We start from the raw sequence: 230686 nt of genomic DNA on the forward strand, positions 1-230686 counted from the left end.
AGTCCCTGGGTCTGATGGGAAATCCGCTCCTCAATCCGTGCCAGCCGGGAGACTGCATCACTGAGCTTATCCAGCTTGGTATCAATCTGGTCAAGGCGGTGAGAGAGGTTCTCCATCGGCTATCCCTCCATGTCATCCACCAGCAATGGGTATAAAAAAAACAGGCACAAAAAAAGCTCACGCCGGTTTGGGGTGAGCTTGGGTCATCATGTAAAAAGATGCCTGAATTTGTAATCGTAGGCAAGGGGATAGTTTAAAGGAAGAGATTTATTTACTCCTGCAAATGCAAAGATAGGGATTTGATTCTAAAAAGCTGTTTTGGGATAGAATTTACCCACCCATTCTTTAACCATATTCTCAAGTACTGAACTGCCTTTGGGAGTAATTAGCAACCAAGGTTTAAGATGTGGGTTGTCCATATTAGGAATGACTAACGAGAATTCATGTTTAGGTAAGTCGCAAACGTTTTTAGCTTTACTTGCTTTTGGCTCTTCTGGTGATTTAGCAAATTGATTGCCTGTTAAGAAATAACAGTTGGTGATGAAGTCCTTGTTTTCTGGAAAGAAATGTATTGATTTTATAATATGGAAATATTGTTTTGAAATCTCAGGGTATGTTTTTTTTGTATTATCTAACTCAACTAACTCACTAGGGTCTGTATTGCCAGCAGTGTAGGCTAAACCAAACACATTAAAACCATTGATTTTTCTATTTTGCGGACTAGTAATTGAAAGTGTATAAGGAGAAAGTAAGTTAATTGTTTCAGGGGGCCATAAATATGTGTTTAAACTAAATACGCTACTTGGTAGAGAATGAGGATTACGTTCAAGATCATCTGTAACATCTAAAACACAACAACATTGGACTCTTTCATTATGTTCTTGTACTGCCGCTAATATACGGGTATTACGTGAGCAATGAGTTGCTTTTTCAACTAGCTTATATAAAGTTTGATACATCTCGCGAGACTGATCGCGAAGTATGCATAAGGGCTTTTCGAGGTGCTCAAAAACACTACAGCCTTGCTCTATAAGTGACTGAATGACGTCTGAATTCAGAGTGTTGAGATCATAAAATACCATATTGTAATTGAGTACTCTTCGATAATTTGTTTCAAATACCGTGAGCCTCATTTCTGCTATCTCAATACCAGAAAGGGTGACCGAGTATACCGCGTAGTGTCTTTTCGCAGACTTTGGCATTCCGATAATATTATCGCAAGTTGGTGACTCTGCCTGATAGCTTGCCCATCCGGTAGGGTCTTCTTGAAACTCAAGGTCACTGCTGTAAGGGGGGGTATACGGTTTTTGTTCCTCTCTCGGTAATGATGCTGGTTTGTGTGGGCTTAATGGCCTTGTTTGACCTGAACTCGATGGTGTAATGTCTTCGATATCCATCTCAATATCGCTATCTTCGTCCAAAGTGATTGGAGAGCTTCTGGTTTGGGCTTGTGGATCTGTATGTTGAACACCAAACATATTATCCGGCTCCATTCCTAAAGCGCTATCGAGTGAATCAAGCCGCTCCTCATTTGGGTTCGACATTTGATGGTGGAACGTATGTCTACTCAACACACTGCTCTGTGTAGAGGTTGTAATATTAGTTTCCACTCTATCGCTAGATGAAGTATCTTCGGTATCTAATTGTGAAGGATAAAACCAGTCATTCCACCGCCAGCCCTCAGGCTCCTCTGGTGACGGACTACGACAGCTTTTTGACCAAATTGGACTATAGTTTAAAAAACTATCACCTTCCATTTCAACCATTGAATAAGCTGTGCTGATAAAAAATATGGTTAAACAAGAGAAGGTTAGATTAGGTATCGATGCCATGATTTTTTAATAATTGATTTTAATATCATTCTTTATAGTCCATCCTGTCGCAGTGTGCCGAACGAATTGCCAACTCCCCCGCGTATTCCCACCACTCCACCCCGTGCCTTCAGCCAATGTTTCCATGAACCGTAGGGAAGGGTGTGGGCGAGATCTCGATTAGCCTCGTTTCAAATCGCCGGGATTAGCCGCAGCATTTCTTGAATTTTTTGCCACTGCCGCAGGGGCAGGGATCATTACGGCCTACTTTAGCGGATTCCCTGATCAGCGGCTCATTACCTGAGTGAATAAGCCTGCCTTCCTGTTCAGGCTCTACGCCCACATCGGGTATTGGCCGGTCAGCAAAGAGTGAACCCAGATCAAACATATCCAGATCATAGTCATCTTCTGATGGATTAAAGCTGGCCCAGTTTTCCAGCTCTGCTATTGTGTCATCGATCAGCGATAGCTTTTCATAGCTATCGAACCGTACTTCACCGGGGTGCTCAAGTATCTCTTTTTCAATGCTGGCCAATTTGCACACCATGGGGTCGACAAGGTCATCCTTGTAGGCCTTGCGAATATCGTCTAGAAGCTCCACAAACCCGAACTCTTCACAGGCAATACAGAGCGTACTCCATACATGGCTTTCCTTGCGGGGCAGCTTCTCCTGAAACAGGCTGCGATAGTAATCAAGCAAATCATCCCGGCTCAGTTGCTGTTGTTGGTTCAGGACATACAGACTACAGAGGGCAGCGGCACCAATAAACTCATCGGTACTCTCTCTTTCAATCAGATCTTTTATCGGGTTCAGGTCACCGTCAAAAACAGACGCCAGAATCCGGTTTAGCCCGGCTGTAATAGCATCACCAATCAGGTACTCAACAGTCTCTGTAGACTGACTACATAGTTTAATTATTACTGGATACGCCCGTTGTTCCCTGAACTGTGCCAGCAGGTAGAGTGCAAACAAAACCATATCCACCGGCGTATCTTCATCAATGTTTTCACCCAGATCAGCCAGCTCCTGTAGATAAGCCAGCAAGTGCGGCGTGATCGCCCCCTGCTGCTCAACGGCTGCCGCCAGCGCCTCTCTCGGGAAGGTGCCCTGATGGTAATGGGAAAGCTCTTTCAGTATGTCTTCAATAATCACGGTATTGCTTCCGCCCTGTGGTGGTGTTGCAGGAATGCCTGATAAAAGTGCCGATTGTAAACGGGCTTTGTGACCGGTGCGACTGTAGCAATAAGCTGTTGGGACTATTCGGGTTCCCCCTACTGGTTTTATTGCCAGATCATCTTCGTATTCCCACCACTTTCACTTGTGCCTTCAGCCAATATAACCCCCTTATTTTCCGTGATACGATGAGCTGTTTTCATGAGACTTAAGTACCGCCAAAATACATACCCTGATGCCTGAATATGCTCGAAATGGTTAAGCAGGGCGGTAGCGTGGCGAAAAGCAGGTTATTAAAAATACAAAACGGAAGCAGATCAATGCCATTCACAGAAGACTCTCGCGTAAAAATCCCCGCTATCCTTCATCTGGTTCGACTCGGCTATGACTATTTATCCCTAAAGGGTGCCACCTGGGATATTGACAGCAACATCTTTCCGGACATTTTCAAAGAGTCCATCGCCCGCATTAATCCGGATATGGAACAAGACGACATAACTCGTTTCTTGGAAGAGGTGAAGCTGTCCCTGGATAACGAAGACCTGGGTGAAGCCTTCTATGAAAAATTACTCGAACGTTCAGGCACAAAGCTGATTGATTTTGAAAACTTCAACAACAATAGCTTCCATGTAGTCACAGAACTCACCTACAAAAACGGTGATGATGAATTCCGTCCGGATATTATTCTGCTGATTAACGGTATGCCGCTGGTCTTTATTGAGGTGAAAAAGCCTAATAATAGAGAAGGAGTACTGGCAGAGCGTAGCCGGATCAATACGCGCTTTCAGAACAAAAAATTCCGCCGTTTTGTCAACCTGACCCAGTTGATGATCTTCTCCAATAACATGGAGTACGATGACAACTCACCTCAGCCTATTGAAGGTGCTTTTTACGCCAGTCCTTCTTACCACAAGCCGATATTCAACTACTTTCGGGAAGAGAAAGAGTTTGATCTGACGGCGATGCTCAGAAAGGTCAGTGATGATACTGAACTGGCGGTTCTCAAAGACAATAATCTGGAAGTCATCAAGAGCAATCCTGACTTTATTTGCAACAAGGCACCGGGCACACCGACTAACCGTATCTGTACCTCATTGCTCAGCCGGGATCGACTTAAGTTCATCCTGCAATATGCCCTGGCCTATGTGCACGAGCAGGACGGGGTTCAAAAGCATATCATGCGTTACCCTCAGCTGTTCGCCACTAAGGCCATAGAGCAAAAGCTGAATGAGAATATAAAGAAAGGCATTATCTGGCATACACAGGGTAGCGGCAAAACAGCACTGACTTATTATAACGTCAAGTTTTTAACAGACTACTACCAGCGTAAGAATGTCATCCCCAAGTTCTATTTTATTGTGGACAGGATCGACCTGCTGACACAGGCCAAGCGGGAATTTACCAGTCGGGGTCTGAAGGTTCACACTATCAGCTCCCGCGATGAATTTACCCGTGATATCAAAGCCACCAAGGTTATCCACAACGACAGCGGCAAGCCTGAAATCACTGTGGTCAACATCCAGAAGTTCAAGGATGACCCTGATGTTGTCCAAACCAAAGACTATAACGTAGACATTCAACGCGTTTACTTTTTGGATGAGGTGCACCGTAGCTACAACCCCAAGGGGAGCTTCCTTGCGAATCTGGATCAGTCCGACCGCAATGCCATTAAAATCGGCCTGACTGGCACCCCATTGCTGGGCTCTGAATATAACTCCAGATTATTATTCGGCGACTATATCCATAAGTACTACTACAACGCATCCATTGCTGATGGTTACACCCTGCGTCTGATCCGTGAGGAAATTGCCACTAATTACAAAATGGCCATGCAGAAGGCACTGGATGATATAGAGGTTCAACAGGGCAATATCGACAAAAAAGATGTCTATGCTCATCCCCGCTTTGTTGAGCCTATGCTCAAGTACATCACTACCGACTTTGAAAAAAGCCGTGGTGCCATGAATGACCCGAGCATTGGCGGTATGGTGATCTGTGACAGCTCCGAACAGGCGAAAGAACTGTTTAAACAGTTCAACGCAGTCTATGCCGAAACGCCGGAGGAGGTCGCTGAAAACACCAAAAAGCTTAAAAAAGCTGGCTACAGCAAACAGCAAAAATACGCCAACAAGGTGAAAACCGCCGCCCTGATCCTCCATGATGTCGGCACCAGGGATGAACGCAAAGACTGGGTGGAAGACTTCAAGGCAGGCAAAATCGACTTTCTTTTTGTCTACAACATGCTGCTCACCGGCTTCGATGCCAAACGCCTGAAAAAACTCTATCTGGGGCGGGTGATTAAAAAGCATAACCTGTTGCAGGCGCTCACCCGGGTTAACCGTACCTACAAAGAGTTCCGCTACGGCTATGTGGTTGACTTTGCCGATATCCGTCAGGAGTTTGATGCCACCAATAAAGCCTACTTTGAGGAGCTGCAATCCGAGCTGGGCGATGAGATGGAGCATTATTCGGATCTCTTTAAATCACAGGAAGAGATCAGGAAAGAGATTGAGCACGTCAAGGATGTTCTGTTCAAATTTAACACTGACAACCCGGAAGCATTTTCCCGGCAAATCAGTGAAATGGATGACCGCAAGTCAGTGCTGGCCCTGAAAAAAGCCCTGGCCGATGCCAAAAGCCTCTACAACGTCATCCGTATGCAGGCCAATTACGAAATGCTGGAGCATCTGGATTTTCCCATGCTCAATAAACTCTACCGAATGGCCAGCGACCGTCTCGACCTGATTAACCTGAAAGAAAATATCGAAAAGGGTGATGAGGCCACTAACCTGCTCAACGTTGCACTGGAAGATGTAATTTTTGAGTTTATTAAAGTGGGTGAAGAAGAACTGAAACTGGCAGATGAACTGAAAAACACCCTGCGCAGAACCCGTGAAGCCCTGGCCAGCAACTTTGATCAGCAGGACCCGCAATTTATCACCCTGAAGGAAGAGCTTGAGCGGCTGTTTAAAAAGAAAAACCTCAATGAAGTGACTCAGGCCGAGATGAACAGAAATATCACGGCCCTGAATAGAATTCATGAGAGAGTGAAAGAGCTGAACCGGGAAAACAACCTGCTGCGCCAGAAGTACCATGGCGACCGCAAATACACCCGAATCCATAAGCGCCTTAATGAGAAAGCGTCAGGCAATAACAATGATCTGTCTGCCACTGAGCGCAAGATATTTGAAGCCCTGATGGGCATCAAACAACAGGCGGACGATATTGTGCTGAGCAATACCGATATGCTCGAAAATGAAGATTACTTTGAGCGCACCATCATGCCCCACGTGATCCGCGAATTTAAAGTGGAACGAAAGATTAACATAAACCCCGATTCAGCCCGGTTTATCAATAAACAGGTGGTCGGTGAATACCTTAACGAATTCAATGGAGATAGCGCGTGGTAGAACTCGCTTTTCAGGAACAAACCAAAGTACTGATTGATGGTTTAAAAGGCGTCTGTGCCAACTATGGCCTGGGTAATGACGGTAATGAGTTCAAGATCATCACCCAGAGCTTTCTGTACAAATTCCTGAATGACAAATTTGCCTTTGAAGTCAAGCAGCTCGATCCTAACCTTGCCAAGGCTGAAAAGTGGGAAGATGAACTGGCAGCCATGGCAGCAGACGACCTGGAAATGCTGCAACTGCAAATGGGGGCAGATACTGCACGGCTAAAGCCTGCCCACTTTATTGCCAATCTGTTCAATCAGCAACACCAGCCGGAATTTGCCAAACTATTTGACGATACCCTGATGGATATTGCCATCACCAACAATGATGTATTTGCAGTAAAGACCGATGGTGGTGCTAAGGTCAGGCTGTTTGACCGTGTCAGCGAATATATTGCCGATACCACTAAGCGGGATGATTTCTGCCGGGCCATTATCAATAAGCTGGTGGAATTCAGCTTTGAGCGTATCTTTACCCAGAAATACGACTTCTATGCCACCATCTTTGAGTACCTGATCAAGGACTACAACAGCAACAGCGGTGGCAAATACGCCGAGTATTACACGCCCCATGCGGTGGCCAGGATTATGGCTTCCATTCTGGTGCCGAAAGAGCAGCAGGGCAAAGTGAAAAATGTCAGCGTCTACGACCCATCGGCTGGTTCCGGCACCCTGCTGATGAATGTCGCCCATGCCATCGGTGAAAAGCGCTGCTCTATTTTTACTCAGGATATCTCCCAGAAATCTTCAAACCTGTTGCGGTTAAACCTGATCCTTAATAACCTGGTGCACTCCATCCCCAATGTGATTCAGGGTAATACCATGTTGCACCCGTCCCATAAAGACGGGAAAGACCTGCGACAGTTTGATTACATTGTCTCTAATCCACCCTTCAAGATGGACTTTAGTGACTTTCGTGATGACCTGGATAGCAAAGTGAATGAGGATCGTTTTTTTGCCGGTATTCCCAAAGAACCGGCCAAGGCCAAAGATAAAATGGCCATTTACCAGTTGTTCCTCCAGCATATCATCCACTCCCTGAAGCCCGGCGGTAAGGCCGCTGTGGTCGTGCCAACCGGGTTTATTACCGCGCAGTCCGGTATCGATAAAAAAATTCGCAAGCATCTGGTGGATCATAAAATGCTGGCCGGGGTGGTCTCTATGCCCAGCAATATTTTCGCCACCACTGGCACAAATGTCTCGATTCTGTTTATTGATGCGTCTAACAAAGGCAAGGTGGTACTGATTGATGCCTCCAATCTGGGGGAAAAGGTCAAGGAAGGTAAAAACCAGAAAACGGTACTAAAGGACGAGGAAGAAGAGCGCATTATTGATGTGTTTAACTTCTGTGATGAGGAGGAGGATTTTTCCGTTGCTGTGTCCTATGAGGATATTGCCGCCAAAAACTACTCCCTCAGTGCCGGGCAGTATTTTGAGGTGAAGGTTGAGTATGTGGATATTACACCGGAGCAGTTTGAAGTGAAGATGAAAGGGTTTCAGGATAACCTGAAATCTTTATTTGAGGAGTCCCGAAAGTTGGAGGGGGAGATTGAGAAGCAGCTGGCGGGAGTAAAACATGTCTAAATGGCCAGTAACTACTCTTCATAACAAAATTTTCATTAAACATGGTTTTCCATTTAAAAGTGAATATTTTTCAGAAAGTGGAGATTACATTGTATTAACCCCAGGTAACTTTTTTGAGGCTGGAGGGTTTAAACGCCAAGCAGGGAAGGAAAAATTTTATACGGGTAAAATTCCAAAAGAATACTTGCATAAAAAAGGAGACTTAATTGTTGCAATGACTGAACAGGCTGAAGGCTTGCTAGGTAGTTGCGCACGAGTGCCAGAAAGTGAAGTATATTTGCATAATCAGCGATTAGGGTTGATTAGTACTGATACTAGATTAGTAACTAAAGAGTATATTTACCACCTATTTAAGACCAAAACTGTTAGAGAGCAACTGCGTCTAACGTCTTCTGGTTCAAAAGTAAAACATACGTCGCCAGAGCGCATTTATAATGTTCAAGTTCCCTTACCTGAAGTTGAAACTCAGAAAAGAATCACAAAGCTACTTGATACAATTGAAGAAAAAATAGAACTCAACAACCGCATCAATGCCGAGCTGGAAGCTATGGCTAAAACCCTGTACGACTACTGGTTTGTACAGTTCGACTTCCCCGATGCCAACGGCAAGCCCTATAAGTCTTCTGGCGGCAAGATGGTTTATAACGAGGCATTGAAGAGGAATATCCCTGTAGAATGGAGTGTAAACAATCTCAAGGAGATTACGCCAGTTAGTAATGAATCAATAACCCCTAAAGACCATCCTGAAGCTTTATTTCGACATTTTAGTATTCCAGTATTTGATTCTACCCAAACTTACGGAGTCGAATGTGGAAGCTCAATCGGAAGTAATAAATTCAAGGTGAATGGCTCGGATTTGTTGGTTTCAAAACTAAATCCATGGTTTAGCCGTGTCATTTACGCATTAGAGGAGGATGACCAGATATGTTCGACAGAATTTGTTGTTTGGCGAACAAACAGTGATTCAATTAAGAACTTCTTGTACCAAATTGCCACATCAGGTCAGTTTATAAGCTACTGCACACAGTCAGCAACAGGAACATCTAATAGTCATAAGCGGGTGAATCCTACTGTCATGATGCAGTTTAAATTCCCATTTTGTGCTGACATTGCTACTGCATATGGTGAAAAAATAGACTCCGCCTTGAAGGAGATCATGTCGAATAAAAAACAAAATAAGCAACTCGTAGAACTCCGCGACTGGCTCCTCCCCATGCTAATGAATGGCCAGGTTAAGGTACAATAAGCTACTACTTATCTCTGGCCTTAACGGAAAACCAGCGTGACAGCACCTTATAAGATTATCGAGATCAACGAAGAGATGGACTCGCCGGAAGATCTCGGCACCAGGGGAAAGTCCTGGTACACCTATAAAGACCAGAAATGCCTATGAAGCGGGTTTCAACATTTCTGAGAATGTCGCAAAAGCTTTTCTGTTCACCACAGAGGCGCAGAGGACACAGAGAAAAGCCTTTACCTAAAAGCAAAAAACTCTGTGCCCTCTGTGCCTCTGTGGTAAAAAAGGCTTATTGCGATAGCCTCTCCTCCGAAGGAACCCCGTTGCGGCCACCCCTTGCATGGATACTCACTGGCAGGTGAACACCGCAGGAACACGCGACTATCCGATTAGCATGCTACTATGGAAAGGGTAACGGGAACTGGCGGGGGATGTGTTTGTGAGTCCAACGGTATTCAGGGAAAAAGGCTACCGGTTTTTCTTTTTTTCAAGAGAGGAAGAAAGGCCTCATATTCATGTGGTTTCCGCTAATGGCGAATCCAAGTTCTGGATGGAACCGGCTATTGAGGTTGCCAAGAATTATTTCCATTCTGCCAAACAGGTTAAAGAGATTGAACAACTGATCAGGGAGCATCAACATGACATCATCAGCGCATGGAACCGACATTTCCGCAGTGGAAGTTACTAACATATCGGCTCACGGCTTCTGGCTACTGACCCGTACCGGCCGGGAGTTGTTTCTGCCCTATGCTGATTTTCCCTGGTTTAAAGATCAGCCTGTTAGCGTTATTGTTAATGTCGAAGAACAGGGTGAGGGGCATTTTTACTGGCCTGACCTCGACGTAGACTTGAGCGAGGCGATCATTGATAACCCACAGGAATATCCGCTGGTGGCAAAGCAGAAAAAACAGGCATAAGCGTGCCTTAACTCTGATATGAACCATGAACCGTGTTTATTTAGCCTGGCAAGACCCAAAAGAGAGAAGCTGGCATACCGTTGGGCGGCTGGCTCAAGAGCAGGATCTGTTTGTTTTTGACTATACCCAGGGGGCTAAAAACGACTCTTTTATCCCGTTTTCTGGAATGGAAAAGCTGGATATCACCTATAAGTCAGACAAGCTGTTTCCTCTCTTTGCCAATCGCCTGCTATCGGAACGGCGACCCGAGTACAAAATGTTGCTTTCCTGGCTGGGATTATCAGAAGACAATAAAAGCCCTCTACAGGTGCTGGCTAAAACCGGTGGGGTAAAAAGCACCGATAACCTGCAAATCTTTCCTGAAGTGGCTCCCAGTCAAAATAACCGCTTTGAAATTGATTTCTTTGTCCACGGCGTTCGTTATATTTCCGATTCAGCCAGACAGCGTATCAAAGAGCTAAAAGCTGGTGATCAACTATTTTTTATGAAAGATATTCAGAATCCGGTTGACCGGCTTGCGCTGGCGATCAGGACTGGAGACACACCGGAGATTGTTGGTTACTGCCCCCGCTTTTTAGCCCACGGCCTGTCTGATCTAACGATGGATAACAATGCCGAGCTGTCTCTCAGTGTTGCCAAGGTTAATCAGGATGCCCCCCTGTATTATCAGCTGATGTGTAAACTAAAAGTCTGCTCAAACAAGGCCGTAACGATGTTTAATGGCAAAGAGTTCCAGACCATTGCTGGTGAATCCAGCGCATATCATTAATGCAGCTTAGGCTGATTTTGAATAATCTGGTCAGAGTTTCCTGACAACCTGCCTTCCAGTATTGCCCTTTGGTTTTGAATACCAGACGCGGCAGTCTCATTGCTTACGTTCCAATCATTGATTAATAAAAACAGATTATGAGTCAATTAGAGCTGGATGAAGATGATCAAGTCGCCGTCTTTCTTGCAAAGAAAATGGCTCGCCGGTTCCTGAACGAATACGACTTAACGCCTGAACACGTTATTGGTCTTGGTAAAGCGCTTTATGCCCTTGACCGGTTACCGGAGTTAACGCCTGGGGCCAATATTGAGTTTGGCCTGTGCTATAGCGCATCGTCACACACTATAAGTGAAACCCGATACAGAACCTTCCGGATAACAGAAGACTCTTTTGAGATTTCAATCGGCGGTTCTATTGAGCTAGATAGGTGTCTGGACAGTATTTCTGAACCTGGCTGGACGATAGAGGCGTCTGGTTTCAAAGAGCATGGTTTTTATATTTATGCTCTGGAAGATGAGCTGTGTGAATACCTCAATCTTGGTGCTGAAATTACGGTTGATGATGAATCCTACCTCGAATTTCCATAAGGTGTAGTTAACCATGAAATTTGTTGCGATCGATGTGGAAACGGCAAATGCAGATATGGCCTCCATTTGCCAGATTGGTATTGCTGAGTTTGATAATGGCAAGTTGGTTAATGAGTGGCAGTCGCTGGTTGATCCAGAGGATTATTTTGATCCCATTAATGTGGATATTCATGGCATTGATAAAGACGATGTTGATGGAGCTCCTACTTTTCCTGAGCTAATAGACACGTTATCAGGGTTCTTATCCAATGCTGTCTGTGTCAGTCATACTCATTTTGATCGGGTTTCGGTTGGCCGTGCAGTTGCCAAACATGCTCTGCCCCCGATTGATACGATATGGCTGGATTCCGCTATGGTCGCAAGAAGAACATGGGATCAGTGCGCACGTAGTGGCTATGGCCTGGCGAACGTTTGCCAGCTGATTGGTTATGAGTTTAAACATCACGATGCTCTGGAAGATGCAAAGGCTTGCGGACATGTTATGGTGGAGGCGATTGAAAAGTCCGGGATCGACGTCAGCGAATGGCTGAGAAGAGTAAAACAGCCTATTGGTCTGGTTTCCCCAGATGGAAAAGTCACTGTTGCCAGGGATGGAAACCCGGAAGGTGAACTGTATGGTGAAGTTTTAGTATTTACCGGGACTCTGATGATTCCCAGGCGAGAAGCTGCTGATCTTGCTGCCAGCATTGGCTGCTCTGTTGCTGCTGGGGTAACCAAAAAAACAACCATGCTGGTGGTGGGAGATCAGGATATCACCAAGCTGGCTGGTAAAAATAAAAGCTCCAAGCATCTCAAAGCCGAAGGACTTATACAAAAAGGGCAAAAAATCAGAATCATTAAGGAAAGTGATTTTAGAGAACTGGTTAATGAAGCGAGCTAGAACAAGTGAAATAATACTTATAGATTGAATCTATTCAAGTTTATTATGAGTGATTTTTTAATATATGAAAAGTGGGTTTATTTATATTCTATCGAATGATTTGTTTATGCCAAATCTATACAAAATTGGGAAAACAACAAGAGACCCAAACTTTAGAGTCAAAGAGCTGAGTTCTGTATCAGGTATACCTGTAGATTTTCATATGGAATTTTCAGAATGGGTCTCGGATGTTGACTTGGCAGAACTGCAAGTACATTTAGAATTGGAAGAACATAGAGCAAGTAATAAAGAATTTTTTAAAGTTAGCTTAAAAGCTGCCAGGAGTGTTGTAAGAGGGGTTTGTGATAGAATTAATTCAAAAAAATCAATAGATAAAAAGTTAACTTCAAGTGATGCTGAACTTTTTAGGATGATTGAGATTGTTAAAAATAGTCGGCAGACCTATGGGGCTTACACAGTAGACAAAATTAAAGGTTTAATTGAGAAGTCTATTGTCGAAAGTGTTGTGGTTAATGCCTGCTATTTTTTAGCTATGCACTATTTTTATGAAGGAGATTTTAAAGAGGCACTCATATATTTTAACAGAGTTAAATATAAAGAACATTTTTTAGAACGTGGCTCCACTGGGGGTGGGGATTTTTTTTATGATAAGGGGCGCTGCTATTTTTATCTGGGAAGGCTTAATCAGGCAAGCTACTGTTTTAAAAAGAGTCAGTTAGAACTTGAAAAAGAAATAAGTATTGCTGAAATAAATGTTGCTCAAGGGAGATTAGCTGAAGCAATAGCCATTTATGAAAGATTAAAAAAAAGTAAGCGATATAGCTACTTGGAATGTCTTTTTGATGCAAGGGTTGGGTTGCTTAAAAATCTGGGTAAAATTTTAAGCAGTTTTCATATTAATCAGCATGTTGAAGTCAGTGGTGTTAAATAATGGTGTTTGAAGGTTTAATAGGTTTTGTTTAAACGATTTATCACCCTGTTATTGATAGCTATGCTGACTGGCTGTGCAGGCACTAATTATAATTCAGCACAGGCACTGCAAACGGGTGGCATTATCCAAATTAATGAGCTGCCTAAGTCTGTTGCAGAGAAAGAAGGCTATGACTTAAAAGTGGTCATTCGTTCTGTGTATGATGTTGGACTGAATACCAATAAGTTAGAAGCTCGTCTGAAGTTGATCAGTATTTTAACCCCTGACTGCCATAGCCCGGCACTGATTTCTGAAAAGGTCATTGAAGGGAAAACGGCTATAGGGGTTACCATGAACCGGTATTATATGGATGTTCAGTGTTCACCTGGTATGAGCTGATAGCTCAGCCCTCATTTCCTTCCCCCAGCAAATTTTAGAGTTATAGAACGCTAATGGGTCATAAATTTTCTTATAAAGATATTGAAGAACTCACTCAGTGGTCATCTGAATTTATCAGTATGGCCGTAAAAAATAATAACTGGAGAGATGCTCAAACGGTTATTGATGGCATTGCATCGGTTCTCAACGTTAGCCAGGCGTTTTTAGAAGAGACTGAGAGTGATAACTGGCTGATTAATAAATTACAGGCCGTATTTTATGGCGCAGAGGCTATTGTGCATGGTTTCTCTAATCTGAGCAGGGAGGATGCAGAGCAGGATGTTATTTATAATCTGAAATTAATAACGCAAGCCTTAAACAAAAGGAGGGATAGTGAAAGGCTGGCAGAGACCGAGGATACCTATAATGGTTTGCCTTTATTCTATCTCACCACAAAAGGCCTTCACGCAAAAGGCGTTCCTTTTGGAAAGCAGTTTATTCTCTTGAAAGGCTCACAGGTCTCAGTCAGTACGGCGGATTCCTGTCAGCCTTCAGCCATGGCCAAGAGGGAAGAGCTAATAGCCAGTGGTATTATCAGTCGTAAAGGTGACGCTTATGTGTTAAAAAAAGACTGTCTGGTGGATAGTCATAGCACTGCCGCAGGTATTATTGTTGGTTATAGCATCAGCGGCCCTGAATGTTGGAAGACAAAGGATGGTCGGTCGTTAAAGCAATGTGGTAGTGATTTTGTTCGAGCGTAAGATTAATCCATTTCTAGCAAAGAGTTTATTGACCGTCAGCATTTTATTGACTGCCGGATGCTCTACTGTGATGCAAATGGAATTGCTATACAATACACCAGCTAAAGGGCTGCAACGTACATTCGCCACTAAAAAGATTCAGATAAACAAAGATACGGGCGCTTTTGTCGTTTGCGAAAAGGCTATATTAGAGATGCTGCCAGAAGTGGTGGCTGATGTGGATAAAAAATACAATTGACTGGTGTTGATTAAGTGGCGGCTGGATTCAAGCCGCCCCTTTTCGATAGATGATTGAAAATATTTACATCTTGCTTTAGGGGATAATATAATCAGTATCGTAATAAAAGTAATGCCCCATGAAAGGGGGGAGTTCTTTGCTTTCCATTCCCTCAATCTTATTGTTTTTTATATTCACAGCCAGAAGGCCAACAATCCTTTCCAGTTGTGGTGTGCATAGAACTAAAAAAGATAGCCTGAATAGATTGCTGTACTCTGCACGATTTAGTAACTCATAAGCTTTAAGGGCGTTATCTTCGGAATCATCCATGATATTGGGGAAGATTTTTTTCCTGTTTTCTTCACTTGGTTTGGCAACTGAGGTGAAGGAGACCTTTTTTATTATTTTATCGCGCTTTGCCCCTACGATTTTTTGTTTGCTTAATTCTGTGACGGATGCACTTTGCTTATTTAAATCAAGTTCTAAGACGACAGTAGGCCTGTAATCAGCTGCTTCAGCCTGCCAAAATGACTCTATTAAAAAGGTTTCAGCTGTTGGAAGATATAAGTTAATCGCGTACTCCTCTACAGTACCACTGCCAAAATCTGGTGACATGGAACTTTCTAGTAATACTCTTAATGGATGTTTTGTCTGAGTGTTGTGATGCTGATGGTGTGGGGGTTGATGAGTTTTATGGATTTCCTTCATTCTCATTGATACTACCGGGAGTGACAGTTCTTCTCCATCCTTAGTATCCGTGTAATAGGGTAAAGAAAACCATGATTCATTTGCCGGATGATAAGCGAGTTGCTGAGCAGCCTCTTTACCGACCTGATCTTGAGCATCTCTCACCGCATCTCCTCCCATAAAAGAAGCCGCCATGCCTTTTATGAAAGCTTTATCTTGCGTGTAAATATCAAATTCTTTTTTAAGGAAGATACGTTCATACTTTTTTTCATTAGCATTATTCTTATCTTTGTGAATAAGCAACATGCCTGCTAAAGCGTTATTAGCTAAAGATATTGATATGATACATTTTAAAAACACTGAACAACGAAAATCAGAACCCATTTTTTTCACCAGCATTATTTTTTGAGCATACTTCTTGATATTTTAAAGTAGCTCATATTTTTTGATATTTATTTATTAATCTGGCCACCACCGGCAAACACCCCCTATCCAGATAGCTATCACACAAACTCCAGTAATACTGATGCCAGTGGTGATAATCCCGCCTCCAGTTCTGTCGCAGGATATTACAGCGTTTGATAATCTCCTTGGGTGGGTAGAGGTGCTCTTCGCTGAGGATAAAACGCCGGTAGTCCATCACGGTATAGGCCACCACGCTGCGGATTTTCAGGCGGGTAGCGGGGCGGTAGTTTCTGTCGATGGCAGCAAAGTTATTTTCTACATCGCTGTCCAGCCAGCTGAAAAAACGGCCCTGCTCACGGAGGTAGTCGCGGCTTTGAGGGCCATAGGCCCAGACGGCCCATGACTTGATTGGTTCTGGCAGGCTCTCGACCACAGCGATAATCATTCCGGCCTCTACAGTGTCGCAGATTCGGCGGTTGTTGGTTTGTCTGCCGGTCTGGTCGTCCCGGTAAAAACCCACCGGGTTAAATTCAGCCAGCAGTTGTTTCCGCTTGTTGTGTTTCTTTCTGTGGGTGTTTCTCAGGAAGCTGGCAAAGTCAGGCTTGCGAACGGCCACAGTGTGCTTGACCTCAAAGCCTTTACTGGTCAGGTTCATTGCATAGGCGTCGTGTATTGCCTGGCGAGCTGAAATCCATTGCATAGCGTTCCCTCAATGGTGACCGTAGAGGGCAATCAGTACGGCATCCGCTCGGCCATTGTCTTTTTTTCGTCGTACATCCGCATCGGGGTAAAGATCCAGCACCCGTCCACGGGAGGCATCCTTGTGCTGGCCAATTAACCGGGCGGAGCGTTTCCATTGCTGCGGTGTGACGTAGCTTAATGGCAGGCTCAGTGCTGCAATGGCTGATTCTGCTGCACCGAAGGCACGGCCAAAATTAAACATGCTGGTCACCCCTTGCCCAGGCATGGCGGAGACCCGTTCCAGAAAGACCCGCTGTACGCTGTCTTTTGGATAGGGGTTCAGCAGCCGGGCAATACCGCTGCCACTGACTTTCTGCTTGCGACCATTACGATCGGGTGCAGTGGGCATATCCACCAGTTCCACGATGGAACGGTTCTCGGCATTGAGTACAGCAATGGCTCCGGTCACACCCGGGTCGATTCCAATCACCACCTTCATCCTGCTTCCCTCCGTTTTCCAATTCCCTGCCATTACTCATCCCTGACCGTCTCAAGTCCTCGTGTAATCACCCCTCTCCCCCTATAAGGGGGAGAGAGGGGAATGATTACACTTCAGAAGGGCTTTTGATGACGTTTTGATTACGGGTCGATGACGCACTTTGATTACTTTTGATTACACTTTTTGGTGTTTTTTTGAGCTGTTGATTACATTGGCCCTCTGAGTTGATTACCGATTGATTACATCTGCCGGTTATTTTCTGACTGTTTTTTGAGCAGAGCTGGTAGCCTGCCTCGGTTAAACAGACCTGTGATGCCACTTGCTGAATCAGCTTTTTTTCCACCAGTGTTGCCTGAGTCCGGCTCCAGTTCTGGCGATTTTTAACCGGTTTATCCTCGCCAATACTGACTCGCTTCCACTGTTGGATGGCGATGGATGTTTGTATGACTTCATCCGGGCTAGTGGTGATGGCTGTCACCAGTTGATACAGGCTGTCCAGAGTGCCTTGCTGTGCCTTGCCCAGTGCTTGTGGTTTGGATAAAGCATGTGTCTCTTTGTTTGCCCGGTTAAGCACACAGCTGGTTTGTGGCTCGCCGTAGCTATCGGTGAATGAGAGGGTGACGGGCTGCAATGTCAGGGGTAGTGGTGCAGGTTCGTCAGCATCTTTCATTTTTTTCGGGATGATCATCAGCTGGTCACCGGTTTTCATCACGGCGTATTCGGCATCGGCAGCCCCTTTCAAGGCACTGTTACCTCGCGCCCGGTCTTTATGGGCGACACCGGTATGGTGAACCACCAGTACACAGCAGTTGAAGCGTGCCCGGAATAGCTGGTCGATATGGCTGATGAACAGGTTCATCTCTTTGGTGGCATTCTCATCGCCGGGACCAAAGTTGCGGGCAAGGGTATCAATAATAATCAGGGCGGGTGTCTGGTTTACTCTATTGGCGGTTGTGGCTATCTGGTCGCTGACGATTCGGGCATGGGTGGGATCAATCAGTGAGGCGGCAGACTGGCTGGGATAGATAGGGGCACCCTTCAGGCTTTGGCTATGGTGTTGTTGCCAGGCCAGTAACCGGCGGGATAAACCGTTGTGGCCTTCACCGGCTATATAAAACACCGGGCCTTGCTGGTGGACGGGATGACCCTGCCATTGACTGCCGGTAGCCAGGGCACAGGCGATATCCAGTGCAATAAACGATTTACCACAGCCGGGTTCGCCGAAAAGGATGGCCAGGCTATCGGTTTCCAGAAACCCTTTGATCAGCCAGTTCACAGGTTTGGGACGATTTAACAGTTCATCCAGCGGGACAAAGCCAAATGCGGGTGTTTCAACAGGAATGGTCTCACCGGGGTGACGGTGGAGGTGTGTTCGGGCAATGCTGGCAATGGTGGTATTCAGTTCTGTGGGTGTTAGTGGTGGCTGGTTGCCCTGATTCCAGCTATCCAGTTGCTCCTTGATGTCACGAAGGGTATTTCCTTGCTGGATAAGCTGACCTGTTATTTTGGCCGCTGCGTTATTTCGGCCTTCGCCTTCTTTCAGGTGGCTGTAATGACTATTTGTGTTTGATCCGCTGGCAGCGTTTTGGTGGCTTCTGTTTTTTTTAGAGGCGTTGAATGCATTGATTGCCTTGAGGTCTGCCGCTTTCAATACCGGCAGGTCGAGTAATTCAGATAATGGGTAATGCTCGTCTATCTCCCATTGGTAACGGGTGCCGGTGGCATGGGTGGAGCCGGGGGCGACGACATAGCCACCTGCACCCCGGATGTCTATTTTGTTTTTTCTGGCGGAATTACGGATATCAAGGGAAGGGTTAGCCGCAAAGTAGAAGTGTTTGCCCTGCCGGGTCGTGACCCGTACCGGTGTTGGCGTGATGCCGCCGGATTCCAGCCAGTCAACCGCTGCCGGGGAGTCGGCATCCACGACAATCACTGGCTGGCCGGTAACAATCGCCCAGTTGGTATTGGGCCAGTTGCGGGTCCATTGTTCCAGTTGCTGATCGGTTGGTGCCTGTTGCTGGAATGCTTTCCACTGGATACGGGGAGTTTTGGGCCACTCCTTCTGTGCCTTTTGCCGGTCGCCATCACACCTATGCTGGGTAAACCAGTGGGGAGGTTCTTCAAAAGGGCTGCCGAGAGGGATAACAGACAGTCCCTGCTCGTTAAGATGCCAGGCAATAGAGGTGGTATCCGGTAGCTGTGCGTTTTGACCTGTCATAGTGTTTTAGTAGTTGTTATTTTTTTGAACTGTTATTGAATTTAGCATTGACTGAAGCGGTTATGAAGTCAAAAAAATGAACGAGGTGTTCGACAGGCTTTTGCCTGTGCAGACAGGCTGATGAATAATAGAGGTTCAATCACAGAACAAGGTCGGGACAATGGACTGGAAAGAACGGGTCAGGCAGTTGATGAAAAAGAAGGGGGTGAACCAGTCTGAACTGGCAGAAACCCTCGGTATGGCCAAGTCCAGTGTTTCCCAGTGGCTGGGGCCGGGTGAGCTTTCAGAAAAGAATACCATCAAGGCGCAGGTGCTGACGGCAGCGGCATTGGGGGTGCCGACAGAGTATCTGGTCAATGGTGTCCATCGAAAACAGGCACCGGGTATGGCGGTGCCGGTACTGGATTACGCCGCCATTGCCGACTGGGTCTCTGCCCAGGCTGACCCCGAAAGTGCCGACTGGATCTTCTGTCCTGCCGACTGTAGTGAGTACACCTATGCCACCGTCGTGCAGGGCAATGCCATGGATAGCCATATCCATAAAGGGCCGACCTTTTCCCACGGGGCCGTTGTGTATGTTGACCCGGATAGCCCGTTAACCAATGGTGCTGTCTGTGTGTTTGATTGCGATGGCATCCATATCGGTGAATATACCGCTGTGAATGGTAAGCAGCTGCTGGTGCATGCCAATGCCCAGTATCCGGCTATTGATTTGGAAGGGGCAACGTATCTGGGTAAGGTGCTGGGTTCATACCGTCCGGCGGGGGCTTGAGGGCGGTAGTTTATTAATTGTTCATCAATAGTTCAAAAATATTATTGACATTCGAACAGAACGGCAGCAGACTGAAATTCAATAAATAAAACAAACAGTATGAATTTATGAACTTCTTCAATGCCAAGCTCACGGAAGTAGCGATCAGGCAAATGGTTAGCGAACTGACCGGCCTGAATGACCGGATTGGTCAGCTTGAAGCCTCAGTCTGCCAGTTACTCAAACGATCCCGGTCAACCCGCAAGGCGCTGGCCAGCTGCATCAACGATTACAATCAACGTCTTTATCAACGCTTTGCCAGCCAGAACCGGCTGGCGGATTTCAGTGATTATCGCATTCCTGCCTCTTTTCTGGTGGATGGCTATCTGGTTCAGAATCAGGGGCAGCAAGCGATGGTGACAGCCGCTTACTCTATTCATGAACGCACAGGGCGTCCCGGCCTTGAATGCCTCAGGCTAACCCCACCTGAATCTGCAACCCAATCATTATGAGTGCAGAGGACTGGCTGTCAGCCTTGGTACTGGCCGCTTTTATCACTGTAATTAGCTGGTATTGGTTACAGGCATTGGCAAATGGATGATATTGAAATGGATCATGCGGGAATGACTTATTCAGAACAGCGGGAGAGTCCTCTGGCCTGGCAGCGGCTGGCACTGGCGGTGCTGGCTCAGGCGATCAGGGATACGATGGCTAATTACCATAATGGTGTGCGGGTGAAGGTGGTGCCGGATGAGGTTGCCGGGGAAAAGAAAAAAAGAGCGGTTTACCGGAAAGTAAAAAGTATGGCGTTACTCAGGCTATCAGAGCCTTATCGATTTCTAACCACGGCTAACGCGGGCAAGGCCTTCTGGTGTGAGTGGCTGGGGCTGGATGAAACACTGGTGACGGAATACATGGCCAGCCTGCTGGCCACTGAAAAGACCATTGACGTATTAATTGAGCGCATAGGGTTTGGCAGTACCTCGAAATTAATCTGACAGGAGATGGTGTGATGGATAACACATTGGATGACCTGATGGCATTTGTGATGGCCGAGCTGGACACCCTTAAGCAGAAGTGCAGGGAATATCAGGGGCAGCCGTCTTTATGTCCGCAGCCCACTATTTATGAGCAGAAGGTCAATGACATCGTTGAAAAGGTAGGATCGCTGTTGCTGGAAAAAAAGTGGGCGGGACGCAACAGTGCAGAGGCTGTGGTGGCCTCGTTTAAAATTGCCGAGGCATTCCGACAGGCATTGAATGACAGTGGAGATTTTGATGAACTCAATTTTCTGGTGCTCAGTGTCGGCCAGTCTCTCACCCTCAAGACCATGCCCAGTGCTTCCTCGATTCAGGACTGGATTAAAGGCTTTGGCTGTTTCTCTCTGGATGAGGTGGTATTGATCGGAAAGAGCGCTGCCTGCACCCTGGCTAAACAACAGGCTTCCAACGAGTTAATTCATTACGTCAAAGCTGCCGCCTATCACGGGGATGTGTTCTCTGATGCCAAAATTCGGGAGCTGTTGAAGAAAGATAAGTCAGCCTGAACAGGGTTGGCAGTGCGGGGTAAATAAAACGGCCGTCCCCTTGTATTGACCAGTTAGTGTACTAAGGTCTCATGGCTTGGTGAGTGTATCAAATAGCTATTGCTGAGGTGATTATGAATGAACTTGAGTTAATGGGACTGAAGGATGTTAAAAAATATACAACGCTTTCATGTGCCACCATCTACCGTTTGATTGACTCCGGTGATTTTCCCAAGGGGCAGAAAATTACCAGGAATCGTCGGGTATGGCTCAAGCCGGATGTGGTAGAGGCTGTCGAAAAAATGCTAAAAAAATATCAGGAATAAAGAGGCTGAGCACAGCCTTCTGCTTACCCTTCAAATATCTCCAGTGCATCCATCAGATAATTATTGAAATTAAACTGGCGATAAATCTTTTTCAGTTCTTCTCCCGGTACTTGTTCATCGAACTTCATGGCATGAATATCAGGTACTGAGCAGAGGTATTCTATAAAGTCTCCCCACATCTGGAAGGCGGCTCTCATCACGTGTATTTGTTTGGCCTGATTATAAACCCGGCTCATACCTTCGCGGCTATGCCCTGTCATTGCCGTCGTAATATATTCAGCGACACCGATATTAGTCAGATGGGTTTCCAGCGTTCGTCTCAGGTCATGGTTGATTTTATTCATGATGCCATAATGGTTGCGGTAGGCTGTGATATAGTTGTCGTAGTTTCTGACGCTGGACGCACCCTGAGGATTTTTGATCCATTTACCATTGAGGTAAACAGTAGTTTTACTGCCAAACACATGGGTCTTGTTGCTATGTTTTTCGATAGCCTCCTTGAATACTTGCTGGAGCTGGGATGACATGGGAATTTTAAAGTCTTCCAGAAATTGTGCTTTTTTGCGGTTGTCCTGATTTTTCAAACGGCTGGCAGGAATTGTCCAAATGCCGGTATTAAAGTTAAATTCTTTTTTTTCTGCTTTTATTACCTCGGAGCGACGGCAGCCGGAAAAAATCAAAGCCTTTTGAATAAGCAATACATCGCCAGCCACCTGATAACTATCCTTATTAAGAAGCAGTGTTTTTAGCTCATGCATTGAGTAGTATGTTTTTCGAACATTCTTGATCCGCTTAAGCCCAAGGTCCGCAAAGGGGTTAGTTTTTACCAGGAAGTTTTTCTTTCCCCATCGGTACATGGTTGCAGTGAACCTTACGGTATCATTGACGGTTTGCTCGCTTTTTACCTTTCGCATGGCAACTACCATAGTTTCAATGATCTCGTGGGGAATATCATCCGCTGCGTAATCTTTTAAAATAGGAAGTACATAGTTTTTAATCCGATTGTATGGTCGGGGGCTGACACCTTCCTTATCAACGTATTCAGTAAAATAGGTGCTGACCAGATTTGAAAATAAATAAATACCTTCCTGTGCCGCCGGATCGGGATTAACAGACTCACCTGTAATTTTATAAATGATTTTTGTAAAGACTTCTGGTGAGCGAATATCGAGATTGTTTTTTCGGGCCGTTCTGGCCTCCAGGTGTATTCGTTTAGCATCAGCAAGGCTGCGATGGGGGTAGTCACCGTATTCAATGCGAGACTGCTTTCCATCATTGAACTTATCTATATATCGCCAGCAGAAACACTTTCTGCCTGATGGAAATATTCTGCATATCAGGCCATCGGTATCGGTAAGAACATATTCTTTCTCTTTTGGTTTGGCATTTCTGATTGTGGTATCAAATAATTTTATTTTTGGCATTGTTTACAACCTGGAACGTATTATTTTTTTAAAGTTCCAGTGAGGTTAAAGTGGCGTGAAGATTTGGGCAAGGTTTTTTTGGGCAATTTGGGCAATGTTTTGGGCAGTTTTATCTGCGCAGCTATGAGAACGGTTAAACAAAATGGAACAAAAGTTTCACTTTTATAAAGCGCTATTAACTGGATTGGCTTTTGGTTAACTGTTTGATATTTAGGGTTATTTGGGTGTAAAAGGAGAATATAAGAAGGGATGAAAAAGTCCCCCCACCCTGCCGCTGTCAAGGGTTGCCCGTGGCCGTAAGGTCACGGTGGGAGCTACTGAGCTGCATCGGGCTTTCCACTACAGGGTGGACATGCACTCCAGAAACTGCGAGGAACTCCCTGAGGTAGTATTATCGGCTCGGGTCGTATTTTGACTGGCATACAGGCCAGGGGAACTTACGATCAATTATATCGGTTGTTTCGTTCAAGTCTGTAGTTATTTTCCCCTTCCTGAACTTATGCCCTGAATTCAACAATCTACAGATTCCAATGCCCGGTTAAGCTTACCTAGCAGTTGCTCAATATGTTCATGGGTCTCGCTCTGGTCATCGTTGGTCTGTCGACGGGACTGCAACAGCTCATAGCTAATATTCAGGGCAGCCATCACGGCAATTCTTTCAAGACCGATCACTTTTCCACCTGCACGAATATCCCGCATTTTTTCGTTGAGATAACGAGCAGCTTCTATCAATGCCTCACGCTCGTCTGGTGGGCAGTTGACCCTGTATTCCTTATCCAGAATTTTTACAGCTGCAGCAGATGCACTCTCAATCATGATTCATGTTCCAATGCTTTGAGATGGGTAATCATGGCTTCAACCTTCGTTCGAGCAGCTTCATTCCTTTCAACCAATTGTTCCCGCTCTGTTCGCCACTGTTTCTCTCTATAGCGAAGCTGTTTGTTTTCTTCTTTTAGTTTTTGGCAGAGAGCAACCAGGTATTCAATCTTCTGGTCGAGTGCATTGAAGTCCGGATTATTCATGGGTTCCTGAAAACTGAGTTAATGGCTCTACTATAGCCTGTCAAAAAAACCATAACAATCATTAGCCTGGACAGGCAGAAGGCAATTCCGAAAGAGCGGCTTACTATCCCTTCTTTTCCGCAATCATTGCCCCTCATGCTTTAGCCTGACAAACTCCCGGCAGCCTGGCACTTTTTTAATTATTCAGCCTCCTGTCTCTGTTAGACTGTGCAGTCTCCATTGAATTAAGGCAAGAAGTTAATGACCACCCCTGATTTTACCCGGCATCCGGTGACTTTTGATGAAATGGCTGACAGTCTGGTGGAACTGGGGTGTACCAATCATCCCTCTGAAATCCACGGGTTGCTATGTGGACTACTGGCCGCCGGCCAACGCCTGACACGGGATCAGTGGTTACAACAGGTTTCCGCTCTGGCCGGGGATAAGGCCCTGGAGGGTACTTGCTCTAAATTGGTTCACGCGCTGTATGCCATCACCCTGGAAGCACTGGAAACCTCTGACTTTGCCATCACCCTGTTGTTGCCTGATGAGGATGAAGCCCTGGAGCAACGGGCTGAAGCATTAGGTATTTGGTGCCAGTCTTTTCTATCCGGGTTTGGTGAGGGTATGCAGCAGAAAAAACCGGGAGAAGAAGTAGAAAGCACCCTGAATGATTTTTCTGCCATAGCACAAATCCAGAGTACCATTGATGACAGTGATGATGCCGAACGGGACTGGCTGGAAGTCAGTGAATATGTCCGCATGGCGCTGCTAATGATCTTTGTAGAAATGAATGCCCAGAACGTAAATAAAACCAAGGAACCCGCCACCTTACATTAAGGAGAGGATGTTGTGACCGGTCCATATGATGTATTGATCATTGGAGGAGGCCTGGTTGGAGCCAGCCTGGCCTGTGCCCTGGAGTCCCTTATTCACCAGAATGGCCTCAAGGTTGTCATGATTGAAACGCACAGCCTTGATGAGCCCCGGGCTCGACCTCCCAGCTTTGATGCCCGTTCCTCGGCCCTTTCCTATGGAACCCGGTTGATTTATGACCGGCTTGGGCTTTGGCAAGGATTAAAAAATAAGGCCACGGCCATCCAGCATGTGCACATATCGGATCGGGGTCATTTCGGTGTCACCCGGTTGGATCACCATTCCGAGGGTGTCCCTGCGCTGGGCTATGTTATCGACAACTTTCTGTTAGGCGATGCCCTGCTGGAGCGGCTGAATAGCTATCGGGAACAAGGCACCATTGATACTTTTAGTCCCGCTGAGGTGATCACTGTTAAATCGGGGCAAAACTGCCAGAAGGCGTTGGTTCGCTCCCCAGAGGGACAGGAGCAATGGATAAATACATCGCTGGTTGCCCTGGCTGATGGTGGCCGCTCAGGCCTTATGGAACAACTCAACTTAGAAAAAACAATCCATGATTATGGGCAATATGCCCTGATCGCCAACGTAGCTGTGGACAGGCCTCACAAAGGGATTGCCTATGAGCGGTTTGCGGGTAAGGGACCCATGGCTCTGCTGCCCAAAATGATTACAGAAGAGGCGGAACAAAATAATAACCATCACCATTTTGGTCTGGTCTGGACGCTCTCTGATAATGAAGTGGATGAAATGACCGGATTGGATGACAGGGCATTTCTGGCTCAACTCCAGGACCGCTTTGGCTTTCGGGCCGGACGGTTTCTCCGTGTTGGGCAACGGGACTGTTACCCTCTCCAGATGAGTCTGGCCCGGGAGCAGGTGAGACCGGGACTGGTGGTTCTGGGTAATGCTGCCCATGCCATTCATCCCGTGGCAGGGCAGGGATACAACCTGGCAATCCGTGATGTAATGGCCTTAACGGAGAATATCAAGGGCTCCCTTATTCAGGGACAACCTGTGGGCGAGTTAAGCCGCCTGATGCAGTATCTGCAAACCCAGGAAGGGGATCAAAAGAGAACCGTCGCCTTTTGCGATGGATTGGTAAAACTCTTTTCCCGTAGCGAATCTTCCGTGGTTCTGGCTCGCAATCTTGGCCTGTTAGGTCTAGAACTGGGCGGCTCCCTGAAGAGTCAATTTGCCAGGGCAGCAATGGGTATCTGAGGGCTGTTGAGGATAGTATTCAAGTGACCAAAAGTACTGATAACACATTTGACCTGATTATTGTGGGTGGTGGCATGGTTGGAGCATCCCTTGCTTTAGCCCTGGCTGATAGCTCCATGAATATAGCCCTGATTGACCAGGGGAGTCTTGAACCAGAACCAGTACAACTACCGTCGCCTTTTTCACCCCGGGTCAGCGCACTGACTGAGGCCTCTGTCAACCTCTTTAAAAACCTTGGCGTGTGGCAGGCCATGACCTTACAGCGGGTATGCCCCTACCAGGCCATAACAGTCTGGGATGGGGAAGGCACCGGCGAGATTCATTTTGATGCCAGTTCCGTAGCCAGGGACTCTATTGGCTATATTGTTGAAAACTGTGTGATTCGAAATGCCCTTCTGGCAGGTCTATCCAAAACGCCCATAACCCTGTACGAAAAAGAAGCCGGTATTCGCTTTCAGCTGGATCATGACAAGGGAACCCTTATCCTTGCTAATGGACAACAGTTGCAAGGTAAGCTTCTGGTGGCTGCCGACGGTGCAGAATCCAGTTTGAGAAATGCGGCCAATATTCCCCTTTCACGAAAAGACTATATGCACCATGCCATAGTCACCACCGTTGAAACAGAACAATATCATCAGGACACCGCCTGGCAGGTGTTCCTTGATACCGGACCGCTGGCCTTTTTGCCGCTGCCTTCCATTAATAACAAACACTACTGCTCTATCGTATGGTCATTAGTACCAGAGAGCGCTGAAACCATTATGGGACTGGATGATAATGCGTTTTGCCAGGCATTGGAGACAGCCTTCGAGGCCCGGCTTGGAACCGTTATTCATGCCGACCCCCGGTTTCGTTATCCTCTATGCCAGCGTCATGCCCAACAATACTACCAGAACCCTGTTGTCCTGGCAGGTGATGCGGCTCACACCATTCATCCCCTGGCAGGTCAGGGAGTAAACCTTGGCCTAATGGATGTAGCTGTACTGACCGAAGAGCTGCTAAGAGCAAAACGACGACAGGATGATATCGCTGGCTCCCATATCCTGGGTCGCTACCAGAGACGAAGAAAAGGTCATAATATGACCATGATGGGTGCTATGAGCGGATTTCAAAACCTGTTTGCTACCGATGACATTGCTGTTCGCTGGTTAAGAAATACGGGGTTAAAGGCCTTTAACAAACTACCCCTCATTAAGGATTTATTAATACGACAGGCGATTGGTACTTATGGCGAGTTGCCTGAGCTGGTTAAAAATTGATGATTAGTGTGGAATAGAGTTCCATACTATTCCACACCAACTCCCAATGGGGAACCTATATTATACATAGACGACAACTTTGACCCACTGTCACTTTTTTTGTGTATTGTTAAAGAGTTTGAGCAAGCACTACAGCGATTGAGTATTTCACTGCACATAATCTTAAACTCTTCCTCATCTCCACTTCCATCGTCATCGTCACTACGTTGCCCAAAAAGTTCCGGCATCGCATTTGTAACAGCTTTTTCGTCCAAAAAAACCTCATAGTTAGATTCTAATGCATTAATTACTATTTCAATAATCCCCATATCCATATAAGCACCAATTACGATTAGCTTTACAACTTTTTTTTCTTGTAGCTTGTTTTTAAATTTATCATCCTCAAAGGCACTTGCAGCAAATATTTCGAATCTAAAAATATTTCTATTGGCACAACCGAATTTTGGTTTGCACCAACTTGGCAATAAATTTTCTGGCTTAAATTCACCTATTTGTGCAACATGCACTGCGAATATAGGAATATTATATTTCATGGCTTTTTTTATTATGTGAGCTTGTCTCTTTTGTGATTTTTTTGTGCCAGGTATTAGCTGCTCAGCAAAAAGATTAACTACTATTAAAGCTGCATCCTTACTATTATTCCTCATATAGTCAGAAAGCACGCCAGCATGGATATGTGTTACCAGGATGGCAGCTGTGGTCCAGACGTATTTTTTTATGCAGCTAAACATTTCAGTACAACTTCTTATCAGTTTCTTAAATATATACCACTCTCACACTGAGCCTTTTGCGATAGTTTCGGGACACTGAGAGCAGTTTTTTTAGTTGGGCGCGGTTTAACTATAGATGTATGATTTCTTAGCACTAGTTTTTCATTAGCCGAATAAGACTCTCCATACTGGCCACCAGCACATCATTTATCTTTTCATCATAATTAATTTCCAGCCATCGCTGGTTATTAAGCGGGTGCTTGACCCAGCAGCGCTGCTCCTGCCATGAGCATTCTGATTCCAGCTTTTCAGGAACGCTTCCAATAGCCACGTTATGGCTGGCTATTTCCAGGCCTTCCATACCTTCTTCCGATCGGGTAACCACCAGCATATCACCATAACCTGCCTGGATTGAGTAAATCAGCGTAGGTTGTTCAACCCCATGGCGCTCATAAATCGCATTATCCTGCAAAAGGCCATTGATTTTATTTTGTAATGCTTCGTAGGATTCACTGGCTTTTACATGAGGCTTAATCTGACCAAACCGCTTCACCCGATCTATCAACCCCTCTCCCTGAGATTCAGAATGAACAGAATCCTCCGGCTTAATACTTGCCGGGGAGGTTACAGCTTCACCCTTGGAAATCGGTTGTTGCTGACTGTAATGTATGGCCGGACTATCCTCAGCATGGCTATTCCCAACTGCCGACCCGGTCATTATTTTTTTCTCGGCGGCTGTAATCATGGTGAGGGTATCCTGATAGAACCCGCCCATTCGACCCGTATGGTTCAGGTATTCAGTAAAGCTGGCCTGGGCTGCCTGATATTCTCCCTTGGCAAACAGTGATTTTCCCTTAAGGTAATGAAATTCAGGGGGCAGGGCTACTCCCAATTGCTTAGCCTTATTCAGCCAAGCAAGCGCTTCAGTGAAAGCCTCCTCTTTAATCAACCGACGTGACTCCACCAGATAGCGGTCAAGCTCAATCACCCGGGGCAGGTTAACTGATGACGAGCCGAAGACAGGTATCAGCATTAGCAGCAGAAGATAGGCTTTCATAGCGACCTGTTGCAAGAGAATTCTATTAAGCCTATATCGGGCGTTTAGCGATAAATTTCAGCATGCTGTTACAGCCCGGGCAGGTGAATCCGGATATTTCAGGGGTAGGATGAATGGTGTGTTTCTATTCAGTGGGAAGAATAACCAGAAGTGACACGAAGCACCTCCTCAATGGTTGTGAGTCCCTGTGCAACCATTGCGGCTCCGGACTCCCTCAAGGTGGTCATGTCTTCTTTAAGAGCCTGGTCACGCAGCCCGTTAACCTCCGGGGTTACAACCAGGCTTTCCCTTATGGCATCACTCACCGGCATAATCTCGTAAAGCCCGGATCGTCCCAGATAACCGGTATGGCGACAGTGATTGCATCCCCGGGCTTGATAGACCTGCACCGGAGCCTTACTTATGGTGCTATCAGTAAAAAACGCCTGATCAGCCTTATTGCTGTCCCTTGGGGTTTTACAGTGGGGACACAGTATTCGCACCAAACGCTGAGCCATAACCCCCAATACGGTGGCTTTAATGAGATAAGAGGGAATACCCAGCTCCATCATCCGGATCACCGCAGTGGGCGCATCATGGGTATGCAGGGTTGAGAGCACCAGATGTCCTGTCAGTGCCGCCTGAATAGCCATTTCAGCCGTTTCATTATCCCTGATCTCCCCCACCATAATAATATCCGGGTCTTGCCGGAGCAGTGCTCGCATTCCGGTAGCAAAGTTCAGGTCAATAGAATGCTGCACCTGCATCTGGTTAAAAGCAGGTTCAATCAGTTCAATGGGGTCTTCTATGGTGCAGATATTAACTGTGGATTTAGCCAAATCCTTAAGTGTGGAATAAAGAGAGGTTGTTTTACCGGAACCCGTTGGACCCGTCACCAGAACGATACCGTGGGATCTGCTAACCATGGATCGCCAGCGAGCCTCGTCCCCGGTGGAAAACCCCAATTCTTTATAACCCTTAACGAGTACATCCGGGTCAAAAATCCGCAGTACCAGCTTTTCACCAAAGGCTGTGGCAATGGTGGATAACCTGAGTTCCGTTTCATTGCCTTCAGGGGTTCGAGTCTTTAACCGGCCATCCTGAGGCTTTCGCTTTTCGGCCACATTCATCCTTCCCAAAATCTTTATCCGGCTAACCACCGCCGTGGCCACCTTGGGTGGTAACTGGTAGATCAAATGAAGGATGCCATCGATCCGAAAACGTAAGTGACAGGTATCACGCCGGGGTTCAATATGGATATCACTGGCTCGCTGCTCAAAGGCATAGTGAAGCAACCAGTCCACAATATTGATGACATGCTGGTCATTGGCTTCCAGGGTCTTGATGCCACCAATCTCCAGCATTTGCTCAAGGTTGCTAATACCCGAAACGCTATCCTGCTGAACATTAGCGCCCTCCACAGAACGGGCCAGCTTATAAAACTCAAGGGTGTATCGGCGAATATCTGCGGGGCTGGCAATCACCGGTTTAATGTCTTTCCGGTTAACATGCCTGAGATTTTCTTCCCAGCCCCGTTGCCAGGGTTGGGAGGTTGCTACAACAATCTGCTCCCCATTAACCTCAACTGCCAGGATGCCGTGTCTTTGGGCATAGGCTTCAGACATCACTGAAGTCACCCTGTTAACATCGATTTTCAGGGGATCAATCACATAAAACGGCAATCCTGTTTTCTCTGCAACCCACCGGGATAATTTTTCCAGCCCCAGGGACGTGGAGCCATCCCCTGAGGAATCTCTCAGATTCAGGCTTTCCAGGTATTCAAGAGGATGTTGCGAGGACTTATCGGAGATATGGTTTCTGGCAAGCACCTTAGCCGCATCTTCCCTTGCCAGCAGTTTACTTTCCACCAAACCCGCAACCAGTGATGACAGGTCTTGTATTGGATAATGGGCAGGTGTATCCAAAGGTCCTCCAGCTATCTTATTCTTATTGTATTACTTCCCAGTATAGTTAAGCAGCTCAAAGCCCCGCTCTGCCTTGCTTTTATCGGAGGGTGTCAAGTGCACATCCCTGGAAATCTGTTCCGCCATCCGTATCAGGGCCTGTTCACTGCCTTCCAGTAGTTCCAGTTCCAGCTCACAGATCACCGACTGGCGACCTTTCGCCTGAACATGACCGCGATCAAAGGCAGCCTCAATTCTGGCATAGGGCTCATCCCATACCAGGTTCCAGCGGGTACGCCGAAAGTCTGTGGCAAACAGGGGTGTTAAGCTGTCATAGGCGATTCCTTCAAGGGCTTCCAGCTGTAATGCCTCCAGCAGAGAAAAATCCAGTTCCCTGCTGGTCAGGGGCCATTCCCACTCCCCCCGGGTTGACAGGCCATTAATACTATGGCCCCGGGTTTTCAATGTCTGAAAATAGAGACCTTCTTTTTCTCTGACCCTCAAGGCAACCCGGGCTTTATTTAAAGCCCGGTCAGGCGTATCAAAATAGGTATTACCCAAATGAAAGCTGTCTGGCCTTTCGATAGCATGTTGATTCCAAAAAGAAAGTGTCAGCAGTTTTGCAATGTCATGTTCCGATACAGACAGCTTTAATTCTGTTTCCTGGCTCATCAGGTTACTCTTAATCAATTAGGTAGAAACAATAAATTATAATATTTGCTGTCTGTTAAATTCCTCTATAATTTCCGCTCAGCCAAACGGATTGTAACTATGCCAACCCGTAATCTATTGTCCAGTGTTTTTGGCCGCTCACCCATTGGCCCTATACAGAAACATATTACCACTGTGCATGAATGCGCCATGTATCTGGAGCCCTTTATTGAAGCCACATTTACTGATGATTGGGAGAAAGCGCTAACAATTCAACAAAAAATCATTGAGTTAGAACACAAGGCTGATGATATTAAAAGGAGTGTCCGCTTATCCTTACCCAAGAGCCTGTTTCTTCCTGTGCCCCGCACTGATTTGCTGGAGATTGTCACTATTCAGGACAAGGTGGCCAATCGGGCCAAAGATATTGCCGGAATAATTATCGGCCGTAAAATGAGGATTCCCGAAGAAATGCGTTCCGCCTTCCTGGAGTACGTGCGACGTTCAATTGCCACCTCAGCTCAGGCGTCCCGGGCAATGAACGAGCTTGACGAACTGCTCGAGACCGGATTTAGTGGGCGGGAGGTTGACCTGGTAGAACGACTGATTGAAGAGCTTGATGCCATTGAGAGTGAAACCGATGAACTTCAGATCCAGATCAGGCGAACGCTTTTCCGTCTCGAACAAAGCCTTCCCCCAATCGATGTGATGTTCCTGTATCAAATCATTGACTGGGTAGGCGATCTTGCAGACCGGGCCTCCCGTGTTGGAAGCCACCTGCAACTATTACTTGCCCGTTAGTTTCCGAGTACTAATCCATGAGCATTATCGCTGAATACGGAACGGTATTGCTGGTCCTGGCCTGCATCTTTGGTTTTTTTATGGCCTGGGGTGTGGGAGCCAATGACGTAGCAAATGCCATGGGAACCTCCGTAGGTTCCAAAGCACTGACCATCAAACAGGCCATTATCATTGCCATTACCCTGGAGTTTGCCGGAGCCTATCTGGCAGGAGGATCTGTCACAGACACTATTAGAAAGGGCATCATTGACCCGGGAATGCCCGAGTTAGTAGCGAACCCTGAACTGTTAGTCTACGGCATGCTGGCGGCCTTACTGGCGGCGGGAGCCTGGCTACTGGTGGCCACACACTATGGCTGGCCTGTTTCCACCACACACTCTATTGTGGGAGCTATTGTGGGCTTTGCCTCTGTGGGCATTTCTCCCAGTGCGGTTAGCTGGGGTAAAGTATCATCCATTGTGGCCAGTTGGGTGGTTTCACCGGTTATCTCGGGTTTTTTGGCGTTTCTGATCTTTATCAGCGTCCAGAAATTGATTCTGGATACAGAAGAACCCTTCAAAAATGCCAAAAAATATGTGCCGGGTTACATGTTCCTGGTGGGCTTTATGATCGCCATGGTCACCCTGACCAAAGGATTAAGTCATATAGGACTATCCCTGAGCACTAACGAAAGCCTCTTGCTCGCCCTATTGGTTGGCGTAGCCGTCATGCTTGCAGGTAAATTTTCCCTATCTAAAATCCAGGAAGATATCCAGGCTGATAAAAAATTTCATTTTTCCAGTGTTGAAAAAGTCTTTGGGGTTATGATGATCTTTACTGCCTGCTCCATGGCTTTTGCCCATGGTTCCAATGATGTAGCCAATGCCGTTGGCCCCTTGGCCGCCATTGCCAGTATTATCAGCAGTGGCGGTGAAATTGCCGGCAAGACAGCCATGCCCGCCTGGGTTCTGTTACTGGGAGCAGCCGGTATAGTGGTTGGTCTTGCTACCTACGGCTATCGAGTCATGGCTACCATTGGCACTCATATTACCGAGTTGACCCCCAGCCGGGGCTTTGCCGCTGAGTTATCTGCGGCTTCGACGGTTGTGCTTGCTTCTGGTACAGGACTGCCCATTTCAACAACCCACACCCTGGTGGGTGCAGTGCTGGGAGTAGGCATGGCTCGAGGGATTGGCGCCCTCAATCTAAGAGTGATTGGCGCTATATTTATGTCCTGGTTAATCACCCTTCCAGCGGGGGCTATTTTCGCAATTGTTTTCTTTCATATCTTGAAGGCCGTGTTTGGCTAAATTTATAAAGGATTCCGGAGTTCTTCAGGAAACCAAAGAACTCCGGAGAGGCAAGGAACTCGATAATAAGTACCCAGCCTGATGAAATCCTATATTTCTGACTACTTGCTCAGATGTGCTGCTTCGTTGCAACTCTGGTTACATAGGCCAACTATGCGCCCGCCATTGCGCCTTGCATCACACCTAATCAATCAGCCAGAAATATAGGATTTCATCAGGCTGGGTACTTAAAGATTATTAATTATTTTGACTATTGATTGCTTCCCTTGCCTGGTAATTCTTCTGAAACTCCTTAAATGCTTTCGCCACATGATCATCACTTAAGGTTCTACTTTTCTTTATCTCTCTTCCGTCAGCTTCATTATCGGCGTCTAAATGCTTAAGTCTTTTTTCCTCCGCACGACCTACTGAAGAACTAACCTGTGAAGAGCTATCACATGTATTATCAGTTTTTGATCTTTTCCTTATACCAGAAGATACCTTTTGATAGTCAGCAGTGGAGGAAACCTGATTTTGATCTTCTTTACAATCCTGATCACTTAGCTCAGGTTCTTGAAGGGGAGGAAGGTTTGGAATCCATTTCGGTTTTTTTAATCTGCAATGTGATTGCAATACTTTGTTGACCAGAACATACTCATCACTACCTTTATCATGCTCATCTCTGTATGCTTTAATGAGCCTAACTTCTTGACGAAAATTATTTCCTGTCTTCTCTGTGATATTATTATAAAAATCACACTGCCGGTCTAAAGGTATCCATAGCTCTTTTTCCCTGCTCTCCTTACTAAACTTCACTTTGGCAAAACCACTTTCACCACCCGTAATAGTACTAACCCTTCCACTCCTTATTAATACTGGAGTCACCTTTCCTTCATCGAAGGAAAACTCTATTTCACCATACCTGCACCTCTTACTATTACTTACTTTGAACTCGGCAAACACTCTATTATAAGCAACATATAAAAACTTAATAGTCACCCCGCCAAAGCTTTTATCATCAAAACTTACCAACTTTCGAACAACCTGGTATTGCGAATAATCGTCACCTTCTCCTATTAGAAACAGACCATGAAAGTGGCCCTCCTCTCCTTCATCTGCAAATGTACCCAATGAAAAATAATTTTCCACAGCATACCCACTTAAAACAACCATCATGCTTATTAAAAATAATAAAATTCGAGAAAAAGTATGATAGTTTAATAATTTTATAAGTCTCATCAAACAAACCAATAGATAAAAAAACACCACCAAGACTGCTAACGATCAACACCTACTAGATTAAGACAACTGGATTAACAGAGTGATTATAGGCTAAAAAAAAGCAGATTAGTTCAGAAAGTATTTAAATAACTTCTCTAGTTATTAATGACATTAATTATATCTACAACCTTCATCACATTGCTTAAACTGAAGTAGAGACATAAAAAATTTAAACTAAGAATAGCCATTAACCTGAATCCGTGAGTTCACTGTAGCCCAACTCCTCTGGATCAACCACAAAACGTAAGTTCCAAGTTAAAATGCACCCACTCTAATTTTCACCACCTGGGTGCATTTTTGTGAAACTGAAAATTGAACAATCACAGACGGAATTTTATACACCGGTCGCAGGGCTTTATTTCGTTGGTCATGCACTCAACAAAAAGACAGCGTTAAGCAAATCCCTGCGCAAAATAAAAAAAAGGCACCGTATCACTCATATCGACCTGATCAGAGCTTACTGCGGCCAACTGGCTCAGGGTAAAAGTGATTTTGATAATGTTGATAATAACCGGGATAACGACTGGTTCCGGTTGGCAATGGGCATTAAACAAATGCCTTCAGCCAGCCGCTTAAGACAGCGTTTCAATGAAGATGCCGCCCAACTGATTCCTTTCATCGAGGACAGCCTTACCGATGTCCTGGTTAATCTTCAGGTGCCCGTCACACCCCTTCCGAAAAAACTCGATAAGAAGCAGCACATACCACTGGATATCGACGTATTCCCTATGGATAACAGCAATACCAAAAAGGAGGGGGTCGAGTACACGTATAAAAAATTCTTTGGTTATGCCCCTATTGCCGCTTACTTTGGCTGCGAAGGCTGGTGCCTGGGATGTGAATTACGCCCAGGCTCTCAGCACTCCCAGAATGATTTTATTGGCTTTTTACAAGCAGTGCTGCACCGCAGCCGACGTTTGACCCGAGCGCCTATTCTGGTTCGCCTTGATAGTGGCCACGATGCTGAGGAATCGCGCCGGGAAATCGCCGGGTTCAAAGGTGTGAATCACATTATCAAGCTCAACCCAAGAAAGTATCACACCAAGGAACACTGGCTCCCCATTTTTGAAGAAAAGCAAGTCAAATGGGAGGAGTCGCGTCCAGGAAAGAGTTATGCGACACTCTCAACCGTCTATGAAACCAACTATGGTAACCAGCGTCTGATTATTCGCATTATCAAGCGTACCACTGATACTGTAGGGCAGAGATTTCTGACACCCGATTATGAGCTGGAAGGATGGTGGACAACACTCAGCGAAGCTGACTACAGCGATGATCAGATCATTAATCTTTATGAGGATCATGCGACCAGCGAGCAGTTTCACAGTGAGTTGAAGACTGATATGGATTTAGAGCGCCTGCCTTCAGGCAAGTTTGACACCAACGACCTGGTGATGTGTTTGGGTGCACTGGTCTATAACATTCTGCGCTACATGGGGCAGAGTTGCTTGCTCGGGCCAGATGCGCCGGTACGTCATAAAGCCAAACGACGCCGGTTAAAAACCGTGATACAGGAACTCATCTACCTGGCTGCCCGTCTTCTGAAAAAAGGACATCAATACCGGCTACGCTTTGGTCGTTACTGTCCTGGTTTCAGGTCTTTCCATCAATTAATAAGCCAGCATGCACTTTGTTGATTGAATAGCGAGATAGAAAAAAATGCCATAAATGAGAAAGTACTGTATTGATAACGGTAGGGCTTCTTTCAACCTGTCTTCAAGTTTGATGATATTTTGATCAGCATTTATGCTTAAAAACGACATAAAAACACTTCAATCAATAACCCGAGTTATTTTCAAAGGAAAAAATTAATCAGCACATTTTCAAAACTGCCGGGCAAATCAAGAAATCACGGATTCAGGATTAAAACAATATTGTCGTTTATATTAAATATCCGTGAATACCGAAAAAAACTGCTAATCACGTAAAGATCTTGATCTCCGTCAATTTTTCCAGCACAGAAACCACGATAATGTCGATTGTCCAACAATCGACATTATTGATAGGTAGGCTGTGATCAAGGCAATCCGTCTGACAGAAACAGACAATGTGGCCACACTGCTGGAAGATGCAGGAAAAGGCGACGATATCCATATTATTTCCCACGAAAATGAGGTTATTACAACGGTAAACCTTCTTCAGGCTATTCCTTTTGGCAACAAAGTTGCCCTGAAGCCATTCGTAAAAGATGACGAATTGATAAAGGGCGGATGTCCCGTGGGCAAAGCCATTTGCCCTATTCCCATTGGCCAGCTGGTGCATGTGCAGAATATTCGAAGCCTGCACCTTGATATTCCTGAGCCAGTGATTCAGGAAATCATTAAACAAATGGGCATCGAGGAAAACGCATGAAAACCTTCAAAGGCTACCTTCGACAGGATGGCTCAGTGGGCATCAGAAACCTAGTTCTGATTATGGCTGTTGATGAGTGTGCGGAGGGCATTGCCCGAGCTATCAGCGACAAAATCAGCAACAGTGTGGTTGTAACCAACTACAACACCTGCATGTATGGCGGCAATGAGGAAATGATTGCCACCATGACCAACACCGCCTGTAACCCTAATGTTGCCGGTGCTCTGGTCATCGCCATGGGCTGCGGCAGTATTGACCCGGAACTGGTTGCCGCACCGGTGCGTGAAACAGGAAAACCAGTGGATACCCTGACCTGTATTAAAGAAAAAGGAACCCGGGCTACCATCAAGGGTGGTATTGAAAAGGCTTCCCACATCGCCCGTGAGGCAGAAGCTTGCCAACGGGTTGAAGTGCCTGTTAGCAAGTTGTTTGTTGGCATCAAATGCGGAGGTTCTGACACCAGCTCTGGCATTGCCTCTAACCCTAGCGTAGGCCGTGCAGCTGACAAGCTGGTTGATATGGGAGCATCTGCCGTTGCAGGGGAGTTGCTGGAACTGCTGGGTTGTGAGGATATCCTTCGCAAAAGGGCGGTATCGCCGGAAGTGGCTGACAAACTGGAGCGCCTTATCAGTGAGGAAGAAAAGCGCTGGCATGTGGAAGGCACTGAAGTGGAAACCATGAGCATTGGTAACAGTATCGGTGGCCTGACAACTCTGGAAGAAAAATCCCTGGGCGCCCTGGGTAAAACAGGAACCCGTCCTGTTCAGGATGTGCTGCGTATTAACTCCCGCCTCACAGATAAGCGACATAAGCCCGGCATGTACCTGTCTGAAGTCACCATGCTTTGCGGCGGTGCAGGTATGCATTTTGCCGCCCTGGGCTGTCAGGCTGTGCTCTGGACAACGGGGGGAGCCGGATTTAATAACCCCATCGTACCTGTAATCCGGGTCAGTGGTAACCATAACCTGATCAACGAAGATATTGATATTGACGCCACAGGCATTATGCGTGGTGAAGACAGTATCGAAGCCGTATCAGGACGCATTATTGAAAAATTGGCAGATGTTGTTAATGGCAGTGAAACAGCTATCGAGGAAATAGGTTACGCCTACTGCACCCTTTATCAAAAAGACCAGCGCCTGGAAAAAATGCTCTGTATTGAGCCGGCCTGATCATATTACAAACATTTATTATCGTCCGCGTTCATACCGATAAAGGCATCACCGGTATTGGCGAGTCTGACAGCTCCCCCATGGTTATCAAGGCGCTCATTGAAACACCCAATTCCAACCTGTACTGCTATGGCCTGAAAGAGCTGTTAATCGGTGAGAACCCTCTGGAAATTGCCCGGCTCTGGCAAAAAATGTACTGGTCATCTAACTACGTTGGACGACGAGGAGCAGGTATTCACGCCATTAGTGCCATTGACATTGCCCTGTGGGATATTGCAGCCAAATATTACAACGTACCTCTGCATACATTACTTGGCGGCAAGTTCCGTAATCGTATCAAGGCCTATGGCACCTTTATCCCTGCCCACCGCCCGGAAGATAACCGTGAAATTGCCCGAAAACTGGTAGAAAAAGGATTCAATAGCCTAAAATTCGGTGGTGGCGTACTGGGGGATGACCCCGAAACAGACTATCAGATCGTTAAAAATGTGCGGGAAGCCATTGGCGACAACATCGAGCTACAGATCGACCTGGCCACCAAATGGGGTACTGCCGGTCACGCCTTGAGAATGTGTAAACGTCTGGAGCCTTTCGATCTGAACTGGATAGAAGAGCCGGTTTTAGCCGATGATATCAATGGTTACAACCGCCTGGCCAATCAGGCTACCCAGAAAATTGCCGGTGGCGAGGCTCTGACTACCCGCTACGAGTTTAAGGATTTTCTGGAACGTTTCAGTCCCGATATTGTTCAGCCTGATATCACCCGCTGCGGTGGTATTACCGAAATGCGCAAGATTTACGATATGTCGCAACTGAATGGCACCCAGCTGATTCCTCACGGTTTTAGCACCGGTATTTTATTAGCCGCTTCGGTGCATTTCCTGGCATCCTGCGAACACGGAACATTAATGGAATATTCAGAAAGCACCAGCCCGCTGGTCAATGACAATGGACTGGTGATTAACCCAGTGCAGTTCAGGGATGGTTATCTGGAGGTTTCTGATAAACCTGGTCTTGGCATTGAGCTTAATGATGAATTTGTTAAGGAATTTCAGGTAATTTCATGAACAGAAAAGAATTAACTGGAGTTCTCATCGCAACCCTGTGTGCGATCATCTGGGGATCATCGTTTGTTTTTTCGGCAGTGCTATCCGATAAAATGAACCCTGTTGTTTTTGCTATTATCCGTTATGGTTTAGCATCCATAGGGTTAGCTGTGATCTTTGCATTTTCCAAAAAGAAAATCTGGCTGAACCTGAAAGATGCACCTGTAATGGCGATTTCAGGCATTATTGCCCAGGCCGTATTTTTCTATACATCATTACTAGCCCTGCAATATATCTCTGCCTCCGAAGTGGGTGTAATTAATGGCATGATTCCCATTTTTACCCTGTTGGTCAGTATTATTTTTTATCGCAGGCTTCCCACACCGATTCAGGCCATTGCCGTAGCACTGTCTTTTAGCGGTGCCTACTTCATTGCCAGCGATCCCGGCAATAAATTTCAGGGGCTGAATATCGGTCATTTATATATGGTGATTGGCGTTTTGGGTTTTGTGGTATCAACCTTTATCAATAAACGCCTTGGTGATCGCTATGATGGCCTGTCTACCATGATGTACCAGTTTATATTTGCAACACTGGCACTGCTGACCATGATGTTTGTCCAGGGTACTGATTTTTCTGAGGCGGCGGTCATTCTGGATAACGGTTATTACCTCTTCTGCACACTGGCATTGGGACTGGTATGCTCTGCGGCAGCCTATGTCATGTACTTCTATTCTCTGCAAATGGCGGGTGTTGAACGAGCTAATATGGTACAAAACCTTATCCCCCTTTCCGCCTATGTGCTATCCATTTTTATGCTGGGTGAATCAGTCACCTTGCAAAAGACTCTGGGCATTTTGCTGGTTATCTTATCCCTGTTTATCTTTAATATAACCATGGAACAGATTCAGTCTTTCCTTGGACGAAAACCTAAAGAACTCAGCGCATCCTAGCTCAACAAAGCCTTATACCCCTCGCCGGGAATACATGCGAGGGGATCTGTTTATTCAATCACTGTATCGGGATTATAACCCTTTCCATTATATCTCTTTATTGAAGTGCCAGTTTTTGGCACTTCAATTTATATCCTAATTCAGTAAACGTACTGATATTTTCTCTTGCCAATTGACTTGCCAACTCCCTATTACCTTCACAAATGGCTTCAACCAGTGGCTGATGACTAATGGCACTGTCCTCAATACTGTAATCGTAATGGGTCATATGCATATAAATGATCAACTGGTTAGCCACGGTATTATACATTCGAGTGAGTCGCCTGCTTTCACTGAGATCAACGATCAACTTATGTAACTCAAGATCACGATAGCTCACTTCATTAATATCAGCATCATCCCTCTGGCATAAGGCCAGATAGCCATCAAAAAAACGTGTCAGCCTACTGCGTTTTTCATCATTTATTTTTTCGGCAGCCATTTCTGCCGCCTGCCCTTCCAAAGCTACCCGCAGATGATAGATTTCCCAGAGATCCTCTTCCTCCATAGTGATAACCTGCCAGCCAGCATAGGGTTTCTGGGAGATAAGCCCCTCACTGGCCAGGGTATTCAAGGCCATCCTTACCGTTGTACGTGACAACTCCAGTGTTTTTGCCAGACTGCTCTCCACCAGTTTGTCACCTGACCTGTAAACACCAGCCAGGATTTGCTCTCTAAGATAGTTCGCCGCCTGCTCTTCGAGGCTTTGCTTGGATATTTTCATGAAGTAATAACAGCTTAACAGGACTTTAATAAGGGCAAAGAAGAATAATAGCGTGATAACTTAATATAAATAGCATTGCCAGGTTATCGAGACTAAAGTATGAAAAATTAACAGCCCCTAATGATTAGAATAAAACCATGAACATCCAACCAAGCCTGATAGAAACCCTGTCCAGCCTGATAGAAACTCCTTCCATCAGCTCCACACTGACCGAGATAGATATGAGCAATCTGCCGGTTATCCATAAACTGGCAGGCTGGTTTGAAAATCTCGGGTTCCACTGTGACATCATGCCCCTTGAGGAACCGGGCAAAGCCAACCTGATTGCCACCTTAGGGCAGGGGTCGGGAGGCCTGGTGCTGGCAGGCCATACCGATACCGTCCCCTGTGATGAAAGCCTCTGGAAAAGCTCACCCTTTCAATTGTATGAAGCCAATAACCGCCTTTATGGCCTCGGCACCTGTGATATGAAAGGGTTCTTTGCCCTCATTATTGAGGCGGTTAAAGAGTATTTAGCCACTCCCTTAACTTCTCCCCTGATTATCCTGGCCACAGCCGATGAAGAATCATCCATGAATGGCGCAAGGGCGCTGGTAAAAGCAGGAAAACCTAAAGCACGCTTTGCCGTGATCGGTGAACCAACCGGTATGAATCCGGTTTATATGCATAAAGGCATCATGATGGAACGCATCAGAATCATCGGGCAGTCAGGTCATTCCAGCAACCCTTCACTGGGTCGCAATGCCATGGAAACCGCCCATAAGGTAATTAGTGAGATACTTAATTATCGCCAGGAACTGACTTCACGGTACAACAACCCCGGCTTTACCCTGCCAACCCCCACCCTCAACCTCGGCTGCATTCATGGGGGCGATAATCCTAACCGTATCTGTGGCCATTGTGATCTGGATTTTGATGTACGACTGATGCCCGGAATGGACAGCCAGGCTATTCGTACAGAGATCAGTAACCGGCTACTCCCCATCGCTGAAAAAGATCAGGTGGACTTATCGGTTATTGAACTGACTCCCAGTATTGAGCCCTTTTCCGGACAAAAAGAATCTGACCTGGTTAAAACCTGTGAAAAGCTTACAGGTTACTCCGCAAAAACCGTTGCCTTTACCACAGAAGCCCCTTTTTTCAGCAAAATGGGAATGGACACCGTGGTACTTGGTCCGGGGCATATTGAGCAGGCACATCAGCCTGATGAGTTTTTACCCCTTGATGCCATTAATCCCACAATAAAATTACTCAAGGGACTAATAAAGCAGTACTGTCTTTAAAATTTAATCATTAGCTGCTTCAACTTCAGGGGAGAACAAGGTATTTTCACAGTCAATAATGATAATGATAAAAACAGTTATGACTGTGAATACTTCCCATCATAAAGACTACGTTAGTTTTTTTCGGCAATCATCCCCCTATATTCACGCTCACCGTGGCAAGACCTTTGTCATCATGCTGGGTGGAGATGCACTGACCCATGAGAACTTTACCAATATCATCAATGATATTGCCCTGCTCAGTAGTCTTGGGGTTCGCCTGGTTCTGGTTCATGGTGCCAGACTCCAAATTGATGCGCGCCTCAGGGAAAAAAACATATCCAGCCATTTTCATAAGGGCAGGCGCATAACAGACAAGCAAACCATTGAGTATGTTAAAGATGCTGTGGGCAATTTACGGGCACTTATTGAATCCAAACTATCCATTGGCCTGGTTAACTCACCCATGCATGGGGCACGAATACGGGTTATCAGTGGCAATTTTGTCACTGCCAGGCCTTATGGGATTCATAATGGCATCGACTACCAACATACCGGAGAGGTCAGAAAAATTGACCATCAGGCCGTCCACCACTTATTAGACAGTGGTTATGTTGTATTGTTATCTTGCCTTGGCCTTTCACCCACCGGGGAAATTTTTAACCTTGATGTTGAAGATGTGGCAACATTCACAGCAACAAGGCTGGGTGCAGAGAAACTCATCCTGTTTGGAAGGCAACAGGGTATTTTCAACGGCCACTCCGAGTTAATCAGCCGTATCTCCCCCTCCGAAGCCGAAGGCTGCCTGAAAACGATGACAAGTGATAATCGGCGACTATTAAATGCAGCCATCGCCGCCTGCAAGGGTGGCGTTGCACGTAGCCAAATCATCAGCTTTAAGGAGGATGGTGCGCTACTTAGGGAGTTGTTCACCCGAAATGGCGCGGGAACCCTTATTTCAAGGGATCATTATGAGGAAATAAGAAGGGCTGCCATAGAGGATATTGGCGGGATTCTTGCCCTGATCAAACCGCTGGAAAAAAAAGGAGTGTTACGGCGCCGATCCCGCAAAGAACTGGAGCGGGAAATTAGACTGTTCAGTGTCATTGTTCTGGATGGCATGATTATCGGCTGCACCGCCCTGCATCCCTTTCCTGACGGCAAGACTGCGGAACTGGCCTGTCTGGTGGTTCACAAAGACTATCGTTCAGGTCAACGGGGAGACCGGTTACTGGAACACACCGAATCACTGGCCCTGAGCCAGGGTATTGAAAAAATATTTGTATTAACAACCCAGACTGCCCACTGGTTTGCCGAGCGTGGATTTATTGAGGTATCTGAGCAGGAACTACCTGAAGAAAAGAAAGTCACTTACAGCTATAAACGACAGTCTAAGGTTTTAATAAAAGAACCTGCCAGGGAGGTTGTTTGAATCTAACCCGGAAGATCCGGGTTAGGTGAACGAACTACTGCTGATTAGCCCACTTCAGGAAACGGGCACGGGTTTCCTTATCCGCTTGCATAAACCAGTATTTAAGATTATTTTCCGCCAGAACTGCCATTTCCTTATTCTCTCCCTGAACGGCAGGCAACTGGCGGGAACTCCCAGAAGAAGAAACCATAGTACCGCCTGTCAGGGAATAAAGGGCCGCCGGATCAGAAGACAGGTTGAACTTTCTGGTTTCCTCCACCAGGTCACGACCCAACTGTATACCTCGTTTCTTGAGCACCGCAACTTGATAGGGGATTTGCTTATTATGGCTATCCAGCAATACCAGATTTTCTGCGGGAGCCTTGGCAAAGGCCTCAGCATCACGGATACTGCGGAATTTTCTTGGAACCGTTAGTTGATACTGCTGGCTGCCGTTCAAGCCAAAGCTCACCACATAAGGGTCTGAGGTGTACATAGCGCTATCACTGGTTCCCTTGAGCAACGCCTTAAACTGAAAAACCACCTGATGCTTGCCATCCGCCAGCCTTACACCTTCTCTTTTGTTAACGTTCTGATCTCTGGCATCTTTGCCATCGATAATCAGTAATTCAGCCTGATCTGGCAACTTCAGATAATTTACGGATGAATCAGGAGCACTGCCCGCAAAAGCAGAAATAGAGATAACGGCCAGGGCAGCTACACCCAGTAAACGTCGTATCAGCATTACAACTTCCCACTGCTTTAAACAATAAGGCACCTATTCTAACGCTAAGTACCCAGCCTGATGAAATCCTATATTTCTGGCTGATTGATTAGGTGTGATGCAAGGCGCAACGACGGGCGCATAGTTGGCCTACGTAACCAGAGTTGCAACGAAGCAGCACATCCGAGCAAGTGGTCAGAAATATAGGGTTTCATCAGGCTGGGTACTTATTGTCTACACTTTCCCTACCCTTCCGTCCGGATAACCCTGATAGAGAACAAAAAAATGCTTTGGAAATCTCAACTGCTTTGGACTCTACTGTTCATTAACACACTGGCCTTTGGTCTGGAGAGCCGTGAATATTCACAGCAAGACCTGAACAGCGAGGCCATTATTGCCGCCAACTGGATTCAGCACGCCCCTGAATATCGGGCACTGCTCTATCAAGGCTTCAATATTGCATCTGATCAGCTCGCCCAAAAACTGGCACGGCTTTCTAAAAAAAAGAAACCCGCCATTATTATCGATATTGACGAAACCCTGCTTAAAGGTACCCCTTGCTTTTCCAGCATGATCGACACTAACAACAAGCTGACAGTGGAACGATCGCTGTTATGGTGGAATGACTATAAAAGCCAGGAGGTATTGCCAGGGGCAGTGGATTTCGTCAATTTTGCAGCCTATCAGGGCGTTGAAATCTTTTATATCAGCGGCCGTTATATTGATGTGATGCCCTCAACCATCAAAGCCCTTGAACGTCATGGTTTTCCCTATGCGGATAAAGCCCATATTCTTTTGCAGCCCCCAAAGGACAGGACGCTCAGCAAGGAAGGCAAGCGTAATCTGATAAAAAACAAGGGGTTTGAGGTGATTATGCTGTTAGGCGACCAGCTCGATGACCTGACAGAGCCCCCCTCAAAGCTTTACCGGCAGCGTCAGTCCTGGGTGGACAAGCACTTTTCAAGATTTGGACTCCACTGGATCATTTTTCCTAACCCCTTTTATGGTGGTTGGGAAAGCTCCATTTCAGAAGGCTACAGCCATCTGCCCCCTGCTGAAAAACATCAGTTACGCATGGAGGTGCTGGGACTATCCCGGGATAAGGCCCCTGACCCTCTCTTCAGGCAGCATATGATTCAGGCGGCAATCTGGCAAAACTTCTCCGGGAGTTATCGGGCCCTGAACTATCAGGCTTTTAATCAGGCAGGCAGACAACTGGAAACACTGGTAAAAAATACGGAGGGCAACCCTGCCATAGTTGTGGATATCGATGGTACCGTGCTTAATGTCACTGACGAGCTGGCACTACTGAATATCCAAAATAACAAAAGTAACAGGGATAAAAAGCTGTTAAACACTGATAATGCGCTTATCAATGGTGCCAAAACTTTTCTTGCCAAGGCCCGTCAGCTTGATGTGGAAATTTTTTATCTAACCAATCGTCCTGCCACTTCCAGCAAAAGCCATAGCAAGAATGATATCTATCAGGCCACTTTGGCAAACCTCAAAAAACATAAACTACCCTATGCAGATCGTGAACACCTGATTTTTACGGAACAAAACAGTTCAAATACTCAAAAAAGCTGCAACAAAGAACAAAAACGGGCAGATATTGAGCAAGGCAGAATTAATGGCAGGAAATATCAGATAGCCATGCTGATAGGAGACCATCTGGATGACTTCGACCTGACAGAAAAAGGACTCAACCCGGAAGTTCCGGAAACAGCGGATAAGGTGCGATCCCTTTTTGGCCGACGCTATATTGTTTTACCGAGTGTCCTGAGTATGCCAGAAATCAGGGCTTACCACCGCAAGGCTGCCAACAACAGGAACCTGGACTCCTTGACACCGGAAGAATTGGCCCGGATACGTACCAAACTGCTCCATGACTGGCCGGGAAAACCAGGTACGGGAAATTAGCTATGAACCACAAAGACACGGAAGTTTATTGGTTGAAAATATTAAAACTCCGTGTCTTTGTGGTTAAGAAAAGCGAATTAATTCCGGCTTGTATACGCTCCATCAACATCCTCTAACTGATGGGAACAAACTCTAATCTCATGAAGAAACCGTCTTGCGATCTAGAACCAGATAACTATAGGTCAGGTGTTGTTCATCATCCGTTTGATGATCTTCCCTGGCCACCTCTTGCCACTGCCCCTGGTCTATTTCCGGAAAAAAGGCATCCCCCTCAAAGCTTTGATAAACTTTTGTCAGGTAAAGGCGCCCGGCTTTTGGCAAAGCCTGGCGATAAATCTCGCCCCCCCCGATTACCATCAGCTCCTGAACCCCGTCAATCATGGCAATATCTTCTGCCAGAGACAGCGCATCCTCAAGGCTGTGCACTACACGGGCTCCTTCAATGCTATAGCTCTTATCCCGGGTAATAACGATATTGGTGCGTCCGGGCAGAGGCTTCCTTAATGACTCGAAAGTTTTCCGCCCCATAATAATCGGTTTACCCATGGTGACGGCCTTGAAGTACCTTAAATCACCTGGAAGATACCAGGGCATCTTATTATTAATGCCAATGGCGTTATTCTCTGCCACGGCAGCGATCATTGCTATTTTCATCAGGCATCCACTTAAAAGAGTCCATTTTATACTAAATACTGGTATTAATAGAGGCCTTTGATTTGTCATTGATATAAAAGCAAGGATGTTTATATTCATTTATGTATACGGGTAAATCTAAAAAAATAAAAGTCATCGTATGACGCACTCATATTTTGCAAAAAAAACCTCATATCAACATTTTTCAGGCAAAAGTATTTTATAAGTGCTTCTTTATCACCTGCCAATTTCACATCACCCTCAGGAAATCCCGTTTTAAATAAGCAATAGAGTACTCTGGTTTGATACGAAGATCGTCCACAAACTTCCGTCCCACAACCAAACACCACCACCACCTCTTTTAACCCATTACAAAGAAAAAAACCTGTGGGTTCATTGATTCCCCTATACAACATTTCTGAGCCAAATTTATCAAAAAAATCAAATCTTTCTTGATCCCTAGGTGTTAGCTTGCATTTAGAGTTCGTTTTCTTTTCAATCTCAATGACATCAACTGCATCCAACTCAATGGCTATTTTTATTTTTTTAGCCATATTAATAATATTTTCTTTATCTTTTTCATCATATCTATATGACGGTAAATGCATACCTTCAAATAGTGTCTCTAAAGACGCCATTGCAATAGATTCACAGTTAACGTCATAAGTCAACAAAAAATCTATAGCAGTTCTTTCATATCCTCCATCAAAAAAATTAGTAACCCAGGGGTTTTCTGGGTTGGCTCTAATTAAAACACCGGGTTGAATAGTATAATAAAGAGGAGCAGGGTTGAGCTTGGTTCCCCCATCAACTTCCAAACCTGGAGGAGGTTGATGCAAACATTTCGGACAAAAAAGGTAACCGCCCTTCCCCTCTCTTACTTCTTTCCCAAAAGGCACCTTGTCAGGAAACTCTTCAGTAGATCCGGAATCACTATCAGACCACCCACTCACCTGTTCTTCTTGATTGATAGAAATCGCTTTAAGCGCCGTCATGGAATGCTCAAAACATACCCACTCATTCCCATAACCAAACAGGCAGGTGATCATTGATATAAAACCAGAGCCTAATAATTTAAACCACATATTACAACCCTTCGAATCATGTTAGCTAACCTGACACGCCTGTTATTCATTTTTTCCTGAAAAAATAACATGCTGACTCCTTGCTAAAGTTTTAGAAACAATGAAACATAGGAGAATATCATGAAATTACATACACTCAGCTCTATAGCTACCCCTACAGAAGCCCCTGAAAAAGAAAGAAAAACAGAGGCCTCCGGCAACCACAAAGCACTGGGGGAAATAAAAAATCTTAAAAAAGACGAGATATCACCATTTTTCAAGCTGTACGGCGACCAATTGGTTGCAGTGAATGACAATAGCATCTACGGCCAACTAAACAGGGTTCTGGAACAATATAAGATAGCCAAAGAAGAAGGCAGAACACTGTTTAAAATGCCCCAAACAGAGCAAGCCTAAATAAAAAGACCTCCGGCAAAGCCGGAGGTCTTTTTTACACGCTGTCGCTTATTTTCCTTCAGGCTGGTAAACCCCCACATTCTCATGGCCTTCATCCCGCAGATGCATGGCATGGAGCTGGCTCATCACCCCTTTTTCACAATAGAGCAAGTAATGCTTCTGCTTGTCTAACTCAGGGAACCGGGTTCGCAGCTGGTAGAAAGGAATATGCATAACTTCCCGACCAGGAACCTGGAAAGGCTTGATTTCCTCTTCATCAGGATGGCGAATATCCACAATGACATGATCATGCTGAAGTGTGTCAACCACCTCAACTTCTTCACGGGTAAGGTCATCCGCAATAATATCATTGACGGAAACCACACGACGGGTTTTTACTGCCTCATCCAGAACCGTGAAGTCAAAGTTGGCCTCTTCCCTGACAATGCGTTCCTTGCGGGCACAGGTGGTAGGATTCTTGGAGATAACAGCACAGTACTCCGGAATATTCCTGGCAAACTCTTCAGTGCCAATTCTCGCGGCAGTATCAATGATATCCTGCTTATCCATGGTAATCAGGGGTCTGAGCACCAGAGCATCGGTGGCAGAATCAATCACGGCAAGATTGGTTAGGGTCTGGCTTGAGACCTGGGCCACCGCCTCACCCGTCACCAATGCAGACAGATCCATTTCTTCCGCTACTTTAGTGGCGGCGCGAAGCATCATTCGCTTCAGGATAACGCCCATCTGGGAGTTATCCACCTTCTCCAGAATTTCCCGCACCACCTCTTCAAAAGGCACTGTGATAAACCGGACATGGTGGGAGGAGCCAAAACGGTTCCAGAGATAATAGGCCACCTCTTTAACCGCCAGCTCATGGGCATGCCCACCCAGATTAAAGAAACAGAAATGGGTTCTGATTCCCCTTTTCATGGTGAGGAAGCTGGAAACTGTGGAGTCAAAACCACCAGAAATCAGTGACAGAACGGGTTCTTGCGTTCCCAGAGGATAGCCTCCCAGCCCTTCCCCCCGTTTCTGCACCAGGAAGTATCGATCCCGTTTGATTTCAAGGCGAACGGTTACCTGTGGATCAGAAAGACTGACACCCGCCGCTTCTGTTTGCTGGTTCAGGCCTCCACCCACATAACGCTCAACATCAACAGAGCGAAACTCATGCTTGCCAGAACGCTGACAACGAACACAGAAGGTTTTTCCTGCCAGTTCCTCCTTATGGGCCTCAACCGCCTTGGCCAGCATGTCATCCATATCCGTTAACGGGTAATCCGCCACCTGGAGCCAGTAGCAGATACCCGGAATATAGCTGAGCAAGTCCCCTACCCTGGCCACCAGCACTGAATCATCACTGCTGGTAGTGACCTCGATGTAATCCCAAACACCGGTTACTTCAATATTTTCATCCGCAGACTTAAGCACCTTACGGATATTTTTCCGTAACTGCTTGATAAAACGTTTGCGTACCGGAGCACTTTTAATGGTGATTTCCGGAAAGAGCTTGACAATAAACTTCATGGATCTGGCTTGCCCTGCAATCCGTTAGCGACAACAATAATGCCACTAACTGTGCACTCAGGAATGTTTCAGAAAGAAAAGATAACAGCAAATTATACAGAAAGGCGTTAAACTGGACACCGCCGGATTTTATCACTTTTCCAGGACTTTATATTGGCTAAGCACATGATAAAACCTCAACAGCCCCTAGCACCATGATAGTGCTCTACCAGACCGGATCGCACTAGCAACATGCACAGCCTTGCCCAAACAGGGTTTTGCTCTAGAAAAAAACAGCCATAATTTGGCACGGTGTTTGCTCAATACAGATCAGAAAACTTTATGATACCTGCACCAGGGGGCGAGCGCTCCGTTTCAATGGGCCGAACTCGTTCCCATTGAAACAGAGTACCAATCCTGCTGCGATTTTATCCCCGGAGGAATAATAAATGTCTAAGACCATCAACCTGATCAAGGAACATGAAGTCAAATGGGTTGACATGCGATTCACGGACACCAAGGGCAAGGAGCAGCATGTATCCATCCCTACAAGTGAAGTCGATAACGAATTCTTCGAAATAGGCAAAATGTTTGACGGTTCCTCCATTGCTGGCTGGAAGGGTATCAATGATTCTGACATGATTCTGATGCCCGATGACAGCACCGCCGTTATCGATCCCTTTACCGATGAATCCACCCTGAACCTGCGCTGCGATATTATCGAACCTGCTACGATGCAGGGTTATGAGCGCGACCCCCGCTCGGTTGCCAAGCGTGCCGAAGAGTATCTGAAATCCACGGGCATTGCTGATACCGCCTTTTTTGGACCGGAGCCTGAATTCTTTGTTTTTGATGATGTCAAATGGAAAATCGATATCTCCGGCGCTTCCTATGAAGTGAACTCCGAAGAGGCCGCCTGGTCTTCATCTTCCAAGTTTGAAGGGGGCAATATTGGCCACCGTCCACGGGTGAAGGGCGGTTACTTCCCTGTACCTCCGGTGGACTCCCTCCATGACCTGCGCGGCGCCATGTGTCAGGCCATGGAAGCCCAGGGTCTTGAAGTAGAAGTGCATCACCACGAAGTGGGAACTGCCGGCCAGTGTGAGATCGGCGTTAAGTTTAACACCCTGGTGAAAAAGGCCGACGAAGTACAGATTCTGAAATACGCCGTACACAATGTGGCTCATGCCTATGGCAAGACCGCTACCTTTATGCCCAAGCCCCTGGTCGGTGACAACGGCAGCGGTATGCATGTACATATGTCTCTCAGCAAGAATGGTGAAAACCTGTTTGCCGGTGATGGCTATGCCGGACTCAGCGAAACCGCACTTTATTACATTGGCGGTGTTATCAAGCATGCCAAGGCCATTAATGCCTTTGCCAATGCCTCTACCAACTCCTATAAGCGATTGATTCCCGGCTTTGAGGCCCCTGTGATGCTGGCTTACTCCGCCCGCAACCGTTCGGCCTCTATCCGTATCCCTTACGTGAACAGCCCCAAGGCCCGCCGGGTTGAAGTCCGTTTCCCTGATCCAACAGCCAACCCTTATCTGGCATTTGCAGCAATGCTAATGGCAGGTCTGGACGGCATTAAAAACAAAATTCACCCCGGCGATGCGGCCGACAAAGACCTCTATGACCTGCCGCCAGAAGAAGCTGCCGAAATCCCCACTGTTGCAGAAAGCTTTGAAGAGGCACTGGCCGCACTGGATCAGGATCGTGAATTCCTCACCGCGGGCGGTGTATTCACTGACGACATGATTGATGGTTATCTGGAACTGAAGAAAGATGAATGCCTGGCTATCAGCCAAACCACCCATCCTGTTGAGTTTGACCTGTATTACAGCGTATAGTCCTGCCTGTCCTTTTCCCTCGGTTCCCAGCGTCCCGAGGGTGTCACGAAAATCTGAATTTTCTCCGCCATCATCCTGTACAATCCCTGTACAGGATGACAACATTGATTCAATATCAGGATTTCCCGACCCCCTCAGGCACCCAGGAACCAGCCTGTTTTCAAACCAATAATAAAAACATACAGGACGTGATGACTAAACAAGCGCTCCATATACCCTTCATTCTTTTATTATCAGGGTTATTACTCTCATCAAATGCCCGGCCCATCATTTATAAAAGCACCGATAAAGAGGGCAACGTCACCTTTTCAGATACCCAAACAGGCCGCAACAAAGGTGAAGTGGTGGAGTTAAAGCCATTCACCCCCACTAAAATTGTTGTGCCAGAGCCTCTCCCGGCAACAAAACCGGACGAAAAAAAACCGGGTTATCAACAACTGACCATTGCAGCCCCTGAAAACCATTCAACCCACCGGGCAAATGGAAATATCACTGTAGAAGTGGAACATGATCCCGAGAGCCTCCACCCTGGACACCGCCTGGCCTTATTTATTAATGGCGTGAAGGTACAAGAGTCAAAAAGCAGCAATCGATTCAAGCTAACCAACTTATCCAGAGGTGAGCATTATATTGAAGCAAAAATTCTAAATGCCTCCGACAAACTCCTTAAGAGTGCTGCCTGCACTATTTATGTGTTCAGGCCCACAATCCGCAATAACCCACCGGCCAAAGAGCGTCCTAAACCCATTCCGGTGCCCCAAACCTGAGCGGCCTGGAGCCACCAGGCATCAGCCTCGCTCCTGGACTCCTTAACCCAATGCTCAAGTACACGTTCATTTGAACCGTCCCTGCCTAAAACGCACCAGCCTGGTGCATTTCCATGCTTTTCACGTTAATATCGCTGGTATAGTTTTTGCTCGCTGTTAAAAATCAAACCCTTTATTGCCCCTACAGGATAATCACCTGTGATTGAGTCCTATTTACTGGAGAGCATGAGTACCGCCATCATTGCTCTGGATAAAACGCTATGTTTCCAGTACCTGAATTCTTCTGCGGAAACACTACTGGAGCAAAGCAGTAGTCGCACCCGGGGTATGCCCGTTACCAGTCTCATCCACCAACAGGAACTCCACAATGATTTAGCCAGGGCCCTTACCCAGAAACAACGCTTTATCAGAAGGGAAACTCCCTTAGAGATTAACGGCAAAATAATGACGGTGGATTACTCTGTTATTCCGCTTGAAAACCCTGAAACCCGTATCCTGCTTGAAATTAACACCCTGGACAGGCTTCGCAGAATTACCCGGGAAGAGTCCCAGCATAATAAGCAAGAGGTGTCCCGTATCCTGGCAAGGGGACTCGCCCATGAAATAAAAAATCCCCTGGGAGGCATCCGGGGTGCTGCACAATTGCTGGCACGTATGCTGAAGGAACCGTCCTTACTGGACTACACCGAGGTCATTATTCAGGAGGCAGACCGGCTCAGGGATCTGGTTGACCGTATGCTGGGACCGCTGACGCCACCCAAGATCGCTGCGGTTAATATCCACGAGATTCTGGAGCGTGTCACTCAACTGATCACCGCGGAAACGGAAGGTGCCCTGCATATAGTCCGGGATTATGATCCCAGTATTCCGGATATTCCTGCGGATAAAGAACTACTGATCCAGGCATTCCTGAATCTCGCCCGTAATGCCATGCAGGCCATTGCCCAAAGCATGGCCATAAGCGACGGCCAGATCATAATCAGAAGCCGAGTCACACGACAGTTTACTATGAACAGTGAGCGCAGAAGGTTGGTATGCCATATTGCCATTATCGATAACGGGCCCGGCATACCGGATTACCTTAAAGAAAGTATCTTCTATCCAATGATCAGCGGCCGTCCCGAAGGCACCGGGCTGGGTTTACCCATGGCACAGTCAATAATCAGCCAGCACCAGGGCCTGATTGAATGTGAAAGCCAACCCGGAAGAACCAGCTTTGACATTTATCTCCCCCTCACTCAACCCTATAACCAGGCCATTACCAAAAAAAGGAGCTTTTCATGAGTACTGTATGGATTATTGATGACGATCGGGCCATTCGCTGGGTTCTGGAAAAGGCACTGGCAACAGAACACCTCGAAACCCGGTCATTTGATTCCGGTGATGCGGCCTTAATGGCACTGGAACAGGCAATTCCTGAAAACAACTTACCGGAAGCCATTATCAGTGATGTCCGTATGCCGGGTATCAATGGCCTGGATCTATTGAAAAAAATACACCACAAGCTTCCAGATCTGCCTGTTATTATCATGACGGCCCATTCCGATCTGGATAGTGCAGTCTCCTCCTATCAAAGCGGTGCCTTTGAATATTTACCAAAACCCTTTGATATCGACGATGCTACCATGCTGGTGAAACGGGGCATTGAACATAGCCGCCAGCAACGCAAATCAGCACCGGCAGCACAGTTGGCGCCTGCCACAGAAATCATTGGAGAGGCCCCGGCAATGCAGGAAGTGTTCAGGGCCATTGGCCGCTTGTCCCATTCCAACATTACAGTGCTGATTAATGGTGAGTCTGGCACTGGCAAAGAACTGGTGGCCCGGGCGCTGCACCGTCACAGTCCCCGCTCGGGGGAAACCTTTATCGCCCTGAATATGGCAGCGATCCCGAAAGACCTGATTGAATCAGAGCTATTCGGTCATGAGAAAGGCGCCTTTACCGGAGCCGGTGGTATGAGGCGAGGACGATTTGAGCAGACCAATGGCGGCACCCTCTTTCTCGATGAAATTGGCGATATGCCCGCTGAAACCCAAACCCGCCTGTTACGGGTTCTGGCGGATGGCGAGTTTTATCGGGTTGGGGGACACACCCCGGTGAAGGCAGATGTCCGGATTATCGCGGCCACGCACCAAAATCTGGAACAACTGGTGGCAAAGGGTCAATTTCGGGAAGACCTCTTTCACCGTTTAAATGTTATCAGGATTCACCTGCCCCGGTTAAAGGAGCGACAGGAAGATATTGTCCGGCTGGCCCACTTCTTTCTTGAGCAGGCCGGAAAGGAACTGGAGGTAGAGCCAAAAATTCTAACACTGGAAGCGGAGAGGTTTATCTCCACCCTGGAATGGCCTGGCAATGTCCGGCAACTGGAGAACACCTGTCGATGGCTCACCGTAATGGCCTCAGGGCGGGAAATACTGGTATCCGACCTTCCCCCTGAATTACTGGCCACTACCCATAATCCACTGACCAAGACCTTCCCTAAACAGGACAGTTGGCAAAATAGCTTGCGCCTTTGGGTGGATCAGCAACTGGCCTCAGGGCAGACAGGCATCCTTGGTCAGGCCATACCGGACTTTGAGCGCATCATGATTGAAGCGGCTCTGGCCCATACCGGAGGCAGAAAGCGGGATGCTGCCAGCCTCCTTGGCTGGGGCCGAAACACCCTGACCCGAAAGCTTAAGGAACTCTCCCTGGCCGAAGAAGTGGTTGATGGTTGATAGCGGTTGCTCGTTGCATCTCGCTCCCGGCGGGTATCCCCAATTAGCACCGCACTGGCGACCGGGGGAGACATGCATTCCCAGGCGGGAGCCTGAGAACGAGTCTAAAAGTTATTTTTATTAACCACGGAGACACAAAGACACGAAGATTTATAGTTTAAAGGTATAAAAACTCTGTGCCCCCGTGTCTCCGTGGTTAAAAGAAGAAAACAATCTCGTTTTGTGCAGGCTGCATTCAGTTTCACGACAGCCTTGGGAACCGGGGAGCGAGTCTAACAAATTACACGTTTCTCATTAGGCGCGGTTCAGTTACAAAAACTTTAATTTAATTTTACTTTTTGAAAGCAGGCTGCCATATCCCTGGTCTATCATAAATATAAGTAACCATGCTCTCGGATATAAGGAAATATTGAGGCCAGTCCTGATGAAACTCTCACCTGAAAACACCAACCGCTGCGACCAAAAACTCTGCCAGTGCAGCACCGCCTGTAATATTTTTGCCCTTGTACTTGCCCTGCTGTTTATCAGCGGCTTAGCCCAGGCAACGGATTTTAAAATGGATATTGTCTGCGAGAAAAGTGCAGAAATGGTGGTCTCTGAATCCCCGGTGACTGATTAGCCATCAGGCAAGCATGTGCTTGACCATACATTATCACAGCCCCAAATTTTAACCATCAATCCGCCAATAACAACTAACAATCCATTGCCTATACTTTATGTAGAAACGCTGTAATACATGGAGTAGTAGACATGGATGTTTCCCAAAAACCGACAGGAAAAAGTCGCCCTTTCCTATCCGCCCTGGCACTTAGCGCCATCATTTTGACACCCACCAACCTGCATTCAGCCACCCAGGGTAGCCTTGGCAAAACCTCAAGCGCCACTATGACCATTACCCTTATTATCCCGCCCAAACTGGAAACCCGGGTCGCCGAACAGATACCGGTGACCCAAAGCCCAACCCCCACCCAGGTTTCCGTTAACTCGGCCATTCCCCTTTGTATCAGCAGCAACGGCATGGCCAGCTACACTGTAACAGCCAGGGGGCATGATAACAGCGGCAGTTTCAGGGTAAAAAATGGCAACAGTTGGGAGTCCTACAAAGTCTTGCTCTGGAAAAATCCCTATCAGGCACCGCAACAATTAAACAGCGGCCAGCCCAGTGAAGCATTACAACCCCTGGGCAGAAATGAAAGCTGCGAGAGAGCCTCCCGACTGGCGCTTCATATGAAAAACAAGCTGAAAAACTTCAGGGGTGCCATGAACCTGACAATCAGTGCCGATTAACCCTCCTTTCTTCCTCGTTCCCGGCGCCCCGAGGGTGCCGCGAAAGTCCCTCGTTCCCAGCGTCAAAGACCATGGATGGTCTGAATGCAGACGGGGGTTTCCAATCAGCTCCGCACCTGCCGAAAGGGGAGGTATGCATTCCCAGGCTGGAGCCTGGGAACGAGGAACCGGATTTCCTTCTAGTTAGTAACCTCAATAGGTATTAAAATAAGTCCTAACAAAAACAAGGCGATTGAACGCACCCTCCAAGAAGCCGCCTTAAGAGCTTGACAAAAACAGGGACTATTTATGCTTTCTCGTTTTTCCATACTGACATTCTCAGCTTCACTGTTATTGAGCATCAATGCATCGGCAGCGCTGTCACTGGACAGAATGATCGTCTACTTCGATCCCGATAAGGCACCCCGGCAGGATATTATTGTTTCAAACCCCGACAACGAAACCCTGTACCTGCAAACAGAAGTCTACGAAGTCAAAAACCCCGGCAGTGATGATGAGGATCGGGTTAGAATCACCGATCCCGAAAAGATGAAACTGCTAACCACCCCCAACAAGGCCATTATTCCAGCCAACAGCCGCAAAACCGTACGACTGGTGAGTCTTGAAAAGCCTACAAAAAACGAACTGGTTTATCGGGTGACCTTCAAGCCGGTGGTGGGCGACCTGGAAGCCAGCCAGACCGCCATCAAACTGCTAATTGCCTACCAGACCCTGATATTTATCCGCCCGGATAACCCAAAATATAATGTTTCTGCCAAACAGCAGGGTAACCAGCTGGTCTTTACCAACTCCGGCAATATCAATGCGGTTATGAGAAATGGTCAGTACTGCACCACCCAAAAAGACGACAGTTGTAAATCTATATCCGACACCACCCGTATCTATGCTGGACAAAGCTGGAGCCTGGCTATTCCATCAGGGGCCGTACGGGTAAAATATGGATTATTTGACGGGGCTTTTGAAAAGACTCAGGAGTTTGCGGTGAAGCAAGTATCCAATTCTTGAGCTTACTCTCGTTCCCGGGAGTACGGGAACGAGTCCGGATCATTCCAGCCTAAGGGCTTGCCTGAGCATAGCCTTAATCTCTGCTACATCGGACTCAAGGTGATCTATACCACTCTCCAGACGATCCATTCGCCTCTTCATATCTGCTATATCACTTTGCATATTGACCATATCTTTTTGCATCACCTCAAGCTTACACTCCAGCCGCAGGGTTCGCTCATCCACCCGCTTGATATATTCGTGATCCTCACGAACCAGGTGCAGCAACCCCCTCTGCAAGTCATTCCAGACTTTTTCCCGAACCTCATCCCGATGCAGCATATTCTTTTTAATCACATCAACCTCAGCTTCCAACTTATACAGCCGTTGTTCTGTATTAAGGTCAGTCATTACCTGCTCCGCTGAATACTGGTGATTTGACCAAGTACAGCAGGAGTATAGTTCAGGCTGATGGACTGCAAGGTCAATTTTTATGCTGTCTCCTCCCCCCTCGTTCCCATCAAGTTGCACCTACCATAACAGTCACCGTATCGGTATAAATACCCGGCGTTGGCACATCCTCTTTTTTAATCCGAACCCGGATGGCGGCATTGTTCTCGGTATAACTTTTACAATCCACACTTTCATGACCATTGAAGTCTATCTGCTGAAAAGGCCCGGTTTGCGGGGTGGCACTGTCCAGCTCGCCAATACTCTGGGCAAATAGCACCTCATAGCCCACTGAATTGCCGCCATTTTTCAAAATAAACTGCCCGTAATCATTTTGTCCCCACACCCGGGCAACATAATAACGGGGGTCACGGCTGACATGGATACAAAAATCCATCTGGTCTGAATAGTAGGCCTGCCCCGGAAAGTCCCTGGAATCCATTGCCAGGTCCCTCAGGCCACTGACCCGGTATTTGGGCGGGTAATTCAGCTTTATTTTTACCGCTTCCGCACTGTATTTTTCAAAGGGATAAATATTCTCATTCTTTCTGGCCAGAACCTCGCCATTCACATAAAACCGCAGGTAGGGGTCATCGCTCATGGCAATCCGTTTCAGCTCTTCAATATTATTCAGCTTGATGGTATAGGTGGCCTCGATCAGGGCTGAAGACCCATTGCCATGGTCAAAGCCATTACCCTTGTCACTGCCGTGGGTCCAGCCCCCTGCCGGGGTAATGGGTTTATTATGCTTGCCATTGGGTTTAACCCTGGGAGCGGTTCCATTAAAGGCCATCACTCCCTGAAGGCGGGATACATTGAGCTGGTTCGGGTTGTAGACCCCGTCATCAGAGATGGCCAGCCGGTAGTTGGCCTGGGAGCTGCTGGCACAGCTGGCGCCGGTGCAGGCACGGTAGTGGACGGTAAAGGTGTGGGTGATGGTGGTGACGGAGTCATCATAAGTTTCCAGGTCAATAGCACCACCAACAGTGTCAATAAACTCAAATATGGCCCAGGCCCGGGGACCCACTGCCAGCAGCATCAGGGTCAGCAGGCACCGTATCAGCGGTTGCCAGCGCCCCTGACGGGAGTACCTTTCCCTCGTTCCCAGCGTTCCCGCTGGGAACGAGTCTGAAAACTCTGTGCCTCTGTGCCTCCGTGGTAAAAAAAATGTTGCTACAGCCCCGAGAGCCTGGCAACGAGAGAAGAAACCCGTCATAGAAGCCTTCATCACTTACTCCCCCACCGTTACCGCAAGCTGGACAGCTTCCGGCTGATCCGCTATTTCCAGTTCAGGTACTGCACAATCAGACCTGGCCAGATCAATGGTTCCCATTCTCAATACATTACCCTGCCGCTTCTCCGGTATTGGCAACTCACAAACTTTGCCATCCTCCAGCACCACATCAATCATCTTTTTATCAGTACGCAGCTCTAGCTGGAACAAACCATAGTCATCACTGTCTGCGGGGCGCAACCCGCCTTTTATCTGTGCGCCATAGACCGGCTCACCGCCCTGCACCAGACGACCAAACAACAATTGCAGGGCCACGGCATCATAATCCAACGAGACCACATTGCCCGGATATAAAGTCACCTTGCGCTCCCGCTCATCAAAGTCATAAAGCGCCGTGCCCACCGGGCTGATGGTCACCGTATATTGCTCATAGGGATTCAAGGGCACCAGCGATGGACGGCCCACCACGGCATAACCACGACGCTGCCCGTTTACCTTCACATCAAAGACATCCCCATCCTCACCATTGACGTTAACCATCAGGGCGCTATCGGCACTGTGCTCCCCCCCCAGGGCAACATGACTGCCATCAGTCATAAAGCTGCTGCGGAAGCTGGCGGAATAACTGGTGGTGGTATTGCTATTGCCCACCACATGATTCAGGGCCAGGTCGCCCCGGCCCCAGCTGTTGCCCACTTCCAGCCGGGCATCGTAGCGTTCGTCACCGGTGCCTGCCTCGGCACCGAAATCCGCCCGCACCGTGCTATCAAAAATCTCCTTATCTTCCCAGGTGGCGGCCACCCGCATTCGTTCACTGCTGGTATTGCCGGTATCACGCCAGTTACGCTGGGCCTTGGGTGTAGCCCGCCAGCTCCAGTGGTCATCCCGCAGGCGGAAGTTAAAGCTGAGCAGCGCCACCTTATCATCATTGGACTGGCTGTAGCTGGCATCCATATCAATATCCAGATTTTCCAAACGATAGAGGCTGGTACGATAGGCGACAGTATGGGTACGGGTGGCCTCTTCCTCGCCGGTTTTAGTGTCGCTGTAACGGTAGCTGGCGTTGCCGTTATAAAAAGGTGCTGACATTGAGTAACTGCTTTGCCGGAATGATTCACCGAGCAGGGCGGGGTAATCAGTATTTTCAGTGGCTACGGTATAGTCATCATTCCAGAGCTGGCGATAACTGGCATTAAGGGAAACCACATTCCAGGTGGCCCGGCCAATGACGCTGACACCATAGGCACCGCCACTGCCCACCATGACAGAGGGTGAAATTTCATAGCCATAGCCAATATTGAACAGCCCGGCTTCAATCAAGCTGTTTTCTGAATTCACGGCAGCACTGACGGTGGTGGCGATAGTATCAGTCAGACGACGACTGACTCCTGCACGAGCCAGCAGCTGTTTAGTCATTTCCGGCAGGGTTTCTTCATTGGTGCGATCCATCACCTGACCCGCTTCCATAAAGTAGCGCCACTCACCCTCTGGTGGTAAATCAAACTGTTTGGCAAAGAAGCGGTTTTCGGTTCTGATGGGGTTACCCTGTTCATCCAGGATTTTTATCTCCACATCGTAGGCACCGGAGGGAAAGCCGGTGGTATCAAGCTGCTGGCTTCCCGCCTCGAGGAAGTAAGAGGCAATTAAGCGGTTATCCTTGCGAACCTCAACCCTGCCACGGGTGGGCAGGAATAAATCCAACGGTGTTCCGCCAGAAAAACTGGTATCTGCCCGGGTGTTATCAGAACTTCCCAGCCGAACCCCTGTTAAAATCCGGTCTGAGGTAAAGCTCAGGCCAAAGCCTTCGCTTCGCATCAGGCCCGCACGGTAACGTACCCCTTCAAATTCCCGCTGGCCGTAGAGTGAGTCCACGGAGAAGTGTTGTTTTTTTGAATAGTCCCAGCTGGTATAAAGGCTATTTTCCCCCTTGGCAAAAACACTGGTTCCATAAACGGTGTAATCATCGCTGTCCGCTGTGTTGGTGCTGTTATCTCCCTTGGTGCCGGAAAATGCGGCGGCAAAGTTTTGCATAAAGGAGTAATCCGCATCCGAGGGCGGCAGGTATTTGCTTACCTCGGCAGAACGGGTTACCAAAAACCGTGGGTTAACAAATACATCCACCCGAAATCGGCTTTCATCAAAGATGACGCTGGTGATGACCGGTTCCATCAGGCCACAGTCAGCTTGCCCCTGTCGGAAACAGACTTTGTCCCCATTGGTATCCAGTTCCCCGTTAAGCTCCCGGGTAATCAGTAATGGGTCATCAATATCGCTAATAAGCCGGACAATGGCAGCGGGGTTGGAGAGTCGAATGGTTTTGGGGGTGTAGGTGGCGAGCTGGGAGCCAAGATAGCGGTTGCCGTAGTAGATATCCACCAGGGATCGCTGGGGTTTCGACAATTCCTCAAAACCGGGCGGAACCTGTGCCTGCGCTAAAAACAATGGTTGCCCCGCTACTCCCTCCATGCCACCAGGTATCGAAGAACCTGCCCCCTGTGCCTGGGAAACAGTAAGCGGCAAAAGGCTGGCTAATACTAAATGCCTCCCTGTTTTTTTTCTCACTGCATGCTTCCCCCAATTGACCACTTATAGTTTTTATACCCGGCAAACATTCTAGCCCTAGCTCGCTCCCGGTATCCTGGGGGTGTTGCGAAACTTAATGCCTCGTTCCCAGCGTCAAAGACCGTAGATGGTCTGAATGCAGACGGGTGTTACCAGCTAGCACCGCACTTGCGGTCAGGGGAGGTATGCATTCCCAGGCGGGAGCCTGGGAACGAGTTCAAAAATAAATAAGGCAGGAGACAAGGCCCTGTCCCCCGCCTTTACGGTATTTTTATTTTTATCTCGTTCCCGGGCGGGTACTCGGGAAGGCGTTAGTTGACGGCTACTGTCACAGTCACAGTATCGTTATATACACCAGGGTCAGCATTGCCGATATCCGTTCCGTCAGCCCTTACCCATATGGTTGAGTTTGTGGTGCCAGGCACACATTCTGCGTCAGTTAGAACTGTGGTGAAATTATCCGGGTATTGCACCCCGTTAAGCAGCTCTTCTCCATCACCGATACTGGCGACACCTTTTAGATCATCCTCGAAATACACTTGATAACCAATTTTGGTGGTCACTGCACCACCGGCAGACATTTCAAAATTGCCGCTGGAATTAGAGGCGGTGATTCTGTAATCACCTGTTCCTGCCCGACCCACGCAAACATTCTGTGCCCCAAGGTAATCGCCGGAGCCATCCTCAATAAAGCCAGCCAATACCATATCATCAAGGTTATTGATAACAATGTTATCCTGCTTATTTAAACTGACTTCAAAGTCCCCCTGACTAGAGCCTGGTCCCACTGTACCTTGATTCGCAGCCATAGCCCCGGCACTCACCGTACCAACAGCCACAGCCAACGCTAATGAATGTAAACATAATAGTTTCACAGCCGTATCCTCCCTGAAATGGAATTACAATATGTACCCCTACACGCCTTATCGCCACATCCCGCAATCCTTGCAGAAATCACGCAAAGCTTTACTATAACTAATACAGATTTACACCAGTTTGTGCGTAGTATTTCCAACCCCTTAACATAACTTATAACACAGCAATATCGTCGCTTAAACATGTTTTTATTTGCGTATTAAAAACTCTCAATCCTGCAAGTGCGGCGTTTCTTCGTTCCCAGCGGGGAACGGCAGCAGGATTTTTATTTCTGCCTATACTTCCTGAACAGTTAACAAAAACAGGTCATCACTATGTCACTTGAAGCAAGAGTTACCACATTAGAGTACAAGGTGGATCAGCTTGAGCAGGCGTTTCAAAAGAACAATTCAATCCTTGAGGCCACCCACGGTGTGGTGGCACTCATACTGAAAGAGCAGCGGGAGCGATTTGATAAGCAGGAGGTGTTTAATCAGAGACAGGAGGCATTCAACCAAACCGTCAATGAGAACTTCAAACAGATAGAGCTGCTGATTCGTCAGCTACATCCCAACCATTAACCCCTCGCCCCCGGTGTCAAAGACCATGGATGGTGTGAATGAAAAATACAAGGATAGTTTTCTGCCCGCGGGAATGCATACGGATATCTCAGACACCGTTGCCTGCTATCACTCCGCTGCCACCGTCAAAGTCAGTTCATCACTGTAAGCGCCGACATTTTTCTGGTTAAAGTTAATATTACCGGCAAGGCGCAGACGTAACTCCATATTGGCACTGGCTTCCGAGCAGTCAGGGATATCTGTCTCACGGGCATTAGCGGCAGCAAAATCCGGGGTAGGCACACCCGCCGTCAGTCCGCCAAGGCTCTCCTGACCTCCCTGCCCCACCACTTCCACAAGGTACTCAATACCTTCTGCATCACCAGGCAAGACATTTTCAACCGTGGATGAGTGGGCGAGGACAAAGCGGCCATTACTAGCACTTCTATTGCTGTCAGCCACCAGCGTCACAGTGGCTGTATTATGGAAAATACAAAACCACTGTCGTTGATCCTGAAACCCGAAGGTTTCATCAAAGCCGCCAAAGTCTATATTGGTCAATGCCAAAGGAAATCCGATTTGAGCCAGGGGCGGGATAAGCAGCTCAATATCAAAGTCACCGGATGATAAATCATCGGTGGCTTCCACCGGGTTGTTGGCGGCAAAGAGAGAGCTACTCCAGATGAGGGATAAACTGGCGATCCAGCCACGGGGCTTTATTATCATTATTTTAAGCCTTTTTTAGACAAAGGGTATCAGTGACCACCGCGCCATGACAATAGTGTTAAAATGCCCTTAGATGTCACTGAAAACACTGAAAAATGCTTGATATTGTTTTATACCAGCCTGAGATTCCCCCCAATACCGGTAATATTATCCGCCTTTGTGCCAATACCGGTTTCACCCTTCACCTGATCAAGCCCCTGGGCTTTGACCTGGATAACCAGCGCCTGAAACGGGCCGGGCTGGATTACCATGAATATGCCAATCTTCAACTTCACGAAAGCTACGAGGATTACCTGGCCACTGCAAAACCCGAGCGGGTCTTTGCCTTAAGCACCAAGGGGCATCAGTGTTACTCGAAAACCCGCTTTAAAAAAGGGGATGCATTAATGTTTGGCCCGGAAACCCGGGGGCTGCCCGATGATATCCGTAACAGCCTGCCCGCTAGCCAGGTGCTGAAACTACCCATGCTTCCCGATAGCCGCAGCCTGAACCTGTCCAATACGGTGGCTATTATGGTTTATGAGTCCTGGCGACAGCTATCATTTGAAGGATCAGCGGTAATTGACTGAATTACCAGTTAATTTTTTCATCGAGCTGCCACTGGCCATCTATACTTCTCCTGCGTTAACCCAACAATAAGGTCATAAAAGCGATGGTTTCAGATCTGCAATTTGCCCAGCTTGATGAGCGTGTCACCCGGCTGGAGTACTGGCGCACGCTCAAGGACGAGCATCTTGAGTACCTGATAAAGGAGCATAATGACCTGCTTCAGTTATTGCTGGAAAAAGTGGGTCAGTTTGAGGAAGTACAGCGACGGTTTGCATCCCGCCTGGACAGACAGCAGGAGCAACTGGATAGACAGCAGGAGCAAATAGAGAAGATGGTCACTAAAGATGATTTTAACAGCTTTAAGGCTGATGTTATGACAACACTGCAACAACTGTTAAATCGTCAACACTGAAAAACAGGTCTGCATTCCCAGGGAGGAGAGGGGGTCGCAAAACCCACAGCGCAATGCCCTGTTTTTTTTGGAACTATGAAGGACACTAAGTACACCAAGGCTTTTCTTAAAATGCTTCGTGCTCTTCGTGTCCTTCGTGGTTTAAAAAAGCCTTTTACGACAACCTCCAAACCCTGGGAACTAGTGCAGGTAAGCGTGAATATCCATACAGTTATTGAATAAGTTTAAACCCGTATGCATTCCCAGCGGGGACGCTGGGAACGAGGCGCTTACTTGTATAGATATTAACGCTTAGAGGCACTAGGAACAAATCAGTTAACCGCTTCCTGCCTGGCCTGTTCCTGCGCCTGCATGTACAGGGCATCGAAGTTTACAGGAGCCAGCATAATGGGAGGGAAGCTGCCTCTCAGTACCAGGTTGTCCACGGCTTCACGGGCATAAGGGAACAGGATATTAGGGCAGAATGCACCCAGGGTACGGTGCAGTTCTTCTTCGTTCAGTCCTTTTGCCATGAAGACACCCGCCTGCTGAACTTCAACAACAAACGCAGTTTCTTTTTGCTCTTCCGGGCCGTTGTCCACAGTGATGGTCAGGGACAGCACCACTTCATACAGACCTTCTTCCAGGGCACTGTTGCTGGTGTTCAGGTCCAGCTTTACTTCTGGCTGCCACTGTTGCTGGAACATGGCAGGCGCCTTGGGGGATTCGAAGGAGAGGTCCTTCACATAAATACGTTGCAGGGCGAATTGAGCCTGCTCTTGCTGATTATCAGCCATTGTTACTTCCTTCTCTAATTAATACTTTTAAACGGCCCTATCTCCGGGAAACACGTTAATGCCTGTTTCCCGGAGATATTCAGGGCGTTAGGAGCTTATCCAGTTCACCGCTGGCTTCCAGGGCAAAAAGATCATCGCATCCCCCAATATGGGAGTCGCCAATCCAGATTTGCGGCACCGTATGCCTGCCCGCTTTTTTCGTCATTTCCTGACGAACGTCCGGACGGCCATCCACGCTGATATTCCGGTAGCCAGCTCCCTTTTTGTCCAATAGCCAGAGCGCCTTGGAGCAAAAAGGGCAAAGAGCTGAAGTATATATCAGAACCTGATTCATCCACGCATCCGTTTTGTTATTTTTTCACTAAGGGCAGGCTGTCAGATTGCCAGGAGCCAATCCCGCCTTTCAGCTTCATGACTTGCTCAATGCCTGCTTCCTTAAGAATTTTTCCAGCCATGCCCCCATGCTGGCCCATGGCATCCACGATAATGACAGGCTTGTCCTTATGTTTTAGCAGCTCAGATGCACGTTCTTTTAGGCGGGCAAAAGGAATATTCAGGGCGTCCACAATATGGCCTTTATTGAATTCTGCCTTTTCACGCACATCAACAATCACGGCTCCCTGCTGGTTCACCAGGAGAGTCAGGTCCTGAGTGGTCACGCCCTGTCCACCCTTTCGCATCTCGGTGAATACCAGGGCGCAAACCAGCACAACCAAAGCCCCTACCAGCATAGGGTGGTTCACAATAAACTCAAAAATCTGTTCCATGTCGATCCGGTGATCTCAAGTACACAAAGCTGCGAAGTATACTAAACCTGAGAATGAATAGATAATCCTGAAGGGATAAGGGCAGGTATAACCCACCCTGGTGAGCGTTTTATGAACGGTCGCCTGATCCGCCTGTGCCCATTGTGAAAAATGGCTTGAATTTCTCGTTATTCTCAAGGAATGGCTTGCCCTGGTTAACCAGGCCCACCTCTACACTATACATATCAATAACAAGGTGTTCCTGACCGGCACTCCTGGCTTTTTCATTGAACTGATTAACCGAATCCTGAATCTGTTTTTTCTCTATTTGTATCAATAATCCCTGCTGACGCCGCTCCGTTGACTGAAAAGGCATTTTTTGCAGGTTCTTTTTGATGTCATTCAAGCTCATCAGGTCCTGTAAAATATTGCGGCCCTCTTGCAGTAACAAACCACTGTTGCGGGTTTCACCGGCTTTATTTGTTAAGTGCCGGGTTTTTTCCGGACCTTGCTGAAAAGGTTGGGCGGATTTTTCCCGCGGGGCTGAAGATTGACGTTGCGCCTTCGATTGAGACAGCGAGGGGATTTTTTGACCGGTATACGCCTGAACCCTCCGTTGGGGTAGGGCTTTTTTTGCCGGCCCTGTCCCGAAAGCACTGAACTTGAAACCAAGGATGGATGGTCTGGGCTTTGATTGACGTATCCTTCTGTTATTAAGGCCTTTGACCTCCAGCCGCTGAGACTGCTCCCTCCCGGGTGAATGGGCATTATAATGTCCACCAACGCTATTAACCGGCATACACTCCTTCCCCCTGATTAATTCCCTGAAAACTCTTTGATACCTTATGAAAAAAAAGCGCCGGAAAAGCGTCACATTCTGTTGAATGATGGGCACTTTTATAGACTTTCTGTTTTCATTAATTCATTTACGAATAAAGGCTTTTATAGTCTTAATTGTAGATCCTATAATGCCCTTAAGTTTCCAATCCCCTCCGCAATGGTTGATCGCTGATGACTCAACAACGCAAGACCACCGCCCTTATTATTCTTGACGGCTATGGCCACCGACAAGAAACGGACTTCAATGCTATCTACGCCGCCAGTACTCCGGTTATGGACAGGCTGCTAAACAATAATCCCAATAGCATGATTTCCGGCTCCGGCCTGGATGTTGGCCTGCCTAATGGCCAGATGGGTAACAGTGAAGTGGGCCATATGAACCTGGGCGCTGGCCGGGTTGTCTACCAGGACTTTACCCGTATCACCAAGTCCATCAAGGACGGTGATTTCTTTGAAAACCCGGCCCTCACCAGTGTCGTTGATAAAGCCGTGAGTGCTGGCAAGGCTGTTCATCTGATGGGGCTGATGTCTCCTGGTGGCGTTCATAGCCATGAAGACCATATTCATGCCATGGCTGAGCTGGCTGTCCGCCGTGGTGCCAAAGAAGTCTATGTGCACGCCTTCCTGGATGGCCGCGACACCCCTCCCCGCAGTGCCGAAAGCTCCCTGGAAAAACTGGATGCCGCCCTTAAAGCCAAAGGGGTGGGTCGTATTGCCAGTTTGATTGGCCGTTACTATGCCATGGATCGTGATAACCGCTGGGAACGTGTCCAGGCCGCTTATGAACTGATCACTGAAGGCAAGGCTGAATTCACTGCCAAGACCGCTGTTGAAGGTTTGAAAGCTGCCTATGAGCGGGATGAAAATGATGAGTTTGTTCAGGCGACAGTTCTCGCTGAAAACGGTCAGTCTGCCGCCACCGTCAATGACGGCGATGCCCTGGTGTTCATGAATTTCCGCGCAGACCGTGCCCGTGAAATCACCCGCAGTTTTGTGGAAACAGGATTTAACGGCTTCCAGCGCAGCAAGACCCCGGCTCTCGCTGGTTTTGTTATGCTGACCCAGTACGCTGCCGATATCCAGACAGCCTGTGCCTTCCCTCCTGCCGGACTACCCAACACCCTGGGTGAGTACATGGAGAAACTGGGCAAGACCCAGCTGCGTATTGCAGAAACTGAAAAGTATGCCCATGTCACCTTCTTCTTCAGTGGTGGCCGGGAAGAGCCTTATCAGGGTGAAAGCCGGGTACTGGTGAATTCACCAAAGGTTGCCACCTACGATCTGCAACCGGAAATGAGTGCCTTTGAAGTTACTGAAAAACTGGTGGCTGAAATCAAAGGTGGCCAGCATGACCTGATCATCTGTAACTTTGCCAACTGCGATATGGTAGGCCATACCGGTGTCTTTGAAGCGGCGGTAAAAGCCGTTGAAACCGTTGACACTTGTGTGGGCAAGGTGATTGAAGCACTGGAAGAAACCGGTGGACAATGTCTGATTACCGCCGATCACGGCAATGCCGAACAGATGATGAATGCCGAAACCGGACAGGTTCACACCGCCCATACCTGTGAACAGGTGCCGCTGGTCTATGCTGGCCCTAAAGCCATTAAGCTGAAGGACGGTATCCTGTCTGATATTTCCCCGACACTTCTGGCTCTGATGGATATCGAACAACCGGAAGAGATGACCGGGAATTCCCTGATAGACTAAAACTCGTTCCCAGCGTCCCGAGACTGTCGCGAAACCCAATTCTGTAGATAAAAAGTAGGGTTTTTACTCTTTTTTAACCACGGAGACACAGAGGCACAGAGTTTTTATATCTTTAAACTATAAATCTCCGTGCCTCCGTGTCTCCGTGTCTCCGTGGTTAATAAAAATAGCTTTTGCGACAGTCTCAGGACCCTGGGAACGAGGTGCGTCTTCTCTTCGCCGGAATGGGAGATGCATAAAAAAACCGGAGTATTTACTCCGGTTTTTTTATAGCGATGCTTTTGCTATCAAGCCACAATATCCAGCAGCTCAACATCAAACACCAGCGTTGCATAAGGTCCGATAGCACCACCAGCACCACGGGCACCGTAGGCCAGGTTATGAGGCAGGTGCAGACGCCACTTGGAACCGGTACCCATCATTTGCAGGGCTTCAGTCCAGCCAGCAATCACGCCGTTAACAGGGAACTCAGCTGGCTGACCACGTTCAACAGAGCTGTCAAACACAGTGCCATCCACCAGAGTACCGTGATAATGGGTTCTTACTGTAGAGGTTGCCTCAGGCTTGGGGCCCTTACCTTCCACCAGAACTTCATACTGCAAACCAGACTCGGTCACTTTAATTTCAGTACGCTTGGCATTTTCTGCCAGATACTTTTCACCCTCGGCAGCAAATTCCTTAGCCTGTTCCGCCTGCTTTGCCTGCAGTCGGTTCTGCATCTTTTCAAAGGCTTCCTGCAGAGCACCATGCTCTACTGCACTGGGAGCACCGTTGAGGGAATCAGCCAGACCTGCCAGCACGGCATCAATAGACAGCCCTTCAATAGGGTTACCTGACAGCTGGTCTCCCATCTGGCGACCAATCCCGTAACTTACCCGTTCTTCAACGGTTACATACTTATCAGACATTCGATATGTATCTTTTCAGAGTAAAGGAATCTATCTTAACACGCTTTAGACGCCTGATACTTGAACTCATCAAGAAGTTTAAGAATTTCCTCTGTTTTGGCGCGCATAAGGGCAGTGTCGGATTTAGCTTCAACATTGAGTCGAACCAAAGGCTCTGTATTTGACATCCGCAAATTAAATCGCCAGTCATTAAACGACAGGCTTATTCCATCCATAAAATCCATATAAAGGCCTGGCTCACCTTTATAGTGTTCAAGAATACTTTTGATAGCTTTATCAGGGTCAGCAAGGGCAATATTGATTTCGCCAGATACCGGGTAAGCAGCAATGCGCTCGGCAATAAGCTGGCTAAGGGGCACTTCCTTACGGGACATCAAGTCAATCACCAGCAGCCAGGGAATCATGCCACTATCACAGTAACCAAAATCCCGGAAATAATGATGGGCGCTCATTTCTCCGCCATAAATGGCATCTTCTTCCCGCATTTTTTCCTTGATATAGGCATGACCTGTCTTTGACTGAACCGGGATGCCTCCAGCGGACTCCACCTGCTCTATGGTATTCCAGGTCAGCCTTGGGTCATGAATAATCTTGCTGCCGGGATGCTCTGCCAGTAATGCCTCTGCCAGCAGACCCACAATATAGTAGCCCTCTATAAAGTGTCCCTGTTCATCAAATAAAAAGCAGCGGTCAAAATCCCCATCCCAGGCAATGCCAATATCCGCGTTATGTCGTTTAACAGCCTCAATGGTTGAGGCACGGTTTTCCGGCAGCAGGGGATTGGGAATGCCATTGGGAAAAGTGCCGTTGGGCTCATGATTGACTTTAATAAACCGGACAGGAATATTCGCGGACTGGAAGCGCTGCTCAATGGCATCAACAATGGGACCTGCCGCACCATTACCCCCATTGACAACAATATTCATGGGCCTGATATGGGAAAGATTGATGTATCCCAGCAAATGTTCCACATATTCATTAACAAGGGATTGTTGTTTATAACCTCCCCGCTTTCCGGAACTGGTTTCCGGAAAATCCGTGGTTTCGGCAATATGCTGGATATCCCTGAGACCTGAGTCAGCACCAACAGGTCGGCTTTCCCTCCCCACCAGCTTCATGCCGTTATAGTCTATGGGATTATGGCTGGCAGTGACTTCAATACCACCATCAGCCTTCAGCTGCCTTACGGCAAAATAGATTTCTTCCGTGCCCGTCATACCTAAATCCAGCACATGGGCTCCTCCATCCCTGAGACCTTCCACCAGGGCAAATTTGAGTTTCCCGGAAGAGAGCCTGATATCTCCCCCCACAACAACAGTGGCTGGCTGCAAATGCTGGCAGTAAGCCCTGCCAATCCGATAGGCTATCGCCTCATTCAGCTCACTGCCCAGGCGACCACGGATATCGTAGGCTTTGAAACAATTCAATTTCATAACTATTTCCTTTTAGGATGACGCCTCACTATCCTCAAAACGAACAATGTCATCCTCTCCCAGGTAACTGCCACTCTGTATCTCTATCAACTCCAGATTCACCTTGCCCGGATTTTCCAAACGATGCGGGTAGCCAAGGGGAATAAATGTGGACTCATTTTCTGACAGGATTATCTGTTCATCTCCCCGGGTAATCAGTGCTGTACCCTGAACCACAACCCAGTGCTCAGCCCGATGGTGATGCATTTGTAATGACAGGCTGGCTCCCGGCTTCACGGTAATTCTTTTAACCTGATAGCGATGACCGATATCTATAGCATCATAGCTTCCCCAGGGCCTATATATTTCCCGGTGACAAAGGGCTTCTTTTCTCTGATCCCGCTTCAGTTCATCCACAACCCGTTTAACAGACTGCACATCCTCCTTATTGGCGATCAGGACACCATCACTGGTCTCTACCACCACTAAATCCTTCACCCCAACCATGGAAACCAGCCGGTGTTCCGATCGGACATAGCAATCCTGGCTATCAACGGTTAGCACATCGCCATGACAGGCATTGCCATTATTGTCTTTTTGCGTCAGATCCATAATAGAAGACCATGACCCCACATCACTCCAACCACAATTAATGGGGAGTACAACGGCAGATCCGGTTTTTTCCATGACCGCATAATCAACGGATTCATTCGGGCACTCTGAAAATGACCGAGGCTCTATGCTAATAAACGGGCCTTTTATTTCTGAACGCCCCCAGGCTTTTTCACAGGCCTGAACAATATCGGGTTGAAACGCATTCAACTCCTCCAGGTAGACCGAGGGTTTAAAGGCAAACATACCGCTATTCCAGAAATACTCACCACTCTTTAAATAATGAATGGCAGTTTCCAGGTCCGGTTTTTCCACAAAGGAGTGTACTCTAAGGCCCCGGTTTTGCCTGGAAAAAGATTCTCCTCCCCGGATATAGCCATACCCGGTTTCAGGGCTGTGTGGCTGAATTCCAAAAGTAACCAGTTGTTCCTGCTCAGCAATGGCAGCTGCCTCAACCACCGCTTGCCGGAAAGCATCTTGATCGGCAATAAAATGATCAGCGGCCAGCGCCAGCATCACGGGATTGCGTTTGATTTCCATCAGGCTGGCCAGTGCCAGGGCGGGAGCAGTGTTGCGCCCCTCAGGCTCCATAATAATCGAGGCATCTGTGATACCTATGGCTTCAAGCTGTTCTGCAACCAGAAAACGATGGTCCTTATTACAGAGAATGATGGGGGCAGCACAATCCAGGCCTTGCAAGCGTAATAATGTTTCCTGCAACATAGTTTTTTCTCCCAGGCAAGGCAGGAATTGCTTGGGATATTGCTGCCTGGAATAAGGCCATAAGCGAGAACCAGAACCTCCGGCCATAATGACTGGAACAAGCATAAAAAGTCCTTTTTCTTATGAGTTGTTGTTTTATATTAAAAGAACATGGTTCATTACTTTTTGCAAAATATAGTTTACATTGATAAGGGTTCCCCAAAATTAAAGCAAGGAGGCTTTATGTTTTTAAAGAAATTGGCTAATACAGCAATCATTGTGACCACATTGGCAGGAAGTAATCTGATCCAGGCCAATACAATAGGTAACACAGGATCAGGGTTGCTTGCTCCACAGAAAGCAAATGACCTGTCTTCATCGATAATGCTGGCAAAAGGGGGTGGCCGGGGAGGTGGCGGACACGGTGGCGGGGGCCGGGGTGGTCATGGAGGCCACGGAGGCGGACATGGCCATAGTGGTGGAGCTGATAGTGGTGGGCATGGTAAACAAGGTGGGCATAACGGCCATGAAGGGAAAGGTCGTAAAGATGGCGATCACAAAGGCAGAAAAGGAAAAGGTAGACGCCCTGGAGGCCTGCCCTCAGCCAGTGAAGGCTATTAAGCCAGGCCGGGAATGCAACAAGATTGTTTCTCTGCCTCGTTCCCAGCGTCCCGAGGGTGTCGCGAAAGCCTGTTTTCATATATCAGTATGAAAAAATCGTCTCTACATCCCTTGTATATCAAGGGGGTTAATTCTCATTTAGAGCATGAGAAGGAGGAACTATGACTTTCGCGACAACCTCTCCCCGCTGGGAATGCATACGAGTTTTTCAGTTCATTCAATACCTGTATGGATATTCGCGCTTCCCTGCACTAGCACTTTCATTTCTTTTACACCAGACCAACTGGTTACACGCTCACTCATCCACCGTGTTGGTACTCGGCGCTTAATGGTCTGAATGCCTGTGGGTAAATTTTTTGCATAATTATGCCATTTAGAACCCGTGTTTTTGCGTGCAAGACGAATCTGGAATGTCCAGTATGCACTGATATCTTGTGAAAAGCGGGCATCATATTTTGGCATGGTAACAGCCAATACTTGAGCAAACCCATTCTCAGCCTCTGCCCCCGGATGCTGGCGGGTATAGATAACCCCTCCCTCTACCTTCGATTCCTGTTGAATTTGATTACTGTGCGCAAGTAGGCCCTATTAACGATACGGGTCAATCATTTAAACCAACCAACTGCCCCTCCCGGGAAAGCTGCCAGACCCCAAGGTCTTCAGCCAGTTCAACCTGGCCCTGATAATACTCCTGTGCTTCCCTTCGCAACATTTCAACACTGTTTTCACCCGCCCTGGGTGATAGGCGATAACGACCACTGAAGTGGGTGAGAATAATATTAGGCACACCGGCACGGGCAGCGGCTTCAGCAACTTTTTTGGCGGTGCTGTGCATCCATCTCGGCCCTACCTTCTGAAAAACCTCATCGGTAAATGTTGATTCATGAACCAGCAGGTCCGCATCCAGCAATACCTCGTGCAACAGTTCCGGCTGGTCATTATCGCCGCCAATCACCGCAACCCGGCTCCTGGGTGCCGGGTCCATGACCTGTTCCGGACTAACCCGGGTTCCATTCTCCAAAACAATACGCTCGCCTTTTTGCAGCTGCCCCCACAAAGGCCCCCTGGGGACACCCAAAGCCTTTAGCTTTTCCCCATCAAGGGCAGTGGCCACGGTTTTTTCAAAAAAGCGATAGGCAAAGCTCGGTACCCGGTGGGAAAGGGGATGGGCGGTTACGGCAAAATTTTCATCACTAAAGGTAAAGTCTTCAGCATCACTTCTGACAAAATGCAGCTCAAAAGGCAGATCATGCACATCGGCACAGGCCAATGACTGCCTGACAAACGGCTCAACACCATCCGGGCCACAGATGGTCAGGGGTTCAATACGCCCTTGCATACTCGCAGATGTCAATAACCCGGGCAGACCAAAAATGTGGTCACCGTGGATATGGGTAATAAATATCGCCTTCAATTGGGCAAGAGTGTAGCGACAAGTAAGCAGGCGATGCTGGGTTCCCTCCCCACAGTCCACCAGATACCAGCAACGGCTATCATCAATTGCCAGGGCAAGTGCGGTGACATTCCGTTCAGTGGTTGGCATACCCGCCGAGGTACCAAGAAAAGTCAGTCTCATAATGGCCCACACCTCATCTGCTTCATGGTATTTCTTTCAAGATATTTTCACTTTACCACAGGATTTCCCGAGAAAAGCAGGGCATACTCTGCCGAAGCTAAGCGCTATATGATAGTTACGCTTTCTGACACCAGGAACTGTTCACGGTAAAATGTCTACAGTCCTTATATAAGTCAACAACGATAGCCTGTGACCGCTTGCCTATGAACTTTTCGGCTTCAGTTTTTTTAGCTCTGTTACTGTTATCATTTACCGGCCTCTCGCACTCGGCTGATACCCTTAAGTCCACTGAGGCAGAGCTTAAAGCCGTTAGCCAGGATATCCACCAGCTCAAAGGGCGTCTCAAGACACTTAATAAAGAGCGCTCATCCACCGAAAACCAGCTGCTTCGCATAGAAAAGGAAATTCAGCAGTTACAGGGCGACATCCGGCAGGTGGAATCACTTGCTAATGAGAAAGAACAGGAAATAAACCAACTCAAGGCTCGGCAAAAGGCACTGATAGTAAAGCGGGATAAAGAAAAAGAGCGCATTGCCATCAGTCTGAACTCTCTTTACAAAACAGGCAGTGATAGCCGTATCAAGTTACTGCTGAATCAGGAAGACCCCAACGAAGTGGCCAGACAGCTGGTCTATCTGGATTATTTTCAGAAAGCCCAGATAGATGCCATCAACACATTTGAGTCTGTTATCCGGGATCTGGAAAAAAACAAAACACTGCAGTTTCAGGCCAATCAGCAACTTCTGGACAAACGGGATAGTCTGAAAGAAAAGAATGCATTGCTGAAGGAGGAAAACCGTAACCGTCAGAAGCTGATCAGCCAACTTTCCTCACAATTTCAAAAGAGCGACAAACAGCTAAACCAGCTGGAAAAGCAGCGTAAAGAACTGGAAGTCATTCTGGCAAGCCTGAAAAGTCGGGCAGTCCATACCCAGGTACCCTTTAATAAAATGCGGGGAAAACTGCCCTGGCCCGTCAATGGCAAACTGCTGTTTAGCTATAATGAGCGCCGCCCCGACACCCATATGAGATGGCAGGGTCTCTTTATATCCGCAAACAACAATCAGGCCACTGCGGTTCATGATGGTAAGGTGATTTTTGCTGACTGGCTAAGGGGGTATGGACTGCTGGTTATTGTGGATCATGGGCAGGACTATCTAACCCTCTATGCCCATAACCAGTCACTACTGAAAAAAGAAGGGGACAATGTCCTGGCCGGAGAACCCCTTTCCGTGATCGGCCAAACCGGAGGCCAGGTAAGTCCCGGACTTTACTTTGAGCTGCGACACAAGGGAAAACCCCAGAATCCATCTGCCTGGCTGGTAAGGCGTTAATGGCAATACAAATTGCAGTTTCAGGGATAAACACCGATAAATTATAACCAAAGAAAGGTGTTGAGAAAGAAGTGCTGTCGATTAACGCTATACTTGATCCACTCAAAATAAGCATGCAGGAGCTTTTATAACCATGACCTTTAGACTAAACCGGCTTATCCAGGCTGTCATAATGACATTGGCCTGTAGCTATACACTTTCAGGATGGGCCGAAGGTCAGCAAGGTGATAAAAAGCCTGCACAGGACTCTGCTCACCAGCAACAACAGGCCAGTGCCGATAAAAAAGGCCTGCTGCCCCTGGAGGATTTGCGAACATTTACCGAGGTCATGCAACGAATAAAAACCGCCTACGTGGAAGAGGTGGATGACAAGACCCTGCTCGAAGATGCCATCAAGGGGATGCTCAGTGGTCTGGACCCTCACTCAGCTTACCTGAAACCCAAAGACTTCAAAGAGCTGGAAATCAACACCTCGGGGCAGTTTGGCGGACTGGGCATGGAAGTGGGAATGGAAAATGGTCATATCAAGGTGGTGTCCCCCATTGATGACACCCCGGCCCATAAGGCCGGCATTCAGGCAGGAGACCTGATCATCCGGCTTGATGATGCACCGGTAAAAGGCATGACACTGATGCAGTCCGTGGAAAAAATGCGGGGCGCTCCCGGCAGCCCCATCAAGCTCACTATTGTTCGTGAAGGCACTCCCAAGCCTTTGGATATCACAGTCAAGCGCGCCATTATTAAAGTGCAGAGTGTCAAGACCAAAACCCTTGAAGAAGGCTACGGCTATATCCGCATCAGCCAGTTCCAGTCAGATACCGACAAAGAACTGCTGGAAGATATCAAAAAGCTGAAAAAAGAGCAGAAGGACGGCAAGCTGAAGGGACTGGTGCTGGATCTGAGAAACAATCCGGGCGGCGTTTTGCAGGCAGCAGTGGGTGTGGCTGATGCCTTTCTTGACCAGGGACTCATTGTTTACACCAAGGGCCGTTTCCCGAACTCTGAACTGCGTTTCAATGCCACAGCCACTGATCCATCAGAGGGTGTACCCCTGACAATCCTGATCAACGGCGGCTCGGCCTCAGCCTCGGAGATTGTTGCCGGTGCCCTGCAAGACCATCACCGGGCCATTCTGCTGGGCAGCACCTCCTTTGGTAAAGGCTCTGTGCAAACGGTATTGCCGTTGAGTGTTGATTCTGAACGGGGCTTAAAGCTCACCACCGCCCTGTATTACACACCTAATGGCCGTTCCATTCAGGCTGAAGGCATCAAGCCTGATATTGTCCTGCCTCAGGTCAAGGTGACACCGGTTGAAGGCAGCTCTCAATACAAGGAAGCGGATTTAAAGGGACACCTTTCCAATGGCAAAGGCCATAAAGCCCCTAAAGACAGCAGTAAGGACAAGGGCAAAGACAAAGGCAAAAAAGACGAACCCATAAAACCGGAAGAACTTCTCGAAAAAGACTATCCTCTCAGCCAGGCCTTGAATGTACTCAAAGGTATGTACCTGAAGTCATCCGTCAATACAGCCAAGGCAACTAAAACGGCCGCTGAAGAATAACTGTCCTGAATTCCACTTCCACCAATACCTGAAACCCCGGCAGCAATGTTGAGGTTTCAGGACACTCTCCGGTCAAATCTGCTAAACCTGAAGCCACTGTCATACCAATGCTGTTAAAGGTATTTTGTCATCATGCTCAAAAAACTGGTCTTTATTACCTGCCTGGGCGCAGTGCTTGAGTTTCTTGATTTCACCATCGTCATACTATTCGCCAACGAACTGACCCTGGCATTCTTACCCAATGCCGGTGAGTCAGGACTACTATGGCTATTTGCAATTTATTCACTGGGTAGTCTCAGCAGGCCCATTGGCGGCATATTATTCAGTCATTATGGCGATAAAATAGGCAGAAAGCGGCTGTTCCGTTTGTCCATCATCATGATGTCAGGAGCCACCCTCGCAATAGGATTGCTACCCACATACAGTACTCTTGGACTCACCTCTATGATCCTGCTGGCTATTCTGCGCACTTTGCAGGGGCTATCTGTTGGCGGAGAGCTGCCCGGAGCCATTGTTTTTGCTGCGGAGCATGTGCCTCCCCGCCATCGTGGCACCCTGACCGCGGCGATTATTGCTTCAGCATTGCTGGGACTGGTGCTGGCGTCCTTTATGGGCGTGCTGCTACAACATAACCTGAGTACGGAGCACATTAACAGCTGGGGGTGGCGACTTCCCTTTATTGCTGGAAGCCTGCTGGGAATAATGGGCTATTACCTCCGCCGAGGCATTGTTGAGACTCCCTTATTTAGCGAGATCATCAACGCCAGTGCCATCGCCGAAATCCCCCTGGCAACCCTGTTCAAACGACAACCCAAAGCGGTTTTTATTGGCATCGGCCTTACCGCAACGGCCGCATCCATGGTTTCTATCTATATATTGCTCCCACCTTACGCCAGTCGTTATCTGGGATTTCCCGCTGAAAAGGCCTTTGAGTTCACCACCATTACCCTGTTAACACTGTCCATCCTGTCCCTGGCCTGTGGCTGGCTTTCTGACCGGGTTGGTCGAAAGCCCATGCTGGTTACCGGTGGCATCATTTTACTGGTGATAGCCCAACCCACCTATGAAGCCATGATGGCAGGCTCTTTATGGTTCATGATGGCGCTAACCATCGTCCCGGCAGCCATTGCCAATGGTTGTTATGTGGCATCGGTATCAGAGCTATTTCCCACACAAGTTCGATACACGGGACTGGCCGTATGCATTAATGTTGGCGTCTGCGTCTTTGGTGGCTGTGTTCCCTATATGATGGAACTGCTCAACCAAAGCGGTTATAGCCATGGCCCACTGATGCTAATGCTAGTAACCGGAACTATTACTGTCGTCAGCAGTTGGGCTATGGTTGCCCGTCATGGGTGTTCACTGGGGCATATTGAAACTCTTGGTTGATGGTCATAATTGACGAGGCTAAATACGAAATCAACGACTCTGCAAGACTGGTAAATTCCGCAATATTGCCTGCGCATATCACTCTGCCCAGAGAACATGGCAATTGATAGAATGCGCTGTTTTTTTTCCTCTTCGCACACCTTGGACATCACCATGCAGCTTGAAAACTTTCCCCAATTCGGTGCCGTTCCTCCGGCAGAAATGGCTAAAATGGCAGAGCAAACTGCCGTGGGAAAAACAAAGAAACATCCCCGGATTACCCTGATGCTGGCGTTCCTTGCAGGGTTGTTCATTTCCATAGCCGGTATGTTCTATACCACAGTCTCCGCGGGCTCCGGCTCCATGCCCTATGGTATGGCCAAGCTGGTTGGCGGTATCAGCTTTAGCATGGGCCTGATGCTGGTTATCCTTTGTGGCGCAGAACTGTTTACCAGTAACACCCTGCTATTAATGGGCCGAGCCACAGGCCGGATCAGCCTGGGTGCCATTGCCAAAAACTGGACAATGGTTTATTTCGGTAATATGTTCGGCTCCCTGGTCTTTGTTGCCCTGATGATCGGATCCGGACAGTACCTGAGCGGTCATGGTGCCATTGGCCAGTCCGCCCTGTATATTGCCAATGCCAAGCTGGGACATACCTTTGGCCAGGCCATTATCCTGGGTATTCTCTGTAACCTGCTGGTGTGCCTGACCTACTGGCTCAGCCTGAGCGCCCGCACCGCCGCCGGAAAAATGCTGGCCTGTATTCTGCCGGTTGCCGCATTTATTGCTGCCGGTTTTGAGCACTCCATTGCCAATATGTACCTGCTGCCCATGGGACTGATTATCAAGCATATCGCCACCCCGGAATTCTGGGCCATGATTGGCTACAGCCCCAGTGACTTTGCCAATATCAACCTGCACAACGTGCTGATGATGAACCTTATTCCGGTGACTATCGGTAATATCATCGGTGGCGGTGTGATGGTTGGCCTGAGCAACTGGTTTGTATTCCTGCGCAAGCAAGGTTAATGATTCCCGGTATCGCGAAAGCCTGAATTTTCTCCACCGTCATGCCGGATAAATCCTGTACAATCCCTGTACAGGGTGACGGCATTGAGTCCATGTCAGGCTTTTGTGACAACCTCTCCCCCACCGGGAATACAACAAGGGAGCTTTCCCGAGAAAAGCGTCTATATATCAAGAGTCCGAAAAAAATTCCGGCGACCATAAGCGAAGCAAACAACAGAGCCCAAGGCATGAATAAAAAACCACTATTAATCTACCTCCACGGACTGAATAGCGCACCCCAGTCCACCAAGGCACAATTAGTAAAAGACTACATTGATAGCAACCGGCTGGATATTGAGTACTGGATTCCCAGGCTACCCCACTGGCCCGAAGAAATAAGGTCACTCATACTGGATACCCTGTTACCTCAAATTCACCTGCGTCCTGTTTATATTATTGGCAGCTCCCTGGGGGGATTTTTAGGCACCTGGTTACAGGATCATATCTACCGCGTAACTGAAACCATCTGTCCCAAGCTGGTGCTGATAAACCCGGCAGCCCGGCCCTTTGAACTCTTTGAAAACTATCTGGGCACTCAGGAAAATTTATACACCGGGGAACGCTGGGAGCTGACCATAAACCATGTTAAGCAACTCCGGGCCATGGAAGTAAAAAACGTACTTAATCCAAAAGCCATCTTTTTGCTGGCACAAAAAGGCGATGAAACCATCGACTATCGTCAGGCAGTAGAAAAATACCAGGGGTGCCAGCGTATGATTCAGGAAGGCGGTAGTCATACCTTTGATAATTTTTCCGGCGTGCTACCGGATATCTTCTCATTCCTTGCGGATAGAGTGATTTAACGTGGTGTTAGCAAAAGGAATGGTTAGTGGAGAGCATGCCACCAAACCGTTCACGATTCCTCCAGCAACACACAAGCCCCATTCTGCAATAACTCTGCATATTTCCCTGTGGTAAACCAGCCATGATTAAACACAGACCGGGTTAAAGAGGCATTATCTGAATATTCCGAGAACAACTGGGGGCTACGCACTTCCAGAATACCCGGGCCTGACTGGGTCACCTTACCCTGTTCATCCACTAAACGAATACTGACGCCTGGCAAAAGCTGTGCCTCCACACCCCGGGAGCACAGGTCACTACTTCCTGGAGAGAACAATGCACCGGTTTCTGCCAGACCATACCCTGCCATCAGACAGAGTCTGTCCGCTTCAGATCCCTTGGTGATTATCTCCGGCAATACCTTCCATGAGGAGTCAACCATCGCCAGTTTAAGGCAGTGGCCAGTGGCTTGATGACGGGTCACGGTCTGCCAGTAGCCCATCATGCTTAATGCTTCAGGATAGTCAGTTATTACCAGCTGCGGCATATTATGATCAAAACCCGACCTGTAACCATCACCCCTAGCAATCAATTGACAGGTTGCCCCCGCTGCCATAACCGCCAATACACCAAACAACCCAAAGGCATGGCTAAATGGCATCATAGAAAACACACGGTCTCCCGGCTGCACGGCCCAAACCCGACCAAGGATATTAGCCCGTGCCGCCAGGGCCCTGAAGGAATAAGAAACGGCTTTTAATGCTTCGGCTTCCTGACCCAGACACTGAATCATGGCACATTGATCCAAAGGCATCGTTTTTAAGGGCAAGGGAGAATAGTTATCCCCAAGGCTAATACAGCCCAACCCCTTTAACTCTGCCCGGGTACAGTAATCTTCAAATTCGGGTGAACCAGAGACCAGGCGTTCCCCCCCCAGCTTGCCGAGATGCTCCTTTAACACCGTCCGCATTAACAGCGGGTTATAGGACACAGCAATGGCTCCGGCAAGCCAGATACCCAACATCGTGATAATGACACTGCCTCTTTCAAAGGCTATGCAGGCAACCGCTTCACCGGGTACAACCCCCTCTGCCTTGAGCAGTGCCGCCAGGCAACGTGCCTGCTGAACTATATCGCCATAACTGTAGGCCTTCTCACCATCAACAATGGCTAACCTTTGCGCCGGGTGGCCAACAATACTTGAAAGAAATGACACAGGCCATCACTCCAGAAGATGGACATCAAGCCAGTATAGACAGCCTCCTGGTCTGGATGTTTCATAAGGGGAGTATCAGGTTCTATTCTCTATTGCCAGTAACGGAGTGTTTGAGTCAAGGCCGTTTGATTCGATACACTTGGAACTATCAGTCATCAAAAACCATGAACTGAGAAGCCGCGTATTGCTCCCAAGGGGCTATTTCCCCGAAAAAAGCAGTGACTCCAGGGCCTCTTTTCATGGTACAAGGAATCCATGCGTAACGACTACACAGCAGAGGCCATTGAGGTCCTCAGTGGCCTGGACCCGGTTCGCAAGCGGCCAGGCATGTACACAGACACCACCCGTCCCAATCACCTGGCCCAGGAGATTATCGATAACAGCGTCGATGAGGCTCTGGCTGGTCATGCCAGTCATATCAAAATCACCCTGTTCAAGGATCACTCCCTTGAGGTCACGGATAATGGCCGGGGGATGCCTACGGATATTCACCCGCAACACGGCATATCCGGTGTTGAGCTGATCCTGACCCGGCTTCATGCCGGTGGTAAGTTCTCCAACAAGAACTACCAGTTTTCCGGCGGCTTGCACGGCGTTGGTGTTTCGGTTGTCAATGCCCTTTCCTCCCGGCTGGAAGTGGCGGTCAAACGCCAGGGCAAAGTCTTCAGTATTGCCTTTAAAGATGGCTACAAAGATGCTGAGTTGGAACAAATCGGCACCTGTCGTAAACGGGAGACAGGTACAACGGTACGCTTCTGGCCCAACGCCAACTACTTCGATTCGGCAAAATTTTCTGTCACCCGGCTCATGCATGTGCTGAGAGCCAAGGCAGTATTGTGTCCCGGACTCAGGGTTGAGTTTGAAGACCAGCACTCCGGTGAAACCACCGACTGGTATTATGAAGACGGCCTCTGTGACTACCTGAAAAGCGCCACCCATGAATATACCACTATCCCTGCCGAACCCTTTACCGGTTCACTCACCGGTGAAAAAGAAGCGGTGGACTGGGCGGTACAATGGCTTCCTGAGGGTGGAGAACTGTTGGCTGAAAGCTACGTCAACCTGATTCCCACCCCGCTGGGGGGAACCCATGTGAACGGTTTGCGTTCCGGCCTGCTGGATGCCATCAGGGAGTTCTGTGAATTCCGCCACCTGTTACCCCGTGGGGTCAAACTGGGGCCTGATGACCTCTGGGAAAACTGTGCCTATGTGCTTTCCACTAAACTGGCCGACCCGCAATTCTCCGGACAAACCAAAGAACGGCTGTCCTCCAGAGAGTGTGCCGGCTTTGTGTCCGGAGTGGCCAAGGATACCTTTGGCCTCTGGCTGAACCAGCACACAGCTGAAGCGGAACTGTTGGCAGAGCTCTGCATCAACAACGCCCAAAAGCGGATGCGCAAAGCCAAAAAGGTATCCCGTAAAAAGATCACCCAGGGGCCAGCCCTTCCCGGAAAACTGGCGGACTGCTCCAGTCAGGATATGAGCCGTACCGAGTTATTCCTGGTGGAGGGTGATTCCGCCGGAGGCTCTGCCAAACAGGCAAGGGACAGGGAACATCAGGCCATCATGCCCCTGCGGGGAAAAATCCTGAACACCTGGGAAGTGGATTCCAGCGAAGTGCTTTCCTCCCAGGAAATACACGATATTTCAGTGGCACTGGGCGTCGATCCCGGATCTGATAATCTGAATGGACTTCGCTACGGTAAGGTTTGCATACTGGCGGATGCGGACTCCGATGGCCTGCATATTGCCACCCTGCTCTGCGCCCTGTTTGTCCAGCACTTCCGCCCTCTGGTGGAAAGCGGTCATATCTATGTGGCCATGCCGCCTCTCTACCGGATTGATGTGGCCAAGGAAGTCTTCTACGCTCTGGATGACGCAGAAAAAGAAGGGGTACTGGAACGCATCAAGGCAGAAAAGAAAAAAGGAAAAATCAACGTCCAGCGTTTTAAAGGACTAGGCGAGATGAACCCCCTGCAGTTAAGGGAAACCACTATGTCTGCCGACACTCGTCGTCTGGTTCAACTCACTCTGGATGATTTCGAGTCAACCATACAGAACATGGATATGTTACTGGCGAAAAAACGCTCCTCTGACCGGAAAGCCTGGCTGGAGTCCAAGGGGGATCTGGTGGAAATTTCCTGAGTGTTTGTTGGAAACACCATAAGCTGGTGTTTCCAACAAGTGTGGTGAATATATGAGTAAAATTTTCTGGACTTTGTTAGCAGTAGTCGCTTTTACCCTTTTAACGGCAAAAGAACTGAATGTCAGAATTCAACCCGGCAATAGCTACCTTACCTACAGCTTCCCACGCTGGGCAGAACACCCATGGTTTGAGTATGACAGCAGAAATAACTAGCGCAGGGAAGCGTGAATATCCATACAGCTATTGAATAAGTTGAAAGACTCGTATGCATTCCCAGCGGAGAGAGGGTGTCGTGGAACTTAGTTCAGCGTGAAAAACCGGGAACTGTCTCTCTTTCTTTTCACCACAGCACCCTCGGGACGCTGGGAACGAGGCCAGATTTATTAATAAGCCAAAGCCGTTAAACTCCTTCCCTGTTCAGTGTCAGGTTATAGAAGACCTGGCGCTGCTCCTTACTGGCTACCTTTATTCTTCTTTTTAATCTTTATTCATGCTTATATAGCAATCAATTTATTTTTTCCCACCTGAATTCAAGTCATAAATGCATAACCCATGACTTTTCTTGCATTCACTCCAGTTAACTCTTTGAATGCCTCATATGGTGTTTTGTAACCGAGGCATTTCCTGGGCCTGCTGTTCAGCTTGTCTACCGCAATGATAACGTCTCTTTCTTTGACGTTATGAAGCTCCATTGATTTGGGAAAGTACTGCCTGAGCAGCCCATTGGCATTCTCATTCTGGCCTCTCTCCCAAGAGTGGTAGGGCACAGCAAAGTAGCTGTCGCAGCTCAAGGCTTTGTTGATTGCTTCATGCTGAGCAAATTCCTTACCGTTGTCGTAAGTGATCGTTTTAACAAACCTTTTCAGGGGCTTGAGTGTATCAATCACTGCCTGTTTAACCGCTTTTGCTTTCTTTCCTGGCAGCGGAACAGCAAGGCGCAGTTTAGTCTTTCGCTCATCCAGTGTGGCAATGGCACCCTTATGGTTTTTGCCGATTACGGTATCCGCCTCCCAGTCACCAACACGCCCCCTGTTGTTGACGATCTCCGGGCGCTCTTCAATACCTACCCGGTTAGGTATGCCTGTTCGGTTATGAGCTGAACCATATCGCTTTCGGTACGTTTTTTTCTGATGGCGCAAGTGTTTATACAGGGTACCGTCAGTGCGCTTATCATCCTCTATGAACTGGTAAATCGTCTCATGATGCAACTTGATTATCCCTTCTTTTTCAAGCCTTCCAGCCACTTGCTCAGGACTCCAGTCAGCCCGGATATCTTGAGCAATCCGTCGCTTAATATCTTCCGTCAACTTCACCGCCTTGGGTTTTTCCTTATGACGCTGTTGAGCCTTACGATGAGCCTGCTGGTGCCTGTAACCACGCTGCCCTGTGTTGCGTCCTAACTCCCGTGACAGCGAACTCTGTGAACGCCCGAGTTTTTCTGCAATTTTATTTTGAGAAGTCCCATTTTTCAGTTCGATTTCGATATAATGTCTCTCTTCAGAGCTAAGGTGCTTAAAGGCCATCCTTGGCGTCCTCTGTTTGGTTTGGTTGCTTAACAGAGTACCCCTGAGTTCTGATTCACTTCAAAGGCTCTGTAACAACCCTCTGGTTACAGAGGTTATGCATTTATGATACAAATTCAGGTTATAATACGAGTCTGCAATTACAGGGGTATCATGAATACCCCTTATTGATCTTCAAGCAGCAGACCAAACTAGCAATCGCAGCATATACCATTATCCGAAGCCATAATCTGACCTAAATCATTTCCTATTAACTACCAGGCTGTACAAAATTTAGGACTTGACACTATTTTGATAACTTTAGAAGACGTCTAATCAGTTTTTTCAACTTTTTCCATTGACATGAGCCAACACTTTGCAACATGTGCGCCTCTATTATATTGCTCAGTGAGTGGAAGACTTGCCCCAGGCTGCTTCATCCTTAAACACCTTATGGCGAAGGACCCGACTTTTTTCACAGACAGCGATGCCTGTTGAGTCAATATAGGAAACGCCAGATATCTTGCCGTAACGGGTCTGCAAGAAAGCTGAGAGCACCATGATGGCTTGCGGCATAAGCTCAACAAACCGGTTGTAACTGACCAGGCCGTGAAAGTGCTTACGCCAGTATTTACAGACATGATCAATATAGAAATGTTTCAGACAACGATAGCCTTTAGCATGAAACATGATGGCGATTGTTGCCACTTCGCTGATTGATAGAGACTGTTTACGAATGCGCTTGCGGCCACAATGCTCGATCAAATACTGGTTTAGCTTTGGTTCAAATTGCTTGCAAAAATCGTCTACCCTGCAAAATACCTTGGTCAGCACAGCACTACTCCATCCCTAATCAGCGTGGTAGCTATGCTATATAAAATCAGTTCCTTATGTCGAACTCAGGTCTTCTTTTAACTACGCTATACTCTCAAACTGACTTTTAGTTAAAAACATACTGGCAACTTATAATGTGTACACAGCCATTTTTTCGCTGTATTTTTCTTTATATATTATTTCTAAACATTGCCCTATTCCCAAGTTATTCGTCTGCTTTTTTCTGCCAGGGATGTCAGGTGCCAGTAGTACTCAATCCCCCTATTCCATCTCATCAACCACAACAGAAATTTCTGATTTTATGCTGCGCCTGTAGAGCCAAGGCATATGGAACAACTCAATCAGGATTTCAGACTCCATTGTGTATACCAATACCTCCATGGGTAACTTTTCAATCATCCACTTATACAACTCACCCCATTCGTCCCCCCTTACCTACCCAAACCTTAAGTACTCGAACTTTAAGAACTGAAAGCCCTGATGTGCTAAATAGTGATATGGAACCATTCGAGCAATTCAGACAAAAATTTTATAATAGCTGTGAAGAAGGAAAAGTACACCTATGGAGAGGAAGGTTTAGAACAGTAAAAAGGGGAAAGTTTAGGAATATAAAAGAAGTTCGAAAGCTGCTTGAACTATCAGAATACCAGAAACATCATATCCCCTATTTTTATGTATTTTCCGGCAGCGCCAAAATGATTCTTGGCGAAAATATGCCAGGAGCTGAGCTTGATTTTCATATTGCGGAACAATACCATGCTCAAAATAACAGTCAACTCAGAATAGAATTGAATCAGGAATTAGCCTATTATAACTATCTGACAGGAAACTATGATAAGGCACTCAGAAGGTATCAGGAAGAATACTTAAAACATATTCCGGAAGGATCATATAATATTGTAAAAAAAGCATACGGAAAATGCCAAAATTATTGGCATTTCCAACAATGGTTCGAAGCACTAATTATAATACCCAAAGCATCGAAGCCATTAGCGTTTTAATCAACGGTCAAATTTCTTCTATAGTAATTTAGTGCTATGTACTTCTGCTCCCCATGAGGTTACACGTAAGAAATTTTAAAATACAGGTTTAGTGATAACTGGCCAATATAGGGTTGAGTTGACTTAAATCAACTCGATGTGTTCCTGAAAAAAAGAATATAACCACTAGCCGAGACTCCGCTTAATCATGTGCCGATAAATTGGTTTAACGCGCTGCCATTATCTCTTTCACCATCATGATAATCCGAATGAAGTGGCTCGACAATTCATTAACCAGAAAAGAACTGAAAGCGGAAATATCACCTTATAAAACCCGGGTGAGAAATTAATTATGGGGCTTGAATCAGTCTATATCGTAGTGGGCCTTACCCTGGTTATCTATGCAATCATGACAGTGCGAGATAAACACCATAAGCGCCGTTGGGGAACCAGCCTGTTTTGGCTGCTATACGGCTGCTCCTTTATATTTGGTTCCATATTGCCGGATTTTGTTATTGGTCTAATGGTCATTATTTTAACTATCATTGCTGCAACAGGCATGCTGGGATCAGGTTTCTACCAGCCAAGCAGCGACGAAGAGAAAAAGCAACGGGCCAGGCAGTTTGGAAATAAACTGTTTATTCCCGCAGCAGTGATACCCATAGTCACCTTTCTTTGGGCCAAGTTAATGGGTAATGCTCTGGAGGGTCTGGGTATCGCCTCTATGGTAGCGCTGGCAGTTACCCTGGCAATGACCCGTGGCTCAATTGAAAGCAGCTTCCAACAGGGACGACGACAGCTTGATGCCATTGGCTGGGCTGCTATCTTATCGCAGTTTCTGGCCGCTTTGGGCTATCTCTTTGGAGCCGCTGATGTTGGTAGCACCGTTTCTACCATCGTTGCAGCCATGGTGAACCAAAGCAGTCAATTAGCCACCGTAGCCGCTTACTGCCTGGGAATGGCTGCCTTTACCGTCATTCTTGGAAATACCTTTGCGGCATTTGCCGTTATAACAGCCGGTATTGGCATCCCAATGGTTATTGTTACACACGGTGGTGATCCAGCGATTGTTGGCGTTCTGGGGATGCTATCAGGCTACTGCGGCACACTCCTGACACCTATGGCCGCTAATTTCAATGTGGTGCCCGCCGCCTTGCTGGAATTAGATAACAAATACCATGTGGTCAAAGTACAAGCGATACCGGCACTCGCCTTACTGCTTGCCAATATTATCTTGATGTACACCCTGGCCTTTTAGCCCGGATATTTCATAAAGCAGCAGGCTGTCCATTCAATTTTGACTTTTCTGTGGGGGCTGCTGTTTTATCACTCTGTGACTAAAGGTCTTCAGGCTCCGACTACACCAATCTGAACATTTAACGATCAATTCTGCTTTTTTAGGCCGAATGAATACTCCAAACGTCTCTCATCTGGTTATTATTTAGGCGGGCTAAGCGTTGTGGAGGCTGCTACCCAGGCCGAGGCAACGGCATTTGATAAAATATCTCTGTTACATGCTGCAAAAGCTTCTTGAATGGGCAGCTGCTGGGTAGGTGCAGTTTGATCCGATCCTTGTACTCAACCACCTTAACCGCTACTTTGCAGAGTTTTGTGATTACCGTTGATGGCTGGGCTTTCTCCAGTTCCGTTCCTTTCAAAGCCTTGGTTCTCAGCTCGTAATGCAGAACGTAAGCCGCACAGGCATAAAACAGTCTCAAGTGATTGGCCAGAAAGGTCTGGTCTGACAGTCTGTCACCGGACAGATCACTTTTCAGGTGCTTAATGAAATTCTCATCCTGCCCTCTTGGGCAGTACAGATCCTCATAAATCACCTCTGGGGAAGCCTCTTTGATTGAGGTGACAATAAAGCGGGGATTGTCGCCTTTCTCGTTAACCTCTGCCTTATAGATTATCCGGGTATCGAGCCCTTTCCAGCTTTTAGCCTGATACTCGGCCTCACCGTACAGCCTGAGTCGTTCTGGCTCAGGCATATCGTTCAACTTGGCTAAGGCTGTTTTAACCTTGAAAGCTCGACGAGCCTCATCTAGCAACTCTTTGGCTTTAGGGCGTAAGGCCGTCTTGTGACCGGCACCTTTACCCAGCACATAATCAGCATGAGTATTAGCCTGAACAACATGCATTAACTCAGGTTGAGCAAAGTGGCTATCCCCGCGCACCAGCAAATGGGTTTTTGGCCACCGTTTACGGATAAGCTTGATGACACGCTTGATAATAGCGGCATTTTCCCTGCCTGTTGGCGTTTTGCCTGGACGGAGGATGGCAGTAATCAGCTTGCCACTGAGACCTTCAAAAATCAGCAAAGGCAGATAACAGTAGTCCTGATATTTGGCATTAAACAAATTCATTTGCTGCGATCCGTGGGTAATGGCCGGTGTGTGATCAAGATCGATCACGATAGCCATAGGTGGCAAGTCATAACTGGCGATAAAATGATGCACAAATGCTTCAGCCATTTGATAGATATCTTTGCGCCGCATGGACTTCCCGAGCCGTGTGTAGGTGGGAGATGAAGCCAGGTGGTTATCATCATCCAAAGGGTTTCGTCCGGTAGCCAGCTTTAACATGGGGTCTTTACGGAGGCGGTTGCTGTCGTTGGCATCCTCATAACCGCAAGCCATTTGCAAAATTCGCTGAACCAGGAGGTTTTGCAGAGAGTGGTCAATGTAGGATGGGTGACGCTTGTCATCAATGGCCTGGGTCAGTCTGGAAATAAGTCCGCTATGCAATATGGTTTCCCGTAACAGCAGAGCCCCAAAATCTGAAGATAACTCTCCACCATTGAAGTCCGCACGGATAGTTTTACCATTTGAAGGATGAAAGCGAAGCTGCTCTTGTGTAGATTGGGTCATGGCAAGTTCCGGTTTGCTTTTTCCGAAGCATTTTTTTGTCAATCCAATCGTACCAACAGATTGGACGGAACTTGCCTTTATTTATGAAATATCCGGGTTAGTTTATTGAGTGAATAAATGAAAACTATATTAATCACCGGATTTGAAGCTTTTGGTGGTGAATCCATCAACCCTGCACTGGAAGCCGTAGAGCTATTAGAGGGAGAAGTTTTAGACAATGGCTACCAGATTTGTACAGCTGTAGTTCCCGTTGTAAAAGGGAAATCAATACAAGTTGTAACTGAAGCTATCGATGAATTTCAGCCTGAGGCTGTAATACTGGTTGGTCAAGCTGCCGGCCGGGCTGCAATGACTCCCGAACGGGTAGCAATTAATCTGGATGACTTTAGAATTCCAGATAATGAGGGTTACCAAATGATTGATGAACCTGTTGTCACAGGTGCCCCGGCGGCTTATTTCTCCGATTTACCGATCAAAGCCATGGTTGTGGCCATGCGAGAGGCAGGCGTTCCGGCTGCCGTTTCCAATACAGCAGGCACCTTTGTTTGTAACCATCTCTTTTACGGGATTTTGCATCACCTACGCAACAGCAAGACCCGGGCCGGATTTATGCATATTCCCTTACTGCCATCACAGGTAACCATGGGAAATCAGCCATCGATGGATTTAGCCACTGTAGTAAAAGGCTTAAGAGTCGCTGCTAACACCGTCGTTGATATTCAAGAAGATTTGAAACTTACCGAAGGGCTGGTGTGCTAAACCAGCACCTGCTTGAAAACTGGATATTTCAATAAAATCTGGAATTATTTCTAGAAAACTCAGGGAAGAGTTTACTAATTAGTCTATATTAAAGCAGTCCTTAAGCTTATGAAAAGTAAATCAGTATACTAAGATCATTAAAAATGAAACTCAGAAAATTATACTTTCTCCTTTTTCTTAGTCTTCCTGTGGTAATCACACCACCACTTTTAGCTACTGTATATGTCTTAGATGCATTTCAGGATATTGCATTTGCAGGTGTAGGAGAACTTGAAAATCAAACCCTGACAGTTACTTATGCCCCTTCAAGTATTTCTGAATGTTCCATAGAGACTGTAGAGGGGCATTTATGGACTGTGCAAAATAAGTCGAATAGAGTTATTGAAGCAGCTAATAAAGCATCAATAAATTCCCAAGAGATGGTTTGTAATGTTTCATGGCCTGAACTGGTTTCAGCTACCGCTGTATATGCAGGACAGAATCAACAAGAGAGAGATAAATGGAGATATTTAAAACTGGGTCTGGATTCAAGCAAAGAAAACTTCTTATTTACCGATACCGATGGAATATGGTTTAAGATTTTTAATTCACAGGAAGAATCAGTTAATGAAAAAGTCTATTTAAAAGTGGCAATACATAGCAGCCATGATTCCCTCCATGAGCAGGCACACAAACTATATGTGATTTTTGATAAAAATAAAAATAAACTAAAACTTCAAGCATTGCACCTATTTATCATCCCAGAAAATGATATAAAACTGGTTCAAGGATTTCAGTTAGAAGATACACCCGATAAATTTCTTAAAAAGAAACCCAGGGTCACTTACTGATACTTTCTCTTTTTGGCAATCGTCATAATAATAAAAAGGCACCTTCAAACAAAAGCTTTTCACCTAGCAAACATTGCACAACTATACTACCTATATTGATCACAGTTTATACAACTAAGCTATGGTGTCACGTAATATATGTTTTTCCCCTCCCCTCACTACTGCAAGAAAAAAAACACCCATAATCTCTTTTTAAAAAACCCTAAGTCAATCATATTAACTATTTATCTCTTGAACATTTCATTTACAGCTTTTGCCATATTAGATAGTGCCTGCCAAAATGCCAGGCTGCCTGATTCTGATAAAATCAGTAATAATCAACCTCTGAACACAGCACCTGAAACAGAAAATATTTATAAAAAAATTGTTCCCTCCTCTCCTTCTATCCGGCAATGGAAGAATAAGGAAACCTTACTTCCACCTATTGACTGGCTTGCTCGAACCATGACTCTTGCTGATAAAACTAAACACTGTTATCTCTGCAAAGAATCTTTACCCAATTGTTTATGTTATTGCCCTATTTGTGAGCAACATATTCATCCCCGATATCAAAACCAGCTATCTGTAACTTGCTCTTGCCATACACAAGGCCCTTCATCTTTTCAATGTTCTGACAGGTTACCAGTTCCACTCCCGAAAAATATTTGTACAACATGCCTGGCCTATAAAAGCCCTCACAGTAAAAACCATAGCTGTGTGCTTATAGTAACAGTCCCCCAAGAACCTTCCCCATGCTTAGCCATGCCGGCCGAAGATACCAGCCAATATCCAACAATCACCTCACCTGAGGCTGATAGTGATGCACAAAATGATAACCTGGATAATATTCCAGTAGATATACTCAGAGATGATCTATATCTTAGCGATGATAGCAACTCTTCCCACGAAAATTATATGGATACATTTTTAGAGCACCTATTAAATAACTCAGGGACACAAAAAAAATTAACAAGATTCCATCAAAAAGTATTGAGATATATTGATTTCCTAGATAGAAAAAAATACGATCACTTAACTGCTTCAGAATGGATAACTCGTGTACAACAATCAAAAATAGCTTTTACTCAGCCGACGGTATATTTTCTATATCCTTCAAGCGATATTCTTCCACATAAACTAGATCCTGATTGTTTTTTCATTAGATTTTGTGGAAAAGTAGATGATGGAGGTATATATGTCGAGCAAGGAATATTAATCATCACAGGCAACCAGAAGGTTTATTTTATTATTTTGAACAGCCATAACATACCCACTCCTTATGAGCTGGATAGAAATGGGTTAATTCAAGTACTTAATCGAATAGCTAAACATATACACCCCAAAAAGAATCACTTTATTTGTGCAATCAGAGTTAATCCTCCTGAAAAAGATCAATTAGCCACGGCAATTTCAGAACTTGATAATAATAGAGGCAACCTTCCTAAAACGGTAGAAAATGCCATCGAAAGAGAAGCCAGGGAGGAAGACCCTCCCCAGAATTATAACACCAAAGATAATTATTATTTCAGTATTAGAAAGGAAGTTGTACAATGGATCAATAAAACTTTACATCCCTATAGATCTGATTCTAAAACTATAAATGGATTCAGTTATGAATCAAGCATTCAAACCATGGCAAGAATTCTAAACTTAAAAAAACTGCTTACCCCAGCATTTCTACAAGCTTTAGCCACTGTTAATTTGCTAAAAGCAGATACTAATAATAATACAGCTCCTTTTCGACTATTTGTTTTAATGTCCATAAACCCCTGGTTCCCTCCAATTTTAACCGGTTATTCTTTTTATAATAAATCAACTTTTTACAGAACAGAACACCTGGAAGAAACCTGCGTAATCCTAAACTTACATAACAATCTGTCTTCTGAAGAATATAATTATTTTACCCTTTCATTTGATGAACTTAGTCAACATATCAAAGGATTCACTCATTACATCAGATTGGAACGCGGCATTGAGATGGAACTGTTCTGGTATTATCTAGCTCCTTTTAATGAAGATAGTATCAGTATTCAGTAACTCTTTCTAATACCTTCAGATATTTTTCAACTGATCATAATTTAGCCGCCACATTAAATCTCATTAAATGAATAGTGAATTATTTATTGGCCAGTTTTTTCTGGATAAACGGTATAAACAATGTCTACGTAACTCGTGACCTTCTGGCAAGGCAGGATGCTCAAATGTTGCCTTGTCTTCAACCATCTTCAGGCGCTCCATTACAGCACGGGATTTAAAGTTGTTAACCGTTGCAAATGATACAATTTCAGAAAGATCCAACTGCTCAAAACCTACACGCAAGGCGGATCTGGCAGCTTCCGTAGCATAACCTTTCCCCCAATGCAGTGGTGCAATGCGCCAGCCAATTTCAACGCAGGGAGAAAATGGTAGTTTATCCTTGGGAATATGTAACCCGACAAAGCCAATAAAGCGGTTGGATTCTTTTTCTTCAATAGCCCAAAAACCCCACCCCCTCTCTGCAATCAAATCCTGACACTTTTTTGCCATATCATAGCTTTCTTCCCGGGTTAAAAGGGAAGGATAAAATTCCATCACCTTGGGGTCGGCACACATCTCTGAAAAAGGTACAAAATCATCCTGATGCCATTGTCTTAGATACAATCGCTCAGTTTCTGGTTGAATAATACCAGGCACATCTCCCCCTTTAATACAACTATTGGGTTTCACTTTTTACGAGAAGCACAGGTTAACTTATCAGTATAAAAATTTAAAGTTCTGCTTTATCTAGCATTCGGATACAAGAAATACACCCTCTTTACCCATTCCATTTAATTTTATATTCCCTGGAAATTAAAAAAGTGGATCAATCCACTGAATGAAAAAATAATCATGTTTTTGCTCACCCTCTTCACTTTGGGTAAAGGGTTTTAGCGAAATGAGTTTTTCTTCTGTTTCCTGATAGTCCAACATTTCCAGTTCCTTTACCACTTCAGTTACCATAGCTTGCTTCATTTGCTGTCGAATCTTTTCCCGGTTTTCAGACGGAATCAGGCGGGATACTCCTTGATATAGTTGGAAAAGCTGGTCAGCCTCAATCAGTCGGAGATAAAAGTTGGGTTGAATGGTTTTTGATAATGATAATTTATGTATCTCAACCAGGGGAACGAGACAAAGGTCTCCCAGTAGTTTATGTGCTGTTATAGATGGGTATCGAATAGTGTTACCCTCCTGCCTTGAAAAGAGAGTTATCATCATCAGGCAGCCATCGGGTATTTGAGAAACAATGGAAGCCATTTCGCTAAAAGGCATATTTGAAGGTATGCATACTTGTTGATAAACCCTTACGGCTGCTGTCCTTTCACAACAGAGTCCTGAAAAAAAATCAGATAGGTTTTGCCTTACCTCTGAACCCAGTTGACCTAACCATGTGGTAACGGGCTTCACTGATAATTGCCATTTTTCCATATGGGCTGCACTTTTATCAGAAAAGATTGACATCCAGTCCAGTTTTTTATGATCATTCTCGCATTTTTCAAACGTGTAGACATGCTTGGTATTTTCTGCACTATAGGGACAGAAAGCATCCGCCCTTTGAGTTAATTGGTGAACTTCCTGCAAGAATCCCATCATTATAATAAAATCGCCTGTACCAAAAGGATTACCTAAAAGTGGTGTATGGATTTTAGCCTTTCCTGATTTGATATCGTTATTAATATTGAGTGCTTTTGTTAAAATAACTGTTGCACCTGTATTTATCTTACCACCATTATATTTTAATTCCGCCACCTCCCTTTCACAGTATTTCGAGATTGCAGCCATTTCTTGTTGTTCAGGTGTAGAAAGGGGGCCTGAGAGTGCCAACCTTGACAGAGTCACTGGATGTAATATTTCCCTATCATTCCATTGGACAGTAAATTGCCTGCAATAAAACTTTACGTGCCCTGACGGTTTTAGAAATTTATTTCCAACATCCGTTAAATTAATTGAACATGAACCTGACATATATCTTATTTCATGAAGACCATCATCACAACAAACAGGACAGTACTTTTTCCCAAAATAGATAGGGCAATCTACCTCAGTTATTGATTTATGTACCTCGAAGGTAAGGCTGGCATATCCAATGCTATTGGAAATTAAAAAAAACAGTAAGAGGATATGAATTACATTTTTTGATTTTTTATGTTTTATACCTGAATTAACTCTACAAATTTTCATAGTGAAAAAGCACGTATTTGATAGATACATTATCTTCGCTGAAGTATAGCAGCAGGAGCAGCTTCCCTGGCTAACCAGGATATAAAAATCCGGTATTAAGCTGGTTATTATTTAGAGTGTAAGGACTTAACACAAAAAACAACAACCATTGATTCCTGGCAACTATTTCATATCTGATTTCGATTAGTCTTAAGGTCTTACGTGTGAAAGCGCGCCCCCTCAATCATTCATTCGGATATGTGTCATTATGAACCTGGCGGAAAATCTGCTTGAAGACGGCTAGTTCATCTTCAGGTTAAAGTAGCTGACTGGAAAGAAGCCATCGAATGTGGTGCCGGGCTGCTATTGGCAAAAGGAGCCATAACCGATAACTATATTGAAGCCATTATTGAGAATACTGAACAGCTGGGTCCTTATTACATTCTGGATGAGGGGGTTGCCATGCCCCATGCAAGACCTGAAAAAGGCGCATTAAAAACAGCCTTTAGCCTTATTACATTATCTGAACCTGTACCCTTTGGTGATGATGAAGAACCGGTCTCTGTGCTGATCTCATTCTCAGCGGTTGATGCCCAGGCCCATAACCAGCAGGCTCTTCTTCAAATAGCCGAGCTGGTTGAAAACGACGAAGCAATGGAGCAATTAAAACAGGCAACAGCCCTGGATGAAGTAGAAAGCATCTTGAAAACTGTGTTTCGTTGATTTTCTATAGAGGCCGTTAACCATGTTAAGCAGTACTCTGATCATCAGGGGTAAGGCTGGTCTTCATACCCGCCCGGCATCCCGGCTGGTAAAACTGGCAAAAGGCTTTGACGCTACTATTGAACTCAGCCACTCTGATCAAAAAGCCAGTGCCAGAAGCATAATCCAGCTACTCAAATTAGGCGTGACCAAAGGCTCAGAAATTACATTAACCGTGTCTGGAAATAATCCACAGCCCGCTTTTGATGAAATTCATCAGTTCCTTTCGGCCCTAGAAGATTAGTATTGGAGATATTTTGGTGAACACTTTTTCATCAGCCCTTTATTTTTTAAAGGACATTATCAGCCAGCCTGCAATCATTGTTGGCTTATTCTCCATGGCTGGCCTTCTGGCGCTTCGAAAATCTGCAACCCAAATCATGACAGGTACATTAAAGCCCATTATCGGCTTTATCATGTTAAGTGCTGGCGCGGGCTTTTTGATTCAAAAAATTGAAGCGGATGTGCTGGAGACCCTGAAAAGCAAAACCCTGGCTTAAATAAGGCGATGCAGGTAACAAAAGCCCATTGCCTGTAATGCAATAGGCTTTTGTCGCTTACACCGTTATTCGTTTAGGTAGTCAGGCACCATTCTCATATCTATTCTTCCATCCACTTAAATGGAATTATTTCAATACTTGAAGCCATCTGGACACTCAGTAAATAATGTAAGACGCTGATAAGGGTATCAGGATCACCTTTAAATTTTACACCTTGCCTGCCAATGGATTGATCTTGTGACCCATGAGCAAAATATAGGGAGTAGTTGAATAACCCATTACCTGCCCTTCCTATTTCAATTGAATAAAAAATAGAGTATTTACTTTCACATGTAACAATAACGGTTAGGACATAGGTATGATCAAGGTTTTGGACAAACTGTAACGGATTATCATCTGCATTAGGTATCAAATCTTCATAGGGTATTACTGCATCTGCAGAAGCAACACTACTGGGGCCGATATCAGGGCAAAAACATGATCACAAATCAACCAATTTGAGCACTTGCATCATGTAGTCTTCATTCCAGCCACAGGTTTTGCGCTTATTCTTGATACCGGCTTTCACCGTAGTGTCCAACTTAAGAAGATTGAGTGTCACCTGCCGGGCAACAGCTAGATTTTCTGCTGCGAACCCTTCTCTTGCCCTACAGCGGTCTTCATCAAACGCCACATCAAGCACCCAGTGTAATTGGTTTTCTATTAGCCAATGCTTCCTGGTAGCTTGAAGTACCTCGGCAGCTGATAACTGGCGGCTGCATATAAAGTAACGGATGAGTGTTTTCCCTTTACCCTTTTTGCTACTGTCTAACTGGATTGCGGCTATGGTTTTGGCTTTCCATGAGGCAGCATTGGAGTCCTCAGTAACATCATTGATAACCCAGCACCGGCGGTGCTCCATACGACCATGCTCTTTACCTTCCTGTTCCGCAAAGTAATGGTCAGGAGCATCTTCCAGATTATCTTGCCAGTATTGATCGAAGAGTCGAGTCACTTCTCCATAGAGTTTTCTCTGGTTGCCTTTCACCGCCAGCAAGTAGTCTGCCTCTTTTTTCAGGATTGCAGTAGCAATTTTTTTCTGGCAGCCCATTGCATCGATAGTGACAAGGCTGCCACTGAGTTCAAGCAGCTTGAGCAGCTCAGGAATGGCCGTAATTTCGTTGGATTTTTCATCAACTTTATACTGACCCAGCGACAGTCCAGCCTCTGTGCACCAAGCGTTAAGCATGTGTATTGCATCTTTGCCTTTATTCCAGGCCGAACCTTTAACAGTCTTGCCATCAAGAGCAACTATCTTGCTATCAGAGAGCTCCAGTCCGGAAAGAACATCCCTAATCCACTGGATGAAGATTTTGCGAAACTCTTCCGGGTCAAGAGTGGCGAAAATACGATTGAATGTAACCGCTACTGGAATACCGCCAGGCAAGGTTAAGTGCTTACGGAGCCAGCCTTCCTTGTGCTCAGCAAACAAGCGAATGCCATTCCAATCATCTGCACCACAGAGAATGGCACAAACTGAGATGAACATAACCTCTGCAAGAATATGTGTTGACTTCTTCGGGTCTCGTTTGTCGGTAAGCGATGTAAACTTGGAAAAAAGGGCTTTGGCAGACATCAGGCAACAGAAAAAGCATGGGATTCTACAGCTTTTGAAATCAATTTTCTGTTCAAATTCTGATCATGTTTTTGCCCTGGGGCCGATATTAAATACACAGTGTAAATCATTTGCTTTTTGGTACCCGGCATCCAGTAAATGTTCTCCCACCTCATCCCTGAAATTTTCCATACTTTCATGGTTAGAACTTTCAGGAATTATAATTGTCATATTATATACTTTGCTATCAACCTCCCCCAGGATTTCAATGGATTCTAATTCTCCCCCCATTGCATCCAATAATTCCTCAGGCTCAACTATAGAACACTCTTCTGCCATCATGCCAAAGACTTTAATACTAAAGATAGCGAAAAAAATAAAAGAATACTTCCTGAAAAACATACGATGATACCCGTCAATGTTATCTACAACCCTGTTTAAAGTGGACAGTTATACTGGTGAGCGGATTGATGTTTGAACCCACTCTTACAGCATAACCAGCGCCATTATTTCAACACCAACCAGCACCGCCATGCCCTGAAAAAAGGTTGCCACCGTTAATGATTTAAGGGCTGTGGCAGTATCCATACCTGTAAATTCGGCAATCACCCAAAACAGGCTGTCATTGACATGGGCGACAGTCATCGCACCACCACCACAGGAAAATAAAGCTAACAGTCGGCCGGACGTACTATCCAGTCCCAGGGCAGGGAGCAAAGGTTCAATCATGGCTGAAGCGGTAATTAATGCCACTGTAGCTGACCCTTCCGCGGTTTTGATAATAGCAGCCGTAGCAAAGGGCAGTACTAACCCCCACTGGCTTAAACCCGGAACTCCCACCAGCATTTCACTGATACCACTGCCCCGAAGTATGTAGCCAAATGCCCCCCCACATCCCACCACAAGAACAATTTTACCTCCCGTCTCCAGTCCCCTGGAAAAATCCAGCTTAGCGCCACTAACAGCAAGTAGCGGCCAACAGCAGAGTAGCCCGGTTAGCAGTGCATTGACGGGATGCCCTAAAAAGCTAAGCCAATAACCAAAGCTACCGGCCTTTGCACCTGATAGCCCCCCAATCGTAATTAGAAAAATAGGCACAATAATGGGCAGGATAGCTAATAGGAATGGAGGTGATGGTTCTTCATCGGGCAGCACACAATCTTGTGGCACCAAGGGATTTTTTGTTGTTAAAGATTTGAGCAACAAAGCCCAGGCAAAAGCAGCATTCACAGCCAGCAGAGAAAACAGTAATCCCATACTAATAACAATAGGAATCTGGTCACTCAACCGAAGGTTAGACATAGCCGCTAACGGCCCCGGAGTGGGTGGAACCAAGGTATGAGTGGCATAAAGGGAGCAGCCTAATACCGTACTTAAAAATACCGGTGAAATATGGTGCTTTTGGGCAAGATACTGACGTATGGAGTTAAGAATAATAAAACCGGAATCACAATAAATTGGAATAGAAACAATATAACCGGTGATCGCCAGTGCCAAACCGGGAAAACGACCGCCTAAAGCCCTGGTCATTCCCTTGGCAATGGCTGCCGTGGCTCCACATCCTTCAAGAACAACTCCAAGCAGGGCTCCCAAAACGATGGTTAGCCCAATATCACCCAGTGTTGAACCAAAGCCTTCGGTTATTCTTTCCAGAATAGCCGCTGGTTCCATCCCAAAGATAAAACCTGCTAAATAACTGGCCATTAACAGCGCAAAAAATGCCGGACAACGCCAACGAACAGTAAGAATAACCAATAGTAAAACAGAGCAGGCAAAGCCAGTAATGATCAACCCAGTATTATGCATTTATTATTCGCCATACTTTACAACAAGAAACAGAGAATAGACCATCAGTGTAAAACTAACTGATATTTATCAAATAAAGTAAGTCTTCGAGGATTGGGGATAAATAGTTTAAATATTATGGATAGGGATCCCTTTATTGAATAAGTACCTTTTTAGTGAAACCCTCCCTTAATGGATCGCTTTTTAAATGGGTTAATGGTAGAGCATTCCTTTAATATCAATAAGTTATTTATTTTTGTATGAAAAATATACAGAACTATTTTAAGGCTCATTTTCCAGTGTGATTGTGATATACCCCACGCTTGTCCAAAGAGTTATCCACAGATACAGTGGAAAATTAAAGAAATTAACAATCTGCCGACTGTTTTTTTATTCACAATTTTAATAATCAGCAGAGCCTGTTTTCAAGGTGCCTCGGAGAATCAGGCCAGCTATATCTCTTTCATCAGCCCTTTTTGATTTCCGGGTGAGAATACCCCTTCAAACTCAAGAAACACTGAAATCTATCAAATTTTTATTTCTTACTTTCCCAAAGAGCTGCTAGTTTATTTTGTTTATATTGTTTTAATAAGTGTAAATTGGCCTTATGCCTTTTTCAGACTACCTGATAGCAATACCCATGGCTCTGGCCATTATCTCGCTCTGGTTTTCAGGGAGGGCGTGGATAGTTTTAGTACTCATTGCCCTGGCAATTGGCTTTATCTTTCACCAGATTACATTACCGGGCCTGGTGATGGTTGCCATAGGATTTGGGCTGGCCGCCTTGATAGCCCACAACCCAAACTACAGTGGCAAGAGAAAAGAGGAAAGTACACTTCCATCGCTATTTAATAAATCAATCCAGGTCATTCTACACAGCTTGCTCATTTTTTGGGTTTTATTAACCTTCAGCCACCTGCTTCCAGGCTTCAACAATGTTTTGTTACTGGATAAAGTCTATGCAAATCAAGATGCCATCCCGTTTACACTTTATTTTAATGTGGATAAATCCCTGACCATATGCGTTCTCTTCCTGGCATGGCCATCCATTTTAGGTAACAGAAAAACCATTAAGGAGTGGCACTGGCAGGCATGGCTTGTGACATTTATGGGATTCATAATGATTCAGGTGTTAGCCTGTGTCATTGGCTTAGTAAGACCTGATTTTAAAATACCTGACTGGTGGTGGCTATTTGCCTTCAATAATCTGTTAATCACCTGTGTTGCTGAAGAGGCTTTTTTCCGAGGTTACCTGCAACAACAGCTATCCAGGTTACTGGGCGTTGCTCCCGGGTGGTTACTGACAAGTTGCTTATTTGGACTGGCTCATTATCAGGGTGGCTGGATATATGCAGTGCTGGCCGCCTTAGCCGGTATCGGCTATGGTGCTGTATTTCTAATAACCGGCAGGCTTTGGGTATCCATTATCACTCATTTTTTATTTAATATGACCCACCTTATTTTTTATACATACCCCATGTTAAAACAGTAATCAGCATCAGAAAGGCTGATCAAAAGAAGATGACATTGCCAAGAAGATGGAGTTTCAGTACTCTCGGTTAAGTTCTATTGACAACACTAAAATTAATAAAAATAAACAGGTTGCCATTATGCATACCACACAAATGACGGTGCGAGGCTTTCACCTGGATGTTTATCAGCATGTCAATAATGCCCGCTTTCTCGAATTTCTTGAGGAAGCTCGCTGGCAAATGTTTGAAGACATCCCCTTGATCTCATTCATCCGCAAAAAGAACCTGGCATTTGTTCTGGCCAATATTAATATCAATTTTCTTCGCCCAGCTCTGATCAATGAAGTACTGGATATTCAATCCCAACTGATTCGTATAGGCTCAAAAAGTGCTGTTTTGGGCCAGAAAATTTTTTTGAGCAAAACAAAAAACCAAATTGTAGATGCCACAGTGACCTTTTGTATACTGAATCAAACAACGCATAAAACAGTACCGTTAACAGGCGAAGTGTACACTCTTCTGGAAGATATGATATGAAACTGCCACACATCCATTTTTAGTTATCTGACAACTCAAAATCACCTTTACAGTTGTTGCTCAGCAAGTGCTACTTTATAGGCATTTATCAACTAAACTGAGCGTTTATCCCCTTGGAGACCCCATAAAGCCATGCTGCCTGAAAACAAGAAAAACCCTATCTGGCTTCAGGCCGCTATGGATATCATGCCATTATCCCTGGCATGTATTCCCTGGGGTATTTTAACCGGCTCCCTTGCCATTGAAACAGGACTGTCCCCGTTTCAGGCAATGTGTATGTCACTGCTGGTTTTTGCCGGGGCTGCACAAATAGCAGGCCTGAATATGCTGCAACTGGCCAGCCCGTTATTATCAATACTCGGTACCACCTTTGTAGTCAGTTCCAGGCATATTCTTTATTCAGCGGTATTTCGGGATTTTGCCCGGCAACTGCCAAGGCATAAGCGTTATCTGCTTGCATTTTTGTTAAGTGATGAGATGTTCGCTATTGCTGAAGCATACCGCCAAAAGCACGGCTGTTTCCATTTTCGATACGCAATGAGTGCAGGTCTCGGCTTTTATATTGTCTGGAATCTTTCAACCCTTACCGGGATTCTGCTCGGCACCGCACTGGACGATATGGCCAGTCTTGGCTTTGAATTTGCCGTAGCGGCAGTATTCATTGCCATCGTCATTCCATCAATTAAAAACCTTCCCTCTCTGGTAGCAGTCCTGGTGAGTGGGCTTATTATCATCATTTCAGAACTGTGTGGCCTGACTAATGGCATTTTACTGGCAGGTCTCGGAGGGATGCTATGCGCCTACAGCCTGGATCAGCTTCGGAGCAAACTAAGATGATCTGGCTGTTACTTGGATTAATGGCACTGATCACCTTCAGTAACCGCTACGCCCTTTTTTCACCCCGTTTTAAATTTTCAGTGGGTCCGAAATTACAATCCCTGCTTAAATATACAGCACCCGCTGTTCTCACAGCCCTGTGGGTTCCTATTGTTTTTATCCGAAATGAACAGCTTGACCTGCAAATCAATAATCCTTATCTGATCGCAGGGGTGGTCACTATTGCCACAAGTCTCCTTTTAAAGAAACCGCTGGTTACTGTAATGCTGGGGATAACCATCTTCATGGTATTATCCCACCTGATATAAAGTCCTTCAAATCCTCCAGTGTAAAGCCTCCCACTCCCGCTTGAGTGACAGCTTTCATTCCACAGGCAGTGGCTAGCCCAGCTGTTTGTTCCAGAGCATAGTTCTTGCTCAGGCCAAAAAGATAACCCGCCATCATTGAGTCCCCGGCACCAACTGTACTGACAACTTTCACCTTGTCTGGGCGGGCATAACACCGATGATATTTGTTGATAAACCAGGCTCCCTCTTCGCCACAGGACAAAACCACCTGATTAATGCCTTGCTCAATTAACTGATTGGCAAAGGTAACCCCACTCTCAATAGAAAGCTCTTGATCAGCCAACTCTGATAACTCATGGATATTGGGTTTAATCAAATCAGGTTTTACAGCCACTGCCCTTTTCAACGCCTCCCCACTGGTATCTACTGCAAGCCTATAGCCCAGTGATTTAATTGCTCTCAAGAATTGCCCATAAGCCAAAGCGTTTATACCCGGAGGCAGACTTCCACACACTGCAACAAAAGTCTCAGCAGGGGCATTTTTTATAACCTCAAGAACGAGCGAAAGATCATTTTCTGTCGCCTGGAATCCAGGAAAGTTAATATCAGTTACTTCTGCATCGGGGCCATTGACCAGTTTAATATTCGAACGAACACTGCCTTCCACCGAGATAAATTTATCTGTAATCTGATGCTCAGTCAGGTAGTGGCTAAAAAATTGTTGATTCCTTTGCCCCATTAACCCTGTGGCAACCACTTCCTCACCAAGATCTGCCAGGACCCGGGCAACATTAATACCTTTACCGCCCGCTGTTTCTGTGACATCACGAACTTTATTAACCGCTCCCAGCTGCAGACGATCCAGTTGTACCGTTTGATCAACAGCAGGGTTCAGGGTAACCGTAACGATCATTTTACAAGGCTCCCTACAATAAATTCATCAAGCACCTGTATGACATCAGATCCAACTACTTCCAATTCAATATCGGTTCCTTTGGTAATTACAAGACTCAATAGTTTTATTCGGCTTTTAACACAAGCAGTTTTATCATAAGGAGTAGCAGTATAACAGATCAGATATACTTTAAGCTGACAGTTTGGAGCCTCGCTCACTTTGGATCAAGGCTTGAATCCAGTACTGCTCAGGCTGTTTTATAGAAGAGAGGAGGTTACTTTACATTGTGTCACCAATAATGATAGCGCAAAGCCTGTGAAATTGAGAAAGGTCATCTGATTTCGTTAAATCTAAACAACACCGGATAAGAGAAACAATATTACAGGTTGCATTTTTTCCTCTGAGTGTATTAAATCTTTTTACTTGGTCGACCGCATGATCTTTACCCCATAGCCGCTCAAGGTATTGAAAAGTCTTTGACTCTTTTTGCTCCATTTCTGTAGGGAGGGTTATGTCAGAAAAAAGCATAGTGTTAGGCTTATTGAACGTCATTGTTGCTTTCGCATATAAAAGACGTTCATCCTCAGGCGTTTTTTGTAAATGCGAACCCTCTTCTTCTGAACTTTGAATAGAGAATACAGCATAAAGGGCTTGCATCAGCGGTTGTTGTAGAAAATTATAACAAGAAGAAATCTTACTGACATATTCTGGTGATTTGTCTTTAGCATCGGGTAGAAAATGAACAAGTGTTTGAAATTTCGAGAAGTGCATAATCATCAGTTCAGCAAATTTTGCTGGATCTTCTTGTGTAATCTGTTTTATTTGTTCTCTTCCCACGATATCAAAAAAGAGGTCGAGAGCACCTATGGCAGCAGGTACCGTAAAACTTACGACATTTTCTCCCACTCCAAATGTTAAACTCTCTTTAAGGTTACTCTTTGTCTCACTCTCTAAGATACAACCATAGTAAGGGTTATCTTCCTGAGCGCCATATAAATGAGCATAAATAAAATCAGTCATATAAACACATGCTAGTGTACTGTATAAGTTGCAGGACTCTGAAAGGCCAAAATCATATACAGTGTCAACTCCAATGACCTTACCAAACGTACGCAACCCAGCAAACCCTAGTGATAGATTCATTTTTGTGTAATGAATGAGAAAGTCTTTACATACTTCAAGGGTAACAATAGGGTTAGGGGCAGGAAAATAGAATGAAGTATATGGGGTTACGGGCAGAGAGGTGGATTGTGCTACACCTCCATGAAAACTACCCGCCTCTAATTCAGTTTTAAAAAGCTCATTAATTTTATCAAGTAGATTCACAACTACTGCAAAGATTTTATCCCTGTATTCAGTCGAGACAATATTAGCATCGCGTAAAAGATTTTGGTCTGCCATTGCCTCTAATGCTTTAAGTGCATCCATATTTGAATAACCAAATATCATGACGCGCCCAGCAAATTCTTTTACCGCTTCTCCCTTCTGTGACTGGGATAATTTACTCTCGTTTATATAAAGTAGAAGGCCAAAAAGATTGGCTATAGCTTTTGAGAGTTCGACTCGCTGCGCACAAGATTCTAGTACCTCTCCAACCTCCCCATCTTTTATGCTATTAAGTGAAAATGTATTTATTCTATTTAGCAGTTCTGTATTCTTACAAACTCTATGAATATGCTTTGCTAACTTTTCGCTATCAAAAGAAAATTCCAGCCATTGTTCTAATTGTTCACTACCTTTACGATTAGAGCAAGTTTGCATAGCTGTTTTTGTTTTCGCCAATGAGGAATTTCCAGAAGCCTGGCATCTACCTTTTGGAGTCATATCACCTTCATTTGGTGAATTTAATGAGATTTGCGCCATCTTTGATTGAGTTACTAGTTGAGAGAGCCTTTCCCTTTCTTCTGGTTTAAATTTAAGTTCATGATATAATTTATTACCATCCAGTACTATATATATTCCTTTGGGTACACAACATCCCCTTTCAAGTAAGTGTACAAGCGCCGCATAAGATAAGGTCTGTCCGTGACTAGCAGATTGTCTGAATGGAACAACTGAACTGCTACTTTTTTTTGAGTTAACTCCTCCAGCCCAGCTTATTTCAGGTTGTAAAGAAACTAAAAGTATTAATCTTATACTATAGACAAAAATCAGTTTAGCATTATCTTTCATAGTATTCTCCTAATAAAAAAACGATCAAAACCAATCAGAGAAATCACTTATCTTAGCCATAATTATCTTCCAAACAAAATCTAACAAAAAGATCATCTCACAAGGCTTATGATTATAGCCCAAGATATTTTATTAAATAAAATCCATTGAGCTTCTATATCAAATAAAAAACAATAAAAGAAGACACCTTTAATATCATTAAAAGTTTTATATACTGCATTTAAGTACAAGATTGAACAATTTTAACCATTGTCTTGCAAGATCCATCTTAACCATTGAAGGAATACTACAACACCAGAGGCATGCCAATTAAAACAATGCTATATATTTAAAAAAACAGGTTTATTAAATTATCGTCCTAAATTAAAAAACAAATTATAAAAAGTTTCTGGTGGCTGCAAATTTGGGCAAGGCACATTTTATAAGCAGCTTCGCTGACTGAGCAGGGTATCAAAATCTGGTTTTCTAGCTAGCAGCCTGTCGGACTTAGCTCTGATTTAGTCTGAAGCTGGCTGAAACCTACTATTAACCAAATCATCAACCAGAGCCTGTTCTTTGCGTTCAGCCTCTATTTTCCGGAGCGTTTGCTGTTGGGAAACCTTCTTTTCCAATGCATCCAGCTTTTGTTTTTCTTCAAACACCTTTTGATTACATAATTCAGATTGCTGCTTATCCTGTTCTACCTGCTGAAGCTGATGCAGGGCCATTTGCTGGAGGTAGTCAACAAAGTGTCGACGATTTAACAAAGCCAGGCGGTTAAACGTCAGACCTTCCGCCGGGCTATACTCACTTTGTATCTGTTGCAGGTAATCCAGTTGCTGCCGATGGCTTTTTAATTGGGCAGACGCTTTAACTGCCGCTTTCAACGCTTTATTGTAAATTTGCTGTTGAACCTTAAGCTTCTTTTCCAGCAGCCTTAAAGTATTCATGCAGTGACCGTCCTATCGGGAGAAACTGCCGCCTTTTTCAGATGCCCCCAAATTGACATTAACTGATTGAGGCAGGCTTCCAGCCCAATTTGTTCATACACTCCCTGCTGGAGATAGCCTTTAATGGCAGGATACACTTCAATAGCCAGATCCAGTTCCGGGTCACTCCCTCTCTGATAAGCACCAATGGCCATTAGCTCTTTGGCTTCATTATATTGGGAGTGAAGTGCCTTCAGTTTATGGACGCAATTCATATGCTCTTCCGAAACCACCAATGGCATCACCCGACTGATGGACTTCTCAATATCAATCGCTGGGTAATGGCCACTATCCGCCAGCTCCCGGGTCAATACAATATGTCCATCCAGTACCGACCTTGCTGAGTCTGCAATGGGATCAAGCATATCATCCCCCTCCACCAGCACAGTATAAAAAGCGGTGATAGCCCCCTGGTTTGCAGCTCCATTGCCAGCCCGTTCCAGTAACCGGGCGATATGACTAAAGACAGAAGGCGCATAACCACGGGTTGCCGGAGCTTCCCCCACAGATAAGGCAATTTCCCGCTGTGCCTGGGCATAACGGGTCAGAGAATCCATCAGCAATAAAACAGACTTTCCCCTATCACGGTAGTACTCAGCCAGGCGATGACACACCAGCGCAGCCCTGAGTCTCATAACCGGTGATTCATCCGCCGGAGCTGCAACCACAATCGCTTTTTTCAATCCCTCAGGTCCCAGGGTATGTTCGATAAACTCCCGAACCTCCCGTCCCCGTTCACCAATCATCCCCACAATGACCACATCAGCCCCCGTATTCCGGGTCATCATTCCCAACAACACGCTTTTTCCCACACCACTGCCAGCAAATAGCCCCATGCGCTGCCCCTGACCCACAGCCAACATGCCATTGATGGCCCTGACCCCCACATCCAGTATTTGTTTTACAGGCTGCCTCGATAGTGGATTAATGGGTTCCGGGTTCAGGGAAATCATTTCCGTACAGTTGATTTTACCGGCCTCATCCAAGGGTTCTCCCAAACCATTCAGGACTCTGCCCAGCAATTCATCCCCTACCGGTATACTACTGTCTTCTGCCAGGGGCATAACCCGGTCGCCGGGTCCAACACCTTCAGGCATGGCCAATGGCATTAGATAGTGCCGGTCATCATTGAAGCCAACCACTTCAGCTTCAAACTGCCTGCCCCGTGCCGTAAGAATACTGCAACGCTGCCCTGTGGACAGTTGGCAGCCGGTTGCCTCAAGCACCAGTCCTTTCATCCGGGTCAGGCGTCCATAGACCTTTGCAACAGGAACCTGTCCAAGCCTCTCTTTTACGCTATTAAATCGGGACAAGCTTCCGTCAGTCACGCACCACTCCTTTCCAGTTCTTCCGGTAATACCTCCCGAACCACATCCATACAGGCAGAGAGACGGTCTTCAACAGATGCAGAGGCCTCCACCTGATCTGTGACTATACGACAGTCGCCAGGCTCAATAGTAATATCCTCTATCAGGGACCACCCCTCACCACTCCCTGATTGAAACTGCTTGATATGAAGAAGGTCGCTGGGATTGACATGTATTGCCAGTTTTTCAGCATTCTCTGGCAGATGTTGCAGGGCTTCATGGACAATGGCTGTAATCGCCTCGGGCTGGAGCTTGAGTTCGGTACGAATAACGCTTCGACAAACCTCTTTGACCATTTCTGCCAACCAGTGATAAAGCTCCTGCTTTCGTCCGGAAAATAAATGTTCAAAGCCCTGTAAATTCTGGCTCAAACTGTTCAGCACTTTCTGGATTTCTTCCTGCCCCTGGCTTAACCCTTCCCGATATCCCTTTTCATGTCCCTCGGAACAGGCGTGCTGCAAAGCATCACGCTGTCCCTGTTCACGTCCCTGGGACATCCCATCCATCGTACCCACCTCAATCCCCTGGCGATAACCGGAATCATAGGCTTCCTGTCTGGCTGCCTCCAGGATTTCCTGGCTAACCATATGGGTTCTGTTTTGAACCCCTTCCTGCCCAGTCCCTAACTCTATTGCTTTAGGGCTATCTCCAGACCCGGAGTCCAGTTTGGTAATGGGTGACAGATTACCTGCCAGCTCACCGTAATTGGGAAAACGGTGACGCTTAAAAGCAACACCTGACTTGAAAATGGTGACTTTTCTCATTATTCCACCATTTCCTCAGCTGTAAGACTGCGAGTAATCTCCCCATCCTTCGCCAGTTTGCGGGCAATTTCCATCACCTCCTTTCGAGCATCCTTAACCTGGCTGGCCCGAACCACACCAATGGCTTCCATATTATTCTTCAGGTAATTAGCCGTCCGCTTGGTCATGGTTCCAACCACCTTGTTAAAGACATTTTCCGGAGCCCCCTTCATGGCCATGGCCAGCAGCTCTTGTGGAACTTCCTGCAGAAGTCGCTGTACCGCCTCCTCATCAAGCATGGCAATATGCTCAAAGATAAACATCTCCTGCTCCAGCTCAACGGCCATGGTGGAATTGTGCTCCTTGAAGTGCTCCAGCAAATCATTGGCACTCTGTTCACCCATGCTATTCATAATACCGGCCACCTGTTTCATGCCACTAATCTGGGTACTGTGCCGGGCTGTTAACTCACCACCGGGATCATCAAAAATCAGGTTCAGTTCCTTGATAATTTCCGGGCTTAACTCTTCCAGGGCTGCAATTCGCTTCAACAGTGATTTATGATTTTTTTCCGGTAGACGACTTAAGACTTCTGCCGCCTGTTCCGACTCCAGGTATGAAAGCACTACAGCCTGTAGCTGTGGATGTTCATTAATAATCAGGCCGGCAATGGAATTCGGGTCCATCCATTTCATCACCTCCAGGCAACGGCTATTTTCATCATCAAAGATGGAGTCCAGCATGCCCCGGGCATCATTCTCTCCCAGTGCTATTTTCAGTGCATTCTCCAGATATTTCCGGGTTCCACCGGCTACACCACTTTCATAGCGGTACTCATAGAAAAAATTATTAATAACATTCTGAACATCCAGCCTTTTCATGGCTGGCATGGCCGACATTGACTGACTAATCTCATGAACTTCACTTCTGGATAACTGTTTAAAAACAGCCGCTGTTGCTTCCTCTCCCAGACTTAATAACAGCGTTGCAACATTGCGGTAGCGGTCAGGTTTTTTTGCCATGGTTTAGTTCTCTTCCTGATAGATCCATTGTTTCAAGACATGAGCAACTTTCTTAGGCTCCTGCTCTGCCAGCTTCTTGATATGGTTAAGCTGCGTTTCAAATACACTTAATTCCGGTGGATTCAGCGTCATATACTCATCCAGCAATTCCGGATGCTCCAGAACGGCTTTCTTGGGCTTACCATCATCCTCTTCTTCCTCTTCCTCAACAGGAGCAGGTAATTCCGGAGCCACCAGCATTTGGGTGGTGATTGGGCGCAACAGGAAGATGATAACGGCCAGCCCCAGTATGGCTCCGACCCCATAGCGCACGTAATACAGCATATTGGGGTCTTGCCACCAGGGAATCGGATCGAAGGTTTGTTCAGGTAAACTGATAAACGGCGCCGTATGAATACTCACCTGATCATTCCGCACCGTGGAAAAGCCCACAGCATCCTGAATCAAACGGGTCATGCTATCCAGCCGTTCCTGAGTGAGTTCACCGGTAATTTCTGCCACGTCAGGGCTATTATTCAGAACAACAGCAATGCTTAACCGCTGTAACTGTCCCTGTTGATAGGAGGTGTGCCGAACCGTCCTGTTTAACTCATAGTTCCGGGTGTATTCATTCTGGGTCAGAGGGTTAATGGCTGCATCTTCACCGGCATTCTGATTGATGGTTTCAGGAGGCTGATTACTGGTGGAGCCCGGCACACCCTGGGCAATATCGGTAATACCGGTTCTCTCACGCCCCCTTTCACTTCTTACACTTCTATTTCTGGGATCAAACTGCTCAGCGGTTTGCTCTATCCGGTCAAAGCTGACATCCGCCGAAACCTGTACCCTATAGTTACTGGAGCCAACAATGGGATCAAGCAAATGCCCGACCCTGTTAATATATTGCTGTTCAATGGTTTTGATAATCTGGATTTGATTGTTGGCCATGGCAATATCGCCATCACCCACATTAATGTTTCTGGAAAGCAGGTTGCCATTTTGGTCAATAACCGAGACACCGCTTTTCTCCATACCCTCCACACTGCTGGCCACCAGGTTGACAATGGCATCCACCTGCCTTGACTCCAGCTGACTGCCTGGAAAGAGATCAATAAAAACAGAAGCCGAGGGTTTGGTTTGTTTTCTCACAAAGGCTGATCGTTTCGGTATGGCCAGATGAACCCGGGCATTCCTCACTGCATTAAGGCTGATAATGGTTCTGACCAATTCACCCTCTAACCCCCGGCGGTAGCGAGCACCCTCTATAAACTGGCTGGTACCAAGCCCCTGTTCCTTATCCAAAAGCTCAAGCCCGTCCGGCAGGTTAGCCTTGATGCCCGACGCCGAGAGTTCCATCCGGGCTTCCCGAAGCTTCGCCGCATCCACCATCACCTGACCACTTTCCGGATTTATCTGATAGGCAAATCCTTTGCTCTCCAGTATTTCAACAATACTGGAGGTGTCATACATTTCCTGGTTTCCGTAGAGAGGCTGATAGCTGACATTATGGCTCCAGATAATGGCAACAATAGTTGCTGCCAGCACACCGGCAAGCATCACCAGCAGCATACCCTGGCGAGCGGGCTTTTCCGTGATGTAGTCACGAATCTGTCCCACGGCCTTACGTATGGCTGTTAGTGCTTTTTTACCCGATGCCTTTTTCTTCTCGGCCATAAGAGCTCCGATTGGCTAGTACATCATCTCAATGCATTTGATGTGTTCAGTGGTTCCTCCCGTTCCCGGCGTTCTGAGGTTATCGCCAAACCCTCTTCTCGCTGGGAACGAGTCTGCACGTCAAACTCATTGAAACCCTATACTGGATTAAACCTGCATTCTCATAATTTCTTCATAGGCAGCAACTGCCTTATTTCTCACCTGTACCAATGCCTGAAAGGCAAGCCCCGCCTTCTGGCCTGCCAGCATTGCTCCCATCAGGTCATTGCTTTCTCCCGTTTCAACCTGGGTACGCAAGGTATTAGCATCCTGCTGTTTTTGATTGACGGCATTCAGGGCACTTTTTAATAAATCACCAAAACCGGAAGATGCCCCTTCAGCCACTTCCACCGGGGTTAGTTTGGTTGCCTTGCCAAGGTTAATAAACGGCTGGGTATCCAGTGATGTTCGATTCAGATTGCCTGCATCCATATTTAGTCTCCTTCAGTAGCCGGAATTTTATGGGGTAATTCCTTTGAGCCAGACAACACGGCGTTAACATCAATTCCATGGTTTCTCATTTCTGCCAGTTTATTCCTGAGGGTACGGGTAGTGACTCCCAGGGAATCTGCCGTTTTTCCCCGGTGCCCACCAAACTCGCGAAGGGTATTGATAATATGCTTGAATTCATCACGCTTCCGCCGGGCATCAAGACTGATGCCTTCATCTATATGAGTCACCTCAGGCTCACTGGAGGTTTCTAAATCACTGACAGACTCCAGCATCAAGTCACCAGGACTGATAGCCTCTCCCTGGCATAAGACCAGAGCCCGCTGAATAACATTCTCCAGTTCCCGAACATTTCCCGGCCATTGGTGCTCAAGCAACCGAACCTGTGCTTCGGGGGTCAGGGTGATACCTGGCCGGGATTGTCCATAAATAGTCAGAAAGTGCCCAGCCAGGGGAAGCAAGTCTTCTTTTCGTTCTCGCAAGGGTGGCCAGGCCAAGGGAAAAACATTCAGGCGATAATAAAGGTCTTCCCGAAACAGCCCCTGCTGCACCTGGGCTTTTAAGTCACGGTTGGTGGCGGCAATCACCCTGACGTCCAGCCTGATAATGGTTCGGCTGCCCAGTCGTTCCACCACCTTTTCCTGCAACACCCTTAGAAGCTTGGCTTGCAGGCCAATAGGAATTTCTGCAATTTCATCCAGCAGCAGGCTGCCACCATCCGCTTGTTCAAATCGCCCGGCCTGGCTCACCGTAGCACCGGTAAAGGCACCTTTAACATGGCCAAACAGCTCCGCCTCAATGAGGTTTTCGGGGATAGCGGCACAGTTTATGGCAATAAAAGGCCCCGAAGACCTGGGCGACTGATCGTGAATATAACGGGCCAGCACTTCCTTGCCTGTTCCGGACTCACCTGTTATCAACACTGAAGCATCGGAGGCGGCTACCTGACGAGCCACTTCCAGTGTTTTCAGGCTGGCTTTTGAAGCCACAACGGGGGAAACGGGGGTGTGGTGATCAGGTTGCAGCGTTGTGGCCACAATCTCCTGAATTTTTTCGGCACCGGTAGAGTGGGATAGATAATCGGAAGCACCGGCTTTTATAGCGGCAACCGCTTCTTCCACATCCGGCTGCTCGGAGGCAATAATAACGGGAGGCGGGGTTTTTAACAGGCGAAGTTTTTCGAGAAAACCAAGGTTGGCATCCGGTGAGTGGCTAAAGTCAGCAATAATCAGGTCAACCATGCCCTGCCGAAGGACTCTTAATGCCCTTTCAGCCGATGCCATTTGTTCCACATGGTGATGGGTTGCACGCAGCTGCTCACTTAAACGCTGATTTTGCTCAGGCTCATCCCCCACAACCAGAATCTTGCCTTTCTTCATTGGATGAATGCCTCTGCCATCTTTCGCCACCAAACTGGAAAGATAAATCGGCACTCAAAATCAATTCTTTATGGAAAAATGAAAATCGCTTCCGCCTTGAGGGGTAGAGCTTCCGGAAAGGAATTTCCGCTTGACCTGAGTTCGACATAAGCAACTGATTTTATATAGCATAGCTGCCAAGCTGATTAGGGGTGGGGTAGTGCTGTACTGACAAAGGTATGAAGTGGCTTGATAGTTGTTACGTCGAACTCAGGTTTCAGGAGAAGACTATCTGATACAACATAATCGCTACCCTCTTAGTTTCTCAGCATAAATGTTTCATATTCCAGATCTCGCAGAATACGGCTAATCATTAATAGGCCAATAATGGTTGTCAGGGTCACTGCAATTACAAATCCATAACCAAAAAACGCCGGATTTGTCTTTTGAGAAGCCAGGGTGAATAGGGTATTGGAACCTAAAAACACAAGACTTAATTGCAAGGCTTCCTTACGCCTGTCCAGATAAAACAGTACATTCATTACCGCCAACATAATGACCTGGATGCCGACGCCCACCATATCAACCTGCAAAAGTGTCTCGTAGTAATAGGAAATACCTAGCCAGCTCAGTAACTCCCTGGTCCAGACAAATAGCAGGATTACAGTGAGTGACTGGATTTTTAGGATTTCAAGAATGCCCTGGCGGACAGAGTCAACCATCAATTGCTTGTTATACTGGATGGTTTTCAGTGGCTGATGCTCTCTAATAGCATCATAAAAACGGCTGTAGTTTTCGGCAAAGTCCGTTTCAAAGCGTACCAGGAAAACGGCCATTCCCGGAATAATGGTCAGATAAGCCAGAAAGATCGGAATATCATAAATGACTGAAGAACGCAGATAACCTGCTGTGGCTTCTGAAGTAATGGGATTGAACCAGAATATAAACTTGTCGGACCAGATACCCAGATAAAAAGCCAGGCCAATAAAAAATAGTGACGGATGAATATTGCAGCGTTTAAGAAAGTCAAAACTCAGTAACTTATCTCCGGGAAAAGCCCTGAATATTTCATTCATAAAGGCAAAAAGGATAAGTGCATGGCCAACAACAAATGCCAGCATTAACCCTTCGGCTTGATAATTACTTAAAAGGGCAGAAAGTATAACAACTGTTGTGTATCCAATCGCCATAGTCAGCAAGATGCGGTTATAGGCTTTTAGGCCGGATAAAAAGATAACGGCAAGCCAGAGACAGTTGAGTATGACAAAGGCGGTAAAGGTTAGCAGTCTGAAGTACAGGTTTTTATCAGGAAATAGCAGGCAGACGGCTGGCCCTGCTGCCAAAGCGGCGATAACGGCTGTCAGTGCCAGTGCTCCCATGGTATTAGGAAGGATCAGATCATTCCGTTTTTCGTACATCCGATCAGCAATAAAGCGTGTTAGCAATAGTTGTGTCCCGCCTGTCATTACCAGCGAACCTGCCATCAAATAAGTGACTGTTACCAGGAAATAACTGAGTTCCTGGGTATCACTGAAACGCTTGATACTGATAATGCCAACCAGCAACATGCTGACAATGGAAAGTACCCAGGGGCCGGAACTGATAATGCCTGCATAAAAATAGGCTTGCAGGGTTGACGTGTAGTTGTTTCGTTCCAGAATTTTGCGAAGCTCAAAGCCTATGCCGGCCATTCCTGTGCCTCCTCTGCTATAGCCAGGGAGTCTCGATAGAGATCCCGGTAACGTTGGAACATTTTCTCTTCGGTATAAAACTGCTTTACCCGCTGAATCGCTGCCTGCTGTTGTTGGTGCCAGAGTTCACTATTGCCCAGCAGGCGAACACACTCCCGGGCGGCTGACTCCGGGTCTGCCATATTGACAATGGCACCGGATGGGCCGAGTTCACGGTCTCCTGGTTCCTGGCCACCTTCGACCATTTCGCGACAACTCCCCACATCGGTACAGACACAAGGCACCCCGGCAGCATAGGCTTCCAGGATAACAAGTGGCTGAGCCTCACTGATGGAGGTCAGTGCCATAAGGCCCAGCTTTGGAAGAATTTCAGGCACATTCTGAAATCCCAGAAATTTTACGGTATCTTTCAGGCCAAGGGTTTCGGTTAACTGGTGGCATTCGCTGGCATATTCCGGATCTTCCTCTTCTGGTCCAATAATCCAGCCCTCAATTTCTGGAATATCATCCCTGACCCGGTGAATGGTTCGAATAAAGGTTTTTATATCCTTAATAGGCACAACCCGGCCAATCAAGCCAATGACCATAGGAATACCGGGTGGTCGCTTGGACAGGGCATCCTTGTAACGTTCGAGACTGATACCGTTGGCAATTACAGCGGTTTTACTGAAGTCAGCACCGTCGTTTATCTGGCGTAACTGATTGCCTTCGTAAAGAGAAAAGATTTTATCAGTGGCTTGGTAGGTTAGCTGGCTCAGTACTTCAAAAAAGCGAATCCACATATCCCGCAAAAAACCGTTCTCCATAATCACGCCTTCGGCATGGGCCAGTTCGCCATCACTGATCCAACTGGCCTGAGCCAGGTCGATTTTGCGCTCTTTGGAATAAATGCCATGCTCACTCAACAGGTAGTAACTGTTTGGGCTGCGGTTTTTGATCATGGCACCTAACAGCCCCGCATAGCCCGTTGAGATGCTGTGAATAACCGGTGTCAGGGGTACCGTACGGGCTACCTCGGTCAGCATAAACAGCGGTGCATGCATTGATCTGACAGTCCAAAAGTAATTCAGAAAAGAAGGGTCCTGACTGTAGCGTTCATATGCCCGTGAAATATTGTCCCATGAGCAGCGGCTATAAAGAAAGTTCTCATGGGTTATCCCCTTTTTTTCTCCCAAACTACTCAGCACATCGGCTACCAGCTTGTTTGGCAGCTTGGCTTTGGGAACCTGAAACAGGTCATGAAGCTTGCGGGATTTCGCGTAAGCTTCTTTGTTTTCTGCAACTCTGGCTGGCGGCTTCATTTGCCAGGATGCCTGAAGATAGTGGCATTCAAAGTGAACGACATTGTCTGGGAATTCGTAGAGCATCTTGCCATAGTCTTCAGGGCAGCTCCCGATAAAAATAACGGCGAAACTGAATTCTGGCATGCCTTGGATAATCTGATGTACCCAGCTTGAGACACCGCCCCGTACATACGGGTAAGTGCCTTCCAGTAAAAGTGTGATTTGGGCCTGTTTGTCCATAAATTTCTTTAATTTCTTGCTTCTATCAACAGGCTCCTGGAGATCCTGTCGCAAACCCCCTTTCATTACATAAAAGCGGGCTTGTTACTTTTTTGATCACAGATGTATTTTTTTCACCACGGAGGCACAGAGTTTTTATAACTCTCAAACAACAAATCTCCGTGTCCTCTGTGGTGAAAAAAATTTTAGAGAGCATTCGGTGATAGTTCTGGAAGCTCAGTTTTTTCTGTTTGGCTCCAGTGCTTGATGGCTCTGGCCTGTCTGGTTGCGTGGCATTTCTGTCGTTTTAATTCACTGGCTATTGCCGTGACTTCATTGAAATCCCGGGACAGGTAGGCAATTTCCAATAACTGAATGTCAACTGATGATTGTGACAGACCGGAATCAACAGCCTCAAGGAAACAGGCTTTGGCCTCCTCAAGCTGATGTTGTTTCATTAAGATATTGCCTTTGAGCAGTAACATATCAGTATCAGGCTTTGACTCTAACACGCGCTCTGCGTAGTTTACTGCCTGTTTTTCAAGTTCTGCTACCATGCCTCCCTGAACCAGATCCATTCGAACCAGTTCCCAGTGGAGCCATGCCAACTCTTTAAGAATAAGAGGTGGTATTTTTTTTTCAGGCATCGCTTCGGTTTGCTGGAGTACTTTTTGAATGGCCTCCCTTAATTCGGTCTCTTTCTGGTCAAGAATCGAGTACGCCAGGAGCCTGACATCATCAGCTGTGTCTTTTAATGCTTCTCTTAGTATCTGAATGGCTTTGGGATCATGGAAATAGCGGGTAGCCAGAACCGCTTTAACCCGCTCTTCCATAGAGCCAGACGAACGCAGTAAATTGCTAAGAGCTCCAGGGCGCAGGCGCTCCCTTCCCTCCAGGTCTGCTGATTTATAGGGAAGCAATGGTTTACGGGCATCAATAAAGTGTTGTTTCTGTTTTTTTCTGGGGTAGTGCAGAGCAGGAATGACCGCCAGCAATGCACCGATCATACCCACCACTGGAATCAGCAATGGTATCAGCACAAAAAATAGCCGTTCCTTTAATTTATTATGGTTAAATTTTGTGGGCACCAGTTTTATTGATACAGCCAGCAGCCAAATACAGGCCAGGGCATGAAAACCTAACCAGTACAGCAAGGCGGCAGTTGTGTTCTCCATGCCAAGAAATAGCAAGCTGGCTGTTTCAGGTACCAGTGCGAATATTGCCATCAACCAGGCTAACACTATCTATTCCTTTTTCTTGCAGAGGGTTTGATGACTCTATTTGTTCAGTAAAGGTTGCTGAAAGAGGATATCCATTGTTATTTAAGAAACGAGCCATTTCAAGCGAATTTTGGCTATCGCTGTTTACTATAAAGTGGCTTAAGTTAACCTCTGCTTTCGTCATATCAACCTTGTGGTGCTTCTTTAGGAAAGCGGGAAATTTCTCAAGATAAGTATGGGTATCATCCTGCTCAGAAAGAGGCATCAGGATGAGTGCTATCCAGTGTTCACTGTCTCTGGCTCTTAAGGTCAGCACTTGATCCAGAGCCCGTTTATGAATAGTGATAGAGTCAATCAATGCCGGAGCTACGCCAAAATTACCAATTTTGATTGCTATCAGCCCAGCCTGGATATTGTATTCAATAGCATCTTTCCAACAGCGCTCTAGATGAGTATGGAATGCCCGGATTTTGGGCTCGTGATGGGGAATTTCATGAGTTAGCTTGGTCATATAGAGTAAATCCGCTATATGCCCACACAGAACAGCAAGCTGGCTAATATGGTTTTCATTCAGGCAGGTAAAGGGCATAAGCCTTATAGCAAGCAAGGCATGGTAGTTATCATGACTGTCTATCAAAGGTACACAAGCAAGCAGCTGGGTTTTGTTGAGTGCCTTGTTTTGGTCGAATGGCTCTGGTTTTATGCATGATGCCTCCTGTTTTAACAGAGTCCTTTTTATTAATAAGTCTTTGGCTTTAACTTCTGGCATCTCACCAATAGAAGCCAGTGGTTGTTTGGTATTCACCTTGCCATTTTGCACATGGAGCAGAGCACCAGCCTGTATCTCGCCGTAGTGACCGAGCAAGCGCATTAGGTCGGTGGCACAGGAATTAAGTGCGGGTTGTTCACTGGAGTGGCTGATTAACTGGTTGCTGATATCAGCCACGGCACCATATAAACTGTAACCACTTAAGGCTACTTCCTGTTCCAGTAAAGCATGGGAGCGTTTAAGTAGTTGGTATGAGCGGGTGAATTCGTTCATTCTGGCTTTTCTATAGCGGCTGACCTGCTGGAATCGAATTAGTTTCTGTTGCCATTGATCCCTGAACTCACCCGCAATAGTGCTGACAGCCAGTGTTCCAAGAAACCAGGCAACAGGAGTTCTCCACTGTATTTCCAGCCATTGGGCATTTAGCCAGCCAGATACCACTAGCAGGATTGTGGAGACTGCCGCCCAGGCAAAGCCGTAACGAAGCCCGACCAGCAATGGGGCAAGAATTATCCAGGGGAAGCTACTGGTCAGCGTGAGTGGATCTTGTGAATTAACTAGCCAGGCAATGGCAAATGCTACCAGTGTGATGGCAGGAGTTTCCAGCCAGGCAATGCCTTCCCTGAAGTTTTTTAGGGTTCTTGCTATCCATGAAGCACGTTTATGGCTATTTTTTAGAGTAATTGTGCCCATTAGTTAAACCTGATTTCACTGATTAACTCGTTGATCACCACTTGTGCTGTTGCGGCCAGGCTTTCCCGTGACCAACCCGCCCGGGCTGCACTGCCGCTCCAGATCACTTGTTCTTCGGGCAATTTGAGAATTTTTAGGGAGAGGCCAACGGCTGGTTCCCCATCCAGGCCACTTTTATAGCGCCATTCTTCGATGGTACCGGTAATGGCATATTCAGCCTGCTGCTGCCTGGCCCAGGTCAGTGCATTTTCATAGCGGAGTCGTTCATTAAGCAGGGGGAGACCATCGTCAGGTATTTCAGTAGGATAGATGGTTAGTTTATTTACCCCATTAGCATGCAATCGAGTTTCCAGGATGGCTTCTCCCCGCTCTCCTGCCATTGGGGTTTGGGAGTAATTAATCAGTGGCAGCATTAGCCATGTTGATTTGGCGCTAACCGCGGTTTCGTTTTCCCGGTGCTGATGGGTCATACAGCCGGAAAGCGAGATGATAATGGTCAGAAATAAAATGTATGGAATCCGTTGGAAAACGCGGTCCATTGGAACTTCTCCTCTGTTATTGTGATTTCCTACTGTCCAAGTCGGTGTTGGTAACTCAGACTTAATTTGTAGCCCGCACTGCCTGAAGAACCTGGGGGTGAGCTGTTATAGGCAGCAGTGAGACTAAGTTCATCGTTGCCAAAGAGTCGCCAGCCAAGTCCTGTCTCTATGCTGTAGCTGAAAGTGTTTTGTGGTTTTAAATAACCCAGGGTGACACCAAAAAGCCAGCGCGGTGATGGTACCCGTGCATTTAGAGCTCCTGGGCTGCCATGCTGCCAAAGACTACTGATATAGAAATAGTGGTATTGTTCAGGTAGCAGTGATGCGATAATGCTGTCTACCCCTTCGGGGTCACTGTTTGGATCATTTTTTAACTTTTCTTTTAGCAACTGCAATTCTTTACTTAAGTTGTAATCCTGCCAGTCAATCCCAGCTTTCAGAAGCCATTCCGGGTCTCGATAAAAAAGTTGATGTTGCCATGCGGCCTGAAGATGATAACCAGAACCCAGTGGTATTCCCTGACTACGGCCACTGTATTGGCTATAGCTGCTGGATAGAAACAGACGATCACTACCGCTCACTATATAATTTAGATCTGCCCCAATTCGGTTTTGCTGGCCGAAGGTTTCCATCAATGAAGTAACAGAAGATTTACCCTGATAGTCCGCAAACAGACGGGTTGATGTGTAATTATTCCATCGTTTCAGTTGCTCCAGCCCCAGACCATAGCGGTTAGCTCCTGAACGCAGTGCCACATCCGTATAACCTCGCCAGTGACCATCTTTAGTCAAGCGGGTGGCCTGGAAGTAACTGCCTAGTTGGTCATCTAACTGTGCATCTGTTCTATTATTTTTGTGCTTAAAACTTAAAGACTCCAGGTCAAGCTGAAGGTGCCAACGGTTAAAACGGTGGGCAAGGGTGAGTTCTTGTCCATAGGTACGCAGGGAGCCATCGCTATTATTCAGTCCCCTGATTCGCCAGCCACTGGGATATTCAGTGGTTAAGGCAACGGCTTGTTCGGTTAACTGGTGAAGACTGTCTTCTGACCGGTTGCTGCGTATCTCACCCAATGCCAGGGTAAGCGCCTCGCCGTTATAACCCAGCATTTTTAATGCTTCAATACGCTCCGGGCCATCATCCAGTTTTGCCAGAAGGGGCTCAAGGGCATCTTTATCACCCTGCAGGGCTATAGCTAAAAGCTGATAGAGTGGAACAGTTTTCTGTTGTTGCTGATGTTGAGATAGCCACTCGGTTGCTGCCGGTAGATTACCCGCCTGAATAAGCAGTGCACTCAGGTCAGTAAGCCAGAGCTCTGGTTTGGCGGTATTTGAGCCCTGAATCCATTGAATGCTGTTGGCCAGCCCAGCCAACCAGACTCTTGACTGAATATGATAAGGCCGCCATTGTGGGTCAGCCAGCCAGTCTTTGGTTTTGTGAAGTTGTTTTAAGGTTTTTTTCCTGATCTGCCAGGCTTGGGGAGTCCAGCCAGAGATAATCAAGGTGTCGGCAAGAGCCAGGTTTAGCAATGGGTCATCGGGTTGTTCTTTTAATGCTTTTCTATACCAGGCAATGGCTTGTCGGTGTTCACCCAGAGCACTCCAGGAGGCCGCAACCACAGACCAGAGTTTGGGTTCTTTTCTGGCAATTTTGTCCCACTGGGTGATTTTCTGCTCGATTAGCGCCAGCTGCCGTTCACTAAGCAGAAACCATAGGTAACTGGCAATAATATCCCGGTTCGGACCCGTCCGCTTCAGGGTTTGGTCATAGGCATAAACAGCTTCAGAAACATCGCCTTTGTAAACACTGAAATGTGCCTTGGATAGCCAGTAAACATAGTGGTTGGTGAGTTTTTCGTAAGGTTCCACTTCTTTGAGAATGGCTTCCAGTTGATCCCATTTTTTCAGCAAAATAGCCAACTCCATGGCTGCATTGGCGTAAACCGGTTTCTTATGGGCCTTTAACCCCTGGCGGGCAACCCTGAGTCGCTGTTCGGGAGAGAAGTAGGAAGCTAGCCCTAAGTAACGATCAATATTTACTTCATCATAAGGGTCTTCTTTCAATGTCGCCGCGATGGCTTTAGCTGCAATGTCATCACTTTCCGTACGCCAGGCCAGGTCTGCCAGTAGTTTCCAGAATGCCTCATGATCATGTTTATGCTCTTCGTGGTGGCTCATTTCCTTATGGTTTATATGAGACTGTTGGTTTAGCAAAGCAACCGCCTGCTCTAAACGCCCTGTGATTTGCAGCACCTGCATATACTTAAGAAATTGTGCCTGGCTAAGCTTAAAGTGCTGGTGTAGTTGTTGCCAGGTATCAGCCAGTTCATCCAGTTTTTGCTGGTCTTCCAGAAACTTGGTTAATTGAAGCCAGTAGTCAAGGTGGTCAGGGGAGTCTTTCAGGTAGTCTTTCAGAGCTTGTTCAGCTTTCTCAGGCCAACCGATTTCTACCCAGATAGATAGCAGGGAATCAAACTCATACTTTTCAAGTGTTCGCTTTTTGCTTTCACCTTCCAGCAACTTAATTGCCATTCTGTAATGGAAGAGGTCTTTTGCTAGTTGCCAAGCCTTACTAAAGGCTTCTTGATCATCAGGGTTACGCTGGTATAACCATAACCAATGATCCATTGCTTGCTGAGGTTTCTGGTTCCATTGATAAAACTGGGCGAGTGATCGATGTAATTCAGGGTTATCCGGTTCTAGTGGCAGGCGCCGTTGGACTATTTCCAGAGCAAGGTCCATAGCGCCTGCATTCATGGAAAGTGTTTGAGCCTGTTTTAATTGTTCCAGGTTTAATTCAAGTGATAACAGCTGTTCTAGCCACTGGTAAGCTTTACCATAAGATTCAAGTGCAATAGCAATATTGATACCTCTAACCAACGTTTCCGGGTCATTACCCATGGTGGCTATGGCTTCCAGCATAACACTGTAAACATCCTGATAGCGCTCCTGCCCCAGAAAAGCATCTGCGGCGTTGTTCCAGGCTTGTTTACGAAGTTCTCGGGAAGACAAAAATTGGCTACCCAGTGTTTGCTCGTTGATATCGTGGCAGTTATCACAGGCTTTAATTTGTGATGCCATCTGGCTATAGATTTCTCCCGCCTGCTCTCCTTGGCCAGCAGCGAGTTTCCATAAAGCAGCCTTATTCAGCCAGCGAGCGCGATGGTTGCTATCTGCTTCAGCCTGCAGAAGATATAAATCAGCGGTCAGGCTTTGCAAGCCGATAGATGGAGCCAAAGCTGTTAACCGTTCAAGCTCAGCAAGACTGGCGTTCTTCCAGTTAGTTTCCGTTAACAACGTGATGGCAATATTATGCCATTGTTCTTTTTCTGCGGGAGTCGCTGCCGAGAACCCTAGCTGGGCGCTGACTTCCGCTTTTAGCAACTTAACCTTCCGGTTTTGCTGTTCACTTAATTTAATTTCAGAAAAAGGTTGCAGTGTATCCCAGGCATCATTGAACTGCCCTGTCGCCTTGAATTGGGCTGCCAGTTTGTGGCGCAGGCGAAAGTCAGCAGGGCTGCTTCTTAACAGTTGCTGTAGATAGGCAATAGAAACCCCGTCAGCCTGGGCATCGTTAAAAATTTCCTCAAAGTGCTGGTCATTGGGAAAAAACATAAACAGTGCTGTCCCCACCCACAGGGGCAGGGATAGAATCAGTGCCAGGGAGAACAGCTGCCCTTTTTTTTTATCGGCAGACCAGAATTGCATCGCCGGTATCCTTTTGGCTTATAGAAAACGACTGTCGGTTTTCCTGGCGTTCAGGTGCCACTGTGCCATCCTGTGTTTCCAGAAAGCATTTTTTGCTACTGACAACGGTGAACTCAATGGGCATGTGACCTTTTAAGCGCAATGAGGTTTGTTGTTTTCCCAGGTAATGCCAGTACTTTAAGGGAGCATTGGCTTCTTCCAGGTAGAGCTCTTTGGGTGGCTGTTTGGTAAAACAGAGTGTGGCGTTGCTACCAGACAGGTGCAGATAACGCCCCTGGGGCAGGTCTCTGAAACCTGCGAGATTGGTCGAACAAGCGGGTGCAGGCCAGCCCAGGGATTTGTCTACCCTCAGTGTTCTTAAGTCTCCCAGTTCGTTGATTTCCCATTGCCCTGCCCTATTCTTGCCCATCACATTGGTATAGAAACCCTCTACTCTGGGTGAGTATTCACTGATATAGAGTGGCATGGTGGGTCGAGCTGTGGACCAGTCGTATAGGTCTTGCAGGGCATACAGAGCGGATGCTTTGGTGCCAGAATAAAAATGCCAGTAAATGGTTATTGGCTTTATACGTCTTGGGTAATCTGTTAGCTCAAAGGTTTCAATGGCTTTGCGAAAACCGTAGAAAGGGCCAGTCCAGTTATTGGTATAGACATTTTCATTCATAATGGGGGCGTAAATTTGCCATCCGGCAGAAGTAGGTCGCCCCTGTGGGTCTAATCCCGTTATTGATGGGAAGGCATTGGTGATTTTACTGTTACCCCCATTAAGGTTAACGACACCTGCTTTTTTCGTAAGAGCAATTGAATCAGCACTAGGTAGTGCATCACCTGTCCATAAAAAAACCTTAACTTTTTTGTCCGATGGAGCAAGTTGGTTATTGATGTAATCAATGCTGCCTAAAATTTCCCGTTTCAGATCAAATTTATAACCTTTAATTGGTAGATGAAATCCGTACAGGGTTTCCTCTTCAGTCAGTTTGGTTTTTTCAGGCTGCCAATAGAACGGGTGACTGTAAGAGTGAGTTGCCAGTTCGACATTGGGCAGCTTAAAAATGTCACGAGCGATTGATTCTAAAGTTGGGCTAAGCCAGGGATAAAGACCCTCTTTACCCGTTTCACCTTCAACAATCGATACCGTGTGTGGAATAGGATAGCGTTCAAATACTTCTTTTTTTATAACAGTGCCACTGTAGGGCGTACCCGGAAGCTCTGCTTTACTGGCAAAACCATCACCATCTACATGGGAGGTTAAAATACGACGACCATTTTCTGTTGTGGAATCTGGTATGGGTTGGGGCTTTATTTTCAACGCCTGGCTAACCAGGGTAAAAGGGTCGAGCAACCATTGTTGCTGACCCAGTCCATTTTCAGTCAGCACATAGGGTGTTAGCGCCATACCACCCCATTCCGCTATTAAAACGGGGTTGAGTTTCTGTCCTTTACTGCCTTTTAGAGTGATCCAGGGCTGACTGGTTTTGCTTTTATTTGAGAGTAATGGCAGCCCTCGGATCATAGCTCTGACAATAGGTGCTTCAAATTCTCCGGCAAACGGGCTTTTCTGAGTTATTTTTACCGGCTTGTTCAGTTCTGAATCCAGTCTTTTTAAGCCAAGCTGCTTTAATAGTTGTGTGTCAGTGATGGGCATAATGCCCATAAACAGTATTGGAACTTTCTGCTCTAGCTGTTTGCCCAGCCAGCGTTGATATTCAGCAGGGTTAGCCGGTTCTTGGTTAATCCAATTAATAACCCCGGCAAAGCGTCCGGCCAGAGGGTAGTTCGGCAACCCTTTATCAATATTAATATAAACGGGGCTAAGGCCAAGATACTCGGCAATGACGGCAATTGCTGTATGAATAGGTTGGCTATTGATTAGTCCTTCACCGTTATAAAGCATTAAAACTTTACGGGGTTTCGGAGTTATCAGCCCTGTACCCAGACTGTCCAGGGCTGGGGTGCTGATCCACGGAGAAAAGCCCAGCTGGGTTATCTGCTTGACTAGTTGCTGGGCTTTTTCAGGTTGATAGCCTGGCAGGTAGTCAATAATGGTGATCGGAATCCCTTGAGCTTTGATAGGGTTTAGTTTACCTAGTAACCAGTTCTGTTCGTCCTGGGTACTTTTGCGAAATGTACCCTTTACTGGATCAAAGCTGCGAAGAAGGGATTCTGCTGCCAGGGCATCGGTAACATCGGCAATATCGGGAAACAATTCAAAGCCCCTGTTCATAAACAGCTTCATGCCAGGGTATTGTTTTTTTATTGACTTGATTAACTTAACCAGGCCTTTACGCTGCTGAGCATGATCTTTGGGCTGAATTTGATAGCTATCCAGGGTGTCCAGAAACAGGCCATCGTAACCTGCGCTTTTTAAAGGCGGAATCAGTCTGTTGAGTACAAAGTTGTGCCAGTCCTGATTGGTTAGGTCGATAATTTGGCTGTTCCAGCCCTTGTTTTTACCGAGAACCAAATTGTCGGGTAGATTATAGCCTTTCCACTTATCTGCACTGACTTCTCCTAAACTCAGGTAGGCGAATACTGTAGTATTGTTTTTTTTTAGTATTTTCAGTTGTTCCGGTAATAGATGAGCAGGCTCAACAACCACCTGGTCATTTAAAGATAGCTCTTCTGCTGGAATAGAGTGCCCATAATAGAAGGCAACGCTGGGTAAGTTATTTCTGGCGTGCAGATTGGCTGTACATATCAGCAATATGGATACCAGAATACGTAACAGGCACCCCCGAATCATATGATCCCCCTAAGCCCGAATCTTGTTTTTTAAAGTACCCAAACAACTTTTATTTTCGTAGATGAGGGTTATACAAAATAATACGTCAATTGTCTATAATATTGGGTAGGATAATTATGGATTCTAGAGGGTGTTATTAATTAGTCATGAGACCAGTTCTTCACACACGAATTCAGACAATACTCAGGAGTGCACCGGGTGTGCGACGAAGGGCAGAGTGGTACTCTGTTTAAGTCGTACAACGCAGAATGAATGCGTGTGTAAAAAAACCGAATGGCCAGTCATGATAATTGCCATGCCGCGCAGTTCAAGTCCGGTTGCCTGGTGCTTATCATGACTGGCTGATCACATGACACGCCCTAATCAAGGCAGTCTATTCTCCATGGATCAAGGTTTCTGTTTTTAATGAGTGTTGAAAAGCCAAGTTGCTTGACTGCAGGACAGATTGTTTCTTTCGATCCATAGTACTCTGTATGAAAAACAGCTTTTCCCTGCTGGATAAAAGGCAGCAGGAGTTCACACTCGTTGTATTTCAGGCAGGACTCATTTAATGCCCAGTCAAACCATGGAAGGAGTTCGTTAACCTGCTCAAGGTCATTCTTCAACCCAATGGAAAGATTGCGTGCATGGGCTTCAGTGGCGAGCAATCGATTATAGTTTAACTGGTCTTCGGCATTAAGGCTGAACCCTGTATTGTTGGAATAGCCATCAATATTATCGGGTTCAACAGCATCGCAGCCTTTTTCAACCGCAAGATCCAGCCTTTTTCTCATAATAGGCATGATCAGGTCAGTACGGCGGATATCCAGCCATTGTTCCCCGGGCCAGCCGTTAGATTTGCCAAGAATGCTAGCTGGAAAATTATTGGCGTCTATCCGCCAGTTCTCATAGCTTCCGGCACTGAAATAGCAAATAATCTTAGTTCCTCGTTGCTTTAGCGTGGCAATGGTTTCGACAGGTGCATCAAACAGGTCAATATTGTAAATATCAGCGGAAATAGTCGTGTCGATTTCGCCACTTAGCTGCCATTGCCAGCTAGTTCCAGGTTTGGGAATCCACCAACTACTATTAGAATCTGGGGGGACGTCCTGGCCTGTCTCATCCTCTGCTTCTGCTGGGACTGTCTTTTGGACATAAGACAGAGATAAATAGTCAATATCACTATTATCAGAACCATTATTGCTCCAATAACGTAATTGAATGGTTTGTTTTTTACTAATGTATTGCTTAGGGTCTCCGGGTAGTTCAAATTTCAGGTTCTGCCAGAACCAGGGTAATGCCCCTTCGTTTGTTCCCAGAAGCTGCCACTTTTGTTCCTGGTAGTTTAAGACAGCCCATCTCCAACGTTGATATGCCGTTTCAGGGCCGAGGTAGTTTACTTCCAGGGTCATTGATTCCAATGATATATTAGCGGGTACTCTAAAGTGGATGTAGCCTCTGTAGCGCTTATTACTACTGGTAAATTCTATATAGGATGGCCAGTGGTTATCGTAACCCTTCTGATCTTTGTATTTCAGGACATCCAGTGACTGTTCACTGTGAGATCCATCTTTGCTGATAATCGAAAATGGATAGAGATTTTGTATATCGGTAGCATAATTAAAGGTCGGTATAGCAAAAAGAATACTGGCCAGAAAAAAAACATTTATGATTTGTGCTGAGCTTTTGGCCCAGGCGGCTGAACGCTTCATCATCCCTGATACTCCCTGCTTCAGGTTACTTCGAGGAACCTTTCATCCTTTTCAGGTTCTATTCAATAAATTGACAGTTTTATTGGGCTCAATTTACTAGAGCGATACTAATAAACATAGATCGGCTGGATTGACTTGCAAGCATGATTTATTTGTATTCATTACAATCAATTCTCCGGATATCTAGATCTTTATTTTTGATTAATTAGAACTTACGCATTGACAGCTCTGACAAAAAATGGTCTTAGCCATTCTTTCCCATTAGGGAAGCTTTCTATGAAATCCCAAGTAACCTGAGTTCGACATAAGCAACTGATTTTATATAGCATAGCTGCCAAGCTGATTAGGGATGGGGTAGTGCTGTGCTGACAAAGGTATTTTGCAAAGTAGATGACTTTTGCAAACAGTTTGAGCCAAAGTCTCTTCCAATATGAAATGAGCCTGAAGGAGAGAGCCGTTTCCAATATGGAATGAGCCTGCAAAATCGGGTCGATCGTTCATGATTACTGGATGAAAATAATCATGAACACACGGCTGATAAAAACCCTCCAGCAAGTAGAGGAACTGCTTCAACAAGCCCCTAAGATTGAACCTAGACGGTAATTAAAAGATGAATGCTATCAATGGGTTGAGACTATCCTCAGGCACTTCAGATACCCTTCTCTGAACCGTACCGACAAAGGCGTCATCAGACGCTACCTACGGATTGTGACAGGCTACTCCAGAATCCAGGTATCCCGGCTGATCAAGACTTACACCGTCACCGGTAGTCTGAAGCGCTAACAGCGGACAACCAATGGGTTTACACAGAAATACACCCAGGTCAGTTGTATTTCAAGACATCCAGTGACTGTTCACTGTGAGATCCATCTTTGCTGATAATCGAAAATGGATAGAGATTTTGTATATCGGTAGCATAATTAAAGGTCGGTATAGCAAAAAGAATACTGGCCAGAAAAAAAACATTTATGATTTGTGCTGAGCTTTTGACCCAGGCGGCTGAACGCTTCATCATCCCTGATACTCCCTGCTTCAGGTTACTTCGAGAAACCTTTCATCCTTTTCAGGTTCTATTCAATAAATTGACAGTTTTATTGGGCTCAATTTACTACCTTTTACTTCCATTCTTAATCAGTCGTATTTCCACCCGCCTGTTTTTATGGGCGCTTTGTCCTTTCAATGGATAACGCGAACCATGTCCCCGTACTACCATTGTTTTGGAAACCCCTTGCTCCCGTAAAAAGTCCCTGACCCTGTTTGCCCTGGCAATTGAAATATCCCTGTTTCTAAGGGACTGGCCCGATGTATCGGTATGACCATCAATTTCGATACCAGTGACCTGAGCATCTTCAAGAATATAATCCACAAGTAATTTCAACATTTTCCGCTGACTGGTGGTAAGGTGCGTTTTCCCCTGGCCATAAAGCAACCGGGTCAAACGAGCCTGTTCAAAATTCATCGTTAACAGGTTGGCCCGGCATTGGTTAAAATCGCCATAGACTTCTGTAAAGCCCACATTCATTACCCTTACCAACCATGATGGGTGTCCTTGGCGTTGGAGATCCAGTTCAATCCATCGCCCCTTTCGAAGCTCTTCAGCCATTTCAAGTACACCGTCTTCCATAACATTATCTGGAGCTTTTATAGTCTTTTGACTAATATTCCTGCCAAAATCTTTCGATTCCCATGGAGCAACAACGCTTCTTAGCTTCAGCATGCCATTAAAGTTTCTCATCCAGCCAGAGTGAATTTCGATTCTTAAAGGTAAGCCAGCTTCTGCCACAAATTGAATAGCACCAAATCGGGGTACTTTATGTTCCAGCTCACACTGAAACCGTGACCCGCTAAAATACCACTGACTACCATCCATATTGGCACTGAACAGCTCGGTGCCAACCCCACGGCTAATAATAACCGGGCTGGTCATACATAAGATAATGATGGCTAATAATAATTGTCTCAATTTAATGGCCTTGACAATCAGCCGGAGGATTGTTGTTTATATCGGCCTGAATGGATTCAAAACAAGAGGATACTTGTGGGAAAAGAGTTATTTTTAATTCCTTTTATTATGCATTTCCAATTTCATGATGGCCATCCATTGGTATGGCCACACCATTGGAGGAGTAGGTACCAACCCGGTAAAAATGGTCATTCATCATATTTAACAGTCGACGGGTAACAGAACTCAGGCGGGCCTGAACTTTACCGTTTAGCTTGTTAAGCTCCTGGCAGTAGACAATGCTTTGCTCAAGTTTTATCCATTCTGACAGTGCTGTTTCTCTCTGCGAAACCGGCATTGTCGCTATCATTTTTTTAATTCCGACTCCACTGACTTCATACCCCATACCTTTTAACAAACGGCTTCTCAAGGTGGCATTTTGCCGGACCTTGCTCACAAAACCTGATTGCTCTTTAAGGGTTTGCTGAAGGGCTGAAATATCACGGGATAACAATTGCTGATGTATCCGGTTTTGTATCGCCTGCAAAGCTAAAAATAACTCTCGTGCCTCAAGGACCGTATTCATAACCAATTCTGTGCTCATAGGTCTTTTAGCTCATCCTGCATTTCCAGCATTTTTTTTGCTAACAGGTCATAATCAATGGGCAACCGGTCATCTTTAATAGCCTTACGAATCGCTTCAACTCTAGCCTCATCAATTTCCGAAACAGACTCAAGGGATGACTGAAGCTCACTCAATAAAACTGCATCACTACTTAGATGTAGCTGATCGACACCCGCATCCGCAGTAGTGTCTGCTTTATTTTTGACGGCCGCTGCTTTTCCGGATCTGGCAGTACGCCCCATTCGGCCACTGCCACCAACCCTGTCGATGTTCGACATTGTTTTAGCCTGAACTTTCTACTTGACTTAAATTATCGACTAAAAATTGGCCATCTTGAACCATTCCATCATTAAAACAATGGTTCAACGAATATAATTGAACAATCCTAATTGATCGATGGAAGCATATGCTTGCTGGCTTGCCTGAAGAATCGCTTCCTGGAGTTTCATTCTGCTAATGGCTTCTGCCAGGTCAACATCTTCAAGAGCGGTACGCAATTCTTCACCCAGTAATTTAATATCCTCATGGCTGGCTTTCACTGAACTCAAAATATTAAGTCTCTTACCCACCGAAGTCTGGGTTTCCCCAACCCGCGCCAGGGTATTGTCCACCATTATCAATGCTTCATCCCCATCAAAAGCACCTCCAGACTTGAGGTTATCTGAAAACTGTTTAATACCACTCAAAATATCATTAGGTTTAATGGTAATGACATCTCCTGATACCGGGGCTGCCGTCAGTTCCACTGCAACCCCCTTAAGTGCAAGACTGGTACCTGCCGCTATATTCTCCACATCGGTGGAACCATCAAGCAGGTCATATTCTACGGTGAAGTCTGAACCATTATGGGTAATCCGGATTTCAGTATATTGACCAAAGACTTCCAGGTTATTGATATCATAGCTATTCAACTGCGGTGCTCCCGAAGAATAGCTGGCTGTCAGGCTCACATTAAATAATAGGGATCTTGCGGTGTCATTGGCTGGAACCTTGGAAAAGGAGCTGATACTTACATTCCTTTGCTGATTATTGCCAGCGTATGAGAAGCTTCCGCTGGCTTGCTGGACGGGCTTTGTGTTTGTCCGGGTTCCGGAAAAAAGATACTGCCCATCGGCCAGCTGGTAATTACCGTAGCCTTGCAACTGTTCCACCAGCTCATCCAGTTCAACTGCCAACGCATTCAGTTCGCCTTGCCCATAACTGCCATTACCGGCTTGCAAAGATATTTCCCGCATACGCTGGAGCACATTATTCATACTCCCCAAAACACTTTCTTCCCTGGCCAGATCACGCTCCAGGGTTTCAATGTTACCTTGATACTGTTCAAGAGCCGCCTTTTCATCACCCAACTGCAACAGCCTGACAGTATCGATGGGATCATCCGCTGGCTGTAGAATCCGTTTGCCAGTACTCACCTGATTATAGGTTTCATTGAGCGCTGAGGAATTGCGCTGCATACTTTGAAACAGGATATTATTCAGCTGGGTGGTGCTGATTCTCATGTAACCTCCCTGTTCAGAACATTGCCAGCAATGTATCAAAAAGATTTTGTGAAACGGTGATTACCCTGGCATTGGCATCATAGGATTGCTGGAACCTGATCAGGTTCACCGCCTCCTCATCCAGATTGACCGCACTAACGGAATCTTTTGCCAAGGTTGCCTTCTCTAGCAAAGATATACTGGTTTCTGATTCCACCTTGGCCTGTGCTGTCAATACACCAACATAGCCGACGGTTTGAATAAAACCTTCCATCAACGTGCTATTTCCCTGAATCAGCTGTTCACTTTGCAGCGCCAGCAGTTTCTCAAGATTGGTGTTATCTCCCGGAGGTGGAGCTCCTGCCGGATCCACTGCTGCAAAAGCCAGACTCCTTGGATCCTTCATGGTCATACGAATGAGTCCGGCACCCTGTCGTGTTGGCTGCAACACAAACTGATCACCATTTGCCAGGGTTGATCCCCTGACAGCAACAGTGAATCCGTCAATTGAAACACCGGAATCCAGATCAGCCACGGCACCGCTCCAGGAAGTACCATCAGTCTGACGGGTAATGGTATAAAGACCGCCGCTGACATGCAGATTATAATCACTGATTGTCAACTGCTTACTGTCGTTTATAACGACCATAACCTGACTATTACCGGAGTTAACCTCCTCAACAACCCTGGATGCAGCAGGGCTACCGGCAATAGGAAAATTAATCCTGTAAACATCACCATTCTGTAAAGTTCCCCCCAAGGCACTCTCAGTATGATGTTTCAAGTTCAACCCATTAAAACTCACTCCGGTTTGCAGGTCAGCTAAATTGGTGCCACTGGTTACCAGGGAAGAAGAACCTGCGTTGTCTATGGCATGAATTTCATAATTCGTTGCACTGACAATCCGCAGTTCATAGTGGGCAACATCCTGGAGGGCTGTCATATCAGTAACATCCACCCCCAGTATGGCATTACCGGTCACCGGCTCTATCCGGCTGGCATCCTCCAGCCAATTAATATCCGCAAACAAATGATTATCCGGCGCCCCGGAAAACCCCGCCATATCAGCGCCACCGGATAAAGTCTGGTTAACCTGGTCGGCCAATATCAGACTGACACGACCGAGTTCATTACTGGCTCGACTGAGCACCTCAGTTTGATAACCCAGTAAGGCACCAATGCTACCACCAGGATCCGATTTAAATACGGTTTGGGCCGTGCCATTATCCAGCAGAAAATCCAAATGTGCAGGGTCCTGAAGAGATTGCCTAACACCCAGGGTATTGTATTGACCATCCCCCATTACCAGCGGCTGACCACTTTGCAAGTAAACATTATAACCTCCATCCCCCTGCTCCAGAACGGTGATGCCAATATATTCTGCCAGCTGGGTAATAGCCTGATCTCGCTGATCCAGAAGCTCACCGGCTGTTATCTGACCTCCGGCAATAATATTTTTATTGTACGACGCAATTCTTTCAATCAGGGTATTCGCTTCACTAATACTCTGCTCAGCCTGCAAACCTGCCAATCGACTTTGGCTCTCAATATATTCATTCAAGGCATTAAAGCGTTGTGCCAGCAAATCTGCTGAGCTTAATGTTTCCTGTCGATAAGCTATTGAAGCCGGATCCGCTGAGGCCGCACTGATCTCGCCAAAAAAAGCATTAATACCCTGAGAAATAGATGAACTTTCACTGCCAAGTACGCGATCAAGGCCATCCAGATACTGATACGTTACCTTTTTGCTACTGCTATAGCTGGTTGAATCCCATACCTGGGCGGTGAGGTAGTAATCAGTTACCCTGGAAATATCCTGAACCAGAACACCCCAGCCCTGACCATCACCATACCCGGAAAAAGCTTCCGGGCGAACCCGCTGACGGCTATAGCCCGCTGTATTGGCATTGGCAACATTATGACTGGTAATCCCAAGGGCTGTTTGAGAGGCCAGCAAACCAGACTTGGCAATTTCCAACAGGCTCATAGTGAACTCCTGTTCGCTATTTAGCGCTTCAAAAGATTATTTATCGGCGGATTCCAGTACTGCTTCAGGGGATCCCCCCAGTTGACGCATCACCGCTTCAGCCAGCCCCGCCCCACCATCCATGGTAAGGGTTGAAGCCAGCTGTTGATCCAACATGGAACGATAGAATTTTTCCTCCCTGCCACCCATCAGGCTTTCCCCCGCCAGAACATCATTGGCTTCCCGCATACTCTTGATCAACATATTGACAAACAGGGACTCAAAAGCCTTGGCTGCTTCTTTTAATGACTCGGGATTATTGGGATTCTGTCTTATTTTGCTTAGCTCCGCCTGCTGCATCAGTGCATCCGGAGACATCCCTGTAATATCCATGGTGTTATCCTCACATAACGATAAGTTCAGCCCGCAAGGCCCCGGCAGACTCAAGTGCCTGCAGAATAGACATCAGATCCATAGGCGTTGCCCCCACTTTATTGATTGCTGTAACAATCTCCTGGAGCGAAACACTGGAAGGGATAATAAATGCCCTTGATGCCTTTTCATCAATACGTACGTCACTGGTATAGGTATCGGTCTTGTTTTCATCTTTCAACAGCTTTTCTTTATCAGCCGCACCTTGCCAAAAGGTTGTGCCTGTGGTGGTATCCAGAGTTTCCCTTACGGTAATTTCCAGGTTGCCATGACTCACCACCGCAGGCAGTACCCGCACATTCTGCCCCATCACCACGGTTCCCGTTCTGGAATTGAAAATAACCCGGGCAGGAGGCAGGGATGGCTCCATTTCCATATTTTCCAGCAAGGCCATAAATGTCACTCGCTGGTTGGGGTCTTCCGGAGCCTTCACCTGAACATTGGCGGCATCAACAGCCGATGCCACACCGGGACCTAAAGTACTGTTAATAGACCTGGCTATAATCCTGGCGGTGGAGAAACTTGGACTTTTCAGGGTCATACTCACAGGGCCTTTTGCAAACCCTGTTTCAACCCGCCGCTCTACAGTGGCTCCATTAGGAATCACGCCAACCCGGGTATGGTTAATGGTAACGCTTGAGCCATTATTCCCTTCAGCAGACACACCACCCACCAGTACATTTCCCTGGGCAACCGCATAAATTTCCCGATCCACCCCCTTCAAAGCCGTCATCAACAAAGTCCCCCCCCTGATACTTTTAGCATCACCGATAGAAGACACTGTTATAGTTAGCTTCTGTCCCGGACGAGCAAAGGCGGGTAAATCAGCATGAACTGAAACTGCAGCCACATTTTTAGCCTTGACGTCCTTGGTAAGAGAAATACCAAACTCCCGAAGCATGTTTTTCAGGGACTGGTTGGTAAAATCAATACTTTTATCACCGGTTCCCTCAAGACCCACCACCAACCCATAACCAATCAGCTGGTTGGTTCGAATGCCTTGAATATCCACCAGATCCAGCAGCCTGTCTGCCTTGGCTAGCTGACATAAAAACGCTTGTACAAATAGCACCATTGCCAGCAGTAAGCCACCAGAGCCTGTTCTTATCGCTGTTTCTATCCTGGCAAAGTGTGTATTCATAAAGGCCTCAGAACGGGAACCATGGACTGTTTACAATTCGGGTCAGCCAGCCAGGTTTAAGGGCATCGCCCTGAGGGCCAACCCCCGAGTAAGTAACCCTGGCTTGAGCCAGCTTCTTTGATGACACCTCATTATCAGTGGTAATATCCTCAGGCCTGAGAATGCCACTGATACGAACAAGTTCTGCCTCATCATTCAGCATCAGCCAGCTTTCGCCCTGCACCATCAATGTGCCATTAGGCATGACACCGGTTACCTGTACGGCCACAGAACCCTCAGTCACTTTCGACTCTCTGGATAAATTGGTATCCCCACTGAACTTCCGAACCGGGGCCGGTATAGTGGAAGCAAGGGAGTAGCCACTGCCCAGAATGGAGGCACCGGTACGACCAAACAGTGTTGGGTCGCTGATCCTGATTTCACCATTTTTATTGATGGCTGAATTGGCATTTTTAGTGATCTTGGTACCGCCCTCCAGATTCACTGTAAGAATATCCCCAACCCGATAAGCCCGCCGGTCCGAAAACAGCTGCACCGAATAATTGTGGCGAAACAAGCTGCCCGATTCAGTCATAGTCACTTCTTCAACAGAACGTTCCTGAATCATCTGAGGCAACTTCGAAGGATCTATCTTTACTGCCGAGGGAATCATTTCAGGTTTTACAGCCTCCATTTGCTGATGGGCTGTACAGCCCGTCAGCCCCCACAGGAGAGAATATAAAACCCATTGTTTAAGGGGTGATAAGCCCATCATTAAAGTACCTGATTTGCGTACTTCATCATTTCATCTGCAGCAGCAATGGCCTTGGAATTCATTTCATAGGCTCGCTGCACCGAGATCATATTCACCAGCTCTTCAACAACACTCACATTGGAAGACTCAAGGGTATATTGTTTGACATTTCCGAGACCGTCACCTCCCGGAACCCCCACCACAGGGGCACCACTGGCAGCCGTCTGGATATAGACATTGCCGCCCTGGCTGGCCAAACCGGCCGGATTAATAAATGTAGCCAGGTTGACTTGTCCTACCTCTACAGGCTCAGCGCTGCCTGGCAGGGTCACCATCACAATGCCGTCATCACTGATGGTCAGGTTAGCAGCCCCTTCAGGAATGGTAATGGCAGGTTCCAGGGGAAGACCGGAAGCAGAAACAAAAGTACCTTCAGTATTTAGGTGAAACTGGCCGTTTCGGGTAAAAGCAGTGGTTCCGTCGGCCTGCAATACCTGAAAGAAGCCATTGCCAATAACCGCCAGATCCAAAGGCTGGTTGGTGGTCTGGTAGTTACCTGCGGAGAAAATTTTCTGGGTACCGGTGATACGAACCCCTGTTCCCAACTGAAGACCGGAAGGCAAGACATTTTGCTGATCCGATAAGGCACCGGGCATCCGCTCAACATGGTAGAAAAGGTCTTCAAAACTGACCCGGTCTCTCTTAAACCCGACGGTGTTAACATTGGCCAGGTTATTGGAAATAACCGCCATTTGCCGGTCCTGGGCACTTAACCCGGTTTTACTGATCCATAATGCTGGATTCATTTGTCATTGCCTCCCTGCAATTAACTTATTCCTGCCACTCAGTGCAATAATGCTAAAACCGCTAAATCATGACTCCCGTATCAGCTTGTCTCCGGCGGCTGCCAGCTCACTGGCGGTTTTCATGATTTTCAACTGAAATTCAAACTGTCGGCTTAAATCCATAATCTTGATCATTTCTTCAACAGCACTGACGTTACTGTCTTCCAGATAACCGGACTTCAACCGAATACGGTCTTCATGGGCCGCGGGTAAGCCATTCAAACTACGGAACATCCCGTCTTCATGCTTATAGATACCCATGGGTGTTGGATTAACCAATTTCAGAGTCCCAACTTCTACAGGCTCTCCTCCCTCAACAGGAATAATCGAAATACCCCCTTCTGCACCGATCTCTACATCCCGATAGGGTGGCAATATAATTTCACCGCCACCCACCGCAGAAACAGCCATGCCGTTTTCAGAGACCAATCGACCATCAAGGTCTGTGACAAAATGCCCCGCCCGGGTATAAGCCTCATTGCCTTCTTCATCCATCAATACAAACCAGCCGGGTCCCGGTAAGGCCAGATCAAGGTCACGCCCCGTCCTTGAGAGTGTTCCAACCGCCAGGCTACTGCCGCCTCCCTGAGTCTCCACCATAATCCGGCTGGGATGCCCCGCTCCGGGTAAGACATTGGCTACAGCATGGGAGTAATCCTTTCTGAACCCTTCGGTTTTAATATTGGCCAGGTTGTTGGCATGTATTTTCTGGGCATTGAGTGCATGCTGGGCACCACTCATACCGGTATAAATAACCTTATCCATAATCAGATAATGTTCATCAGGGTTTGGGAAAGACTGCTGGCCGTTTCAATACTTTTGGCATTGGCCTGATAATTTCGCTGGGCCTCGATCAACTTGACCAATTCCTGGGATAGGTCAACATTGGAGGCTTCCAGAGAGGCTGTTTTCATTTCTCCCATGGTGCCGCTACCAGGGACACCAAACAGGGCGGCTCCTGATTGCTGAGTGTTAAGCCATAAACTGTCACCGCCCGAAGCCAGGCCATTTTCATTGGCGAAGGCTGCCAGCACCACCTGGCCCTGGACAAAGCTGCGACCATTGGAATAAAGCGTTCTCAGGAAGCCATCATCACTGATCTGGATATTGGTTAGCTTACCGGGAGGAAAGCCATCCTGAGCTGAACGGGTGACATAAAAATCGGTTCCCATTTGGGTAAAGGAAGTGAAATCCACGGTAAGCGACAGGTCATCCACAGGGCCACTGCCTGCGCTTCCATCCCCTCCCAGATAATCATCACTCTCAATGGTAAAACCATTAATGGTGACATTATCAGCAGCAATGGTGGCACCCGGCAGCGTTGAGCCGGTAATGCTGGTTAATTCTCCACCATGGGAGAAATTAAATGTCAGCTCGGCAGGGGAAGCGCCGTCCATAATGGTATTTCCATCTATCTGAAAATACCCCGTCCACGCATTCCCTCCCCCCTTTGCCAAGTACATGCTCAAAGAATGGGCATTACCCTGACTGTCATAGACATTAAAGGCCATGGAGGAGTTGTAACTATTCTGATTCAGAGGGTCAAAGGCAGTCCCCGAAGCAATCACCGGGTTCCGTGCATCCAGGTTTGCGGCACCTTCCACATAAGTTGTCGCCTTACCGGTAATCTCACTGAAGTTGATGCCAAGGTCGGTAAGATTACCGCCCAGGATATTACCGTTGGCATCAGCGGCGTAACCTTGTAAGCGATAACCTTCGTTATTGACAATTTTGTTATCCGCATCAAGGTCAAAATAGCCCGCCCGGGTGAAAAACTGCTCGCCATCATCATCGCTCACCACAAAAAAACCGCTACCGATAATGGCCATATCCAGCTCCCGCCCGGTGGAATCAATACTCCCCTGGGTGAAATCCTGACTGACACTTGAGACCTTTACACCGGTTCCTACACTGTCATTGCCCAATGAATAGGCAAACAAATCGGCAAATTCACTCCTTGAGCTTTTATAACCCACAGTGTTGGAGTTAGCGATGTTGTTACTGATAACATCCAGATCATCCTTGGCCGCATTCAGGCCACTAAACCCTATTCCAAAAGACATAACAGTTCCCTCTGTTTTTTTATTTACTGACTTATTGTCTGAATTGACGACAGCGAAATCTTTCCTATTCCCTTCAGGCTCAATAATGTGTCCTGTCCATTACCCGGAATGGTGACACTTTCAACCTTTGCTGCCAGGTTAACCGGTGCATTAACATTTTCCCCATCAACATTTGCTACGGCAGTAATGGAGTAAACACCCGCAGGCAGCTCAACACTGGAAAATGTCATAGCACCCGGATCAACATCGCCCATACTGATTTTATCCACCTCATTGCCTTGCTCATCCAGCACATAGAGGGTTAACAGGTCAGTATCCTCAGGAATATGGACCTCCCCTGTTAACCCGCCACCGTCATCCAGTTGAATGACATTGGCCGGAGCCAATACCATTTTGCCGATCAGCGCCTGGGCACTTAGTGACTGAGTCAACTGTAAGGAGCTGGTGAGGCCAGAAATCTGGGAATTAAGCGACTCCAGGTTTTCAACACTGGTAATCTGAGCCAGCTGACTGGTGAATTCGCTATTATCCTGGGGGTTCAGGGGGTCCTGATTTTTTATCTGGGCCAATAAAAGCTTAAGAAACTGGCTTTTATCAAGGGCGTCTTCCGTGACAGATGCACCGCTTGTCTGCCCCGAAAGCTGATTAGCCTGCTGTGTACTTATTCCCTGAATAGCCATAACCTTTCTCCCTGGTTCACGCTATACCCTGTTTTTGATTGCTATCACTGTCCCAATGCCAACAACCGCTGCTGCAGTTTCCTGGCAGTCACCATGACTTCCAGATTGGTCTGATAACTTCTGGAAGCAGACAACATATCTGCCATCTGCTCAACCACATTGATATTGGGATAAAAAACATACCCCTCTTCGTTCGACATGGGGTGTGTAGGCTGATAACGCATTTGTTCGTCACCGGTCTCTTCCCGATGTAAGTCTTTAACCTTCACCCGTGCAGCCAAATCTGTTTCCGAGCCAAAATCGAGGGTCTGGTCATACACGGCCTCAAAAATAGGCTGGATCGGTTTATAGGCTGCTTCCGCTGTTGTTCCTGCACTGCCTGCATTGGCCAGGTTACTGGCCACAGCATTGAGTCGTACGCTTTGGGCTGTCAGCGCAGAACCCGCTATTTCATAAAGATTGACCAGAGACATGCCTAGACCCTCCCATTGATAGCCAGTTCCAAAGATTTCAGTTTGGAATTAAGAAAGGTAAAACTGCTCTGAAACTGCAACGAGTTACGGGTAAATTCTGCCTGCTCAAGGTGGAGTTCCACCGTGTTGCCGTCACTACTGGGCTGGCTGGGTATCCTGTATAACGGATTTGACATCCCCCCTGCCGCTCCGATGGATATGTGTCCGGCGGAGGTTGTGCCATCTCCCTTCATTTGATCATTGAGCACCTGCTCAAATGAAATGTCTCGTGCCAGAAAGTTTGGCGTATCCACGTTAGCAAGGTTTGCAGCCAGTACTTCTGCCCGGTCTATTCTAAACCGAAGTGCTGCTGGATGAATTCCCAAGGCCTTTTCAAAACTAATCATGTTCTATCCCTGATCTGTCTAGCGCCCTACACCTGAAAAAGCTGCGTTTTTTTTCTTTACGTCATACAATGAGGTCAATGGCTTAATTCAGCTGGCTCTTTTTAGCCTGGTTGTCTGATCACATTTACTTAAGCCAGAACCATGCCAGAAATAAAAATAAATTAATAAATGGATGATTTAATAAGATAAAAAAATAGATTTAGTGAATAAACCCAAGATCATGGAATGAAATTAAAACGCGAATCGGAAAATAAATTCCCCTTAATTTAATAAAAAGGAAAGGTTTTTCCCTGATGATCCGGCATCTGGTTATTATTACTGCCCTACTATGGATGACTTTGGCGAAAGTCTCTGCCAATAATCCTATCGATACCACTGAACAAATCCGCCAGGCTGTCAACATGGCCCTTGAGCAGAAAGTCAGTGACTATGCTGACCAGCTGGGCGCCACACGTTATGAGCTGCACAGTCGGCTCTCTACGGGGCTGAATCGCCTTAAACCCTGCGCTAAAAAGCCCGAAGTGGTATCCATGGCCTATGGCAAACCCCTGCTCGGTGTTACCCGGCAAAAAGTGATATGCAGGGAACCCGCTCCCTGGAGCGTTATTATTCAAACAAGGGTGGCAATCTACTCCCCGGTTCTGGTGAGTCGAAAAACAATCAGCAGCAGTCATACAGTCAATGGCAAGGATGTGGGTCTGGTGGAAATGGATCTGGCCGACCTTCCTGATAACTACCTGACCAGTGTCAAAGAGGTGATAGGGAAAAAACTCCGTTACCGGGTCAGTGCAGGTAAAGTTATTACCTCTGACCTTTTAGAAAGAGAGCTACTGGTGAACAAAGGCGACAAGGTGGTCATTGAGTTTCATTCCACCGGACTCCACGTCAAAATGTCAGGGATCGCCCTTGAGGATGGGGAACTGAATGAACAAATCAAGGTAAGAAATGCAGAGTCTGGCAAAATTATTGACGGTTTGATTATGGAGGCCGGAAAGGTCAGTCCGCTTTAGCCTAATCAGTTATTCGGGAAAATTGGCTTCAGGCAGCTGATTTCTCCTGGCTTTATTGAGTGCCTGATCCACCGTCTGCTTATCAACGGACTTCCTTTTGCCCTTATCCGCAATAGTCGTTCCCAGCATATTGGCTATTTTTTCTTCCTGCTCATCGGTAAGAACCAGTAATTCAACCCTTCGATTAGCGTTACTATCAGGATCATCATCCGCCGGAATGCGATCGGCCATACCCACCACAAATAAAATTTGCGCATTGTCTACCCCCCCGTAAACCAGTGTTTTCCTGGCAACCTGTGCCCGGTCAGAGGATAGCTCCCAATTAGAATAATCACTATTGCCAAAAGGCGTTGAGTCGGTATGACCGCTAATCATAAGGGAGCGTCGGGTATTACCAATAAATGGCGCTATTTCCAGCAGCAGATCCTCATACAGAGGGGTCAACTGACCGCTGCCACTGGCAAACATTTCAGAGTTATTACTGTCCCTCAATACTATTCTGAGTCCCTCAGGTAATAAGTCCAGTTGAATGGCCTTTTGGGCCAATCCCCCTCTTAACATCTCGCCATAACGCCCCTTACCCTCAAGATCCATTTTAGCTTCCAGCTCTTTTGCCAGGGCCTTGACTTCAACAATACCCTCATCCTCATTCAGACCCTCACTGCCCGCATCTTTATTACTGACGATATCAGCACCATCCATGGATACCGTGGATTCAGCCATGCTCAATATACTGCCAGTGCCGCCCAAATCGATGGGGTATTGACTGCCCGTGTGGCGGAAGGCTCCCTTGGCGGCAAAATACTGGGAAATTTCTTTTTTCTGCTCGTCATCCGTGACATTCAACAACCACAACAACAAGAACAAGGCCATCATGGCCAGTGCGAAGTCGGCAACAGCCACCTTCCATGATCCACCATGGTGTCCCGCATGAGCATGGGTCACCTTTTTTATAATAATTGGCTGTGCGCCGTCACCACTCATTCGCGAGACTCACTCAGCATTTGTTCCATCTCTTCAAAGGTAGGCCGATCTTCACTGAACAGAATTTTTCGACCGGTTTCCACAGAAACTTCCGGGGGTGTACCACCATGATGACTGGACAGCGCATTTTTAATTAACTCCAGCGCCTTGATCTCCGCGTGAATTGAATGCCCTATGGCTCCAGCCATAGGGCCAACCACACCATATCCCAGAAATACCCCCATAAAGGTTCCCACCAGAGCTGCCCCGATTTTCATACCCAGCTCTTGAGCTGGTCCCCCCAGGGAACCCATGGTAATTACGATACCCAATACCGCCGCCATGATTCCGAAACCTGGCAGGGCATCGCCCATACTCGTCAATGCCTCAGCAGAGCGGCTAATTTCTTTCTCGTAGTTATGCATTTCCTCTTCAATCAAGGCTTCCAGCTCATGGGTATGAATGGAGTCCTCAAGCATCAGACGAAGATTTCCCGTCAGGAATTCAGTCACTGACTGGGTAGCAAGCACCTTAGGGTATTTGGTAAACAAACTGCTGTGCTCCGGTTTTTCAATATGTTCTTCAAGGGCTTTTTTACCGCCCTGCTTGCGAGCCATATTGAACAGGGCACAAAGAAGATGCATTAATTCCTCAAAATAAGCCCGGTTAAAACCATTACCGGCAAAAACATATTTTAGATGACGGAGAATGTTCTTAAGGACTGACCCCGGATTGGCAATAATCACGGCCCCGGTGGCCCCGCCAAAAATAATCAAAATTTCAAAAGGGTGCCAAAGATGAAGCATCTGGCCATTGGAGGCAACATAACCCCCGAATATACTGCCTAGTAATACAATGAATCCGATGACGCCGAGCATATCGATTCACCTCCCTTGTCTTGCTTATCCTCAGCCAAAATCTCTTTCAGCTGAGACAACGCCTGTCTGTGTAACTGGCAAACCCTTGCTTCAGAGATATCCAGCACCAATGCCACTTCTTTCATATTCAACTCATGGTTGTAATAAAGACTCAGCAATAGCTGTTCACGGGCAGAAAGTTCAGTAATGGCTGAAGCAAGCGCCCTGGCGCCTTCTCTTTTAATGGCTCCCCTTTCCAGGTCACCATTACGACTTAAGAACGCCTCTCGTCCTGTCATCACATCATCAAGGCTAACCAGGTGGGAACTATGGCTATGGGCGTGTATTTCACCGTACTCCGCAACACTGATTCCCATGCTGTCTGCAATTTCCCGGTCTGTTGGCGCCCGGCCCAAAGAAGACTCCAGCTGCCTTCGAGCCTGGTTTATCCTCTGTATATCTTCCCGAAATGCCCGCGGACGCCCATCAGACTGCCTTAGCTCATCAATCATGGCTCCCCGGACACGCAGCATGGCAAACTGTCTGAATCCTGCCATTCCCTTGCCATCATAGCGCTGGGCAGCTTCCAGTAGTCCTAAAAGCCCTGCCTGAAAAAGATCGTCCAAAGGTACTCTCGAACCAATCACACCCATCAAATGCAGCGCGACCCTTTTAACGATGGGCAAGAAGGTATCAATAAGCTCTTCCGGCTTAAGGTTTTGGGCCTGCTCGTAGACCACAACCCCCGATCCAGCCACACTACCCTGAAGATCTTCCTTACTTTTACCCATAGGCCGAAAGCATTTTCCTCACTAGCCCTTTATTGAATCACCATATCAGTGATCAAAATATCGTCCATTTCTGCGCCAGTTCGCTCTTCATCAAGAAGGGCATTGATTCTTTCCAGTAGCTCTTTTCGAAATACATCGATGGCATCCGGTTTAAGTGCTTCGTCTACAGAAAAACCACTCAGGTATTTGACAACAGTATTTCGGATCCAGGGTTGGTAGGCATTCAAAACATCCTCAGCCCCTTCCCGCCGGCTCATAATGGTCATTTTTATTTGAAGAAAGCGGGATCTTTTTGCCCCTTGCAGACTCAGCACAAAGGGATCAAGTTTGTAGAAATTGGGTTTTGCTGCCAGCGGTGCCAGTGGTGTAGCTGCCGGAGCTGCCGCCGCTACAGGTGCCGCCGCGGGATCGCCAGGTGCTTCTGACTTTTTGCCCAACATTAAGACAGCAAATACGCCAACGCCAATTGCCACAAGTAGCACCACAATCAGAATAATGATCAATAACTTGTTTGAGGAGCCTGAGGATTCTTTTTCTTCCTTTTTGTCATTAGCCATCAGTGAGTCCCTTTTTGACGATTTTGACCTTAAGATCCTTCGGGTCAGAAATCATAATTAATACAGGATAGCTTTAATCCACTACCCGATTCCTTCTCATTGGTATAACCCCGTTTTATGCAAACGTATCAAGAAGCCCATAACCACTGGAGCCGCCCTGGGTTTCAGCAAGAGTCTCGGCATCACTGGGGTTATCATCGACTTGGCCAGAGGAAACTGAAGATGGCGTGGATGCCAGCTGATATTTAGCACCACTTTGCGAGTCACCACCGGTGGAAACATTGACATTGACGAGGTTTAACTCATGGCCTGCCATGGCTGTACGCAATCGATCTACCTGTTGGAGAATCAGATCCTTTACCGCAGTGCCTGAGGCATGAAATTGCACACTCACCTGGTCACCGTCAACACTCAAGGCTATCTGTAATCGTCCCAGCTCTGGTGGATCAAGCCTGATTTGTGCCAGTCGTTGCTCTTTATTCACCAACCATGCCAGCCGCTCTCCCATAGACGACGGAAAGGACTGAAAATCCTTTAGCTTCATATCCATGGTTGATGGCATGGAAAATTTCTCTGGCTGTCGCTCTGTTATGGGGTTTAAAGGTCTGCTTTCTTCCAGGATTCCGGTGTCAATCTGGGCCGAATAAGAAACCGGCTTATCCCCTGCCAGCTCCTTTACCTGGTTTAAGTTAGGATGTTGCTCAATCACTGAAAACTGTCGCTTCGACAACGATTCAGTCAGCAGGGTTTCATAGTGACCGGTGGGCTTTTCCCTGACAGCCAGGCCAGGCAGCTTAAGGTCATGATCTGTGTTTTTGGCTTCATCTACCTTCGGGTTAAGCGCAAACTCCACACTGACCTGGTTAGTCGCCTTTGAGGATTCCGCTGATGGCTGAGATTCTGTGGTTACCGGCGATGCTACCAGCCTTGCCGATAAGGTTCGAAGCTCAACAGGTATGACCTGTTCATCAGGCAAGACTGTATTCACCTCGCCCATGCCCATATTCACCGCTGAATCGGCAGATGTTGTCATAACCGGAGCAAGCCATTGTTTCTTTATTCTGTCAGTGACCACTGTGCTTGTAGGGTGAACATCAACAATATCCGGGAGTAATGGATCAACAGTGTTGCTTTTCACTTCTGGCAAGGCCACTTCTACAGGCTGTAAAGAATGATCCTCCAAAATATCTGGCGATAAATTCCGGGGAATTTCATAGGATAACCCTGGCTTGAGAACGTCTTCAGGCGCTGACACCAGCTGCTGGAAAATATCCGGAAAATATAATGGATCGTAAGCTCCAGGCTGGCTGCCAGCGTCAGACCGAGAGGCAAGCATAACCGGAAATTGGGAAGGGGGTTGCCGGGTGCTGTCAGCTGCATCCGCTGCCGGAAGCCCGGAGGATGGCAAAGTACCTGTCAGTAACGACGATAAATCCAGTGCCTGTGAAACTTCCATTATCGGTTACTCTCATAACTGTTAATGGCATGCTGCCGCTTTCTCAGCACAACCAGTTGATCCAACGCCTGCTTTTTTTCCTGGTTACACGACTCGGTGACTCTGTTAATAGCCGCCTGAAGGTCCTTCAGGATTCCCATTAATTTACCATCCAGCTCTGGCGATACCCCTTCGGTTTCTTTAAGCGTATTTATTAACCCGGGTTCAATCCGTGACAGGGTTTTCCAGTCAGAATGATAACTGGCCCGATCAATGGCCTCCAGTAAAGACTCCAGCCGATCGCTTAATGATTTTTCTTCCGGGCTGTCATTCTTCATCGCTATCACTGGCCTGTTCAGGACCTATCACTTCCACAAGGGCCTTATCAGAATGATTGTTATTCGATGTAATGGTATCCCATGCACTTTTTATTTCTGACATCAGGGCCACCACTTCATTAAGCTTTTCCACACTATTATCCGAGTTAGCCTGAATCAGAACCTGCATGGAATAGTGATAAAGGCCACTTAAGTTTTTAGCCATTTCACCACCCGCTTCCATATCGATGGAACCATCCAGAACCACTATAATATCCAGCGCCTTTCCCAAAACCCTGGCCTTATCTTCCGGCTGCTTCCGCTCAATAAATCCCCGGGCCTGATAAAGATTCTTCATTAATGCATCAAACAACAGCTTGACCAGCTGCTCCGGAGATGCAATTTCTGCGGTTACCCTGCTTTGAACCTGCTGATAAGCGGAGAGCCCGGCTTGATTACTCATCACTAAATAACCCTGTATAAGCGTGGAAATACTTTTTCACTAACAGCCATTGCAAGAACAGTCCCCTTCCGGACAGGAAGACTCTTAGGTTCTATATCGCTCATGGATGAGTATTATTTAGGAAATTAACAATACTGGAGAGCGGTAATTGAATAGAGAGACGGATCAAAGACAAACCGCCAAAAGAGCGATACCAAGTCCGGCTTGAGAAAGGCCAAAGCATTGACTACCTGTTAGCTATTAAAACACCACCTGAATAAGCAAAAAGAGCTGATTAAACTATAGTATCAGAGGTGGATGAATCTCTATTGGAGGAAAAATCCATGAAGAATATAGTTACATTCCTTGTATTCATGATTCTTGGGTGGAAAGTATCGGTATCGCTTGCATCAAATCCAGACGTAGAAACAACTGTGAAAGCTCTTAAATTTATACGGATGGTACATAAAGTTTATGACGCTAAAGTTGAGGGTTACTCTAACTATCATGACCATTTTGCAGGTGGGGTTAATCCTTGGAGTAACCGAACCAGGCCAGGATATATCATTATTGAAGGCTACTACGGCACTCTGGTCAGCACAGTTCATACACCACTTGGTTATATCTCAACCTGCGGCGGATCAGGCGGGACGCCAGACTCCACTGATGAAATTAATCAAGCAGTTAAAGATTTGCCTGGTATTAAACTAAACCTGAATCCGTGATTTCTTGATTTGCCCGGCAGTTTTGAAAATGTGCTGATTAATTTTTTCCTTTGAAAATAACTCGGGTTATTGATTGAAGTGTTTTTATGTCGTTTTTAAGCATAAATGCTGATCAAAATATCATCAAACTTGAAGACAGGTTGAAAGAAGCCCTACCGTTATCAATACAGTACTTTCTCATTTATGGCATTTTTTTCTATCTCGCTATTCAATCAACAAAGTGCATGCTGGCAGCAATTCCCGCAAACCAGATTCCGGCTGGCACATTTTCAGTTAATTAAAAATGATTTTATCGCGGATGAACAGAGCCAGACTGCTGCTATATCGGCAGTCGGTTTTAATGACAGGTAACACAGGTCACAGGGCTAACATCAACGCTCTATGTCGTATCGACAGTCAGCAACTTCAAGCTCACACTTCGCCCTTCAATGATAGCTGTAAATACGTCTGTCCAGTTATCAATGCAGAACCAGTCAAACAGCCCTCGTATGGCATGCCAGAATGCCTTTTTAGACTTTTTTATCTTGAGCGCTTCCTGGAAGAGCTTGCAAGACAGTTGTTCTATCTGGTTGATGAGGAAGGCCGTAAAAGTCAGGCATGCCAGATTGCTGGCCAGATGCTGCTTTCCGTGCCCGTAATTGTGTTCGAGATGGTAGCCCTGTGTTTTCAGTGTATTGAACGTTTCGTTTTCAATTTTCCATTTAGCGCGTGCTCCTCGCATGAATTTATTCACGTTCTCGGCTGAAAGCTCAATGTCCGTGACCCAGGTGTTGACGTACTTCTTGTTGCCCTCTGGATCAATTTCTATATATTCGAGAAAGTTAACCAGCACATCCGGGTGTGACTTGTTAATGGGGGCACCATTCACAAACCGGAACCAGTGCGTAAACCCTTTATCATCGGTATATTCATAGCGCACCACTTTGTCTGCACAATCCAGCTCATCGACGGCCTGGTATAACGACTCATGGGTTGAATCCTTTGCCACCATAATGAAGCTATAGCCAAAGGACTTTACCAACTTGATGGTCGGTCCATCTGAGTACAGGTCATCAAAAGTCAGAACCAGTGGCAGGTGCGGATGCTCTCTGGATAAATTCGCCAATAGCCGCTTGAGCGCTACCTTCTCACAATCATTCTTTGACGCATCAACTTGTTTGATGATGGGTTCAGGCATTAAAGGTAATACTTCTTTCTTGCCCGGCTTTACCAGACAGCAGGCCAGTAACTGATGGTAGTATTGCGGATTTTTGCTGCCTGGCTTTTTTACACAACACTCAGGACAACTAATCTTCCCTGAGCAAAAGTGCCCCGTACCATCGATAGGCGCAAGATACCCTTCCTCAAAATAAGTGAACTGCTTAAGCCGCCCAGATCGTTGCACAAAGGCAAACAGGCGGGTAAAGAACTTCCTTAAATAGCGTGTTTCGATAGGGTCAATCAGATCCCTCAGATAGGTATCACTGGGGACACAGCTGACATTGTACATCGACTTTAAGTTCTTGAGCCTATCTGGGTTATTGACACAATCCTGATCAAAAGCCAGTAATGAAGGGTATTTCAGGTGCATGACTGCCAGGCCACTCATGACCGCATCATGAAGGACAATTTTGTCATGTTGGCTTTTCTTGCGAAAGTCTGGAATTTGACCCGCTTCATCAGAGACTATTTTGAGCAGTTTTTCAGCAATGGTTCTTGGTTTCGTTAGCGGCACAACATGAGCATCGTTATTATTATTGTGGTGAAATTCTACCGGATAGTCTGCGATTTTAGCAAGAGGCTACCAAGCTACAGCCCTTGTTATTAAGGGCTTTAATCAAGTCTGCGGGAATTGCTGGCATGCTGGCTTATTAATTGATGGAAAGACCTGAAACCAGGACAGTAACGACCAAAGCGTAGCCGGTATTGATGTCCTTTTTTCAGAAGACGGGCAGCCAGGTAGATGAGTTCCTGTATCACGGTTTTTAACCGGCGTCGTTTGGCTTTATGACGTACCGGCGCATCTGGCCCGAGCAAGCAACTCTGCCCCATGTAGCGCAGAATGTTATAGACCAGTGCACCCAAACACATCACCAGGTCGTTGGTGTCAAACTTGCCTGAAGGCAGGCGCTCTAAATCCATATCAGTCTTCAACTCACTGTGAAACTGCTCGCTGGTCGCATGATCCTCATAAAGATTAATGATCTGATCATCGCTGTAGTCAGCTTCGCTGAGTGTTGTCCACCATCCTTCCAGCTCATAATCGGGTGTCAGAAATCTCTGCCCTACAGTATCAGTGGTACGCTTGATAATGCGAATAATCAGACGCTGGTTACCATAGTTGGTTTCATAGACGGTTGAGAGTGTCGCATAACTCTTTCCTGGACGCGACTCCTCCCATTTGACTTGCTTTTCTTCAAAAATGGGGAGCCAGTGTTCCTTGGTGTGATACTTTCTTGGGTTGAGCTTGATAATGTGATTCACACCTTTGAACCCGGCGATTTCCCGGCGCGATTCCTCAGCATCGTGGCCACTATCAAGGCGAACCAGAATAGGCGCTCGGGTCAAACGTCGGCTGCGGTGCAGCACTGCTTGTAAAAAGCCAATAAAATCATTCTGGGAGTGCTGAGAGCCTGGGCGTAATTCACATCCCAGGCACCAGCCTTCGCAGCCAAAGTAAGCGGCAATAGGGGCATAACCAAAGAATTTTTTATACGTGTACTCGACCCCCTCCTTTTTGGTATTGCTGTTATCCATAGGGAATACGTCGATATCCAGTGGTATGTGCTGCTTCTTATCGAGTTTTTTCGGAAGGGGTGTGACGGGCACCTGAAGATTAACCAGGACATCGGTAAGGCTGTCCTCGATGAAAGGAATCAGTTGGGCGGCATCTTCATTGAAACGCTGTCTTAAGCGGCTGGCTGAAGGCATTTGTTTAATGCCCATTGCCAACCGGAACCAGTCGTTATCCCGGTTATTATCAACATTATCAAAATCACTTTTACCCTGAGCCAGTTGGCCGCAGTAAGCTCTGATCAGGTCGATATGAGTGATACGGTGCCTTTTTTTTATTTTGCGCAGGGATTTGCTTAACGCTGTCTTTTTGTTGAGTGCATGACCAACGAAATAAAGCCCTGCGACCGGTGTATAAAATTCCGTCTGTGATTGTTCAATTTTCAGTTTCACAAAAATGCACCCAGGTGGTGAAAATTAGAGTGGGTGCATTTTAACTTGGAACTTACGTTTTGTGGTTGATCCAGAGGAGTTGGGCTACAGTGAACTCACGGATTCAGGCTAAAGTTAATCTGTCCAGAATACCTAACGGCTATAGGACATATGGGGCCTTGGTATATGCTAATGGAGCTTGATAACGAGGTTCTCGTAGACGATTCAGAGGTTCCAGATTGTGAATGGGATGAAGATGATATTATTCATAAGGATAGGATGGCAGACCGTTTTGAAAAGGAAATTAAGCCACGATTAAAACTACTCCATTCATTTCATAAAGAAATGACATCTTACACATTTTTGCCCTCTCGCGAAGAAACAATTAGGTTGTTTGGCGAGGCACTTCAAATAGCTTTTACTAATGCTATTTTAAACGACAACTTGGGAGTAGTTAGAGGTTTATTATCAGCTAAGGATCAAGACGAAGTAGAAAAATCCTTAAATTTACTTGGTTTCGAAGGTATAAAGGAAGACAGCTATCTAAATCTCAATTTTAAAGAAGTATTAGCATGCTGGTTTACAGACAAACCGAAGGCTTGTAGAGCGCTACTCTCTTTATTATATTCTTCCTCAATACCCAACGTTGAAAGCATAACAGCACAATAAATTCCCCTATCCTCATCATATATACGGAAGTTGATTGATGGAAGCAGTATAAACTCTTTCGGGAACAATCAACCAAAGCTTGAGGCAAGGGTACTCATGGTCAGGGCCCAGCCATCAACCAGAACAAATAGCATCAGCTTGAAGGGAAGCGAGATCATTTGGGGGGAGAGCATAATCATACCCATTGCCATCAGAACACTGGCAATAACCAGGTCTATAACCAGAAACGGGATATAAATAATAAAACCGATTTGAAAGGCCGTCTTTAATTCACTGGTAATAAAAGCAGGAATTAAAACCGAAAAAGGCACTTGTTCCACAGGAACACTCTCCTGCTCAGCAATTCGCATAAACATGGCCAGATCCGTTTCCCTTGTCTGGTTGAGCATAAAGTTTTTAATGGGTTCGGAACCCACTTTCAAGGCATCCATTAAAGGCAACTGCTCATTCAGATAGGGCGTCACTGCCTGCTGGTATATCTGACCAAATAATGGTGACATGATCATCAGGGTGACCGCCAGGGTAATACCAATCAAGACCTGGTTCGGCGGTGTCTGCTGAAGCCCCATGGCTTGTCTTAAAATGGCCAGAACAATGATTATCCGGGTAAAACTGGTCAACATCAGTAACGCTGCCGGGATAAAGCTCATGGCCGTCATCAGCAGCATTATCTGCAGGCTGGCGCTATACTGCTGTCCATCTCCAGAGTCTTTGACGGTAAAAAGGGGAATGCTGTCAGGTGCTGCCAATGCCAGCGAAGGAATGACTCCCAGAATCAGCACGATTAACCAGCGCACTCTGTTCCTCCTTTACAGACCACAATCTTTACCGGACTATCAGGACACATTTTTAATCCACTCGGATTTGTGGACAACATCCAGCAACCGGATACCGTAGCGATCATCAACCACAACCACCTCGGCATAGGCAATCAGGGTGCCATTAACTTTGACATCCAATGGGTCAGACGCGTCTTTTTCCAGTTCAACAATGGAGCCTTTATTCAGCCTCAATAGCTCCCCAATACTGATTTTTGTACTGCCAAGCTCCAGAGATAAAGTCACCGGAATGTCCAGGATCAACCCCAGGTCAGGACTCTGGTCATCACCTCCAGCACCTTCTCCTGTTGCCGGAGTTTCATTACTATCCGCAGCTTCTGTAGCTACATCTTCGTTATTGGTATTTTGTTCTTCTTCGCTCATTCTGAACCCTCACCATCCCTAGCCATATTATTCTGATTCATATTGCAATAAACCTTCAGCGCCAATACCCCTCCTTTTTCACAGACACTTACTTGAAGGCATGGAATGCCTCCCACACTGACATCGATGGATTCAGGCATATCCGCCAGAATAATATCTCCGGTTTCCAGCTTCAGCACCTGCTCAAGGGACATTTGTAAATGGCAAAGCCTGGCATTAAGCTCCACCTTTGCGCCCTTTACATTACCCCAAAGTGTATTTCGCCAGGCGGAATCCTGGTTACTGGACTGAAAGGCATGGAGTTGCTCTCTCACCGGCACCAGCGCCTTATAGGGCAGTACAATATGAAACTCCCCTTCCCGATCCAGCATTTTGATGCGCATACGCGCCACCAGAATTAACTCCGAGCTGGATATAAAAACCCTGGATACAGGGTTCGAGTGATAATCCGGCAGGCTACCTTCAAAAGGTATAATCATTTCCCAGGTGGAGCACATATGCTCCAGGGCCATTTTCAGGCAGCGGCGAACCATTCTCATTTCTGCCGGGGTCATATCACGACCCTCTTCTATATCAACCTGGCCACTGCCGCCAAAAAAAAGATCCACCATGGATACAATCAGTGGAATATCCATGGCAAAGAAGCCGGAAAAATTCAGGGTGCTTTCATTAAAAAGGTGTTCCAGAAGCTTATTCTCTCTGGGTTCAGCCTCATAATCACCGTATTTAAGGGAGCTGACCTTATCAAAATGAATTTCGACATCATGGTGTAAGAAGTTGTAGATACTGGCCTGAAAGCCACTGCTGAACCGGTGAAAAATCAGCTCCAGGATAGGCACCAGGTCATGGATTTTTTCACCGGGATTGGTGATATCCAGTGTTTTTACCTTGGCATCAGCGGCCTCACTCACTGCTTTTTGAGTGTTCTTCCTTGCCGCCTCCATCAGGCTGATGGCGTCGTCCATCACTGATTCTTTCACACAGCCTCCTGCTTGTGTGGAGCGAACAAAATAAGGGCTGATTTTTGACTATACGGCTTGCTGCCACCTATTTTCAATAGTTTCACCGCCTTATTTCCATTTAGCCAGCCTCTCTCGTTCCCGGCGTCCCCCGCCGGGAATGCATACGAGCACCTCAAACTAGTCCCAGACTCACGGCCTGGGGAGGTATGCATTCCCAGGCAGGAGCCTGGGAACGAGTCCACGATCGGCTAAGTCCGACAGGCTGCTAGCCTACCTTCCCAACAATAGTGACATCTTTATTTTCAGGCACCTCATTAAACGACAGTACATGAAGCCCCTGGGTACATAGCCGGGCGTATCGGGATAACATGGGCCTCAACTGCTGGGCCACCAGCATAATGGCTGCCTTTCCCTCAGCCTGTAACTGTTGATTAACCTCGGGCAAGTGCCGCTGTAACTGTTCTGCCACCCCGGGTTCCAAAGGCAAGCTATCCGGTGAAAACTGGCCGCCTTGCTGGGCCTGCTGCCAGGCCTGCATCATCAGCTGTTCCAGTTTTTCATCCAGGGTGACTACCGACATTTCCTGCTCATTGCCAATAAGATCGCCAACAATCGCCCGTTTTAACGCCACCCGCACCTCCCCTGCCAGCAACTGGGGATGGCTGTGCCGTTCAGTGGCCTCAAGCAGGGTACTGGCAATGGTTTTAAAATCCTTAATGGATATATTTTCAAGCAGAAGTTCCCTGAGAACCCGCATCACCTGACTGATCGACAGTTTCTTGGGCACCAGCTCTTCCGCCAGCCTTGATGACTGCTGGGCCAGCTTGTCGATCAGTTGCTGGACCTCATCATGACCCAAAAGCTCATGGGCACTTTCCGAAATCACCTTACCAAGATGGGTCGCCACCACAGTGGCGGGGTCAACCACGGTATACCCCAGAGAAATGGCATTATCCTCCAGGTCTTCTTTAATCCAGATGGCATCTAACCCATAGGCAGGATCTGTGGTGGGCAACCCTTCAAGCTCACCAAAGACTTCACCGGGGTTAATGGCCAGCATATGATCCGGCTCCAGCTCCCCTTCTGCGGCTTCAACCCCCATCAGGTATATTTTGTAGCCACTGGGCTTTAACCCCAGGTTATCCCTTATATGGACACTGGGAATCAAGAACCCCAGCTTGGTGGACATACTTTTGCGAATACCCTTAATCTGGGACAGGAGCTTGCCATTCTGCTTTTCGTTCACCAGTGGAATCAGGCGGTAGCCTAATTCCAGTCCCAGGGAATCCACCCCGGGTACATCATCCCAGGTGAGGGGATCAGCTTTCTTATTATCCTTTTCCTGCTCCTCCGGAGCCTCTTCCCCTCCCTCAACAACAGCCTGCTGCCGACGCTGATAGGACCACCAGGCCAGCATTCCTACGCAACCACCAAGAGTCAGAAACGCCAGGTGGGGCATACCCGGAACAATGCCCATAATAATGATGGTGACAGCTGTCACACCCAACGCTTTCGGAGAAGAAAACATCTGGTCTGCAATCTGGTTGCCCACATCAGCGGACTCGGAAACCCGGGTTACCATCATGGCAGCGGCGGTGGAAATCAGTAATGAAGGAATCTGGGCCACCAGGCCATCCCCGATGGTGAGCAAGGCATAGATTGAAAAGGCAGAAGAAAAATCCAGGTCATGGATGATAATGCCAATACAGAGACCACCAATAATATTAATAGCCAGAATCAACAAACCGGCAATGGCATCGCCCCGCACAAACTTACCGGCACCATCCATGGAACCATAAAAGTCCGCCTCCCGCCGAACAATCTCCCGGCGTTCATGGGCTTCATTCTGGTCGATCATTCCGGCATTCAAATCGGCATCAATAGCCATCTGTTTTCCGGGCAAGGCATCCAGGGTAAAACGGGCAGATACTTCGGAAATACGACCGGCACCTTTGGTGACAACAATAAAATTAATAATCACCAAAATGGAAAAAACCACCAGGCCAACTACATAATTACCGCCAATCACCACCTCGCCAAAGGCCTGGATCACTTTACCGGCAGCATCACTGCCTTCATGCCCCTTCAGGAGAACCACCCGGGTAGACGCCACGTTCAATGCCAGGCGCATCAATGTAGTAACCAGAAGGATGGTAGGAAACACGGCAAAATCGAGAGGGCGAAGGGTATAGACCCCCACCAGTAACACCAGCAGGGACAGGGCAATATTAAAGGTAAATAGCATATCCAGCAGTAAAGGTGGGACTGGCAGGGTTACCATTCCCATAATGACCAATACAATCAGCGGTATGCCAATGTAGCCGCTCCCGGCTTTAAACAAATTGCCCAGATTCAGCGTTTCAGGAGGTTCCTTTTCCATAGAAGCGCAAGGTCAGAAATTTCAGCCCAGATGACTACAAGGTATCAGCCTTCCCGCTATTGTGCCAATTTTTATCCACAGACCAGGAGCCTGTTAGCCATAAAAATTGAGTCCCTTTCTATTGCCGGATACATTGAAAGTACCCCTGAGGATTTAATTTAAGATTCAATAGTTAAATATGGGAAGTGGTAGTCTTTCAGCTCTTGATATAATAACCACAAATTTTGAGAATATCCTTCACTGACTGTAAATGGTAGCTGACCGGAAAGGACATGGTTTAGTAACACCATTAAAGGGTTAATATGAATCTTATTAAAACCCCACATTGATTTCAGGTCTGCAATATCATCAAAATCCGGAATAACAGTACTTTTCAAAACTTGCTCAAAATGATGAGATAAAGATAGTGACATTAGTGTGCCATCTACAACTTCAGAGGTTGCAATATCACATATAAAATTTAAAACATCTCTTGGTATTTTTGAATTATGAGGATTTTCTTCATTAGCGTGAAAGCTTCTTAACATAAACCTGACTGCCTTACTTTGAGGTTTTTGTTCTAAATATTTAGGAAATTCATCATATTCTCTAATAAGCTTTTCCTTTTCTCTTTCTTGCTCTATATCATCTGGTAGGCCTTTAACTTTTATATCCTTTGCTTTAAATTCACTATCAATCCAGGCTTGATGTCTGGCATGATTTATTAAATCTCTAACCAAGTGACACATTATATCACGATCAATACCTTCTACTTTAGAACCCATACCTTTAGCTTTGCTTATTACTTCTGACCATAGCAGCTTAAAATAATCCTTATTCTCATCTAGCCTTTGCCATGCCCTATATCCTTCTAATGCTTTTAGTTCATCACAAACATCTTTGATCTTTAACTCTGCATATGACTTTAAGCTAAAGACACATAAAATAACAAATGAGGGAAATAAGCCAACTTTACGCTTTTGAAAAGAAACCATTTTTATCTCATATAACTACAAAGTCAATCAAGAAAGGATGGTATAGAAGGTGACTTATTTCAAATACAAATGTCGTACTATTTTTTTTCAAAAAGATCAATCACCAAAAAAAACGACAAAAGTTTAATATTTTACAGATATACCAGCTAGAAAATTACCGCTGGAATTTTTCAGGAATTTCAGGCGTGGCAGGCTTTTCAGGATAATGACTTCTACCTGCCTTGAATTCATTAAGTTGATGCACATAAGCCAGCACCTGGGCTACGGCCACATAAAGTTCGGTAGCCACCTCCTGATTAATTTTGGTGGAATAATACACTGCCCGGGTCAGGGCCGGTGATTGAAGAATGGGCAGGTTATGAGCCCGGGCTATTTCACAAATCTTCAGCGCGGTCTGTTCTGTCCCCTTGGCCACCACAAAGGGTGCCTTGGCCCGATCAAGGTCATATTTAAGGGCCACAGCAAAATGAGTGGGGTTAGTGATAATAACATCTGAATCCGGGACACCATCCATCATCCGCTGATTGGCCAGTTCTTTCTGAAGCTCCCGCAACCGTGATTTAACCTCCGGGTTCCCCTCGGTCTCTTTCATCTCATCCTTAACTTCCTGGCGAGTCATCTTAAGTTTTTGCCGATGGTCCCAGCTCTGGAAAGGCACATCGATTAAGCTCACCACAACCAAGGCACCGCCCAGGCTAAGTACGGCAATACTCAGTATGGTCAGGCTGTCTGAAACCGCTGACTTCAAAGGCAGGCGACTAAGGGATAACACCTCCTTATAGAAGTAACTAATGGCCAGAATCATGATGCCTGCTATCAGAACAACCTTGAGAACGGATTTCAGCAATTCAATCAGGGTTTTGGCTGAAAACATCCGTTTCAGCCCTTTAATCAAGCTGACCCTTTCCGCTTTGGGAAGTAACGGTTCCCCCGTAATAACCCACCCCCCCAGGGCCAGTGAGGAAAGAATAATAGCCAGCAGGATAAAACTGAAAAAAGGGATCAGTGCCAGGAACCCTTCAGATACGCTATTGGCGAGATAGCCCGCCATTATGGATTCATCCAGCAGCATCTCCCTTGGCGCAGAAAAAGCTGCACGGGCAACCTGGCTGAACCTGTTGGCCATATAAGAACCTGTCAGGATCAGTGCCAACCCGCCACCCAGCAACATAACCACCGTGACCAGCTCCCTCGATCTTGGCAACTGGCCCTTACGACGGGCATCTCGCAGGCGCTTCTCTGTGGGTTCTTCTGTTTTTTCCTGACCTTGCTGATTATTTTCTGCCATCAGCGCCTCCAGAACATGTTTAGTAGCTGCAAGACTTCATCGGTCAGTTCAATAAACAAACTTGAGGCCCCTATAAAACTCAGCATCAGTCCTAACAAGCCACAAAGCATGGCCATGGGAAAACCCAGTGAAAACAGATTCAGCTGGGGTGCTGCACGATTCATCACACCAAAGGTCAGGTTAACCACCAGCATCGCTGTTACTGCCGGTAAAGAAACCAGTAGCGCCCCGGAAAAAACCCAACTGCCCAGCTTGCCCAGCTCCACCAGCATATCATCCAGCTTTGTTACCCCGCCCACCGGCATAAAATCAAAGCTTGCCAGCAGGAGATCAATAACCACCAAATGACCGTTAATAGCAAGGAACAGGAGAAAGGAGGCCAGCTGATAAAACTGACCAATGATAGGAATACTGATGCCATTCACAGGGTCCACCATTTCTGCCATGGCCAAGCCCATCTGGGTTGAAACCACCTGGCCAGCGCTGGTGAAAATAGCCATAAATATATGGAGTAAAAGGGCACCACTAAAGCCTACAGCCAGCTCATGAAGGGTAATCATCAATGCCTGGGCGGAAAAGGGCTCCACCGCAGGCACATCCGGCACCAGGGGAGCCATAAGAAAAGCGATAGCCAGTGCCAGAACTAAACGAACCCTTGGCGAGACGGCCGCTGCGCCAATTAGAGGCATAAACATGAACAGGGAGCTGATACGGAAAAAAGGCCACAGAAATTGCCCGATCCAGGCCGTGATTTCTGCGGTTGTCACCGTGATCATTAATAGATCAGCTCCGGGATGGCTCCATAAAGACGGGTGAACAGTTCCATCAGCTCCCGGATAAACCAATGACCATTAAGGCCGATAACCAGAAGAGTCACCAACAAACGAGGGAGAAAACTCAGGGTCTGTTCATTAATTTGTGTGGCTGCCTGGAAAACACTCACCACCAAGCCCACCAGCATTCCCGGCAAAATAATGACGGACACCAGCTGGATGATAACCAGCAGCGCCTGTCGAAGCAGATCCACAACGATTTCAGGTGCCATGGGCGATCCTTTGCCCTATTGATACTGAAGATAAATGCGGGAGAAAGATGTCAAAACAGCCCAGCCCATCCATGAACTCTTGCTGATTTAACCTGCCCCCGCGATTAATAGTTATTATTACTGATTGAATATTGGCACTATAACAGATAGTTCGAATAAAGAAATATTTTACTTATCTCAAATTGATCTTTAAGGGATTTAAGGGAAGGCACCGTTTTTCCGAGTAATTGGTTACGGAATCTATGGCCGTGAAGCGGCGTAGAGCCCTGAAGCCGAAGTAAAGGGCCAATAAAACGATTAATCGGAGAATAAGGAAATGGCACTCACAGTAAATACTAACGTTGCCTCTATTAATGCCCAGAGGAATATGATGACAACCCAGTCAGGCCTGCAAACGGCCATGACCCGTTTGTCTTCAGGCTTGCGTATCAACAGCGCCAAGGATGATGCCGCTGGTTTACAGATATCCAACCGTCTGAACTCCCAGATTAAAGGGCTTGGGGTTGCGATCCGAAATGCTAACGACGGTGTGTCTCTGGCCCAAACAGCAGAAGGTGCGATGCAGGAAGTCACCAATATTCTGCAGCGTATTCGTGAGCTGGCACTACAGTCTGCTAACGGTTCTAACGACGCTGCGGACCGTACCGCACTACAGGCAGAAGTCACAGAGATGCGGGATGAAGTCACTCGTATCGCCAACACCACAACCTACGGTACCAAGAACCTGCTGGATGGCTCTAACACCAGTCTGTCATTCCAGGTAGGTGCCTATGCCAACCAGACAGTAAGCATGAACCTGTCTGACCTGCGAGCCACTTCTCTGGGCACCACCACAGGTAAGTCCATGGACTTGAGTGCTGCCGGATATAACAACACGGTCGTCGGCGCTGCCGCGGAAACACTGACCTTTGCGATAACCAACGATACAGGCACACACACAGTTGACGTGGCTGTAGCCCTGGGTGATGGCTTCGATACCGTTACCGATAACGTAAACGCAGCCCTGAACCAGTACGGCGTTTATGCAGAGATCAGCGGTGGTGATATTAAAATGGTGGCTGAAAACGAAGTGACTCAGGTGGATGCCAACAGTAGTATTGCTGGTGACGCCGGTATTTTTAACTCAGCCGCCACCACTATTACCCTGGGAGCTGCCGACTCTGACAACATTGGTGGTGCGCTCAGTACCATTACCGTCAGCACCCAGTCTGGTGCACAGGACTCCATAGCCATCATTGACCAGGCCATAGCATCCATTGACTCCCAGCGTTCCACCCTCGGTGCGATCCAGAACCGTCTGACCTCAACCATCAATAACCTCTCGAACGTACGTGAGAGTGTATCTGCTTCCCGAAGCCGTATCATTGATGCCGACTTCGCAGCAGAAACAGCCAGCCTCACCAAGTTCCAGATCCTGCAGCAATCCGGTGTTGCTATCCTGAGTCAGGCTAACACTAGCCCTCAGATCGCACTGTCCCTGCTGTCATAATGGCAGAAGCCATTTAAAGGAAAAAAGGTGGAGCTCTGCTCCTCCTTTTTTCCTTTACCAGCCGATAAATGAATTCTATAAAGCATTTATTTTCTGGAGAGGATTATGTTTTCAATAAGTGGTGTCAATAGCGGTCTTGATGTCAATGCCTTGGTGGATGCCATTGTTGCAGCAGAACGGGCACCGGTAGAAAACAGGCTCCAGCGTGCGGAACAGGACTATACCGTCGAACTTTCAGCATTGGGACAGCTTCAGGGCGCCATCAATGGGTTTTCCACGGCTGTGGATAACCTCAACCAAAGCGACACCTTTGACACTCGAAAGACCAGTGTTACCGATAGCAGTGTTTTTACGGCTACCGCCACCAGCAGCGCCGCTTTTGGCAGCTATAGAATACGGGTGGATCAGCTGGCCAGTAACCATTCCATTGCTACGGCCGCTTTTTCTGATACCGACACATTCGGTACAGGAAATCTGGTACTCGACCTTGGCAGCGATAGCATGACCCTTGCCCTGGACAGCAATAATAATACGCTTTCCGGCATTCGGGATGCCATTAATGCCGCTTCCGATAATCCCGGCATCAATGCAACCCTCTTAAACGACGGCGGCAATACCCGCCTGCTATTAACCAGTGAAAAAACCGGTTTAGCCAATACCATTACCCTGGATACCGCTGGACTTACCCTGGGAGGCGGAGACAGTGATATCGGGACTGGCACCGTTGAGCTGAACGCTGCACAGGATGCCACAGTGGTGGTGGGTGAAGGGGCTGGCCAGCTAACCATCACTCATTCAGATAACAGTATTGAAGACCTGATAGAAGGGGTGACAATCAATCTGCAATCGGTGAATGCCAACTTCCAGACCATTACCATCGCAGAAGATATCAATGCCACCAAAACCAAAATCGAAAGCTTTGTCTCTGCCTATAATTCACTGATCAGCGATATCAATGCCCTCACTCTTTATCAGGAAGGGGTAGACCCGGGAGCCCTGATCGGTGATGCCACGGTTCGATCCATACAAAGCCAGCTCCGAAATGCCATAGGCAGTACCTATTCAGCGGGAAATATCAGCATACTATCTGACTTCGGCATCACTACCAGTGAAACCGACGGAACCTTGTCCATTGACTCAGCCACCCTGAACACCACCATTACCGATAATTACGACAATCTATCGACATTTTTTACCGGCAGTAACGCCATGGCCGGAACAATGGCCGGTATCCTTGATACTTATGATTCCTCCACAGGCGTCATCAAAACCCGAATGTCCTCCCTTGAAACCAGAATCCGCGACCTGGAAGACGATAAGGCGGATCTGGATATCAGGATTGCAAACCAGCGTTATTACTGGGAACAACAATTCCTCGCCATGGAAACACTGGTGGGACAATACAACTCAGCAGGCCAATATCTCAGCAGCATTCTGACTAACAATAATAGAAATAACTAAAGAGACCAGACTTCCGAGTTAATCCCCTTGGCCTTATCCCTCAAAAAACGAATCTCTGCGTAAGCTTTTTTAATATCCTGATGGGTTCTTTGAACCTGCCGTTGCTGCTCTTCCGTCATCACCGGAACCGGTAAACGCTGAATATCCGTGGTTTGTAACAAGGGTACCTTTCCCGTGCACTCTATTCGATCAAGCAACGCCTGGCCTACCGGCGAGCATAAATAACGAAACAGGACAACAGGGTCCTTCACCGGCCCTCCGTCTTTCAGGCGAATAATAATAAAAGCCTGACTGGCAACCCAGTTACTGCCACAGATTGACGAGACCAGCCCGACTTTTCCCACCTGTCCCTTCACTACCAGAAGAATATCTCCTGGCTTTAAACGTTGTTGTCTCGCTCTTTCACACCCTCTGTTCACCGTTATCATTTTTCCCGGACTTTCCACCTCCCCCGCTTCATTGAAATCCACAGGCATCGCTTCCAGCAACAACACACCTTGCTGGCCTTCTGGCGTAATTGACTTGAGAGCCTGGGCCCGGGTTAAATGGGCAATATCAGACAATGGCATTGAAGGCGTATCATCAATAACTCGCTGTAATTTCACCTGTTGATTGGACAGGACATAACGGGATACCTGCAAATTATATTGATTCGCCTCTATATCCGAACAGGGTATCTGACGGGCAAATTTAATGCTTTGTGCCTCACCGGCCTGTTCAATGAGTGTCTCAATATTTCTTAGCTGAAAGGCCTTACCCCTCTGTGAGTTTCTTCCCAGCTGGCGTTTAATAAAATACTCATTGGTGCCATCAATAAAGTTAATACTGCCGTATTCTCTGCTTTTATCAATAACCAGCAAAGCCATTGGTGGAATAGAAGACTGGCTAAACAACGCTGGCAACGCAATAACCGCCTTAATACATTTTTTTTCCAACAGACTTTTTTTACCTAACCGTTCATTCCCTGTTGTTCGTTGCAAAAATGACTGCGGTATAGCAATAACCGCTTTTTGACACTGGGCAATGATGTGATTGATGTGCAGTAAATCACCATAATGGCTGGCTACTGAAAAGCGGCCGTACAGATCATTCAACTCGTCTTTTTGATAACGGGCATCCAGTGGCGGGAAAGCCAGACCCACATTAAAAGACTTCAAATGTCCGGGTTCCGTCCATGAAGGATTTGTTATGGGATTTCCCTGCACGGTTTTTAAAGCACCACTTCTCAGAATATTACAGATAATGGGTAAAATTGAGACCAATTCCAACTCAATATAAATGCTGGGGCTTTTTTCGGCGGCAGCCAGCGCCAGGGAAAATGAACTATTAAAAGGACAATAAACACTATCCTCCCTCTTAGAGCCAGCCAACCCAATCATTAATTCAATCAGGTCATCAGGAACACTGACCGGGTGATATTTAGTCCCAACCAGAAGATCCATAAAGACCTGGGGCAGATCCTGATAGTTTAATAGTTGCTGCTGATGGGCTGTGACCAATGTGGTAACCAGTCTAGCCAGCTCATCTTCAGGAATGACCTTAAGTTCCGCTGCGTCCAAAGCAAAGGCAGGAGCATATGACTGGCCACAATGGGCGGAGATGCCTTGAAAGAAAGCGTTTATTTCATCAACACTCTTTGGCACATCAAAATCAAGCTCCTCTTTTTTCATTTGGTTATACAAAAACAACCCGGCAATCAGTTGCCCGGATAAAACCACATACCGATGGAACCAGGGCTTACCCTGCTTGCCGGAAGTGATCAGATTATTGATTATTTCTCGACCCATAAGCCCGCTCCGATGCGTATTAATCCCTTCCCTGAAAAAACTGATCAGTCATTCCAGGCTATTTTGACAGCTGATTAAACTAATTAGAACAGCATCATGATTTTCTGACAATAACTAGACAAATCAGAACAGGCTAAGTAAAATCAGAGGATGATTATTTTATTTATATCCTGATTAAGGTCATCAAGGAAAAATTTATGTTATTCATCATAAATTAAAATAATCAAAAGAATTATAAACCACCAAAAAACGACAAAAAGCAGGTTTTAGATACAGGCAAATAAAAAATTACCTTAAAAAAATCATACTAACCCAAAACAAACAATAAGGACTCTTCCTGTGAAAAAACTCCCACTTGCTGCATTTATTTCAACAATTGCTGCATTTTCTTCAATGACTCATGCCCATCAAGCCGGTGATATCATTCTTCGCGCAGGCGCAGCCCATGTTGCGCCAAGCAACGTCAGTAGCAGTACCATCACAAAAGATTCTTCCTCGCTGGGGGCTAAAGTTGACTCTATAAACAGTAATACGCAGTTAGGCCTCACGGGAACCTATATGCTAACGGACAACATTGGCATAGAGTTACTGGCTGCCACGCCTTTTAAACATACAATAAAGGGCAAGGGAGGAACCCTTGACTCTCTTGGTATTAGTGAGCTCGGCACAACAAAACACCTTCCCCCCACTCTCTCTGTCCAGTATTTCCCCTTGGATAATGACTCCAAATTTCAGCCTTATGTGGGTGTAGGGCTAAACTACACCAACTTTTTTAGTGAGGAGGCAGATGACAGCTTGACCACCACCCTAGGCCAAGAGTTTGATCTCGAGCTTAAAAATTCATGGGGAGTAGCTGCTCAGGCAGGTCTCGATTACGAAATCACAGATAACATCATGGTGAATGCCGCCATCTGGTATATCGATATTAAAACCGAGGCCACCTTTACCGGCAAAAACGATGGCAGCAAAATCGAGGCTGATAATGTATCCATCGACCCACTGGTTTATATGCTGGGGATTGGGTATAAATTCTAGCCCAACTCTTTCATAAACTGTTCTCAATCTTGTGTACAGCCACATGGATGTGGTTGAGGGCTGAAGCTCACAGTCATGTCAAAGTCAGCTATTCCCGCATGATGAACGTCGATGATCGTTGGTATTGACAATAAGGCAGCAAAAATAATGAAGCCGATCAAAACTGAGCCGCCAATTAACAAAGCGGAGCTTTAAAGAAAAAATGTCACCCCTGAACGTAGCTACGATATGGCCGGTTATGATGTATCGAATGGAATCACCCTTTTCTCTTCAATACCATGAGTTACTGTGTAAAAAAGCCCCTCCCACGTTTTTATCAGCCAATGCAAAAAATAGCCCTGTATCCATTTCCATAATGCTATACGGACTCCTTTTGAGCGGGTTCTTAAAGCTTCCTGAAACTGGGGACAGCACAGTTCCTGTATTTGATCTACGAGAAAAGCAAGCATCGTCAGATAGGCCAGATTTGTGGCTAAGTGCTTCTCACCGTGACCGTAGTTATGTTCGAGATCGTAGCCTTGATTTTTCAGGGTGTTAAACGTCTGGTTCTCAATATGCCATCGGCAGCGCCCTCCTTTCATGACGGGTTCTATGGTTTCTTCGTTAAGCGGAATATCAGTCACCCAGCACCAGATATGCTGTTTACCTTTTTTATCGGTTTCGACAAAATCAAGCACATTAACCTGTTCTGCATATTTTGCCTTGTTCAGCCTGACGTCATTGGCATAGCGAAACCACCACTTAATTCCAGTCTCTTCATTAACTTTTTCAGCACGGTGAACTTTTCCTTCTTTATCCAGCTCATCCATCGCTTCAACCAGCGAGGCATGGTTGCCATCTTTCGCGACAATGATGTAATGCCAGCCATAACTCTTAATCAGTTGGACAGTGGGGTTGTCAGCATAAAGACTGTCCAGAAGAATAACGAACTTTAGACGTGGGTGATGCTCTCGTATGGTGGCAAACAACCGTTTAATGGCATTTTTTTCACAGTCATTTTTGGTCGAACCGTCCTGGCAAACTATGGCTTCCGGTGCCAATGGCAAGACTGTTTTTTGATCCGGGTGAGCAATGCATGCTGCCATTAACTGGTGGTAGTGAGCTTCGTTGGCCTTTCCCTTATTTTTAGTACAGCACTCCTGACAAGGTTTTTTATTATTGCAGGAGTAAAATAGCCCAGTTCCATCGATCGGGAGCAAGTAGTGATTTTTCAAGTTCCCGCAGTGAAATTCGAATGCCTTCAGTAATCCGCCCCTTTGGACGTTAGACAGCAATGTCTTAAAAGGCTTTTTGAACTCTACGGGATCTATTGGATCCAGGATTTCCCGCATACTGGTATCACAGGGAGCACGTTTTTTTATCTGATACAGGTGCTCAAGGTTATGCCTTACTTCTTGCTCTGTTTTATCACGCTCAAACGAGAGGAGCGATGGGTACTTGAGATGCATCATGGCAAAAGCGGACATGGAGGCATCATGTATTGTTATTTTTCTGGAATCCTTGTTTGGTCGGACATCTGGAATTTGCTCATAACTTTCAGAAATCGTAGTAATTAAACTGTTTGCACAAAGATGCTTACGACTTTTTTGGAATGGATAAGCCATGAGAGACAGCCATTGATAAAGTATCCCTATCAAAAGTAGACGTTATTTTGTGCGAAATCACTCCATTTGGAATTTACTGTAAGCCTTGCTGTTGCAGTGATTTAATTGATGTCACGGGAATAGCTGTGTCAAAGTCAGGCTATTGTGCGTTAACGTCCTGAAAAGCATAGATCAGCAATTTATGCCGAACAGTTCTTGCTTTTATTTTTCCACTGATCAAAAAATAGAACCACTGCTACCAGCAATGCTCCGATACCAAGCAGTACGGCATGGGTATACCGATTATTCAATTCATTCAGGGCAATCATGGTTTCAGGAGCGAAGACTCTGCCCAGCCCCGAAAGCAAAAACAGCAAACCTACAAACTTCCCCCAGTAGGATTTCCTGAATTCAAGTCATAAATGCATAACCCATGACTTTTCTTGCATTCACTCCAGTTAACTCTTTGAATGCCTCATATGGTGTTTTGTAACCGAGGCATTTCCTGGGCCTGCTGTTCAGCTTGTCTACCGCAATGATAACGTCTCTTTCTTTGACGTTATGAAGCTCCATTGATTTGGGAAAGTACTGCCTGAGCAGCCCATTGGCATTCTCATTCTGGCCTCTCTCCCAAGAGTGGTAGGGCACAGCAAAGTAGCTGTCGCAGCTCAAGGCTTTGTTGATTGCTTCATGCTGAGCAAATTCCTTACCGTTGTCGTAAGTGATCGTTTTAACAAACCTTTTCAGGGGCTTGAGTGTATCAATCACTGCCTGTTTAACCGCTTTTGCTTTCTTTCCTGGCAGCGGAACAGCAAGGCGCAGTTTAGTCTTTCGCTCATCCAGTGTGGCAATGGCACCCTTATGGTTTTTGCCGATTACGGTATCCGCCTCCCAGTCACCAACACGCCCCCTGTTGTTGACGATCTCCGGGCGCTCTTCAATACCTACCCGGTTAGGTATGCCTGTTCGGTTATGAGCTGAACCATATCGCTTTCGGTACGTTTTTTTCTGATGGCGCAAGTGTTTATACAGGGTACCGTCAGTGCGCTTATCATCCTCTATGAACTGGTAAATCGTCTCATGATGCAACTTGATTATCCCTTCTTTTTCAAGCCTTCCAGCCACTTGCTCAGGACTCCAGTCAGCCCGGATATCTTGAGCAATCCGTCGCTTAATATCTTCCGTCAACTTCACCGCCTTGGGTTTTTCCTTATGACGCTGTTGAGCCTTACGATGAGCCTGCTGGTGCCTGTAACCACGCTGCCCTGTGTTGCGTCCTAACTCCCGTGACAGCGAACTCTGTGAACGCCCGAGTTTTTCTGCAATTTTATTTTGAGAAGTCCCATTTTTCAGTTCGATTTCGATATAATGTCTCTCTTCAGAGCTAAGGTGCTTAAAGGCCATCCTTGGCGTCCTCTGTTTGGTTTGGTTGCTTAACAGAGTACCCCTGAGTTCTGATTCACTTCAAAGGCTCTGTAACAACCCTCTGGTTACAGAGGTTATGCATTTATGATACAAATTCAGGTTTTCCTATTATTGCCCATAAACCAAGCACCGCAAGCAAAACCCCAATCACCTGTATGTTCACAGTGTCGCTCAGTATATTCACTGCAATATCAGGAAACAAAAAATGGAAAAAAGAGCTCAATACAAAAAAGCTAATAATGCTAAGGAGTGAGTAAAGGGTATGATTAATCTTATTCATTGTTTAAGTTTTATTCGAATATTTTTGTGAAAGTAACTGGATATTTAACCAGCTCATTAGTAAGTTCTCAATAACTGCTGGATAGCTGCAAAATTCTGATATACATCTATCCTTCCCTCATGCAACCCCCAATCAATCAAGAGCAAGTGTACTCACCTGCGAGATTACTGAATCTTGTTGCTCAGCAGCAAGGGCAGATTACTCAGCAGCAAGAGCAGATAGCGAAGCTTCAAGCGCTTGTTGAGGCACTGCAAGCGCAGATTCGTCGTCTTAAAAAACTGCCGCCAAAGCCTGATATCAGACCCAATACAAAACCAAAAGATGATGGTAAAAAGGGTGATAATGGTCCCGGTGATGACAACGAACCGCCTGATAATTCAGGGAAACGTAAGGTTGAGAAGCCTGGCGAACGAACACGAAAAAATCGCCAACAGCCTGATAAGCCAGCAACAGAAAAAATCATCACCGTAGAAGTATCTGATGTCCCGTCTGGTTCGACACCAAACGGATTTAGCTCTTTTTCTGTACAAGAGCTGACTATTCAGGCGTTCACGGTCGAGTATCATTTGGAGCAATGGCAGACGCCCGACGGACAAACCATCACAGCAAAACCTCCCGAAAGCCTGCATGGACATCACTATGGACCACAACTCCAGTCCTATTTGTTGTACCAGCATCACGGTTGCTCGGTGACTCAGCCGCAGCTGTTGGACTGGTTGTGGGATATAGGAATCTCAATGTCCGCGGGAGAACTTCATCGGCTACTCACTGAAGGTCATACTGACTTTCATGAAGAAAAAGACGCTTTGCTGGCAACAGGGTTCAAATGCTCCCGCTACATCCAGACCGATGACACCGGAGCTAGGCATAAAGGACAAAATGGCTACTGTACCATTATCAACAATGAGCTATTTGCCTGGTTTGAGAGCACAGGCAGTAAGAGTAGGGAAAACTTCCTGAGCCTCTTGCATCGCCCCTGGAAGACTTATTCCGTCACGCAGGACGCCTTGGACTATCTGGAAAAATTTGATTACCCGGAGAAGTGGCTAAGCATCATCAGGCAATACATGGGCGTTACGTTTTTAAACCGGGAAGCCTGGGAAGCAGCCCTTAACGACCATGGGCTAACGGGAAAGACCCGGCGCAAGCAAGCAGCAGAAGCGCTTATTTACAGCAGCTTAATGGCTCATGGTATGGGACACCTGACCACATTCAGTGATGGTGCTCAGCAGTTCAACGTATTCAACCATGCTCAATGCTGGGTTCATGCGGAGCGGGGATTGGCTAAAGTCCACCCGGTCAATGAGCAGCAAGCCAGTGCACAGTACTGGTGTCGTACATGGTTCTGGGCTATCTACAACGATTTAAAAGTCTTCAAGGCCAGCCCCGATAAAAGTAAAGCTCAAAACATACGTCGCGATTTCAAGGCCCTGACTAATACCCAGGTAGACTTTCCTGATTTACAGGACGCACTGTCAGGGCTGGTCGTTATAGAGAAGGAATTGCTACAGGTACTCGATGCTCCAAGCCTTCCGCTCCATAACAACCTGAGCGAAAGCCAAATACGGGAATACGTGAAACGACGAAAAATCAGCGGCGGCACAAAAAGCAAAGCGGGAAGAAAGTGCCGGGATACGTTTGCCAGCCTGAAAAAAACTTGCCGGTTGTACGGTTTATCGTTTTGGCATTATCTGAAAGATCGAATCATGGGCAGTGGCAGTTTTCCCTGGTTGCCCGACCTGATAGAACAAGCATCCAGCGACTTTTCGTGTGGGTTAACCAGCAGTTATTGAGAACTTACGCTCATTATTTATTCCCTAATAATAAATATTTTCAGAAGATGAGCAAGACTCTTATTTCTTTATCCAGACTTTTTACAAAGGAGGAAAATAAAAAGAACACCCAGTTCACCAAGATAAATCGGAAAGGAATAGTGGGCAGTTGTCCGTAATGACAATCGTTAAGCTTTAATAGGAGGAATAAGCAAGGGCACAGCCATAAAACCGCACCCTGCCTTTATTTTCGGAACTTGCTTCTCAACAACTAGTTATAAAGAGCATCCAAGGCATTAATAGCACTGACCTTACCACCAGTAATACTCAGTGAACCAAAGTCAACGTAGTGTCCATCAGGACTCAGCACTGTCTTATCGCTATCATCCTGCACAGTATCAAGTAATAGCTTTTTAACTTCTGCTCCATTCATCTCTGGTGCGTGAGACAGAACCAGAGCTGCTATGCCGGCAACATGAGGGGTAGCCATACTGGTACCATTGAATGAGGCCACACCGCTATCAGGAATCGTTGATACAATTGCAGATCCTGGTGCAAAGAGGTCTACTTTTGCCTTCCCTTCCTGGTTACCGAAGTTTGAAAATGATGAAACATAATCGTCACGCTTAAAGCTCTTTGTTGAAGAGCCTACTTCTATCCAGTGTCTTTTGACGTTATCACTCATTTTAAAGCGAGTGGGGAAATTGGGATTATCACCAACGTCGTAACTTGAGTTACCTGCCGCATGCACCATTAATACTCCCTTACTGGCAGCATAGTCAAAGGCCTTGGCAACCTGCTTTTTCTCAGGGCTGAAATCTTTCCCGAAACTCATGTTAATGATTCGGGCACCATTATCTACTGCGTAGCGAACGGCATTGGCTATATCTTCATCACGTTCATCACCATCCGGTACAACACGAACAGACATGATTCTGGCCTGCGGTGCTATGCCATCGGCGATTAATGCACCGGATTCATCTTTGCGCCCATTACCACGCCTTGCTGCAATAATACCTGCCACATGGGTTCCATGGGATGCATCAGGCCCCTGGACTTCATTATTGCCATAGAAGGGTTGTTTTACAGATGGGTAATCCCGAATCGCCTTAGAGGCGTCATCAGGGTCATATGTTTCCAGAGGGTTAAAATCAAGGTTGTAATGATAGTTAATTTTATCAGGGCTGGTTGCTGTTTGGGCACCTTCTTCAAAGCTTGTCTTCACTAAAGCATCAGACTTAAGGAGCTTGCTCATGTCATTTCTGAAGGCCAGTGTTTTATCTCTGTACATCCTGGTTGCTTCAACATTTGCGTAGGCCTGATTCTTCCCAAGAAAGCTCCAGCCATGCACATCATCTATATAGCCATTACCATCATTATCAATGCCATCATCAGGTATTTCATACTTATTAACCCAGATCTTACCCTTTAAATCTGGATGACTAATATCGACCCCTGAATCAATTACTGCAACTACAACCTGATTCCCTTTAATGCCGCTACCATATTTTCTGATCGCCTCATTAACACCAGTTCCAACCTTTGATGTCTTATGCTGCCAGTTTGCATCTTCAAGCTGCTTGGATAGCTTATTACTATCAACAGTAACTGTCGTACCATCTTTAAAGACTTGCCGCTCAGAAAATTGTTCCGAAACCTGTTCCGAAAGCGTTGCACTCTGGAGTGATGGAATAATTGGTTTATATGGTTCTACGTGACCGGCAGAATAAACATTTTGCGCTGCCACAATGGCCAGAACAAGAAGAGAAGGACGGAATCTATGATTGAACATTATTTAAACTACTACTCTGATTTTGTAAGTAAGGAATATTTTTCTTTGAATAAAAAGCCGACAACCCCTTACATTAACTTACATGCTGGAATTTTTCGTTAAGACACCTAATTAACTAGACATAGCCAACTACACCCTTATATATTGATCATCTATTTTTGAAGAACATAATTTAAACAATTCAAATCACAATATTGGATATGACCATACAAATGGCAAAAGAATATACTAAACTGGCCAAATATTGATTAAAAAGCATTTACTGGTTACGTCTATGCAACCCTTGTATTTATTCTAATTTTTCTTATGTTTTGATAAAATAAAATTAACATGAAATACAATAACCTGAATTTGTATCATAAATGCATAACCTCTGTAACCAGAGGGTTGTTACAGAGCCTTTGAAGTGAATCAGAACTCAGGGGTACTCTGTTAAGCAACCAAACCAAACAGAGGACGCCAAGGATGGCCTTTAAGCACCTTAGCTCTGAAGACAGCTATTCCCGCATGATGAACGTCGATGATCGTTGGTATTGACAATAAGGCAGCAAAAATAATGAAGCCGATCAAAACTGAGCCGCCAATTAACAAAGCGGAGCTTTAAAGAAAAAATGTCACCCCTGAACGTAGCTACGATATGGCCGGTTATGATGTATCGAATGGAATCACCCTTTTCTCTTCAATACCATGAGTTACTGTGTAAAAAAGCCCCTCCCACGTTTTTATCAGCCAATGCAAAAAATAGCCCTGTATCCATTTCCATAATGCTATACGGACTCCTTTTGAGCGGGTTCTTAAAGCTTCCTGAAACTGGGGACAGCACAGTTCCTGTATTTGATCTACGAGAAAAGCAAGCATCGTCAGATAGGCCAGATTTGTGGCTAAGTGCTTCTCACCGTGACCGTAGTTATGTTCGAGATCGTAGCCTTGATTTTTCAGGGTGTTAAACGTCTGGTTCTCAATATGCCATCGGCAGCGCCCTCCTTTCATGACGGGTTCTATGGTTTCTTCGTTAAGCGGAATATCAGTCACCCAGCACCAGATATGCTGTTTACCTTTTTTATCGGTTTCGACAAAATCAAGCACATTAACCTGTTCTGCATATTTTGCCTTGTTCAGCCTGACGTCATTGGCATAGCGAAACCACCACTTAATTCCAGTCTCTTCATTAACTTTTTCAGCACGGTGAACTTTTCCTTCTTTATCCAGCTCATCCATCGCTTCAACCAGCGAGGCATGGTTGCCATCTTTCGCGACAATGATGTAATGCCAGCCATAACTCTTAATCAGTTGGACAGTGGGGTTGTCAGCATAAAGACTGTCCAGAAGAATAACGAACTTTAGACGTGGGTGATGCTCTCGTATGGTGGCAAACAACCGTTTAATGGCATTTTTTTCACAGTCATTTTTGGTCGAACCGTCCTGGCAAACTATGGCTTCCGGTGCCAATGGCAAGACTGTTTTTTGATCCGGGTGAGCAATGCATGCTGCCATTAACTGGTGGTAGTGAGCTTCGTTGGCCTTTCCCTTATTTTTAGTACAGCACTCCTGACAAGGTTTTTTATTATTGCAGGAGTAAAATAGCCCAGTTCCATCGATCGGGAGCAAGTAGTGATTTTTCAAGTTCCCGCAGTGAAATTCGAATGCCTTCAGTAATCCGCCCCTTTGGACGTTAGACAGCAATGTCTTAAAAGGCTTTTTGAACTCTACGGGATCTATTGGATCCAGGATTTCCCGCATACTGGTATCACAGGGAGCACGTTTTTTTATCTGATACAGGTGCTCAAGGTTATGCCTTACTTCTTGCTCTGTTTTATCACGCTCAAACGAGAGGAGCGATGGGTACTTGAGATGCATCATGGCAAAAGCGGACATGGAGGCATCATGTATTGTTATTTTTCTGGAATCCTTGTTTGGTCGGACATCTGGAATTTGCTCATAACTTTCAGAAATCGTAGTAATTAAACTGTTTGCACAAAGATGCTTACGACTTTTTTGGAATGGATAAGCCATGAGAGACAGCCATTGATAAAGTATCCCTATCAAAAGTAGACGTTATTTTGTGCGAAATCACTCCATTTGGAATTTACTGTAAGCCTTGCTGTTGCAGTGATTTAATTGATGTCACGGGAATAGCTGCTCTGAAGAGAGACATTATATCGAAATCGAACTGAAAAATGGGACTTCTCAAAATAAAATTGCAGAAAAACTCGGGCGTTCACAGAGTTCGCTGTCACGGGAGTTAGGACGCAACACAAAACAATTAGGACACCCATAAATTTCACACTAAAAACCAATAGACTTTGATAAATACTCTGTACTTTCAGGATAGTCAACAATTAGGACACCCATAAATTTCACACTAAAAACCAATAGACTTTGATAAATACTCTGTACTTTCAGGATTAGAGAAGCTTTGGCTAAATAAACTATGGCAACAAGAGGTAGGAATTAGCTGTGATTAGTTTGAAGTCATGCATCCAATCCTAATCACGGTCTAAATAAGTAAGTGGTGTTTATAGAGAATTACTTGCAGGTTTGCATAAAGCGAAAAAAACAAGGTATTTAACATTAGTGCATCATGTATAACCGGCTACAGGCAGTCAACCCCCGCAGCCAGTTCCGACCTGTTTTTAACGCATGGGCTTTCATTGCCTGTAACCGGCCTACCGCCTGATAAAAGCGGTTATTCCATCGCATAGTATTAATCCACTCGTTCGAATCAATACCAAGCCTGGAGAGAATAGGCGGGATATCATCAGCAATAGCCCCTCGTTTGTCAGCCCTGACTACCCGGCCACTCCAATCAACCAGTTCCAGATAATGCTGAAGAATGAATGGTAACGCTACCTCCGGGCTTTGTCCCTGACATCGAAATGGTTTCAGGCTGGCAGGTTGTTTGCTGGTAGTGTTATCCGCAGCTTTCTCAATTCTCTCTTTGACAGAGGTGAAATCTGATGCAGCTATTCCCGCATGATGAACGTCGATGATCGTTGGTATTGACAATAAGGCAGCAAAAATAATGAAGCCGATCAAAACTGAGCCGCCAATTAACAAAGCGGAGCTTTAAAGAAAAAATGTCACCCCTGAACGTAGCTACGATATGGCCGGTTATGATGTATCGAATGGAATCACCCTTTTCTCTTCAATACCATGAGTTACTGTGTAAAAAAGCCCCTCCCACGTTTTTATCAGCCAATGCAAAAAATAGCCCTGTATCCATTTCCATAATGCTATACGGACTCCTTTTGAGCGGGTTCTTAAAGCTTCCTGAAACTGGGGACAGCACAGTTCCTGTATTTGATCTACGAGAAAAGCAAGCATCGTCAGATAGGCCAGATTTGTGGCTAAGTGCTTCTCACCGTGACCGTAGTTATGTTCGAGATCGTAGCCTTGATTTTTCAGGGTGTTAAACGTCTGGTTCTCAATATGCCATCGGCAGCGCCCTCCTTTCATGACGGGTTCTATGGTTTCTTCGTTAAGCGGAATATCAGTCACCCAGCACCAGATATGCTGTTTACCTTTTTTATCGGTTTCGACAAAATCAAGCACATTAACCTGTTCTGCATATTTTGCCTTGTTCAGCCTGACGTCATTGGCATAGCGAAACCACCACTTAATTCCAGTCTCTTCATTAACTTTTTCAGCACGGTGAACTTTTCCTTCTTTATCCAGCTCATCCATCGCTTCAACCAGCGAGGCATGGTTGCCATCTTTCGCGACAATGATGTAATGCCAGCCATAACTCTTAATCAGTTGGACAGTGGGGTTGTCAGCATAAAGACTGTCCAGAAGAATAACGAACTTTAGACGTGGGTGATGCTCTCGTATGGTGGCAAACAACCGTTTAATGGCATTTTTTTCACAGTCATTTTTGGTCGAACCGTCCTGGCAAACTATGGCTTCCGGTGCCAATGGCAAGACTGTTTTTTGATCCGGGTGAGCAATGCATGCTGCCATTAACTGGTGGTAGTGAGCTTCGTTGGCCTTTCCCTTATTTTTAGTACAGCACTCCTGACAAGGTTTTTTATTATTGCAGGAGTAAAATAGCCCAGTTCCATCGATCGGGAGCAAGTAGCGAACAATTAGGACACCCATAAATTTCACACTAAAAACCAATAGACTTTGATAAATACTCTGTACTTTCAGGATTAGAGAAGCTTTGGCTAAATAAACTATGGCAACAAGAGGTAGGAATTAGCTGTGATTAGTTTGAAGTCATGCATCCAATCCTAATCACGGTCTAAATAAGTAAGTGGTGTTTATAGAGAATTACTTGCAGGTTTGCATAAAGCGAAAAAAACAAGGTATTTAACATTAGTGCATCATGTATAACCGGCTACAGGCAGTCAACCCCCGCAGCCAGTTCCGACCTGTTTTTAACGCATGGGCTTTCATTGCCTGTAACCGGCCTACCGCCTGATAAAAGCGGTTATTCCATCGCATAGTATTAATCCACTCGTTCGAATCAATACCAAGCCTGGAGAGAATAGGCGGGATATCATCAGCAATAGCCCCTCGTTTGTCAGCCCTGACTACCCGGCCACTCCAATCAACCAGTTCCAGATAATGCTGAAGAATGAATGGTAACGCTACCTCCGGGCTTTGTCCCTGACATCGAAATGGTTTCAGGCTGGCAGGTTGTTTGCTGGTAGTGTTATCCGCAGCTTTCTCAATTCTCTCTTTGACAGAGGTGAAATCTGATGTCTCCGGTGTATCCGCCAGTTTTGCCCTGACGGGGTTTAAATCCACATAGGCCATACAGGTCAACAGTGCGGCTTCATCCAGTAGCGCCTGGCTTTTAAATCGTCCTTCCCAAAATCGCCCACGACACTTATCTTCTTTATTCGCTTCTCTGGCCAGATATTCATTAAGACAGCGCATAAACCAGCTAATATCCTGAAGCCTAAGCCGATATTCTTCCGCAAACTCGTCAACACGACGCATTTCTGCTTTACTCAGCTTGGCTCTTCCCAAATACCGTTGGACTATTACAGGCCCGGCAAATAATTGAGTCCAGCGTTTCAGAACGGAATCCCTGTTCCAGTCATTAGCTTCCTGCGCATTAATATGCAAAACCACATGGTAATGATTAGACATCACGGCATAGGCACAGACTTCAATGGCAAAAATAGCAGCCAGTTCTGTCAGCCTATCCACTACCCACTGCCGACGGTGCTCATAATCCTTACCTGAAAAATGATCCTTCCCACAAAGATAGGCACGGCGCACACACCGAGCCATACAGTGGTAGTAAGGTGTGCTTTCAGGGTCAATCAGACTGTTACGGGCGCGAGTCATAAGCACTTTTGTCCACAGGGTTAAATTTTAGTGACAAAAGAAAGGTAGCTTATCTGGTAGATCAGTCAAATTTATGGATGTCCTTTAAGCTCGTTTAAATCGTCCTTCCCAAAATCGCCCACGACACTTATCTTCTTTATTCGCTTCTCTGGCCAGGTATTCATTAAGACAGCGCATAAACCAGCTAATATCCTGAAGCCTAAGCCGATATTCTTCCGCAAACTCGTCAACACGACGCATTTCTGCTTCACTCAGCTTGGCTCTTCCCAGATACCGTTGGACTATTACAGGCCCGGCAAATAATTGAGTCCAGCGTTTCAGAACGGAATCCCTGTTCCAGTCATTAGCTTCCTGCGCATTAATATGCAAAACCACATGGTAATGATTAGACATCACGGCATAGGCACAGACTTCAATGGCAAAAATAGCAGCCAGTTCTGTCAGCCTATCCACTACCCACTGCCGACGGTGCTCATAATCCTTACCTGAAAAATGATCCTTCCCACAAAGATAGGCACGGCGCACACACCGAGCCATACAGTGGTAGTAAGGTGTGCTTTCAGGGTCAATCAGACTGTTACGGGCGCGAGTCATAAGCACTTTTGTCCACAGGGTTAAATTTTAGTGACAAAAGAAAGGTAGCTTATCTGGTAGATCAGTCAAATTTATGGATGTCCTTTAAGCTCTTACTGCCCAGGGTTCGTCGGGAACATGACCTCCCTGAACAGGAAAAGGTCTGCTCCTGTTGCGGTAGCCATGACCTGCACAGGATCGGCGAGGAAGTCAGCGAGCAACTGGATATCATTCCCGCCAAGGTTCAGGTTATTCAGAACGTGCGCCCAAAGTATGCCTGTCGCCATTGTGAAGGCTCCATCCAGACCGCACCCATGCCTCCCCAGCCCATACCGGGTAGTATCGCTACACCGGGCTTGCTGGCCTACATTGCCACCGGAAAATATGTGGACGGCTTGCCCCTGTACCGCCAAGAACAGTTTGTGCTGAACCGGCTCGGGGTTGAAGTGGCCAGGGCAACCACAGCCCAGTGGATGGTGCGTTGCGGTGAACTGGTACAGCCCCTGGTCAACCTGATGCGAGATCATTTACTTGAATCTCCGCTGATCCATTGTGACGAAACCCATGTCAAGGTGCTGAGGGAGTCAGGGAAGAAAGCACAGAGCCTGTCGTACATGTGGGTACAGGTGGCAGAGCCTGTTCCAGATCACAGAGTCATTCTATTTGATTATGATCCCAGTCGGAGTGGGTCCGTTCCTGTCAGGTTGCTGGAAGGCTTTAAGGGGTATCTGCAAACGGATGGCTATGAGGGCTATGCTGCCATAGGCCGACAGGAAGGCATTATCAGCCAGGGCTGCTGGGCCCATGCCCGGAGAAAATTCAATGAAGCGGTAAAAGGCCTGAAAAAAGGGGTAAAAACTGGAAAGGCTTATATGGGAATGGCCTATATCCAGAAGCTTTACCGTATTGAACGGGAAATAAAAGACTGTTCCTGTGAAGAAAAGAAAATGATCCGGCAACAGAAAAGCCGGGACATTCTCAGTCAGCTACGACAATGGTTAGATAAATCGCTACCACAAACGCCCCCTAAAACACTGTTGGGTAAGGCGCTTAATTACCTCAATAACCAGTGGGATAAACTGATTCGCTACTGCGATGAGGGTTATCTACGCATGGACAATAATCTGGCAGAAAACGCCATTCGCCCCTTTGTCATCGGGCGTAAAGCATGGCTGTTTAGCACCAGTCAGGCAGGCGCTAATGCCAGCGCTAATCTGTACAGTCTGGTAGAGACAGCGAAAGCCTGTGGCTTGGAGTCATATGCCTATTTAAAGGAGGTGTTTACCCAGCTACCCGCAGCAAAAACACTGGCGGATATTGAGCAACTGCTGCCATGGAATCAAAACTCTTCTTAAATCAAGGTGGGGTTAATTAATCGCTTACTTAATAATGCGCTCAACCCCATCGAGTTCCTCTTTGAGGACGTGTCGGTAAGTGACAAACTTTTCTTTGGACTTGATGCTGTTTTCTCCATAAGCCTGGTCAAATGCTTTCTTCAGGTGATCTGCTGCGTGGTAGTAATCAATAACCTCAACACCCGCTGGTAGTTCCTGGGAAAGGTATGACCAGTTGTCCTTGGCGCCATCAGCGACTTTGACCAGTGACAGCTGTGGCTTTTGTCGCAACGCTTCTTGCAATAGTGCTGACAAAGACTGCTTGAGTGTGAGTTTTTTAGTTTCTGGCATTCGTCCTATGCGGACTGTTGATAAACGCTCCCCCTGTTGATCGTAAAACGACAAAGTTCCGCAACTGGCCTCCTTGCAACCTGTTGGCCCTTGAGTCCGTTTGCCTTCAGAAGCGCTCCTGGCTCGCTTTTCTACTCGTTTGCCATCTTTCATGGGCAGCATAACGCCATCCAGGGAGGCGGCTACTGTGACCGCATTGGTGGGCACGTTAAGTTTCTCAATAAGCATCTCTTCAAAAGGCTCACGGTGCTGTTCCCACTGAGTATTAAATTGCCTGGGGAAACGAGCAAGACTGCTTTCTGAGGGAGACATACCTCCCATGAGATCAAGGAGGCTTTTTGCTTCACCGGGAGACATTTGAGCAACAACCCAGGCAGCTTGCTTTGCAGCCCGAGGCGTCCAGAAGCCTTCCACGATCCCGGCTTTCAACTCCATGGGTACGATACACGGCTCTTTGCCGTTACGATAAAGTGTTCGCATAACCCGGACTGAACCAACCGCTGTCTGGTAGGTTTTATAACTGCGCAACACCTGCTTATAAGTGATCCCGCTGACCTCAATAGCTGGAGTATCAATATCAAGCTCAGCCAGCGCCTCTGCTAAAAAATCTTGCTGAGCTTGATTAAAGAGAGCATTAACGGTCTGCTCAAACCCTTCAAAGTGCCTGATAGGATTGCCAGACTCTCGCAGAGCCTGCAATTGGTCGCCTAACCGTTGAATCGCATCACAAGAAATGGTGGCGGCTTCAGTCCGTAGCTGACATACTTCCATGGGGCGGCCTCTCACTGGTAAGGTGTTGGGTGCTATCAACATCATACCTGTGATTGGCTGCCTTCTGTTTAAGCATTGAAAAAATAGCTGCCTACTACTTTCCCCGGTTGGCAAGCTGAAGAAGCCCGGTCAATTTGAGACTTTCACCCTTCCATTCTATACTCAGGAGTACATAATGAGGTCAACATGGCGATCACAGCAAAAAATGTTAAGGAGTTTCGAGATTTATGGCTGCCTGTATAAGCGTAAAGTTAATTTTAGATAAGATGTTTGAACTTGATCCCTTCTTTGCTAACTACGTTGAAAACTGGATTAAGCTAACCGATACTAATTTTGCTTTTGCTGAAACAGCTCTAAGGATGAAGGATTTAACTGAGTCTTTTAGCTCTCTGTTTCAGATAATCGTGAATTATTTCGGAAGTGAATTAATTTATAATCAAGAAGATATTTTTCAACTAGCAGAACAATTAAAGAACTTATTTTCCCCATGAATTCACAACCCCTCGGGGTCGTCGCTCCCTTCGGTCACTCAAACCCCTCACGCTCGCAGCTTTGCTCATTTCTCTCGTTACCGATTCCACTGGTAAGCTCAAAACGTGCAGAAAGTTCGTTTGGTTAATCAGGGTGAGGCTTCGCCTCTGAGGTCAACATGGCAACCACTGCAAACACAAAATCACCGTCGTACGCCATATGACCTTGATTCAAACAGGAAATTTATGGGTGTCCTATACCCTCCTTTTGCTGAGAAATGCGCCCAACCATTGCTGACCTTGAGAATTTTACCCGTGCTGTTGCTGGCTTTAAAACCTTTACATTGAGCACTGAACAGAAAAAGCCACACGCTGTGAGCTAACGCTGCCATGCCCAACCTGTTAGTGCCGCAGCACTGGCAGCGACCGACTCCAAACCCACCGACAAGGAAGAGTTGAGAGCCACTGAAAACTTTTTGTTGCTTTGAGCTGATAGGGAATAAAGTACAACCCCTGCAAATGGCACAACACCAAAAAGCTAATTTTAAAAACCTGACCCAACGGCAGATAGAAATTTAAATGTGTACTGCCTGCTAACGCCGCGCTCTGCGGCAAGTTTGTAGCGCAGCGAAAAACTTGTCCGACAGAAGCGCCTTGTTAGCCCTAGCTGCATCTCTGCAATATTTCATTAAACCAGCCAAGGATTTCACCATTTTGGTCTCTTTCATCAAGTCTTTCTTTAGTCATTTTCTTGGCTGCAATTCGATTGGGTGAAAGTCTCATATTGACCACAACTAAACACTGCCACCTTTCTCTGGGAATGGTATGACATTGCTTGTAGCAGCCTTGGTGACTTTCTCGCAATAAGTTGCAGCAAATAACTTCCAGCCATTTTCAAACCAGTGGCTCTGAACTAATGACCGAAGCGTCAATACGCCCTGACCACCCGGATTTCGCCAGCGCATACCTGAGCACTTCATCCGCTGGGTAACCAAGGTTTTACAGGCTGCCTCTACCACACCAGAGCCGATCGGAAGGTTATTCGACAAGTGTTCAGCATAGCGCATACGCTGGCGATTTTTTCTGAAATACTCCAGCTCGGTCTTTAATTTTGAGCGGCGCGGATGCTTTTTATGCTGATAAGCCAGGGCTTTAATAATGCGCTCAACCCCATCAAGTTCCTCTTTGAGGACGTGTCGGTAAGTGACAAACTTTTCTTTGGACTTGATGCTGTTTTCTCCATAAGCCTGGTCAAATGCTTTCTTCAGGTGATCGGCTGCGTGGTAGTAATCAATAACCTCAACACCCGCTGGTAGTTCCCGGGAAAGGTATGACCAGTTGTCCTTGGCGCCATCAGCGACTTTGACCAGTGACAGCTGTGGCTTTTGTCGCAACGCTTCTTGCAATAGTGCTGACAAAGACTGCTTGAGTGTGAGTTTTTTAGTTTCTGGCATTCGTCCTATGCGGACTGTTGATAAACGCTCCCCCTGTTGATCGTAAAACGACAAAGTTCCGCAACTGGCCTCCTTGCAACCTGTTGGCCCTTGAGTCCGTTTGCCTTCAGAAGCGCTCCTGGCTCGCTTTTCTACTCGTTTGCCATCTTTCATGGGCAGCATAACGCCATCCAGGGAGGCGGCTACTGTGACCGCATTGGTGGGCACGTTAAGTTTCTCAATAAGCATCTCTTCAAAAGGCTCACGGTGCTGTTCCCACTGAGTATTAAATTGCCTGGGGAAACGAGCAAGACTGCTTTCTGAGGGAGACATACCTCCCATGAGATCAAGGAGGCTTTTTGCTTCACCGGGAGACATTTGAGCAACAACCCAGGCAGCTTGCTTTGCAGCCCGAGGCGTCCAGAAGCCTTCCACGATCCCGGCTTTCAACTCCATGGGTACGATACACGGCTCTTTGCCGTTACGATAAAGTGTTCGCATAACCCGGACTGAACCAACCGCTGTCTGGTAGGTTTTATAACTGCGCAACACCTGCTTATAAGTGATCCCGCTGACCTCAATAGCTGGAGTATCAATATCAAGCTCAGCCAGCGCCTCTGCTAAAAAATCTTGCTGAGCTTGATTAAAGAGAGCATTAACGGTCTGCTCAAACCCTTCAAAGTGCCTGATAGGATTGCCAGACGTAAGCGATTAATTAACCCCACCTTGATTTAAGAAGAGTTTTGATTCCATGGCAGCAGTTGCTCAATATCCGCCAGTGTTTTTGCTGCGGGTAGCTGGGTAAACACCTCCTTTAAATAGGCATATGACTCCAAGCCACAGGCTTTCGCTGTCTCTACCAGACTGTACAGATTAGCGCTGGCATTAGCGCCTGCCTGACTGGTGCTAAACAGCCATGCTTTACGCCCGATGACAAAGGGGCGAATGGCGTTTTCTGCCAGATTATTGTCCATGCGTAGATAACCCTCATCGCAGTAGCGAATCAGTTTATCCCACTGGTTATTGAGGTAATTAAGCGCCTTACCCAACAGTGTTTTAGGGGGCGTTTGTGGTAGCGATTTATCTAACCATTGTCGTAGCTGACTGAGAATGTCCCGGCTTTTCTGTTGCCGGATCATTTTCTTTTCTTCACAGGAACAGTCTTTTATTTCCCGTTCAATACGGTAAAGCTTCTGGATATAGGCCATTCCCATATAAGCCTTTCCAGTTTTTACCCCTTTTTTCAGGCCTTTTACCGCTTCATTGAATTTTCTCCGGGCATGGGCCCAGCAGCCCTGGCTGATAATGCCTTCCTGTCGGCCTATGGCAGCATAGCCCTCATAGCCATCCGTTTGCAGATACCCCTTAAAGCCTTCCAGCAACCTGACAGGAACGGACCCACTCCGACTGGGATCATAATCAAATAGAATGACTCTGTGATCTGGAACAGGCTCTGCCACCTGTACCCACATGTACGACAGGCTCTGTGCTTTCTTCCCTGACTCCCTCAGCACCTTGACATGGGTTTCGTCACAATGGATCAGCGGAGATTCAAGTAAATGATCTCGCATCAGGTTGACCAGGGGCTGTACCAGTTCACCGCAACGCACCATCCACTGGGCTGTGGTTGCCCTGGCCACTTCAACCCCGAGCCGGTTCAGCACAAACTGTTCTTGGCGGTACAGGGGCAAGCCGTCCACATATTTTCCGGTGGCAATGTAGGCCAGCAAGCCCGGTGTAGCGATACTACCCGGTATGGGCTGGGGAGGCATGGGTGCGGTCTGGATGGAGCCTTCACAATGGCGACAGGCATACTTTGGGCGCACGTTCTGAATAACCTGAACCTTGGCGGGAATGATATCCAGTTGCTCGCTGACTTCCTCGCCGATCCTGTGCAGGTCATGGCTACCGCAACAGGAGCAGACCTTTTCCTGTTCAGGGAGGTCATGTTCCCGACGAACCCTGGGCAGGGCTTCAGGTAATGGCTTGCGCCCCGGCTTCTTGCGCTGATGGGCAGGGACTGTGATTTCTGCCTCTGCTTTTGCCACTGCATCAGGATTGTCAGGCTGGTCCTGCTCGGCCTCATTGAACAGGCCGAACTGATTGGCTGGTGCTTTTTCGCTAGACGCGCCAAAGCGCTGCCGGATCAGTTGCCGGATATGTTCCTCAAGAGTGGAAAGCCTGCCTTGCAGCTGGGCAATGTAGGCTTTGAGGATAGTGGGGTCATCAGGAAGATGTGCAAGGGTGTCGTTCATCCCTGAAGGATACCCTAAGGCAGGAAGACAATTCCCTGCATCAGATCATTGACGTGTAGGTCAGCGCAGGATGAGGTTGAGGAGGACGAATGTCATAGCCATCCAGCAGTCGGTTGAGAAGATCACCATCAATATGGGAGGGCATGCTATCCCAGTGCCATTGGAACCGGAATTTCTCCAGTCGCTTATACCAGAGGACAAAGCCATTGCGCTCCCAGTAAAGCAGCTTCACCTTGTCTCTTCCCCGGTTGCAAAACACAAACAGCTTGCGGTCAAAGGGGGACAGAGCCATCTCCTGTTCCACCAGAGTGGCCAGGCCATTGATAGACTTACGCATATCCACGGGCTCACTATAAAGGAATACGTCAGTATCAGCCGCTGGACGAATCATAGGCACTGCAACGCCTGAACCAGCCCAGGCACTTGCTCGACGGATACCTCCAGCTTGATACCAGAGGGCAGGTGCATGACAACCGGAGACTGAGAAACAAGGTCAGGCTTTGACATCCCAGCAACAGGAATCAGTTTTGGCTGTGCAGGCCTGGTCATCAACTTTTTCTTCCAATAACTGAACTGATGGGGAGACAGTCCCCTCTGGCGACACCAGGGAGTTTGCCTTATGCCAGATTGTTGCCAGTCCTTAAGGTGCTGCTGCCAAAGCTGTCTGAGTTTGGCGGCTTCATCTGTTTTCATAGTAGGGTTTCCTAAAAAATAGAAAACCTAACTTTTTTGATTTGGAGTTTTAAGGTGGGTTTAAATTGGCGCTTACTTTACGTTGACTTCGGCAGGCTGTATATCTTGCAATAATTTTTGCTGCTGCTCATAAGCCTTCTCTATCATGCGGTTATGATCAAGCTTATCCCCCCACTCAGTTACAACTCCATCTGTTAGGGTGATTGTTACTCTATCGTTAGCAAGCATTTCATTATCAACAGGGGTACAGCCATAAACAACTTCTGACCAGTAGGATAGTTCTTCAACTTTTTTACCTTGATGCATTCTCACGGAGGTTCTCTTGGGTTGCCCAAGCAGTTGTATAACATCCTGCTTGGTCATAGCAAGAGATAGCTTTGATGCTTCCTGCGCATAATTAATTTTTGTCGAGGCGCACCCGACAAGCGTGAGAGAAAGGATAAGAGTAAGAATATATTTCATGAATATGTTTGTGTGTATTTATTGACAAAAATGGAAGTGTACCAAAGTACAATCAGCTTGAAACCGGGTATTTTTAGTATGAGTTATGAGCACCTAACGCCTCAAACACCGGCGCAGCTTCGCTGCGTCCGAGTGATTTGACTTGTTAGTTTTTGTTTAAACACAAAAGAACTTTTCATCCTCATCAAGAGATAAGATTACATTTTTGGATATCTTCTTGTAAGTTTCTTCTGTTATTTTATCTGATAGCATTGACAGAATCTGTTGACCCGGGAGCTTCTTTGCTTCTTTGAAAATATCTTCAATCTGTTTTTTGTCAATATCCTCAATACTGTCATGAAATATAAAATTTGGTCGATTCAGCTTTAACTCATTAATGGCATATATATATGCAAAATCAAAAGCAATGACTTCAGCTTTCTTCTTCCCACCCTCAGGATTAGTTGCTGAATTATTGAGCTCTATAGAACAAATACCACTATCCTTATTGAATTCTAAGTCTATGCTGTATTCTTCATCGTGAAGACTTTTGGTAAGAGATCCTAAATGTGTATTGAATTTCTTCTCAAACTCATAAACATTGTTAATCTCTTTGGAAATAGCCTCAAGGATTTTTTTCAATTGAGCTTCAGCTTCAGTTTGATCTAATTTTGCCTTGGACTGCTGCTCCATTAGACCTTCTAACTTTCCAAGCTCAACTTTAAGCTCACCAAGACGTTTCAGGTTTTTAGTCACATTGTCTAAGCTTTCCTTAGACCTCATATCAGAAAAAACTTGTAACTTATCTTTCCGTATTGAACTGAGCTCTGCTTGAAGACCCTCAGATTCCTCATTCAATTTAGGCAGGTCAATCGTAAGAAAGTGCCTCTTTTTTTTAACGAGATTTCTATGGAACAAAATAACTTCTTCAAGTTCTCTTAAGGCTCCATCAATTGCTACACCAGAGAAACTATATATAGCTTTAAGCTCGTTGATTAAATAGCCATCTTTGTCTTTGGATAATAGCTCGACAGTATGATTAATATTGTCTACTTTTCGCTGTATTGATAGAAGCTCTTCGGTATATCGGTCTTCTTTTACTTGTAGTTCTGAAAGCCTTTCTATTGGATTCGAATATTCTGACGAGTATTCGAATGTTAAAAGGTTGCTCTCTAGCTCTTTAGCAATTGCCTTATGTTTTTTGATCTCACTTTTTGGCTTTTGCTCTTTCACTAGAGCATTGATTGAAGTGGAATTCCTTTTTCGTCTATTAACCAGATTCGTTGCATCTCTTTTCTCTGTAAGTAGAGACGTATTATTGAAACCGAAAAGGTATAAAAAAAGTTCGCTGTAATCTTTTGGGCCTTGTCGTTTATCAAGAAACTTGGTCGTACTTAACATTCTATGACTGTCATTTCTAATGAATTTAGGCGCTACAGCTCGAACAGAAGGCCTTCTAGTAGATATATTAAAGATTTTATCCTGAATAAATGACTCATATCCCTTTTCTTCAACAATTTCACCATTTACCCAGAATTTAGATTCAGATTCCCCTCCAATACATAGATTTCGAGAAATTTGATTTATTTTGTTTGAGAAGTCAAAAAAGTTGAGGGAAGCAGTTACAAAGTTGTTCTTGAAAAGCGCTTCTATCTCAAGATTTGGCTTTTGAAACTCTTCATCGATGTAAATATTGTCTATGCTTCCTAGCATTAGAAAATCAATCACTCTTGATAATGTTGATTTTCCGACGCTGTTTCCTGTACGACCAGAATTTGGCTTGTTTGTGATGAGGTTAAGGCCTGTCTCGAATTTAACCAATCTTTTTACTTCGCTATTTATCTTTATTTCAAGGCTGTCAAGCTTCATTTATAAAAACCTCTGTTCCATTAATCCCAATAGCCTTAATTGCAAACAACCAATCTAATGACAATATAATGTGATCAATCGATACTTTTAGTTCTGAAGAACAGTCAGTGAGTATCGCATCCAAGGACGAATTTTCCTCTGCCAATTTCTTTAGAATTTTTGCCCCGATACTTACAACATTTATTTCTGGGTCACAACCATTTCTAGGAATCACAAATTGGATTCTCCATAATTATGCACTCAATAAAAGCATGAGCGACAACGACATTCACGCCCAATTCAACATGCTCTTTGTAAACTGGAGTGTTTTTTGATTCAAATACAGTATTTTTTAATCTTTGAATAATAAAATCCAAAATGAACTCTGAATTTTCTCTGATTTTAGCGATGTCTATATCGCAAGTTAGATAGTCGATTTCAACAGCGTCTAAAGCATGATAATATAAATCGTTTAAATTTTGCAGGATTGTATTTTTTCCAAAAGTTATCAGTGAGTCTATCTCGGAATAGGCTTCTTCTACTTTTGAGGAATGATCTAAGTATTGCTTTATGATATGACTTTTAGCTTTAAGATTATTATGTTGAATCTTCACAACTGTCTCAGAGGACGGGCGTCTTCTGCTTTTCTTAAACGTAAACGGCTTATTAGCTAATGACTTTAGCAATTCATTTATAGCTGAGCTGATCTCATATTCGGGTGAATTCCCGATTATGATATTTCCAGCATTACGTTCAACTTGAACTGTTTTATTTGCAGGGGGGGGGCTCCCTTCATTTCCTATGGTCAAGATTCAGTCCTTACATGTCAATTTTCATGCCGCCAGAGTTGTTCTTTGTATAGACATTTTTCTGGCCGTTTTGCATAACACTATCCTGACTATTATCTACTGTTGAATTCTTTGTTATTTCACCAATTTTTATTTTCAACTGTTTATTTTTCTTTGATGTAATCACAGCAAACAATGTACTTCCTACAGTACATAGCCAAGCCAGCGTGACCCCAATGTCTGATTTTACAAATTCAATGAATGTATCCATTTCTATCCTTGTTGATAAATGATGATGTTGATGAGAAAACTAACGCCTTGCAGCAGCGGCGCGAGCCGAAGGCGAGCGTCCAGCCCCGAAGGGGCGATGCTGGCTGCGATTGTTAGGGGGCTACCCGCACCTGTGATAATGGTGATTGTTAGCCAATGGCCTTACAGCAACACCGAACTGAAAAAGCTGAGGCTTTGAAAAACCTTGCCACTGGCACAAAACAGAAACCTAGCACCTTGCTCTCTGTAGGGGACAATTATCCCTAACTCTTACTGTCGCAATGAGTGGCTGGCCTTACAGGCTGGCCAAACATCTCAATATGAAACATTAATTCTGTACTGGATGAAGTACGGTCAAACAGAAGGCTTGCCAGCCACTCCAGTCCATATCGAAAAATACTATTGGCAAGGCGTCCATGTTTTAGCCTTTTGATGGGCTTAATTTCAGCACGCCATTCTCCTGTGCAGTAAGCCCAACAATAGGCAAGGGTTACAATTCCCAGCAGGCGCTCAATACGCTCTCTGTCTGACAGGTGTGTACTCTCCAGATCGAAACCTCTACCCTTTAAAGCTTGGAATAGTGTCTCAATTTCCCATCGCCTCATGTAGTCACCCAGCGCCTCCTGACCTGCTTCATTGCTGATAATGATGACGCGTTCCTGCTCTGAGCGATAACAGGAAAGAAATACACGAACACCCCAGAGTTCCCGTGCATGATTCAGATGCATGCTTTCTCCCACTTTCAGACTGAAAAATCGATACGCTTTCAATTTTTCCGTTCGATGGCGGTTCATTGTGCGGGTGTCGTTTGGAATGCGGATACGGAAAGGAATTTTCTGCGCTATCAGCCACTTTAACCATTTTTCACCCCGAAACTCACGGTCTGCGGTTAAATACTGTATACGCTCTGTACCCAGTAAGTTGATAAAACGCTTCAGCAGCGTGATTCGTTCCTCCATGCTGGACATGCCCTTTTTGGGAAGGAGCGTCCAGACAATAGGAATGGCAGTGCCTTTATAAGCAATTGCCACCATCATGATATTGATTTTGAACTTTCCAAACTGCCAGTTGGAGCGATCCAGGCACACAATCCAGTTGCCTTCAGGCACCATCCAGTCAACAACCATTCGTGCCACACAATCCAGCTCGAAGCCTTTCCACATCAGGAAACGTTTGAGGCGCTTACGTCTGGAGTCTATTTCAGTGTGGTGCCCCATCGTTTGAGCTATACGGGACAAACTGACCGTGCCAACCTGTATAAGGCCAAAGATGGCGAGAGCCATAAGGTTAATACGGGATTGATGCCAGTTAAAAGAAGCTTTAAGCTGTTTTTCCAGAGAATGAGTATGCTGCACAAAAAGTAAACTGCTTGAGGTAAAGGACTTGCAGAATACTGATTGAAAGCAGCTCATTCTCCCTCATAGATCAACGTTTACCTCAGAATTGTCCCCTACAGAGCACCTTGCTTTATGCTGGCGTGGCACGGAAGGATAAACACTAAAGCCGCTTGCCAGCAACCACTGAACCTGAAAAACAGCATACTGCCTGTGCTGGCATTGCAAGAAAACACTTGGCACATACTTTCACGCCAGCTTTGCACCCACCTGTTTCTTTCAATTTGCACGGTGTTTGTTGTTTTCACCAGTGGATACCCAAAGCCGCCTAACGCCTGCATGCGGGGCGCGAACGCAGTGAGCGTCCCGCACCATGCACTTGTTAGGCGGCTACCCGCACCTGTGATAATGGTGATTGCTGGACAACGGCCTTGCAGCAACACTGAACTGAAAAAGCTGAGGCCTTGAAAAACCTTGCCACTGGCACAAAACAGAAACCTGGCACTTTACTTTATGCTGGCGTGGCACGGAAGAGTAAACACTAAACCCGCTTGCCAGCAACCACTGAACCTGAAAAACAGCATACTGCCTTTGCTGGCATTGCAAGAAAACACTTGGCACATACTTTCATGCCAGCTTTGCACCCATCTGTTTCTTTCGATTTGCACGGTGTTTGTTGTTTTCACCAGTGGATGCCTAAAGCCGCCTAACGCCTGCATGCGGGGCGCGAACGCAGTGAGCGTCCCGCACCATGCACTTGTTAGGCGGCTACCCGCACCTGTGATAATGGTGATTGCTGGACAACGGCCTTGCAGCAACACTGAACTGAAAAAGCTGAGGCCTTGAAAAACCTTGCCACTGGCACAAAACAGAAACCTGGCACTTTACTTTATGCTGGCGTGGCACGGAAGAGTAAACACTAAACCCGCTTGCCAGCAACCACTGAACCTGAAAAACAGCATACTGCCTTTGCTGGCATTGCAAGAAAACACTTGGCACATACTTTCATGCCAGCTTTGCACCCATCTGTTTCTTTCGATTTGCACGGTGTTTGTTGTTTTCACCAGTGGATGCCTAAAGCCGCCTAACGCCTGCCAGCAGGGGCGAGTGAAACGAGTCCAGCCAGCTTGCTGGCGACACTGGCTGGCTTTGTTAAGTGTTTTAGCCTAACCATGGAGTTTCCACATCCTGATAGCCGCCTATGATACCAATGCTTCCATAGTTCCCTGGATTGCCGTAGTTGCCAACATTTCCGTAGTTCCCATAGTTGCCGTAATTCGTATTTTTATGGGGTGATGATCGGTTATACATAAGCCGATTCTGTTGGACAACTTCGCCTAGGTAACGCCCGCGCATATCTATAAATATTCCTTGGGCTTCGAGGTAATGCCCAATATTTTGCCCTCTTGGTGCATGCAGTTGACCATTTACTAAGTTGGCAATATGTTGCCCTTTACTGTTGAACAGAAAATCCATCTTTAATCTCCGCAGACACTTAACGCTTGCATGCGGGGCGCGAACAAAGAGAGCGTCCCGCACTATGCACTTGTTAGGTGCAAGCACTAAGCAGTGAAGTGTGATTTATTCGCTAAATTCGTGAAGGTAAGAAGCTAATTTCGTAATGGTAGCAAAGTTCGATTGCTTGTGACTTTGGTCATTGACTTTAGAAAGAACTAATTCTTCGTTTACAGCAAGAAACAGCGAAATATCTCTGATACTCATCCCTTGGTCATATAAGAATTGCATATACTGAGCTTGCTCATGACCTGGCGTTTGCGTAAAAACAAAATCATTAGTTTGCACTCTAGAATCACTACTGATTTTCATGGATCATATCCATACAGTCTAAAGGAACAAAAAATATAGACCAGATATGACTATAAGCAATGAAAGCATCAGAACCTAACGCTTGCAGCAGGGGCGGCGAACGCAGTGAGCCGTCCCATGCCTGCACTTGTTAGCAGTACATTACTCTGCCATCATTTTTGCCCACATGTGAGCACAATATCCACAAACATTATCTTCTGAAATTTCTTCAGGAGGTATGCTGGCTCCACATCTCTCGCACTCATGTGTTGCTGAGTCTCCGCACGAGGCACAAACACCCTCATGGAATAAATAACTACCATCAAAGCAAAATGGACAATCTATGACTGGTGAGTCACCTCCATCTTTGTGAGATAAATATACATCATCAGCGTAATACTCATTGATAGCAGCATTTACGATGCTTTCATAATGAAGATCATTTTCACATGAACGACATTTAAATGAAGCTTCAACAGCTTTACCTTGATCAGATGTAGCTTCTAACAAACCAGAACCGCATTCACCACATCTATATGCTTGTAGAGCATATAAAATCTCATCGCTGAAGTAATCCAGTTTTTTTAGCGTAGAGTCACACTCTTGCTTTTCTTTTTCATAAACTTCATTCACATCCACCAAGATTTTCCAATAATCTTCGCCAAGAAGCTCTTTGGGATCTTCGTTTAATTCGTCAACAATAAAGTTTCTGATTATGATAAATGAATCTGATATGAGCTGTTGAACAGATTCACTGTTCATCGTGCTATAGTAATGCTCAATATCATTACGGTACTTATTGATCCTTTCGAGCCGTTTCCACTCAACTGTAATATTTAAAGACTCGAAGCGCTCTTTAATATTTTGGACATCTACGGTCTTTTTACCTTTCCCAATCCAATTTACAGCCCCTGTGGCATCAATTTCAGGCTAAGCTCGCAGAGCTTGTGCTTAAATAGCAACAATATCCCAGCAAATATATTTCTTGTGGAAGAAACTATTCTTCTTTCATCAGGTGACTCAAAGTCTTCTAACCCTATCGCAATTGAATCAACTGCATTTCTCAAGATACTCATGGATTTCCTTTGTACTGCTAACCCTAAGCACAACCGCCGCAGTATGCGGTCGGAGTGCTGCGCGTTGTTATGTTGCTATACTGCCATACAGTGCAGTGACTTTTGGATATTATCCCATGAAAAAACATAGCCTTGTATTGATTCTTTCTTTTTTCTTTCAACCCTTCGCTCTTTGCAGTGACTTTCAATTCAGCTTAGAAGCAGGAGAATTAAAAGTTTTAACCGAAGGAAGAAAAAAATTACAGACAGTAAAAAAGTTCAGCATTGTTGATTACTGCTCAAATGATGATGTAATTTTATTGGGATGGAATAAACTTTTCACTTTAGACGGTGGCGAAGTTTATGATTTAAGACTTCAAGATAATAATGGAACAATTACTTTTTTTCAGTACGTTCGCCGCACAACAACACTTATTCCTACCAAGCAGCACAATAGAATAACAAGAGAAGAACTTGAAAAAAATTACAAACGATCACGAGCAAGTAGCGCTCAAAAATTTCGTTGCGGAAACAACTGCTATACACCACAAGGAAATAAGTTCTGTCACAAAAGAGAGTATTATTTCAATTTTGATGCGAATATAACATTATGCACTGATTGCTATAACATGCTTTTAGAGGGTGCTAACCAATGACTATTGCAACATAACGCCTTGCAGCAGCGGCGCGAGCCGCAGGCGAGCGTCCAGCCCCACAGGGGCGATGCTGCCTGCGATTGTTAGGTGTTAATCCCCAGACTCACGGGTATCATAGCATTTTTCTTTTATGTACAGAAAATTACCACTTTCCGGCATAAGTAGGAATTGACGTTTATTTTTACACTCAGCACAAACTTGAATAAACTCTCCTTGTTCTGTTTTATTTTTATTATATGAGAAATGGGTTAAGAGAGTAGACTGAAAATATTTACTTCTAGGATATGATACAATTAAATTCCACATGTAATCAGAAAGTGGATAAACAGTCCAAGTAACGAATTCATGGTTGCTAGAATTCAGATAACCTAATTCAAAAAATTTTGGATCAGCTCTAATAAAAGACCCATATAAACATAAAACCATAAGGTAAAATTTTGAATATTTTGAAAACATAAAGCCAATATTCTTTCTGTAGAGAATCATGGTTATATGGTAGTTCACTATTTCTTATACACCTAACGCTTGCATCAGCCGACGCCGTAGGCGGTCGGCTGGATGCACTTGTTAGCTTTCTTTTGCAAGCTCCGTACGAATACTTTTACCAACCTTCTTGATAAAGGGTTTTGCTACATTTGGATATGCAATAACTTTTAGATCTGACTCTGAATAGCCATTCATATGATTGCGTTTAAAATTTTTCAACCAATTACCAGACTCTAAATTATCCATACTTATTATTAATTTCATTGTCTCACCCTCAGAAAGTTTACAAGGAAACTGAGAAGAGTTCTGGAAATCAATATAATTTGATCCAATTCCTATATTTTTACTGCTGCGAAATTTTGACAACTGAAAAGCAATGCAGCTGTAATTGTTAAAAACTACTGTTCTATACCCCGTATTCGTAACTTGTACGATAAGTTTTTCAACCCCTGCATCAAACTCATAAATTTCTGAAGTAATATCGATTGATATCTTCCTGTTAGATAGCGCTATATAAAGTGATACAGACGTTGCCACAATAGTACCTATCGCAGACAACCATGGTGCAAATGAATTTATAAACTTCCAACACTCAATATTCATACATGATGAACTCCATTTTTGGAAAGCTAACGCCTGCATGCGGGGCGCGAACGCAGTGAGCGTCCCGCACCATGCACTTGTTAGGCGGCTACCCGCACCTGTGATAATGGTGATTGCTGGACAACGGCCTTGCAGCAACACTGAACTGAAAAAGCTGAGGCCTTGAAAAACCTTGCCACTGGCACAAAACAGAAACCTGGCACTTTACTTTATGCTGGCGTGGCACGGAAGAGTAAACACTAAACCCGCTTGCCAGCAACCACTGAACCTGAAAAACAGCATACTGCCTTTGCTGGCATTGCAAGAAAACACTTGGCACATACTTTCATGCCAGCTTTGCACCCATCTGTTTCTTTCGATTTGCACGGTGTTTGTTGTTTTCACCAGTGGATGCCTAAAGCCGCCTAACGCTTGCAGCAGGGGCAGCGAACGCAGTGAGCTGTCCTATGCCTGCACTTGTTATGTTGCATTTTTGATAATTGCTGTTGCTGCTGATATAGAGTCTTTCCACTCCAAGTTTCTTTGCGGCGTTCTGTTAACTCTATGAATAATTTCTCCAGTATTACAATATTCCAAACCACCATCGGCATCAATAAAATACTGGTACATTGATATAAGATCATTCATGTTACCAAGTAACTTTCGACTATTTGTAGAGGTAAGCTCTATAGTTCTATTTTCTTGAATGATTTTGCCTATAGTCTCATTACTGAAGCCTTCTAATTTCAATAGCTGCTCTAGCCCCCAAGGGAAACCCTTTATCGTTTCTTTTGATTTTATTTTCTTGACTCCCGTAAATATAAATGAAAGTAAAGTCACCTCATTCATAAAGATGATAATTTTTCTTCTTTCTTGAGTAAAAATGTTTGTGTACCAGTTCCCAAGAGCACTATCTGAATCAGATATATCACACAAGTCTGATGTCTTAACACCCAAAAAATCTTGCACTTTTTTTGTGCATCGTAATTGAATCATGTTTATCTCAGATTTATGGTGGTAATGTTTAGCAACATAACAGCTATTAGACCTCAAACGAGTGATACTGGATATTACGCGCACATGCGGTATATCCCCCCAAATACCTTTCTTATCAACTCATAAGAGATCTATCCCTCTTTTCTATCATAAGAAAATATTCATAACTATCAATAAGATAACACTGCCATAGTCAGAACCTGCGAATATCATGCACAAGCGGCATTTGCTTTTTTCAAAACACTATCAATAATACTGTATAAAAAAACAGTATACAGGCTTTTCTATGTCATCTAAGTTCATGCAGCAGGTTCGCAATGTGTTACGCGTTAAAAGGTACAGCTATAAAACTGAACAATCGTACTGTTATTGGATCAAATATTTCATTAGATACCATAACCTGAAACACCCTCAACAACTCGGACCCGATGATGTTAAAACATTCCTTACCTATTTGGCAGTACAGCGTAATGTAGCTGCCGCTACACAAAATCAGGCATTGAATGCTCTCAACTTTTTATATACACAAATTATCGGGCGGCCTTTAGGTGATGTTACAAAGTTAGTTCGGGCAAAAAAAGCCGCGAAAATCCCGGTTGTTTTTGAACGAGATGAAATTAACGCCATTTTTTCTGTTATCAATCCCCTATATAAGCTGCCTGTACAACTGATGTATGGATCAGGGCTACGATTAATGGAATGCCTTCGCCTCCGTATTAAAGACATTAATTTTCACAGAAACTCTATTGTTATCCGGGATGGCAAAGGTAGCAAAGATAGGGTTACCTTGCTTCCTGAGTCCCTCATAGATTCCATTCAGTCACGGATTAAAGAAGTCCGGCATATCCATGCCGCTGATATTGAAGCAGGCTTTGGCAAAGTGTGGATGCCTGATGCCCTTTCAAGAAAATATCCATCCGAAGCACGCAGCATACATTGGCAGTATGTATTTTGTTCTAACAAACGCTCCATCGACCCAAGAGATAAAGAGGAGCGCCGCCATCATTTGGATGACAGTACTTTACAACGTGCTGTTAAACAGGCAATTCACCGGGCAGGTATCGAAAAAAAAGGCAGCTGCCACACCTTTCGCCACTCATTTGCTACCCACCTTCTTGATGATGGCTATGATATCCGTACCGTACAGGAATTGTTAGGTCATAAAGACTTGAAAACCACCCAAATATACACTCACGTACTTAACCGTGGTGGCAACGCTGTCAAAAGCCCATTAACCAGACTCTGAATATATCCAACCACGCTACCGCCCGAAGGCAACACCAACACCTGTAACTGGCCTGGCAGAGCAACAAGCCTCGGTAGCTCAGCAACTATATTTTTTTCGTCGTGTATTTTACAGTACGCTGACATTTATGTCGTTACCAACCATGTCCATTTCCGTCAAATGATTTCCCCATGAGCAACTTTATCGTCCCTCCATGCAGGGAACCCCTCACAGAACATTTTCGTGACTCACATATTGTAGTTGTGGATAAACCCGCTGGTCTTCTCAGCGTTCCAGGACGTCCGCCTAATGATAAAGATAGCGTCCTGGGTCGGCTGCAAGCCATAGAACCTGAGACCCGTGTCGTACACCGGCTGGATATGTCAACGTCAGGGCTTATGGTGTTTGGACTTCATGCAGAAAGTCACAGGATATTGAGCCGACAGTTTCAGGACCGTAAAGTCAGCAAAGGCTATATTGCTGACGTATGGGGCATACTGGAAAAAGACAGTGGTGAGATCAATCTTCCCTTGCGCTGCGATTGGCCTAATCGCCCCAGACAAATGGTGGACTTTGAATTAGGCAAACCTTCTTTGACGCGCTTTCACCGGCTTGATCACTGCAAGAAATACAGCCGGGTCAAACTTGAGCCTGTTACCGGGCGATCTCACCAGCTTCGGGTTCATATGGCCGAGTTAGGCTTTCCCATCCTGGGTTGTGAGTTTTATGCCCATGACGAAGCACAGTCCGCATCGGAAAGGCTGCACCTGCACGCCTGCCAACTGGGTTTTTACCACCCTGTAACCCATAAATTAATGAACTTTAATAGCCCTGCACCTTTTTAACGCTTACTATCAGCCCTATGAATAGATAACAAAGAGGGGAAGCTTCATGTCATATGCCACCGTCAATGGAATTCAAATAGCTTATGAAGAGGACGGTTCAACCGATGCTCCCGCTGTTTTGTTAATCCACGGGCTGGGCATGCCTTTGACAGGGTGGCCACAGGGCTGGCGTCACTACCTGGTAACCCAGGGCTACCGCGTTATCTGCCTGGATAACCGGGATGCCGGACAGTCTGATATACTTGACCATTATGGGCTTCCCTCTCCCTTCGATATCGCCAAAGCCTCACTGCTGAAAAAACGAATCCGGTCTGCCTACAGCCTGAAAGATATGGCTGCAGATGCTATTGGCATTATGGATCACCTGGCCATTGACCAGGCCCATATTATCGGTGCCTCCATGGGCGGAATGATCAGCCAGCGCCTGGCCATTCACTATCCGGATCGGGTAAAAAGTCTGACGCCGATCATGACCATGACCGGCGACAGAGATATCCCCTACCCCTCCATGAAAGTTCAATGGGTAATGCTCAGCCAACCCCGGAATGGTGACCGCCAGGCTATGATGAACCATTCCGAAAAACTCTGGCGAGCCATTGGCAGTCCTGCCTATCCGCCTTCTGACGAATACCTAAAAGCCTATATTAACGGGTTGCTGGATCGGGGATTACACCCCAAGGGTGCCATGCGCCAACTGGCGGCCATTCTTGCTGAGGAAGACCGTGGCCCTCTGTTAACTAAACTGGATGTCCCCACCCTGGTAATTCATGGCGAGGCCGACCCTCTACTCAATGTTACCTGTGGTAAGCAGGTTGCAGAGAAAATACCGGGAGCCAAAATACATATCGAACCGGGAATGGGTCATGATTTTCCCGAGCCTATTGAAGAAAAACTGCTTAAATTAATTACAGAGCACCTGAAAGCAGCTGATAACCGGCCAGAGTAAGAATTATGAAAAAACTGAAAAACGAAACTGAACTGGTCAAGGAAGCCCTGAGAGTGGGAGCGATCTATGCGGAAAAGCGTAAGGCAGGCCAAATTGAATCCTCTGACCCAGCCAAGCGTAAAGTGGAGTTTGTCTACCGTTTGCTGGTTCACGATAATCTGATTCAACCCCTGGAAAAAGGGCAGGAAAGCGAACCCAATATGAAACGCAAGCTGGCATTATGGATTTCCCGGCAACTGCCTCCCAACCATCCTTTATTGAGTTAATGAAAAACCCGAGACCTGCAGGTAGACTTGGGGACATTCTTCACGATAACTCCATAGTTAAATACCTGCATGTCCATATACCCTCTTCGCTGCCCTGTTTGCCACCACCCCCTGCAAAACTCTGACTCTGGCCTGAAGTGCTCCAGCAATCACCACTTTGACCGGGCTCGACAGGGCTATATCAACTTATTGCCCGGCCATAAAAAGCGCAGTCAAAACCCCGGTGATGACAAGCTTATGGTAGACGCCCGCACAAAATTTCTGGACACCGGTCACTACGCACCGGTTGCCAATGCGCTCATTGAAAAAGTTCAAGGGATTTTAGCCAATACCACCTCACCGACAGTTATTGATGCCGGGTGTGGAGAAGGCTATTACACCCACCAGCTAAAAACTGCCTTATCATCCAGCCAGATCATTGGCTTTGATATTTCCCGACCTGCCATCATGGCCTGTAGTAAACGATATTCTGATATTCAGTGGCTGGTTGCCAGTGTTAACGATATTCCTGTACTGGATTCCAGTGCGGATATGGTTATCAGTATTTTCTCCCGCTGTGACTGGCAACAATTTGCCAGAATCTTGAAACCGGGCGGAACTGTTGTGGTTCTCACTCCCGGCTCACAGCATCTTCACGAGCTGCGTGAGGTTATTTATGAGCAGGTTCGTCCCTACCCGGAAGATAAACTACGGCAGTCACTGCCAGAAGGTTTTTCATTAGTGGACGTTCATCCGATACAAGGCCCTATGGAACTCATTGATTCGGAAACATTGATGAATCTACTGGCCATGACCCCACACTACTGGCGAATCAAACCCCGGCAAAAAGAAAAACTGTTACAAACACAGCAACTCACCTGTCACTATGACATGCGCCTGAGCATCATCAGAAAAGAAATAGTTTAAGTTTATTTGTGCTATATCAATAAGAACCAGGCCGGAAGCTGGTATAAGGGAACTGTCTTCAAAAAACTGAAAAAAAATAGTAAAACAGGAGACGCTTATGTTCAAACATCTTTTACCTATGCCTCCTGGCCCCAATTCGGGCAAACGATTTTTCTGGTTTTCAGGCAGGGCAGAAATAGCTCTGGCTCTGGTAGTTATGGTTACTGGCCTGAAGCTTTATGTTGACGGTACAGGACACAGGGTCATGGTGCTCTTCCTCGGTTCAGCCTTATCTGCCATTATTCTATACGGCTTATCCCATCCCAATAGTAAAGTTCGCCAAAAACTGGAAAAATGGCTAGTCAGCCCTTTTAGTCATATACCCTACATCTTTGGACTCTATCTGTTTTTCTTCGAGGGCTTCTGGCGACTGGCAAAAATGCTGGATGGCTTTTCCTATTTTGAGCTTGCCCAGGCTGCATTTTTCTTTATTGGCGGAAATATGGTGGTTTCTGCGGGCTATATGGCAACGGAGTATGTCCACTCCTTAAAAGAATCCCGACAGCTCAGCCATTAGTTAAACTTATGTTAACCTTTAAGCTCCTTAAATACTTAAAGGTTAACTTTAGGCTCTGTTGACATAAACTTGCGAGTTCAGTGGTTCGTAAAGCCGCATTCAGCAAGGCGAGTGTGTGCAGGTGTAGCCATCTACATCAAGCACGCTCAACGCAGTCGGAAGGCTGCTTTACGAACCACCCGGAGGGCTCAACCGGGAGCGATTGTGGACTGCGTTGCGATGACTTGAAAGACAGGGGTATTCCTGCGTCATCGCGTCTTGCCACAAACACTCCCGGTTGAGCTGAACACTCAATCTTATGTCAACAGAGCCTAAATCATGATAAAAAAGCAAGCCCTGATATTTGGTGTCACCGGCTCTCTCGGCAGTGCTATAGCAAAGCAGCTTTCAGAGCAATACCATGTTACGGGTATTGCACGAAACCCAGCCGTTAATAAGCCTCATTATTTATACCACCAGATCAAGTCTGACTTTAGTGAAAGCTCCCTCTCAACCATTAGCCAGTCATTACATAATCACACTAAAACCTTCGACCTGATCATCAATACCATTGGCATTTTGCATAACAGCACGTTAAAGCCAGAAAAACGACTGGGTGACTTATCCTCTGCCTCTCTGAGTCAGTATCTGGAAGCCAATACCATTATTCCGGGGTTGTTGCTGAAATATTTTTATGGCCTGATGCCAAGGCAAGCACCTTCGGTATTTGCCACATTAAGTGCTAAAGTGGGGAGCATTGAAGACAACCGGCTGGGCGGCTGGTACGGTTACCGGGCATCCAAGGCAGCCCTCAATATGCTGATTAAAACAGCTGCCATTGAAATTGCCCGAACCCATAAACAGGCTGCTATTGTGGCCATCCACCCCGGTACAACCATTAGTCCCTTATCTGCCCCTTATACCCGGAAAACCCCTGAAGATAAATTATATACACCGCAGCTCTCGGCGGAGCGCATTATTCAGGTTCTCACCCATCTAAAGGCGACAGATACCGGCTGTTTTTTTAACTGGTCAGGTGAAAAGCTCCCCTGGTGATAATTATTACTCTCTATTTTCCAGGAACGGGTTAGTATATAGAGCTTTAAGATGTAACTAAGTACAAACATGGCACATCCAGCAAAAAAAAAGGCACCATCCCCGGAAACCCTTGATCAGGCAAAAAAACTGGCCAAGGCCAATCAAAGGCCAGGGCAGACCAAAGAACAAACACGGCTGATAGCCCAGGGCATTCAAAAAGGGATTGAGCAATATAAAAAACAACAGAAAGCCAAAGCCAGGGAGCTGGACAAAAAGCTCAAGAAAGCCAGCGCCCCTCAGGCTCCTGAAAAAACAATCGAAAAAGCGGAGTCCCGGGAAATCATAAAATACCGGCAACACTGGTTCCCCTGGCTGCTGCTAGTGGTTAGCTGGGCTGCCATAGGCATCTACCTCCTGATCCCATAAAGAACTGCGTTAATCCCAATATCACTAGAGGCAGGGAACACTGTACTATTCGGCTCTCTTTGCCAACCCAACAGAAGATCCCTGCTTTGACACAGACTCTTTTTTCATCATTACCCCTGCCGAAAGCGCTGCTTAGCAATATTGAGTCCCTGGGCTACTCACAGATGACGCCTATACAGCAACAAAGCCTTCCCCATGCCCTGAAAGAAAAAGATCTTATTGCCAAGGCAAAGACTGGCAGCGGCAAAACGGCAGCCTTTGCCATTACCCTTCTTACCAAATTGCAGGTGCGGGATTTTGGCTGCCAGGCATTAGTTCTTTGCCCAACCCGGGAACTGGCCGCACAGGTGGCCACTGAGGTCCGCAAGCTGGCCCGTTACCGCCAGAATATTAAGGTGGTTACTTTATGTGGAGGCCAGCCCATCGGCCCTCAAATTGGCTCATTAGCCCACGGCGGCCATGTTGTTATTGGTACACCGGGACGGATTCAGGATCACCTGCGCAAGCAAACCCTGTCGCTGGAAAAGGTTAACACGGTGGTACTTGATGAGGCTGACCGGATGCTTGATATGGGGTTCAGAGACTCTATTGAAACAATCCTTGGCTATACCCCAAAAAAGCGACAGACGCTATTATTCTCTGCCACCTACCCCAAAGAAATAAAGGCATTAAGCAAAGATATCCAGAATAACCCCATCGAAGTCACCGTAGAGTCAACCCACAGCCATAGTCAAATTCAACAACTATTCTATTGTGCGGAAAACAAAAGCAAGCCAGAAACCCTGCTTAAACTGCTGAACCACTATCAGCCAGAATCCACCGTTATCTTCTGCAATACCAAACAGGTTTGCAAAGAGGTCGGTTCCTGGCTTTACGAGAACGGTCACAGGGCACTGGTACTTCATGGTGATCTGGAACAAAAGGAACGGGATCAAATTCTTGTACGCTTTGCCAATAACAGTTCAACCCTACTGGTTGCAACCGATGTTGCGGCAAGAGGGCTTGACATTGACGACCTGGCTGCCGTGATCAACTATGACCTTAGCCGGGATCCTGAAGTTCATGTCCATCGAATCGGACGAACAGGACGGGCTGGAAAAGAAGGGCTGGCATTGAGCCTTCATACCTCCAGAGAGCAGTATAAACTGGATGAGATCAGCGACTATATGCAATCAGAACTTTCCTTTGCTGATACCCGACAGTTGAGGGATAAGGTATCCGCTCCCCCTAAAGCCCCCATGGTGACTTTATCCATTGATGGTGGCAAAAAAAACAAGGTGCGTCCCGGTGACATTCTGGGAGCCTTAACTGGTGAAGCCGGTATTCCCGGTAATCAGGTGGGTAAAATTGCTATTTTTGATTTTGTTTCCTACGTTGCAATAAAGCGCGACAGTGCGCGCCAGGCACTGAACCAGTTGGAAAGAGGCAAAATAAAGGGTCGGAAATTTAAGGTTCGCCGATTGGGTTGATGATTGGAGATGCCTGTCGTTCCCAAACTCCCGTCTGGAAATGCATACCTCCCCAAGCCATGAGTCGCGAGCATCCGTATGCATTCCCAGCGAGGAGAGGGTGTCGCGAAACTGAATGCAGCGTGCACAAAACGAGATTGATTCTCTTTTTTTTAACCACGGAGACACGGAGGCACAGAGTTTTTATAACTTTAAACTATAAACATCCGTGCCTTTGTGTCTTTATTATGCCCTTCAGGGTGCCGTGGTTAATAAAAATAACTTTTGCGACATCCTCAGGATGCTGGGAACGATAGGAATGATACACTAAGTTTTCGGTACAAACTGCTGTAATGCTACCGGAATAGCTTTCACAATACTCGACCGCACTGGCCGCCAAAAGGCAGAAAGCAGTAAAAGCCCACCACCTATACAAACACCGGTTGCTGCCAGGTTATAACCGACAATACCGTAAATGGTAAACAGGTTGGATAAGGCATACATAACGTACAGTAGTGAAGACACCATAAAGGCCCGTCGATCAATAATAATGGAAACCAGGGTCATCAACAGATATAAGACAATGACAATCGCGATACTAACAGTACTTTCTTTTCCTTCCAGAATGCCAAGATAAGCAAATATGGGATGGACAATCATGGGGGCTGATAACAGATGAAGCCAAAAGGCAACATCAGTACGGCGGGTGGTTCTTTTAAGGTCAGAAGCATCCCAGTACATGGCCAGCAAGAAAATAAAAATACCACTAATAAGCACTATCATCAGGATGGAATTTATTGCACCGGGAAGGTAATAAAGAACCGTAGCGGCAATAAACCCAAGGGCTGTGGCAGCTCCCGCAGCAACGGTTATTGGCACCTGAAAGCGCTGGTAATGAACAAAAGCGGCAATGGCTGAAAGCCCTGTTGCTGCTACATAGGTGATTCCTGATGCAGAGGAGAATAAGTACCGGGATAGCGCAAACACCCCTCCCACGAAAACCAGCATTAGCACCATGGCAGGCAGTGCCATTTTTCTTTTACGCACAAAAAACTCTGCCAGTCCCCAGGCTAATAACGGCAGCGAAAGCAGCGATACCACCGTATTGATAGCACCCAGCACCGAATAGGAGGAATACAGCAGCAGCCCACAGGCAATAACAACAAAAATATCATTAAACCCTGTTACCAGCCGAAAGTTTTCTTCATCAACAGCGGTGGAACCTGGAGTGTTAGAGAACTGTGTCCGAAACTCTAAGACCGCAGCCTTAGTAAATATCCCTTTTTTTACCGCTGAATCAAGGTCTTCGTCGGAATACATCATAAACCTTACATATTTATTCAAAATAATAATAAATCAATTATTGCAGATTTCACTCCAGACATGATTTTTATCAAATTTCTACTATAACTAGAGTTAGATAACCATAACACAGTGATTCCCGGCAAGGAGACTGTTGCAAAAAATATTTTATTCACCCCAGAGGGAATAGAGGTTTATATAAGGACTTTATTAAGAGAAGAAGCTCAACAGCTTTTTCTACGCTAGATAAATCAAGATAAAGGGGATATCTGCAATGGGCAGAGACTCTGGATTTGGCAAATGGCGCTCAAGGCTCTGGCCTGTACACAGGTATGAACTAAAAAAAGTCATACCTATGGTGTTGATATTCTTCCTGGTTCTATTCAATTACCAAATATTAAGGGATATGAAGGATACCCTGGTTGTCACATCCCAGGGTTCCGGGGCAGAAATCATTCCCTTTCTTAAATTCTGGGGTGTACTCCCGGGAGCCATATTCTTTGTCATGTTCTATATGAAACTGAGCAACCACCTGGATAAAAAAACGCTTTTCTATACGGCCATAGCGCCCTTTACTGCTTTCTTTACGCTATTTCCAGTGATTTACGCCTTTCGCGACGCCCTCCATCCAACAATACTGGCAGATCAACTTCAAGCCGTACTGCCACAAGGCTTTATGGGATTAATCGCCATCTTTCGAAACTGGACTTGCTCGCTGTTTTACATCATGGCTGAACTATGGGGCAGCGTAGCACTATCATTGCTATTCTGGGGGTTTGCCAATGATACTCATAGAATTTCAGAGTCAAAACGATTTTATCCCCTGTTCGGCCTACTGGGAAACCTCTCGCTTCCTGCGGCTGGAGCTATCATTATTCTTGCTGGGCAATTCAGGGATAATGTTGCCCCTGGGGTAGACCCCTGGCAAATAACCCTTAACTGGTTAATGGCTGCGGTGGTTGCTGGAACCCTGGCTATTATGGCTCTCTACTGGTGGATGCACAGAAATGTGTTTACTGACCCTCGTTTTATTAACACAGAACCCCATAGGAAGAAAAAGAAACGCCCACAAATGGGTATGCTCGCCAGCATCAAATATCTGGCAAGTTCCAGGTATCTTTGCTTACTGGCTATCCTGATTGCAGGCTATGGCTTTAGTATCAACCTTATTGAAGTCACCTGGAAAAACCAGCTAAAACTTCAATACCCGGACCCTAGCAGTTACCTGGAATTCATGGGCATCTTCACCAGTATTACAGGAATAGCCACTATTTTCATGATGCTGTTTGTGGGTGGCAATATTATCCGGAGCTTTGGCTGGACACCTGCCGCACTATTTACCCCTATTGTATTACTGATAACAGGCACAGGCTTCTTTTTGTGTGTACTAGGCTTTGATTCCATCAATGGTTTAGTGGCTATGTTTGGAACTACGCCATTAATGATGGCGGTAGTACTGGGACTCATACAAAATGTTATGAGCAAGTCATCAAAATACTCACTGTTTGATCCCACCAAAGAGATGGCTTACATCCCCCTTGATGAGGAGCAGAAAGTTAAAGGAAAAGCAGCCCTGGATGTTATTGGTGCCCGAATGGGTAAATCCGGTGGCTCGCTGGTACAACAGGGACTTATCCTGATTTTTGGAACGGTCAGTGCCATCACACCTTATCTTGGGGGAGTTTTACTTGTCGTCATTCTGGCATGGTGCTTTGCCGCTTATTCACTGGGGCATAAATTTAATGCTGAAGTGGCTGCGTCAAAGGAACCGGAATATGCCTAAACCGCGCCCAGATAGGAAGTTACCATTGGATATATCCATGAAGGGCGCGCTTTAGGGGCTGTTGACTCTTGCTGAGCACACAAGCAAATATCAACAGCCCCTAACACCTGCGAATAATAATGGCTGCCCCCATTCCCCCACCAATGCAGAGCGCAGCCAGACCATAACTTCCTTTTCTCTGCCGTAGCTCATGGGTCAGTGTTACCAGAATACGAGCACCTGAAGCGCCTATGGGATGACCAAGGGCAATGGCACCACCATTAACATTGGTTTTTCCGGTCAGGGTTTCAGGGCTTATTTTATATTGACCACAAAGCTCGTTGATAACACCCAGTGACTGGGCAGCAAAGGCTTCATTCAGCTCCAGCAGATCCATATCTGATAGCTGCATATCCGCTTTTTTGAGGGCATTTCCAATGGCGGGTACAGGCCCCATTCCCATCATTGAAGGATCAACACCCCCCTGACCATAGCCAACTATCTCAGCCACCGGTTCAAGTCCGTATTGCTTAACCGCCGACCCAGAGGCTAACAGCAAGGCCGCAGCGCCATCATTGATACCAGAGGCATTTGCTGCCGTAACTGTGCCGTCTTTTTTAAACGCAGGCCGCAGGCTGGCCATTTTTTCTAAATTACTATCTGGCCGTGGATGCTCATCGGTATCGATGGTGATTGTTATTTTTCGGCTTTTCACTGAAACCGGAACAATCTCATTTTTGAAGCCCCCGGTTTCTATCGCCAATGCTGCCCGTTGTTGACTGACCAAGGCAAACTGATCTTGCTCTCCACGACTTATATTAAGTACTCACGCAACCGCTAATAGATAAAAATAACTGTACGACCGTTTAATAACTCCCCATTCCAATTTGGCTATACTCATTGCCTAATATCGTTAATTTCGCTGTTGTCACGATGAAAACTGTTGATCCAGTAACCGATGGGTGAAAGTCTCAAATTGACCGAGCTTCTTCAGCTTGCCAACCGGGGAAAGTAGTAGGCAGCTATTTTTTCAATGCTTAAACAGAAGGCAGCCAATCACAGGTATGATGTTGATAGCACACAACACCTTGCCAGTGAGAGGCCGCCCCATGGAAGTATGTCAGCTACGGACTGAAGCCGCCACCATTTCTTGTGATGCGATTCAACGGTTAGGCCACCAATTGCAGGCTCTGCGAGAGTCTGGCAATCCTATCAGGCACTTTGAAGAGTTTGAGCAGACCGTTAATGCTCTCTTTAATCAAGCTCAGCAAGATTTTTTAGCAGAGGCGCTGGCTGAGCTTGATATTGATACCCCAGCTATTGAGGTCAGCGGGATCACTTATAAGCAGGTGTTGCGCAGTTATAAAACCTACCAGACAGCGGTTGGTTCAGTCCGGGTTATGCGAACACTTTACCGTAACGGCAAAGAGCCGTGTATCGTGCCCATGGAGTTGAAAGCCGGGATCGTGGAAGGCTTCTGGACGCCTCGGGCTGCAAAGCAAGCTGCCTGGGTTGTTGCTCAAATGTCTCCCGGTGAAGCAAAAAGCCTCCTTGATCTCATGGGAGGTATGTCTCCCTCAGAAAGCAGTCTTGCTCGTTTCCCCAGGCAATTTAATACTCAGTGGGAACAGCACCGTGAGCCTTTTGAAGAGATGCTTATTGAGAAACTTAACGTGCCCACCAATGCGGTCACAGTAGCCGCCTCCCTGGATGGCGTTATGCTGCCCATGAAAGATGGCAAACGAGTAGAAAAGCGAGCCAGGAGCGCTTCTGAAGGCAAACGGACTCAAGGGCCAACAGGTTGCAAGGAGGCCAGTTGCGGAACTTTGTCGTTTTACGATCAACAGGGGGAGCGTTTATCAACAGTCCGCATAGGACGAATGCCAGAAACTAAAAAACTCACACTCAAGCAGTCTTTGTCAGCACTATTGCAAGAAGCGTTGCGACAAAAGCCACAGCTGTCACTGGTCAAAGTCGCTGATGGCGCCAAGGACAACTGGTCATACCTTTCCCGGGAACTACCAGCGGGTGTTGAGGTTATTGATTACTACCACGCAGCCGATCACCTGAAGAAAGCATTTGACCAGGCTTATGGAGAAAACAGCATCAAGTCCAAAGAAAAGTTTGTCACTTACCGACACGTCCTCAAAGAGGAACTTGATGGGGTTGAGCGCATTATTAAAGCCCTGGCTTATCAGCATAAAAAGCATCCGCGCCGCTCAAAATTAAAGACCGAGCTGGAGTATTTCAGAAAAAATCGCCAGCGTATGCGCTATGCTGAACACTTGTCGAATAACCTTCCGATCGGCTCTGGTGTGGTAGAGGCAGCCTGTAAAACCTTGGTTACCCAGCGGATGAAGTGCTCAGGTATGCGCTGGAGAAATCCGGGTGGTCAGGGCATATTGACGCTTCGGTCATTAGTTCAGAGCCACTGGTTTGAAAATGGCTGGAAGTTATTTGCTGCAACTTATTGCGAGAAAGTCACCAAGGCTGCTACAAGCAATGTCATACCATTCCCTGAGAAAGGTGGCAGTGTTTAGTTGTGGTCAATATGAGACTTTCACCCTAACCGATGTCGCTGTCATAAAAACATTGAGAGAAGCTATTCGACATGGGCCATATCCGTACCTAAGGGAAAGGGCTCATGCTATTTTACTCAGCATACGTGGTTATTCTATGAGCGAGATTGCTGCAATATTTGAAGTTCGATATCAGACAGTCTCTGACTGGATTGATGCCTGGGATGATTATGGCCTTCGCGGCTTGTACAAAAAACATGAAGGTGGAAAACCACCAGCTATTCCCGTGACATCAATTAAATCACTGCAACAGCAAGGCTTACAGTAAATTCCAAATGGAGTGATTTCGCACAAAATAACGTCTACTTTTGATAGGGATACTTTATCAATGGCTGTCTCTCATGGCTTATCCATTCCAAAAAAGTCGTAAGCATCTTTGTGCAAACAGTTTAATTACTACGATTTCTGAAAGTTATGAGCAAATTCCAGATGTCCGACCAAACAAGGATTCCAGAAAAATAACAATACATGATGCCTCCATGTCCGCTTTTGCCATGATGCATCTCAAGTACCCATCGCTCCTCTCGTTTGAGCGTGATAAAACAGAGCAAGAAGTAAGGCATAACCTTGAGCACCTGTATCAGATAAAAAAACGTGCTCCCTGTGATACCAGTATGCGGGAAATCCTGGATCCAATAGATCCCGTAGAGTTCAAAAAGCCTTTTAAGACATTGCTGTCTAACGTCCAAAGGGGCGGATTACTGAAGGCATTCGAATTTCACTGCGGGAACTTGAAAAATCACTACTTGCTCCCGATCGATGGAACTGGGCTATTTTACTCCTGCAATAATAAAAAACCTTGTCAGGAGTGCTGTACTAAAAATAAGGGAAAGGCCAACGAAGCTCACTACCACCAGTTAATGGCAGCATGCATTGCTCACCCGGATCAAAAAACAGTCTTGCCATTGGCACCGGAAGCCATAGTTTGCCAGGACGGTTCGACCAAAAATGACTGTGAAAAAAATGCCATTAAACGGTTGTTTGCCACCATACGAGAGCATCACCCACGTCTAAAGTTCGTTATTCTTCTGGACAGTCTTTATGCTGACAACCCCACTGTCCAACTGATTAAGAGTTATGGCTGGCATTACATCATTGTCGCGAAAGATGGCAACCATGCCTCGCTGGTTGAAGCGATGGATGAGCTGGATAAAGAAGGAAAAGTTCACCGTGCTGAAAAAGTTAATGAAGAGACTGGAATTAAGTGGTGGTTTCGCTATGCCAATGACGTCAGGCTGAACAAGGCAAAATATGCAGAACAGGTTAATGTGCTTGATTTTGTCGAAACCGATAAAAAAGGTAAACAGCATATCTGGTGCTGGGTGACTGATATTCCGCTTAACGAAGAAACCATAGAACCCGTCATGAAAGGAGGGCGCTGCCGATGGCATATTGAGAACCAGACGTTTAACACCCTGAAAAATCAAGGCTACGATCTCGAACATAACTACGGTCACGGTGAGAAGCACTTAGCCACAAATCTGGCCTATCTGACGATGCTTGCTTTTCTCGTAGATCAAATACAGGAACTGTGCTGTCCCCAGTTTCAGGAAGCTTTAAGAACCCGCTCAAAAGGAGTCCGTATAGCATTATGGAAATGGATACAGGGCTATTTTTTGCATTGGCTGATAAAAACGTGGGAGGGGCTTTTTTACACAGTAACTCATGGTATTGAAGAGAAAAGGGTGATTCCATTCGATACATCATAACCGGCCATATCGTAGCTACGTTCAGGGGTGACATTTTTTCTTTAAAGCTCCGCTTTGTTAATTGGCGGCTCAGTTTTGATCGGCTTCATTATTTTTGCTGCCTTATTGTCAATACCAACGATCATCGACGTTCATCATGCGGGAATAGCTGGAAAACCACCTATCTATACTGACCAGGAAGCACAACGCATTAGAGAGATTGTCTCCGAGGAACCTCGCAGGCTGTCTTATGTTCAAACAAAGATTGCAGAGGAAACCGGTAAGGTTGCCTCAAAGCAAACCCTGTCGAGACTTTTAAAAAAAGCTGGGACTTGTTTATAAGCGGTTTCGTAAAGCTTGCAGCCATAAGCGCGATGAGGAGCAATTCAGATGTTGCCAGTCTGCCTTGAAAGAGGCCCAATATGCTGAGGATAAAGGGCTTGTCAATCTGTTTTACTTTGATGAATCTGGTTTTAGTCAAGAGCCTTGTGTCCCCTATGGCTGGCAAGAAAAAGGCTCACAGCTAAAAATACCCTCTGTAAAAAGTAAGCGTATCAATGTGCTGGGATTTATGAATCGTGCCAATGACCTTTTCTACTACCCAGTAACAGGTTGTGTTAACAGCGAAACAGTTATCAGTGTCTTTGATGATTTTGCCGCCAGGATGGAAGAACCCAAGTACAGCTCTAATGAGCGCTATACCATCGTCATGGTGGATAATGCCAGCATTCATACCAGCAAACTTTTCAGAGAAAGAGTAATAGACTGGGCAATTGAGAAAAAGCTCTTAGTCTGTTTTTTACCAACCTATTCACCTGAGCTAAACCTGATAGAAATATTGTGGAGAAAAGTGAAGTATGAATGGCTGAACCTGCTGTCAATAATGGATTTCAAGGAATTCGAACAAGAGGTCAAACGTATATTTGATCTATTTGGTCAAAAATATCTGATTTCGTTTGAGTGACTACTTATATTTCTCCGCTATATTTTCTGCGGTAACCCCCATATGGTACTGATTAAATACGTCTGTCAGGCCTTCGGAAATAATACTGTCGGCAAATGCCGCATTTCCCATTTTTATACCGAATCGGGCATTACCCTGAACGTAGTAGGGAGCCATGGACATGTTTTCCATACCAGCTGCCACCACCAGGCCAGCATCCCCTGAGCGAATATGGGCGACAGCTTCCATAACGGCTTTCATACCACTGCCACAAATCATGTTCAGTGTATAAGCAGGTACTTCTGCTGGGACACCCGCTTTGATTGCAGCCTGACGACCCGGCCCCATGCCCTGGCCACAACTAAGCACATTCCCAACAATGACTTCATCCAGCTGTTCCGGGTTAACACCAGAATCAGCAATCACCGCACTAATCACCGCTGCCCCCAGTTCAGAGGCCGGAGTATTTTTAAAGGCACCACCGAATGCACCAATGGCGGTTCGGCGAGCAGCCACTATATAGACTTTATCCATTATTTTTTCCGCACGATTATTCGAATGTCTTTAGTTCTTCTGGAACATACAGCTTGGCTTCAGTGAGAGCCTGGATATCCCCTAATGTTGACCCTTTATATATTTCCCTCAGTACCAGACCACTGTCAGTAACTTCAATAACTGCCAGTTCAGTAATAATCAGGTTAACCTGGCCCACTGCCGTTAAGGGTAGGGAACACTCTTTCAGAATCTTTGGCAAACCTTTAGCGGTGTGTAGCATGGCGATAATCACTTGCTGGCTACCCACCACCAGATCCATGGCACCGCCCATGCCAGCTACCATTTTGCCAGGAATCATCCAGCTGGCGAGGTTACCCTTTTCATCCACCTGCATGGCACCGAGCACTGTTGTATTAACATGCCCACCACGGATAATGGCAAAGCTGGTCGCACTATCGAAAAAAGCACCATCAGGTTGAATGGTTACCGGTATCCCCCCGGCATTGGTAATATCTTTATCAATAGTCGCCTGTTCTGCTACAGGCCCCATACCAATAAAGCCATTCTCTGACTGCAGCGTAATATCCATGCCAACAGGAATATAATTACTAACCAGTGTTGGCAGGCCAATACCCAGGTTAACCACATCGCCGCTGTGAAGTTCCCGGGCAACCCGGCGGGCAATTCGATGTTTCAATAAATCGCTCATGCTACCCTCTTCACCGGCTGGCTTTTAACGATGTAATTAACAAAAATTCTGGGAGTAACAATGTGATCCGGGTCTAACTCACCCATTTCCACAACCTCTTCCGCCTCTACAAATACCTTATCCGCAGAGGTTGCCATTAATGGGTTGAAGTTTCGGGAAGAGCCACGGTAAATAGCATTGCCACAACGGTCAACACGACTGGCATGAATCAGGGAAATATCCGCTCGCAGTGGCAGTTCCAATAAAAAGTCCTGGCCATTCACTGTGATAACTTGTTTGCCATTTTCAACGATCGTACCAATTCCAGTGGGAGTTAAAACACCACCAAGCCCGGCACCCCCCGCACGAATGCGTTCAACCAGAGTCCCCTGGGGTACCAGTTCCACATCCAGCTTACCTTCATGCATCAATCGCCCGGTATCTTTATTAAGACCGATATGGGTGGTAATAACTTTTGAAAGCACCCCGGAAGAGACTAGCCGTCCTACTCCTTCATTAGTCAGGCCAGTATCATTGCCAATATACGTCAAGTTTCTCAGGCTGGAATCAGCGATAGCCTCGATAATAGAAAGCGGTGCCCCCGCGTTCATAAAGCCACCGACCATAATGGTCATCCCATCTTCCAGATGCTCAAGCACCTGGCTTGCATCCAGTACGGGCTTTGAAGACATAAATCACTCCTGAACTGGCATTATTTTTATATAACGCCTTGTTGTTAGTTCAGAACTGTACTGATGCTGGACCTACTGTTGTTCCTGATGACAAAGCAAACCCATGACCAGGCATTGAGCCAGATGCATGGAGCTGCCTAAAGAACGAATCCCCATCATCTCTGCCTCACTAACCCGTAGTGAAACATCAATAAGCCCACTGCAGGGATGAATATTATGATCCGTCAAGGCGACAACCCGGGCATGTTTTTCATGGGCTGAGCGGATGGTTTCTGCAGTTTCGTCGGCATGGGGATGATAAGTAACAGCCAGTAACAGGTCTTTTTCTGAAATTCTTTTTAGCTGGTTTTTGTGGAGTCCCCCGACTCCATCCAGCAGCACAACATCAATATCCGCACGCATTAATGCGTAGCTGAGATAGCAGGCCACCGGAAATGCACGTCGAACACCGTGTATATAAATGGACTCTGCCTGCTCCATCAGATCCAGCGCCTTTTTAAACTGCTCTGGATTAATCAAGGTGGCAAGGCTTTCAATGGCCTTCACCTGTGGGTGAGCAAAACTTTTTAACAGTGAATGGCCGCTTTTATCTCCCTGCAAGTCAGTATCCGCATGACGCACCCGTTCCCGATAGCCCTCCATCCGGCCTTTTAGCTGGCTTCTATAAAGCTGCTGCAACTCTGAAAAGCCGTTAAAACCAAAGTAGTTAGCGAAACGAACCAGGGTTGATGGCGAGACATTAATCTCCCGGGCAATGGCCACCAGGGTTTCCAGGGCAACCGTGTCAGGGTGCTGGATAAAAAAATCACCGACCTGACGCAACCGGCCACTGAGGTTGTCGTAATCCTCAACGATTCTTTTGTTCAGGTCATCCAGATTCAGAACCCGTGGACTGACTTCAGAGGTCATTACAGCTCCAGCTTGTTATTTGGGTGAGCGGCGAATTTATACCCTTAGTGAGCTATGTCAACTCCATAAAACAGTTTGAGTTGGTCAAGGGTCACCTCTTCCACGGTGGGCATAACAGCCTCCATAAGGAATAACCGGTCAAATTGCTCGGGATTATTACGGACAACTTCCTGCAACTTGTAACCAAAAGCCATACGCAGGATTGTCCCAATATTGAATTTCGCCACAGGCCCCTTGCGCAGGCGCAGCAAGTCATGCTCACGAATCCCGCTGGTACCATGGATTACCAGTGGCGTATCAACCTTAGCTGCAATCTTTTCCAACTGGTTATGGTCAATCGTCGCTGTCGGCTCTTTTAGTCGGTGGATATTGCCCACAGAAACCGCTACCGCATCAACCCCGCTTTCATGGGCAAACCGGACCGCATCATCCGGCGATGTAGTGATAGTTTTGATATGGGGGCGAATATCATCGTAAGGAACAGAGCCGATTTCCCCTTCTACAGAAACACCACAGGCGTGAGCAACCTCAACCACCTGACGGGTTCTGCGAATATTCTCCTCCAGTGCCAGCTGGGAGCCATCAAACATCACAGAACTAAATCCGTAATGTATGCCCTGATAAACGACACTCTCTTCATAGGTATGGTCCAGGTGTGTACAAACCGGAACAGAGGCTTCCTTCGCCAGCAAACTTAGCATTGAAGCAGCATTCTCTATCCCCATAAACTCCACCAGGGTTTTATTGGCTGCAATAATCACTGGACGACCAAACTTTTCTGCGGCACTGACCACAGCCCTGGCATCTTCATAGCCAAATACATTAAAGCAGGGGACTGCATAATCGGCTCTGGCAGCTTCCGGCAACAACTCCCTGAGACTGACTAACATTGTTTTAAATTCCTTAATTTGTGCAGTTAATCGTTGAGTGAATACCTGTATTACTTAAACTTGGCGATCATATCCTTGATACCAGGAATAGTATTCACCTGATCAGCATGGGCAGGTTCAAAATACTGAATCAGTGACTTGGACGTCTCACCCACAATAATAGTGAAGTAGTACATACGGTAACCGGGCGCCACCACGCTGGGGTGATAACCCTTATCAATGGCAATGACACTGCCATCTTTTACCATATGGCAGGGGCCGCATTTCTCTTCCTCGGTATACAGGAACTGGGCTCCAAATCCCTGGGGAGGATCAAAATGGAATTGATAAACTTCTTCGTAACGGGTTTCTATTCCCTCACGGTCTTCATCATGCTTATGGGTCGGGAATCCTGACCAGCCCCCTTCACCTACGGTAAACAGTTCGCTGACCAGCAAACGGCCACGTTTGTTGGCATTGCCCTGCCCTAAAATATGCTTGATTTTACGGTGAGTCTTGGTTTCATCGCTGCCGTACTGCACAACCTGAACATCTTCTGGCAAAACTGAAAACGGCTTCAGTTTTTCTTCATACTTGCCACCAGCAATCATAACCTCCGCATCATCGCTCAGGCATTCGATCTGTACATCACTATCAATGGGTACATAAACAGAGGACGGATGGCCATCCCAGATGGTTGGACGCTGACCAATAGGGCCAAACACCTCTCCATCCACTGTGATGCGACAAGTGCCACCGGCTAATACAACGGCAGTTTCATAATTGGCCAGTCGATAGTGATGAGTCCCCCCTTTTTTCAACTTCACATTATTGAAATAACACAGCGGTGTTGTGTCATCATTTTCAGTAATAATCGCTTCGTTGCGATTATCAAAAGGTTCGATATGTTTTCCCATTACCCTTTCCCCGGAGTCTTTAAAAATAGTGATGCTTAAAATTCAGCGGCTATTCTTCACGTTCAGCGATAAATGCAGCCAGCTCATCACTGGTAGGCATGGCCTCAGTACAGGAGTCTTTTGATACGTTAATAGCTGCCGCAGCAGAACCCATTTTTACAGCCTGCTCAAGGCTTGCACCGCTGATCATTGCCAGAATGGCGGTTCCGGCATAAGAATCCCCCGACCCGAAGGGCTTCATTACCTCCACAGGGAAGATACCTTGTTCAAAACAATGACCATCACGGCAATAAACTTTTGAACCCTGCTCACCTGCCTTTAATAAGATAATTTTCGTCTTTCCCGTTAAAAAACGTTCGGCAGTCTTGTCATCACAGGTATTGTGGGGGTCAATCAGATATTCCAATACATCAAACTCTTCCCGATTACCAATCAGAATGTCAGACTGCTGGGCAGCCATTCGATAATAGGCGGCTGATTCAGCCGCTGACTTCCAGGAGTAGGCGCGATAGTCAAGATCCAGTACCACCACTGTCTTTTGCTTTCGGGCAAACTCAATGGCAGTAAAGGTAGCCTCCCGGGATGGACTGGCTGATAAGGCAGTACCGGTTACCAGCAACACCTTGGCACTGGCAATATACTCCTCACTTATCTGATCCGGCCTCAGGGTAAGGTCTGCGGCATTATTCCGGTAGATAATAACCTCACAACCCGATGGCTTTAGCTCAGTGACTGCCAGGCTGGTTCTTGAGCCAGAATCATCAACCTTTATGCCCTTGAGGTCGATACCATAGGATTCCAGATGGTGACAAACAAAACGGCCAAGAGAATCATTGGATACACAGCTAATCAAGCCGGCACGACCGCCCTGTCGGGCAATCGCCACCGCAATGTTCGCCGGCGAACCGCCGACGGACTTTTTGAAGCCGGAGACATCAATCATGTCCACTCCGGCTTCCAGCGCGTACAAATCAACTCCGGCCCGTCCCAGGGTGATAACATCAAGGGGGCGGTCTTGCCGAAATTGAATCAGGCTCATAAGGTCACCCATGCACTGTCTTTTTTGGCAGACTCTACGCAACGCTCGACAAAGCGAACGCCTTCAATGCCATCATCAACGCCGGGATACCAGATTTCTGCCAGCTCTTGCTGAGCATCGCGATTCGCAGCATCCATAGCCAGTGCAAAATTGCGATACAGGTTGGCCCAGGAATCAAAGTAACCTTCCGGATGACCACCACCCACACGTTCAAAACGAGCAACGTCGTACAGATAACCCATACCACGATCCAGGAGACGGAACTGCCCACCCAGAGGCGCATATTCAATCTGGTTAGGGTGCTCATCCCACCACCTCAGGGTGCCTTTCTCACCAATAACCTCAACCTTGAAAGAGTGGGTGTTGCCGATAGCCACACCAGAAGCCCACAATGTACCAACGGCACCATTTTTATACTTGATCATCACATGGGCATCGTCTTCCAGCTGGCGGCTTTCAACAAAGCTCTTTCGCATGCAGGACAGACTTTCCATTTCCAGGCCACTGATCAGTTGCCCCATTTGCAGGCAATGGGTGCCCACATCACCCAGAATATAGGAGGGACCAGAGGCTTCAGGAGTCACTCGCCAGGCCAGGGCCGGATCGTTCTTTTCAACGTCCTCGGCATGGTAACCATGGGCAAACTGCATATGTACGATACGAATCTTGCCAAGGTCACCGCGCTTCACCATCTCACACGCCTGGGCAATGGTGGGATAACCGGTATAACCATACATCACACCAAATACACGGTTACGCTTTTCAGCAATAGCCTTTAGTTCTTCAGATTCAGCAGAGGTAAAGCTTAATGGCTTTTCACAAATAACATGCAGATCGTGTTCAAGTGCGAGTTTGGCAATAACATAGTGGGTGCTGTTTGGTGTGGCGATAGAAACCGCCTGGATACCATCAACCCGCTGAGCTTCCCTGGCAAACATCTCCTTATAATCAGCGTAGCAACGCTCTTCTTTCAGCCCTAGCTCTTCAACACCAAAAACCTTGCCTCTTTCAGCATTGATATCAAAAGCACCTGCTACCAACTCAAAGTTGCGGTCACGGGCAGCTGCATCACGATGGGAGTCACCAATCTGGCTTCCCTTGCCACCACCAACCATACCCCAGCGCAACGCTTTCTTAAGGTTATTTTTGCGGATCATGTTTCACTCACTTATCTGGTTATAATGTTTGTTGTTTGTCTGGCTTCCCCACCAAACAAACGGCATATAATTTTTAATGCTTAGCTATTAAACCCCGGGGCGCTGGTATTTACGGCTTTCTTCCCAATCGGCAATGGCTTTGGCGGTATTCTCATCACGGGTAACTTTGGGCAGACCCACTTCCCACCAGCAATCACATTCAGACCAGGCGTCAGGATCAATATCCACAACAATTACGGCTGTACGATCAGAAGCTTTGGCTTTGGCAAAGGCTTTATCAAACTCATGCATACCATTAATTTTAAGCGCCATTGCACCCTGGGCTTCAGCATGCTTTGCAAAGTCAACCCGGGCCAATTCCGGAGAGTTACGACGACAGTCTTTCAGTAGATTATTAAACGATTTATTACCGGTATTATTTTGCAGCTTGTTGATTACAGCGAAACCTGCATTATCACAAACCACCACAATCATTTTGTGGCCTGTCATTACCGAACTATAGATATCCGAGTTCATTAACATATATGAGCCATCACCTACCAGCACCACAACGTCATGATCCGGGTTGGCCATCCTGGCTCCCCAGCCACCAGCAATTTCATAGCCCATGCAGGAATAACCAAACTCAATATCAAACTTGCCAATCTGGTGACTTTGCCAGTTCATGGCCAGCTCCGCGGGCAAGCCACCGGCTGCCGTTACAACGGTATCACCGGGTTCGGACAAACGATTTACTGCACCAACCACCTGGGCATAGGAAGCCATCTCGCCTTCCACTGGAGTAATACGCTGCCTGACCACAGCCTTCCATTTATCAGTAACTACAACACCTTGCCCTGACCATTCCTTAGAGAACCGGATATCTTTTAATTCATTGCTGAGCATCGGCAGGGTAACTTTGGCATCACCAATAACAGGTACAGAACGGTGCTTGATGGCATCAAAATTCGCTACATTTATACTGACGATTTTTAATGCTTCATTGCGAAACACAGACCAGGAGCCAGTGGTAAAATCTTGCAACCGGGTGCCCACAGCCAACACCAGGTCAGCATGGGCCGCCATATAGTTAGCAGAATCAGAACCGGTAACACCAATAGGGCCACAGTTCAGGGGATTATCCTGTAACATGGTGGCTCGCCCTGCGATGGTCTCTACCACAGGCATATTGTGTTTTTCAGCAAATTTTTTCAGTTCTTCAGCGGCTTCAGAGTAATGAATACCCCCGCCACTGATAATCAGTGGTTTCTTCGCCTTTTTAATTAGCTCTGCCGCCTGCTCCAACATCACCTGCTCAGGCACCGGGCGCCGTATCCTGTGAATTTTTTCTTCAAAGAAGCATTCGGGAAACTCAAAGGTGTATCCCCAGACATCCTGGGGAACCCCTAAAAATGCAGGACCACAGCAAGCCGGATCGAGCATGGTATCAATGGCATGGGGAAGGCTGTGAATCAGCTGCTCAGGATGCATGATCCGATCCCAATAACGGGTTACAGCCTTAAAGGCATCGTTGGTGCTGATGGTTGGGTTGTGGAAGTGCTCGGTTTGCTGAAGTACGGGATCTGGCAGACGACTGGCATAGGTATCTCCAGAGATCATCAACAACGGTAAACGGTTGGCATGGGCAACACCGGCAGCCGTCACCATATTGGCAGCACCGGGGCCAATGGATGTGGTTGCAATACCAATGCGCTGACGTTTGTTGGCTTTGGCATAGGCTACTGCTGCCATGGCCATAGATTGTTCGTTCTGGCCTCGCCAGGTAGGAATTCTCTCTTCGATAAATTTCAGCTGCTGGGCAAAGCAAGTAACGTTGCCATGACCAAAGATACCAAAGCAGTTACCAAATAATTGTTCCACCTGACCATCAATTTTTATTTTTTGGGCGATCAGGTATTTTGCCAAGGCTTCGGCCGTTGTTAAGCGTATCCGTTTCATGCTGAATGAACTCTTTATAGTGCTGGCAAGCCAGCGCGTTTTCCCGGAATATTTTTTTTCAACAGACCCGGCTAGGGGCTGTTGACGTTTGCTCGTGTGCTCAGCCAAAACCAGCGGTTTCGTGGCTAGACGCAGTAGCGCAGGAATAACCTAAAGGTCACACGTACTCGCGTCTTTCAAGCTACTGCAACGACGGCACGGAATCGCTGGTTTTGGCCCTTCGGGTGGTTCGTAAAGCGGCTTTCCGACTGCGTTGGACTGGCTTGACGTAGAACAACTATGCCTGCACCAGTCCTCCTTGCGGAAAACCGCTTTACGAGCCACTGAGCTCACGATCAAACGTCAACAGCCCCTAATACCTTTCAAATTTTCTAACCTTATGATGAATAATGCAGAATTTCCGTTCAGATAATCACCACAATAGAATGGGTTAGAAAGTGTGACTGGTATAAGTACCCCCTTTTAACCATTCGGCAGGCAGGGGGTACATCCCGGGAAAGTTTTACTGGCTTACAAACCCGCTTTTTCTACATAGGTGATCAGGTTTTTATGGGCCATGTTGGCGTAAGTCTGTGGATGGGCAACTGCCGGGTCCTGCTCAGCTTCCACCACTAGCCAGCCTTCGTAGTCAAATTTCTTCAGCTCTGCGAAAATTTCGTCCCAGTCCAGACCTCCATCACCAGGTACAGTGAACACCCCATTCAGAACAGCTTTCAGGAAAGGCAGGTCTTTCTCACGAGCATCACGCATCACATCAAAGCGCACATCCTTGGTATGAAAGTGAACAATTCGGTCACCAACCAGGCGGATCATTTCTGCTGCATCACCACCACCGTAAGTGACATGGGCGGTATCAAAGGTCAGGCCAACGGAAGGGCCAGTGTGCTTGATAAACATTTCCAGATCACGGGGAGATTCGCAAACAGTGCCCACATGGTGATGGAAAGCTAACTTAATGCCCTGCTCTTTCAGGTAGTCTGCAAACCGGGTCAGTTTTTCGCCGTACTCTTTCCACTGCTCCTCAGTCAGCACAACACGCTGGGAAAGAGGCTTTTCAATATTACCGTGAACGGTATTACTCACTTCACCGGCAACCATCGCCTTACAACCACAGCCTCTCATCAGCTCAAGGTGGCTCTGTACTGCTTCGATCTCCTCCTCAACAGAACGCTTGCACAGCTCCAGACTGTACCAGCCAGATGCCAGTACCAAGCCATACTCCTCCAGTTTTGGCTTGAGCTCATCCGTAGTCCGAGGGTATTTCACCCCCATCTCAGACCCTTGGAAACCAGCCGCCTGCATACCTGCCAGGCAGCTTTCCAGGGGAATTTCCCCTCCCAGGCTAGGCATGTCGTCATTGCTCCAGGTCAGTGGGCTGATTGCCAGTTGAACCTTGCTCATTTTTTTCACTCCAGACTCTGTTTTTGTAAACTTTTTTAAATTGGCAGGTGGGATTTTCCCGGATCATTCACAGCTGGCTCCTTTGTATAAAAAAAATATTTTTCCAGTCAAACTGAAATTGAAATTTATTTTCCAAAAAAAGATTTTTATTGACAGATATCAACATATCTGACAGCAAAGCCGATCAAACTCAATCATATCTGTTCAGAATCGGACATTCACAGCACCGTGCAGTGCTAATAAGTCGGACATTGTGTCAAAAATGTTGGGTCTTACGATTGCTTTTCATTGATGGCTTTAGAACCAGTCAGATGAAAAAAACAATAAGCCAGCAAGTAGATCCAGTATCCGGAGGGCATCTGCAAACAAAAACTGTCACGGGAATGCCTAATGAACAAACAGAGAAAACACGACATCGGTTATGTAATACGGATATGTATGATCACCGCCCTTGGTGGTTTATTATTTGGTTATGACACTGCAGTTATTTCTGGAGCCGTTAGTCCACTTCAGGATTACTTTTCCCTGTCGCCAACAATGACTGGCTGGGCTGTATCCAACGTAGTCATTGGCTGCATCATTGGCAGCATGTTTGCCGGTCGAATCAGTATGGCAATTGGCCGAAAAAAAGCATTGATGCTTTCTGCCTTACTCTTTTTTATCTCCGCTTTAGGTTCTGCCCTGGCTGCAAGTTTTACCGCCTTTGTTGTTTTCCGAATGATCGGTGGCCTTGCTGTCGGCCTGGCCTCTGTGGTTTCACCCATGTATATGTCTGAAGTCACCCCTAAAGATTACCGCGGCAGAACCGTCAGTATGCATCAACAGTCTGTGGTTATTGGGCAGCTGGTTGTTTTCTACGTCAACTACCTGATTGCCAAAGGCATGTCCGAGGCATGGCTGGCAGAGCTTGGCTGGCGCTATATGCTGGGTTCTGAAATTATTCCCGCCCTGCTACTCGGAAGCCTGCTGTTTTTAATTCCTGAATCACCACGCTGGTGTGTTCTGAAAAACCGCGATGAGGATGCCCATAAAACCCTTTCCCGCATTTCCAATCCCAATCATGCTGAACGGTTGATTGCTGAAATCAAGGCCTCTCTCGAGGAACACCACGACAAGGGTAAAGTCAGCCTGTTTTCTCCTGGCCTGAGGGCCATTGTCATTATCGGCTGTCTCATCGCCAGTATGCAGCAGGTGATTGGTATCAACGTTATCATGTACTACTCTCCTGACATCCTGAAACCCCTTGCAGGCAGCACTGAAAGCGCCATGCTCCAGACAACGTTGATCGGTGTCGTATTTGTGGCGGGTAATGCCATCGGCATGTATCTGATTGATAAACTGGGTCGTGTCCCACTATTAAAAATAGGTTCTGTGGGCTGTGGTATTGGCCTTGCTTTGGCCAGCTGGGGTATTTACACAGAATCAGCAGGCTATACCGCCCTTATTGGCCTGATTCTCTATGTCATTGCTTTTGCCATTAGCTGGGGTTGCTGTTGCTGGACTCTGATTTCAGAGATATTCCCCAACCGAATCCGTTCCCGTGCCATGGCTTTGGCAGTTGCCTGCCAGTGGGCCTCTGGCTTTGTGGTGACCCAAACCTTCCCGATGCTCAGTAAAAATGCCTGGCTCAATGAAAACTTCAACGGAGCCTTCAGTTTCTGGCTATATGCTTGTATGACCCTCGTTGCACTTTGGTTTGTTATCCGTTATGTTCCTGAAACCAAGGGTGTCAGCCTGGAAAAAATGGAACAGCACTTCCAGAGCCAGCTCTCCAAAAAAGAGAGAGCATCTGTGATACCAGATCCTACCATGACGATCTAACTAAGTTTAAAGACAATGGCGGTAAATCTGTTATTTTATCTAGCGGCTATTCCAGCGGTGGTTATCACTGGCCTGGGTAAAGGCGGACTGGGAGGTGCCTTGGGAATGATTGCTGTGCCATTAATGGCACTGGTTATTCCTCCAGTGCAGGCTGCCGCCATTTTACTGCCCCTGCTACTAGTTATGGATTTGTTTGCTATCTGGGGGTTTCGCAATCATGTGCACTTACCCACCGTAAAATTGATTCTGACCCCAGGGTTAACTGGTGTAATCCTGGGAGCATTATTATTCAGTGGACTACCTGATAATGTGATTCGAATGGTGATTGGCTTGACTGCACTAAGTAGTGTATAGATTGCTTTCGAATAATTTAACCATCCAGTCGGACAGTATTAGAAAATGAGATCATATACTCCTCTCCAAATGAAAAAAGCACCCGTTCAACTTCTTTTTCAAATTCCGCAAAGCTCTTGATTGACAAGAGGTTGAGCCATTCATACTTTATTTTCCTCCACAGGATTTCAATCAGGTTGAGCTCAGGTGAATATGTTGGCAGAAAGCAGACCAGCAATTTCTTTTCAATCATCCAGTCATCAATTCTGGCACAAAACTTTTTGCTGGTGTGAATGCTGGCATTATCCACCATAACTACCGTGTAACGATCATTTGAGCTGTATTTTTCATCTGCCATTTTCTCTGCAAAGTCATCAAAGGCCGCAATCACCGTATCGCTATTCACTGAACCCACAACAGGATAATGAAATAGCTCACAGCTTCGGTTCATAAACCCCAGTACGTTGATGCGTTTACTTTTGACTGATGGTATTCTGAGCTGCTTTCCTTTTTCCTGCCAACCGTATGGCACACAAGGTTCCTGGGTAAAGCCGGACTCATCAAAATAAAATAAATTGATTAACCCTTTGCTCTCGGCTTCCTGGGCATCTTTCAGAGCAGTTTTACAGTCATGGAATTGCTCTTCGTCCCGTTTATGTTTGCATGATTTACGGAGTCTTTTGTAAACCAGCCCTGCTTTTTTACAATGTTTGCCAGAGTAATTTTTGATGAAGATTTACCGGTTTCATCCTCGATCTTGGATTTGACATACGATAAGCGACGAGGCTCTTCAGCCACTAATTCTTTTATGCGTTGCACTTCGGATTCGTCATATATGCACGGCCTACCGCCACCATGCCCCTTGTACAAGGCACGAATACCATATTCTTCCCAATCATCAATCCACTGAGAAGCAGTTTGATATCTAATTTCAAGTATTTCGGCAATTTGCTCAAGGGTAAAGCCACGATTGCTCAATAAAAGGCTATGGGCTCTTTCCCTTATACATCTCAGAGGTCCGTAGTGTTTGGCGAATTTCAAAGTTAATAAAACAGCTTCATCAGTGATTGTAGTGACGTACTTCATAGGGAGAGGGATTTAAAGACCAGTACTCTCTTTATAATAGAGTAAATGTATCATTCAATAGCTATCTGATCGTTAGATCAAGAAGTAGATTTCTCGTACTGGCCGAACATCCAGTTTATTTGAAACCAAACTATGACCTACTTACTCTTTTGCCTTTATCAATGGTTAGGTTCCCGGCATCTAAACACCAGGAAACCAGGCAAAGTAGCAGGGTGCTTCTGGAGTATCATTGCGGGCTTTACCAGCTTTGGTATTCATGCCGGAGGGCCTCCCTTGAGCATTTACATGCTTCCCCTTGGACTGGATAAACAAAAACTGGCCGGCACTATGGCTATATTTTTTGGCATTATCAATCTGGCTAAACTGTTTGCTTATGCTCAAATGGGCGAATTAAACAATGATAATCTGCTGACATCAGCCGTTTTATTACCACTATGTCCTATCAGTGTTTTTTTAGGCATGTACATTGTTAAAAAAATCAATCAGCAAACCTTTTATAAAATATTATATGCTGGTCTTTTGATCACTGGTATCAAGCTTATTTTCAGCGGCTTTTAAGCTAAAACAAGTATCCCAGAGATAAATAGAGCCAGCCTTTATTCTCTGAATGTTATAAATCTACCCCCCCCCCCTTAACTAACTGCCAATATATTCTAACCACCACCTGTCAAACAGTTGATAAATTTGTTCCTTAGCCTCATCACTAGAATAATAGATAATACCATCCAATGCCCTACAAACATATTCTCTAGGAAAATCACAGTTAATCATAAAGTTAAATAAAGCATGCAAGACCTGTTCAATAAAGACAGGAACAGAACCTTCCCCTCTCAACGAAACATCTTTCGTATATTTTTTAACCAGACAACCATAAGAAAATTCCCACATGCATCTTAGATCTTGAAAACTCAACAACTCTTTTTTTTCATTTTTTTTCTTTTTCTTAACATGTTCTATAAAGCAACTCATCAAATTAAAAAAAGCCCTTTGCCTGTCAGCGACCCCCTTATCAATTAAAAACTCATAGTAAAGTATAGTGGCCTCAAATTTACCAAACTCATTCGAATGACTTAGCCTTTCAATAACCGGAACCAAGTCATGCTCAATAATTCTATCCTCATGGAAATTTCTGACATATGATTCTCCAAAAAGCACACTTTCTAAAAAACTATAATGACTTACCTGCAATTTATTAAGTATTCTAATGTAGCCCATAGCTTTTTCCAACCGCCTACGAATCTTGGGAGGTAATTTTCTTTTATTTCGATAACTCCAGGACTCAAGAACAAGGCAATAATCATCAAAATACCAAACCATTGATATCATAGTAAATGACGCATATACACTAACATCTTCTCTGAATATTACAATACCAGCATTTGTATGTATTAGTAATAAATCATTACTATACTCTGCTTCCTCACATGAAATATTTTTTAAACCGACCCCTTTAAAAGGGTGAAAGTCTCAAATTGACCGAGCTTCTTCAGCTTGCCAACCGGGGAAAGTAGTAGGCAGCTATTTTTTCAATGCTTAAACAGAAGGCAGCCAATCACAGGTATGATGTTGATAGCACACAACACCTTGCCAGTGAGAGGCCGCCCCATGGAAGTATGTCAGCTACGGACTGAAGCCGCCACCATTTCTTGTGATGCGATTCAACGGTTAGGCCACCAATTGCAGGCTCTGCGAGAGTCTGGCAATCCTATCAGGCACTTTGAAGAGTTTGAGCAGACCGTTAATGCTCTCTTTAATCAAGCTCAGCAAGATTTTTTAGCAGAGGCGCTGGCTGAGCTTGATATTGATACCCCAGCTATTGAGGTCAGCGGGATCACTTATAAGCAGGTGTTGCGCAGTTATAAAACCTACCAGACAGCGGTTGGTTCAGTCCGGGTTATGCGAACACTTTACCGTAACGGCAAAGAGCCGTGTATCGTGCCCATGGAGTTGAAAGCCGGGATCGTGGAAGGCTTCTGGACGCCTCGGGCTGCAAAGCAAGCTGCCTGGGTTGTTGCTCAAATGTCTCCCGGTGAAGCAAAAAGCCTCCTTGATCTCATGGGAGGTATGTCTCCCTCAGAAAGCAGTCTTGCTCGTTTCCCCAGGCAATTTAATACTCAGTGGGAACAGCACCGTGAGCCTTTTGAAGAGATGCTTATTGAGAAACTTAACGTGCCCACCAATGCGGTCACAGTAGCCGCCTCCCTGGATGGCGTTATGCTGCCCATGAAAGATGGCAAACGAGTAGAAAAGCGAGCCAGGAGCGCTTCTGAAGGCAAACGGACTCAAGGGCCAACAGGTTGCAAGGAGGCCAGTTGCGGAACTTTGTCGTTTTACGATCAACAGGGGGAGCGTTTATCAACAGTCCGCATAGGACGAATGCCAGAAACTAAAAAACTCACACTCAAGCAGTCTTTGTCAGCACTATTGCAAGAAGCGTTGCGACAAAAGCCACAGCTGTCACTGGTCAAAGTCGCTGATGGCGCCAAGGACAACTGGTCATACCTTTCCCGGGAACTACCAGCGGGTGTTGAGGTTATTGATTACTACCACGCAGCCGATCACCTGAAGAAAGCATTTGACCAGGCTTATGGAGAAAACAGCATCAAGTCCAAAGAAAAGTTTGTCACTTACCGACACGTCCTCAAAGAGGAACTTGATGGGGTTGAGCGCATTATTAAAGCCCTGGCTTATCAGCATAAAAAGCATCCGCGCCGCTCAAAATTAAAGACCGAGCTGGAGTATTTCAGAAAAAATCGCCAGCGTATGCGCTATGCTGAACACTTGTCGAATAACCTTCCGATCGGCTCTGGTGTGGTAGAGGCAGCCTGTAAAACCTTGGTTACCCAGCGGATGAAGTGCTCAGGTATGCGCTGGAGAAATCCGGGTGGTCAGGGCATATTGACGCTTCGGTCATTAGTTCAGAGCCACTGGTTTGAAAATGGCTGGAAGTTATTTGCTGCAACTTATTGCGAGAAAGTCACCAAGGCTGCTACAAGCAATGTCATACCATTCCCTGAGAAAGGTGGCAGTGTTTAGTTGTGGTCAATATGAGACTTTCACCCCTTTAAAAACATCAACAATATCAATTTCAAAATCTTCATTAAGATATGCATTAGCAACAGAAAATTTAACAACTCCACTACGAACATCATTTAACAGAAACACTGAACCTTCAGAAAACAAACAAAAGAAGCCTAGATAAAAAAAACACCTACTAGTTTCACAAAATACATTTTTATTCCAATAATAGTTATCCATTGCTAAAGTAATGCTGGATTCAAGCAATAAGTGCAATCGACTTCCCAGTATAGACTTCGAGCGGGGTTCGCCCCCCTAAAACTTTTCTTGGCATGGTATTAATCAAGAGTTCAGTTTCCCAAACCTCTTCTTTTGTCAGATCCCCAAGAGCCATTTTTTTAGGCCAGGTTCGACGGATAATGCCATTGGTATTTTCGTTGGTACCCCGTTGGTAGCTGGCATAAGGCTTAGCGAAAAATACGTCAGCATTCACTGCTTCTGATACCTTTTCATGGGCTGCAAACTCGCCTCCATTATCCAGGGTGATGGTGTGAACTGTTGAAACTCGTTTCAGTAGGCTGATCATTGTATCCGCTACTGTTTCAGACTGTTTGGTATCCACTTTGCCAATGAGTGTAAAGCGGCTCTTTCGGTCGACCAGCGTGACCAAGTGAGCGTCTTGCCCATACACAGTATCACCTTCCCAATCTCCCAAGCGAGACCGAAGCTCTACCACTTCAGGACGTTCGGTAATATCGACCCGATTAGGTATAAGAGAACGGCCTGCCTTGCGTTTACCTCCTTTGCATCGGCGTTTCCCAAAGCGGGGCAGCTTTTTATACAAGGAACCTCCCTGAGCTTTGTTATCAGCAATTCGGCTGTATACAGAGGTATGACTCAGAGCGATCTCAGGCACCTCAATTTTCATCCTGCAACTGATGTTTTCAGGAGACCAGCCAAGGAGTAGCCCCTTCTCTATGATCGGCATTTGTCGTTCATCTGTTTTGCTGTGCTTTTTGGCAGATTTCCTACGCTGCATAGCCAAGTTATGAGCCGATTCAGCACAATACCCATTATCGCCAGTATTGCGTTTCAACTCACGGGATAAGGCGCTCTCACTGATACCTGCAACCTCTGCGATCTCATTCTG

The 230686-nt window shown here is 46.2% G+C and carries 224 protein-coding genes, 1 other RNA gene and 2 pseudogenes (2 of these 227 cut by a window edge); 90 read left to right on the top strand and 137 right to left on the bottom strand.

All coding sequences use genetic code 11. The annotated features are described in order from the left end of the window. The 3 genes from MJ595_RS01235 to MJ595_RS01245 all read right to left on the bottom strand — a co-directional run. Positions 1–116 carry the 5' end (the start) of a hypothetical protein gene (locus MJ595_RS01235; protein ID WP_263080703.1) on the bottom strand. The gene continues 160 nt to the left of window position 1, outside the view, so the window shows 116 of its 276 coding nt (coding positions 1–116); the start codon lies at positions 114–116; its stop codon lies beyond the left edge, outside the window. 189 nt (positions 117–305) lie between these two features. Next, positions 306–1832, bottom strand: coding sequence for a hypothetical protein (locus MJ595_RS01240; protein WP_263080704.1), 1527 nt, complete (start codon positions 1830–1832; stop codon positions 306–308). Positions 1833–2016: 184 nt separating this feature from the next. Further along, on the bottom strand, positions 2017–2964 hold the full coding sequence (locus MJ595_RS01245) for a DUF1186 domain-containing protein (RefSeq protein ID WP_263080705.1): 948 nt from the start codon (positions 2962–2964) through the stop codon (positions 2017–2019). Between the two features lie 341 nt (positions 2965–3305). Between MJ595_RS01245 and MJ595_RS01250 the strand changes: the two genes are divergently transcribed. The 12 genes from MJ595_RS01250 to MJ595_RS01305 all read left to right on the top strand — a co-directional run bounded on the left by MJ595_RS01250 (position 3306) and on the right by MJ595_RS01305 (position 14700). Beyond that, positions 3306–6395 carry a type I restriction endonuclease gene (locus MJ595_RS01250; protein WP_263080706.1) on the top strand — a complete coding sequence of 1030 codons (3090 nt, stop codon included), beginning with the start codon at positions 3306–3308 and terminating at the stop codon, positions 6393–6395. Next, positions 6389–8023, top strand: a complete 1635-nt coding sequence (locus tag MJ595_RS01255; RefSeq protein ID WP_263080707.1) for a type I restriction-modification system subunit M — start codon at positions 6389–6391, stop codon at positions 8021–8023. Before MJ595_RS01250 ends, MJ595_RS01255 begins: the two co-directional genes overlap by 7 nt. Further along, the gene (locus MJ595_RS01260; protein WP_263080708.1) at positions 8016–9269 is read left to right on the top strand and encodes a restriction endonuclease subunit S; all 1254 of its coding nucleotides are present in this window, start codon (positions 8016–8018) and stop codon (positions 9267–9269) included. Before MJ595_RS01255 ends, MJ595_RS01260 begins: the two co-directional genes overlap by 8 nt. A gap of 430 nt (positions 9270–9699) precedes the next feature. Next, entirely contained in the window at positions 9700–9948 is a 249-nt protein-coding gene (locus MJ595_RS01265) for a DUF4160 domain-containing protein (protein ID WP_263080709.1), read from the top strand. After that, positions 9899–10177 carry a DUF2442 domain-containing protein gene (locus tag MJ595_RS01270; protein ID WP_263080710.1) on the top strand — a complete coding sequence of 93 codons (279 nt, stop codon included), beginning with the start codon at positions 9899–9901 and terminating at the stop codon, positions 10175–10177. Before MJ595_RS01265 ends, MJ595_RS01270 begins: the two co-directional genes overlap by 50 nt. Positions 10178–10202: 25 nt before the next feature. Beyond that, positions 10203–10946 (top strand): HIRAN domain-containing protein, encoded by a 744-nt coding sequence (locus MJ595_RS01275; protein WP_263080711.1) that lies wholly within the window; start codon positions 10203–10205, stop codon positions 10944–10946. A gap of 137 nt (positions 10947–11083) precedes the next feature. Beyond that, positions 11084–11533, top strand: a complete 450-nt coding sequence (locus tag MJ595_RS01280) for a hypothetical protein (protein ID WP_263080713.1) — start codon at positions 11084–11086, stop codon at positions 11531–11533. 13 nt (positions 11534–11546) lie between these two features. Beyond that, positions 11547–12413 carry an exonuclease domain-containing protein gene (locus tag MJ595_RS01285; RefSeq protein WP_263080714.1) on the top strand — a complete coding sequence of 289 codons (867 nt, stop codon included), beginning with the start codon at positions 11547–11549 and terminating at the stop codon, positions 12411–12413. 64 nt (positions 12414–12477) lie between these two features. Continuing rightward, positions 12478–13344 carry a GIY-YIG nuclease family protein gene (locus MJ595_RS01290; protein WP_263080715.1) on the top strand — a complete coding sequence of 289 codons (867 nt, stop codon included), beginning with the start codon at positions 12478–12480 and terminating at the stop codon, positions 13342–13344. Between the two features lie 24 nt (positions 13345–13368). Next, a complete protein-coding gene (locus tag MJ595_RS01295; RefSeq protein ID WP_263080716.1) occupies positions 13369–13722 on the top strand; it encodes a hypothetical protein in 354 nt (117 codons plus the stop codon). Positions 13723–13775: 53 nt separating this feature from the next. Beyond that, complete coding sequence (locus MJ595_RS01300; protein ID WP_263080717.1) at positions 13776–14462, top strand: DUF4357 domain-containing protein; 687 nt, start codon at positions 13776–13778, stop codon at positions 14460–14462. Further along, positions 14449–14700: a hypothetical protein gene (locus tag MJ595_RS01305; protein WP_263080718.1), complete on the top strand. Its 252-nt coding sequence runs from the start codon at positions 14449–14451 to the stop codon at positions 14698–14700. Before MJ595_RS01300 ends, MJ595_RS01305 begins: the two co-directional genes overlap by 14 nt. A gap of 75 nt (positions 14701–14775) precedes the next feature. Here the strand turns inward: MJ595_RS01305 and MJ595_RS01310 are convergent, their stop codons facing one another. From MJ595_RS01310 to MJ595_RS01325, 4 genes are all read right to left on the bottom strand, one after another. Continuing rightward, on the bottom strand, positions 14776–15765 hold the full coding sequence (locus tag MJ595_RS01310; protein WP_263080719.1) for a hypothetical protein: 990 nt from the start codon (positions 15763–15765) through the stop codon (positions 14776–14778). A 37-nt stretch (positions 15766–15802) separates the two neighbouring features. Then, complete coding sequence (locus MJ595_RS01315) at positions 15803–16471, bottom strand: hypothetical protein (RefSeq protein WP_263080720.1); 669 nt, start codon at positions 16469–16471, stop codon at positions 15803–15805. Positions 16472–16480: 9 nt separating this feature from the next. After that, the gene (locus MJ595_RS01320) at positions 16481–16984 is read right to left on the bottom strand and encodes a hypothetical protein (RefSeq protein WP_263080721.1); all 504 of its coding nucleotides are present in this window, start codon (positions 16982–16984) and stop codon (positions 16481–16483) included. Between the two features lie 73 nt (positions 16985–17057). Next, positions 17058–19169 carry an AAA family ATPase gene (locus MJ595_RS01325; RefSeq protein WP_263080723.1) on the bottom strand — a complete coding sequence of 704 codons (2112 nt, stop codon included), beginning with the start codon at positions 19167–19169 and terminating at the stop codon, positions 17058–17060. A 160-nt stretch (positions 19170–19329) separates the two neighbouring features. On the opposite strand from MJ595_RS01325, the gene MJ595_RS01330 reads away from it, so the two are divergent. The 5 genes from MJ595_RS01330 (at position 19330) to MJ595_RS01350 (ending at position 21771) form a co-directional block, all read left to right on the top strand. Continuing rightward, positions 19330–19941, top strand: coding sequence for a helix-turn-helix domain-containing protein (locus MJ595_RS01330; protein WP_263080724.1), 612 nt, complete (start codon positions 19330–19332; stop codon positions 19939–19941). A gap of 107 nt (positions 19942–20048) precedes the next feature. Beyond that, a complete protein-coding gene (locus MJ595_RS01335; RefSeq protein WP_263080726.1) occupies positions 20049–20432 on the top strand; it encodes a hypothetical protein in 384 nt (127 codons plus the stop codon). Between the two features lie 81 nt (positions 20433–20513). Beyond that, entirely contained in the window at positions 20514–20918 is a 405-nt protein-coding gene (locus MJ595_RS01340) for a hypothetical protein (RefSeq protein WP_263080728.1), read from the top strand. 14 nt (positions 20919–20932) lie between these two features. Continuing rightward, positions 20933–21466, top strand: a complete 534-nt coding sequence (locus MJ595_RS01345; protein WP_263080729.1) for a hypothetical protein — start codon at positions 20933–20935, stop codon at positions 21464–21466. An 83-nt stretch (positions 21467–21549) separates the two neighbouring features. After that, positions 21550–21771 carry an AlpA family phage regulatory protein gene (locus MJ595_RS01350; protein ID WP_263080730.1) on the top strand — a complete coding sequence of 74 codons (222 nt, stop codon included), beginning with the start codon at positions 21550–21552 and terminating at the stop codon, positions 21769–21771. A gap of 23 nt (positions 21772–21794) precedes the next feature. Here MJ595_RS01350 and MJ595_RS01355 read toward each other — a convergent pair whose 3' ends face one another. The 4 genes from MJ595_RS01355 to MJ595_RS01370 form a co-directional block, all read right to left on the bottom strand. Continuing rightward, complete coding sequence (locus MJ595_RS01355; RefSeq protein WP_263080731.1) at positions 21795–23195, bottom strand: tyrosine-type recombinase/integrase; 1401 nt, start codon at positions 23193–23195, stop codon at positions 21795–21797. A gap of 256 nt (positions 23196–23451) precedes the next feature. Then, positions 23452–23632, bottom strand: a non-coding RNA gene (ssrS, locus tag MJ595_RS01360) — 6S RNA. Between the two features lie 73 nt (positions 23633–23705). Further along, positions 23706–24011 carry a cell division protein ZapA gene (locus MJ595_RS01365; RefSeq protein WP_263080733.1) on the bottom strand — a complete coding sequence of 102 codons (306 nt, stop codon included), beginning with the start codon at positions 24009–24011 and terminating at the stop codon, positions 23706–23708. Beyond that, on the bottom strand, positions 24008–24217 hold the full coding sequence (locus MJ595_RS01370) for a TIGR02449 family protein (RefSeq protein WP_263080734.1): 210 nt from the start codon (positions 24215–24217) through the stop codon (positions 24008–24010). Before MJ595_RS01370 ends, MJ595_RS01365 begins: the two co-directional genes overlap by 4 nt. A 240-nt stretch (positions 24218–24457) precedes the next feature. Here MJ595_RS01370 and MJ595_RS01375 point away from each other — a divergent pair, with 240 nt between their 5' ends. Genes MJ595_RS01375 through MJ595_RS01385 form a run of 3 tightly spaced genes read left to right on the top strand, consistent with a single transcriptional unit; the run spans position 24458 to position 27549 of the window. Next, positions 24458–25036, top strand: coding sequence for a UPF0149 family protein (locus MJ595_RS01375; RefSeq protein ID WP_263080736.1), 579 nt, complete (start codon positions 24458–24460; stop codon positions 25034–25036). A 12-nt stretch (positions 25037–25048) separates the two neighbouring features. Next, on the top strand, positions 25049–26290 hold the full coding sequence (gene ubiH, locus MJ595_RS01380) for a 2-octaprenyl-6-methoxyphenyl hydroxylase (protein WP_263080737.1): 1242 nt from the start codon (positions 25049–25051) through the stop codon (positions 26288–26290). Positions 26291–26313: 23 nt separating this feature from the next. Next, the gene (locus MJ595_RS01385) at positions 26314–27549 is read left to right on the top strand and encodes an FAD-dependent monooxygenase (RefSeq protein ID WP_263080738.1); all 1236 of its coding nucleotides are present in this window, start codon (positions 26314–26316) and stop codon (positions 27547–27549) included. A 26-nt stretch (positions 27550–27575) separates the two neighbouring features. Here the strand turns inward: MJ595_RS01385 and MJ595_RS01390 are convergent, their stop codons facing one another. From MJ595_RS01390 to MJ595_RS01405, 4 genes are all read right to left on the bottom strand, one after another. Next, complete coding sequence (locus MJ595_RS01390) at positions 27576–28280, bottom strand: isochorismatase family protein (protein WP_263080739.1); 705 nt, start codon at positions 28278–28280, stop codon at positions 27576–27578. 133 nt (positions 28281–28413) lie between these two features. Beyond that, positions 28414–29316, bottom strand: a complete 903-nt coding sequence (locus MJ595_RS01395) for a hypothetical protein (RefSeq protein WP_263080740.1) — start codon at positions 29314–29316, stop codon at positions 28414–28416. Positions 29317–29444: 128 nt separating this feature from the next. Next, the gene (locus MJ595_RS01400; RefSeq protein ID WP_263080741.1) at positions 29445–31220 is read right to left on the bottom strand and encodes a GspE/PulE family protein; all 1776 of its coding nucleotides are present in this window, start codon (positions 31218–31220) and stop codon (positions 29445–29447) included. Between the two features lie 30 nt (positions 31221–31250). After that, positions 31251–31871: a CYTH domain-containing protein gene (locus tag MJ595_RS01405; protein ID WP_263080742.1), complete on the bottom strand. Its 621-nt coding sequence runs from the start codon at positions 31869–31871 to the stop codon at positions 31251–31253. A 99-nt stretch (positions 31872–31970) separates the two neighbouring features. Here MJ595_RS01405 and MJ595_RS01410 point away from each other — a divergent pair, with 99 nt between their 5' ends. Next, complete coding sequence (locus tag MJ595_RS01410; RefSeq protein ID WP_263080743.1) at positions 31971–32651, top strand: TIGR00153 family protein; 681 nt, start codon at positions 31971–31973, stop codon at positions 32649–32651. 17 nt (positions 32652–32668) lie between these two features. Continuing rightward, the gene (locus tag MJ595_RS01415; protein ID WP_263080744.1) at positions 32669–33940 is read left to right on the top strand and encodes an inorganic phosphate transporter; all 1272 of its coding nucleotides are present in this window, start codon (positions 32669–32671) and stop codon (positions 33938–33940) included. Between the two features lie 237 nt (positions 33941–34177). Here MJ595_RS01415 and MJ595_RS01420 read toward each other — a convergent pair whose 3' ends face one another. Next, a complete protein-coding gene (locus MJ595_RS01420; RefSeq protein ID WP_263080745.1) occupies positions 34178–35158 on the bottom strand; it encodes a hypothetical protein in 981 nt (326 codons plus the stop codon). 341 nt (positions 35159–35499) lie between these two features. Between MJ595_RS01420 and MJ595_RS01425 the strand changes: the two genes are divergently transcribed. The 5 genes from MJ595_RS01425 (at position 35500) to MJ595_RS01445 (ending at position 40723) form a co-directional block, all read left to right on the top strand. After that, positions 35500–36837 (top strand): IS1380 family transposase, encoded by a 1338-nt coding sequence (locus MJ595_RS01425; RefSeq protein ID WP_263078015.1) that lies wholly within the window; start codon positions 35500–35502, stop codon positions 36835–36837. 376 nt (positions 36838–37213) lie between these two features. Further along, the gene (locus tag MJ595_RS01430) at positions 37214–37552 is read left to right on the top strand and encodes a UxaA family hydrolase (RefSeq protein WP_263080746.1); all 339 of its coding nucleotides are present in this window, start codon (positions 37214–37216) and stop codon (positions 37550–37552) included. Continuing rightward, entirely contained in the window at positions 37549–38724 is a 1176-nt protein-coding gene (locus tag MJ595_RS01435) for a UxaA family hydrolase (RefSeq protein ID WP_263080747.1), read from the top strand. Before MJ595_RS01430 ends, MJ595_RS01435 begins: the two co-directional genes overlap by 4 nt. A 20-nt stretch (positions 38725–38744) precedes the next feature. After that, positions 38745–39791, top strand: coding sequence for a mandelate racemase/muconate lactonizing enzyme family protein (locus MJ595_RS01440; protein ID WP_263322436.1), 1047 nt, complete (start codon positions 38745–38747; stop codon positions 39789–39791). Continuing rightward, the gene (locus tag MJ595_RS01445; protein WP_263080748.1) at positions 39788–40723 is read left to right on the top strand and encodes a DMT family transporter; all 936 of its coding nucleotides are present in this window, start codon (positions 39788–39790) and stop codon (positions 40721–40723) included. The genes MJ595_RS01440 and MJ595_RS01445 overlap by 4 nt, the downstream gene beginning before the upstream one ends. A gap of 97 nt (positions 40724–40820) precedes the next feature. Here MJ595_RS01445 and MJ595_RS01450 read toward each other — a convergent pair whose 3' ends face one another. Then, positions 40821–41486 carry a GntR family transcriptional regulator gene (locus MJ595_RS01450; protein ID WP_263080749.1) on the bottom strand — a complete coding sequence of 222 codons (666 nt, stop codon included), beginning with the start codon at positions 41484–41486 and terminating at the stop codon, positions 40821–40823. 137 nt (positions 41487–41623) lie between these two features. Here MJ595_RS01450 and argE point away from each other — a divergent pair, with 137 nt between their 5' ends. Together argE and argA are read left to right on the top strand one after the other, a co-directional pair. Beyond that, on the top strand, positions 41624–42769 hold the full coding sequence (gene argE / locus MJ595_RS01455) for an acetylornithine deacetylase (RefSeq protein WP_263080750.1): 1146 nt from the start codon (positions 41624–41626) through the stop codon (positions 42767–42769). Positions 42770–42848: 79 nt separating this feature from the next. Next, positions 42849–44180: an amino-acid N-acetyltransferase gene (gene argA, locus MJ595_RS01460; protein WP_263080751.1), complete on the top strand. Its 1332-nt coding sequence runs from the start codon at positions 42849–42851 to the stop codon at positions 44178–44180. Between the two features lie 34 nt (positions 44181–44214). On the opposite strand, the gene MJ595_RS01465 is transcribed toward argA, so the two are convergent. Then, positions 44215–44904, bottom strand: coding sequence for a DUF2057 domain-containing protein (locus tag MJ595_RS01465; RefSeq protein ID WP_263080752.1), 690 nt, complete (start codon positions 44902–44904; stop codon positions 44215–44217). A gap of 264 nt (positions 44905–45168) precedes the next feature. On the opposite strand from MJ595_RS01465, the gene MJ595_RS01470 reads away from it, so the two are divergent. Further along, entirely contained in the window at positions 45169–46803 is a 1635-nt protein-coding gene (locus tag MJ595_RS01470; protein WP_263080753.1) for a hypothetical protein, read from the top strand. 138 nt (positions 46804–46941) lie between these two features. On the opposite strand, the gene MJ595_RS01475 is transcribed toward MJ595_RS01470, so the two are convergent. Continuing rightward, the gene (locus MJ595_RS01475; protein ID WP_263080754.1) at positions 46942–47457 is read right to left on the bottom strand and encodes a dihydrofolate reductase; all 516 of its coding nucleotides are present in this window, start codon (positions 47455–47457) and stop codon (positions 46942–46944) included. Between the two features lie 95 nt (positions 47458–47552). Next, entirely contained in the window at positions 47553–48521 is a 969-nt protein-coding gene (locus tag MJ595_RS01480; protein WP_263080755.1) for a hypothetical protein, read from the bottom strand. Between the two features lie 120 nt (positions 48522–48641). Here MJ595_RS01480 and MJ595_RS01485 point away from each other — a divergent pair, with 120 nt between their 5' ends. After that, positions 48642–48917: a hypothetical protein gene (locus MJ595_RS01485; RefSeq protein WP_263080756.1), complete on the top strand. Its 276-nt coding sequence runs from the start codon at positions 48642–48644 to the stop codon at positions 48915–48917. 48 nt (positions 48918–48965) lie between these two features. Here the strand turns inward: MJ595_RS01485 and thiI are convergent, their stop codons facing one another. Beyond that, positions 48966–50426: a tRNA 4-thiouridine(8) synthase ThiI gene (gene thiI, locus MJ595_RS01490; protein ID WP_263080757.1), complete on the bottom strand. Its 1461-nt coding sequence runs from the start codon at positions 50424–50426 to the stop codon at positions 48966–48968. Positions 50427–50854: 428 nt separating this feature from the next. On the opposite strand from thiI, the gene glnA reads away from it, so the two are divergent. From glnA to MJ595_RS01525, 7 genes are all read left to right on the top strand, one after another. Continuing rightward, positions 50855–52258 (top strand): glutamate--ammonia ligase, encoded by a 1404-nt coding sequence (glnA, locus tag MJ595_RS01495; RefSeq protein WP_263080759.1) that lies wholly within the window; start codon positions 50855–50857, stop codon positions 52256–52258. 188 nt (positions 52259–52446) lie between these two features. Further along, a complete protein-coding gene (locus MJ595_RS01500; RefSeq protein WP_263080760.1) occupies positions 52447–53025 on the top strand; it encodes a DUF4124 domain-containing protein in 579 nt (192 codons plus the stop codon). Positions 53026–53226: 201 nt separating this feature from the next. Further along, the gene (gene glnL, locus MJ595_RS01505) at positions 53227–54309 is read left to right on the top strand and encodes a nitrogen regulation protein NR(II) (RefSeq protein WP_263322437.1); all 1083 of its coding nucleotides are present in this window, start codon (positions 53227–53229) and stop codon (positions 54307–54309) included. Continuing rightward, positions 54306–55745: a nitrogen regulation protein NR(I) gene (glnG, locus tag MJ595_RS01510; RefSeq protein ID WP_263080761.1), complete on the top strand. Its 1440-nt coding sequence runs from the start codon at positions 54306–54308 to the stop codon at positions 55743–55745. The genes glnL and glnG overlap by 4 nt, the downstream gene beginning before the upstream one ends. A gap of 424 nt (positions 55746–56169) precedes the next feature. After that, entirely contained in the window at positions 56170–56364 is a 195-nt protein-coding gene (locus tag MJ595_RS01515) for a hypothetical protein (protein WP_263080762.1), read from the top strand. A 131-nt stretch (positions 56365–56495) separates the two neighbouring features. Next, positions 56496–57032: a hypothetical protein gene (locus MJ595_RS01520; RefSeq protein WP_263080763.1), complete on the top strand. Its 537-nt coding sequence runs from the start codon at positions 56496–56498 to the stop codon at positions 57030–57032. 288 nt (positions 57033–57320) lie between these two features. Beyond that, a complete protein-coding gene (locus tag MJ595_RS01525) occupies positions 57321–58037 on the top strand; it encodes a fimbria/pilus periplasmic chaperone (protein WP_263080764.1) in 717 nt (238 codons plus the stop codon). 39 nt (positions 58038–58076) lie between these two features. Here MJ595_RS01525 and MJ595_RS01530 read toward each other — a convergent pair whose 3' ends face one another. From MJ595_RS01530 to MJ595_RS01545, 4 genes are all read right to left on the bottom strand, one after another. Beyond that, entirely contained in the window at positions 58077–58427 is a 351-nt protein-coding gene (locus tag MJ595_RS01530) for a hypothetical protein (RefSeq protein ID WP_263080765.1), read from the bottom strand. 109 nt (positions 58428–58536) lie between these two features. Continuing rightward, positions 58537–59697 carry a hypothetical protein gene (locus MJ595_RS01535; RefSeq protein WP_263080766.1) on the bottom strand — a complete coding sequence of 387 codons (1161 nt, stop codon included), beginning with the start codon at positions 59695–59697 and terminating at the stop codon, positions 58537–58539. Beyond that, on the bottom strand, positions 59698–62220 hold the full coding sequence (locus tag MJ595_RS01540; protein ID WP_263080767.1) for a TcfC E-set like domain-containing protein: 2523 nt from the start codon (positions 62218–62220) through the stop codon (positions 59698–59700). It abuts the gene before it with no gap. 353 nt (positions 62221–62573) lie between these two features. Beyond that, positions 62574–63137, bottom strand: a complete 564-nt coding sequence (locus tag MJ595_RS01545) for a hypothetical protein (RefSeq protein ID WP_263080768.1) — start codon at positions 63135–63137, stop codon at positions 62574–62576. 315 nt (positions 63138–63452) lie between these two features. On the opposite strand from MJ595_RS01545, the gene MJ595_RS01550 reads away from it, so the two are divergent. Continuing rightward, on the top strand, positions 63453–63698 hold the full coding sequence (locus MJ595_RS01550) for a hypothetical protein (RefSeq protein WP_263080769.1): 246 nt from the start codon (positions 63453–63455) through the stop codon (positions 63696–63698). Positions 63699–63806: 108 nt separating this feature from the next. Here the strand turns inward: MJ595_RS01550 and MJ595_RS01555 are convergent, their stop codons facing one another. Further along, a complete protein-coding gene (locus tag MJ595_RS01555; protein ID WP_263080770.1) occupies positions 63807–64403 on the bottom strand; it encodes a hypothetical protein in 597 nt (198 codons plus the stop codon). A gap of 95 nt (positions 64404–64498) precedes the next feature. On the opposite strand from MJ595_RS01555, the gene trmL reads away from it, so the two are divergent. Further along, positions 64499–64972, top strand: a complete 474-nt coding sequence (gene trmL, locus MJ595_RS01560) for a tRNA (uridine(34)/cytosine(34)/5-carboxymethylaminomethyluridine(34)-2'-O)-methyltransferase TrmL (RefSeq protein WP_263080771.1) — start codon at positions 64499–64501, stop codon at positions 64970–64972. Positions 64973–65055: 83 nt separating this feature from the next. After that, positions 65056–65364: a hypothetical protein gene (locus MJ595_RS01565; protein WP_263080772.1), complete on the top strand. Its 309-nt coding sequence runs from the start codon at positions 65056–65058 to the stop codon at positions 65362–65364. 311 nt (positions 65365–65675) lie between these two features. Here MJ595_RS01565 and secB read toward each other — a convergent pair whose 3' ends face one another. The 4 genes from secB to MJ595_RS01585 form a co-directional block, all read right to left on the bottom strand. Continuing rightward, positions 65676–66140, bottom strand: a complete 465-nt coding sequence (secB, locus tag MJ595_RS01570) for a protein-export chaperone SecB (protein WP_263080773.1) — start codon at positions 66138–66140, stop codon at positions 65676–65678. A gap of 79 nt (positions 66141–66219) precedes the next feature. Beyond that, on the bottom strand, positions 66220–66474 hold the full coding sequence (grxC, locus tag MJ595_RS01575; RefSeq protein WP_263080774.1) for a glutaredoxin 3: 255 nt from the start codon (positions 66472–66474) through the stop codon (positions 66220–66222). A 16-nt stretch (positions 66475–66490) separates the two neighbouring features. Beyond that, on the bottom strand, positions 66491–66907 hold the full coding sequence (locus tag MJ595_RS01580; RefSeq protein WP_263080775.1) for a rhodanese-like domain-containing protein: 417 nt from the start codon (positions 66905–66907) through the stop codon (positions 66491–66493). A 109-nt stretch (positions 66908–67016) separates the two neighbouring features. Next, entirely contained in the window at positions 67017–67685 is a 669-nt protein-coding gene (locus MJ595_RS01585) for a hypothetical protein (RefSeq protein ID WP_263080776.1), read from the bottom strand. Positions 67686–67897: 212 nt separating this feature from the next. On the opposite strand from MJ595_RS01585, the gene gpmM reads away from it, so the two are divergent. Next, the gene (gene gpmM / locus MJ595_RS01590) at positions 67898–69436 is read left to right on the top strand and encodes a 2,3-bisphosphoglycerate-independent phosphoglycerate mutase (protein ID WP_263080777.1); all 1539 of its coding nucleotides are present in this window, start codon (positions 67898–67900) and stop codon (positions 69434–69436) included. 287 nt (positions 69437–69723) lie between these two features. Here gpmM and MJ595_RS01595 read toward each other — a convergent pair whose 3' ends face one another. From MJ595_RS01595 to MJ595_RS01605, 3 genes are read right to left on the bottom strand one after another with little or no spacing between them, the layout of a single operon-like run. Beyond that, positions 69724–70344: an FKBP-type peptidyl-prolyl cis-trans isomerase gene (locus tag MJ595_RS01595; RefSeq protein ID WP_263080778.1), complete on the bottom strand. Its 621-nt coding sequence runs from the start codon at positions 70342–70344 to the stop codon at positions 69724–69726. 35 nt (positions 70345–70379) lie between these two features. After that, positions 70380–71777, bottom strand: a complete 1398-nt coding sequence (locus tag MJ595_RS01600; RefSeq protein WP_263080779.1) for a phosphomannomutase CpsG — start codon at positions 71775–71777, stop codon at positions 70380–70382. Between the two features lie 12 nt (positions 71778–71789). Further along, positions 71790–73196, bottom strand: a complete 1407-nt coding sequence (locus MJ595_RS01605) for a mannose-1-phosphate guanylyltransferase/mannose-6-phosphate isomerase (protein WP_263080780.1) — start codon at positions 73194–73196, stop codon at positions 71790–71792. Positions 73197–73313: 117 nt separating this feature from the next. Between MJ595_RS01605 and MJ595_RS01610 the strand changes: the two genes are divergently transcribed. Then, entirely contained in the window at positions 73314–73691 is a 378-nt protein-coding gene (locus MJ595_RS01610; protein ID WP_263080781.1) for a hypothetical protein, read from the top strand. 213 nt (positions 73692–73904) lie between these two features. On the opposite strand, the gene MJ595_RS01615 is transcribed toward MJ595_RS01610, so the two are convergent. Further along, complete coding sequence (locus MJ595_RS01615) at positions 73905–74153, bottom strand: hypothetical protein (RefSeq protein ID WP_263080782.1); 249 nt, start codon at positions 74151–74153, stop codon at positions 73905–73907. A gap of 139 nt (positions 74154–74292) precedes the next feature. Further along, a complete protein-coding gene (locus MJ595_RS01620; RefSeq protein ID WP_263080783.1) occupies positions 74293–75267 on the bottom strand; it encodes a ribonuclease Z in 975 nt (324 codons plus the stop codon). Between the two features lie 203 nt (positions 75268–75470). Here MJ595_RS01620 and MJ595_RS01625 point away from each other — a divergent pair, with 203 nt between their 5' ends. The 5 genes and pseudogenes from MJ595_RS01625 to MJ595_RS01645 all read left to right on the top strand — a co-directional run bounded on the left by MJ595_RS01625 (position 75471) and on the right by MJ595_RS01645 (position 81404). Further along, positions 75471–76601: a peptidoglycan DD-metalloendopeptidase family protein gene (locus MJ595_RS01625; RefSeq protein WP_263080784.1), complete on the top strand. Its 1131-nt coding sequence runs from the start codon at positions 75471–75473 to the stop codon at positions 76599–76601. A 292-nt stretch (positions 76602–76893) separates the two neighbouring features. Next, positions 76894–78162 (top strand): annotated as a pseudogene (locus MJ595_RS01630) (S41 family peptidase); the annotation flags it as partial. 132 nt (positions 78163–78294) lie between these two features. Further along, positions 78295–79551: an MFS transporter gene (locus tag MJ595_RS01635; RefSeq protein ID WP_263080785.1), complete on the top strand. Its 1257-nt coding sequence runs from the start codon at positions 78295–78297 to the stop codon at positions 79549–79551. 153 nt (positions 79552–79704) lie between these two features. Then, positions 79705–80562 (top strand): formate transporter FocA, encoded by an 858-nt coding sequence (gene focA / locus MJ595_RS01640; protein WP_263080786.1) that lies wholly within the window; start codon positions 79705–79707, stop codon positions 80560–80562. Between the two features lie 41 nt (positions 80563–80603). Then, positions 80604–81404 carry an esterase gene (locus MJ595_RS01645; RefSeq protein ID WP_263080787.1) on the top strand — a complete coding sequence of 267 codons (801 nt, stop codon included), beginning with the start codon at positions 80604–80606 and terminating at the stop codon, positions 81402–81404. A 50-nt stretch (positions 81405–81454) separates the two neighbouring features. Here MJ595_RS01645 and MJ595_RS01650 read toward each other — a convergent pair whose 3' ends face one another. After that, positions 81455–82600: an acyl--CoA ligase gene (locus MJ595_RS01650; RefSeq protein ID WP_263080788.1), complete on the bottom strand. Its 1146-nt coding sequence runs from the start codon at positions 82598–82600 to the stop codon at positions 81455–81457. Positions 82601–82855: 255 nt separating this feature from the next. Here MJ595_RS01650 and parE point away from each other — a divergent pair, with 255 nt between their 5' ends. Both parE and MJ595_RS01660 read left to right on the top strand, forming a co-directional pair. Beyond that, positions 82856–84745, top strand: coding sequence for a DNA topoisomerase IV subunit B (gene parE / locus MJ595_RS01655; RefSeq protein ID WP_263080789.1), 1890 nt, complete (start codon positions 82856–82858; stop codon positions 84743–84745). A gap of 52 nt (positions 84746–84797) precedes the next feature. Continuing rightward, positions 84798–84959 carry a hypothetical protein gene (locus MJ595_RS01660; RefSeq protein ID WP_263080790.1) on the top strand — a complete coding sequence of 54 codons (162 nt, stop codon included), beginning with the start codon at positions 84798–84800 and terminating at the stop codon, positions 84957–84959. Between the two features lie 317 nt (positions 84960–85276). Here the strand turns inward: MJ595_RS01660 and MJ595_RS01665 are convergent, their stop codons facing one another. Beyond that, positions 85277–86269 carry an IS30 family transposase gene (locus tag MJ595_RS01665; RefSeq protein ID WP_263078067.1) on the bottom strand — a complete coding sequence of 331 codons (993 nt, stop codon included), beginning with the start codon at positions 86267–86269 and terminating at the stop codon, positions 85277–85279. Between the two features lie 384 nt (positions 86270–86653). Beyond that, positions 86654–87082: a hypothetical protein gene (locus tag MJ595_RS01670; RefSeq protein ID WP_263080791.1), complete on the bottom strand. Its 429-nt coding sequence runs from the start codon at positions 87080–87082 to the stop codon at positions 86654–86656. Between the two features lie 239 nt (positions 87083–87321). Here MJ595_RS01670 and MJ595_RS01675 point away from each other — a divergent pair, with 239 nt between their 5' ends. Then, positions 87322–88083, top strand: coding sequence for a hypothetical protein (locus MJ595_RS01675; protein WP_263080792.1), 762 nt, complete (start codon positions 87322–87324; stop codon positions 88081–88083). A 331-nt stretch (positions 88084–88414) separates the two neighbouring features. Beyond that, positions 88415–89320 carry a DUF979 domain-containing protein gene (locus tag MJ595_RS01680; protein WP_263080793.1) on the top strand — a complete coding sequence of 302 codons (906 nt, stop codon included), beginning with the start codon at positions 88415–88417 and terminating at the stop codon, positions 89318–89320. A gap of 211 nt (positions 89321–89531) precedes the next feature. On the opposite strand, the gene MJ595_RS01685 is transcribed toward MJ595_RS01680, so the two are convergent. Further along, positions 89532–90932, bottom strand: a complete 1401-nt coding sequence (locus tag MJ595_RS01685; protein WP_263322433.1) for an IS1380 family transposase — start codon at positions 90930–90932, stop codon at positions 89532–89534. A 117-nt stretch (positions 90933–91049) separates the two neighbouring features. Between MJ595_RS01685 and pcp the strand changes: the two genes are divergently transcribed. The 3 genes from pcp (at position 91050) to MJ595_RS01700 (ending at position 94537) form a co-directional block, all read left to right on the top strand. Then, positions 91050–91691, top strand: coding sequence for a pyroglutamyl-peptidase I (gene pcp, locus MJ595_RS01690; protein WP_263080794.1), 642 nt, complete (start codon positions 91050–91052; stop codon positions 91689–91691). 143 nt (positions 91692–91834) lie between these two features. After that, positions 91835–92521, top strand: a complete 687-nt coding sequence (locus MJ595_RS01695; protein ID WP_263080795.1) for a hypothetical protein — start codon at positions 91835–91837, stop codon at positions 92519–92521. 231 nt (positions 92522–92752) lie between these two features. Further along, positions 92753–94537 carry a hypothetical protein gene (locus MJ595_RS01700; RefSeq protein WP_263080796.1) on the top strand — a complete coding sequence of 595 codons (1785 nt, stop codon included), beginning with the start codon at positions 92753–92755 and terminating at the stop codon, positions 94535–94537. A gap of 63 nt (positions 94538–94600) precedes the next feature. Here MJ595_RS01700 and MJ595_RS01705 read toward each other — a convergent pair whose 3' ends face one another. Together MJ595_RS01705 and MJ595_RS01710 are read right to left on the bottom strand one after the other, a co-directional pair. Continuing rightward, complete coding sequence (locus MJ595_RS01705; protein ID WP_263080797.1) at positions 94601–95173, bottom strand: GNAT family N-acetyltransferase; 573 nt, start codon at positions 95171–95173, stop codon at positions 94601–94603. A 156-nt stretch (positions 95174–95329) separates the two neighbouring features. After that, on the bottom strand, positions 95330–96697 hold the full coding sequence (locus MJ595_RS01710; RefSeq protein WP_263080798.1) for a hypothetical protein: 1368 nt from the start codon (positions 96695–96697) through the stop codon (positions 95330–95332). A gap of 291 nt (positions 96698–96988) precedes the next feature. On the opposite strand from MJ595_RS01710, the pseudogene MJ595_RS01715 reads away from it, so the two are divergent. The 3 genes and pseudogenes from MJ595_RS01715 to MJ595_RS01725 all read left to right on the top strand — a co-directional run. Beyond that, positions 96989–97399: pseudogene (locus MJ595_RS01715) on the top strand (PTS sugar transporter subunit IIA); the annotation flags it as partial. Positions 97400–97421: 22 nt separating this feature from the next. Beyond that, positions 97422–97682, top strand: coding sequence for an HPr family phosphocarrier protein (locus tag MJ595_RS01720; protein WP_263080799.1), 261 nt, complete (start codon positions 97422–97424; stop codon positions 97680–97682). Between the two features lie 16 nt (positions 97683–97698). Next, positions 97699–97938: a hypothetical protein gene (locus tag MJ595_RS01725; protein WP_263080800.1), complete on the top strand. Its 240-nt coding sequence runs from the start codon at positions 97699–97701 to the stop codon at positions 97936–97938. Between the two features lie 481 nt (positions 97939–98419). Here the strand turns inward: MJ595_RS01725 and MJ595_RS01730 are convergent, their stop codons facing one another. The 3 genes from MJ595_RS01730 to MJ595_RS01740 form a co-directional block, all read right to left on the bottom strand. Next, positions 98420–99553 carry an ISAs1 family transposase gene (locus MJ595_RS01730; RefSeq protein WP_263080561.1) on the bottom strand — a complete coding sequence of 378 codons (1134 nt, stop codon included), beginning with the start codon at positions 99551–99553 and terminating at the stop codon, positions 98420–98422. Between the two features lie 63 nt (positions 99554–99616). Then, on the bottom strand, positions 99617–99934 hold the full coding sequence (locus MJ595_RS01735) for a hypothetical protein (RefSeq protein WP_263080801.1): 318 nt from the start codon (positions 99932–99934) through the stop codon (positions 99617–99619). Positions 99935–100018: 84 nt separating this feature from the next. Continuing rightward, positions 100019–101338: a GntP family permease gene (locus tag MJ595_RS01740; protein WP_263080802.1), complete on the bottom strand. Its 1320-nt coding sequence runs from the start codon at positions 101336–101338 to the stop codon at positions 100019–100021. Between the two features lie 586 nt (positions 101339–101924). On the opposite strand from MJ595_RS01740, the gene MJ595_RS01745 reads away from it, so the two are divergent. The 4 genes from MJ595_RS01745 to MJ595_RS01760 all read left to right on the top strand — a co-directional run bounded on the left by MJ595_RS01745 (position 101925) and on the right by MJ595_RS01760 (position 104471). After that, positions 101925–102809 (top strand): CPBP family intramembrane metalloprotease, encoded by an 885-nt coding sequence (locus MJ595_RS01745; protein ID WP_263080803.1) that lies wholly within the window; start codon positions 101925–101927, stop codon positions 102807–102809. 34 nt (positions 102810–102843) lie between these two features. Beyond that, a complete protein-coding gene (locus MJ595_RS01750; protein ID WP_263322438.1) occupies positions 102844–103326 on the top strand; it encodes an acyl-CoA thioesterase in 483 nt (160 codons plus the stop codon). Between the two features lie 132 nt (positions 103327–103458). Next, positions 103459–104163 (top strand): AzlC family ABC transporter permease, encoded by a 705-nt coding sequence (locus MJ595_RS01755; protein ID WP_263080804.1) that lies wholly within the window; start codon positions 103459–103461, stop codon positions 104161–104163. Continuing rightward, the gene (locus tag MJ595_RS01760) at positions 104160–104471 is read left to right on the top strand and encodes an AzlD domain-containing protein (RefSeq protein WP_263080805.1); all 312 of its coding nucleotides are present in this window, start codon (positions 104160–104162) and stop codon (positions 104469–104471) included. The genes MJ595_RS01755 and MJ595_RS01760 overlap by 4 nt, the downstream gene beginning before the upstream one ends. Here MJ595_RS01760 and pfkB read toward each other — a convergent pair. From pfkB to flgB, 32 genes are all read right to left on the bottom strand, one after another. Then, complete coding sequence (gene pfkB / locus MJ595_RS01765; RefSeq protein ID WP_263080806.1) at positions 104446–105363, bottom strand: 1-phosphofructokinase; 918 nt, start codon at positions 105361–105363, stop codon at positions 104446–104448. The genes MJ595_RS01760 and pfkB overlap by 26 nt on opposite strands. A gap of 261 nt (positions 105364–105624) precedes the next feature. Beyond that, a complete protein-coding gene (locus tag MJ595_RS01770; RefSeq protein WP_263080807.1) occupies positions 105625–107517 on the bottom strand; it encodes a hypothetical protein in 1893 nt (630 codons plus the stop codon). Positions 107518–108014: 497 nt separating this feature from the next. Then, positions 108015–108446, bottom strand: a complete 432-nt coding sequence (locus MJ595_RS01775) for a flagellar FliJ family protein (RefSeq protein ID WP_263080808.1) — start codon at positions 108444–108446, stop codon at positions 108015–108017. Beyond that, a complete protein-coding gene (gene fliI, locus MJ595_RS01780) occupies positions 108443–109798 on the bottom strand; it encodes a flagellar protein export ATPase FliI (RefSeq protein WP_263322439.1) in 1356 nt (451 codons plus the stop codon). The genes MJ595_RS01775 and fliI overlap by 4 nt, the downstream gene beginning before the upstream one ends. 11 nt (positions 109799–109809) lie before the next feature. Continuing rightward, positions 109810–110616, bottom strand: coding sequence for a FliH/SctL family protein (locus MJ595_RS01785; RefSeq protein WP_263080809.1), 807 nt, complete (start codon positions 110614–110616; stop codon positions 109810–109812). After that, positions 110616–111617, bottom strand: a complete 1002-nt coding sequence (gene fliG, locus MJ595_RS01790; RefSeq protein ID WP_263080810.1) for a flagellar motor switch protein FliG — start codon at positions 111615–111617, stop codon at positions 110616–110618. Before fliG ends, MJ595_RS01785 begins: the two co-directional genes overlap by 1 nt. Before the next feature lie 3 nt (positions 111618–111620). Next, positions 111621–113270 carry a flagellar basal-body MS-ring/collar protein FliF gene (fliF, locus tag MJ595_RS01795; protein ID WP_263080811.1) on the bottom strand — a complete coding sequence of 550 codons (1650 nt, stop codon included), beginning with the start codon at positions 113268–113270 and terminating at the stop codon, positions 111621–111623. A gap of 147 nt (positions 113271–113417) precedes the next feature. Continuing rightward, entirely contained in the window at positions 113418–113741 is a 324-nt protein-coding gene (fliE, locus tag MJ595_RS01800; protein WP_263080812.1) for a flagellar hook-basal body complex protein FliE, read from the bottom strand. A gap of 2 nt (positions 113742–113743) precedes the next feature. Next, complete coding sequence (locus MJ595_RS01805; RefSeq protein WP_263080813.1) at positions 113744–115192, bottom strand: sigma-54 dependent transcriptional regulator; 1449 nt, start codon at positions 115190–115192, stop codon at positions 113744–113746. 242 nt (positions 115193–115434) lie between these two features. Then, positions 115435–116808, bottom strand: coding sequence for an exopolysaccharide Pel transporter PelG (gene pelG / locus MJ595_RS01810; RefSeq protein WP_263080814.1), 1374 nt, complete (start codon positions 116806–116808; stop codon positions 115435–115437). Beyond that, a complete protein-coding gene (gene pelF, locus MJ595_RS01815; RefSeq protein WP_263080815.1) occupies positions 116796–118331 on the bottom strand; it encodes a GT4 family glycosyltransferase PelF in 1536 nt (511 codons plus the stop codon). Before pelF ends, pelG begins: the two co-directional genes overlap by 13 nt. Before the next feature lie 185 nt (positions 118332–118516). Beyond that, the gene (locus MJ595_RS01820) at positions 118517–119536 is read right to left on the bottom strand and encodes a hypothetical protein (RefSeq protein ID WP_263080816.1); all 1020 of its coding nucleotides are present in this window, start codon (positions 119534–119536) and stop codon (positions 118517–118519) included. Next, positions 119511–120992, bottom strand: a complete 1482-nt coding sequence (locus MJ595_RS01825; RefSeq protein ID WP_263080817.1) for a hypothetical protein — start codon at positions 120990–120992, stop codon at positions 119511–119513. Before MJ595_RS01825 ends, MJ595_RS01820 begins: the two co-directional genes overlap by 26 nt. Continuing rightward, positions 120992–121531: a hypothetical protein gene (locus MJ595_RS01830; protein WP_263080818.1), complete on the bottom strand. Its 540-nt coding sequence runs from the start codon at positions 121529–121531 to the stop codon at positions 120992–120994. Before MJ595_RS01830 ends, MJ595_RS01825 begins: the two co-directional genes overlap by 1 nt. 29 nt (positions 121532–121560) lie before the next feature. After that, positions 121561–125235: a tetratricopeptide repeat protein gene (locus tag MJ595_RS01835; RefSeq protein WP_263080819.1), complete on the bottom strand. Its 3675-nt coding sequence runs from the start codon at positions 125233–125235 to the stop codon at positions 121561–121563. Beyond that, the gene (locus tag MJ595_RS01840; protein WP_263080820.1) at positions 125213–127978 is read right to left on the bottom strand and encodes an endo alpha-1,4 polygalactosaminidase; all 2766 of its coding nucleotides are present in this window, start codon (positions 127976–127978) and stop codon (positions 125213–125215) included. The genes MJ595_RS01835 and MJ595_RS01840 overlap by 23 nt, the downstream gene beginning before the upstream one ends. 359 nt (positions 127979–128337) lie before the next feature. After that, on the bottom strand, positions 128338–129672 hold the full coding sequence (locus MJ595_RS01845; RefSeq protein WP_263080821.1) for an endo alpha-1,4 polygalactosaminidase: 1335 nt from the start codon (positions 129670–129672) through the stop codon (positions 128338–128340). An 820-nt stretch (positions 129673–130492) separates the two neighbouring features. Continuing rightward, positions 130493–130684, bottom strand: a complete 192-nt coding sequence (locus MJ595_RS01850; protein WP_263080822.1) for a hypothetical protein — start codon at positions 130682–130684, stop codon at positions 130493–130495. Between the two features lie 93 nt (positions 130685–130777). Further along, positions 130778–131596, bottom strand: coding sequence for an OmpA family protein (locus MJ595_RS01855; RefSeq protein ID WP_263080823.1), 819 nt, complete (start codon positions 131594–131596; stop codon positions 130778–130780). 142 nt (positions 131597–131738) lie between these two features. Beyond that, entirely contained in the window at positions 131739–132215 is a 477-nt protein-coding gene (locus tag MJ595_RS01860; RefSeq protein WP_263080824.1) for a flagellar protein FlgN, read from the bottom strand. Continuing rightward, positions 132212–132514, bottom strand: coding sequence for a flagellar biosynthesis anti-sigma factor FlgM (gene flgM, locus MJ595_RS01865; RefSeq protein ID WP_263080825.1), 303 nt, complete (start codon positions 132512–132514; stop codon positions 132212–132214). Before flgM ends, MJ595_RS01860 begins: the two co-directional genes overlap by 4 nt. Before the next feature lie 84 nt (positions 132515–132598). After that, positions 132599–133738, bottom strand: a complete 1140-nt coding sequence (flgL, locus tag MJ595_RS01870) for a flagellar hook-associated protein FlgL (RefSeq protein ID WP_263080826.1) — start codon at positions 133736–133738, stop codon at positions 132599–132601. A gap of 13 nt (positions 133739–133751) precedes the next feature. Then, complete coding sequence (flgK, locus tag MJ595_RS01875) at positions 133752–135704, bottom strand: flagellar hook-associated protein FlgK (protein WP_263080827.1); 1953 nt, start codon at positions 135702–135704, stop codon at positions 133752–133754. 36 nt (positions 135705–135740) lie between these two features. Next, complete coding sequence (locus tag MJ595_RS01880; RefSeq protein ID WP_263080828.1) at positions 135741–136076, bottom strand: rod-binding protein; 336 nt, start codon at positions 136074–136076, stop codon at positions 135741–135743. A 10-nt stretch (positions 136077–136086) separates the two neighbouring features. Beyond that, on the bottom strand, positions 136087–137256 hold the full coding sequence (locus MJ595_RS01885) for a flagellar basal body P-ring protein FlgI (protein ID WP_263080829.1): 1170 nt from the start codon (positions 137254–137256) through the stop codon (positions 136087–136089). A gap of 7 nt (positions 137257–137263) precedes the next feature. Continuing rightward, a complete protein-coding gene (locus tag MJ595_RS01890; RefSeq protein ID WP_263080830.1) occupies positions 137264–138010 on the bottom strand; it encodes a flagellar basal body L-ring protein FlgH in 747 nt (248 codons plus the stop codon). Beyond that, positions 138010–138795: a flagellar basal-body rod protein FlgG gene (flgG, locus tag MJ595_RS01895; RefSeq protein WP_263080831.1), complete on the bottom strand. Its 786-nt coding sequence runs from the start codon at positions 138793–138795 to the stop codon at positions 138010–138012. Before flgG ends, MJ595_RS01890 begins: the two co-directional genes overlap by 1 nt. A 66-nt stretch (positions 138796–138861) precedes the next feature. Next, positions 138862–139599 carry a flagellar basal body rod protein FlgF gene (gene flgF / locus MJ595_RS01900; RefSeq protein ID WP_263080833.1) on the bottom strand — a complete coding sequence of 246 codons (738 nt, stop codon included), beginning with the start codon at positions 139597–139599 and terminating at the stop codon, positions 138862–138864. Between the two features lie 2 nt (positions 139600–139601). Next, positions 139602–140897, bottom strand: a complete 1296-nt coding sequence (gene flgE / locus MJ595_RS01905) for a flagellar hook protein FlgE (protein WP_263080834.1) — start codon at positions 140895–140897, stop codon at positions 139602–139604. A 23-nt stretch (positions 140898–140920) separates the two neighbouring features. Further along, complete coding sequence (locus tag MJ595_RS01910) at positions 140921–141577, bottom strand: hypothetical protein (RefSeq protein WP_263080835.1); 657 nt, start codon at positions 141575–141577, stop codon at positions 140921–140923. Between the two features lie 44 nt (positions 141578–141621). Then, positions 141622–142050, bottom strand: a complete 429-nt coding sequence (gene flgC / locus MJ595_RS01915; RefSeq protein WP_263080836.1) for a flagellar basal body rod protein FlgC — start codon at positions 142048–142050, stop codon at positions 141622–141624. Positions 142051–142052: 2 nt separating this feature from the next. Then, positions 142053–142436: a flagellar basal body rod protein FlgB gene (gene flgB, locus MJ595_RS01920; protein ID WP_263080837.1), complete on the bottom strand. Its 384-nt coding sequence runs from the start codon at positions 142434–142436 to the stop codon at positions 142053–142055. 293 nt (positions 142437–142729) lie between these two features. Between flgB and flgA the strand changes: the two genes are divergently transcribed. Further along, positions 142730–143446, top strand: a complete 717-nt coding sequence (gene flgA / locus MJ595_RS01925; RefSeq protein ID WP_263080838.1) for a flagellar basal body P-ring formation chaperone FlgA — start codon at positions 142730–142732, stop codon at positions 143444–143446. Between the two features lie 9 nt (positions 143447–143455). Here the strand turns inward: flgA and MJ595_RS01930 are convergent, their stop codons facing one another. The 7 genes from MJ595_RS01930 to fliS all read right to left on the bottom strand — a co-directional run bounded on the left by MJ595_RS01930 (position 143456) and on the right by fliS (position 148829). Further along, on the bottom strand, positions 143456–144430 hold the full coding sequence (locus MJ595_RS01930; protein WP_263080839.1) for an OmpA family protein: 975 nt from the start codon (positions 144428–144430) through the stop codon (positions 143456–143458). Further along, on the bottom strand, positions 144427–145287 hold the full coding sequence (gene motA, locus MJ595_RS01935; RefSeq protein ID WP_263080840.1) for a flagellar motor stator protein MotA: 861 nt from the start codon (positions 145285–145287) through the stop codon (positions 144427–144429). The genes MJ595_RS01930 and motA overlap by 4 nt, the downstream gene beginning before the upstream one ends. Next, entirely contained in the window at positions 145254–146057 is an 804-nt protein-coding gene (gene fliA / locus MJ595_RS01940; protein WP_263080841.1) for an RNA polymerase sigma factor FliA, read from the bottom strand. Before fliA ends, motA begins: the two co-directional genes overlap by 34 nt. 29 nt (positions 146058–146086) lie before the next feature. Further along, complete coding sequence (locus MJ595_RS01945) at positions 146087–146614, bottom strand: flagellar basal body-associated FliL family protein (RefSeq protein ID WP_263080842.1); 528 nt, start codon at positions 146612–146614, stop codon at positions 146087–146089. Between the two features lie 115 nt (positions 146615–146729). Then, positions 146730–148070, bottom strand: coding sequence for a flagellar hook-length control protein FliK (locus tag MJ595_RS01950; RefSeq protein ID WP_263080843.1), 1341 nt, complete (start codon positions 148068–148070; stop codon positions 146730–146732). After that, complete coding sequence (locus MJ595_RS01955; protein ID WP_263080844.1) at positions 148070–148396, bottom strand: hypothetical protein; 327 nt, start codon at positions 148394–148396, stop codon at positions 148070–148072. Before MJ595_RS01955 ends, MJ595_RS01950 begins: the two co-directional genes overlap by 1 nt. Beyond that, positions 148377–148829 (bottom strand): flagellar export chaperone FliS, encoded by a 453-nt coding sequence (fliS, locus tag MJ595_RS01960; RefSeq protein WP_263080845.1) that lies wholly within the window; start codon positions 148827–148829, stop codon positions 148377–148379. Before fliS ends, MJ595_RS01955 begins: the two co-directional genes overlap by 20 nt. A gap of 323 nt (positions 148830–149152) precedes the next feature. Between fliS and MJ595_RS01965 the strand changes: the two genes are divergently transcribed. Next, positions 149153–149533, top strand: a complete 381-nt coding sequence (locus MJ595_RS01965) for a hypothetical protein (protein WP_263080846.1) — start codon at positions 149153–149155, stop codon at positions 149531–149533. A gap of 379 nt (positions 149534–149912) precedes the next feature. Here the strand turns inward: MJ595_RS01965 and MJ595_RS01970 are convergent, their stop codons facing one another. Together MJ595_RS01970 and MJ595_RS01975 are read right to left on the bottom strand one after the other, a co-directional pair. After that, positions 149913–151247, bottom strand: a complete 1335-nt coding sequence (locus tag MJ595_RS01970) for a transposase (RefSeq protein WP_263078000.1) — start codon at positions 151245–151247, stop codon at positions 149913–149915. Between the two features lie 98 nt (positions 151248–151345). Further along, positions 151346–152698 (bottom strand): IS1380 family transposase, encoded by a 1353-nt coding sequence (locus tag MJ595_RS01975; RefSeq protein ID WP_263080847.1) that lies wholly within the window; start codon positions 152696–152698, stop codon positions 151346–151348. 171 nt (positions 152699–152869) lie between these two features. Here MJ595_RS01975 and MJ595_RS01980 point away from each other — a divergent pair, with 171 nt between their 5' ends. Further along, positions 152870–153346: a hypothetical protein gene (locus tag MJ595_RS01980; RefSeq protein ID WP_263080849.1), complete on the top strand. Its 477-nt coding sequence runs from the start codon at positions 152870–152872 to the stop codon at positions 153344–153346. 68 nt (positions 153347–153414) lie between these two features. On the opposite strand, the gene fliP is transcribed toward MJ595_RS01980, so the two are convergent. The 8 genes from fliP to MJ595_RS02020 all read right to left on the bottom strand — a co-directional run bounded on the left by fliP (position 153415) and on the right by MJ595_RS02020 (position 161197). Beyond that, positions 153415–154143, bottom strand: coding sequence for a flagellar type III secretion system pore protein FliP (fliP, locus tag MJ595_RS01985; RefSeq protein ID WP_263080850.1), 729 nt, complete (start codon positions 154141–154143; stop codon positions 153415–153417). Positions 154144–154182: 39 nt separating this feature from the next. Further along, positions 154183–154548 (bottom strand): flagellar motor switch protein FliN, encoded by a 366-nt coding sequence (fliN, locus tag MJ595_RS01990; RefSeq protein WP_263080851.1) that lies wholly within the window; start codon positions 154546–154548, stop codon positions 154183–154185. Next, entirely contained in the window at positions 154545–155528 is a 984-nt protein-coding gene (locus MJ595_RS01995) for a flagellar motor switch protein FliM (protein WP_263080852.1), read from the bottom strand. The genes fliN and MJ595_RS01995 overlap by 4 nt, the downstream gene beginning before the upstream one ends. Positions 155529–155775: 247 nt before the next feature. Then, the gene (flhA, locus tag MJ595_RS02000) at positions 155776–157890 is read right to left on the bottom strand and encodes a flagellar biosynthesis protein FlhA (RefSeq protein ID WP_263080853.1); all 2115 of its coding nucleotides are present in this window, start codon (positions 157888–157890) and stop codon (positions 155776–155778) included. 158 nt (positions 157891–158048) lie between these two features. Then, complete coding sequence (locus MJ595_RS02005; protein ID WP_263080854.1) at positions 158049–158864, bottom strand: hypothetical protein; 816 nt, start codon at positions 158862–158864, stop codon at positions 158049–158051. 154 nt (positions 158865–159018) lie between these two features. Continuing rightward, positions 159019–160152, bottom strand: coding sequence for a flagellar biosynthesis protein FlhB (gene flhB, locus MJ595_RS02010; protein ID WP_263080855.1), 1134 nt, complete (start codon positions 160150–160152; stop codon positions 159019–159021). Further along, complete coding sequence (gene fliR / locus MJ595_RS02015) at positions 160152–160928, bottom strand: flagellar biosynthetic protein FliR (protein ID WP_263080856.1); 777 nt, start codon at positions 160926–160928, stop codon at positions 160152–160154. Before fliR ends, flhB begins: the two co-directional genes overlap by 1 nt. Beyond that, a complete protein-coding gene (locus tag MJ595_RS02020; RefSeq protein WP_263080857.1) occupies positions 160928–161197 on the bottom strand; it encodes a flagellar biosynthetic protein FliQ in 270 nt (89 codons plus the stop codon). Before MJ595_RS02020 ends, fliR begins: the two co-directional genes overlap by 1 nt. Before the next feature lie 316 nt (positions 161198–161513). Here MJ595_RS02020 and MJ595_RS02025 point away from each other — a divergent pair, with 316 nt between their 5' ends. After that, on the top strand, positions 161514–162686 hold the full coding sequence (locus MJ595_RS02025; RefSeq protein WP_263080858.1) for a flagellin: 1173 nt from the start codon (positions 161514–161516) through the stop codon (positions 162684–162686). A 105-nt stretch (positions 162687–162791) separates the two neighbouring features. After that, positions 162792–164147: a flagellar filament capping protein FliD gene (gene fliD, locus MJ595_RS02030; protein WP_263080859.1), complete on the top strand. Its 1356-nt coding sequence runs from the start codon at positions 162792–162794 to the stop codon at positions 164145–164147. On the opposite strand, the gene MJ595_RS02035 is transcribed toward fliD, so the two are convergent. Beyond that, on the bottom strand, positions 164144–165934 hold the full coding sequence (locus MJ595_RS02035) for an N-6 DNA methylase (RefSeq protein WP_263080860.1): 1791 nt from the start codon (positions 165932–165934) through the stop codon (positions 164144–164146). The two genes, fliD and MJ595_RS02035, sit on opposite strands and share 4 nt — an antisense overlap. 339 nt (positions 165935–166273) lie before the next feature. Here MJ595_RS02035 and MJ595_RS02040 point away from each other — a divergent pair, with 339 nt between their 5' ends. Continuing rightward, a complete protein-coding gene (locus MJ595_RS02040; protein WP_263080861.1) occupies positions 166274–166969 on the top strand; it encodes an outer membrane beta-barrel protein in 696 nt (231 codons plus the stop codon). Positions 166970–167205: 236 nt separating this feature from the next. On the opposite strand, the gene MJ595_RS02045 is transcribed toward MJ595_RS02040, so the two are convergent. From MJ595_RS02045 to MJ595_RS02055, 3 genes are all read right to left on the bottom strand, one after another. Next, complete coding sequence (locus MJ595_RS02045; RefSeq protein WP_263078002.1) at positions 167206–168573, bottom strand: transposase; 1368 nt, start codon at positions 168571–168573, stop codon at positions 167206–167208. A gap of 179 nt (positions 168574–168752) precedes the next feature. Further along, positions 168753–168929 (bottom strand): hypothetical protein, encoded by a 177-nt coding sequence (locus MJ595_RS02050; protein WP_263080863.1) that lies wholly within the window; start codon positions 168927–168929, stop codon positions 168753–168755. Between the two features lie 34 nt (positions 168930–168963). Further along, complete coding sequence (locus MJ595_RS02055) at positions 168964–169956, bottom strand: IS30 family transposase (RefSeq protein ID WP_263078067.1); 993 nt, start codon at positions 169954–169956, stop codon at positions 168964–168966. A 420-nt stretch (positions 169957–170376) separates the two neighbouring features. Between MJ595_RS02055 and MJ595_RS02060 the strand changes: the two genes are divergently transcribed. Further along, positions 170377–172050 (top strand): transposase, encoded by a 1674-nt coding sequence (locus MJ595_RS02060; RefSeq protein WP_263078486.1) that lies wholly within the window; start codon positions 170377–170379, stop codon positions 172048–172050. 250 nt (positions 172051–172300) lie between these two features. On the opposite strand, the gene MJ595_RS02065 is transcribed toward MJ595_RS02060, so the two are convergent. The 6 genes from MJ595_RS02065 to MJ595_RS02090 form a co-directional block, all read right to left on the bottom strand. Next, entirely contained in the window at positions 172301–173821 is a 1521-nt protein-coding gene (locus MJ595_RS02065; protein ID WP_263080864.1) for a S8 family serine peptidase, read from the bottom strand. A gap of 645 nt (positions 173822–174466) precedes the next feature. Further along, entirely contained in the window at positions 174467–175834 is a 1368-nt protein-coding gene (locus tag MJ595_RS02070; RefSeq protein WP_263078002.1) for a transposase, read from the bottom strand. Positions 175835–176392: 558 nt separating this feature from the next. Next, a complete protein-coding gene (locus MJ595_RS02075) occupies positions 176393–176857 on the bottom strand; it encodes a hypothetical protein (protein WP_263080865.1) in 465 nt (154 codons plus the stop codon). Between the two features lie 75 nt (positions 176858–176932). Continuing rightward, positions 176933–177919, bottom strand: a complete 987-nt coding sequence (locus MJ595_RS02080) for a transposase (protein WP_263080866.1) — start codon at positions 177917–177919, stop codon at positions 176933–176935. 219 nt (positions 177920–178138) lie between these two features. Then, entirely contained in the window at positions 178139–179122 is a 984-nt protein-coding gene (locus MJ595_RS02085) for a transposase (RefSeq protein ID WP_263080867.1), read from the bottom strand. An 84-nt stretch (positions 179123–179206) separates the two neighbouring features. After that, positions 179207–179716, bottom strand: a complete 510-nt coding sequence (locus tag MJ595_RS02090; protein WP_263080868.1) for a transposase — start codon at positions 179714–179716, stop codon at positions 179207–179209. Between the two features lie 77 nt (positions 179717–179793). On the opposite strand from MJ595_RS02090, the gene MJ595_RS02095 reads away from it, so the two are divergent. Then, complete coding sequence (locus tag MJ595_RS02095; protein WP_263080869.1) at positions 179794–181050, top strand: IS66 family transposase; 1257 nt, start codon at positions 179794–179796, stop codon at positions 181048–181050. A 24-nt stretch (positions 181051–181074) separates the two neighbouring features. Here the strand turns inward: MJ595_RS02095 and MJ595_RS02100 are convergent, their stop codons facing one another. Further along, positions 181075–182196, bottom strand: a complete 1122-nt coding sequence (locus MJ595_RS02100) for a hypothetical protein (protein ID WP_263080870.1) — start codon at positions 182194–182196, stop codon at positions 181075–181077. 182 nt (positions 182197–182378) lie between these two features. Between MJ595_RS02100 and MJ595_RS02105 the strand changes: the two genes are divergently transcribed. Continuing rightward, positions 182379–182642, top strand: coding sequence for a hypothetical protein (locus tag MJ595_RS02105; protein WP_263080871.1), 264 nt, complete (start codon positions 182379–182381; stop codon positions 182640–182642). A gap of 773 nt (positions 182643–183415) precedes the next feature. On the opposite strand, the gene MJ595_RS02110 is transcribed toward MJ595_RS02105, so the two are convergent. From MJ595_RS02110 to MJ595_RS02170, 13 genes are all read right to left on the bottom strand, one after another. Further along, positions 183416–184606, bottom strand: a complete 1191-nt coding sequence (locus MJ595_RS02110) for a hypothetical protein (protein ID WP_263080872.1) — start codon at positions 184604–184606, stop codon at positions 183416–183418. A gap of 179 nt (positions 184607–184785) precedes the next feature. After that, a complete protein-coding gene (locus MJ595_RS02115) occupies positions 184786–186309 on the bottom strand; it encodes an IS66 family transposase (RefSeq protein ID WP_263079174.1) in 1524 nt (507 codons plus the stop codon). 40 nt (positions 186310–186349) lie between these two features. After that, positions 186350–186700: an IS66 family insertion sequence element accessory protein TnpB gene (tnpB, locus tag MJ595_RS02120; protein ID WP_263079172.1), complete on the bottom strand. Its 351-nt coding sequence runs from the start codon at positions 186698–186700 to the stop codon at positions 186350–186352. Then, positions 186697–187002, bottom strand: a complete 306-nt coding sequence (locus MJ595_RS02125; RefSeq protein ID WP_263079171.1) for a hypothetical protein — start codon at positions 187000–187002, stop codon at positions 186697–186699. Before MJ595_RS02125 ends, tnpB begins: the two co-directional genes overlap by 4 nt. A gap of 72 nt (positions 187003–187074) precedes the next feature. After that, the gene (locus MJ595_RS02130; protein ID WP_263080873.1) at positions 187075–187464 is read right to left on the bottom strand and encodes a hypothetical protein; all 390 of its coding nucleotides are present in this window, start codon (positions 187462–187464) and stop codon (positions 187075–187077) included. 156 nt (positions 187465–187620) lie between these two features. After that, positions 187621–189312, bottom strand: a complete 1692-nt coding sequence (locus tag MJ595_RS02135) for a DUF2326 domain-containing protein (protein WP_263080874.1) — start codon at positions 189310–189312, stop codon at positions 187621–187623. Further along, positions 189302–189526: a hypothetical protein gene (locus tag MJ595_RS02140; RefSeq protein WP_263080875.1), complete on the bottom strand. Its 225-nt coding sequence runs from the start codon at positions 189524–189526 to the stop codon at positions 189302–189304. Before MJ595_RS02140 ends, MJ595_RS02135 begins: the two co-directional genes overlap by 11 nt. Continuing rightward, positions 189516–190100 (bottom strand): hypothetical protein, encoded by a 585-nt coding sequence (locus MJ595_RS02145; protein WP_263080876.1) that lies wholly within the window; start codon positions 190098–190100, stop codon positions 189516–189518. The genes MJ595_RS02140 and MJ595_RS02145 overlap by 11 nt, the downstream gene beginning before the upstream one ends. 10 nt (positions 190101–190110) lie before the next feature. After that, entirely contained in the window at positions 190111–190350 is a 240-nt protein-coding gene (locus tag MJ595_RS02150) for a hypothetical protein (protein WP_096013089.1), read from the bottom strand. A gap of 262 nt (positions 190351–190612) precedes the next feature. After that, the gene (locus MJ595_RS02155) at positions 190613–191761 is read right to left on the bottom strand and encodes an IS4 family transposase (RefSeq protein WP_263079026.1); all 1149 of its coding nucleotides are present in this window, start codon (positions 191759–191761) and stop codon (positions 190613–190615) included. A 1083-nt stretch (positions 191762–192844) separates the two neighbouring features. Then, positions 192845–193159 carry a hypothetical protein gene (locus tag MJ595_RS02160; protein ID WP_263080877.1) on the bottom strand — a complete coding sequence of 105 codons (315 nt, stop codon included), beginning with the start codon at positions 193157–193159 and terminating at the stop codon, positions 192845–192847. 105 nt (positions 193160–193264) lie between these two features. Continuing rightward, entirely contained in the window at positions 193265–193510 is a 246-nt protein-coding gene (locus tag MJ595_RS02165) for a hypothetical protein (RefSeq protein WP_263079123.1), read from the bottom strand. Positions 193511–193651: 141 nt separating this feature from the next. Then, positions 193652–194251 (bottom strand): hypothetical protein, encoded by a 600-nt coding sequence (locus tag MJ595_RS02170; RefSeq protein WP_263080878.1) that lies wholly within the window; start codon positions 194249–194251, stop codon positions 193652–193654. A 430-nt stretch (positions 194252–194681) separates the two neighbouring features. On the opposite strand from MJ595_RS02170, the gene MJ595_RS02175 reads away from it, so the two are divergent. Next, positions 194682–195200, top strand: a complete 519-nt coding sequence (locus MJ595_RS02175) for a hypothetical protein (RefSeq protein ID WP_263080879.1) — start codon at positions 194682–194684, stop codon at positions 195198–195200. Positions 195201–195290: 90 nt separating this feature from the next. Here MJ595_RS02175 and MJ595_RS02180 read toward each other — a convergent pair whose 3' ends face one another. The 3 genes from MJ595_RS02180 to MJ595_RS02190 all read right to left on the bottom strand — a co-directional run bounded on the left by MJ595_RS02180 (position 195291) and on the right by MJ595_RS02190 (position 197237). Continuing rightward, complete coding sequence (locus MJ595_RS02180) at positions 195291–195704, bottom strand: hypothetical protein (RefSeq protein WP_263080880.1); 414 nt, start codon at positions 195702–195704, stop codon at positions 195291–195293. Between the two features lie 63 nt (positions 195705–195767). Continuing rightward, the gene (locus MJ595_RS02185; protein WP_263080881.1) at positions 195768–196289 is read right to left on the bottom strand and encodes a hypothetical protein; all 522 of its coding nucleotides are present in this window, start codon (positions 196287–196289) and stop codon (positions 195768–195770) included. 459 nt (positions 196290–196748) lie between these two features. Further along, positions 196749–197237: a hypothetical protein gene (locus MJ595_RS02190; RefSeq protein WP_263079121.1), complete on the bottom strand. Its 489-nt coding sequence runs from the start codon at positions 197235–197237 to the stop codon at positions 196749–196751. A gap of 313 nt (positions 197238–197550) precedes the next feature. Here MJ595_RS02190 and MJ595_RS02195 point away from each other — a divergent pair, with 313 nt between their 5' ends. The 9 genes from MJ595_RS02195 (at position 197551) to dbpA (ending at position 204920) form a co-directional block, all read left to right on the top strand. Beyond that, positions 197551–198510 (top strand): integron integrase, encoded by a 960-nt coding sequence (locus MJ595_RS02195; RefSeq protein ID WP_263080882.1) that lies wholly within the window; start codon positions 197551–197553, stop codon positions 198508–198510. 170 nt (positions 198511–198680) lie between these two features. Beyond that, complete coding sequence (locus tag MJ595_RS02200) at positions 198681–199334, top strand: pseudouridine synthase (RefSeq protein WP_263080883.1); 654 nt, start codon at positions 198681–198683, stop codon at positions 199332–199334. Between the two features lie 46 nt (positions 199335–199380). Then, entirely contained in the window at positions 199381–200280 is a 900-nt protein-coding gene (locus tag MJ595_RS02205) for an alpha/beta hydrolase (protein WP_263080884.1), read from the top strand. A gap of 5 nt (positions 200281–200285) precedes the next feature. Then, on the top strand, positions 200286–200546 hold the full coding sequence (locus MJ595_RS02210; RefSeq protein WP_263080885.1) for a DUF5062 family protein: 261 nt from the start codon (positions 200286–200288) through the stop codon (positions 200544–200546). 69 nt (positions 200547–200615) lie between these two features. Then, a complete protein-coding gene (locus MJ595_RS02215) occupies positions 200616–201452 on the top strand; it encodes a methyltransferase domain-containing protein (RefSeq protein WP_263080886.1) in 837 nt (278 codons plus the stop codon). A gap of 97 nt (positions 201453–201549) precedes the next feature. Next, positions 201550–202008: a hypothetical protein gene (locus tag MJ595_RS02220; RefSeq protein WP_263080887.1), complete on the top strand. Its 459-nt coding sequence runs from the start codon at positions 201550–201552 to the stop codon at positions 202006–202008. 318 nt (positions 202009–202326) lie between these two features. Then, positions 202327–203043 (top strand): SDR family NAD(P)-dependent oxidoreductase, encoded by a 717-nt coding sequence (locus MJ595_RS02225; RefSeq protein WP_263080888.1) that lies wholly within the window; start codon positions 202327–202329, stop codon positions 203041–203043. A gap of 69 nt (positions 203044–203112) precedes the next feature. Further along, positions 203113–203451 (top strand): DUF2956 domain-containing protein, encoded by a 339-nt coding sequence (locus MJ595_RS02230; protein WP_263080889.1) that lies wholly within the window; start codon positions 203113–203115, stop codon positions 203449–203451. Positions 203452–203537: 86 nt separating this feature from the next. After that, on the top strand, positions 203538–204920 hold the full coding sequence (gene dbpA / locus MJ595_RS02235) for an ATP-dependent RNA helicase DbpA (protein WP_263080891.1): 1383 nt from the start codon (positions 203538–203540) through the stop codon (positions 204918–204920). A gap of 306 nt (positions 204921–205226) precedes the next feature. Here dbpA and MJ595_RS02240 read toward each other — a convergent pair whose 3' ends face one another. Continuing rightward, positions 205227–206222, bottom strand: coding sequence for a hypothetical protein (locus tag MJ595_RS02240; RefSeq protein ID WP_263080892.1), 996 nt, complete (start codon positions 206220–206222; stop codon positions 205227–205229). Positions 206223–206475: 253 nt separating this feature from the next. On the opposite strand from MJ595_RS02240, the gene MJ595_RS02245 reads away from it, so the two are divergent. Then, positions 206476–207984, top strand: coding sequence for an NTP/NDP exchange transporter (locus MJ595_RS02245; RefSeq protein ID WP_263080893.1), 1509 nt, complete (start codon positions 206476–206478; stop codon positions 207982–207984). Positions 207985–208084: 100 nt separating this feature from the next. Here the strand turns inward: MJ595_RS02245 and MJ595_RS02250 are convergent, their stop codons facing one another. Beyond that, positions 208085–208780 carry a thiolase family protein gene (locus tag MJ595_RS02250; protein WP_263322440.1) on the bottom strand — a complete coding sequence of 232 codons (696 nt, stop codon included), beginning with the start codon at positions 208778–208780 and terminating at the stop codon, positions 208085–208087. Positions 208781–209027: 247 nt separating this feature from the next. On the opposite strand from MJ595_RS02250, the gene MJ595_RS02255 reads away from it, so the two are divergent. The 4 genes from MJ595_RS02255 to MJ595_RS02270 all read left to right on the top strand — a co-directional run bounded on the left by MJ595_RS02255 (position 209028) and on the right by MJ595_RS02270 (position 213194). Next, entirely contained in the window at positions 209028–210503 is a 1476-nt protein-coding gene (locus MJ595_RS02255) for a hypothetical protein (protein ID WP_263078329.1), read from the top strand. Continuing rightward, the gene (locus MJ595_RS02260; RefSeq protein ID WP_263080894.1) at positions 210466–210810 is read left to right on the top strand and encodes a helix-turn-helix domain-containing protein; all 345 of its coding nucleotides are present in this window, start codon (positions 210466–210468) and stop codon (positions 210808–210810) included. The genes MJ595_RS02255 and MJ595_RS02260 overlap by 38 nt, the downstream gene beginning before the upstream one ends. Before the next feature lie 73 nt (positions 210811–210883). Continuing rightward, the gene (locus tag MJ595_RS02265) at positions 210884–212251 is read left to right on the top strand and encodes a transposase (protein WP_263078002.1); all 1368 of its coding nucleotides are present in this window, start codon (positions 210884–210886) and stop codon (positions 212249–212251) included. Positions 212252–212555: 304 nt separating this feature from the next. After that, positions 212556–213194, top strand: a complete 639-nt coding sequence (locus tag MJ595_RS02270) for an IS630 family transposase (protein WP_263322441.1) — start codon at positions 212556–212558, stop codon at positions 213192–213194. On the opposite strand, the gene MJ595_RS02275 is transcribed toward MJ595_RS02270, so the two are convergent. The 10 genes from MJ595_RS02275 to iolE all read right to left on the bottom strand — a co-directional run bounded on the left by MJ595_RS02275 (position 213195) and on the right by iolE (position 223278). Further along, positions 213195–213707, bottom strand: coding sequence for a hypothetical protein (locus MJ595_RS02275; RefSeq protein WP_263080896.1), 513 nt, complete (start codon positions 213705–213707; stop codon positions 213195–213197). Between the two features lie 16 nt (positions 213708–213723). Beyond that, positions 213724–214377, bottom strand: a complete 654-nt coding sequence (locus MJ595_RS02280) for a 3-oxoacid CoA-transferase subunit B (protein WP_263080897.1) — start codon at positions 214375–214377, stop codon at positions 213724–213726. Then, complete coding sequence (locus MJ595_RS02285; protein WP_263080898.1) at positions 214374–215048, bottom strand: 3-oxoacid CoA-transferase subunit A; 675 nt, start codon at positions 215046–215048, stop codon at positions 214374–214376. Before MJ595_RS02285 ends, MJ595_RS02280 begins: the two co-directional genes overlap by 4 nt. 72 nt (positions 215049–215120) lie before the next feature. Further along, positions 215121–215957, bottom strand: coding sequence for a MurR/RpiR family transcriptional regulator (locus MJ595_RS02290; protein ID WP_263080899.1), 837 nt, complete (start codon positions 215955–215957; stop codon positions 215121–215123). Positions 215958–216001: 44 nt separating this feature from the next. Next, positions 216002–216847, bottom strand: a complete 846-nt coding sequence (locus tag MJ595_RS02295; protein WP_263080900.1) for a class II fructose-bisphosphate aldolase family protein — start codon at positions 216845–216847, stop codon at positions 216002–216004. A gap of 50 nt (positions 216848–216897) precedes the next feature. Next, positions 216898–217743, bottom strand: coding sequence for a 5-deoxy-glucuronate isomerase (locus MJ595_RS02300; protein WP_263080902.1), 846 nt, complete (start codon positions 217741–217743; stop codon positions 216898–216900). 49 nt (positions 217744–217792) lie between these two features. Next, on the bottom strand, positions 217793–218782 hold the full coding sequence (gene iolC, locus MJ595_RS02305; protein ID WP_263080903.1) for a 5-dehydro-2-deoxygluconokinase: 990 nt from the start codon (positions 218780–218782) through the stop codon (positions 217793–217795). Next, complete coding sequence (locus MJ595_RS02310; RefSeq protein ID WP_263080904.1) at positions 218779–219939, bottom strand: Gfo/Idh/MocA family oxidoreductase; 1161 nt, start codon at positions 219937–219939, stop codon at positions 218779–218781. The genes iolC and MJ595_RS02310 overlap by 4 nt, the downstream gene beginning before the upstream one ends. Positions 219940–220026: 87 nt before the next feature. After that, positions 220027–221877: a 3D-(3,5/4)-trihydroxycyclohexane-1,2-dione acylhydrolase (decyclizing) gene (gene iolD / locus MJ595_RS02315; protein ID WP_263080905.1), complete on the bottom strand. Its 1851-nt coding sequence runs from the start codon at positions 221875–221877 to the stop codon at positions 220027–220029. A gap of 510 nt (positions 221878–222387) precedes the next feature. Then, positions 222388–223278: a myo-inosose-2 dehydratase gene (gene iolE / locus MJ595_RS02320; RefSeq protein ID WP_263080906.1), complete on the bottom strand. Its 891-nt coding sequence runs from the start codon at positions 223276–223278 to the stop codon at positions 222388–222390. A 372-nt stretch (positions 223279–223650) separates the two neighbouring features. On the opposite strand from iolE, the gene MJ595_RS02325 reads away from it, so the two are divergent. Together MJ595_RS02325 and MJ595_RS02330 are read left to right on the top strand one after the other, a co-directional pair. Further along, positions 223651–225099 carry a sugar porter family MFS transporter gene (locus MJ595_RS02325; protein WP_263322442.1) on the top strand — a complete coding sequence of 483 codons (1449 nt, stop codon included), beginning with the start codon at positions 223651–223653 and terminating at the stop codon, positions 225097–225099. A 15-nt stretch (positions 225100–225114) separates the two neighbouring features. After that, on the top strand, positions 225115–225453 hold the full coding sequence (locus tag MJ595_RS02330; RefSeq protein WP_263080907.1) for a TSUP family transporter: 339 nt from the start codon (positions 225115–225117) through the stop codon (positions 225451–225453). A gap of 16 nt (positions 225454–225469) precedes the next feature. Here MJ595_RS02330 and MJ595_RS02335 read toward each other — a convergent pair whose 3' ends face one another. Then, on the bottom strand, positions 225470–226123 hold the full coding sequence (locus MJ595_RS02335; RefSeq protein WP_263322427.1) for an IS630 family transposase: 654 nt from the start codon (positions 226121–226123) through the stop codon (positions 225470–225472). Further along, entirely contained in the window at positions 226045–226518 is a 474-nt protein-coding gene (locus tag MJ595_RS02340) for a helix-turn-helix domain-containing protein (RefSeq protein ID WP_263078037.1), read from the bottom strand. The genes MJ595_RS02335 and MJ595_RS02340 overlap by 79 nt, the downstream gene beginning before the upstream one ends. Before the next feature lie 132 nt (positions 226519–226650). On the opposite strand from MJ595_RS02340, the gene MJ595_RS02345 reads away from it, so the two are divergent. After that, positions 226651–227076, top strand: coding sequence for a sulfite exporter TauE/SafE family protein (locus MJ595_RS02345; RefSeq protein WP_263080908.1), 426 nt, complete (start codon positions 226651–226653; stop codon positions 227074–227076). A 78-nt stretch (positions 227077–227154) separates the two neighbouring features. Here the strand turns inward: MJ595_RS02345 and MJ595_RS02350 are convergent, their stop codons facing one another. Further along, the gene (locus MJ595_RS02350) at positions 227155–227844 is read right to left on the bottom strand and encodes a hypothetical protein (protein WP_263080909.1); all 690 of its coding nucleotides are present in this window, start codon (positions 227842–227844) and stop codon (positions 227155–227157) included. A gap of 234 nt (positions 227845–228078) precedes the next feature. On the opposite strand from MJ595_RS02350, the gene MJ595_RS02355 reads away from it, so the two are divergent. Beyond that, entirely contained in the window at positions 228079–229554 is a 1476-nt protein-coding gene (locus tag MJ595_RS02355) for a hypothetical protein (protein ID WP_263078329.1), read from the top strand. A 6-nt stretch (positions 229555–229560) separates the two neighbouring features. Here the strand turns inward: MJ595_RS02355 and MJ595_RS02360 are convergent, their stop codons facing one another. Beyond that, the gene (locus MJ595_RS02360) at positions 229561–229803 is read right to left on the bottom strand and encodes a hypothetical protein (protein ID WP_263080910.1); all 243 of its coding nucleotides are present in this window, start codon (positions 229801–229803) and stop codon (positions 229561–229563) included. Then, a protein-coding gene (locus MJ595_RS02365) for an IS30 family transposase (protein ID WP_263080911.1) crosses the window boundary here: on the bottom strand, positions 229796–230686 show its 3' portion. Its footprint extends 84 nt past the window's final position; the window shows 891 of its 975 coding nt (coding positions 85–975); its start codon lies off the right edge, out of view; its stop codon occupies positions 229796–229798. Before MJ595_RS02365 ends, MJ595_RS02360 begins: the two co-directional genes overlap by 8 nt.

The sequence above is a fragment of the Endozoicomonas sp. Mp262 genome, assembly GCF_025643335.1.
In the GTDB taxonomy this organism is placed as follows: Bacteria; Pseudomonadota; Gammaproteobacteria; order Pseudomonadales; family Endozoicomonadaceae; genus Endonucleibacter.

Coding starts and splice junctions, on each gene's coding strand:
- MJ595_RS01370 (WP_263080734.1), bottom strand. CDS start 24,217: ATGAATAATCCGGACTTCAATGCACTCGACCAGAAGATTGAATACCTG.
- MJ595_RS02280 (WP_263080897.1), bottom strand. CDS start 214,377: ATGAGCGATTTATTGAAACATCGAATTGCCCGCCGGGTTGCCCGGGAA.
- MJ595_RS01405 (WP_263080742.1), bottom strand. CDS start 31,871: ATGAGCCAGGAAACAGAATTAAAGCTGTCTGTATCGGAACATGACATT.
- MJ595_RS02005 (WP_263080854.1), bottom strand. CDS start 158,864: ATGGTTTCTTTTCAAAAGCGTAAAGTTGGCTTATTTCCCTCATTTGTT.
- MJ595_RS01735 (WP_263080801.1), bottom strand. CDS start 99,934: ATGTTTTTCAGGAAGTATTCTTTTATTTTTTTCGCTATCTTTAGTATT.
- MJ595_RS02355 (WP_263078329.1), top strand. CDS start 228,079: ATGATGTTGATAGCACACAACACCTTGCCAGTGAGAGGCCGCCCCATG.
- gpmM (WP_263080777.1), top strand. CDS start 67,898: ATGACTCAACAACGCAAGACCACCGCCCTTATTATTCTTGACGGCTAT.
- MJ595_RS01625 (WP_263080784.1), top strand. CDS start 75,471: ATGAACTTTTCGGCTTCAGTTTTTTTAGCTCTGTTACTGTTATCATTT.
- MJ595_RS01310 (WP_263080719.1), bottom strand. CDS start 15,765: ATGCTGGTGAAAAAAATGGGTTCTGATTTTCGTTGTTCAGTGTTTTTA.
- MJ595_RS02290 (WP_263080899.1), bottom strand. CDS start 215,957: ATGACCTCTGAAGTCAGTCCACGGGTTCTGAATCTGGATGACCTGAAC.
- MJ595_RS01840 (WP_263080820.1), bottom strand. CDS start 127,978: ATGATTCGGGGGTGCCTGTTACGTATTCTGGTATCCATATTGCTGATA.
- MJ595_RS01390 (WP_263080739.1), bottom strand. CDS start 28,280: ATGTTTAGCTGCATAAAAAAATACGTCTGGACCACAGCTGCCATCCTG.
- flhA (WP_263080853.1), bottom strand. CDS start 157,890: ATGGAAAAGGAACCTCCTGAAACGCTGAATCTGGGCAATTTGTTTAAA.
- MJ595_RS02345 (WP_263080908.1), top strand. CDS start 226,651: ATGACCTACTTACTCTTTTGCCTTTATCAATGGTTAGGTTCCCGGCAT.
- MJ595_RS01465 (WP_263080752.1), bottom strand. CDS start 44,904: ATGCTGATACGACGTTTACTGGGTGTAGCTGCCCTGGCCGTTATCTCT.
- MJ595_RS02090 (WP_263080868.1), bottom strand. CDS start 179,716: ATGACTCGCGCCCGTAACAGTCTGATTGACCCTGAAAGCACACCTTAC.
- MJ595_RS02130 (WP_263080873.1), bottom strand. CDS start 187,464: ATGAAATATATTCTTACTCTTATCCTTTCTCTCACGCTTGTCGGGTGC.
- MJ595_RS01740 (WP_263080802.1), bottom strand. CDS start 101,338: ATGCATAATACTGGGTTGATCATTACTGGCTTTGCCTGCTCTGTTTTA.
- fliE (WP_263080812.1), bottom strand. CDS start 113,741: ATGGATGCAGGCAATCTGAATCGAACATCACTGGATACCCAGCCGTTT.
- MJ595_RS01290 (WP_263080715.1), top strand. CDS start 12,478: ATGAAAAGTGGGTTTATTTATATTCTATCGAATGATTTGTTTATGCCA.
- flgL (WP_263080826.1), bottom strand. CDS start 133,738: ATGAGAATCAGCACCACCCAGCTGAATAATATCCTGTTTCAAAGTATG.
- MJ595_RS02155 (WP_263079026.1), bottom strand. CDS start 191,761: ATGAGCTGCTTTCAATCAGTATTCTGCAAGTCCTTTACCTCAAGCAGT.
- MJ595_RS01315 (WP_263080720.1), bottom strand. CDS start 16,471: ATGCAATGGATTTCAGCTCGCCAGGCAATACACGACGCCTATGCAATG.
- MJ595_RS02275 (WP_263080896.1), bottom strand. CDS start 213,707: ATGGATAAAGTCTATATAGTGGCTGCTCGCCGAACCGCCATTGGTGCA.
- MJ595_RS01760 (WP_263080805.1), top strand. CDS start 104,160: ATGATCTGGCTGTTACTTGGATTAATGGCACTGATCACCTTCAGTAAC.
- MJ595_RS02045 (WP_263078002.1), bottom strand. CDS start 168,573: ATGGCTTATCCATTCCAAAAAAGTCGTAAGCATCTTTGTGCAAACAGT.
- MJ595_RS01485 (WP_263080756.1), top strand. CDS start 48,642: ATGAAATTACATACACTCAGCTCTATAGCTACCCCTACAGAAGCCCCT.
- MJ595_RS01890 (WP_263080830.1), bottom strand. CDS start 138,010: ATGATGGGCTTATCACCCCTTAAACAATGGGTTTTATATTCTCTCCTG.
- MJ595_RS02070 (WP_263078002.1), bottom strand. CDS start 175,834: ATGGCTTATCCATTCCAAAAAAGTCGTAAGCATCTTTGTGCAAACAGT.
- pfkB (WP_263080806.1), bottom strand. CDS start 105,363: ATGATCGTTACGGTTACCCTGAACCCTGCTGTTGATCAAACGGTACAA.
- MJ595_RS02210 (WP_263080885.1), top strand. CDS start 200,286: ATGAAAAAACTGAAAAACGAAACTGAACTGGTCAAGGAAGCCCTGAGA.
- flhB (WP_263080855.1), bottom strand. CDS start 160,152: ATGGCAGAAAATAATCAGCAAGGTCAGGAAAAAACAGAAGAACCCACA.
- flgA (WP_263080838.1), top strand. CDS start 142,730: ATGATCCGGCATCTGGTTATTATTACTGCCCTACTATGGATGACTTTG.
- MJ595_RS02230 (WP_263080889.1), top strand. CDS start 203,113: ATGGCACATCCAGCAAAAAAAAAGGCACCATCCCCGGAAACCCTTGAT.
- MJ595_RS01980 (WP_263080849.1), top strand. CDS start 152,870: ATGGAGCTTGATAACGAGGTTCTCGTAGACGATTCAGAGGTTCCAGAT.
- MJ595_RS01850 (WP_263080822.1), bottom strand. CDS start 130,684: ATGATGAAGCGTTCAGCCGCCTGGGTCAAAAGCTCAGCACAAATCATA.
- MJ595_RS01555 (WP_263080770.1), bottom strand. CDS start 64,403: ATGATAATAAAGCCCCGTGGCTGGATCGCCAGTTTATCCCTCATCTGG.
- MJ595_RS01420 (WP_263080745.1), bottom strand. CDS start 35,158: ATGAGACTTATAAAATTATTAAACTATCATACTTTTTCTCGAATTTTA.
- pelF (WP_263080815.1), bottom strand. CDS start 118,331: ATGGACAAACAGGCCCAAATCACACTTTTACTGGAAGGCACTTACCCG.
- MJ595_RS02260 (WP_263080894.1), top strand. CDS start 210,466: ATGTCATACCATTCCCTGAGAAAGGTGGCAGTGTTTAGTTGTGGTCAA.
- MJ595_RS01330 (WP_263080724.1), top strand. CDS start 19,330: ATGGACTGGAAAGAACGGGTCAGGCAGTTGATGAAAAAGAAGGGGGTG.
- fliN (WP_263080851.1), bottom strand. CDS start 154,548: ATGAGCGAAGAAGAACAAAATACCAATAACGAAGATGTAGCTACAGAA.
- MJ595_RS01275 (WP_263080711.1), top strand. CDS start 10,203: ATGAACCGTGTTTATTTAGCCTGGCAAGACCCAAAAGAGAGAAGCTGG.
- MJ595_RS02085 (WP_263080867.1), bottom strand. CDS start 179,122: ATGACTCGCGCCCGTAACAGTCTGATTGACCCTGAAAGCACACCTTAC.
- focA (WP_263080786.1), top strand. CDS start 79,705: ATGCAGCTTGAAAACTTTCCCCAATTCGGTGCCGTTCCTCCGGCAGAA.
- MJ595_RS01695 (WP_263080795.1), top strand. CDS start 91,835: ATGAAACTCAGAAAATTATACTTTCTCCTTTTTCTTAGTCTTCCTGTG.
- MJ595_RS01320 (WP_263080721.1), bottom strand. CDS start 16,984: ATGGCAGGGAATTGGAAAACGGAGGGAAGCAGGATGAAGGTGGTGATT.
- MJ595_RS01910 (WP_263080835.1), bottom strand. CDS start 141,577: ATGGCTATTCAGGGAATAAGTACACAGCAGGCTAATCAGCTTTCGGGG.
- MJ595_RS01355 (WP_263080731.1), bottom strand. CDS start 23,195: ATGCCAAAAATAAAATTATTTGATACCACAATCAGAAATGCCAAACCA.
- MJ595_RS01565 (WP_263080772.1), top strand. CDS start 65,056: ATGGTTTCAGATCTGCAATTTGCCCAGCTTGATGAGCGTGTCACCCGG.
- flgF (WP_263080833.1), bottom strand. CDS start 139,599: ATGGATAAGGTTATTTATACCGGTATGAGTGGTGCCCAGCATGCACTC.
- MJ595_RS01730 (WP_263080561.1), bottom strand. CDS start 99,553: ATGTCTGCCAAAGCCCTTTTTTCCAAGTTTACATCGCTTACCGACAAA.
- MJ595_RS01950 (WP_263080843.1), bottom strand. CDS start 148,070: ATGGAAGTTTCACAGGCACTGGATTTATCGTCGTTACTGACAGGTACT.
- MJ595_RS01470 (WP_263080753.1), top strand. CDS start 45,169: ATGCTTTGGAAATCTCAACTGCTTTGGACTCTACTGTTCATTAACACA.
- MJ595_RS02350 (WP_263080909.1), bottom strand. CDS start 227,844: ATGATATCAATGGTTTGGTATTTTGATGATTATTGCCTTGTTCTTGAG.
- MJ595_RS01345 (WP_263080729.1), top strand. CDS start 20,933: ATGGATAACACATTGGATGACCTGATGGCATTTGTGATGGCCGAGCTG.
- MJ595_RS01605 (WP_263080780.1), bottom strand. CDS start 73,196: ATGCTTGTTCCAGTCATTATGGCCGGAGGTTCTGGTTCTCGCTTATGG.
- MJ595_RS01930 (WP_263080839.1), bottom strand. CDS start 144,430: ATGAGTGGTGACGGCGCACAGCCAATTATTATAAAAAAGGTGACCCAT.
- MJ595_RS01820 (WP_263080816.1), bottom strand. CDS start 119,536: ATGGCAATATTCGCACTGGTACCTGAAACAGCCAGCTTGCTATTTCTT.
- MJ595_RS02065 (WP_263080864.1), bottom strand. CDS start 173,821: ATGTTCAATCATAGATTCCGTCCTTCTCTTCTTGTTCTGGCCATTGTG.
- MJ595_RS01610 (WP_263080781.1), top strand. CDS start 73,314: ATGTTTTTAAAGAAATTGGCTAATACAGCAATCATTGTGACCACATTG.
- MJ595_RS02205 (WP_263080884.1), top strand. CDS start 199,381: ATGTCATATGCCACCGTCAATGGAATTCAAATAGCTTATGAAGAGGAC.
- flgE (WP_263080834.1), bottom strand. CDS start 140,897: ATGTCTTTTGGAATAGGGTTTAGTGGCCTGAATGCGGCCAAGGATGAT.
- MJ595_RS01585 (WP_263080776.1), bottom strand. CDS start 67,685: ATGCCGGTTAATAGCGTTGGTGGACATTATAATGCCCATTCACCCGGG.
- MJ595_RS02125 (WP_263079171.1), bottom strand. CDS start 187,002: ATGAAAACAGATGAAGCCGCCAAACTCAGACAGCTTTGGCAGCAGCAC.
- MJ595_RS01335 (WP_263080726.1), top strand. CDS start 20,049: ATGAACTTCTTCAATGCCAAGCTCACGGAAGTAGCGATCAGGCAAATG.
- MJ595_RS01830 (WP_263080818.1), bottom strand. CDS start 121,531: ATGGACCGCGTTTTCCAACGGATTCCATACATTTTATTTCTGACCATT.
- MJ595_RS01680 (WP_263080793.1), top strand. CDS start 88,415: ATGGGGCTTGAATCAGTCTATATCGTAGTGGGCCTTACCCTGGTTATC.
- MJ595_RS01445 (WP_263080748.1), top strand. CDS start 39,788: ATGAACAGAAAAGAATTAACTGGAGTTCTCATCGCAACCCTGTGTGCG.
- MJ595_RS01395 (WP_263080740.1), bottom strand. CDS start 29,316: ATGAAAGCCTATCTTCTGCTGCTAATGCTGATACCTGTCTTCGGCTCG.
- MJ595_RS01550 (WP_263080769.1), top strand. CDS start 63,453: ATGTCACTTGAAGCAAGAGTTACCACATTAGAGTACAAGGTGGATCAG.
- MJ595_RS01325 (WP_263080723.1), bottom strand. CDS start 19,169: ATGACAGGTCAAAACGCACAGCTACCGGATACCACCTCTATTGCCTGG.
- MJ595_RS01530 (WP_263080765.1), bottom strand. CDS start 58,427: ATGACTGACCTTAATACAGAACAACGGCTGTATAAGTTGGAAGCTGAG.
- argE (WP_263080750.1), top strand. CDS start 41,624: ATGAACATCCAACCAAGCCTGATAGAAACCCTGTCCAGCCTGATAGAA.
- fliG (WP_263080810.1), bottom strand. CDS start 111,617: ATGGCAAAAAAACCTGACCGCTACCGCAATGTTGCAACGCTGTTATTA.
- MJ595_RS01365 (WP_263080733.1), bottom strand. CDS start 24,011: ATGATTGAGAGTGCATCTGCTGCAGCTGTAAAAATTCTGGATAAGGAA.
- MJ595_RS02055 (WP_263078067.1), bottom strand. CDS start 169,956: ATGGCCTTTAAGCACCTTAGCTCTGAAGAGAGACATTATATCGAAATC.
- MJ595_RS02330 (WP_263080907.1), top strand. CDS start 225,115: ATGGCGGTAAATCTGTTATTTTATCTAGCGGCTATTCCAGCGGTGGTT.
- MJ595_RS01845 (WP_263080821.1), bottom strand. CDS start 129,672: ATGATGAAGCGTTCAGCCGCCTGGGCCAAAAGCTCAGCACAAATCATA.
- flgM (WP_263080825.1), bottom strand. CDS start 132,514: ATGTCGAACATCGACAGGGTTGGTGGCAGTGGCCGAATGGGGCGTACT.
- MJ595_RS02310 (WP_263080904.1), bottom strand. CDS start 219,939: ATGATCCGCAAAAATAACCTTAAGAAAGCGTTGCGCTGGGGTATGGTT.
- MJ595_RS02170 (WP_263080878.1), bottom strand. CDS start 194,251: ATGAACAGTGAATCTGTTCAACAGCTCATATCAGATTCATTTATCATA.
- MJ595_RS01880 (WP_263080828.1), bottom strand. CDS start 136,076: ATGGATATTACAGGGATGTCTCCGGATGCACTGATGCAGCAGGCGGAG.
- MJ595_RS01260 (WP_263080708.1), top strand. CDS start 8,016: ATGTCTAAATGGCCAGTAACTACTCTTCATAACAAAATTTTCATTAAA.
- MJ595_RS01525 (WP_263080764.1), top strand. CDS start 57,321: ATGCTTTCTCGTTTTTCCATACTGACATTCTCAGCTTCACTGTTATTG.
- pcp (WP_263080794.1), top strand. CDS start 91,050: ATGAAAACTATATTAATCACCGGATTTGAAGCTTTTGGTGGTGAATCC.
- MJ595_RS01785 (WP_263080809.1), bottom strand. CDS start 110,616: ATGAGAAAAGTCACCATTTTCAAGTCAGGTGTTGCTTTTAAGCGTCAC.
- MJ595_RS02175 (WP_263080879.1), top strand. CDS start 194,682: ATGAAAAAACATAGCCTTGTATTGATTCTTTCTTTTTTCTTTCAACCC.
- MJ595_RS02245 (WP_263080893.1), top strand. CDS start 206,476: ATGGGCAGAGACTCTGGATTTGGCAAATGGCGCTCAAGGCTCTGGCCT.
- MJ595_RS02215 (WP_263080886.1), top strand. CDS start 200,616: ATGTCCATATACCCTCTTCGCTGCCCTGTTTGCCACCACCCCCTGCAA.
- MJ595_RS01660 (WP_263080790.1), top strand. CDS start 84,798: ATGAGTAAAATTTTCTGGACTTTGTTAGCAGTAGTCGCTTTTACCCTT.
- MJ595_RS01615 (WP_263080782.1), bottom strand. CDS start 74,153: ATGCCAAAATATGATGCCCGCTTTTCACAAGATATCAGTGCATACTGG.
- MJ595_RS02135 (WP_263080874.1), bottom strand. CDS start 189,312: ATGAAGCTTGACAGCCTTGAAATAAAGATAAATAGCGAAGTAAAAAGA.
- MJ595_RS01250 (WP_263080706.1), top strand. CDS start 3,306: ATGCCATTCACAGAAGACTCTCGCGTAAAAATCCCCGCTATCCTTCAT.
- MJ595_RS01480 (WP_263080755.1), bottom strand. CDS start 48,521: ATGTGGTTTAAATTATTAGGCTCTGGTTTTATATCAATGATCACCTGC.
- MJ595_RS02060 (WP_263078486.1), top strand. CDS start 170,377: ATGCAACCCCCAATCAATCAAGAGCAAGTGTACTCACCTGCGAGATTA.
- iolD (WP_263080905.1), bottom strand. CDS start 221,877: ATGAAACGGATACGCTTAACAACGGCCGAAGCCTTGGCAAAATACCTG.
- MJ595_RS01720 (WP_263080799.1), top strand. CDS start 97,422: ATGTTAAGCAGTACTCTGATCATCAGGGGTAAGGCTGGTCTTCATACC.
- MJ595_RS01450 (WP_263080749.1), bottom strand. CDS start 41,486: ATGAAAATATCCAAGCAAAGCCTCGAAGAGCAGGCGGCGAACTATCTT.
- MJ595_RS01710 (WP_263080798.1), bottom strand. CDS start 96,697: ATGAAAATTTGTAGAGTTAATTCAGGTATAAAACATAAAAAATCAAAA.
- fliD (WP_263080859.1), top strand. CDS start 162,792: ATGTTTTCAATAAGTGGTGTCAATAGCGGTCTTGATGTCAATGCCTTG.
- MJ595_RS01475 (WP_263080754.1), bottom strand. CDS start 47,457: ATGAAAATAGCAATGATCGCTGCCGTGGCAGAGAATAACGCCATTGGC.
- iolC (WP_263080903.1), bottom strand. CDS start 218,782: ATGAGCCTGATTCAATTTCGGCAAGACCGCCCCCTTGATGTTATCACC.
- MJ595_RS02200 (WP_263080883.1), top strand. CDS start 198,681: ATGAGCAACTTTATCGTCCCTCCATGCAGGGAACCCCTCACAGAACAT.
- pelG (WP_263080814.1), bottom strand. CDS start 116,808: ATGGCCGGCATAGGCTTTGAGCTTCGCAAAATTCTGGAACGAAACAAC.
- MJ595_RS01770 (WP_263080807.1), bottom strand. CDS start 107,517: ATGAAAGATAATGCTAAACTGATTTTTGTCTATAGTATAAGATTAATA.
- MJ595_RS01635 (WP_263080785.1), top strand. CDS start 78,295: ATGCTCAAAAAACTGGTCTTTATTACCTGCCTGGGCGCAGTGCTTGAG.
- MJ595_RS02035 (WP_263080860.1), bottom strand. CDS start 165,934: ATGGGTCGAGAAATAATCAATAATCTGATCACTTCCGGCAAGCAGGGT.
- MJ595_RS02105 (WP_263080871.1), top strand. CDS start 182,379: ATGGCTGCCTGTATAAGCGTAAAGTTAATTTTAGATAAGATGTTTGAA.
- MJ595_RS01855 (WP_263080823.1), bottom strand. CDS start 131,596: ATGACCAGCCCGGTTATTATTAGCCGTGGGGTTGGCACCGAGCTGTTC.
- MJ595_RS01415 (WP_263080744.1), top strand. CDS start 32,669: ATGAGCATTATCGCTGAATACGGAACGGTATTGCTGGTCCTGGCCTGC.
- parE (WP_263080789.1), top strand. CDS start 82,856: ATGCGTAACGACTACACAGCAGAGGCCATTGAGGTCCTCAGTGGCCTG.
- MJ595_RS01410 (WP_263080743.1), top strand. CDS start 31,971: ATGCCAACCCGTAATCTATTGTCCAGTGTTTTTGGCCGCTCACCCATT.
- MJ595_RS02150 (WP_096013089.1), bottom strand. CDS start 190,350: ATGGATACATTCATTGAATTTGTAAAATCAGACATTGGGGTCACGCTG.
- MJ595_RS01595 (WP_263080778.1), bottom strand. CDS start 70,344: ATGTCTGATAAGTATGTAACCGTTGAAGAACGGGTAAGTTACGGGATT.
- MJ595_RS02265 (WP_263078002.1), top strand. CDS start 210,884: ATGGCTTATCCATTCCAAAAAAGTCGTAAGCATCTTTGTGCAAACAGT.
- flgB (WP_263080837.1), bottom strand. CDS start 142,436: ATGATTAGTTTTGAAAAGGCCTTGGGAATTCATCCAGCAGCACTTCGG.
- fliS (WP_263080845.1), bottom strand. CDS start 148,829: ATGAGTAATCAAGCCGGGCTCTCCGCTTATCAGCAGGTTCAAAGCAGG.
- MJ595_RS01860 (WP_263080824.1), bottom strand. CDS start 132,215: ATGAGCACAGAATTGGTTATGAATACGGTCCTTGAGGCACGAGAGTTA.
- fliF (WP_263080811.1), bottom strand. CDS start 113,270: ATGGCCGAGAAGAAAAAGGCATCGGGTAAAAAAGCACTAACAGCCATA.
- MJ595_RS01885 (WP_263080829.1), bottom strand. CDS start 137,256: ATGAATACACACTTTGCCAGGATAGAAACAGCGATAAGAACAGGCTCT.
- MJ595_RS02025 (WP_263080858.1), top strand. CDS start 161,514: ATGGCACTCACAGTAAATACTAACGTTGCCTCTATTAATGCCCAGAGG.
- MJ595_RS01340 (WP_263080728.1), top strand. CDS start 20,514: ATGGATGATATTGAAATGGATCATGCGGGAATGACTTATTCAGAACAG.
- MJ595_RS01285 (WP_263080714.1), top strand. CDS start 11,547: ATGAAATTTGTTGCGATCGATGTGGAAACGGCAAATGCAGATATGGCC.
- MJ595_RS02185 (WP_263080881.1), bottom strand. CDS start 196,289: ATGAATATTGAGTGTTGGAAGTTTATAAATTCATTTGCACCATGGTTG.
- MJ595_RS02020 (WP_263080857.1), bottom strand. CDS start 161,197: ATGGCACCTGAAATCGTTGTGGATCTGCTTCGACAGGCGCTGCTGGTT.
- tnpB (WP_263079172.1), bottom strand. CDS start 186,700: ATGATTCGTCCAGCGGCTGATACTGACGTATTCCTTTATAGTGAGCCC.
- MJ595_RS02165 (WP_263079123.1), bottom strand. CDS start 193,510: ATGAAAATCAGTAGTGATTCTAGAGTGCAAACTAATGATTTTGTTTTT.
- MJ595_RS01835 (WP_263080819.1), bottom strand. CDS start 125,235: ATGCAATTCTGGTCTGCCGATAAAAAAAAAGGGCAGCTGTTCTCCCTG.
- MJ595_RS01685 (WP_263322433.1), bottom strand. CDS start 90,932: ATGACCCAATCTACACAAGAGCAGCTTCGCTTTCATCCTTCAAATGGT.
- MJ595_RS01580 (WP_263080775.1), bottom strand. CDS start 66,907: ATGGAACAGATTTTTGAGTTTATTGTGAACCACCCTATGCTGGTAGGG.
- MJ595_RS02300 (WP_263080902.1), bottom strand. CDS start 217,743: ATGGGAAAACATATCGAACCTTTTGATAATCGCAACGAAGCGATTATT.
- argA (WP_263080751.1), top strand. CDS start 42,849: ATGACTGTGAATACTTCCCATCATAAAGACTACGTTAGTTTTTTTCGG.
- MJ595_RS02220 (WP_263080887.1), top strand. CDS start 201,550: ATGTTCAAACATCTTTTACCTATGCCTCCTGGCCCCAATTCGGGCAAA.
- MJ595_RS01620 (WP_263080783.1), bottom strand. CDS start 75,267: ATGAGACTGACTTTTCTTGGTACCTCGGCGGGTATGCCAACCACTGAA.
- flgG (WP_263080831.1), bottom strand. CDS start 138,795: ATGAATCCAGCATTATGGATCAGTAAAACCGGGTTAAGTGCCCAGGAC.
- MJ595_RS01600 (WP_263080779.1), bottom strand. CDS start 71,777: ATGAAATTGAATTGTTTCAAAGCCTACGATATCCGTGGTCGCCTGGGC.
- MJ595_RS02285 (WP_263080898.1), bottom strand. CDS start 215,048: ATGTCTTCAAAGCCCGTACTGGATGCAAGCCAGGTGCTTGAGCATCTG.
- MJ595_RS01745 (WP_263080803.1), top strand. CDS start 101,925: ATGCCTTTTTCAGACTACCTGATAGCAATACCCATGGCTCTGGCCATT.
- MJ595_RS01520 (WP_263080763.1), top strand. CDS start 56,496: ATGGATGTTTCCCAAAAACCGACAGGAAAAAGTCGCCCTTTCCTATCC.
- MJ595_RS01665 (WP_263078067.1), bottom strand. CDS start 86,269: ATGGCCTTTAAGCACCTTAGCTCTGAAGAGAGACATTATATCGAAATC.
- thiI (WP_263080757.1), bottom strand. CDS start 50,426: ATGAAGTTTATTGTCAAGCTCTTTCCGGAAATCACCATTAAAAGTGCT.
- MJ595_RS01300 (WP_263080717.1), top strand. CDS start 13,776: ATGGGTCATAAATTTTCTTATAAAGATATTGAAGAACTCACTCAGTGG.
- fliA (WP_263080841.1), bottom strand. CDS start 146,057: ATGGGTAAAAGTAAGGAAGATCTTCAGGGTAGTGTGGCTGGATCGGGG.
- MJ595_RS01435 (WP_263080747.1), top strand. CDS start 37,549: ATGAAAACCTTCAAAGGCTACCTTCGACAGGATGGCTCAGTGGGCATC.
- secB (WP_263080773.1), bottom strand. CDS start 66,140: ATGGCTGATAATCAGCAAGAGCAGGCTCAATTCGCCCTGCAACGTATT.
- MJ595_RS02195 (WP_263080882.1), top strand. CDS start 197,551: ATGTCATCTAAGTTCATGCAGCAGGTTCGCAATGTGTTACGCGTTAAA.
- MJ595_RS02100 (WP_263080870.1), bottom strand. CDS start 182,196: ATGATGTTGATAGCACCCAACACCTTACCAGTGAGAGGCCGCCCCATG.
- glnG (WP_263080761.1), top strand. CDS start 54,306: ATGAGTACTGTATGGATTATTGATGACGATCGGGCCATTCGCTGGGTT.
- MJ595_RS01755 (WP_263080804.1), top strand. CDS start 103,459: ATGCTGCCTGAAAACAAGAAAAACCCTATCTGGCTTCAGGCCGCTATG.
- flgC (WP_263080836.1), bottom strand. CDS start 142,050: ATGTCTCTGGTCAATCTTTATGAAATAGCGGGTTCTGCGCTGACAGCC.
- grxC (WP_263080774.1), bottom strand. CDS start 66,474: ATGAATCAGGTTCTGATATATACTTCAGCTCTTTGCCCTTTTTGCTCC.
- glnA (WP_263080759.1), top strand. CDS start 50,855: ATGTCTAAGACCATCAACCTGATCAAGGAACATGAAGTCAAATGGGTT.
- MJ595_RS02095 (WP_263080869.1), top strand. CDS start 179,794: ATGTCCTTTAAGCTCTTACTGCCCAGGGTTCGTCGGGAACATGACCTC.
- MJ595_RS01965 (WP_263080846.1), top strand. CDS start 149,153: ATGAAGAATATAGTTACATTCCTTGTATTCATGATTCTTGGGTGGAAA.
- MJ595_RS01515 (WP_263080762.1), top strand. CDS start 56,170: ATGAAACTCTCACCTGAAAACACCAACCGCTGCGACCAAAAACTCTGC.
- motA (WP_263080840.1), bottom strand. CDS start 145,287: ATGCTCGGCGTCATCGGATTCATTGTATTACTAGGCAGTATATTCGGG.
- MJ595_RS01945 (WP_263080842.1), bottom strand. CDS start 146,614: ATGGCTAATGACAAAAAGGAAGAAAAAGAATCCTCAGGCTCCTCAAAC.
- trmL (WP_263080771.1), top strand. CDS start 64,499: ATGCTTGATATTGTTTTATACCAGCCTGAGATTCCCCCCAATACCGGT.
- MJ595_RS02080 (WP_263080866.1), bottom strand. CDS start 177,919: ATGGGTGTCCTAATTGTTCGCTACTTGCTCCCGATCGATGGAACTGGG.
- MJ595_RS01775 (WP_263080808.1), bottom strand. CDS start 108,446: ATGAATACTTTAAGGCTGCTGGAAAAGAAGCTTAAGGTTCAACAGCAA.
- MJ595_RS01375 (WP_263080736.1), top strand. CDS start 24,458: ATGACCACCCCTGATTTTACCCGGCATCCGGTGACTTTTGATGAAATG.
- MJ595_RS02295 (WP_263080900.1), bottom strand. CDS start 216,847: ATGTTAGTCAGTCTCAGGGAGTTGTTGCCGGAAGCTGCCAGAGCCGAT.
- MJ595_RS02340 (WP_263078037.1), bottom strand. CDS start 226,518: ATGAAGTACGTCACTACAATCACTGATGAAGCTGTTTTATTAACTTTG.
- MJ595_RS02240 (WP_263080892.1), bottom strand. CDS start 206,222: ATGATGTATTCCGACGAAGACCTTGATTCAGCGGTAAAAAAAGGGATA.
- MJ595_RS01645 (WP_263080787.1), top strand. CDS start 80,604: ATGCCGGATAAATCCTGTACAATCCCTGTACAGGGTGACGGCATTGAG.
- MJ595_RS01240 (WP_263080704.1), bottom strand. CDS start 1,832: ATGGCATCGATACCTAATCTAACCTTCTCTTGTTTAACCATATTTTTT.
- MJ595_RS02225 (WP_263080888.1), top strand. CDS start 202,327: ATGATAAAAAAGCAAGCCCTGATATTTGGTGTCACCGGCTCTCTCGGC.
- iolE (WP_263080906.1), bottom strand. CDS start 223,278: ATGAGCAAGGTTCAACTGGCAATCAGCCCACTGACCTGGAGCAATGAC.
- MJ595_RS02160 (WP_263080877.1), bottom strand. CDS start 193,159: ATGGATTTTCTGTTCAACAGTAAAGGGCAACATATTGCCAACTTAGTA.
- flgK (WP_263080827.1), bottom strand. CDS start 135,704: ATGAGCCTGTTGGAAATTGCCAAGTCTGGTTTGCTGGCCTCTCAAACA.
- MJ595_RS01280 (WP_263080713.1), top strand. CDS start 11,084: ATGAGTCAATTAGAGCTGGATGAAGATGATCAAGTCGCCGTCTTTCTT.
- fliR (WP_263080856.1), bottom strand. CDS start 160,928: ATGATCACGGTGACAACCGCAGAAATCACGGCCTGGATCGGGCAATTT.
- MJ595_RS02255 (WP_263078329.1), top strand. CDS start 209,028: ATGATGTTGATAGCACACAACACCTTGCCAGTGAGAGGCCGCCCCATG.
- MJ595_RS02115 (WP_263079174.1), bottom strand. CDS start 186,309: ATGAACGACACCCTTGCACATCTTCCTGATGACCCCACTATCCTCAAA.
- MJ595_RS01825 (WP_263080817.1), bottom strand. CDS start 120,992: ATGGGCACAATTACTCTAAAAAATAGCCATAAACGTGCTTCATGGATA.
- MJ595_RS01270 (WP_263080710.1), top strand. CDS start 9,899: ATGACATCATCAGCGCATGGAACCGACATTTCCGCAGTGGAAGTTACT.